At 68.7% G+C, this 227,241-nt stretch carries 220 protein-coding genes, 3 tRNA genes, 1 other RNA gene, 1 pseudogene and 1 riboswitch (2 of these 226 only partly in view); of the genes and pseudogenes, 130 read left to right on the top strand and 95 right to left on the bottom strand.

Annotated features, from left to right (window positions below):
• From cysC to ACLIVD_RS25190, 4 genes are all read right to left on the bottom strand, one after another.
• Window positions 1-1,814: the 5' portion of an adenylyl-sulfate kinase gene (cysC, locus tag ACLIVD_RS25205; RefSeq protein WP_283333638.1), read on the bottom strand. 70 nt of this gene lie to the left of the window's left edge; the window shows 1,814 of its 1,884 coding nt (coding positions 1-1,814); its start codon is at window positions 1,812-1,814; its stop codon lies off the left edge, out of view.
• The gene (gene cysD / locus ACLIVD_RS25200; protein WP_280782425.1) at window positions 1,814-2,752 is read right to left on the bottom strand and encodes a sulfate adenylyltransferase subunit CysD; all 939 of its coding nucleotides are present in this window, start codon (window positions 2,750-2,752) and stop codon (window positions 1,814-1,816) included. Before cysD (ACLIVD_RS25200) ends, cysC begins: the two co-directional genes overlap by 1 nt.
• Entirely contained in the window at window positions 2,749-3,552 is an 804-nt protein-coding gene (gene stf0, locus ACLIVD_RS25195) for a trehalose 2-sulfotransferase (RefSeq protein WP_283333639.1), read from the bottom strand. The genes cysD (ACLIVD_RS25200) and stf0 overlap by 4 nt, the downstream gene beginning before the upstream one ends.
• Before the next feature lie 247 nt (window positions 3,553-3,799).
• Entirely contained in the window at window positions 3,800-4,660 is an 861-nt protein-coding gene (locus ACLIVD_RS25190; RefSeq protein ID WP_280782427.1) for a universal stress protein, read from the bottom strand.
• 182 nt (window positions 4,661-4,842) lie between these two features.
• On the opposite strand from ACLIVD_RS25190, the gene ACLIVD_RS25185 reads away from it, so the two are divergent.
• From ACLIVD_RS25185 to ACLIVD_RS25155, 7 genes are all read left to right on the top strand, one after another.
• Window positions 4,843-5,244, top strand: coding sequence for a DUF1801 domain-containing protein (locus tag ACLIVD_RS25185; RefSeq protein ID WP_280782428.1), 402 nt, complete (start codon window positions 4,843-4,845; stop codon window positions 5,242-5,244).
• Window positions 5,245-5,365: 121 nt separating this feature from the next.
• Window positions 5,366-5,872, top strand: a complete 507-nt coding sequence (locus ACLIVD_RS25180) for a sigma-70 family RNA polymerase sigma factor (protein WP_280782429.1) — start codon at window positions 5,366-5,368, stop codon at window positions 5,870-5,872.
• Complete coding sequence (locus ACLIVD_RS25175) at window positions 5,869-6,621, top strand: anti-sigma factor family protein (RefSeq protein WP_491930831.1); 753 nt, start codon at window positions 5,869-5,871, stop codon at window positions 6,619-6,621. The genes ACLIVD_RS25180 and ACLIVD_RS25175 overlap by 4 nt, the downstream gene beginning before the upstream one ends.
• 187 nt (window positions 6,622-6,808) lie before the next feature.
• Window positions 6,809-8,521 (top strand): thiamine pyrophosphate-binding protein, encoded by a 1,713-nt coding sequence (locus ACLIVD_RS25170; protein ID WP_491930830.1) that lies wholly within the window; start codon window positions 6,809-6,811, stop codon window positions 8,519-8,521.
• The gene (locus ACLIVD_RS25165; RefSeq protein WP_280782432.1) at window positions 8,518-9,177 is read left to right on the top strand and encodes an SRPBCC family protein; all 660 of its coding nucleotides are present in this window, start codon (window positions 8,518-8,520) and stop codon (window positions 9,175-9,177) included. The genes ACLIVD_RS25170 and ACLIVD_RS25165 overlap by 4 nt, the downstream gene beginning before the upstream one ends.
• Before the next feature lie 3 nt (window positions 9,178-9,180).
• A complete protein-coding gene (locus tag ACLIVD_RS25160) occupies window positions 9,181-10,203 on the top strand; it encodes a 3-oxoacyl-ACP synthase III family protein (RefSeq protein ID WP_491930829.1) in 1,023 nt (340 codons plus the stop codon).
• Between the two features lies 1 nt (window position 10,204).
• Window positions 10,205-11,254, top strand: coding sequence for an aminotransferase class I/II-fold pyridoxal phosphate-dependent enzyme (locus ACLIVD_RS25155; RefSeq protein ID WP_491930828.1), 1,050 nt, complete (start codon window positions 10,205-10,207; stop codon window positions 11,252-11,254).
• Here ACLIVD_RS25155 and ACLIVD_RS25150 read toward each other — a convergent pair.
• From ACLIVD_RS25150 to ACLIVD_RS25125, 6 genes are all read right to left on the bottom strand, one after another.
• On the bottom strand, window positions 11,190-11,945 hold the full coding sequence (locus ACLIVD_RS25150) for a sirohydrochlorin chelatase (RefSeq protein WP_491930827.1): 756 nt from the start codon (window positions 11,943-11,945) through the stop codon (window positions 11,190-11,192). The two genes, ACLIVD_RS25155 and ACLIVD_RS25150, sit on opposite strands and share 65 nt — an antisense overlap.
• Before the next feature lie 4 nt (window positions 11,946-11,949).
• A complete protein-coding gene (locus ACLIVD_RS25145; RefSeq protein ID WP_280782436.1) occupies window positions 11,950-13,236 on the bottom strand; it encodes a sulfate adenylyltransferase subunit 1 in 1,287 nt (428 codons plus the stop codon).
• 2 nt (window positions 13,237-13,238) lie between these two features.
• The gene (gene cysD, locus ACLIVD_RS25140; protein ID WP_280782437.1) at window positions 13,239-14,192 is read right to left on the bottom strand and encodes a sulfate adenylyltransferase subunit CysD; all 954 of its coding nucleotides are present in this window, start codon (window positions 14,190-14,192) and stop codon (window positions 13,239-13,241) included.
• Window positions 14,189-14,929, bottom strand: coding sequence for a phosphoadenylyl-sulfate reductase (locus ACLIVD_RS25135; RefSeq protein ID WP_283333647.1), 741 nt, complete (start codon window positions 14,927-14,929; stop codon window positions 14,189-14,191). Before ACLIVD_RS25135 ends, cysD (ACLIVD_RS25140) begins: the two co-directional genes overlap by 4 nt.
• Complete coding sequence (locus ACLIVD_RS25130; protein WP_009473957.1) at window positions 14,893-16,614, bottom strand: nitrite/sulfite reductase; 1,722 nt, start codon at window positions 16,612-16,614, stop codon at window positions 14,893-14,895. The genes ACLIVD_RS25135 and ACLIVD_RS25130 overlap by 37 nt, the downstream gene beginning before the upstream one ends.
• 120 nt (window positions 16,615-16,734) lie before the next feature.
• Window positions 16,735-16,827, bottom strand: coding sequence for an Ms4527A family Cys-rich leader peptide (locus tag ACLIVD_RS25125; protein WP_368681498.1), 93 nt, complete (start codon window positions 16,825-16,827; stop codon window positions 16,735-16,737).
• 138 nt (window positions 16,828-16,965) lie between these two features.
• Here ACLIVD_RS25125 and hemW point away from each other — a divergent pair, with 138 nt between their 5' ends.
• Entirely contained in the window at window positions 16,966-18,189 is a 1,224-nt protein-coding gene (hemW, locus tag ACLIVD_RS25120) for a radical SAM family heme chaperone HemW (RefSeq protein ID WP_491930826.1), read from the top strand.
• A gap of 78 nt (window positions 18,190-18,267) precedes the next feature.
• Here hemW and ACLIVD_RS25115 read toward each other — a convergent pair whose 3' ends face one another.
• Window positions 18,268-18,585, bottom strand: coding sequence for a type II toxin-antitoxin system VapB family antitoxin (locus ACLIVD_RS25115; RefSeq protein ID WP_005261240.1), 318 nt, complete (start codon window positions 18,583-18,585; stop codon window positions 18,268-18,270).
• Window positions 18,586-18,794: 209 nt separating this feature from the next.
• On the opposite strand from ACLIVD_RS25115, the gene hrcA reads away from it, so the two are divergent.
• From hrcA to era, 10 genes are all read left to right on the top strand, one after another.
• Window positions 18,795-19,838: a heat-inducible transcriptional repressor HrcA gene (gene hrcA, locus ACLIVD_RS25110; protein ID WP_105415156.1), complete on the top strand. Its 1,044-nt coding sequence runs from the start codon at window positions 18,795-18,797 to the stop codon at window positions 19,836-19,838.
• Between the two features lie 86 nt (window positions 19,839-19,924).
• Complete coding sequence (gene dnaJ / locus ACLIVD_RS25105; RefSeq protein WP_005247937.1) at window positions 19,925-21,076, top strand: molecular chaperone DnaJ; 1,152 nt, start codon at window positions 19,925-19,927, stop codon at window positions 21,074-21,076.
• Window positions 21,077-21,078: 2 nt separating this feature from the next.
• Window positions 21,079-21,840, top strand: a complete 762-nt coding sequence (locus ACLIVD_RS25100) for a 16S rRNA (uracil(1498)-N(3))-methyltransferase (RefSeq protein WP_418342527.1) — start codon at window positions 21,079-21,081, stop codon at window positions 21,838-21,840.
• Between the two features lie 6 nt (window positions 21,841-21,846).
• The gene (locus ACLIVD_RS25095; RefSeq protein ID WP_491930825.1) at window positions 21,847-22,608 is read left to right on the top strand and encodes an alpha/beta hydrolase family protein; all 762 of its coding nucleotides are present in this window, start codon (window positions 21,847-21,849) and stop codon (window positions 22,606-22,608) included.
• Window positions 22,609-22,744: 136 nt separating this feature from the next.
• Entirely contained in the window at window positions 22,745-23,068 is a 324-nt protein-coding gene (locus ACLIVD_RS25090; RefSeq protein ID WP_491930824.1) for a hypothetical protein, read from the top strand.
• Between the two features lie 108 nt (window positions 23,069-23,176).
• The gene (locus tag ACLIVD_RS25085; protein ID WP_477955827.1) at window positions 23,177-24,250 is read left to right on the top strand and encodes a PhoH family protein; all 1,074 of its coding nucleotides are present in this window, start codon (window positions 23,177-23,179) and stop codon (window positions 24,248-24,250) included.
• A gap of 36 nt (window positions 24,251-24,286) precedes the next feature.
• Window positions 24,287-24,829, top strand: coding sequence for an rRNA maturation RNase YbeY (gene ybeY, locus ACLIVD_RS25080; RefSeq protein ID WP_054248715.1), 543 nt, complete (start codon window positions 24,287-24,289; stop codon window positions 24,827-24,829).
• Between the two features lie 21 nt (window positions 24,830-24,850).
• The gene (locus tag ACLIVD_RS25075) at window positions 24,851-26,167 is read left to right on the top strand and encodes a hemolysin family protein (protein ID WP_280782443.1); all 1,317 of its coding nucleotides are present in this window, start codon (window positions 24,851-24,853) and stop codon (window positions 26,165-26,167) included.
• Window positions 26,160-26,492, top strand: a complete 333-nt coding sequence (locus ACLIVD_RS25070; RefSeq protein WP_105415158.1) for a cytidine deaminase-like protein — start codon at window positions 26,160-26,162, stop codon at window positions 26,490-26,492. The genes ACLIVD_RS25075 and ACLIVD_RS25070 overlap by 8 nt, the downstream gene beginning before the upstream one ends.
• Complete coding sequence (gene era / locus ACLIVD_RS25065; protein WP_491930823.1) at window positions 26,485-27,402, top strand: GTPase Era; 918 nt, start codon at window positions 26,485-26,487, stop codon at window positions 27,400-27,402. The genes ACLIVD_RS25070 and era overlap by 8 nt, the downstream gene beginning before the upstream one ends.
• 51 nt (window positions 27,403-27,453) lie before the next feature.
• Here era and ACLIVD_RS25060 read toward each other — a convergent pair whose 3' ends face one another.
• The 3 genes and pseudogenes from ACLIVD_RS25060 to pdxR all read right to left on the bottom strand — a co-directional run bounded on the left by ACLIVD_RS25060 (window position 27,454) and on the right by pdxR (window position 31,013).
• Window positions 27,454-28,017 carry a TetR/AcrR family transcriptional regulator gene (locus tag ACLIVD_RS25060; protein WP_105415104.1) on the bottom strand — a complete coding sequence of 188 codons (564 nt, stop codon included), beginning with the start codon at window positions 28,015-28,017 and terminating at the stop codon, window positions 27,454-27,456.
• A gap of 3 nt (window positions 28,018-28,020) precedes the next feature.
• Window positions 28,021-29,465, bottom strand: a pseudogene (locus ACLIVD_RS25055) (amidase).
• 39 nt (window positions 29,466-29,504) lie between these two features.
• Window positions 29,505-31,013: a MocR-like pyridoxine biosynthesis transcription factor PdxR gene (pdxR, locus tag ACLIVD_RS25050; protein ID WP_317567639.1), complete on the bottom strand. Its 1,509-nt coding sequence runs from the start codon at window positions 31,011-31,013 to the stop codon at window positions 29,505-29,507.
• Between the two features lie 18 nt (window positions 31,014-31,031).
• Here pdxR and ACLIVD_RS25045 point away from each other — a divergent pair, with 18 nt between their 5' ends.
• The 12 genes from ACLIVD_RS25045 to ACLIVD_RS24990 all read left to right on the top strand — a co-directional run bounded on the left by ACLIVD_RS25045 (window position 31,032) and on the right by ACLIVD_RS24990 (window position 43,182).
• A complete protein-coding gene (locus ACLIVD_RS25045) occupies window positions 31,032-31,661 on the top strand; it encodes a pyridoxamine 5'-phosphate oxidase family protein (RefSeq protein ID WP_283333654.1) in 630 nt (209 codons plus the stop codon).
• A 241-nt stretch (window positions 31,662-31,902) separates the two neighbouring features.
• Window positions 31,903-32,001 carry a K(+)-transporting ATPase subunit F gene (gene kdpF / locus ACLIVD_RS25040; protein ID WP_105415108.1) on the top strand — a complete coding sequence of 33 codons (99 nt, stop codon included), beginning with the start codon at window positions 31,903-31,905 and terminating at the stop codon, window positions 31,999-32,001.
• The gene (gene kdpA, locus ACLIVD_RS25035; RefSeq protein ID WP_491930822.1) at window positions 32,001-33,716 is read left to right on the top strand and encodes a potassium-transporting ATPase subunit KdpA; all 1,716 of its coding nucleotides are present in this window, start codon (window positions 32,001-32,003) and stop codon (window positions 33,714-33,716) included. The genes kdpF and kdpA overlap by 1 nt, the downstream gene beginning before the upstream one ends.
• Complete coding sequence (gene kdpB, locus ACLIVD_RS25030; protein WP_280782449.1) at window positions 33,713-35,815, top strand: potassium-transporting ATPase subunit KdpB; 2,103 nt, start codon at window positions 33,713-33,715, stop codon at window positions 35,813-35,815. Before kdpA ends, kdpB begins: the two co-directional genes overlap by 4 nt.
• Before the next feature lie 6 nt (window positions 35,816-35,821).
• Window positions 35,822-36,472, top strand: coding sequence for a potassium-transporting ATPase subunit C (locus tag ACLIVD_RS25025; protein WP_009473937.1), 651 nt, complete (start codon window positions 35,822-35,824; stop codon window positions 36,470-36,472).
• A 7-nt stretch (window positions 36,473-36,479) separates the two neighbouring features.
• Window positions 36,480-39,017 (top strand): DUF4118 domain-containing protein, encoded by a 2,538-nt coding sequence (locus tag ACLIVD_RS25020; RefSeq protein ID WP_491930820.1) that lies wholly within the window; start codon window positions 36,480-36,482, stop codon window positions 39,015-39,017.
• The gene (locus tag ACLIVD_RS25015; RefSeq protein WP_009473935.1) at window positions 39,014-39,694 is read left to right on the top strand and encodes a response regulator; all 681 of its coding nucleotides are present in this window, start codon (window positions 39,014-39,016) and stop codon (window positions 39,692-39,694) included. The genes ACLIVD_RS25020 and ACLIVD_RS25015 overlap by 4 nt, the downstream gene beginning before the upstream one ends.
• A gap of 96 nt (window positions 39,695-39,790) precedes the next feature.
• The gene (locus ACLIVD_RS25010; RefSeq protein WP_054248443.1) at window positions 39,791-40,081 is read left to right on the top strand and encodes a DUF1905 domain-containing protein; all 291 of its coding nucleotides are present in this window, start codon (window positions 39,791-39,793) and stop codon (window positions 40,079-40,081) included.
• A 91-nt stretch (window positions 40,082-40,172) separates the two neighbouring features.
• Window positions 40,173-41,135 (top strand): alpha/beta fold hydrolase, encoded by a 963-nt coding sequence (locus tag ACLIVD_RS25005; RefSeq protein WP_491930819.1) that lies wholly within the window; start codon window positions 40,173-40,175, stop codon window positions 41,133-41,135.
• 58 nt (window positions 41,136-41,193) lie between these two features.
• Window positions 41,194-42,009 (top strand): DNA repair protein RecO, encoded by an 816-nt coding sequence (gene recO, locus ACLIVD_RS25000; protein WP_011594310.1) that lies wholly within the window; start codon window positions 41,194-41,196, stop codon window positions 42,007-42,009.
• Window positions 41,975-42,784: an isoprenyl transferase gene (locus tag ACLIVD_RS24995; protein WP_491930818.1), complete on the top strand. Its 810-nt coding sequence runs from the start codon at window positions 41,975-41,977 to the stop codon at window positions 42,782-42,784. The genes recO and ACLIVD_RS24995 overlap by 35 nt, the downstream gene beginning before the upstream one ends.
• Entirely contained in the window at window positions 42,781-43,182 is a 402-nt protein-coding gene (locus ACLIVD_RS24990; protein ID WP_009473930.1) for a hypothetical protein, read from the top strand. Before ACLIVD_RS24995 ends, ACLIVD_RS24990 begins: the two co-directional genes overlap by 4 nt.
• A 3-nt stretch (window positions 43,183-43,185) precedes the next feature.
• Here ACLIVD_RS24990 and ACLIVD_RS24985 read toward each other — a convergent pair whose 3' ends face one another.
• On the bottom strand, window positions 43,186-43,611 hold the full coding sequence (locus ACLIVD_RS24985) for a Fur family transcriptional regulator (protein ID WP_009473929.1): 426 nt from the start codon (window positions 43,609-43,611) through the stop codon (window positions 43,186-43,188).
• Window positions 43,612-43,616: 5 nt separating this feature from the next.
• Complete coding sequence (locus tag ACLIVD_RS24980; protein WP_009473928.1) at window positions 43,617-43,961, bottom strand: ArsR/SmtB family transcription factor; 345 nt, start codon at window positions 43,959-43,961, stop codon at window positions 43,617-43,619.
• Between the two features lie 221 nt (window positions 43,962-44,182).
• Between ACLIVD_RS24980 and ACLIVD_RS24975 the strand changes: the two genes are divergently transcribed.
• Window positions 44,183-45,574, top strand: coding sequence for a glycine--tRNA ligase (locus tag ACLIVD_RS24975; RefSeq protein ID WP_005571613.1), 1,392 nt, complete (start codon window positions 44,183-44,185; stop codon window positions 45,572-45,574).
• Between the two features lie 7 nt (window positions 45,575-45,581).
• Here ACLIVD_RS24975 and ACLIVD_RS24970 read toward each other — a convergent pair whose 3' ends face one another.
• Window positions 45,582-46,256, bottom strand: a complete 675-nt coding sequence (locus tag ACLIVD_RS24970) for a hypothetical protein (protein WP_491930817.1) — start codon at window positions 46,254-46,256, stop codon at window positions 45,582-45,584.
• A gap of 161 nt (window positions 46,257-46,417) precedes the next feature.
• Window positions 46,418-48,475 (bottom strand): TPM domain-containing protein, encoded by a 2,058-nt coding sequence (locus ACLIVD_RS24965; RefSeq protein ID WP_491930816.1) that lies wholly within the window; start codon window positions 48,473-48,475, stop codon window positions 46,418-46,420.
• Between the two features lie 69 nt (window positions 48,476-48,544).
• Between ACLIVD_RS24965 and ACLIVD_RS24960 the strand changes: the two genes are divergently transcribed.
• The 4 genes from ACLIVD_RS24960 (at window position 48,545) to dnaG (ending at window position 53,819) form a co-directional block, all read left to right on the top strand.
• Window positions 48,545-49,237, top strand: coding sequence for a YdcF family protein (locus tag ACLIVD_RS24960; RefSeq protein WP_009473925.1), 693 nt, complete (start codon window positions 48,545-48,547; stop codon window positions 49,235-49,237).
• Between the two features lie 7 nt (window positions 49,238-49,244).
• Window positions 49,245-50,543: a deoxyguanosinetriphosphate triphosphohydrolase gene (locus ACLIVD_RS24955; RefSeq protein ID WP_105415130.1), complete on the top strand. Its 1,299-nt coding sequence runs from the start codon at window positions 49,245-49,247 to the stop codon at window positions 50,541-50,543.
• Window positions 50,544-50,630: 87 nt separating this feature from the next.
• Window positions 50,631-51,836 carry a lipase family protein gene (locus ACLIVD_RS24950; RefSeq protein WP_491930815.1) on the top strand — a complete coding sequence of 402 codons (1,206 nt, stop codon included), beginning with the start codon at window positions 50,631-50,633 and terminating at the stop codon, window positions 51,834-51,836.
• A 48-nt stretch (window positions 51,837-51,884) separates the two neighbouring features.
• Window positions 51,885-53,819 carry a DNA primase gene (gene dnaG, locus ACLIVD_RS24945; RefSeq protein ID WP_283333663.1) on the top strand — a complete coding sequence of 645 codons (1,935 nt, stop codon included), beginning with the start codon at window positions 51,885-51,887 and terminating at the stop codon, window positions 53,817-53,819.
• 15 nt (window positions 53,820-53,834) lie between these two features.
• Here the strand turns inward: dnaG and ACLIVD_RS24940 are convergent, their stop codons facing one another.
• Window positions 53,835-54,083 (bottom strand): hypothetical protein, encoded by a 249-nt coding sequence (locus tag ACLIVD_RS24940; protein WP_280782455.1) that lies wholly within the window; start codon window positions 54,081-54,083, stop codon window positions 53,835-53,837.
• 138 nt (window positions 54,084-54,221) lie between these two features.
• Here ACLIVD_RS24940 and ACLIVD_RS24935 point away from each other — a divergent pair.
• Both ACLIVD_RS24935 and ACLIVD_RS24930 read left to right on the top strand, forming a co-directional pair.
• Window positions 54,222-54,294, top strand: a tRNA-Asn gene (locus tag ACLIVD_RS24935).
• Between the two features lie 125 nt (window positions 54,295-54,419).
• Entirely contained in the window at window positions 54,420-55,589 is a 1,170-nt protein-coding gene (locus ACLIVD_RS24930; protein ID WP_280782456.1) for an AI-2E family transporter, read from the top strand.
• Here the strand turns inward: ACLIVD_RS24930 and ACLIVD_RS24925 are convergent.
• Complete coding sequence (locus ACLIVD_RS24925; RefSeq protein WP_043778322.1) at window positions 55,530-55,760, bottom strand: DUF6480 family protein; 231 nt, start codon at window positions 55,758-55,760, stop codon at window positions 55,530-55,532. The genes ACLIVD_RS24930 and ACLIVD_RS24925 overlap by 60 nt on opposite strands.
• A gap of 218 nt (window positions 55,761-55,978) precedes the next feature.
• On the opposite strand from ACLIVD_RS24925, the gene ACLIVD_RS24920 reads away from it, so the two are divergent.
• Together ACLIVD_RS24920 and ACLIVD_RS24915 are read left to right on the top strand one after the other, a co-directional pair.
• A tRNA-Ile gene (locus ACLIVD_RS24920) sits at window positions 55,979-56,052 on the top strand.
• Window positions 56,053-56,146: 94 nt separating this feature from the next.
• Window positions 56,147-56,629, top strand: coding sequence for an adenosine-specific kinase (locus tag ACLIVD_RS24915; protein ID WP_105415138.1), 483 nt, complete (start codon window positions 56,147-56,149; stop codon window positions 56,627-56,629).
• A 16-nt stretch (window positions 56,630-56,645) separates the two neighbouring features.
• Here the strand turns inward: ACLIVD_RS24915 and ACLIVD_RS24910 are convergent, their stop codons facing one another.
• Window positions 56,646-57,479, bottom strand: coding sequence for an MBL fold metallo-hydrolase (locus ACLIVD_RS24910; RefSeq protein WP_491930814.1), 834 nt, complete (start codon window positions 57,477-57,479; stop codon window positions 56,646-56,648).
• Between the two features lie 66 nt (window positions 57,480-57,545).
• Here ACLIVD_RS24910 and ACLIVD_RS24905 point away from each other — a divergent pair, with 66 nt between their 5' ends.
• The 4 genes from ACLIVD_RS24905 (at window position 57,546) to ACLIVD_RS24890 (ending at window position 60,801) form a co-directional block, all read left to right on the top strand.
• Window positions 57,546-58,064 carry a DinB family protein gene (locus ACLIVD_RS24905; RefSeq protein WP_280782458.1) on the top strand — a complete coding sequence of 173 codons (519 nt, stop codon included), beginning with the start codon at window positions 57,546-57,548 and terminating at the stop codon, window positions 58,062-58,064.
• A 110-nt stretch (window positions 58,065-58,174) separates the two neighbouring features.
• Window positions 58,175-59,302 (top strand): NDMA-dependent alcohol dehydrogenase, encoded by a 1,128-nt coding sequence (locus ACLIVD_RS24900; RefSeq protein WP_005247847.1) that lies wholly within the window; start codon window positions 58,175-58,177, stop codon window positions 59,300-59,302.
• A gap of 45 nt (window positions 59,303-59,347) precedes the next feature.
• On the top strand, window positions 59,348-60,166 hold the full coding sequence (locus ACLIVD_RS24895; RefSeq protein ID WP_280782459.1) for a serine hydrolase domain-containing protein: 819 nt from the start codon (window positions 59,348-59,350) through the stop codon (window positions 60,164-60,166).
• A gap of 125 nt (window positions 60,167-60,291) precedes the next feature.
• Window positions 60,292-60,801 carry a DUF3145 domain-containing protein gene (locus ACLIVD_RS24890; protein ID WP_005247843.1) on the top strand — a complete coding sequence of 170 codons (510 nt, stop codon included), beginning with the start codon at window positions 60,292-60,294 and terminating at the stop codon, window positions 60,799-60,801.
• Between the two features lie 72 nt (window positions 60,802-60,873).
• On the opposite strand, the gene ACLIVD_RS24885 is transcribed toward ACLIVD_RS24890, so the two are convergent.
• The 6 genes from ACLIVD_RS24885 to aceE all read right to left on the bottom strand — a co-directional run bounded on the left by ACLIVD_RS24885 (window position 60,874) and on the right by aceE (window position 69,325).
• Complete coding sequence (locus tag ACLIVD_RS24885; RefSeq protein ID WP_009473915.1) at window positions 60,874-62,307, bottom strand: acyl-CoA carboxylase subunit beta; 1,434 nt, start codon at window positions 62,305-62,307, stop codon at window positions 60,874-60,876.
• Between the two features lie 94 nt (window positions 62,308-62,401).
• Entirely contained in the window at window positions 62,402-63,652 is a 1,251-nt protein-coding gene (locus tag ACLIVD_RS24880; protein WP_005247840.1) for a KasA/KasB family beta-ketoacyl-ACP synthase, read from the bottom strand.
• 8 nt (window positions 63,653-63,660) lie between these two features.
• Entirely contained in the window at window positions 63,661-63,972 is a 312-nt protein-coding gene (acpM, locus tag ACLIVD_RS24875) for a meromycolate extension acyl carrier protein AcpM (protein ID WP_005247839.1), read from the bottom strand.
• A gap of 106 nt (window positions 63,973-64,078) precedes the next feature.
• Window positions 64,079-64,996: an ACP S-malonyltransferase gene (locus ACLIVD_RS24870; protein ID WP_280782461.1), complete on the bottom strand. Its 918-nt coding sequence runs from the start codon at window positions 64,994-64,996 to the stop codon at window positions 64,079-64,081.
• A gap of 127 nt (window positions 64,997-65,123) precedes the next feature.
• The gene (locus ACLIVD_RS24865) at window positions 65,124-66,395 is read right to left on the bottom strand and encodes a PucR family transcriptional regulator (RefSeq protein WP_005261202.1); all 1,272 of its coding nucleotides are present in this window, start codon (window positions 66,393-66,395) and stop codon (window positions 65,124-65,126) included.
• A gap of 74 nt (window positions 66,396-66,469) precedes the next feature.
• Window positions 66,470-69,325 carry a pyruvate dehydrogenase (acetyl-transferring), homodimeric type gene (gene aceE / locus ACLIVD_RS24860; protein WP_491930813.1) on the bottom strand — a complete coding sequence of 952 codons (2,856 nt, stop codon included), beginning with the start codon at window positions 69,323-69,325 and terminating at the stop codon, window positions 66,470-66,472.
• Window positions 69,326-69,549: 224 nt separating this feature from the next.
• Between aceE and ACLIVD_RS24855 the strand changes: the two genes are divergently transcribed.
• The 4 genes from ACLIVD_RS24855 to ACLIVD_RS24840 all read left to right on the top strand — a co-directional run bounded on the left by ACLIVD_RS24855 (window position 69,550) and on the right by ACLIVD_RS24840 (window position 71,289).
• Window positions 69,550-70,086: an Rv2240c family protein gene (locus ACLIVD_RS24855; RefSeq protein WP_491930812.1), complete on the top strand. Its 537-nt coding sequence runs from the start codon at window positions 69,550-69,552 to the stop codon at window positions 70,084-70,086.
• 168 nt (window positions 70,087-70,254) lie between these two features.
• Window positions 70,255-70,680 carry a DUF3052 domain-containing protein gene (locus ACLIVD_RS24850; RefSeq protein ID WP_005247829.1) on the top strand — a complete coding sequence of 142 codons (426 nt, stop codon included), beginning with the start codon at window positions 70,255-70,257 and terminating at the stop codon, window positions 70,678-70,680.
• 40 nt (window positions 70,681-70,720) lie between these two features.
• Entirely contained in the window at window positions 70,721-71,185 is a 465-nt protein-coding gene (locus ACLIVD_RS24845) for a peroxiredoxin (protein WP_005247827.1), read from the top strand.
• A gap of 32 nt (window positions 71,186-71,217) precedes the next feature.
• Window positions 71,218-71,289: transfer RNA gene (locus tag ACLIVD_RS24840), tRNA-Val, on the top strand.
• Between the two features lie 98 nt (window positions 71,290-71,387).
• Here ACLIVD_RS24840 and ACLIVD_RS24835 read toward each other — a convergent pair.
• The gene (locus tag ACLIVD_RS24835; protein WP_283352601.1) at window positions 71,388-71,648 is read right to left on the bottom strand and encodes a hypothetical protein; all 261 of its coding nucleotides are present in this window, start codon (window positions 71,646-71,648) and stop codon (window positions 71,388-71,390) included.
• A complete protein-coding gene (locus ACLIVD_RS24830; protein ID WP_491930811.1) occupies window positions 71,641-72,156 on the bottom strand; it encodes a GbsR/MarR family transcriptional regulator in 516 nt (171 codons plus the stop codon). The genes ACLIVD_RS24835 and ACLIVD_RS24830 overlap by 8 nt, the downstream gene beginning before the upstream one ends.
• Before the next feature lie 135 nt (window positions 72,157-72,291).
• On the opposite strand from ACLIVD_RS24830, the gene ACLIVD_RS24825 reads away from it, so the two are divergent.
• Window positions 72,292-72,489: a hypothetical protein gene (locus ACLIVD_RS24825; protein WP_105422786.1), complete on the top strand. Its 198-nt coding sequence runs from the start codon at window positions 72,292-72,294 to the stop codon at window positions 72,487-72,489.
• Between the two features lie 4 nt (window positions 72,490-72,493).
• Here ACLIVD_RS24825 and ACLIVD_RS24820 read toward each other — a convergent pair whose 3' ends face one another.
• A complete protein-coding gene (locus tag ACLIVD_RS24820; protein WP_280784846.1) occupies window positions 72,494-72,685 on the bottom strand; it encodes a hypothetical protein in 192 nt (63 codons plus the stop codon).
• Window positions 72,686-73,017: 332 nt separating this feature from the next.
• Window positions 73,018-73,380, bottom strand: coding sequence for a DUF5655 domain-containing protein (locus tag ACLIVD_RS24815; RefSeq protein ID WP_280784845.1), 363 nt, complete (start codon window positions 73,378-73,380; stop codon window positions 73,018-73,020).
• A gap of 49 nt (window positions 73,381-73,429) precedes the next feature.
• On the opposite strand from ACLIVD_RS24815, the gene ACLIVD_RS24810 reads away from it, so the two are divergent.
• Window positions 73,430-74,413 (top strand): cobalamin biosynthesis protein, encoded by a 984-nt coding sequence (locus ACLIVD_RS24810; protein ID WP_283352598.1) that lies wholly within the window; start codon window positions 73,430-73,432, stop codon window positions 74,411-74,413.
• Here the strand turns inward: ACLIVD_RS24810 and ACLIVD_RS24805 are convergent.
• From ACLIVD_RS24805 to ACLIVD_RS24795, 3 genes are read right to left on the bottom strand one after another with little or no spacing between them, the layout of a single operon-like run.
• Complete coding sequence (locus ACLIVD_RS24805; protein WP_283336587.1) at window positions 74,354-75,235, bottom strand: SURF1 family cytochrome oxidase biogenesis protein; 882 nt, start codon at window positions 75,233-75,235, stop codon at window positions 74,354-74,356. The genes ACLIVD_RS24810 and ACLIVD_RS24805 overlap by 60 nt on opposite strands.
• Window positions 75,236-75,278: 43 nt before the next feature.
• Window positions 75,279-75,752 carry a low molecular weight protein-tyrosine-phosphatase gene (locus ACLIVD_RS24800; protein WP_283336588.1) on the bottom strand — a complete coding sequence of 158 codons (474 nt, stop codon included), beginning with the start codon at window positions 75,750-75,752 and terminating at the stop codon, window positions 75,279-75,281.
• On the bottom strand, window positions 75,739-76,440 hold the full coding sequence (locus tag ACLIVD_RS24795) for an HAD-IA family hydrolase (RefSeq protein ID WP_283352597.1): 702 nt from the start codon (window positions 76,438-76,440) through the stop codon (window positions 75,739-75,741). Before ACLIVD_RS24795 ends, ACLIVD_RS24800 begins: the two co-directional genes overlap by 14 nt.
• 29 nt (window positions 76,441-76,469) lie before the next feature.
• On the opposite strand from ACLIVD_RS24795, the gene cobC reads away from it, so the two are divergent.
• The 4 genes from cobC to ACLIVD_RS24775 all read left to right on the top strand — a co-directional run bounded on the left by cobC (window position 76,470) and on the right by ACLIVD_RS24775 (window position 80,579).
• Window positions 76,470-77,504: an Rv2231c family histidinol phosphate aminotransferase CobC gene (gene cobC, locus ACLIVD_RS24790; protein ID WP_411194559.1), complete on the top strand. Its 1,035-nt coding sequence runs from the start codon at window positions 76,470-76,472 to the stop codon at window positions 77,502-77,504.
• Entirely contained in the window at window positions 77,501-78,640 is a 1,140-nt protein-coding gene (locus ACLIVD_RS24785; protein ID WP_280784840.1) for a Nif3-like dinuclear metal center hexameric protein, read from the top strand. The genes cobC and ACLIVD_RS24785 overlap by 4 nt, the downstream gene beginning before the upstream one ends.
• A gap of 98 nt (window positions 78,641-78,738) precedes the next feature.
• Entirely contained in the window at window positions 78,739-79,476 is a 738-nt protein-coding gene (locus tag ACLIVD_RS24780) for a zinc ribbon domain-containing protein (RefSeq protein ID WP_283352595.1), read from the top strand.
• Window positions 79,473-80,579, top strand: a complete 1,107-nt coding sequence (locus ACLIVD_RS24775; RefSeq protein WP_317567659.1) for a bifunctional RNase H/acid phosphatase — start codon at window positions 79,473-79,475, stop codon at window positions 80,577-80,579. The genes ACLIVD_RS24780 and ACLIVD_RS24775 overlap by 4 nt, the downstream gene beginning before the upstream one ends.
• A 7-nt stretch (window positions 80,580-80,586) precedes the next feature.
• Here ACLIVD_RS24775 and ACLIVD_RS24770 read toward each other — a convergent pair whose 3' ends face one another.
• Together ACLIVD_RS24770 and ACLIVD_RS24765 are read right to left on the bottom strand one after the other, a co-directional pair.
• Window positions 80,587-81,837 (bottom strand): SLC13 family permease, encoded by a 1,251-nt coding sequence (locus ACLIVD_RS24770; RefSeq protein WP_283352593.1) that lies wholly within the window; start codon window positions 81,835-81,837, stop codon window positions 80,587-80,589.
• Window positions 81,838-81,844: 7 nt separating this feature from the next.
• Window positions 81,845-82,396, bottom strand: coding sequence for a DUF1697 domain-containing protein (locus ACLIVD_RS24765; RefSeq protein ID WP_477953672.1), 552 nt, complete (start codon window positions 82,394-82,396; stop codon window positions 81,845-81,847).
• Window positions 82,397-82,432: 36 nt separating this feature from the next.
• On the opposite strand from ACLIVD_RS24765, the gene rnpB reads away from it, so the two are divergent.
• An RNA gene (gene rnpB / locus ACLIVD_RS24760) (RNase P RNA component class A) lies at window positions 82,433-82,871 on the top strand.
• 196 nt (window positions 82,872-83,067) lie between these two features.
• Window positions 83,068-83,871 (top strand): alpha/beta fold hydrolase, encoded by an 804-nt coding sequence (locus tag ACLIVD_RS24755; protein ID WP_280784835.1) that lies wholly within the window; start codon window positions 83,068-83,070, stop codon window positions 83,869-83,871.
• Between the two features lie 8 nt (window positions 83,872-83,879).
• On the opposite strand, the gene ACLIVD_RS24750 is transcribed toward ACLIVD_RS24755, so the two are convergent.
• From ACLIVD_RS24750 to ACLIVD_RS24740, 3 genes are read right to left on the bottom strand one after another with little or no spacing between them, the layout of a single operon-like run.
• Window positions 83,880-84,503 (bottom strand): LysE family translocator, encoded by a 624-nt coding sequence (locus ACLIVD_RS24750; RefSeq protein WP_283352592.1) that lies wholly within the window; start codon window positions 84,501-84,503, stop codon window positions 83,880-83,882.
• A 22-nt stretch (window positions 84,504-84,525) separates the two neighbouring features.
• A complete protein-coding gene (locus ACLIVD_RS24745; RefSeq protein ID WP_280784833.1) occupies window positions 84,526-84,945 on the bottom strand; it encodes a MaoC/PaaZ C-terminal domain-containing protein in 420 nt (139 codons plus the stop codon).
• Window positions 84,942-85,388: an FAS1-like dehydratase domain-containing protein gene (locus ACLIVD_RS24740; protein WP_280784832.1), complete on the bottom strand. Its 447-nt coding sequence runs from the start codon at window positions 85,386-85,388 to the stop codon at window positions 84,942-84,944. Before ACLIVD_RS24740 ends, ACLIVD_RS24745 begins: the two co-directional genes overlap by 4 nt.
• 404 nt (window positions 85,389-85,792) lie before the next feature.
• On the opposite strand from ACLIVD_RS24740, the gene ACLIVD_RS24735 reads away from it, so the two are divergent.
• Together ACLIVD_RS24735 and ACLIVD_RS24730 are read left to right on the top strand one after the other, a co-directional pair.
• A complete protein-coding gene (locus ACLIVD_RS24735) occupies window positions 85,793-85,978 on the top strand; it encodes a hypothetical protein (protein ID WP_009473817.1) in 186 nt (61 codons plus the stop codon).
• A 30-nt stretch (window positions 85,979-86,008) separates the two neighbouring features.
• Window positions 86,009-87,409 (top strand): RNB domain-containing ribonuclease, encoded by a 1,401-nt coding sequence (locus ACLIVD_RS24730; protein WP_283352591.1) that lies wholly within the window; start codon window positions 86,009-86,011, stop codon window positions 87,407-87,409.
• A 4-nt stretch (window positions 87,410-87,413) separates the two neighbouring features.
• On the opposite strand, the gene pip is transcribed toward ACLIVD_RS24730, so the two are convergent.
• Genes pip through panB form a run of 3 tightly spaced genes read right to left on the bottom strand, consistent with a single transcriptional unit; the run spans window position 87,414 to window position 89,757 of the window.
• Entirely contained in the window at window positions 87,414-88,379 is a 966-nt protein-coding gene (pip, locus tag ACLIVD_RS24725) for a prolyl aminopeptidase (protein WP_283336598.1), read from the bottom strand.
• Window positions 88,380-88,386: 7 nt separating this feature from the next.
• Complete coding sequence (locus tag ACLIVD_RS24720; protein ID WP_283336599.1) at window positions 88,387-88,848, bottom strand: hypothetical protein; 462 nt, start codon at window positions 88,846-88,848, stop codon at window positions 88,387-88,389.
• 39 nt (window positions 88,849-88,887) lie between these two features.
• Window positions 88,888-89,757 carry a 3-methyl-2-oxobutanoate hydroxymethyltransferase gene (gene panB / locus ACLIVD_RS24715; RefSeq protein ID WP_105422819.1) on the bottom strand — a complete coding sequence of 290 codons (870 nt, stop codon included), beginning with the start codon at window positions 89,755-89,757 and terminating at the stop codon, window positions 88,888-88,890.
• A gap of 183 nt (window positions 89,758-89,940) precedes the next feature.
• Between panB and ACLIVD_RS24710 the strand changes: the two genes are divergently transcribed.
• From ACLIVD_RS24710 to ACLIVD_RS24695, 4 genes are all read left to right on the top strand, one after another.
• On the top strand, window positions 89,941-91,509 hold the full coding sequence (locus ACLIVD_RS24710) for an alpha/beta hydrolase (RefSeq protein WP_491930809.1): 1,569 nt from the start codon (window positions 89,941-89,943) through the stop codon (window positions 91,507-91,509).
• A gap of 116 nt (window positions 91,510-91,625) precedes the next feature.
• Window positions 91,626-92,966 (top strand): type I glutamate--ammonia ligase, encoded by a 1,341-nt coding sequence (gene glnA / locus ACLIVD_RS24705; protein WP_005247775.1) that lies wholly within the window; start codon window positions 91,626-91,628, stop codon window positions 92,964-92,966.
• 8 nt (window positions 92,967-92,974) lie between these two features.
• Window positions 92,975-95,989: a bifunctional [glutamine synthetase] adenylyltransferase/[glutamine synthetase]-adenylyl-L-tyrosine phosphorylase gene (locus ACLIVD_RS24700; RefSeq protein WP_491930808.1), complete on the top strand. Its 3,015-nt coding sequence runs from the start codon at window positions 92,975-92,977 to the stop codon at window positions 95,987-95,989.
• Window positions 95,986-96,951, top strand: a complete 966-nt coding sequence (locus ACLIVD_RS24695; RefSeq protein ID WP_283336602.1) for an endonuclease/exonuclease/phosphatase family protein — start codon at window positions 95,986-95,988, stop codon at window positions 96,949-96,951. Before ACLIVD_RS24700 ends, ACLIVD_RS24695 begins: the two co-directional genes overlap by 4 nt.
• Window positions 96,952-96,954: 3 nt before the next feature.
• Here ACLIVD_RS24695 and ACLIVD_RS24690 read toward each other — a convergent pair whose 3' ends face one another.
• From ACLIVD_RS24690 to ACLIVD_RS24665, 6 genes are all read right to left on the bottom strand, one after another.
• Window positions 96,955-97,938: a glycine betaine ABC transporter substrate-binding protein gene (locus ACLIVD_RS24690; RefSeq protein ID WP_283336603.1), complete on the bottom strand. Its 984-nt coding sequence runs from the start codon at window positions 97,936-97,938 to the stop codon at window positions 96,955-96,957.
• Entirely contained in the window at window positions 97,938-98,711 is a 774-nt protein-coding gene (locus ACLIVD_RS24685) for an ABC transporter permease (protein ID WP_005247766.1), read from the bottom strand. The genes ACLIVD_RS24690 and ACLIVD_RS24685 overlap by 1 nt, the downstream gene beginning before the upstream one ends.
• Entirely contained in the window at window positions 98,708-99,934 is a 1,227-nt protein-coding gene (locus ACLIVD_RS24680; protein ID WP_280784824.1) for an ABC transporter ATP-binding protein, read from the bottom strand. The genes ACLIVD_RS24685 and ACLIVD_RS24680 overlap by 4 nt, the downstream gene beginning before the upstream one ends.
• Window positions 99,927-100,577 (bottom strand): ABC transporter permease, encoded by a 651-nt coding sequence (locus tag ACLIVD_RS24675; protein ID WP_105422827.1) that lies wholly within the window; start codon window positions 100,575-100,577, stop codon window positions 99,927-99,929. Before ACLIVD_RS24675 ends, ACLIVD_RS24680 begins: the two co-directional genes overlap by 8 nt.
• 96 nt (window positions 100,578-100,673) lie before the next feature.
• Window positions 100,674-101,654, bottom strand: a complete 981-nt coding sequence (locus tag ACLIVD_RS24670) for a putative antibiotic biosynthesis monooxygenase (protein WP_283336604.1) — start codon at window positions 101,652-101,654, stop codon at window positions 100,674-100,676.
• Window positions 101,655-101,660: 6 nt separating this feature from the next.
• Entirely contained in the window at window positions 101,661-102,914 is a 1,254-nt protein-coding gene (locus ACLIVD_RS24665; protein ID WP_283336605.1) for a multidrug effflux MFS transporter, read from the bottom strand.
• 232 nt (window positions 102,915-103,146) lie between these two features.
• Here ACLIVD_RS24665 and ACLIVD_RS24660 point away from each other — a divergent pair, with 232 nt between their 5' ends.
• Window positions 103,147-103,833 carry a DNA alkylation repair protein gene (locus ACLIVD_RS24660; protein ID WP_283336606.1) on the top strand — a complete coding sequence of 229 codons (687 nt, stop codon included), beginning with the start codon at window positions 103,147-103,149 and terminating at the stop codon, window positions 103,831-103,833.
• Window positions 103,834-103,947: 114 nt separating this feature from the next.
• Here ACLIVD_RS24660 and glnA (ACLIVD_RS24655) read toward each other — a convergent pair whose 3' ends face one another.
• Window positions 103,948-105,384: a type I glutamate--ammonia ligase gene (glnA, locus tag ACLIVD_RS24655; RefSeq protein WP_005247755.1), complete on the bottom strand. Its 1,437-nt coding sequence runs from the start codon at window positions 105,382-105,384 to the stop codon at window positions 103,948-103,950.
• Window positions 105,385-105,595: 211 nt separating this feature from the next.
• Here glnA (ACLIVD_RS24655) and ACLIVD_RS24650 point away from each other — a divergent pair, with 211 nt between their 5' ends.
• Window positions 105,596-106,072, top strand: coding sequence for an RDD family protein (locus tag ACLIVD_RS24650; protein WP_280784820.1), 477 nt, complete (start codon window positions 105,596-105,598; stop codon window positions 106,070-106,072).
• A gap of 65 nt (window positions 106,073-106,137) precedes the next feature.
• Here the strand turns inward: ACLIVD_RS24650 and ACLIVD_RS24645 are convergent, their stop codons facing one another.
• The 5 genes from ACLIVD_RS24645 to sucB all read right to left on the bottom strand — a co-directional run bounded on the left by ACLIVD_RS24645 (window position 106,138) and on the right by sucB (window position 111,567).
• Window positions 106,138-106,896: a DUF4191 domain-containing protein gene (locus ACLIVD_RS24645; RefSeq protein ID WP_005247752.1), complete on the bottom strand. Its 759-nt coding sequence runs from the start codon at window positions 106,894-106,896 to the stop codon at window positions 106,138-106,140.
• 73 nt (window positions 106,897-106,969) lie between these two features.
• Complete coding sequence (gene lipA / locus ACLIVD_RS24640; RefSeq protein ID WP_005561159.1) at window positions 106,970-107,980, bottom strand: lipoyl synthase; 1,011 nt, start codon at window positions 107,978-107,980, stop codon at window positions 106,970-106,972.
• A gap of 52 nt (window positions 107,981-108,032) precedes the next feature.
• A complete protein-coding gene (lipB, locus tag ACLIVD_RS24635; protein WP_283334228.1) occupies window positions 108,033-108,809 on the bottom strand; it encodes a lipoyl(octanoyl) transferase LipB in 777 nt (258 codons plus the stop codon).
• 48 nt (window positions 108,810-108,857) lie between these two features.
• Window positions 108,858-109,748: a TIGR01777 family oxidoreductase gene (locus ACLIVD_RS24630; protein WP_491930806.1), complete on the bottom strand. Its 891-nt coding sequence runs from the start codon at window positions 109,746-109,748 to the stop codon at window positions 108,858-108,860.
• Between the two features lie 91 nt (window positions 109,749-109,839).
• The gene (gene sucB, locus ACLIVD_RS24625; RefSeq protein WP_283334230.1) at window positions 109,840-111,567 is read right to left on the bottom strand and encodes a 2-oxoglutarate dehydrogenase, E2 component, dihydrolipoamide succinyltransferase; all 1,728 of its coding nucleotides are present in this window, start codon (window positions 111,565-111,567) and stop codon (window positions 109,840-109,842) included.
• Window positions 111,568-111,896: 329 nt separating this feature from the next.
• Between sucB and ACLIVD_RS24620 the strand changes: the two genes are divergently transcribed.
• Window positions 111,897-112,235, top strand: a complete 339-nt coding sequence (locus ACLIVD_RS24620; protein WP_283334231.1) for an oxidoreductase — start codon at window positions 111,897-111,899, stop codon at window positions 112,233-112,235.
• 66 nt (window positions 112,236-112,301) lie between these two features.
• On the opposite strand, the gene ACLIVD_RS24615 is transcribed toward ACLIVD_RS24620, so the two are convergent.
• Window positions 112,302-113,819: a leucyl aminopeptidase gene (locus ACLIVD_RS24615; RefSeq protein ID WP_280782601.1), complete on the bottom strand. Its 1,518-nt coding sequence runs from the start codon at window positions 113,817-113,819 to the stop codon at window positions 112,302-112,304.
• Between the two features lie 121 nt (window positions 113,820-113,940).
• Between ACLIVD_RS24615 and gcvT the strand changes: the two genes are divergently transcribed.
• A complete protein-coding gene (gene gcvT / locus ACLIVD_RS24610; protein WP_283334233.1) occupies window positions 113,941-115,041 on the top strand; it encodes a glycine cleavage system aminomethyltransferase GcvT in 1,101 nt (366 codons plus the stop codon).
• A 63-nt stretch (window positions 115,042-115,104) separates the two neighbouring features.
• Window positions 115,105-116,208: a branched-chain amino acid aminotransferase gene (locus ACLIVD_RS24605; protein ID WP_317567664.1), complete on the top strand. Its 1,104-nt coding sequence runs from the start codon at window positions 115,105-115,107 to the stop codon at window positions 116,206-116,208.
• Between the two features lie 19 nt (window positions 116,209-116,227).
• Here the strand turns inward: ACLIVD_RS24605 and ACLIVD_RS24600 are convergent, their stop codons facing one another.
• The 3 genes from ACLIVD_RS24600 to cobU are packed head-to-tail and all read right to left on the bottom strand — an operon-like array spanning window position 116,228 to window position 118,733.
• Window positions 116,228-116,968 (bottom strand): adenosylcobinamide-GDP ribazoletransferase, encoded by a 741-nt coding sequence (locus ACLIVD_RS24600; RefSeq protein WP_283334235.1) that lies wholly within the window; start codon window positions 116,966-116,968, stop codon window positions 116,228-116,230.
• Between the two features lie 2 nt (window positions 116,969-116,970).
• Window positions 116,971-118,089 carry a nicotinate-nucleotide--dimethylbenzimidazole phosphoribosyltransferase gene (gene cobT / locus ACLIVD_RS24595; protein WP_283352582.1) on the bottom strand — a complete coding sequence of 373 codons (1,119 nt, stop codon included), beginning with the start codon at window positions 118,087-118,089 and terminating at the stop codon, window positions 116,971-116,973.
• Window positions 118,086-118,733, bottom strand: a complete 648-nt coding sequence (gene cobU, locus ACLIVD_RS24590) for a bifunctional adenosylcobinamide kinase/adenosylcobinamide-phosphate guanylyltransferase (protein WP_491930805.1) — start codon at window positions 118,731-118,733, stop codon at window positions 118,086-118,088. The genes cobT and cobU overlap by 4 nt, the downstream gene beginning before the upstream one ends.
• Before the next feature lie 100 nt (window positions 118,734-118,833).
• On the opposite strand from cobU, the gene ACLIVD_RS24585 reads away from it, so the two are divergent.
• Entirely contained in the window at window positions 118,834-119,049 is a 216-nt protein-coding gene (locus ACLIVD_RS24585; protein ID WP_280782596.1) for a hypothetical protein, read from the top strand.
• A gap of 3 nt (window positions 119,050-119,052) precedes the next feature.
• Here ACLIVD_RS24585 and ACLIVD_RS24580 read toward each other — a convergent pair whose 3' ends face one another.
• Window positions 119,053-119,709 (bottom strand): DUF3043 domain-containing protein, encoded by a 657-nt coding sequence (locus tag ACLIVD_RS24580; protein ID WP_025432893.1) that lies wholly within the window; start codon window positions 119,707-119,709, stop codon window positions 119,053-119,055.
• A gap of 88 nt (window positions 119,710-119,797) precedes the next feature.
• Here ACLIVD_RS24580 and ACLIVD_RS24575 point away from each other — a divergent pair, with 88 nt between their 5' ends.
• The 3 genes from ACLIVD_RS24575 to ACLIVD_RS24565 all read left to right on the top strand — a co-directional run bounded on the left by ACLIVD_RS24575 (window position 119,798) and on the right by ACLIVD_RS24565 (window position 122,516).
• Window positions 119,798-120,871, top strand: a complete 1,074-nt coding sequence (locus tag ACLIVD_RS24575) for a glycerate kinase family protein (RefSeq protein ID WP_317567666.1) — start codon at window positions 119,798-119,800, stop codon at window positions 120,869-120,871.
• 141 nt (window positions 120,872-121,012) lie between these two features.
• Complete coding sequence (locus ACLIVD_RS24570) at window positions 121,013-121,363, top strand: iron-sulfur cluster assembly accessory protein (protein ID WP_005247725.1); 351 nt, start codon at window positions 121,013-121,015, stop codon at window positions 121,361-121,363.
• 178 nt (window positions 121,364-121,541) lie between these two features.
• Window positions 121,542-122,516 (top strand): carbohydrate kinase family protein, encoded by a 975-nt coding sequence (locus tag ACLIVD_RS24565; protein WP_283352580.1) that lies wholly within the window; start codon window positions 121,542-121,544, stop codon window positions 122,514-122,516.
• A gap of 71 nt (window positions 122,517-122,587) precedes the next feature.
• On the opposite strand, the gene asnB is transcribed toward ACLIVD_RS24565, so the two are convergent.
• The gene (gene asnB, locus ACLIVD_RS24560) at window positions 122,588-124,513 is read right to left on the bottom strand and encodes an asparagine synthase (glutamine-hydrolyzing) (RefSeq protein ID WP_283352579.1); all 1,926 of its coding nucleotides are present in this window, start codon (window positions 124,511-124,513) and stop codon (window positions 122,588-122,590) included.
• 272 nt (window positions 124,514-124,785) lie between these two features.
• On the opposite strand from asnB, the gene ctaC reads away from it, so the two are divergent.
• Both ctaC and ACLIVD_RS24550 read left to right on the top strand, forming a co-directional pair.
• Window positions 124,786-125,853 carry an aa3-type cytochrome oxidase subunit II gene (gene ctaC, locus ACLIVD_RS24555; RefSeq protein WP_043824202.1) on the top strand — a complete coding sequence of 356 codons (1,068 nt, stop codon included), beginning with the start codon at window positions 124,786-124,788 and terminating at the stop codon, window positions 125,851-125,853.
• 41 nt (window positions 125,854-125,894) lie between these two features.
• Window positions 125,895-126,311 (top strand): cytochrome c oxidase subunit 4, encoded by a 417-nt coding sequence (locus ACLIVD_RS24550; RefSeq protein ID WP_005573189.1) that lies wholly within the window; start codon window positions 125,895-125,897, stop codon window positions 126,309-126,311.
• 68 nt (window positions 126,312-126,379) lie between these two features.
• On the opposite strand, the gene ACLIVD_RS24545 is transcribed toward ACLIVD_RS24550, so the two are convergent.
• The gene (locus ACLIVD_RS24545; RefSeq protein ID WP_283352578.1) at window positions 126,380-126,982 is read right to left on the bottom strand and encodes a TetR/AcrR family transcriptional regulator; all 603 of its coding nucleotides are present in this window, start codon (window positions 126,980-126,982) and stop codon (window positions 126,380-126,382) included.
• Between the two features lie 69 nt (window positions 126,983-127,051).
• On the opposite strand from ACLIVD_RS24545, the gene ACLIVD_RS24540 reads away from it, so the two are divergent.
• Entirely contained in the window at window positions 127,052-127,999 is a 948-nt protein-coding gene (locus tag ACLIVD_RS24540) for a DMT family transporter (RefSeq protein WP_317567669.1), read from the top strand.
• Window positions 128,000-128,001: 2 nt separating this feature from the next.
• On the opposite strand, the gene qcrB is transcribed toward ACLIVD_RS24540, so the two are convergent.
• The 4 genes from qcrB to ctaE all read right to left on the bottom strand — a co-directional run bounded on the left by qcrB (window position 128,002) and on the right by ctaE (window position 132,347).
• The gene (gene qcrB / locus ACLIVD_RS24535; protein ID WP_317567733.1) at window positions 128,002-129,651 is read right to left on the bottom strand and encodes a cytochrome bc1 complex cytochrome b subunit; all 1,650 of its coding nucleotides are present in this window, start codon (window positions 129,649-129,651) and stop codon (window positions 128,002-128,004) included.
• A 29-nt stretch (window positions 129,652-129,680) separates the two neighbouring features.
• A complete protein-coding gene (qcrA, locus tag ACLIVD_RS24530) occupies window positions 129,681-130,823 on the bottom strand; it encodes a cytochrome bc1 complex Rieske iron-sulfur subunit (protein WP_105413618.1) in 1,143 nt (380 codons plus the stop codon).
• A complete protein-coding gene (qcrC, locus tag ACLIVD_RS24525; RefSeq protein ID WP_105413619.1) occupies window positions 130,820-131,671 on the bottom strand; it encodes a cytochrome bc1 complex diheme cytochrome c subunit in 852 nt (283 codons plus the stop codon). Before qcrC ends, qcrA begins: the two co-directional genes overlap by 4 nt.
• A 64-nt stretch (window positions 131,672-131,735) precedes the next feature.
• The gene (ctaE, locus tag ACLIVD_RS24520) at window positions 131,736-132,347 is read right to left on the bottom strand and encodes an aa3-type cytochrome oxidase subunit III (RefSeq protein ID WP_005260123.1); all 612 of its coding nucleotides are present in this window, start codon (window positions 132,345-132,347) and stop codon (window positions 131,736-131,738) included.
• Between the two features lie 127 nt (window positions 132,348-132,474).
• Here ctaE and ACLIVD_RS24515 point away from each other — a divergent pair, with 127 nt between their 5' ends.
• Together ACLIVD_RS24515 and trpD are read left to right on the top strand one after the other, a co-directional pair.
• Window positions 132,475-132,945, top strand: coding sequence for a hypothetical protein (locus ACLIVD_RS24515; RefSeq protein ID WP_280782588.1), 471 nt, complete (start codon window positions 132,475-132,477; stop codon window positions 132,943-132,945).
• A gap of 43 nt (window positions 132,946-132,988) precedes the next feature.
• A complete protein-coding gene (gene trpD / locus ACLIVD_RS24510; protein WP_491930804.1) occupies window positions 132,989-134,077 on the top strand; it encodes an anthranilate phosphoribosyltransferase in 1,089 nt (362 codons plus the stop codon).
• A gap of 9 nt (window positions 134,078-134,086) precedes the next feature.
• On the opposite strand, the gene ACLIVD_RS24505 is transcribed toward trpD, so the two are convergent.
• Window positions 134,087-134,362, bottom strand: a complete 276-nt coding sequence (locus ACLIVD_RS24505; RefSeq protein ID WP_005247708.1) for an Lrp/AsnC family transcriptional regulator — start codon at window positions 134,360-134,362, stop codon at window positions 134,087-134,089.
• Window positions 134,359-136,125: a DEDD exonuclease domain-containing protein gene (locus tag ACLIVD_RS24500; RefSeq protein WP_491930803.1), complete on the bottom strand. Its 1,767-nt coding sequence runs from the start codon at window positions 136,123-136,125 to the stop codon at window positions 134,359-134,361. The genes ACLIVD_RS24505 and ACLIVD_RS24500 overlap by 4 nt, the downstream gene beginning before the upstream one ends.
• Window positions 136,126-136,581: 456 nt before the next feature.
• A riboswitch (cyclic di-AMP (ydaO/yuaA leader) is annotated at window positions 136,582-136,746 on the top strand.
• 14 nt (window positions 136,747-136,760) lie between these two features.
• Between ACLIVD_RS24500 and ACLIVD_RS24495 the strand changes: the two genes are divergently transcribed.
• The 4 genes from ACLIVD_RS24495 to ACLIVD_RS24480 all read left to right on the top strand — a co-directional run bounded on the left by ACLIVD_RS24495 (window position 136,761) and on the right by ACLIVD_RS24480 (window position 141,320).
• Complete coding sequence (locus ACLIVD_RS24495; RefSeq protein ID WP_198601990.1) at window positions 136,761-137,306, top strand: NlpC/P60 family protein; 546 nt, start codon at window positions 136,761-136,763, stop codon at window positions 137,304-137,306.
• A 380-nt stretch (window positions 137,307-137,686) separates the two neighbouring features.
• Window positions 137,687-138,739, top strand: a complete 1,053-nt coding sequence (locus ACLIVD_RS24490) for a C40 family peptidase (protein WP_491930802.1) — start codon at window positions 137,687-137,689, stop codon at window positions 138,737-138,739.
• A 49-nt stretch (window positions 138,740-138,788) separates the two neighbouring features.
• Complete coding sequence (locus ACLIVD_RS24485) at window positions 138,789-140,150, top strand: peptidase MA family metallohydrolase (protein WP_283334244.1); 1,362 nt, start codon at window positions 138,789-138,791, stop codon at window positions 140,148-140,150.
• A gap of 42 nt (window positions 140,151-140,192) precedes the next feature.
• Window positions 140,193-141,320: a glycosyltransferase family 4 protein gene (locus tag ACLIVD_RS24480; protein ID WP_491930801.1), complete on the top strand. Its 1,128-nt coding sequence runs from the start codon at window positions 140,193-140,195 to the stop codon at window positions 141,318-141,320.
• A gap of 60 nt (window positions 141,321-141,380) precedes the next feature.
• Here the strand turns inward: ACLIVD_RS24480 and ACLIVD_RS24475 are convergent, their stop codons facing one another.
• Complete coding sequence (locus ACLIVD_RS24475; RefSeq protein WP_280782582.1) at window positions 141,381-143,192, bottom strand: AMP-dependent synthetase/ligase; 1,812 nt, start codon at window positions 143,190-143,192, stop codon at window positions 141,381-141,383.
• Window positions 143,193-143,360: 168 nt separating this feature from the next.
• On the opposite strand from ACLIVD_RS24475, the gene ACLIVD_RS24470 reads away from it, so the two are divergent.
• The 6 genes from ACLIVD_RS24470 to ACLIVD_RS24445 all read left to right on the top strand — a co-directional run bounded on the left by ACLIVD_RS24470 (window position 143,361) and on the right by ACLIVD_RS24445 (window position 147,916).
• A complete protein-coding gene (locus ACLIVD_RS24470; protein WP_005260151.1) occupies window positions 143,361-143,735 on the top strand; it encodes a hypothetical protein in 375 nt (124 codons plus the stop codon).
• Between the two features lie 152 nt (window positions 143,736-143,887).
• The gene (locus ACLIVD_RS24465; RefSeq protein ID WP_009473765.1) at window positions 143,888-144,325 is read left to right on the top strand and encodes an SRPBCC family protein; all 438 of its coding nucleotides are present in this window, start codon (window positions 143,888-143,890) and stop codon (window positions 144,323-144,325) included.
• Window positions 144,322-145,563 carry an ArsA family ATPase gene (locus tag ACLIVD_RS24460; RefSeq protein ID WP_317567734.1) on the top strand — a complete coding sequence of 414 codons (1,242 nt, stop codon included), beginning with the start codon at window positions 144,322-144,324 and terminating at the stop codon, window positions 145,561-145,563. Before ACLIVD_RS24465 ends, ACLIVD_RS24460 begins: the two co-directional genes overlap by 4 nt.
• A complete protein-coding gene (locus ACLIVD_RS24455; protein WP_283352573.1) occupies window positions 145,560-145,961 on the top strand; it encodes a hypothetical protein in 402 nt (133 codons plus the stop codon). Before ACLIVD_RS24460 ends, ACLIVD_RS24455 begins: the two co-directional genes overlap by 4 nt.
• Before the next feature lie 52 nt (window positions 145,962-146,013).
• A complete protein-coding gene (locus tag ACLIVD_RS24450; RefSeq protein WP_280782580.1) occupies window positions 146,014-147,027 on the top strand; it encodes an ROK family protein in 1,014 nt (337 codons plus the stop codon).
• Window positions 147,028-147,157: 130 nt separating this feature from the next.
• Window positions 147,158-147,916 (top strand): lysophospholipid acyltransferase family protein, encoded by a 759-nt coding sequence (locus ACLIVD_RS24445; protein ID WP_418342487.1) that lies wholly within the window; start codon window positions 147,158-147,160, stop codon window positions 147,914-147,916.
• 13 nt (window positions 147,917-147,929) lie between these two features.
• Here the strand turns inward: ACLIVD_RS24445 and ACLIVD_RS24440 are convergent, their stop codons facing one another.
• Window positions 147,930-149,252: a glycosyltransferase 87 family protein gene (locus ACLIVD_RS24440; RefSeq protein WP_491930800.1), complete on the bottom strand. Its 1,323-nt coding sequence runs from the start codon at window positions 149,250-149,252 to the stop codon at window positions 147,930-147,932.
• A 67-nt stretch (window positions 149,253-149,319) separates the two neighbouring features.
• Between ACLIVD_RS24440 and ACLIVD_RS24435 the strand changes: the two genes are divergently transcribed.
• Entirely contained in the window at window positions 149,320-149,811 is a 492-nt protein-coding gene (locus tag ACLIVD_RS24435) for a polyadenylate-specific 3'-exoribonuclease AS (protein WP_491930799.1), read from the top strand.
• A gap of 42 nt (window positions 149,812-149,853) precedes the next feature.
• A complete protein-coding gene (locus ACLIVD_RS24430; RefSeq protein WP_477956580.1) occupies window positions 149,854-151,239 on the top strand; it encodes a class II 3-deoxy-7-phosphoheptulonate synthase in 1,386 nt (461 codons plus the stop codon).
• A gap of 53 nt (window positions 151,240-151,292) precedes the next feature.
• Here the strand turns inward: ACLIVD_RS24430 and pknB are convergent, their stop codons facing one another.
• Entirely contained in the window at window positions 151,293-153,311 is a 2,019-nt protein-coding gene (gene pknB / locus ACLIVD_RS24425) for a Stk1 family PASTA domain-containing Ser/Thr kinase (protein WP_283334252.1), read from the bottom strand.
• Between the two features lie 110 nt (window positions 153,312-153,421).
• On the opposite strand from pknB, the gene ACLIVD_RS24420 reads away from it, so the two are divergent.
• Window positions 153,422-153,790, top strand: coding sequence for an Rv2175c family DNA-binding protein (locus ACLIVD_RS24420; RefSeq protein ID WP_105413630.1), 369 nt, complete (start codon window positions 153,422-153,424; stop codon window positions 153,788-153,790).
• 7 nt (window positions 153,791-153,797) lie between these two features.
• Here the strand turns inward: ACLIVD_RS24420 and ACLIVD_RS24415 are convergent, their stop codons facing one another.
• The 4 genes from ACLIVD_RS24415 to ACLIVD_RS24400 form a co-directional block, all read right to left on the bottom strand.
• A complete protein-coding gene (locus tag ACLIVD_RS24415; RefSeq protein ID WP_283334253.1) occupies window positions 153,798-154,739 on the bottom strand; it encodes a phytoene/squalene synthase family protein in 942 nt (313 codons plus the stop codon).
• A 7-nt stretch (window positions 154,740-154,746) separates the two neighbouring features.
• Window positions 154,747-156,351: an alpha-(1->6)-mannopyranosyltransferase A gene (locus ACLIVD_RS24410; RefSeq protein ID WP_280782574.1), complete on the bottom strand. Its 1,605-nt coding sequence runs from the start codon at window positions 156,349-156,351 to the stop codon at window positions 154,747-154,749.
• A gap of 121 nt (window positions 156,352-156,472) precedes the next feature.
• Window positions 156,473-158,071 carry a phytoene desaturase family protein gene (gene crtI / locus ACLIVD_RS24405; RefSeq protein ID WP_491930798.1) on the bottom strand — a complete coding sequence of 533 codons (1,599 nt, stop codon included), beginning with the start codon at window positions 158,069-158,071 and terminating at the stop codon, window positions 156,473-156,475.
• A 10-nt stretch (window positions 158,072-158,081) separates the two neighbouring features.
• The gene (locus ACLIVD_RS24400) at window positions 158,082-159,179 is read right to left on the bottom strand and encodes a polyprenyl synthetase family protein (RefSeq protein WP_283352603.1); all 1,098 of its coding nucleotides are present in this window, start codon (window positions 159,177-159,179) and stop codon (window positions 158,082-158,084) included.
• Between the two features lie 189 nt (window positions 159,180-159,368).
• Here ACLIVD_RS24400 and metF point away from each other — a divergent pair, with 189 nt between their 5' ends.
• The gene (gene metF, locus ACLIVD_RS24395) at window positions 159,369-160,334 is read left to right on the top strand and encodes a methylenetetrahydrofolate reductase [NAD(P)H] (RefSeq protein ID WP_280782572.1); all 966 of its coding nucleotides are present in this window, start codon (window positions 159,369-159,371) and stop codon (window positions 160,332-160,334) included.
• Here metF and ACLIVD_RS24390 read toward each other — a convergent pair.
• From ACLIVD_RS24390 to ACLIVD_RS24370, 5 genes are read right to left on the bottom strand one after another with little or no spacing between them, the layout of a single operon-like run.
• Window positions 160,327-161,487, bottom strand: a complete 1,161-nt coding sequence (locus tag ACLIVD_RS24390) for a glycosyltransferase family 2 protein (RefSeq protein WP_491930797.1) — start codon at window positions 161,485-161,487, stop codon at window positions 160,327-160,329. The genes metF and ACLIVD_RS24390 overlap by 8 nt on opposite strands.
• Entirely contained in the window at window positions 161,484-162,197 is a 714-nt protein-coding gene (locus ACLIVD_RS24385; protein ID WP_280782570.1) for an LppM family (lipo)protein, read from the bottom strand. The genes ACLIVD_RS24390 and ACLIVD_RS24385 overlap by 4 nt, the downstream gene beginning before the upstream one ends.
• Before the next feature lie 31 nt (window positions 162,198-162,228).
• Window positions 162,229-163,041, bottom strand: coding sequence for a carotenoid biosynthesis protein (locus tag ACLIVD_RS24380; RefSeq protein ID WP_418342483.1), 813 nt, complete (start codon window positions 163,039-163,041; stop codon window positions 162,229-162,231).
• Entirely contained in the window at window positions 163,038-164,612 is a 1,575-nt protein-coding gene (locus ACLIVD_RS24375) for a phytoene desaturase family protein (protein WP_280782569.1), read from the bottom strand. The genes ACLIVD_RS24380 and ACLIVD_RS24375 overlap by 4 nt, the downstream gene beginning before the upstream one ends.
• A complete protein-coding gene (locus ACLIVD_RS24370) occupies window positions 164,609-165,220 on the bottom strand; it encodes a GNAT family N-acetyltransferase (protein ID WP_280782568.1) in 612 nt (203 codons plus the stop codon). Before ACLIVD_RS24370 ends, ACLIVD_RS24375 begins: the two co-directional genes overlap by 4 nt.
• A 257-nt stretch (window positions 165,221-165,477) precedes the next feature.
• Here ACLIVD_RS24370 and ACLIVD_RS24365 point away from each other — a divergent pair, with 257 nt between their 5' ends.
• From ACLIVD_RS24365 to ACLIVD_RS24250, 24 genes are all read left to right on the top strand, one after another.
• Window positions 165,478-165,858, top strand: coding sequence for an SAV_6107 family HEPN domain-containing protein (locus ACLIVD_RS24365; protein ID WP_009473746.1), 381 nt, complete (start codon window positions 165,478-165,480; stop codon window positions 165,856-165,858).
• Window positions 165,859-166,091: 233 nt separating this feature from the next.
• Window positions 166,092-166,520, top strand: a complete 429-nt coding sequence (locus ACLIVD_RS24360) for an SCO2097 family morphological protein (protein WP_009473745.1) — start codon at window positions 166,092-166,094, stop codon at window positions 166,518-166,520.
• A gap of 489 nt (window positions 166,521-167,009) precedes the next feature.
• Entirely contained in the window at window positions 167,010-167,441 is a 432-nt protein-coding gene (mraZ, locus tag ACLIVD_RS24355) for a division/cell wall cluster transcriptional repressor MraZ (RefSeq protein WP_005247637.1), read from the top strand.
• Between the two features lie 196 nt (window positions 167,442-167,637).
• The gene (rsmH, locus tag ACLIVD_RS24350; RefSeq protein WP_105413639.1) at window positions 167,638-168,654 is read left to right on the top strand and encodes a 16S rRNA (cytosine(1402)-N(4))-methyltransferase RsmH; all 1,017 of its coding nucleotides are present in this window, start codon (window positions 167,638-167,640) and stop codon (window positions 168,652-168,654) included.
• Window positions 168,651-169,328, top strand: a complete 678-nt coding sequence (gene ftsL / locus ACLIVD_RS24345; RefSeq protein WP_491930796.1) for a cell division protein FtsL — start codon at window positions 168,651-168,653, stop codon at window positions 169,326-169,328. The genes rsmH and ftsL overlap by 4 nt, the downstream gene beginning before the upstream one ends.
• A complete protein-coding gene (locus tag ACLIVD_RS24340) occupies window positions 169,325-171,175 on the top strand; it encodes a peptidoglycan D,D-transpeptidase FtsI family protein (protein WP_491930795.1) in 1,851 nt (616 codons plus the stop codon). Before ftsL ends, ACLIVD_RS24340 begins: the two co-directional genes overlap by 4 nt.
• Before the next feature lie 169 nt (window positions 171,176-171,344).
• A complete protein-coding gene (locus ACLIVD_RS24335; protein WP_491930794.1) occupies window positions 171,345-172,958 on the top strand; it encodes a UDP-N-acetylmuramoyl-L-alanyl-D-glutamate--2,6-diaminopimelate ligase in 1,614 nt (537 codons plus the stop codon).
• Window positions 172,955-174,469: a UDP-N-acetylmuramoyl-tripeptide--D-alanyl-D-alanine ligase gene (locus ACLIVD_RS24330; RefSeq protein ID WP_491930793.1), complete on the top strand. Its 1,515-nt coding sequence runs from the start codon at window positions 172,955-172,957 to the stop codon at window positions 174,467-174,469. Before ACLIVD_RS24335 ends, ACLIVD_RS24330 begins: the two co-directional genes overlap by 4 nt.
• A complete protein-coding gene (gene mraY, locus ACLIVD_RS24325; protein ID WP_005247625.1) occupies window positions 174,466-175,545 on the top strand; it encodes a phospho-N-acetylmuramoyl-pentapeptide-transferase in 1,080 nt (359 codons plus the stop codon). Before ACLIVD_RS24330 ends, mraY begins: the two co-directional genes overlap by 4 nt.
• A 4-nt stretch (window positions 175,546-175,549) precedes the next feature.
• Window positions 175,550-177,049 carry a UDP-N-acetylmuramoyl-L-alanine--D-glutamate ligase gene (gene murD / locus ACLIVD_RS24320; protein WP_491930792.1) on the top strand — a complete coding sequence of 500 codons (1,500 nt, stop codon included), beginning with the start codon at window positions 175,550-175,552 and terminating at the stop codon, window positions 177,047-177,049.
• Window positions 177,046-178,581, top strand: a complete 1,536-nt coding sequence (gene ftsW / locus ACLIVD_RS24315; protein ID WP_491930791.1) for a putative lipid II flippase FtsW — start codon at window positions 177,046-177,048, stop codon at window positions 178,579-178,581. Before murD ends, ftsW begins: the two co-directional genes overlap by 4 nt.
• Window positions 178,578-179,726, top strand: coding sequence for an undecaprenyldiphospho-muramoylpentapeptide beta-N-acetylglucosaminyltransferase (gene murG / locus ACLIVD_RS24310; RefSeq protein WP_283334263.1), 1,149 nt, complete (start codon window positions 178,578-178,580; stop codon window positions 179,724-179,726). Before ftsW ends, murG begins: the two co-directional genes overlap by 4 nt.
• Window positions 179,723-181,234: a UDP-N-acetylmuramate--L-alanine ligase gene (gene murC, locus ACLIVD_RS24305; protein ID WP_283334264.1), complete on the top strand. Its 1,512-nt coding sequence runs from the start codon at window positions 179,723-179,725 to the stop codon at window positions 181,232-181,234. The genes murG and murC overlap by 4 nt, the downstream gene beginning before the upstream one ends.
• Window positions 181,231-182,127: a cell division protein FtsQ/DivIB gene (locus ACLIVD_RS24300; protein WP_491930790.1), complete on the top strand. Its 897-nt coding sequence runs from the start codon at window positions 181,231-181,233 to the stop codon at window positions 182,125-182,127. Before murC ends, ACLIVD_RS24300 begins: the two co-directional genes overlap by 4 nt.
• A gap of 217 nt (window positions 182,128-182,344) precedes the next feature.
• The gene (gene ftsZ / locus ACLIVD_RS24295) at window positions 182,345-183,541 is read left to right on the top strand and encodes a cell division protein FtsZ (RefSeq protein ID WP_105413648.1); all 1,197 of its coding nucleotides are present in this window, start codon (window positions 182,345-182,347) and stop codon (window positions 183,539-183,541) included.
• Window positions 183,538-184,281 carry a peptidoglycan editing factor PgeF gene (gene pgeF, locus ACLIVD_RS24290; protein WP_283352560.1) on the top strand — a complete coding sequence of 248 codons (744 nt, stop codon included), beginning with the start codon at window positions 183,538-183,540 and terminating at the stop codon, window positions 184,279-184,281. Before ftsZ ends, pgeF begins: the two co-directional genes overlap by 4 nt.
• Window positions 184,282-184,326: 45 nt before the next feature.
• A complete protein-coding gene (locus ACLIVD_RS24285; RefSeq protein ID WP_317567686.1) occupies window positions 184,327-185,052 on the top strand; it encodes a YggS family pyridoxal phosphate-dependent enzyme in 726 nt (241 codons plus the stop codon).
• 85 nt (window positions 185,053-185,137) lie between these two features.
• Window positions 185,138-185,815, top strand: a complete 678-nt coding sequence (locus ACLIVD_RS24280; RefSeq protein ID WP_283334268.1) for a cell division protein SepF — start codon at window positions 185,138-185,140, stop codon at window positions 185,813-185,815.
• A 133-nt stretch (window positions 185,816-185,948) separates the two neighbouring features.
• Window positions 185,949-186,251, top strand: a complete 303-nt coding sequence (locus tag ACLIVD_RS24275) for a YggT family protein (protein ID WP_005247609.1) — start codon at window positions 185,949-185,951, stop codon at window positions 186,249-186,251.
• Window positions 186,252-186,353: 102 nt separating this feature from the next.
• The gene (gene wag31 / locus ACLIVD_RS24270) at window positions 186,354-187,199 is read left to right on the top strand and encodes a DivIVA-like cell division protein Wag31 (protein WP_491930789.1); all 846 of its coding nucleotides are present in this window, start codon (window positions 186,354-186,356) and stop codon (window positions 187,197-187,199) included.
• A gap of 49 nt (window positions 187,200-187,248) precedes the next feature.
• Entirely contained in the window at window positions 187,249-187,500 is a 252-nt protein-coding gene (locus ACLIVD_RS24265) for a hypothetical protein (protein ID WP_283334269.1), read from the top strand.
• 286 nt (window positions 187,501-187,786) lie between these two features.
• Window positions 187,787-190,921, top strand: coding sequence for an isoleucine--tRNA ligase (ileS, locus tag ACLIVD_RS24260; RefSeq protein WP_280782554.1), 3,135 nt, complete (start codon window positions 187,787-187,789; stop codon window positions 190,919-190,921).
• A gap of 31 nt (window positions 190,922-190,952) precedes the next feature.
• A complete protein-coding gene (locus ACLIVD_RS24255; RefSeq protein ID WP_491930788.1) occupies window positions 190,953-192,302 on the top strand; it encodes a DNA polymerase IV in 1,350 nt (449 codons plus the stop codon).
• 152 nt (window positions 192,303-192,454) lie between these two features.
• Entirely contained in the window at window positions 192,455-192,955 is a 501-nt protein-coding gene (locus ACLIVD_RS24250; protein WP_005247603.1) for a WKL family lipoprotein, read from the top strand.
• Between the two features lie 102 nt (window positions 192,956-193,057).
• On the opposite strand, the gene ACLIVD_RS24245 is transcribed toward ACLIVD_RS24250, so the two are convergent.
• Both ACLIVD_RS24245 and ACLIVD_RS24240 read right to left on the bottom strand, forming a co-directional pair.
• Entirely contained in the window at window positions 193,058-193,810 is a 753-nt protein-coding gene (locus ACLIVD_RS24245; RefSeq protein ID WP_283334271.1) for a sensor domain-containing protein, read from the bottom strand.
• On the bottom strand, window positions 193,810-194,763 hold the full coding sequence (locus ACLIVD_RS24240) for a hypothetical protein (protein WP_491930787.1): 954 nt from the start codon (window positions 194,761-194,763) through the stop codon (window positions 193,810-193,812). The genes ACLIVD_RS24245 and ACLIVD_RS24240 overlap by 1 nt, the downstream gene beginning before the upstream one ends.
• A gap of 51 nt (window positions 194,764-194,814) precedes the next feature.
• Between ACLIVD_RS24240 and lspA the strand changes: the two genes are divergently transcribed.
• From lspA to dnaE, 5 genes are all read left to right on the top strand, one after another.
• Window positions 194,815-195,411, top strand: a complete 597-nt coding sequence (gene lspA, locus ACLIVD_RS24235) for a signal peptidase II (RefSeq protein WP_280782551.1) — start codon at window positions 194,815-194,817, stop codon at window positions 195,409-195,411.
• Window positions 195,408-196,334: an RluA family pseudouridine synthase gene (locus ACLIVD_RS24230; protein WP_029537355.1), complete on the top strand. Its 927-nt coding sequence runs from the start codon at window positions 195,408-195,410 to the stop codon at window positions 196,332-196,334. The genes lspA and ACLIVD_RS24230 overlap by 4 nt, the downstream gene beginning before the upstream one ends.
• A 1-nt stretch (window position 196,335) precedes the next feature.
• Complete coding sequence (locus tag ACLIVD_RS24225) at window positions 196,336-197,013, top strand: hypothetical protein (RefSeq protein ID WP_491930786.1); 678 nt, start codon at window positions 196,336-196,338, stop codon at window positions 197,011-197,013.
• A complete protein-coding gene (gene rarD, locus ACLIVD_RS24220; RefSeq protein WP_491930785.1) occupies window positions 197,010-197,927 on the top strand; it encodes an EamA family transporter RarD in 918 nt (305 codons plus the stop codon). Before ACLIVD_RS24225 ends, rarD begins: the two co-directional genes overlap by 4 nt.
• A 98-nt stretch (window positions 197,928-198,025) precedes the next feature.
• Window positions 198,026-201,562: a DNA polymerase III subunit alpha gene (dnaE, locus tag ACLIVD_RS24215; protein WP_283352555.1), complete on the top strand. Its 3,537-nt coding sequence runs from the start codon at window positions 198,026-198,028 to the stop codon at window positions 201,560-201,562.
• Between the two features lie 3 nt (window positions 201,563-201,565).
• Here the strand turns inward: dnaE and ACLIVD_RS24210 are convergent, their stop codons facing one another.
• Window positions 201,566-201,802 (bottom strand): hypothetical protein, encoded by a 237-nt coding sequence (locus ACLIVD_RS24210; protein WP_280782547.1) that lies wholly within the window; start codon window positions 201,800-201,802, stop codon window positions 201,566-201,568.
• 171 nt (window positions 201,803-201,973) lie between these two features.
• On the opposite strand from ACLIVD_RS24210, the gene ACLIVD_RS24205 reads away from it, so the two are divergent.
• The 3 genes from ACLIVD_RS24205 to ilvA are packed head-to-tail and all read left to right on the top strand — an operon-like array spanning window position 201,974 to window position 205,631.
• Complete coding sequence (locus ACLIVD_RS24205) at window positions 201,974-202,408, top strand: nitroreductase family deazaflavin-dependent oxidoreductase (protein WP_280782546.1); 435 nt, start codon at window positions 201,974-201,976, stop codon at window positions 202,406-202,408.
• A gap of 51 nt (window positions 202,409-202,459) precedes the next feature.
• On the top strand, window positions 202,460-204,235 hold the full coding sequence (locus tag ACLIVD_RS24200) for a pyruvate dehydrogenase (protein ID WP_280782545.1): 1,776 nt from the start codon (window positions 202,460-202,462) through the stop codon (window positions 204,233-204,235).
• A gap of 43 nt (window positions 204,236-204,278) precedes the next feature.
• Window positions 204,279-205,631, top strand: a complete 1,353-nt coding sequence (gene ilvA, locus ACLIVD_RS24195; protein ID WP_491930784.1) for a threonine ammonia-lyase IlvA — start codon at window positions 204,279-204,281, stop codon at window positions 205,629-205,631.
• Window positions 205,632-205,635: 4 nt separating this feature from the next.
• Here the strand turns inward: ilvA and ACLIVD_RS24190 are convergent, their stop codons facing one another.
• Window positions 205,636-206,160, bottom strand: coding sequence for a TetR/AcrR family transcriptional regulator (locus ACLIVD_RS24190; protein ID WP_009473713.1), 525 nt, complete (start codon window positions 206,158-206,160; stop codon window positions 205,636-205,638).
• Between the two features lie 125 nt (window positions 206,161-206,285).
• Here ACLIVD_RS24190 and ACLIVD_RS24185 point away from each other — a divergent pair, with 125 nt between their 5' ends.
• Window positions 206,286-207,851 (top strand): MFS transporter, encoded by a 1,566-nt coding sequence (locus ACLIVD_RS24185; RefSeq protein WP_491930783.1) that lies wholly within the window; start codon window positions 206,286-206,288, stop codon window positions 207,849-207,851.
• On the opposite strand, the gene treZ is transcribed toward ACLIVD_RS24185, so the two are convergent.
• Window positions 207,818-209,551: a malto-oligosyltrehalose trehalohydrolase gene (gene treZ / locus ACLIVD_RS24180; protein WP_491930782.1), complete on the bottom strand. Its 1,734-nt coding sequence runs from the start codon at window positions 209,549-209,551 to the stop codon at window positions 207,818-207,820. The genes ACLIVD_RS24185 and treZ overlap by 34 nt on opposite strands.
• Window positions 209,552-209,591: 40 nt before the next feature.
• The gene (locus ACLIVD_RS24175) at window positions 209,592-209,741 is read right to left on the bottom strand and encodes a hypothetical protein (protein ID WP_198601994.1); all 150 of its coding nucleotides are present in this window, start codon (window positions 209,739-209,741) and stop codon (window positions 209,592-209,594) included.
• A 109-nt stretch (window positions 209,742-209,850) separates the two neighbouring features.
• On the opposite strand from ACLIVD_RS24175, the gene ACLIVD_RS24170 reads away from it, so the two are divergent.
• Together ACLIVD_RS24170 and ACLIVD_RS24165 are read left to right on the top strand one after the other, a co-directional pair.
• A complete protein-coding gene (locus ACLIVD_RS24170; protein ID WP_005247576.1) occupies window positions 209,851-210,039 on the top strand; it encodes a DUF1918 domain-containing protein in 189 nt (62 codons plus the stop codon).
• A gap of 91 nt (window positions 210,040-210,130) precedes the next feature.
• The gene (locus tag ACLIVD_RS24165; RefSeq protein ID WP_283352553.1) at window positions 210,131-210,757 is read left to right on the top strand and encodes a TetR/AcrR family transcriptional regulator; all 627 of its coding nucleotides are present in this window, start codon (window positions 210,131-210,133) and stop codon (window positions 210,755-210,757) included.
• 17 nt (window positions 210,758-210,774) lie between these two features.
• On the opposite strand, the gene ACLIVD_RS24160 is transcribed toward ACLIVD_RS24165, so the two are convergent.
• From ACLIVD_RS24160 to ACLIVD_RS24145, 4 genes are read right to left on the bottom strand one after another with little or no spacing between them, the layout of a single operon-like run.
• The gene (locus tag ACLIVD_RS24160) at window positions 210,775-211,716 is read right to left on the bottom strand and encodes an NADP-dependent oxidoreductase (protein ID WP_283352552.1); all 942 of its coding nucleotides are present in this window, start codon (window positions 211,714-211,716) and stop codon (window positions 210,775-210,777) included.
• Between the two features lie 53 nt (window positions 211,717-211,769).
• Window positions 211,770-214,127: a malto-oligosyltrehalose synthase gene (gene treY / locus ACLIVD_RS24155; RefSeq protein ID WP_491930781.1), complete on the bottom strand. Its 2,358-nt coding sequence runs from the start codon at window positions 214,125-214,127 to the stop codon at window positions 211,770-211,772.
• A gap of 14 nt (window positions 214,128-214,141) precedes the next feature.
• Window positions 214,142-216,403 carry a glycogen debranching protein GlgX gene (gene glgX, locus ACLIVD_RS24150; protein WP_283352550.1) on the bottom strand — a complete coding sequence of 754 codons (2,262 nt, stop codon included), beginning with the start codon at window positions 216,401-216,403 and terminating at the stop codon, window positions 214,142-214,144.
• Between the two features lie 51 nt (window positions 216,404-216,454).
• Window positions 216,455-217,750: an adenosylmethionine--8-amino-7-oxononanoate transaminase gene (locus tag ACLIVD_RS24145; protein WP_491930780.1), complete on the bottom strand. Its 1,296-nt coding sequence runs from the start codon at window positions 217,748-217,750 to the stop codon at window positions 216,455-216,457.
• A 68-nt stretch (window positions 217,751-217,818) separates the two neighbouring features.
• On the opposite strand from ACLIVD_RS24145, the gene ACLIVD_RS24140 reads away from it, so the two are divergent.
• Entirely contained in the window at window positions 217,819-218,970 is a 1,152-nt protein-coding gene (locus tag ACLIVD_RS24140; protein ID WP_491930779.1) for an 8-amino-7-oxononanoate synthase, read from the top strand.
• A complete protein-coding gene (bioD, locus tag ACLIVD_RS24135; RefSeq protein WP_491930778.1) occupies window positions 218,967-219,662 on the top strand; it encodes a dethiobiotin synthase in 696 nt (231 codons plus the stop codon). The genes ACLIVD_RS24140 and bioD overlap by 4 nt, the downstream gene beginning before the upstream one ends.
• A 10-nt stretch (window positions 219,663-219,672) precedes the next feature.
• On the opposite strand, the gene ACLIVD_RS24130 is transcribed toward bioD, so the two are convergent.
• The gene (locus ACLIVD_RS24130; protein ID WP_491930777.1) at window positions 219,673-220,047 is read right to left on the bottom strand and encodes a VOC family protein; all 375 of its coding nucleotides are present in this window, start codon (window positions 220,045-220,047) and stop codon (window positions 219,673-219,675) included.
• Between the two features lie 26 nt (window positions 220,048-220,073).
• Window positions 220,074-220,460, bottom strand: coding sequence for a VOC family protein (locus ACLIVD_RS24125; protein ID WP_280782534.1), 387 nt, complete (start codon window positions 220,458-220,460; stop codon window positions 220,074-220,076).
• A 173-nt stretch (window positions 220,461-220,633) separates the two neighbouring features.
• Between ACLIVD_RS24125 and ACLIVD_RS24120 the strand changes: the two genes are divergently transcribed.
• The 4 genes from ACLIVD_RS24120 to ACLIVD_RS24105 are packed head-to-tail and all read left to right on the top strand — an operon-like array spanning window position 220,634 to window position 224,446.
• Window positions 220,634-220,918, top strand: a complete 285-nt coding sequence (locus tag ACLIVD_RS24120; RefSeq protein ID WP_009473700.1) for an Rv0250c family protein — start codon at window positions 220,634-220,636, stop codon at window positions 220,916-220,918.
• Window positions 220,915-221,739, top strand: coding sequence for a succinate dehydrogenase subunit SdhC (gene sdhC, locus ACLIVD_RS24115; RefSeq protein WP_491930776.1), 825 nt, complete (start codon window positions 220,915-220,917; stop codon window positions 221,737-221,739). The genes ACLIVD_RS24120 and sdhC overlap by 4 nt, the downstream gene beginning before the upstream one ends.
• 21 nt (window positions 221,740-221,760) lie before the next feature.
• A complete protein-coding gene (locus ACLIVD_RS24110) occupies window positions 221,761-223,695 on the top strand; it encodes a fumarate reductase/succinate dehydrogenase flavoprotein subunit (protein ID WP_491930775.1) in 1,935 nt (644 codons plus the stop codon).
• Window position 223,696: 1 nt separating this feature from the next.
• Complete coding sequence (locus ACLIVD_RS24105; protein WP_105413673.1) at window positions 223,697-224,446, top strand: succinate dehydrogenase/fumarate reductase iron-sulfur subunit; 750 nt, start codon at window positions 223,697-223,699, stop codon at window positions 224,444-224,446.
• 61 nt (window positions 224,447-224,507) lie between these two features.
• Here the strand turns inward: ACLIVD_RS24105 and ACLIVD_RS24100 are convergent, their stop codons facing one another.
• The 4 genes from ACLIVD_RS24100 to ACLIVD_RS24085 form a co-directional block, all read right to left on the bottom strand.
• Window positions 224,508-225,179 carry a sterol desaturase family protein gene (locus tag ACLIVD_RS24100; protein ID WP_491930774.1) on the bottom strand — a complete coding sequence of 224 codons (672 nt, stop codon included), beginning with the start codon at window positions 225,177-225,179 and terminating at the stop codon, window positions 224,508-224,510.
• Window positions 225,176-225,913, bottom strand: coding sequence for a FadR/GntR family transcriptional regulator (locus ACLIVD_RS24095; RefSeq protein ID WP_491930773.1), 738 nt, complete (start codon window positions 225,911-225,913; stop codon window positions 225,176-225,178). Before ACLIVD_RS24095 ends, ACLIVD_RS24100 begins: the two co-directional genes overlap by 4 nt.
• A gap of 59 nt (window positions 225,914-225,972) precedes the next feature.
• Window positions 225,973-227,103 carry a lipase family protein gene (locus ACLIVD_RS24090; protein ID WP_280782529.1) on the bottom strand — a complete coding sequence of 377 codons (1,131 nt, stop codon included), beginning with the start codon at window positions 227,101-227,103 and terminating at the stop codon, window positions 225,973-225,975.
• Window positions 227,104-227,180: 77 nt separating this feature from the next.
• Window positions 227,181-227,241, bottom strand: partial view of a TetR/AcrR family transcriptional regulator C-terminal domain-containing protein gene (locus tag ACLIVD_RS24085; RefSeq protein ID WP_491930772.1) — the 3' portion only. Its footprint extends 569 nt past the window's final position; 61 of the gene's 630 nt are visible here — the last part of the coding sequence; its start codon lies off the right edge, out of view — the gene reads right to left on this strand; the stop codon is at window positions 227,181-227,183.

The raw sequence follows: 227,241 nt of genomic DNA, 5'->3' as shown, positions 1-227,241 counted from the left end.
CCGGTGGTGTCGAATGCGAGATCCGGGTTCTCGGGGGCCTCGTACGGGGCGTCGATCCCGGTGAGGCCGCGGAGTTCGCCTGCGCGCGCCCGGGCGTAGAGCCCCTTGGGGTCACGCCGTTCGCACTCGTCGACCGGCGTGCTCACGTGGATCTCGAGAAACGGCAGTCCCGCGGCCTCGTTGAGCGCCCGTGCGATCGCACGGTCCGAGCGCAGCGGCGACACCATCGACGCGATGGCGACCACCCCGGCGTCCGCGAACAACCGGGTGAGGTGACCGACGCGGCGGATGTTCTCGGCCCGGTCGCCGGGCGAGAACCCGAGGTCGTCCGAGATGCCGTGCCGTACGTTGTCGCCGTCCAGCAGGTACGCGGTTCGTCCGGCGTCGACGAGGGTCCGCTCGAGTGCGACCGCCACCGTCGACTTCCCGGACGCCGGCAGCCCGGTGAGCCAGATGGTGGCGCCCCGCTGCCCGGTCGCGGACCAGCGCCGATCCCGTTCCAGTGATGACGGGTGCCACTTGATGTCGTGCCGGGTCTGTTCGCCGGGCACGACTTCCCGGGCTTCGCCGACGGTTCCGGCGCCGACGGTGTCGTTGCTCTGCTCGTCGATGAGGATGAACGCGCCGGCGTCGCGATTGGTGGCGTAGGGGTCGGGGAGCACCACCGTGCTCGTCCGGAGCGTGATCCGGCCGATGTCGTTGAGGGCGAGTTCGCTGGGGGAGTCGTGCTCTTCGAGGGTTTCCGGATCGAGCCGGGTGTGCAATTCCTGAACGGTGGCGCGCACGGTGCGGGAGGTGTGCTTGAGCGCCACCCGGTCGCCTGCCCGCAGCGGTGTCTCGCTCAGCCAGCACACGGTCGCGTCGATCTCGCGGGCCGGGACGGGTGCGGTCGCGTCGGCGGCGGCGCTCACGACGAGATCGCCGCGGGCCACGTCGAGGTCGTCCGCGAGTTCGAACGACACCGACAGCGGGGCGACCGCGACGGACCGGTTCGGATCGAGGGTGTCGAGGATGGTGACCGTGCTGCGGGAACCCGCAGGCAGGACCACCACCTCGTCGCCGACGGACAGGGTGCCCGCGGACAGCCGGCCGGTGTAGCGGCGTCGCCGATCGTCCGTGGGACGCGCCACCCACTGGATCGGCAGTCGCAGCTCGGACGGGACCGCGGACGGTGCGGCGAGTTCGACCTCTTCGAGATACTCGAGGATCGTGGGCCCGTCGTACCAGGGTGTCGAATCCGACCGTGTGACGACGTTGTCGCCGCGGGTGGCGGACACCGGGATCACCGTGAGGTCGCGGCCGCCGAGCCGCTGCGCGAGCAGGCCCAGTTCGGATTCGACTTCCTTGAAACGGGTCTCGTCGAAGTCGACGAGGTCGATCTTGTTGACCACCGCGACCAGGTGCGGCACGCCGAGCAGGTCGGCGATCCGGGCGTGGCGTCGGGTCTGCCGGAGCACCCCGGTGCGGGCGTCCACGAGCAGCACGGCGACGTGGGCGTTCGACGCACCGGTGAACATGTTGCGGGTATACCGTTCGTGCCCCGGCGTGTCCGCGAGCACGAAACTGCGGGTCGGCGTGGAGAAGAACCGGTACGCGACATCGATGGTGATGCCCTGTTCGCGTTCGGCGCGCAGCCCGTCGGACAGGGCGGCGAGGTCGGCCTCGCCGTCGGCGTTCGTCACCGCCTCGAGGTGGTCGGTGGGCAGGCTGCCCGTGTCGTGGAGGAGCCGTCCGATCAGGGTGCTCTTGCCGTCGTCGACGCTGCCCGCGGTGGCGAGCCGCAGCAGCTGACGGGGCCGGCCGGTGGTGGTCATCAGAAGTACCCCTCGCGCTTGCGGTCTTCCATCGCGGCAACGGAAGTTCTGTCGTCGGCCCGGGTCTCGCCGCGTTCGGAGACCGTGGCCGCGGCGATCTCCTCGATCACGCCGGCGACGTCGCCGGCGTCCGAGCGCACGGCGCCGGTGATCGTCAGGTCCCCGACCGTGCGGTACCGCACCCGGAGCCGTTGCACCAGTTCGTCTTCGGTGGGCAGCGTGTACTCGGACAACCCCAGCAGGATGCCGTCGCGCTCGAACACCTGCCGCTCGTGGGCGAAGTAGATCGACGGCAGCGCGAGGTTCTCCAGTTCGATGTAGCGCCAGATGTCGAGTTCGGTCCAATTGCTCAGCGGGAACACACGGACCTGCTCACCTCGGCGAATCCGCCCGTTGTACAGCGACCACGGCTCGGGCCGCTGCGAACGCGGATCCCACTGCCCGAACTCGTCGCGGAAGCTGAGCACCCGCTCCTTCGCGCGGGCGCGTTCCTCGTCGCGGCGCGCGCCGCCGAACGCGGCGTCGAAACGGTGCGCCTCCAGGGCGTCGAGCAGGGTGCGGGTCTGCAGCCGGTTCCGGGACGTGCCGGGCCCGCCCGATTCTGTGACGCGACCCCTGTCGATCGACTCCTGCACCGACGCGACGATCAGCCGGTGACCGTCCTCGGCGAGCCGGCGATCGCGGAACTCGATCACCTCGGGGAAGTTGTGCCCGGTGTCGACGTGCAGGACGGGAAACGGCAACGGGGACGGCCGGAACGCCTTCTCCGCCAGCCGCAGCAACACGATCGAGTCCTTGCCGGCCGAGAACAGCAGAACCGGCCGCTCGAGTTCGGCGACCACCTCGCGGATGATGTGCACGGCCTCCGCCTCCAGCGCACGGAGTTCGTCCACCCGTGCGGCGCTGTCCAGCGGCGCCGCGGCGCCGATGGCGGTCACAGCGGAAGTCCGTTCGCGGCGGCGTCGGACCGATACCGCAGAACCCATTCCTTGGAGCGGCCGTCGCTCTGCCGCTTCAGCGGCGGCGGGGGCGCGAGATCGGTGTCGAGGCCGAGTTCGACGAGCACCTTCGCCACCGTCGCCTGCGGCGCCGCGACGAGATCGTCGAAACCGATGTCGATGTGGTCGAGTCCCTCGACCTCGAACCAGTTGCGCCACTGCTCATCTTGATCGCGCAGAATCCGGACGAGGTGGGCGATGCCGCCCGCGTGGTACTCGGCGCCGTCGTGCGGGGCGGGTGGGGTGGCGTCGTCGCGCCACACCTGAGTCTGCACCGCCCGCCACATCGACACCGCCTGCGCGACGACGTCACGCCGGTAGACATGGATGAAGGCGAGGTCGCGGCCCAGGATGTCGTCCAGGGCGGACCGCAGGTCGTCACCGGAGCGGTCCGGAAGTCCGGCGGCGCGGTCGAGGACGAGCGGCACCTGGTTCCACATCAGCTTTCCGCCCCACACCCCGTTGGGAGTGCGACCGAGGCTGAGCAGTTGATCGCGCCACTGCTCCGCGGTGCGGGTGTCGGCGGTCCCCGGTTCGAGCGGGGCGAGCAGCGAGAGCACCGCCTCGTCGGTGACACCCTCGAACCACTGCCGCGGCTGCGGTGATCGACTGGTGGACGGCAGGTATTGGAAGAACTCCTCGGGGTTGCCGGCGACGGTCGTGGCGCGAAGAGATTCGACGAGCAGAGTGCTGCCGCTGCGCTGTGATGCGCAGACGAGATATGAGCGTGGCTCCGACATGCCGGAAACTATAAACGCGAAATTCGGTGCCGAAATCTGGAGGAAATCGAATTAGCGTGATTGAAACACTTGGCATTTTCTGCTGCGTGTGAGTCTGCGATATCAGCGCTGTGGCGTTGTGTATTTGAGCAGGTCGGAGCAGTGTTCTGACGTAGAAATTCGGTTCGCGCCGTGCCCCGGGAATGGGCCCGCGAATGGTGAATATGAATCAGGCTGATCGAAAGAGTGAAACGGACGCTTACGGTATTCAGCCTTTTCGGCAGATGAGTACCGGACACCGGGCGTGGTGGATGAGACTCTGGCTCGTCGAGCCCACGATCGACGCGGTGAACGGATTTCGCCCGTGGCTGCCGACGGCGATCAACTGCGCACCGAACGAGTATTCGAGGAGCACTTTCATCGGCCCACCACGCTCGAGGCAGCGCGTGACTTCGACATCGGGGTACTTCTCGCGCCACCCGGCGAGGCTCTCGGCGAGCCACGCCTCCTCGTGCTGGACCAGATCGGACCAGTCGGTGAAGCGACGTTCCTCCGAGTACCACGCACCGAGGGTGGAGTGCTCGGCCCATGTGTGCACCGCGACGAGGGGAGCGCCGAAGAATGCCGCGAACTCGAACGCGTGGGCCACCGCCATGTCGCTCAGTTCGCTGCCGTCCACACCCACCACGACGGGGCGGGTTTCGCTGACCTCGTGGCCCTGGATGCCGCGCCAGACGACCACCGGACATTCGGCTCGGTTCGACACCCGCACGACATCGGAACCGGCGACCACCGATTTCATCTCACTCGTGGCCGCGGGCCCGAGAACCAGCATCCGGGCCGTCTTGGACAGTTCCACCAGCGCGTGGGCGGGCGGACCGGGGTGGGTGCTGCGCTCGACTTCCAGGTCTTGCTGCCCGTCCAGGACGATGCGCTCGGCGGCGTCGAGGAACTCATCGCCTTCGGGGTGACCGTCCGCGGAATTCGGATGCTTGGGTAACACGTGGACGAGGCGCAGCGGCTCCTCGAAGCGCCTCGCGGCGGATGCAGCCCACGCCGCCGCCTCCAGCGCGCCGTCCGATCCGTCGATGCCTGCCACGATGCCGCGTCGAATCCGTGCTGTGCTCATGGGGGTGCTCCTCACCTCCATTCCAGTTTGGTCCAGGACGGCGGCGACGCGCCAGAGGTAAATCGGTCGGCAGCCGATCCCGGCGCGATCTCGATGCGATCGACGCGGTCCGCGAGGATACTCGAGTGAACGGCGAGCGACGACAGCCAGGACGACAGCCAGAAGGAGAGCGACAGCCCACCATGAAGACGCGGACGAGCGGCTCGGGAGAGGGAGGCGAAGGTGACACTCCCTCGCAGTTGATAGATGCGCGAATCGAGGAGCTGGGTGATTGGCGGGGCGAGACGCTCGCCCGGATCCGTGCCCTCGTCACGCAGGCCGACCCCGACGTCGTCGAGGAGTGGAAGTGGCGAGGGGTGCCGGTATGGTCGCACGCCGGAATGATCTGCACCGGTGAGACGTACAAGAATGCGGTGAAGGTGACGTTCGCCCAGGGCGCTTCGCTGAACGACCCGTCAGGCCTCTTCAACTCCAGCCTCGAAGGCAACACTCGGCGTGCCATCGATTTCCACGAGGGCGACACGATCGACGCCGAGGCGTTCCAGGCGCTCGTCCACGCCGCCGTGGCGCTGAACATCTCCTAGCGTACGGGCCAAGGGTTTTCGGCCGCTGCGACCCGTTTCACCTGGGGTTTCCCTGCGTTTCGGTGGCGCGGTGAACCGGAGGCACGGGTGAACCGTGTGTACTGCTGAGAGGTGGTGACCGATGCCGGATGCCCAGACCGAGCTGATGCACGCCCTGTACGAGGAGCATGCCCCCGCGGTGTGGCGGTATGCCCTGCGGCTGACCGGCGACCGCGCCCGCGCCGACGACATCGTGCAGGAGGTCCTGCTGCGAGCCTGGAAGCATCCGAACGTGCTCGACCAGTCGGAGTCGTCGGCCCGGGCGTGGTTGTTCACGGTCGCCCGGAACCTCGTGTTCGACGAGCACCGCAGCGCCCGCTCCCAGCGTGAGATCGGGATGAGCTCGACACCCGAACGCGCCGCCCCGGACAGCTCGGACGGCGCACTCGACGCCTGGATGATGGGTGATGCGCTGGCCCGGCTCAGCCCCGACCATCGTGCGGTTCTCGTGCTCGGCTACTACCGGGGAATGTCGACCCACCAGATGGCCGACGAACTCGGAATACCGGAGGGAACGGTGAAATCCCGCATGCACTACGGATTGCGGGCCCTTCGATTGGCTCTGCAGGAAATGGGGGTGACCCGATGACGTTCGACGACTTCGAGTCGCACGAGGATCCCTACGTCCGCTGGGACGCCGCATATGTGCTCGGTGCGATGTCCCCGAGCGATCGGCGCGAATACGAGGCGCACCTCGCCCACTGCGCACAGTGCTCGCAGGCCCTGTCCGAACTGGCGGGCATGCCCGGGTTGCTGGCCCTGATCACACCGGAAGAGGCGTTCGGCACGCTGCCTGGGAACGCCGCGCCCGCGGATGCGGAGACCCCCGCACCACGTGTGCTGACCCAACTGGTGGGGACGGTACAGCGGCGCCGACGGCACCGGCGAGCGGCGACGGCCCTCGCGGCGGCGGCCGCCGTGATCGCCGTCGCCGTCCCGGTGGGGGTGCTGGTGACGCAGGACCGGACCCCGGCCGCCCCGGTCACGGCCATGCCCGTCCCGGACCACACCACCGAGGCGGTGTTCACCCCCGTGGTTCCGACGACGATCACCGCGAGCGCATCCGTCGCGTCGACATCCTGGGGCACCGTCGTCTTCGTCGAGTGCTCCTACGAGGACACGTGGCCCGGCGACGGTCGCTACGGCGCCGACACCGAGGGCTACGCGCTGACCGTCACCGACCGCACTGGAATCGTCACCACACTGGCCACCTGGACCGGTGAGGCCGGCACGACGGTGCGGCCCACGGCCACCACCAGCCTGCCCGTCGACGCGATCGAGAGCATCGACGTGCGATCCGACGACGACCATGAGGTACTGCTGACCGCGGCGTTGTGAGCGAGCCGCCAGGGAGTCGGGTCGGTTTTCATACCTCCTGCACGCTCCACCGTCGTGTTTCGTTCGTCACGAACGTTTCCGGAAAAATGTTCTGCCACCGGTGAACCCGACCGGTACGTCGTTCGTGTGTATATCCAGTGGGTGACCGCAGGTCGCCCCACCCGATCCACGACACGGGGGTCTGCCGATGAATCTCACGGATCACGAGCCACGGACAACCGGTCGGAACATGCGCGTCGCCGACTACATCGTCGCGGCGCTGGCCGCAGAGGGGGTCGAACACGTCTTCGGTGTGGGAGGCGCGAACATCGAGGACCTGTACGACGCGCTGCACCGCTCCCACGACGTCGAGGGCGTCGTCGCCAAACACGAGTTCTCGGCGACGACGATGGCCGACGGGTACGCCCGGACGTCGAACCGGATCGGTGTTGTCGCGGCGACGTCGGGCGGGGGTGCGCTCAATGTGATCGCCGGTCTCGGTGAAGCATTCACGTCGCGTGTGCCGCTTCTGGCGTTGGTCGGGCAACCACCGACGACGCTCGAAGGGATGGGCGCATTCCAGGACACGAGTGGACTGGCGGGGTCGATCGATGCGACCCGGTTGTTCGGTGAGGTGTCCGTGTACTGCGCGCGCGTCGAGTCGCCGCTCGACCTCGAACGCCAACTCGCCGAGGCGCTGGCCGCCGCGCGACGCGGCGGGCCCGCGGTTCTCCTGTTGCCGAAGGACATTCAGCAGTCGCTCGGTGAGTTCCCGGAACCACGTCGAGCGGTCCCGACCGCACCACGCACCACCGCGGCGGAGATCGCACGGCTCGCCGAGGCCCTCCGCGACGACTACGGCCGCGTCACCGTCATCGCCGGAGACGAGGTCGCGCGAGCCGGCGCGCGAGGGGAACTCGCGGAACTCGCGCACGTGCTCGGCGCCCGGGTGGCCGTCACGCCCGACGCGAGGGACGTGCTCGATCCCGCGGCGCCCGGTCGGCTCGGGGTCACCGGCGCGATGGGGAATCCGGATGTCGTCGACGCACTGCAGGATTCCGACGTCTGCCTGCTCGTCGGCACGCGACTGCCGGTGATGGCACGCGGAGGTCTGGACGGGGCGCTCGAGAAGACGCTGGTGTACAGCGTGGGCTCGGCGAAGCCGTATCTGCATGCCCATCACGTGCCGACGCGGGATCTGCGGGCGACGCTGCGCGGGCTCGTCACCGAAATCGGGTTTGCGGCCTTGCGGGCGCCCGTCGCGCAGAGCGAGCCGACCCCGATCGACGTGCCGTCGTCCGGCACGTCGGGCCTGGGCTACACGGACGCGGTGAAGGCGCTCGCCGCGGTGATGCCAGCGGGCGCCGACGTGTTCGCCGACGCGGGAAACACGGGTGCCGCTGTGGTGCATCATCTTCCGGTTCCGAGCGGAGGCCGGTTCGTGGTGGCGCTGGGAATGGGCGGGATGGGCTACACGTTCGGCGCCGCGATCGGTTCCGCCTTCTCACGGGGCCGCCGCACGTTCGTGATCGCAGGCGACGGTGCGTTCTACGCACACGGGCTCGAGATCCACACGGCCGTCGAGTACGACGTGCCGGTCACGTTCGTCGTGTTCAACAACAACGCCCACGCGATGTGCCTGACCCGCGAGCAGGTGTACTTCGAGGGCGCATACACGTACAGCCGGTTTCGTCCCGCCCACATCGCGGCGGGAGTCGGCGCACTGTTTCCCGGCTTGCCGTCCCACACGGTCGACACGCACGCCGGCCTGGCCGACTCGCTACGCGCCACGGCCGGCTCGGCGGGGCCCGCTGTCATCGAAGTCGCCTGCGACGCCGACGAGTTGCCGCCGTTCCTGCCGTTCCTGCCCGCACGACGCCCGACCGAGAGATCCGAATCCCGAGAAGGAGCACGCAGATGACCGCTCGAGAGATCGCCCCGCTGCCCGACCTTCCCGCCGACCTGCCCGGCCTCGTCCGCATCGAGACCTCCGACCGTCAGGCGACGACACCGATCATCATGGACATGCTGAGGTCGGTGTATCCGCACGACCAGGTGTTCGGAAAGTACTGCACTGTCAACGAATACATCGACTGCCCGCCGGACGAGGTGTTCCGTTACCTCTCCCACACCCGCAGCCTCGCGGAATGGACGTACAGCCTCCGCGGATTCACCCCGGCCGGAGAACCGGGGCTGTGGCTCGCGTACGACCGCCTGGGCGACACCACCGAGATCTACACGCGCACCGTGGCACACCCGGCCGCGATGACCGTCGACTATCACTGTGCCTGGGACCAGGGCAAACACCTGTGGATGGTGTATCTGATGCGGGTGGTGGACGCGCGCACGGTCCTGGACGTCGACGGATCCGTCGTGCTGTGGACCAACTGCCACCATCCGTTCTACGACGACAATCCCTACCCCGAGACCGCTCCCGCAGACCGGGTTCCGTGGGTGGGCGACTTCTGGGACATGTTCGCCGCCGGACACCGACTGGAGATGAGCAATCTCAAGGCGATCTGCGAATACCGGTGGGCGAACGACCTGCCCGTGACCCCGACCTGGATGAGTGAGTGAGACATGGACACCGTCAGCCTGATCGACATTGCCGGCTACCTACCCGAGAACCGGGTGGAAGCGGACTATTTCGCCCAGTTCGCCGCCTCCGACCGGCTCGCCGAGAACATCATGTTCCGGGCGCCGAAATTCCGCCACCACATCGCGAGCGACGAGAACGCCGTCGACATGGCGGAACGTGCAATCGCCCCGCTGGTCGAACGGAGCGGCGCCGAACTCGTCTCCAACGTGGACATTCTCATCACCCACACCCAGCTGCCCGACGTCCCGATCCTGGGCACCGGCGGAGAACTCGCGCGCCGGATGGGGATCACCCCGGAGTGGGTGGTGGACCTGCACAACGGCGGCTGCGCGTCGTTCGTGTACATGATCAAGCTGGCACGCCGGATCATGCAGACCGGGGACGCGTCGACCGCCCTGATCGTGTCGGTGCAGAACAGCGCCGGCCAGATCTTCACGCAATCGGACGTGCGCGCGCTGGCACAGTCGGCGGTGCCGGGTGACGGCGCGGGCGCATGCCTGCTGGTGAAGTCGGAGGCCGCACCGGTGCTGGGGCTGGAGTGCCGGACCTACCCCGAGTTCGCCGGAGACATGACGGCCGCCGTCGATCCGCCCCGCAAGTACTGGGAGGCGGGCACCGGCCAACTGCACATCGGGTTCACCGAATCGAGGATCGCGAAGGTCTTCGCCCGCGGAAACCGGCTCGTCCCCGAGGTGGCGCTCGCGGTGTGCAAGCAGATCGGCATCACCCCCGACGAGATCGACACCCTGGTCACCAACCAGCCCAACCGGCTGTTTCTCCGCAACTGGCGGGACGCACTCGAGCTTCCGGCGGAACGACACCCCGACACGTTCGACGAATGCGGGAACCTGTTCGGCGCCGCGATCCCCGTCACCCTCGACATCGAGAACCGGGCAGGCCGAATCCCCAACGGCTCGCTGGTGATGATGTCCGCGTTCGCGCACGCCGGCGACTTCGCCGGGGCCGGGGCCATTCGGTGGGGCGCAGCCCCGGCGGGGGTGTGAAATGACGACACAGACCATCGCGGGACCCGGTGTGAGATTCGATCTCGCGCTGAGCGAGAACCCGTTCGCCCCGCTGCCCTCCGTGCTCGCCGCGCTCGACGGTGTGATGCGCCGGGCGCATCGGTATCCGGAGTTCCTGCCCGACCGGCTGATCCAGGTCATCGCGGATCACGAAGGGCTCGACACCGAACAGGTGGTGGTGGGCGCCGGCGCCACCGGCGTCGCCCTGCAGGTCATGCGCTCCGTCGCCGGGCCGGGGGAGCGGATCGTGTTCACCGCGCCGACGTTCGACGGGTACCCGATCATGGCGCGCATCGCGGCACTCGACGCGGTACCGGTACCGATTCTCCCGGACGGCGGGCAGGATCTGGCCGCGATGGCGGCCGCGATCGACGACCGCACCCGGCTCGTCGTCGTCTGCCGCCCGCACAACCCCACGGGAACGCTCGTCGACCCCGCCGAACTGGCGGACTTCCTCCGTCATGTTCCGGACCGGGTGGTCGTCGTCCTCGACGAGGCCTACGTGGAGTTCGTCGACCGCCGACAGGTCCTGGACGTGCATCGCATCATCGCCGAACACCCGAACGTCGTGTTCCTGCGAACGTTCTCCAAGGCGTACGGACTGGCCGGGTTGCGTATCGGATTCGGCTTCGCGGATGCGGCACTGGCGCGGACGATTCGAACGCTGCAACTGCCGTTCGGGATGGGCAGCGCCGCCGTTCCCGCGGTCACGGCGTCGTACGCCGCCGAGCACGAGCTCCGTTCCCGGGTGGCTGCCATCGTCGCCGAGCGCGAGGAACTGTGGCGTACGGTGAGGGCGGCGGGAATTCCGGTCCCGCGCAGTCACGCCAACTTCCTGTACCTCCCCGGAGGGGACGTCGGTGACGCACTGGCCCGTGCCGGCATCCACGCGCGCACCTACCCCAATGGTGACGCGCGGATAGCGGTCGGGAACCCGGATGCCGGGCGTGCGGTGATCGACGCGCTCAGGCCGACAGCGCCCGGTACCGCTGCAGCTCCGTGTGGGTCTGCGAGTATCGGTCGAGCATGACATCGAGCAGCCGGGGGTGCGGTCCGATGGTGGCCGCGTAGGTGATGCCGGGGCCGCAGGATTCCGCCGCACGGCTCACCCGATCGGTGAGCAGTCCCGGCGCCAGGAACCACGGCGCGATCACGATGCGCTCGGCACCGGCCTGCCGCAGCGTCGAGATCGCCTGCTGCACCGTCGGTTCCGCCGACGTCGCGAAACACGTCACCGCTCCCGACCATCGGGTGCCCGCGACGAGCGATCCGGCCAGCTCGCGAGTGCGGTCGTTCGCGGCCGGGTCGGACGAGCCGACCGCGGCGAGGACGATCCCGAGACCGGACTCACCGGCGGAACCGCCGGCCTCGCCGATGCGGTCACGGACGGCCTCGACCAGCCGCGCGTCGTGCCCGAGAACGTCGGCCTGCCGGACGTGCAGGTGCGGGTGACGGAGGCGGGCGGCGTCCAGGAGCGCCGGAAGATCGACGCGGGCGTGGAACGCGCTGCCCAGCAGCATCGGCACGACCACGGCGGCGGAATGCCCCTCGGCGGCGACCGCGTCGAGCACCTGGTCCACGGACGGCGCGTTGAGGTCGAGGAAGCACAGCCGGACGTCGAGGTCCGGTCGCTCCGCCCGGAGCGCCGACACGGCAGCCGCCACCACCCGCGCACTGCGGGGGTCGCGACTGCCGTGAGCGACAGCGATCAGCGGGGTCATCGCACTAGACGCGCTCGCCGAGCTCCACCGCTGCGATGGCATCTCCGACGAGGCCGGCCGCGAGCGTGTTGCCGCCGGCCGGGTCGATCAGCAGGAAGCTGCCGGTGTGGCGGTTCACGGTGTAGTCGTCCGCCACGATCGGCTCGGCGACGCGCACCGAGATCTTGCCGATCTCGTTGAGTTCCAACGACTCCGGGCTGGGCTCCGAGGTGAGCTCCTGCTCGTTGAAACGCTCGACGAGTGTGCCGACGATGGCCTGCGTGGTGCGGGTGCCGTGCTTGAGCAGCAGGCGGGCACCGGGACGCAGTGGCTTCTCGGCCAGCCAGCACACCGTCGCGTCGAACTCGCCGAGCGGCTCCGGGGCGTCGGCGGGGGAGGCGATGACGTCGCCGCGGGAGACGTCGACGTCGTCGGCCAGCACGAGAGTGACGCTGCGGCCGGCGTGGGCGCTGTCGAGTTCGCCGTCCGCGGTGTCGATGCGGGTGACCGTGGTCCGGACACCGGACGGCAGGATCACGACCTCGTCGCCCGGAGTCACCTCACCCGCGGCGACCTGCCCGGCGTACCCGCGGTAGTCCGGGAACTCCGGGGTGCGCGGACGGATCACGTACTGGACGGGGAAACGGAGACCGACCCGGTGGGGTTCGGCGTCGACGGGCACCGACTCGAGATGCTCGATGAGCGTGGGGCCGTCGTAGTACGGGGTGTTCTCCGAACGCACCGCGACGTTGTCGCCGTGCAGGGCCGACACCGGGATCTCGACGACGTCCTCGGACGCCCAGCCGAGCGAACTGGTCAGCGAGTTGAACTCCGCCGAAATGTTCGCGAACACGGTGGCCGGATCCTCGACGAGGTCGATCTTGTTGACGGCCAGCACCAGCTTGGGGACGCCGAGCAGCGCGAGAACGGCGGCGTGCTTGCGCGTCTGGGAGATGACACCCTTGCGGGCGTCGACCAGCAGGATGACCATCTGCGCGGTGGATGCACCCGACACCGTGTTCCGGGTGTACTGCACGTGCCCGGGAGTGTCGGCGAGGACGAACGAGCGGCGGGGGGTCGCGAAATACCGGTATGCCACGTCGATCGTGATGCCCTGTTCGCGCTCCGCACGCAGACCGTCGACCAGCAGGGACAGGTCGGGGGTGGACAGCCCCTTGTCGACCGACGCCCGGGTGACGGCGTCGATCTGATCGGCGAGAACCGATTTCGTGTCGTACAGCAGACGGCCGACGAGGGTCGACTTGCCGTCGTCCACACTGCCGGCGGTGGCAAGCCTCAGAAGGTCGCTCATGATCAGAAATAGCCCTCTCGCTTGCGGTCTTCCATGGCCGCTTCGGAAACTCGGTCGTCGCCACGGGTTGCGCCGCGCTCGGTCAGCCGGGACGCTGCGACCTCGGCGAGGATCGCCTCGTTGTCGCCGGCGTCGGAAAGAACTGCGCCCGTGGTGGATCCGTCGCCGACGGTGCGGTACCGCACCGACAGCGTCTGCAGGTCCTCACCCTCGGACGGTCCGCCCCACACACCGGGAGTCATCCACATGCCGTCGCGCTGGTACACCTCGCGCTGGTGCGCGTAGTAGATGCTGGCCAGTTCGACGTTGTCACGGGCGATGTACCGCCAGATGTCGAGTTCGGTGAAGTTGCTGAGCGGGAAGACGCGGACCTGCTCACCGGGGGAGTGCTTGCCGTTGTACAGGTTCCACAGTTCGGGGCGCTGCTTCTTCGGGTCCCACTGGCCGAATGCGTTGCGCAGCGAGAAGATGCGCTCCTTGGCGCGGGCGCGCTCCTCGTCGCGTCGGGCGCCACCGAAGACCGCGTCGAAACGGTTCTCGGCGATGGCGTCGAGCAGCGGAACGGTCTGGAGGGGGTTGCGGATCCCGTCGGGGCGTTCGGTGAGCCGGCCGTCGGCCAGGTAGTCCTCGACCTTCGCCACGTGCAGACGCAGGTTGTACTTGGACACGACGTGATCGCGGAAGTCGAGGACCTCCTGCAGGTTGTGTCCGGTGTCGACGTGCAGCAGCGCGAACGGCAGCGGCGCAGGCCAGAACGCCTTGATCGCCAGGTGCAGCAGCACCGTGGAGTCCTTGCCGCCGGAGAACAGGATCACCGGGCGTTCGAACTCGCCCGCGACCTCACGGAAGATGTGGATGGCTTCCGACTCGAGGGCGTCGAGCGTGTCGAACTGCGACCCGTCCAACTGCGGCCGGACTGCGGATTCGGCGAGGGAATGGGAAATGTCGATGGTCATGAGGCGTGCAACCCGCATTCTGTCTTGGCCTGACCGGCCCAGCGGCCGCTGCGCGGATCGCTGCCGGGGGCTGGCTTGCTGGTGCACGGAGCGCACCCGATGGACGGATATCCCTCGTCGACGAGCGGATTCACCAGAATCGAGTGCTCGTCGATGTAGGACTGCATGTCTTCGTCGGACCACGCGGCGATCGGGTTGATCTTCACCAGACCGAACGCGTCGTCGAACGAGATCAGGGGGGCGTTGGCGCGGGTGGGCGCCTCGACCCGCCGGATGCCGGTGACCCACGCCTTGTAGCCGGAGAGGGTCTTCTTCAGCGGGGCGACCTTCCGCAGTGCGCAGCACCGGTTGGGTTCGCGGGCGAACAGATCCTTGCCCTCCGCCGCATCCTGTTCGGCGACACTCGCCTCGGCCCGCGCGTTGATCACGTTGACGCCGTACACCTGCTCGACGGCGTCACGGGTGCCGATGGTTTCCGCGAAGTGGTATCCGGTGTCGAGGAACAGCACGTCCACACCGGGATGGACCTGGGCGGCGAGGTGGACCAGAACGCCGTCCTGCATGTTCGAGGCGACGATGTAGTCGCTTCCGAACGTGTCCTCGGTCCACTGCAGCAGTTCCTGCGCAGAGGCGCCCTCGAGACTTGCCGCCCCCTGCGCGGCAAGGAGCCGTAGGTCGTCCTGGGTGGCTGTGGCGAGATTCAACGCAAGTCTCCTTCGTCTGCGCGCACGACCCATTCCGCGAAGCGTTCACCCTCGTTGCGGTGCTTCACGAAGTGGCGGACGACGCGATCGATGTAGTCACCGAGTTCGGTGCTGGTGACCTTGTGCTGGCGAAGCTTCCGGCCGAAGGCCGAATCGAATCCGAGGCTGCCGCCGAGGTGAACCTGGAAGCCCTCCACCTGGTTGCCCTCGCCGTCGTCGACGAGCATCCCCTTGAATCCGATGTCGGCTACCTGCGAGCGGGCGCAGGAGTTCGGGCAGCCGTTGATGTTGATCGTGATCGGCACGTCGAGCTGCGCGTTGATGTCGGCGAGCCGCTGCTCGAGTTCGGGAACGAGCACCTGCGAGCGCTTCCGCGTCTCCGCGAACGAGAGCTTGCAGAACTCGATGCCCGAGCACGCCATCAGGTTCTTACGCCAGTGCGACGGACGCGCGGGCAGGCCCACCTCGTCCAGGTCGGCGATCAGCTGCTCGAGCTTGTCGTCGGCGACGTCGAGAATGATCAGCTTCTGGTACGGCGTGAAGCGGATCTTGTCGCTGCCTGCCCGCTCCGCGGCGTCCGCGACCTTGGCCAGGATTGTGCCGGACACGCGACCTGCGATGGGGGCGACGCCGACGGCGTTGAGACCGTTGCGGGTCTTCTGCACACCGACGTGGTCGATCGGCCGGGTGGGCTTCTCCGGCGCGGGGCCGTCGATGAGCTTGCGCTTCAGGTACTCGGTTTCGAGGACCTCGCGGAACCTCTCGATACCCCAGTCCTTGACCAGGAACTTCAGGCGGGCCTTGTTCCGCAGCCGGCGGTAGCCGTAGTCGCGGAAGATCGACACGACGGCCTCCCACACGTCGGGAACCTCGTCGAGCGGCACCCAGACGCCGACCCGCTGCGCCAGCATCGGGTTGGTGGACAGCCCGCCGCCGACCCACAGGTCGAGGCCGGGACCGTGCTCGGGGTGGTTGACCCCGACGAACGCGACGTCGTTGATTTCGTGCACCACGTCCTGCTGACCGGAGATCGCGGTCTTGAACTTGCGTGGCAGATTCGAGTACTCGGGCTTGCCGATGTAGCGGCGGACGATCTCATCGATCGCGGGAGTGGGGTCGAGGACCTCGGTCAACGACTCACCGGCCAGCGGTGAACCCAGGACGACGCGGGGGCAGTCACCGCACGCCTCGGTGGTCTTGAGGCCGACGCCTTCGAGGCGCTTCCAGATCTCCGGGACATTCTCGACCTCGATCCAGTGGTACTGGACGTTCTCGCGGTCCGAGAGGTCGGCGGTGTCGCGCGCGAACTCGGTGGAGATACCGGCGATGGTGCGCAGCTGCTCGACGTTCAGGGCGCCGGCGTCGCAGCGGACCCGCATCATGAAGTACTTGGCTTCGAGCAGGTCGATGTTCTCGTCACCGGTGAAGGTGCCGTCGTACCCCTGCTCGCGCTGGGTGTAGAGACCCCACCAGCGCATACGGCCACGCAGGTCACCCTTGTCGATGCTGTCGAAGCCCTGCTTCGAGTAGATGTTCTCGATACGGGCCCGGACGTTGAGCGGGTTGTCGTCCTTCTTGGCCTGCTCGTTGGCATTGAGGGGCTCGCGGTAGCCGAGGGCCCACTGGCCTTCGGCGCGTCGCCGAGCCGGCTTCGCCGTGCGCGTACGCGCGGGTGCTGCGTCAACGGCAGCGGGGGAGGCGTCGGTGGTCGACGTCATGGAGCACTCCTGAATCTCAAGATGCACCGGCTGAGGCCGAGGAGGAGGGCTGATCCTCGCTCGGGGCATTCGAATCCGGCCGGAAGTCGAGAAGAATGATGAACGGGCTGACAGGCTGAATTACTGCGCGATACAGGGCAGACAACAACAGCTGCAGACACGCTTGAGATCGACGTGACGACGCGCCACAAGTCGCACTCCGGGTCCGGTCATGCCGACCATTGTGCCACGTCAGATCGCTCACGCAGAGCCGGGCACCGATTTCCACCATTTTTGCGGGAAATATCACGAGGAGGGGCCCGCGACGGCCGGGTGGACACCGGAGGTGAGCCGACCATGGAGACTGTAAGGGTGAACGGAACGAGCACTACCACGGTCGGACGCGACGAGGCGGCGGCATTCGCGCTGCCCGGGAGTGCGTTGAAGGGTGTGGGGAGCCGCCCGTTCGGGATCTATGTGCACGTGCCTTTCTGTGCCACACGCTGCGGATACTGCGATTTCAACACGTACACGGCAGGCGAGCTGGGGACGTCCGCGTCGCCGCAGTCGTGGATGGAAGGTCTGCGCCGCGAACTCGACCTCGCCGCGCAGATGACGGGCGCCCCGGCCGTGGACACGGTGTTCGTCGGCGGCGGCACGCCGTCACTCCTCGGCGGCGACGGACTGTCGGACGTTCTCGGTGCGGTCCGCTCGAGCTTCGGCCTCGCGAAGGGCGCCGAAGTGACCACCGAGTCGAACCCGGAGTCCACGTCGCCGGAGTTCTTCGAGCGGTTGCGCGCCGGCGGATTCACGCGGATCTCGCTGGGCATGCAGTCGGCGGCGCAGCACGTGCTGAAGGTGCTCGACCGCACCCACACGCCGGGACGCGCCGTGGCGGCGGCGCAGGAGGCGCGGGCCGCCGGGTTCGAGCACGTCAATCTCGACCTCATCTACGGAACGCCGGGGGAGCGCGACGAGGACCTCGACCTCTCGCTGGACGCCGTGCTGTCCGCCGGGGTGGACCACGTATCCGCCTACGCCCTGATCGTCGAGGACGGCACGGCGCTGGCGAGGAAGGTGCGCCGCGGCGAACTGCCCGCGCCCGACGACGACGTCCTGGCGTCGCGGTACGAGCGCATCGACGCGCGGCTCGCGGAAGCGGGCCTGACCTGGTACGAGGTGTCGAACTGGGCATCGGCTGACGCCGCGACGGGGGAATCACGTTGCCGGCACAACCTGGGGTACTGGGACGGCGGGGACTGGTGGGGCGCCGGGCCGGGCGCGCACAGCCACGTCGGCGGAGTCCGCTGGTGGAACGTCAAGCATCCGGCGCGCTACGCGGACCAGCTGGCGGTGGGAAGTCTGCCCGTCGGTGGGAGCGAACAGCTGACGGCGGAGGACGTCCACGTCGAGCGGGTGATGCTGACCGCGCGGCTGCGGACGGGACTGCCGGTGGCGGAGCTGGATGCCGCGGAGCAGCGCGCGGCCGAGACCGTGGTGGCCGACGGACTGCTCGTGCGCGAGGGCGAGCACCTGGTGCTGACCGACCGCGGGCGGCTCCTCGCCGACGCCGTGGTCCGGACGGTGCTGCGCTGACGCTCAGCCCTCGACCGCCCAGCCCTCGACCGCCCAGCCCTCGACCGCTCAGCCCTCGACCGCTCAGCCCTCGAAACCTCAGGCCGTGACGATGCCGGGCATCTCGTCGTAGTCGAAGACGCGGGCATGCAGCACCACGCGGTTCCGCAGTGCCGAACGCACGGCCCGGTGCAGCCCGTCCTCGAGATAGAGCACCCCGTGCCACTGGACCGCGTGCGGGAACAGGTCGCCGTAGAACGTCGAGTCCTCCGACAGCAACCGGTCGAGCTCGAGAACCTTGGTCGTGGTGACGATCTCGTCGAGCCGCACCTGCCGGGGTGGGATCTTGGACCAGTCGCGCAGCGACAACCCGTGGTCCGGGTACGGCTTGCCGTCCATGACACCTTTGAAAATCATCGCCTCGTCATCCGCCCGTGGTCGTTGCCTCTGCTCGTCTCCGGTCACCACAGTAAGGCCTGAACCGGTATCGGCGGCGCGGCGATTAGACTGGACCGAGCCGAGATGCACGTGCATCTGCACGTAGCTCAGGGGATGTGGCGGCCGATCCGAACGAAGGTTCGGTGACGCCGCTGCCCGTGATGATCGAGAACTGGAGGTGGACGGCGATGTCGAGTACGGACGACAGACGGTTCGAGGTTCTCCGCGCCATCGTCGCCGACTACGTCTCGACCCAGGAGCCGGTGGGATCGAAGGCGCTGGTCGAGCGGCACAACCTGGGCGTTTCCAGTGCGACGGTCCGCAACGACATGGCGTTTCTCGAGAGCGAGGGCTACATCGCCCAGCCGCACACGAGTTCCGGTCGTGTTCCCACGGACAAGGGCTACCGGCAGTTCGTCGACCGCATCGCCGACGTGAAGCCGCTGTCGACGGCGGAGCGGCGCGCGATCCTCGATTTCCTCGAATCCGGCGTCGACCTGGACGACGTCCTCCGGCGTGGTGTGCGCCTGCTCGCGCAACTCACACGCCAGGTCGCGGTTGTGCAATATCCCACACTCTCGGCGTCGTCGGTCCGGCACCTCGAGGTTGTCGCGCTGACGCCTGCCCGCCTGCTGCTCGTGCTCATCACCGATTCGGGCCGAGTGGATCAGCGCATCGTCGAACTCGGCGACGTGCTGGACGACGAGGATCTGGCACGGCTGCGCGGGTTGCTCGGCGGCGCCCTCGACGGCAAGCGGCTGGCGGCGGCGTCCATCGCGGTCTCGGAGCTGGCCGACGAGGCCCCGGAGGATCTGCGCGATGCCGTGATCCGTTCGGCGACCGTGCTGGTGGAGACGCTCGTCGAGCACCCCGAGGAGCGGCTGGTCCTCGGCGGCACCGCGAATCTGACCCGCAACGCCGCCGACTTCTCGGGAATCAGCGGATTCCCCGGTTCGCTGCGGGCGGTCCTCGAGGCGCTGGAGGAGCAGGTGGTGGTGCTCAAGCTGCTGGCCGCCACGCAGGACGCGGGCACCGTGACGGTGCGGATCGGTGAGGAAACCCAGGTGGAGCAGATGCGCGGCACCTCCGTCATCTCGACCGGTTACGGTGCGGCAGGCACCGTGCTCGGTGGAATGGGCGTCCTCGGACCCACCCGAATGGACTATCCGGGAACAATTGCGTCGGTGGCAGCCGTTGCGAGATACATCGGCCAGGTGCTCGCCGAGCGGTGACGGCCGGCCCCGGCGACAGCGCCACCGTGAACGAGCACACGTACCGGTAGCGAGATAACGAAGTAGAGAAGGACGAGAGACTCAACGTGGCACGGGATTACTACGCAACGCTCGGCGTCGATCAGAAGGCGACCGATCAGGAGCTCAAGCGCGCGTACCGCAAGCTTGCGAGGGAACTGCATCCCGACGTGAACCCCGACGAGGCGGCGCAGGCCCGGTTCCGGGACATCTCGACGGCCTACGAGGTGCTGTCCGATCCGGAGAAGCGTCGCATCGTCGACCTCGGCGGCGACCCCCTCTCCTCGGGTGGTGGCGGAGGTGGAGCCGGCTTCGGCGGCGGTTTCGGTGGCGGCCTCGGCGACGTGTTCGAAGCGTTCTTCGGCGGCGGAGGCGGTGCGGGTCGCGGGCCCCGCGGCCGCGTCCAGCCGGGCGCTGATTCACTCCTGCGCACCAGGCTGACGCTGGCGGAGTGCGCGACCGGCGTGAGCAAGCAGGTCACCGTCGAGACGGCGATCCTGTGCGACAGCTGCACCGGTGCGGGCACCAACGGCGACTCCAAGCCGGTGCGCTGCGAGACCTGTGGCGGCGCCGGCGAGGTCCAGTCGGTGCAGCGTTCGTTCCTCGGCCAGGTCATGACGTCGCGGCCGTGCCCCACCTGCCGCGGCGCCGGCGAGACGATCCCCGACCCCTGCCACAAGTGTGGCGGCGACGGCCGGGTCCGCGCCCGCCGCGACATCACGGTGAAGGTGCCCGCAGGCGTCGCAGGCGGAATGCGGATCCGGCTCGCCGCGCAGGGCGAGGTCGGCCCCGGTGGCGGACCTGCAGGCGACCTGTACGTCGAGGTGGTCGAGCAGGCGCACGAGGTGTTCGTGCGCGACGGCGAAGACCTGCACTGCACGATCCGGGTTCCGATGATCGACGCCGCCCTCGGCACGACCGTGACGATCGACACGATCATCGACGGGCCCAAGGAGATCACCATCGAGCCGGGGACCCAGCCGGGATCGGTGACGGTCCTGCGCGGGCACGGCATGCCGAAGCTGCGTTCCGGTATCCGCGGCGACGTGCACGCCCACCTCGAGGTCGTGGTTCCGTCGCGACTGGACCACAAGGAGACGAAGCTTCTCCGCGAACTCAAGGACCTGCGCGACCGCGACGTCGCCGAGGTCGTCTCCACCCAGTCGCAGCACAGCGGCGGATTGTTCTCACGCCTGCGCGAAGCGTTCAGCGGTCGCTGACCGTGGCGGCGACGGTCTTCTTCCTCGACCCGCTGCCCGAGGTGGGGAGCACCGCGGTCCTGGACGGCCCGGAGGGCAGGCACGCCGCGACGGTGCGCCGGATCGGCATCGGGGAGCGGATCGTGCTGGCCGACGGCCGGGGTGGTCTCGCCGACACCGAGGTGACGGCGGCCGCCAAGGACCGGCTCGAACTCACCGTTCACGAGCGTCGTCAGGTGTCCGCGCCGTCGCCGAGTGTGACTGTGGTGCAAGCGCTTCCGAAGGCGGAGCGGTCCGAGTTGGCGGTCGAGCTGGCCACCGAGGCCGGCGTCGACGCGATCGTGCCGTGGCAGTCCTCGCGGTGTGTGGCGCGGTGGGAGGGCCCCAAGCTCGCGAAGGGTGTCGCTCGCTGGCGCAGCGCGGCGCTCGCCGCCGCCAAGCAGTCCCGGCGGCCGATCGTCCCCGAGGTGTCGGAACTGCACCGCACCGCCGGAATGCTCGCCGTCGTCCGTGAGGTGGTCGGCCGGGGCGGCGTCGTCGCCGTGCTGCACGAGGCGGCCACCCAGGGCCTCGCCGAGCTTCCGCTGCGCTCGGCGGCCGAGATCGTGCTCGTCGTCGGCCCCGAGGGCGGAATCTCCGAGGAGGAGATCGCCGCACTGACGGACGCCGGCGCCGTCCCGGTGCTGCTCGGCCCGCACGTTCTGCGGACCTCGACCGCCGCGGCCGTCGCGCTGGGCGCCATCGGTGTCCTCACGGACCGCTGGGGCGCGGCCCCGCTAGCCTGACTGTCCGTGGACCGCATTCGCATCGCCTACGGAACCGAACCGCAGCAGTTCGGGCACTTCTACCCGCCCGAGGAGCCCGTGGCCGCCGCGGTCCCGGTGGTGATGGTCGTCCACGGCGGCTTCTGGAGCGGGAAGTACCACCTGAACCTGGGCACGAGCTTCGCGGTCGACCTCGCCCGCCACGGCGTCGCCGTCTGGAACATCGAATACCGCAGGCTCGGTGCGGGCGGCCGGTGGGACGAGATGTCCGCCGACGTCGTCGCCGCGCTCGACGCGATCGCCGGTCCGGTCGCCGAGCAGTCGCCCGTCCCGTTCGACCTGTCGAAGGTCCGGGTCGTCGGCCACTCGGCCGGCGGACAGCTCGCGGTGTGGCTCGCCAGGGAGAAGCGGACGGCCGTCCGGCCGGAGCGGGTCGTCTCCCAGGCAGGCGCCCTCGACCTCGCGTCCGCGGGCGAGCGGGGCCGGCGGATCGGCTACATCGAGGATCTCCTGGGAGTCCCCTTCGACGAAGACCCCGACCGGTACCGCGCCGCGTCCCCACTGCACCGCATCCCCACCGGGGTGCCGGTGGTGTGCGTCCACGGCACGGAGGACGCGCAGGTTCCGGCGAAGGTGAGTGTGCGGTACAGCGAGGCCGCGCGGGCGGCCGGGGATCCGGTCGCGCTGCATGTCGTCGACGGCGAAGACCACTACGCCTTCCTGAATCCCGAGACCGACTGCTGGAAGATCTCGCGGGACGCCCTACTGTCCGACGCCGGCGAGTTCTGAACCGCGGTCGCCGGATTCGGCGTCACCCGGGCAGGACGAGGGCCACGATCGCGGCCCCGATTCCCTGGCCGTTCCCGAACGCCGTACCCGCGGCGTCCAGGAGTGCCGGGAGGCGCTCGGCGCGGGTGACCGATCGGTGACCGGTTCCGCATGCTGTGTGTCGTTCGCCCGCCGCGAACTCGGCGAGCAGCGCATCCAGATCTCCTCGGGGTGGTGCGCAACCGGGAGGTGCGGGTCGTCGAGCGTGGCAGCGTTCCCGGGTGTTCTCGTCGTACCTCTAGCGGAATCGACGACGATCACCCTGCTGGACCAGGCGAATTCCGGCGAAGTGCAGGATTCGGGGGCATCGTGCGCGGTCGCGTACCTCGCGGTGCTCGGGCCGACGCCGGCCGACGGGGCGCGCGTCGTGGACGAGGCGCGGCACCGGTTGCGCGAGCATCAGGACGTCCCGAAGTGGTGACGGCGTCGTGTAATCGGGTGGGCGCCGTGACCTGCGAGCGATAGACTTCCCTCATCACGACGACCGTCGTGACCGCCCAGGAACCGGGAAGAAGGCCATATTCCTCACGTGAGCGAACAAGACCAGAACGGCGAGACGTTCGGCGCCACGCGTCCGGCGGAACGCACCGTGCGTTCGAGTATCGATCTCCCACCCGAAACGGTCCCGCCTCTCCTCGGTTCTTCCGACGAGAACCTGCGCGCTCTCGAACGGGTCCTGGACGCAGACATCCATGTACGCGGCAACGCCGTCACACTGACGGGACGGCCCGGCGACGTCGCGCTCGCAGAACGGGTCATCGCGGAACTGGGCTCCATCGTCGGTCGCGGGCAACCGCTGACCCCCGACGCGGTGCGTCGCACGGTCGGCATGCTCACGCAGGGGCTGAGCGATTCGCCCGCCGAGGTCCTGACCCTCGACATCCTGTCGCGGCGCGGCAAGACGATCCGGCCGAAGACGCTGAACCAGAAGCGCTACGTCGACGCGATCGACGCCAACACCATCGTGTTCGGCATCGGGCCCGCCGGCACCGGCAAGACCTACCTCGCCATGGCGAAGGCGGTGCAGGCCCTGCAGACCAAGCAGGTGTCGCGGATCATCCTCACCCGTCCCGCGGTCGAGGCGGGGGAGCGGCTCGGGTTCCTGCCCGGCACGCTGCACGAGAAGATCGATCCGTACCTGCGCCCGCTGCACGACGCACTCCACGACATGATGGACCCCGAGGCCATCCCGAAGCTGATGCAGTCGGGTGTCATCGAGGTGGCGCCGCTGGCGTACATGCGTGGCCGCACGCTCAACGACGCGTTCATCATCCTCGACGAGGCGCAGAACACCACCGCCGAGCAGATGAAGATGTTCCTCACCCGGCTGGGCTTCGGCTCCAAGGTCGTGGTCACCGGCGACGTCACGCAGGTGGACCTGCCGGGCGGTGCCCGGTCCGGGCTCCGCGCGGCCACCGAGATCCTCGGTGACATCGACGACATCTACTTCGCCGAACTCAACAGCAGCGACGTGGTCCGGCACCGGCTGGTGTCCGACATCGTCGACGCGTACGAGCGTTTCGAGGCGGACCGGGACGGCAAGGTCGAGCTCGGGAACCGCGCACAGCGGAGAGCGGCGCACTCGCGTTCTCCACGACGGTAGGGTGAGTGTCGCCGGAACCAGGAGGAAGCGACACACATGAGCATCGAAGTCTCGAACGAATCGGGCATGGACGTCTCCGAAGAGGAGCTGATCAGCGTTGCCCGCTTCGTGATCGCGAGGATGGACGTGCACCCCGCGGCCGAGTTGTCGATGGTCCTCGTGGACTCGGCCACCATGGCCGACCTCCACATGCGGTGGATGGACCTGCCCGGTCCCACCGACGTGATGTCGTTCCCGATGGACGAGCTCGAGCCCGGCGGTCGCCCGGACTCGCCCGAGCCCGGCCCGTCGATGCTCGGTGACATCGTGCTGTGCCCGTCCTTCGCCGCGGACCAGGCCGACAAGGCTGGTCACCCGCTCGCTCACGAACTCGCTCTGCTCACCGTGCACGGTGTGCTCCACCTCCTCGGCTACGACCACGCCGAACCGGAGGAGGAGAAGGAGATGTTCGGCCTGCAGAACCAGTTGCTCGAAGACTGGTACGAGGATCTTCGCAGGGCCGAACGCGACGCCGCACTCGCTGCCCGGGATCAGAAGCTGCTCGGCAAGGCCGGCTTCTTCGACTCACCGGACCAGTAACCGCCACGTGAAGGGTCTTCTGTGAGTAGCGCCATCGCGCTGATCGTCCTCGCGATCGTCCTCGTCCCGCTCGGTGGTGTCTTCGCCGCCGTCGATTCCGCACTCAACACGATCTCGTCCGCGCGCATCGAGGAGATGGCGAAGGAGGATCGCCCCGGAGCTACCCGCGTGCTCCGCATCCTGTCGGATCGCCCGCGTTACGTGAATCTCATGGTGCTGCTGCGCATCCTGTGCGAGATCACGGCCACGGTGGTGCTCGTCGGTGGCCTGTCCGATCTCCTCGAGCCCGTGTGGGCGCTCACGTTCACCGCGATCATCATGGTGCTCGTCGACTACGTGGTGATCGGGGTCGGCCCCCGGACGCTCGGTCGCCAGCACGCCTACTCGATCGCGTTGATCACGTCGTTTCCCCTGCAGGTCATCGGAACTCTGCTCGGTCCGATCAGCCGCCTCCTGATCCTGATCGGTAACGCGATCACCCCGGGTAAGGGATTTCGCAACGGCCCCTTCGCTTCCGAGATCGAACTGCGCGAACTCGTCGACATGGCGCAGGAGCGCGGCGTGGTGGCCGACGAGGAACGCCGGATGATCCAGTCGGTGTTCGAACTCGGCGACACGTCCGCCCGCGAGGTGATGGTGCCGCGCACCGAGATGGTGTGGATCGAGAGCGACAAGAGCGCCGGACAGGCGACGTCGCTGGCTGTCCGCAGCGGACATTCGCGGATCCCCGTGATCGGGGAGAACGTCGACGACGTGCTCGGTGTGGTGTACCTCAAGGATCTCGTGCAGGAGACGTACCACTCGCGCGACGGCGGACGCAGCGTCCGCGTCGCCGACGTGATGCGGCCCGCCGTGTTCGTGCCCGATTCCAAGCCCCTCGACAGCCTGCTCGCCGAGATGCAGCGCGACCGCAACCACATGGCCGTGCTGGTCGACGAATACGGCGGAATCGCCGGGCTCGTCACCATCGAGGACGTCATCGAGGAGATCGTCGGTGAGATCGCCGACGAGTACGACCAGGACGAGACACCGCCCGTCGAGGATCTCGGCGACGGCATGTACCGGGTCTCCGCGCGTCTGCCGATCGAGGATCTCGGCGAACTGTTCGGCATCGAGGTCGAGAACGACGAGGTCGAAACAGTCGGCGGGCTCATCGGTTACGAGCTCGGCAGGGTGCCGCTCCCGGGGTCGGAGGTCGTCTCGCACGGTCTCGTCCTGCGCGGCGAGGGCTCACCCGACGTGCGCGGGCGGGTGCGCATCAGCACGGTCTTCGTGCAACGCGCCCCCATCGACGAGGACGACAGTGGCGACGGCGACCGGGAGGACGGCGATGACTGAACTGGGCGACGAAGACGCCAAACTGGTCGTGCTCGCGCGAGGAGCGTTCGGCCGCACCGGAAGTGGTCAGGGCGCGGCCGTCCGCGATCTCGACGGCCGCACCTACTCGGCGGGCGCGGTCGCGCTGGCGGCGCTGTCGCTGACCGCGCTGCAGGCTGCTGTCGCGGCGGCGGTGTCGAGTGGCGCCGAGGGATTCGAGGCCGCAGTCGTGATCGGCGGCGACCCGGAAGACCCGGGCATCGCCGCCCTACACGAAGTCAGTGCGCAGGCGGCCGTCGTCTTCGCGCGAACCGATGGATCCGTGATCGAGGAGCAACATGAGTAAAACCGAATTCCGTTCCGGATTCGTCTGTTTCGTCGGACGGCCCAACACGGGCAAATCCACGCTGACCAACGCGCTGGTGGGCAGCAAGATCGCGATCACGTCCTCGCGTCCGCAGACCACCCGCCACACCATCCGCGGCATCGTGCACCGCGACCACGCGCAGCTGATCCTCGTCGACACCCCCGGGCTGCACCGCCCCCGGACGCTCCTCGGCCAGCGCCTCAACGACCTCGTGCGGGACACCTACTCCGAGGTCGACGTGATCTGCCTGTGCTTCCCGGCAGACGAGAAGATCGGCCCCGGCGACCGGTGGATCGTGCAGCAGGTCCGTCAGATCGCGCCGAAGACCACGCTCGTCGGCATCGTCACGAAGATCGACAAGGTCAGCAAGGACATGGTCGGGCAGCAGTTGCTGGCCGTGTCCAAGCTCCTCGGTCCCGAGACGGATGTCGTGCCCGTGTCCGCCGCCTCCGGTGAGCAGGTGGAGGTGCTCGTCGACGTCCTCGCGTCGAAGATGGAGGAGGGCCCGGCGTTCTACCCGGACGGCGAGCTCACCGACGAGCCCGAAGAGACGCTGATGGCCGAACTCATCCGCGAGGCCGCACTCGAGGGGCTCGGCGACGAACTGCCGCACTCCCTGGCCGTGGTCATCGAAGAGATCATCCCCCGCGAGGGACGCACCGAGAAGCAGGGCGAACTGCTCGACGTCCACGCCCTGCTCTACGTCGAACGCCCGTCCCAGAAGGGCATCGTGATCGGCAAGGGCGGCGCCCGCCTCCGCGAAGTGGGGACCAAGGCCCGGCTGCAGATCGAGAAGCTGCTCGGCACCAAGATCTTCCTCGAACTGCACGTCAAGGTGGCCAAGGACTGGCAGCGCGACCCGAAACAGCTGGGCCGCCTGGGGTTCTAGGCGGCTGCGCCACCCGTGCGTGGTGAACGAGTCCAGAGGCTCGTCAACCACTCACGGGGCGGCGGCCCTCAGAAGGAGGAGCACCGACGTCGCGAAGTCGTGATCGCCGTCGCTTCCGGTCGCGAGTCTCCTGAGCTGCAGGCCGGCGATGGTCGCGACGATGGTCGGTGCGACGGACGCCGCGTCCGGGACGCCGAGGGCGGTGAGGATCGTCACCGTCAAATCGTCGTACGCGGCGAAACATTCGGCCGCGGCCTGACGCAGCTCGTGGTCGCGTCCCGCCTGGATGTACAGCTCGAACGGGGCGATCCGCTCGGCGGAGAACGCCAGGTCCTTCGCGACCTTCCCGGTGAGCGCCGCGGCGTCCTCGAGGCTCAGTCCCTTGTCCCGGTACCCCTCCGCCAGCTCCGACAGCCGCTGCGTCTCCTCCGTCACGAACCCGGACAGCGCGGCGCGCAACAGGTCCGTCTGCGTGGGGAAGTGGTACGTGATAGAGCCGAGCGACACCCCGGCCTGCGCGGCGATCCGCCGATTGGTCACGCCGGGAATGCCTTCCGTGCCGACGATGTGCAACGCCGCCGCGAGGATGCGGTCACGAACGTCCGTCGAAGCCACCGGTCACCACCATTTCTCGGGACGTTCCAGGTCCCACCGCAACACCGACTCCAGCTGAGCCGCAACCGACACCAGCAGCGGCTCGGCACCCTCGTGTCCCATCAGCTGGGCTCCGGTCGGCAGGTTGCCGGACGTGAACCCGGCCGGCACGTTCACGCTGGGCCAGCCCAGCACGTTCCACGGCCACGCGTACGGGCAGACCGCGGTGATCACCTTGTCCGTGGCCCACGAGCTGATGCCGTCGATCCCCTCGACCCTCGGTGGGGGAGTCGCGGTGGTCGGGGCGAGGACGAGGTCGTACTTGTCGAAGATCGCCCCCACCCGTCGCTGCATCCTCGGCTCGGCGGCGCGGGCGGCGCGTAGCGGTGCCCCACGCAACAGTCGCCCGGTCCGGGCGTTGCCCTTCGTGCGGGGGTCGACGAGTGACGGGTCCGGGACCTTCCGTACCCAGTCGTCGATGCCGACCATCGACCGCGGGAGGAAGCCGAGCCCGAACATGATCCCGTAGTCGGGGTCGTCCACCACGACGCGATGCCCGAGCTTGCGCAGCGCCTCGGCGATCCGTGCGACGCCCTGGCGGACTTCGGGATGCAGCGCGGTGGGGGTCGCGGTGAACGGGATCCGCAGCGACAGCGCGATCCGCAGCGGTCCGGGGTCGCGGCCGACGGCGTCGCTGACGGTGACCGGTGCGGGGGTGTGCAGGTCGCCCTCGTGCGGTCCCGACGCGACGTCGAGAAGCAGCGCCGCGTCGGCGACCGTCCGGGCCAGCGGGCCGTTGACGGTAAGGCCGTAGAACGCCTCGGCTGCCGGCCAGGTGGAGATTCGGCCGCGCTGAGGCTTGATCCCGACGAGGTTGGTCCAGGCGGCCGGGATGCGGATGGACCCGGCGCCGTCCGAACCGATCGCCGCGGCCACCACACCGGCGGACACGGCCGCCGCGGCGCCGCCGGACGACCCCCCGGGGGTGTGGTCACCGTTCCAGGGATTGCGGGTGTACCCGAAGGCGGGACCGCCGGTCAGCGGCCACTGTCCCAGCTCCGGACTGTTGGTCTTGCCCACGACGACGGCGCCGGCTGCGCGCAGGCGTCGCACCAACTCGGAGTCGCGCGCCGCGGGCGGGAAGTCGCCCGGCACCCGAACGCGGTCGGCTCGCCGGCCACGTCGACGTCGTCTTTCACGGCGATCGGGACCCCGAGCAGCGGCAGGCGCTCACCGGCGGCGATCCGGCGGTCGGCCTCGGCGGCTTCGGCCAGTGACTTGGTCCGGCGGATCACCTTGAACGCGTTGAGCGTCGGCTGGCTCGCGTCGATGCGGTCGAGGGCGGCGCGGGTGGCCGCGACCGACGTGGTGGCGCCCGAGGCCAGCGCCTGCGCCTGCTCGACGAGTCCCGGGGACCGATCTCCGTCGTTGTCGCGTTGCCGTCGATCGTCCAGTTGTCCCGCGCTCATGTCGCCCCTCCCCGTGACTGTTCGTTCGAACGAACAGTATCAGCCGAGGTGTTGCCGGACCACCCTCCCGATTGCCTCGGCCGCCCCGCGAGCCTGCGATTCGGGGAGTCGGGCGTACCCGCAGACCAGCCCCCGCGGGCCGTCCGCTGTGGTGCGGTAATCGGCGAGGCTCGGGACCGTCACACCGTGGTCCTGCAGCTCAGCCGACACGGCGACGTCGTCGACGGAATCGGGCAGCGTCAGGACGACGTGGAGGCCGGCCTCGATGCCGGCCAGCCCGGCACCGTCCGTGTCGACCGCGGACAATTGCTGCTGCAGTGCGGTGACGAAGGCCGCCCGGCGGGCCGAGTAGGTGCGGGAGGCGCGGGCGAGGTGCCGTGACAGCGCACCGGAGTCGATGAAATGCGCCAGCGCGAGGGCAGTGGTCGCGCAGCACGCCTCACCGCTCGCGTCGAGGGCCCGGACGAGTCCCTGCCGGAGCGCCGGAGGCGCGATCACCCACGCCACCCGGATCGAGGGAGTGAGGATCTTCGACGCCGTGCCCACGTACGCCACGCATTCCGGCCCGCGGTCGATGCTGCGCAGGGCGGGCAGTGCCGACACGTCGTATCGGAACTCGCCGTCGTAGTCGTCCTCGATGATCACCGTTCCGGAGGCCGCGGCGTCGGCCACGAGCCGCGCCCTGCGGCCCACCGGCATCCGGGCCCCCATCGGGTACTGATGGGCGGGCGTGCAATAGGCCGCGGCGTCGGTGGCGCGCAGCAGGGCGGGGTCGAGGCCGTCGCCGTCCACGGACACGCTGCGCGTCCGCACCCCCGAATCGTCGAGGACGGTGCGGGCCCGGCTGTAGCCGGGCTCCTCGAACACCACGTCCCGGCCGCCGAGTCCTGCTGCGGCCACGAGGGTGCGGAGCGCAGCGGCGACTCCGGGAACGATCACCAGTTCGTCGGGGCGCGCCGCGATCCCCCGGGTGCGGCGTAGATGTACCGCGAGGGACCGTCGCAACTCCGGGTGCGCGCCGGGGCCCGGGACGTCCGAGGTCACGGCCGCGGCGGCGGCCGTCCGCCACGCCCGGCGCCAGTCGACGGTGGAGATCAGGGCGGGATCGGGGTGGCCCGGAGTGAGATCCCACCGCGCCGCCGGTGTCCCGGGGGCGGCGGCGAAGGCCCGATTCGACGTTCGGGTGACCGTGTGCGAGGCGACGTGCGCGCGGGCCGCGACATCGGCGCCCGGTGCGATCCGGGTGCCGGAACCGGCGCGGGCGTTCGCGTATCCGGACGAGCAGAGTTCGTCGTAGGCGTCGACCACCGACGCCCGCGCGACCGTCAGGTGTTCGGCCAGCGCCCGCGAGGAGGGCAGTGGGTCGCCGGGTCGCAGGCGACCCCCGCGGATCTCGTCGAGGATCGACTCCGCGATGCGGTGCCGCAGCGGCGCGTCGGTGTCGGGGAGCCGCAACGTCAGGTGCAGTTCGGGGCTGATCCGGGGCATGGTCCCCACAATACTGGTCTGTCGATATTGATGATTGTGGATCTGGAAGCTGATCCACATAGGGGTGAGGATGGTCTCGTGGACAAGATCATGAGATACCCGGACCGTGCCCGCACCGAACGCGCGCAACTCGACGCCGTCCTCGACGCCGCGCCGATGGGCACCCTCGCCACCGTCGTCGACGGGCTGCCGTGGGCCGTGCCGATGCTGTACGCCCGCGACGGCGACAGGATCCTGCTGCACGGCTCCACCGGGGCCGGCGCGCTGCGGCAGGTGGCGGCAGGCGCACCGGCGGCGCTGTGCGTCGCGATGCTCGACGGAATCGTCGTCGCGGACACCCTGTTCGACTCGTCTGCCAACTACCGTTCTGCGGTGGTGCGGGGCAACCTCGTCACTCTCGGCGAAGACGAATCCGCCGACGCACTGAACGCACTGTCGGACGTGCTGATCCCCGGCCGCAGCACGGAGGTCCGGGGGCACCGGCGCAAGGAACTCGCCGCGACACTGGCCCTCGCCCTCCCGATCACGCCGGGCCAGTGGACCGTCAAGGTGCGGGACGCACCACCGGGCGAACCGGCCGAAACCAGCAGCGCCTGGGCCGGCGTGGTCCCGGTTCGGTCGGTCGCCGGCGCGCCCGTCCCGGCGCCGTGGGTGGCGAGCGGCACACCCGTGCCCGCGTCCGTGTCGCGGCTGACCCGGACCGCGTAAGGAAAGCGTCAAGAGCCGGAGGAGTCCCGTAAGCGCTTCGTCAGCGCCGCCTCTTTCGCCGAGATCCGGCGTGATGCTGGCATGACACCCCACAACCGTGGGGTGTCATGCCTGCGCTGAACCGCAGGATCAGTACGAAGAGGGATCCTCACATGGCCGATGTGGCCTACGTCGCGCTCGTCCTCGGCGGATTCGCCTGTTGCGCGCTCGTTCTCCGTGCCCTGCAGACCGGACGCGTGAAATGACGGGCGCCGGAACACTCGCGGTCGCGCTCGTCGCGATTGCCGCCGCGCTCGTCGTGTACCTCCTGATCGCGCTCATCGACCCGGAGCGGTTCTGATGACGCCTGCCCTGGCGGCCGGACTGCAGGTCGCCTTCGTCCTCGCGGTACTCGCGGTCGCATATGTGCCGGTGGGCGACTACATGGCGCGCGTGTACGAATCACGCCGTCACCTGCGGGTCGAATCCGTCCTGTACCGCCTGTGCCACATCAACCCCCACACCGAGCAGACCTGGTACGGCTACGCGGGCAGCGTGCTGGGATTCTCCGCGGCGAGTGTGCTGTTCCTCTACGCCCTGCAGCGCATCCAGGGCGTGCTGCCGCTGTCCGGGGACCTCTCCGGGGTCAGTCCCGCGGTGGCGTTCAACACGGCCGTGTCGTTCGTGACGAACACCAACTGGCAGTCGTATGCGCCCGAGACCACGATGAGCAACCTGACCCAGCCGGTCGGGCTCGCCGTGCAGAACTTCGTGTCCGCAGCGGTGGGCATGGCCGTCGCGGTGGCGCTGATCCGCGGGTTCGTCCGGGTGTCGCGCGGCGGTGAGATCGGCAACTTCTGGGTGGACCTCACCCGGGGCAGCCTGCGTATTCTGCTGCCGTTCTCCTTCGTGATCGCGCTGATCCTGCTGAGCCAGGGCGTGATCCAGTCCTTCCACCCGGGCTTCGCGTCCACCGGTCTGGACGGCAACTCCGTCACCAACGCACTCGCACCCGTCGCCTCGCAGGAAGCGATCAAGGAACTCGGCACCAACGGCGGCGGGATTCTCGCCGCCAATTCGGCGCACCCGTTCGAGAACCCGACGCCGATCAGCAACATCGTCGAGATCCTCGCGATCCTGCTGATCCCGGTCTCCCTCACCCGCACGTTCGGCACCATGGTCGGCGATCCTCACGACCGAGCGAGCGAGGTGTCCGGGCACCGCCAGGGGCTGACCCTGCTCGCCGTGATGGGCATCCTGTGGGGATCGCTCCTCGCGGTCACGCTGGCCGCGGAGTCGGGTCGGCGCGGCGTCGCCGCCACCGCCGCGGGCGCGATGATGGAGGGCAAGGAGGTTCGTTTCGGAATCCCCGGCACGGCACTGTTCGCCGTGAGCACCACCGGAACGTCCACGGGCGCGGTGAATTCGGCGCACGACAGCCTGTCGCCACTCGGCGGCGGAGCCGTTCTCCTCAACATGCTGCTCGGTGAGATCGCGCCCGGCGGTGTCGGCACCGGGCTCTACGGAATTCTCGTCCTCGCCCTGATCGCCGTCTTCGTCGGCGGACTCCTCGTCGGCCGAACCCCCGAATACCTCGGCAAGAAGCTGCGGCAGCGGGAGATCACCCTCGCCGCCCTGTCGGTGCTGGTGATGCCGGCGCTCGTCCTGATCGGGACCGGAATCACCGTGATCCTGTCCTCGACCACCGGTTACCAGGGCAACAGCGGCGACCCCGGAAGCCCCGGATCCATCCACGGGTTCTCGGAAGTGCTGTACGCGTTCGCGTCGGCCTCGAACAACAACGGCAGTGCGTTCGGCGGGCTGACGGTGACGAGCGACTGGTTCCAGACCGCTCTCGGCCTGTGCATGCTGCTCGGCCGGTTCCTGCCGATCATCTTCGTCCTCGCGCTCGCCGGATCCCTGGCGTCGCAGAAGAAGACGGCCGCAGGCGCCGGGACCCTGCCGACGGCGGGCCCGATGTTCACCGGGCTCCTCACCGGCACCGTCGTGCTCGTCGCGGCGTTGACATTCTTCCCGGCCCTCGCGCTGGGACCGATCGCGGAGGCTCTGCAGTGAGTGTGAACGTGACCAGTCGTCCGGAATCCGGGACGGCGACGACGCCCGAGGCCGGCCACGACCCGGCGCCCGTGAAGGCGGGAATCTTCAGCCCCGCCCAGCTGGTGACGGCGCTCCCGGGCGCCCTGCGCAAACTCGACCCCCGGCACCTCGCCCGCAACCCGGTGATGTTCGTGGTGTTCGTCGGCTCCGTCGTCACCACCGTCATGGCCGTCGCCGACCCGTCGGTGTTCTCCTGGGCCGTCGTCGCCTGGCTGTGGTTCACGGTTCTGTTCGCGAATCTGGCCGAGTCGGTCGCGGAAGGGCGGGGCAAGGCGCAGGCGGCGAGCCTGCGGAAGGTGAAGCAGGACACGGTCGCCCACCGGATCACGGCGAGCGGCCGGGTGGAGTCGGTGGCGGGTACCGAACTCACCGTCGGCGACCGGGTGGTCGTCGAGGCGGGAGAGGTGATACCCGGCGACGGCGACGTCGTCGACGGAATTGCGACCGTGGACGAGTCGGCCATCACCGGCGAATCGGCGCCCGTCGTCCGCGAATCCGGTGGCGACCGGTGTGCCGTCACCGGTGGCACGACCGTGCTGTCCGACCGGATCGTCGTGCGCATCACCGCGGCCCCCGGACAGTCGTTCGTGGACCGGATGATCGCCCTCGTGGAGGGGGCGGCGCGGCAGAAGACGCCGAACGAGATCGCGCTGAACATCCTGCTGGCGTCGCTGACGATCATCTTCCTGCTGGCCGTCGTCGCGATCGGCCCGATGGGCCTGTACGCGGGCCAGGAGCAGGATCCGATCAAGCTGATCGCGCTGCTGGTCTGCCTGATCCCCACCACGATCGGGGCCCTGCTGTCGGCCATCGGCATCGCCGGGATGGACCGGCTGGTGCAGCGGAACGTCCTGGCGATGTCGGGGCGGGCGGTGGAGGCCGCCGGCGACATCGACACCCTGCTGATGGACAAGACCGGCACCATCACGTTCGGCAACCGGCAGGCCACGGCCCTGCATCCCGCACCGGGGGTTTCCGCGATCGAGTTGGCTACGGCCGCACGGTTGTCCAGCCTCGCGGACGGCACGCCCGAGGGGCGCAGCATCGTGGACCTGTGTGTCCGCGACTTCGGGCTTGACCCGGCACCGTCCGAGGCGGAGAGGGCGGCGGAATTCGTGCCGTTCACGGCGCAGACCCGGATGAGCGGACTCGACATCGACGGCGCCCGGATCCGCAAGGGCGCGAGCGACGCCGTGCTGACGTGGGTGCAGGCGCTCGGCGGGCAGGCGGCGCCCGCGGTCACCGACAGTGTGAACCAGATCGCGCAGGCCGGGGGAACGCCGCTGGTGGTCGCCACCGTTCACGGAGACGCAGCGACCGTCCTCGGGGTGATCGCGCTGTCGGACGTGGTGAAACCGGGTATCGCCGAGCGGTTCGCGGAACTGCGGGCCATGGGGATTCGCACGGTGATGATCACCGGCGACAACCCGTTGACGGCGAAGGCCATCGCGGCCGAGGCCGGTGTCGACGACTTCATGGCCGAGGCGACACCCGAGGACAAGCTCGCGCTGATCCGCAGAGAACAGGAGGGCGGCCGGCTCGTCGCGATGACCGGGGACGGCACCAACGACGCCCCGGCGCTGGCCCAGGCGGATGTCGGGGTGGCGATGAACACCGGCACGTCCGCGGCGAAGGAAGCCGGGAACATGGTGGATCTCGATTCGGATCCCACCAAGCTCATCGAGGTGGTGGAGATCGGCAAGCAACTGCTCATCACCCGCGGGGCGCTCACCACGTTCTCGCTCGCCAACGACCTGGCCAAGTACTTCGCGATTCTCCCCGCCCTGTTCAGCGGAATCTATCCGCAGCTGGACACGCTGAACGTCATGCGGCTGGCCACCCCGGAATCGGCCATCCTGTCGGCGGTGATCTTCAACGCCGTGGTGATCGTCGCGCTGATCCCGTTGTCGCTGAAAGGCGTTCGCTACCGTCCGTCGTCGGCGTCGACGCTGCTGGGCCGCAACCTGCTGATCTACGGTCTCGGCGGTGTGATCACGCCGTTCGCCGGTATCTGGCTCATCGACCTCGTCGTCCGTCTCATTCCCGGAATTGGGTGATCCCGCATGCGATTTCTCATCGGCCTGCTCCGGCAGACCTGGGCCGGACTACTCGTCCTGCTCGCACTCACAGCAGTCCTCGGTGTGCTCTATCCCGCCGCCGTGTGGGGGGTGAGCAGGATCGGCGCAGGAGCGGCCGAGGGGTCTGCGGTGCGCGACAGCACCGGGTGCGTCGTCGGGAGCCGGTGGGTCGGTGTCGACCCGCAGGTGCCTGCGGGGGAGCCGGATCCGTTCTTCCACAACCGGGTCACCGGGTCGGTGGCCGAACAGGATCCGTTCGCGCCGGGCGATCCCGCCACCGCCCTGCCCACCAACCAGGGGCCGAGCAGTGAGATCCTGGCGACGTTCATCGCCGACCGGCGGGCGGCGATCGCGACCCGGGAAGGGGTGGACCCCTCCAAGGTACCGGCGGACGCGGTCACCGGATCCGGCTCGGGCATCGACCCGCACATCAGCCCCGCGTACGCGGCGTTGCAGGTGCCGAGGGTGGCCGCGGAGAACGGTCTCAGCGAGACCCGGGTCCGGCAACTCGTCGACGAGAACACCGAGGGAAGGCAACTCGGCTTCCTCGGTGAGGAACGGGTGAACGTCCTCGAACTGAACCTGGCCCTGGGCCTGACCGCTCCCGAGTGCACCGCCCCGACCGCTGGTGGATGATGGCGAGGTGAGTGGTACCGGAACCGAGGGCGTGCGCCGGGACGCCGAACGCCGACGCGGTGAACTGCGCATCTATCTCGGAGCCGCACCGGGCGTCGGCAAGACGTTCGCGATGCTCGGTGAGGCGCACCGCCGCCGGGAGCGGGGGTGCGACGTGGTCGCGGCCGTGGTGGAGACCCACGGCCGCGACCGCACGGCGGCGCAGATCGGCGACCTCGAACTGATTCCGCCCAAGCTGATCGCCTACCGGGGCACGCTCGGCCGGGAACTCGACGTCGAGGCGGTGCTGGCCCGCAGGCCGGCGCTGGTCCTCGTAGACGAGCTCGCGCACACGAACACACCGGGCAGCGTCCACGAGAAACGCTGGCAGGACGTGGAGATACTCCTCGCCGCGGGGATCGACGTCCTCTCGACGCTCAACGTCCAGCACCTCGAAAGCCTCAACGACGTGGTGCAGCGGATCACCGGAGTGGTGCAGCAGGAAACGGTTCCCGACGAGGTGGTGCGCGCCGCCACCCAGGTCGAATTGGTCGACATCACTCCGGAGGCTCTGCGCCGCAGGCTGTCCCATGGCAACATCTATGCCGCGGACAAAGTCGATGCGGCACTGAGCAATTACTTCCGGAAAGGGAACCTCACCGCACTCCGCGAACTGGCCCTGCTGTGGGTGGCCGACCAGGTGGATGCCGCACTCGCGAAATACCGTGCGGAGAACAAGATCACCGACACGTGGGAGGCCCGGGAACGGGTGGTGGTCGCGGTGACGGGCGGACCGGAATCGGAGACGCTGGTTCGGCGCGCCGGCCGTATCGCGTCGAGATCCAGCGCCGAACTGATCGTCGTGCACGTGGTGCGCGGCGACGGCCTCGCGGGTGTCTCGGCTCCGGAGATGGGCAAGGTACGGGCCCTCGCCGCAAATATCGGCGCGAGTCTGCACAGCGTCGTTGGCGACGACGTCCCGACCACGTTGCTCGACTTCGCCCGGACCGCGAACGCCACACAACTGGTGCTGGGCACGTCGAGACGCTCACGGTGGGCGCGGATCTTCGACGAGGGCATCGGCGCAAGCGTGGTGCAACAGTCCGGGTCGATCGACGTGCACATGGTGACGCACGGCGAATCCCACCGCCCGCGGCGGTTGTCGCCGGTGGGCTCCCGTTCGCGCACGGCGATCGCCTGGATCGCCGCCGTCCTCGTACCGTCGGTGGCCACGCTGGTGATGAGTGCCGTCGACCGGTGGCTCGGATTGGTCGGCGAGGGAGCCCTGTTCTTCATCGTGGTGCTGCTCGTCTCGCTGCTCGGGGGTGTCGCCCCCGCCGCGTTCTCCGCGCTGATCTCGGGTCTGTTCCTCAACTACTTCTTCACGCCGCCGGTGCGGAGCTTCACCATCGCCGAGCCGGACAACTTCATCACCACGGTCGTGCTGCTCGTGGTGGCCGTCGCCGTCGCGGTCCTCGTCGACGCGGCCGCCAAACGTTCACGGGAAGCCCGCCGGGCGTCGCAGGAAGCCGAGCTGCTGGCACTGTTCGCCGGATCGGTGCTGCGCGGCGCCGACCTCGACACGCTGCTCGAGAAGGTGCGCGAGACCTACGGCCAGGATTCGGTCAGCGTGCTGCACCGGGACCGCGGTCCGGTGGGGTCCGTCGGGCCGCACCCACCGGTGAGCATCGCCGACGCCGACACCGTCTGCGAGGTGGGGGAAGGGGAATACGCGCTCGCCCTGCGCGGCAGCGAACTGCACGCCCGGGACCGTCGGGTGCTCCTCGCCGTCGCCAACCAGGCGGTGGGCATGATCCGCCAGACCGAGCTCGCGCAGGAGGCGGGGCAGGCGCAGGCGCTGGCCGAGGCCGACCGGTTGCGGCGGTCGCTGCTGTCCGCCGTCAGCCACGACCTCCGGACCCCACTGGCCGCGGTCAAGGCCGCCGCGTCCAGCCTGCGCAGCGACGACGTCGACTTCTCCCCGGAGGACACCGCCGAACTGCTCGCGACCATCGAGGAATCGGCCGACGTGCTGACCTCTCTCGTCGGGAACCTGCTCGACTCCTCCCGTCTCGCGGCGGGAGTGGTGACCCCGACGCTGCGGCCGGTGTACCTCGACGAGGTGGTGCACCGGGCGCTGGTGGGTCTGGGAATCGGCGGCCGGACCGGGACCCGGGCCCGGGAAAGGGTGGAAGTCGACGTCGGAACGGTGACGGCGATGGCGGATTCGGGCCTGCTCGAGCGGGTGCTCGCCAATCTGATCGACAACGCACTCCGCTACGGTGAGGACTCCGTGATCCGGGTCGGTGCCGCGGCGGTGGGCGACCGCGCCGTCATCACCGTCGCCGACACGGGGCCGGGAATTCCGCGTGGGCGGGCAGACGAGATGTTCGCCCCGTTCCAGCGGCTGGGGGACCGCGACACGACCACGGGAGTCGGGCTCGGGCTCTCCGTCGTCCGCGGATTCGTGGACGCGATGGGCGGAACCATCAGCGCCACCGACACCCCCGGCGGTGGTCTGACGATGGTGGTGGAGCTGGCCGGGGCGGGAGGGGAGCATTCATGACGAGAGTTCTCGTCGTCGACGACGAACCGCAGATTCTCCGCGCCCTGCGGATCAATCTGAGCGTGCGCGGGTACGACGTGGTGACGGCCGCGTCCGGGGCGGCCGCCCTGCGCGCCGCGGCCGAGCGACCGCCGGACGTGATCGTGCTCGACCTCGGGCTACCCGACATGGACGGCACCGAGGTGCTGGCCGGCCTCCGCGGGTGGTGCCCCGCACCGGTCATCGTGCTGTCGGCGCGGACGGACTCCGCGGACAAGGTCGACGCTCTCGACGCCGGCGCCGACGACTACGTCACCAAGCCGTTCGGGATGGACGAGTTCCTGGCCCGGGTGCGTGCGGCCGCCCGCCGGGCGACGACGGCCGTCGACACGAGTGAACCTGTGGTGGAAACGGATTCGTTCACGGTCGATCTGGCGGCGAAGACGGTGCGGCGGGCAGGGACCGAGGTGCACCTGACGCCGACCGAGTGGGGAATGCTCGAGATGCTGGTGCGCAACAAGGGCAAGCTGGTGGGGCAGAAGGAACTGCTGCGGGAGGTGTGGGGTCCGGCGTACGCCACCGAGACCCACTACCTGCGGGTGTATCTGGCGCAGCTGAGGCGCAAACTCGAGGACGACCCGTCCCACCCGCGTCACCTCATCACCGAGGCCGGGATGGGGTACCGGTTCCAGGTGTGACCGGGCGACGTGATCCTGCTCACGACCGATGATTCCGGCCGGCTCCGGGAGTCCTACCTTCGACCGCAGCATCACACTCGACCGGAGGAGCCACGAATGCCCGCACCGAAGACCCCGCAACCACTCGCGCACACCTTCACGGCGCCGATCCAGAAGGACGGGGCGTTCGCCACGTACGTGACCGTGCCGGACTCCGCCGAACTTCTCGGAACGCGGCGGCCGGTGAAGGTCGGCGGGACGATCGACGGCCACCCGTTCAATGCGACCCTGATGCCCTCGGGTGAAGGTCCGCACTGGCTTCCCCTGAAGATCGCACTGTGCAAGTTGATCGGTAAGGACGGTGCCGGAGTGGAGGTGACGGTGCACCTCGAGCAGCGTTTCAGCTGACGCCGGGCGGCGTCCGGGTTTGATCCGGGGAGAGCGGGGTACGGATCACCCGGAAGCGGTCTGCGTTTCCGAACGGGTTTCGAGGTGTGTCGTGCCGGTGTGGCCGCGGTTGTCGGGGTGGCTCCCCACTCTGGGGGTCGTGGTGCTCGTCGCCGCGTGCGGAGTGAGCGACGACGGCGACACGAGCGAGAATTTCGCCGGCACCGTCGACATCGGCGGGGGTAGGAACATCCATCTCGAGTGTGCGGGCACAGGCGCACCGACCGTCGTGTTCGTGTCCGGTCTCCGGTTCGGTGCCGATCAGTGGACGACGACGGCCGATCCGGCGAGCACCTCGGCCTTCGACGGGGTCGCCGAGTTCACCCGAGTCTGCTCGTACGACCGGCCCGGGGTCGTGCTGGGCGACGACGCATTGAGCCGCAGCGACCCGGTTCCGCAGCCGATCACCACCACGGACGCGGTCGCCGACCTCCAGTCGCTGCTGGGCGCCACGGGCGAGGCCGGCCCCGGCCCCTACGTGCTGGCCGCCCACTCCTACGGCGGTCAGATCGCGAGACTCTTCGCCGGCAACCATCCCGACGAGGTGGCGGGCATGGTGCTGATCGACGCGCAGTCGGAGGAGCTGCAGACGCTCCTGCCCCCGGAGCAGTTCGAGGAGTTCCTGCGGCTCAACACCCCGCAGCAGGACAGTCTCGACGAGTACCCGGACCTCGAGCGTGTCGACTTCGTCCGCAGCTTCGACGAGATCCGCGCCGCCGAACCGATCCGGCCCCAGCCGCTCGTCGTCCTCTCCGCCGACCGTTCGGTGGCGCCGCAGATCGCGGAGGGCATTGCGAACGGAAGCCTCCCCGCCGACATCGATCCCGGCTACGGCCCGGCCCTCGACGCCGTGCAGCCGAAGGCGCAGGCGGATCTGGCACAACTCGTCCCGGGTGCCACGCATGTCACGAACACGAACAGCGGCCACAACATCAACATCGTGCAGCCGCAACTCGTCATCGACGGAGTCCGCGACGTCGTCGACGCCGTGCGCGACGGGCGCACCGAGCCCTGACCGTCGCACGCGGCTCGGCCTGCGGAATGCGGTCGCCTCGACGTGGGAGACTGGACCGGTGAGGTTGTATCGAGACAATGCGGTGGTCCTGCGCCAGCACAAGCTGGGCGAGGCCGACCGTATCGTCACACTCCTCACCCGGCAGCACGGTCTGGTGCGCGCGGTCGCCAAGGGGGTGCGCCGCACGAAGTCCAAGTTCGGCGCCCGGCTCGAGCCGTTCGCGCACATCGACGTGCAGCTCTACCCGGGCCGCAACCTCGACATCGTCACCCAGGTCCAGACGGTCGACGCGTTCGCGACCGACATCGTCGACGACTACTCCCGGTACACCACGGCGTGCGCGATCCTCGAGACCGCCGAGCGGCTCGCCGGTGAGGAACGGGCCCCGGCGCCGCAACTGCATCGCCTGACGGTCGGGGCGCTGCGGGCCGTCGCCGAGCACAACCGCCCGTGCGAGCTGATCCTCGACGCCTTCCTGTTGCGGGCCATGGGTTTTGCGGGGTGGGCTCCCGCCCTCGACGACTGCGCGCGGTGCAGCGCCCCCGGACCGCACCGGGCATTCCACGTGGCCGCCGGGGGAGCGGTGTGCGTCCATTGCCGGCCGCCGGGCGCCGCCACGCCGTCACCGGGTGTCCTCGACCTGATGGATGCGCTGATCCGCGGCGACTGGGCGAGCACGGAGGACGTGCCCGAGTCGTTGCGGGGGCAGGCCAGCGGTCTCGTCGCGGCGCATCTGCAGTGGCACCTCGAACGGCAACTCCGCACCCTCCCGCTGATCGAACGCGCACGACCGCATGCGGCGGTAAGGGTGGAGGATTCGGTCAGGCAGGATGGGGACCGTGATTCGACGACGCGAACCTCGAGCCCCGCATAGTTCCGGGGCCGAGCGCCAGATCCGGCCGCCGGACCCGCACCCCTCGGGCGCCCGCCCGCCCGGCCTGCAACCCGAACTCGTGCCCCGGCACATCGCGCTGGTGATGGACGGCAACGGCCGCTGGGCGCAGGATCGCGGACTGCCCCGGACCGCGGGCCACGAACGTGGCGAGGCCGTGTTGATGGACGCCGTCTGCGGGTGCATCGAGATGGGCGTCGAATGGTTGTCGGCCTACGCGTTCTCCACCGAGAACTGGAAACGCAGCCCCGAGGAGGTCCGCTTCCTGATGGGCTTCAACCGCGACGTGATCCGGCGTCGCCGCGACGAGATGCACGAGATGGGGGTGCGCGTGCGGTGGGCGGGCCGCCGTCCCAAGCTGTGGCGCAGCGTCATCAAGGAACTCGAGATCGCCGAGGAGCTGACGAAGCACAACACGGTCATGAACCTGACCATGTGCGTCAACTACGGCGGGCGCGCGGAGATCGCCGACGCGGCGAAGGAGATCGGCAGGCGGGTCGCGGCGGGGCAACTCGACCCGGAGAAGATCACCGAGGCGACCGTGGCCCGGTACCTCGACGAGCCGGACATGCCGGACGTCGACCTGTTCCTCCGGCCGTCCGGCGAGCAGCGCACGTCCAACTTCCTGATCTGGCAGTCGGCCTACGCCGAGATGGTGTACCAGGAGAAGCTGTTTCCGGATTTCGACCGCCGGGACCTGTGGGCGGCGTGTGTCGAGTACGCGTCGCGTGACCGTCGGTTCGGTGGTGTGAAATGACCGTCGACGGGGCGCCCGCGCTGCTCGGGCGGGCGGCGGACGCGCTCGAGCACTTCGCCACCGTCACCCGGGCGGAGGACGGTTCGCTGAGTTTCGAGTACGCCGGGGCGCTGTGCTCGATCAGTGCGATGACCCTCACCGAGGGCCTCGATGTGTTGTCGATGACGTGCGTGCTGGCCTGGGATCGTCCGGTCAGCGCGTCGCTGCACAAGAAGGTCGCGGAGCGGAACGGCGCACTGCAGTTCGGTTCGATCGCGGTGTTCGGTCACGGCCGGCTCGCGGACGTCATCCTGCGCTACACGTTCCCGGCTGCCGGGCTCGAGGACGAGGCACTGACCACGATGCTGCTTCTCGTGTTGAGCGGGGCCGACACCGCCCGGCAGGGGCTGATCCCCTGACGCTCACTGCGTTGCGGTGCAGTCCTTGCAGACGCCGAAGATCTCGATGGTGTGGCTGACGTCGGAGAAGCCGTGTGCGTCGGCGATCGACTGCGACCACTGCTCGACGGTGGGCCCCTCGACCTCGACGGTGTAGCCGCAGGCACGGCAGACCAGGTGATGGTGATGTCCGGACGAGCAGCGCCGGTACACGGATTCACCGGTGTCGGTGCGCAGGACGTCGACCGTTCCGGCGTCGGCGAGCGTTTGCAGGGTGCGGTAGACGGTGGTCAGCCCGATGCCCTCGCCGCGCTTGCGGAGTTCGTCGTGCAGTTCCTGCGCCGACCGGAACTCCTCGATGTCGTCGAGGAGCGCGGAGATGGCGCTGCGCTGCTTGGTGGCGCGTACTCCCACGACGACGGGCTTGCGCTGGCCGGTGTTCTGGGTCAAGGCTTCTATCCTTCCTCGGCGTGCGCGACGGCGTCCACGACGATGTGGGCGAGGTGGTCGTCCACCAGGCGGTAGAGGACCTCACGTCCGGTGCGTTCGCCGCGCACGACGCCCGCGGCCTTGAGCACGCGAAGATGCTGGCTGATCAGTGGCTGGGTGACTCCGAGTGCCCCGACGAGTTCGTGCACGCACCGTTCCGATTCGCGGAGCTGGAGGACGATCGCGATCCGGACGGGGGCCGCGAGGGCGCGCAGGATGTCGCCGGCCGCCGCAAGGGTCTCCTTCGACGGCACGTGGGCGGGCGCCGCCGCCTCGAACGGATGCAGATCCCCGGGATCGATGACGCTCACCAGTGATCTCCTTCGGAGTGCCGGACAATGGACGGGACCGTGGCCGCGAGGCCGTCGGCCCGGGAGGATCACCCTCACCTTATTGCAAATCGATTCCATTTTGATATGCACGAATACGCATGTCAACCGGGTGGGTGAACCGACCGCGGTCGGGCAGATAGGCTGGGCTCCGAAAAGCGCACGTGAACCATGCATCTATTACCCAGATGGAGAGCACCCGAGTGGCACCGAAGTCCAAAGTCGAAACCGTCGTCAATCTCGCCAAGCGTCGTGGCCTGGTCTACCCGTGCGGTGAGATCTACGGAGGCACGAAGTCGGCCTGGGACTACGGCCCCTTGGGCGTCGAGCTCAAGGAGAACATCAAGAAGCAGTGGTGGCGCAACATGGTCACCAGCCGCGAGGACGTCGTCGGCCTCGACTCCTCGGTCATCCTGCCCCGCGAGGTGTGGGTGGCGTCCGGTCACGTCGGCGTGTTCAACGACCCGCTGGTCGAGTGCCTCAACTGTCACAAGCGTCACCGTCAGGACCACCTGCAGGAGGCCTACGCGGAGAAGAAGGGCCTCGACAACCCGGACGACGTCCCGATGGACGTCGTGGCCTGCCCCGACTGCGGCACGGTCGGTCAGTGGACCGAGCCCCGCGACTTCAACATGATGTTGAAGACGTACCTCGGCCCGGTCGAGAGCGAAGAGGGCATGCACTACCTCCGCCCCGAGACCGCGCAGGGCATCTTCGTGAACTTCGCGAACGTGCTCACCACGTCGCGCAAGAAGCCCCCGTTCGGCATCGGCCAGATCGGCAAGAGCTTCCGCAACGAGATCACGCCCGGAAACTTCATCTTCCGCACCCGCGAGTTCGAGCAGATGGAGATGGAATTCTTCGTCAAGCCCGGCGAGGACGAAGAGTGGCACCAGTACTGGATCGACTACCGCATGGACTGGTACACCGGGCTCGGCATCAACAAGGACAACCTGCGCCTGTACGAGCACGCCCAGGACAAGCTGTCGCACTACTCCAAGCGCACCGTCGACATCGAGTACCGCTTCCACTTCCAGGGCAGCGAGTGGGGCGAGCTCGAGGGTGTGGCCAACCGCACCGACTTCGACCTGTCGACCCACTCGAAGCATTCGGGCACTGACCTCAACTACTACGACCAGGCCACCGGTGAGCGCTACACGCCGTACGTCATCGAGCCGGCAGCCGGTCTCACGCGGTCGCTGATGGCGTTCCTCGTCGACGCGTACACCGAGGACGAGGCGCCGAACGCGAAGGGCGGCGTCGACAAGCGCACCGTGCTGCGTCTGGACCGTCGCCTCGCCCCGGTGAAGGCCGCGGTGCTGCCGCTGTCGCGTAACGCGGACCTGACGCCGAAGGCCAAGGATCTCGCCGCGACGCTCCGTCAGCACTGGAACGTCGAGTTCGACGACGCCGGCGCGATCGGCCGCCGCTACCGCCGTCAGGACGAGATCGGCACACCGTTCTGCATCACCGTGGACTTCGACACGCTCGAGGACCACGCCGTGACCGTGCGTGAGCGTGACTCCATGGCTCAGGAGCGGGTCGCGCTCGACCAGGTCGAGGGTTACCTGGCGCAGCGCCTCATCGGTTCCTGATCCGCCGTCACCTGCGCGCGTCGCAGGTCGCGGTCAGATAGTTCGTCAGGATTCGCCGGTTCTCCTCGGACACCGGGATGCGTGAGTATTCCGGTGCCGAGGAGCCGACGGCGATCCACAGCGGAAAGACGAAGGGCTTCTTCGCCTCCGCGAGGGCATGGGGGTCGCAGCGCGCCGCGTCGATCGTGATGTCGACGCTCAGCCGGTCCTCGCCCGCCCGCATGGTGGCGGGCAGCGCGCCGTGCAGCGCATACAGGACGCTGCCGCCGATCTCGTCCAACCGGATGTCACCCGACGCCGTTCCCCGGCTCACGACGAGCTGGGCGGGCAGGGGTGCGGTCGGCTCGGGAGGAGCCGCCGCCGGGATCAGTGTCACCGGTACGGCCCGCGCCAGATCCTCTGCGGCGCAGTCGCCGTCGTGGATTCGTCCGAGGACGTCGTACGGGGCTGCGAGCGGCACCCGCACGGGCGAGCCGTCCCGATCGGCGACACCGACCAGGGCGTACGCCGGCTCCGGGGACGTGTCGCAGCGCACCGGGCCGTATTCGGCCTCGACATCGATCCGGCTGCCGGGGCCGAGTTCGACCTCGCGCCGGGTCGCGGGCGCCGCCTCGAAGCCGGGACTGTCCAACGCCACGGATGTCACGGCGACGGGCGCGTCGCCGGTGTTCGCGATCCGCACGTGAATCCGCCCACCTGCCGCGTCGTCCTCCCGGCTGCGATAGGCCTCAGCCGACAGCGGGATCGCGTCGTCCTCGGCCGGGTCCCCGCTCTCGCAGCCCGACAGGACGCCGCAGGCGCTTGCCGCGACGCACGCGAATGCGACGAAGACTCGGGAGGACGTCAGAATCGGCCGCCCCCACTGATCCGGCCGGAGCTGCTCGGGCCGCCGAAGGACCGCGGGCCGCTGCTGCGGCCACCGCCGGAGCCGCGGCTTCCCCAGTTGCTGCCGCCGCTGAATCCGCCGCGCAGGATGCTGTCGATCAGGATGCCGCCGAGGATCGCGCCGGTGGCGTTCCCGCCACCGCTTCCGGGCCCTGGGCGCTGGCGGGACTCCCAGCGGCTCACGTCGTTCTGCGCCAGGCGCAGTGCGTCGGCCGCCAGGGCGGCCGCGGCCTGGGCGTGCTGAAGCGCGCGGGAGGCGTCGGTGCCGCGGAGTTGCTGCGCGCCCGCCAGGTGCCGCTGCGCCTCCGTGAGGCGGGTCCGGGCGTCCGCTCCCACCGCGCCGCGTCGGGTGCCGATGAAGTCCGACGCTGCCGTGACCTGCGACTGCGCGGCCACGATGTCCTGCTCGAGACGCTGCTGTGCGCGCTCGGCCTGCTGCCGGGATTCCTGCGCCTCGGCGAGGACGGCGTCGAGTTCCGCGTCTGCCTTGACGATCTGGGTGAAGCTGCCGAGCGGGTCGGTGTCCGCGGCGGCCCGCGCCGCCGCCAGCGCTGCCTCGGCCGCGGCGCGGGCCGACGCGAGCCGGTCCCCACCCTGCTCGGTGAACTGGGCGGCGGCCGCGATCCCGGCCTCCACGTCGGTGATCGCGGCCGGCAGCGTCGCGATGGCGTGCCGGATGTCTTCCGCGGCGTGGTCGACGGCGTCGAGCAGCGTCCGGGCCTGTTCGAGGGCGCCCTCGGCTCCGCGGATCGCCGACACCGCCGGCCCCTGTTTTCCGGGCGGCAGGGCGATCGCGTCCCGTCCGTCGGCCACGGCCCGTTCCGCGAACGCGAGCCGCTCCTCCGCCATCGTCACGTTGTGGGCGACGGAAGCGAGTGCGGCGGCCGGGAATTCGGTCTGCAGGGTGGCGAGCGTCTGCGTGGATTCGGGGATGCGCACGGTGAGCGCGACCATGTCCCGAGTGAGCGCGTCGAGTCGGTCGGGGGCGTTGATCAGCAGGTCCCGGAGTCCGTCGAACTCCTGGACCCGCTCATTGAGTTCGCGGTCGGCGCGCCCGCACGAGGTGATGATGTCGATGAGCATCTCCCGTTGCTGCTGCGGGGTCTCGGGGATCGCGTCGTCGAGTCGCTGACGGACGGTGAACGCGGCCGCGAGCGTCGACTTCGCCGTGTCGAACGCCGCCGTGAACGATGCTGTGGCCTGCTCGCCGAATTCGCCGCGGGCCAGGTCGAGTTCCTCCTGACTCGTACGCAGCGCGTCGTCGGTCTCGACGAGCACCTCCTTGGCGCGCTCGTCCAGCGTCGGCAGCGGGAGCGCCGTCAGAGCGGCGGTGTCCTCGGGGCTGATGCTGCGCGCCGCCTCGACGCCGGCCCGGGTGCGGTCGTGCTTCTTCTTCCGCGAATACAGCACCACGCCACCCGCACCCACGACGACCACACCGCCGCCGATCAGCAGTGTGCGCACCGACATTCCTTCGCCCGGAGTCATCGCGTCGCCCAGGCCGCCTGCTGCGGCGATCGCGCCTCCGGCCCAATCCTCCTCGCGCAGGGCGGGTTCCACCGCATCCACCCGGATCGACTCGGCCTCGTCGCTGGTGATCTCCGACAGTCCGTCCGGCGCGATGAGGGCGTACTCGCGGTCGACCGTCGCGACCGCGAGCAGGGCGTCGCGGTCGCCGAGCGAGGACGCCTGCGCCGTCTGATCCGCCCACGGACCGGCGCCGAGCCCGTTGAAGTCGGGCACGTACACCACCCACAACCGCACCTTGTGCTCGTCGTACAGCTGGTCGATCGCGGCCTGGACGTCGCTCTGCTGGTCGGCGTCGAGCACGCCGACGGTGTCCGTGATCTGCCCGGGAAGACGGAACGGTGCGTCCGCCGAGGCGCTCGCGGGAGAGAACAGGATCGCCACGAGAGTCAGGAGTGCGGAGACGGCGCCGACGGCGGCGAACCGCCGAGCACGGGGAAGTCGGGAGCGGAACGACGGCGTCTGCTCGAGGCGCGGTGCGAGTGGCATGGCAGCAAATCTATCGGGTGTGGCGAGTCGTCATCGGGACAGTTCGGCGACAGCTGGCAGAATCAGGGAGTGAATTCTGCACCGAGCCGTGAACGCCACGACCTCCCGCGCCGTCCTGCGCGCCTGGGGTTCGCCGGCACGCTGGCCCGGTGGACCCGCCGGATCATCGCCGGCGTGGTCCTCCTCGCCGCCGCGCTGGTGCTCGGCACCGCGGTCCGGGTGTGGCAGGTCGCGCGGATCGACGACACGTCCGCCGCCGACGCGATCGTCGTGCTCGGGGCCGCCCAGTACTCGGGAACCCCGTCGTCGGTGTTCGAGGCCCGGCTCGAGCAGGCGTACAAGCTGTACGAGCGCGGGGTGGCCCCCGAGGTCATCACGGTCGGCGGCAAACAGGAGGGCGACGAGTACACCGAGGCGGCGTCCGGCAAGAACTATCTGATCTCGCGCGGCGTCCCCGCCGACAGCATCACCGCGGTCGAGGAGGGGTCCGACACCCTGCTCAGCATCGAGGCGGTGAGTGAGGCGATGGGGGCGCAGGGCATCGATTCGGCGGTCCTGGTCAGCGACCCGTGGCATTCGCTGCGGACGCGGACGATGGCACGCGACGCCGGACTCGACGCGTGGACGGCGCCCACCCGGCAGGGGCCCGCCGTGTTCACCCGCGAATCCCAGTTGCACGGAATCGCCCGGGAGACAGGGGCGTTGATCTGGTACCAGCTCACCCACTTCTCGGCCGACTTCCCCTACACGGCGGGACAGTAGACATTCGATGACAGCACACACGACACCCCTCGGCGACGTGTACTCCGCGCACGACGTCGCCCGCCGGGTCCGCGAGGCACCGAAACGGGCGGGAATCCCGGGCAGCCAGATCGCGGCCGCGCAACACCGATCCGTCTTCTCCCGCGACCGCGCCCGCGTCCAGCACTCGGCCGCGCTCCGCAGACTCGCCGACAAGACCCAGGTGGTGGGCCCCCGGGACGGTGACACTCCGCGGACACGGTTGACGCACTCGATCGAGGTTGCGCAGATCGGTCGCGGAATCGCCGACGGTCTCGGCTGCGATCCCGATCTGGTGGACCTCGCCGGCCTCGCGCACGACATCGGCCACCCGCCGTACGGTCACAACGGGGAGAAGGCCCTCGACGAGGTCGCGGAAAGCTGCGGGGGGTTCGAGGGCAACGCCCAGAATCTGCGCATCCTCACGAGCCTCGAACCGAAGGTGCTCTACCCCGACGGAAGCAGTGCCGGGCTCAACCTGACCCGCGCGTCGCTGGACGCGGCGATCAAGTACCCGTGGACCCGGCCGCGCCCCGGCGCGAAGTTCGGGGCCTACGACGACGACGCCGACGTGCTCGCGTGGATCCGCGAGGGTGCCCCCGACGGCCACCAGTGCCTCGAGGCGCAGGTCATGGATTGGGCCGACGACGTCGCCTATTCCGTGCACGACGTCGAGGACGGCGTGATCGACGGGCGCATCGATCTGCGTTCACTGGCCGATCCGGTGGATCAGCGGGCGCTCGCCGAATTCGGTGCCTCGGAGTTCCCGGGCCTCGACGTGGAGGAACTGGTCGAGGCCGCGACGCGGTTGAGTCGTCTGCCCGTCGTCGTCGAGGTGGGCAGCTACGACGGCACGCTCACCAGTTCGGTCGCCCTGAAGAACCTCACCAGCGAACTGGTAGGCCGGTTCGCGACCGCCGCGATCATCGGGACCCGCGACGTCCACGGCGACAAGCCGGTCGCCCGGTACGACGCCGACCTGGTGGTCCCGCCGGTGGTGGCGGCGGAGGTGGCGCTGCTCAAGACGTTCGCACTGAACTACGTGATGTCGGATGCCGGCCACCGGGCGCGGCAGGCACGCCAGCGTGACCGCGTGCACCGCGTCGCCGAATGGCTGCTCGCGACCGCACCCGCCGGTCTCGACCCCATCCTGATTCCCGCCTGGAACGCCGCGGCCGACGACCCCGCACGGGTCCGGGTCGTCGTCGACCAGATCGCCTCCTACACCGAGAGCCGTCTCGAACGGGTCGACAAGTCCAGTCTCGGAGCACAGGCGAGCTGGGGCTGACAAAGTTCGGAAGCCGGACCCATCCTGCCGCCGCGGTGCTACGAATAGGTCTAGAGACAGCTCGCACCCAATGGTCAGGGAGACCGGATGAAGTCTGCAGTGCGCAAGATCATCGGTTCGACGTCCGCAGCGCTGGCGGTGGCGGTCGGTGCCGCCCTACTGGCCCCACCCGCGGCGCACGCCGCGCCCGCGTACCCGTTCGCGGACCCCGACCCGTTCTACGGTGCGCCCGCCGACGTCGGGGCACGCGCCGACGGTGACGTGCTGGCGAGCCGACCGGTCGCCGCCACCGGTTTCCCCACCGCCGACGCCTGGCAGGTGAAGTACAAGTCGACCAACTCCGCCGGAGCGCCCATCGCCGCGATCACCACGGTGCTGGTGCCCCGCGGCACCCCCGCCAACCGGCCGCTCGTGTCCTATCAGCCCTTCGTCAACGCGCTCGGGCTCGAGTGCGCGCCGTCCCATCAGCTGTTCAACGGCGGAATCCAGGAGGGGCCCGCCCTCAACGCCCTGCTCGCGCGCGGCTGGGCCGTCGCCGTGCCCGACCACCTCGGACCGACCAGCGCATACGGCGCCGCGAAACTCGGCGGCCGGCTCGTCCTCGACGGTGTCCGCGCCGCGCAGCGGCTCCCGGAAGCAGGACTCGGTGGCAGTCCGGTCGGGCTGGCCGGCTATTCGGGCGGCGCCATGGCGACCAACTGGGCTGCGGCGCTCGCACCCACCTACGCCCCGGAACTGAACATCGTGGGCGTGGCCCAGGGCGGCACACCGGTCAACATCGGTGAACTGGCCGACCGGCTGGGCAGCACCCGCTCGCAGGCGTTCGGCCTGGGATTCGCGGCCGCCATCGGTCTCGAGCGTGAATACCCGACGCGGTCACCGCTCGGAGACGGCCTCAACGGCGACGGACTCGCCCTGCGGGCGCAGATGAGCAACATGTGCACGGATTCGATCCTCGGCGCCGGTGCGGGGAAGTCGCTACCCGACCTGACCAACGGTCCCGGCATCCTCGCCGATCCGTCCGGCCGCTCGGTGATGGACGAGAACAGCGTCGAACTGTATCCGGGAGTGCCGAGGACGCCGATGTTCGTCTGGCACGGCAGCGCGGACCCCCTCGTCGCCATCGGGCCGGTACAGAACACCGTCGCCCGGTACTGCTCACAGGGTGTGCCGGTGCAGTTCGACGTGATCCCGGGCGCCGACCACGGCACCGCCACCATGCTCGGTGCCGGTCCCGCATTCGGCTATCTCGGCGACCGATTCGGCGGGATTCCCGCCCCGTCGAACTGCTGACCCCGAGGCGGAAGTTCGGGCTGCGGCGGAGCGCCTAGACTGTCGTTCGTGGCTGGCAGAATCCCTGATCGTGACGTTGCGGCCATTCGCGAGCGCACACGGATCGAGGACATCGTGGGGGAGTACGTCTCCCTCAAGCGCGCGGGCGGCGACTCCATGAAGGGGCTGTGCCCGTTCCACGACGAGAAGTCGCCGTCGTTCCACGTGCGGCCCAATCACGGGCACTACCACTGCTTCGGGTGCGGCGAGGGCGGCGACGTCTACTCCTTCCTCCAGAAGATCGACCACATCAGTTTCGTCGAGGCCGTCGAGCAGCTCGCCGACCGGTTGAACTACACCATCTCGTACGAGGGCGGCGGCACCTCGGTGCAACGCGACCGCGGCACCCGCTCCCGGCTGGTCGCGGCCAACGCGGCCGCGCAGGAGTTCTACTCGGCGCGCCTGCAGGAACCCGACGCGCAGGCGGCCCGCGACTACCTGACGGAACGGAACTTCGACGCGCAGGCCGCGCAGCAGTTCGGGTGCGGGTATGCACCCGACGGCTGGGACATCCTCACGAAGCACCTGCTGGGCAAGGGTTTCGACGTCAAGGAGCTCGAGGCTGCGGGCCTGTCGAAAGCCGGGCGGCGTGGTCACATCGACCGCTTCCACCGGCGCCTGCTCTGGCCCATCCGGAACCTGTCCGGCGACGTCATCGGGTTCGGCGCCCGCAAGTTGTTCGACGACGACACCATGCCCGGCAAGTACGTCAACACGCCGGAAACCATGCTGTACAAGAAGTCTCAGGTGCTGTTCGGGCTCGACCTCGCCAAGCGCGACATCGCCAAGGGGCATCAGGCCGTGGTGGTCGAGGGATACACCGACGTCATGGCGATGCACCTGGCCGGGGTCAAGACCGCCGTCGCCGCCTGCGGCACCGCGTTCGGTGAGGACCACCTCGCGATGCTGCGGCGACTGCTGATGGACGACAGCTACTTTCGCGGCGAGATCATCTACACGTTCGACGGGGACGCCGCGGGCCAGGCCGCGGCGATGAAGGCGTTCGAGGGTGACCAGAAGATGGCCGGGCAGACGTTCGTCGCCGTGGCACCCGAGGGCATGGACCCGTGCGAGTTGCGGCAGAAGTCCGGTGACGCCGCCGTCCGCGACCTGGTGGCGCGTCGCACACCGATGTTCGAGTTCGTGGTCAAGTCGATCCTCACCGAGCACGACCTCGAGACCGCCGAGGGCCGGGTCGAGGCGCTGCGGCGCACCGTGCCGGTGGTCGCGCAGATCAAGGAAGCGACGCTGCGGGACAGTTACGCCGTCCAGTTGTCCGGCTGGGTGGGCTGGGACGACATCGCCGCCGTCCGGCAGCGGGTGCGGGACGAGGCGCGCAAGCGGGCGTCCACCCGCGGGTCGCTGCCTGCGCCGCTCAAGAAGAAGGCCGCCCGGGACGAGGACCAGGACACACCGCAGTTGCCGGTCGGGCTCACCCGGCCCCGGCCGAACGATCCGACGCTGTGGGCGCAGCGCGAGGCACTGAAGGGTGCGTTGCAGTACCCGGCGATCGCGGGCACCGTATTCGACTCGCTGCCGGTGGAGACGTTCACGCATCCGACGTACGTCGTGATCCGTGAGTCGATGATCGCGTCCGGCGGCACCAGCGCGGGACTCGGCGGCGGCGAGTGGGTCGACGCGGTCAGCCGCGGTGTCGACGACGTCACCGCGGCGTCGCTCGTGTCGGAACTCGCCGTCGAGCCGTTGCCCGCCGAAGAGGACACCGTGCCGCGATACATCTCCGGCGTGATCGCACGCCTGCAGGAGGTGTGGGTGGGGGAGCAGGTGGCGGAACTGAAGTCCAAGCTGCAGCGCATTTCACCGGCCACGGCGTCGGACGAGTTCCATTCGCTGCTCGGCGACCTCGTCGCCCTGGAGCAGTACCGCCGCAGCCTGCTCGATCAGGCGATCGGCGACACCAACCGGGACGGGATGGCCGGCTGACCCGGCCGCCGCCGTCTACTTCTTCTTGAGCTGATCCTGGGGAACCAGGATGGTCGTTTCCTCGTCGAGCGGCTTCATGGGCTCGAGCTTCGGCTGAGTGTTCAGGGAGTCGGACAGCTTCTGACGCGACATCTGCAGCACCTTCTTCGTGGCCGGGCTGGTGGCCACGGCCTTGGTGGCCCGGCTGATCTGTTCGTAGCGCACACGTCCTGCTCGCGTACCCAGCACGTACCCCGCAGCGATACCGATCAACAACCGCATCATTCCCGCTTCCTCCCGACGCACAACGACCTGCACCCATCCTGCCTGATGCGTCGACAGGCAGGCGATTTGGTACTGGGGTGGGGCTATGCGCTACAGTTTCTCTCGCATCGCCGGGAACGTCGAAGCACAGCAGAATAATCCCCTGTAGCTCAATTGGCAGAGCTTCCGACTGTTAATCGGACGGTTGCTGGTTCGAGTCCAGCCGGGGGAGCACCGAAACCCCGTCCGGTTCATCCGGGCGGGGTTTTCTGCTGCGCCCGGCCAATTCGGACAGGTGCACCCTCCGGGGCGAGTACATTCCCGCTGTATCGGCAGCAATCGATCGCGGGGTGTGCGATGAGCGAGGACGGCCGCGAAACCGGGCGGACAGGGTCGATCGGGCGCTTCGGCACAGGCGACGCCCCGCGGTGGCTTCTGCCCTCGATCCTCTACGTCCTGCTGGCCGTCGCCGCCTACCAGTTGTCGGGGTGGCTGTTCGTCAACCTGCGGAGCTTTCTGGGGTTGCTGTTCCTCGCGTGGTTGTTCAGTATCACCATCGAACCGGTCGTCGACTGGCTCGAGCGCCGGGGGTTGCGGCGCGGAGCCGCCACCGGGCTCGTCCTGTTCGCGCTGTTCGTCTTCGCCATCGGGTTCCTGGCACTCTTCGGGACACTGCTCGCCCAGCAACTCGCCCAGCTCCTCAAGGCCCTGCCGGGTGCGTTGTCCTCGGTCACCGACTGGTCCAATCGCGTGTTCGACACCGACTTCGCGACCGGCGAGGATCTGATCCACCTCACACCCGAGACCATCCGAGACCTCGCCGAGCGGTTCACACCGGGAGTTCTGGGTGTGTTGTCGTCGCTGCTCGGCGTCGTGTTCCAGATGCTGACGCTGCTGCTGTTCGTGTTCTACATGTCCGCGCAGGGGCCTGCCCTTCGCCGCACGATCTCGAGCTGGTTCCCGGCGCGGCAACAGCGGGCCATCTCGGTGGTGTGGGAGATCTCGGTCGAGAAGGCCGGCGGATACGTGGTGTCACGGCTGATCCTCGCTGCGGTGAGTTCGGTCGCCACGGGCATCTTCCTCGTGGCGATCGGCGTGCCCTACTGGTTGCCGCTGGCGCTGTGGACCGGCATCGTCTCGCAGTTCGTCCCCACCCTGGGCACCTACCTCGCGATCGCCCTCCCCGCAATCATCGCAGCGGCGTCCCAGCCGATGGACGGGGTGTGGGTGATCGTGTTCGGGACCGTCTACCAGCAGATCGAGAACTACGTGCTGCACCCGCGCATCACCTCCGCGACGGTCTCGATCCACCCCGCGGTCGCGTTCGGATCGGTGATCGTGGGCGCCTCGCTGTTCGGCCCGGTCGGCGCCCTGGTGTCGGTGCCGGTGGTCGCCGCGATCCAGGCCCTCGTCGAAACGTACGGGCGACGGTACGAACTCGTCGCAGACGCGTCCGCGCCGGTCACCTCAGTCGAACAACGCAAACACGCGGGCGACGAAGAAGGCCGCGACCGCGAGGACGAGTAGACCCACCACGATGAACGCGAGGATCGGCACCGTCCGGCCCGGCATCGGCTGCGGATGCGACAACCCCGAGGTCTGGCCGGCATCCGGTGGCGTGTCACCCGGCCGAACGCCCCCTCCGTCGTCGAGCGCCGGTGCATCGTCCGGTTCGGGTCCTGGTCGTTCGACGCTCATCCTGTGCTCCCGTCTCGTGGTCCTCCGCAGTGCGGATCACATCCGCGTACCCCGGAAGACGCGTTCGCACACACGGCGACGGGGCAGTGCCCACGTCGGGACACGATTCGGTTCGCCGACCACGAAAAGTCCTGTCAGGGCGGGCTTCGTCCCGGCTACGCGCCCACGGCGGGCGCACGGTAACATCGGCACGCCGCGATCGCGAGTAGTGCGGCGATGGGGCGGTAGCTCAGTCGGTTAGAGCCGTGGACTCATAATCCATTGGTCGCGGGTTCGAGCCCCGCCCGCCCCACCGTTGTCCGCGGATCCCCGAAGTCGAACGCCCGCTCCGTCGTTGTTCTCCGTGCCGGAGCGGGGCAGACTGAAAGGCATCCGAGGAGGCCATCGTGGATCTGCAGATCGTGGCGATCGACAAACCCGACGACATGAACGTGATCGTCGGACAGTCCCACTTCATCAAGACCGTCGAGGACGTGCACGAGGCCCTGGTCGGAGTGAGCCCGCACCTCCGGTTCGGTGTCGCGTTCTGCGAGGCCTCGGGTCCTCGCCTCGTGCGCTGCTCCGGCAACGACGACCGTCTCGTCGAGTTGGCCACCCGCAACGCCGTCGCGGTCGGCGCGGGACACTCGTTCTTCGTGTTCCTGGAGGACGGCTACCCGGTCAACGTCCTGAACACGCTGAAGCAGGTGCCGGAGGTGTGCGGCATCTTCTGCGCCACCGCCAACCCCCTCGAAATCATCGTGGCCGAGACGGAACTCGGCCGGGGCATCGCCGGCGTGATCGACGGACGCCCACCCGCCGGTGTCGAGACCGATGCCGACGTCGCCGACCGCAAGGCGTTGCTCCGGACGATCGGTTACAAGCTCTGAGCGAGCGAAGCCCGGACTAGGCCAGCGGATCGACTCGTTCCCAGGCAACCGGGAGTTGCACGTCGACACCTTCGGCCAGGCCTCTCTCGGTGAGAAACCGCAGGGACCGCCGGAAGTTGTCGGCGAAGCGGGGGAGCGGTGTCAGCGGCCGGTCGAGTGGCTTCCAGAAGTTGTCCCAGTGGATCGGGATCACCCGCCGTGCGCCGGTCCGGGTCACGAGTGCGTCCCAGTAGTCGCGGCGGAAGCGGTCGGACTGCTTGCCGAGTGTGCCGATGCCGAGATAGACGGTGTCGGCGTCGTATCCGTCGAGCGCGCCGGGAACGAAGTTCGCACTGGCGTGGACGAGGACGCGGCCGTCGGGGTGCGCGAAATGGAACGAGAAGCATTCGCCCTGCGCGTATTCGCCGATCGATGCCGGTGGGTGCACCGCGTGTTCGATCGTGCCCGGGAACTTCGCCCGGGGGCTGTGCTCGGCGGGTAGAGCCGTCACCTCGAATGCGCCGTACCTCACGGGAGTTCGCACCTGGATCGTCCGGAACCGGTCCATCGCGAACCCGTAACCCTCGGCGATGTGACGCGTCGACGGCGAACCGACGAGTTCCGCACCGGTGCGCTCCGCAACCGTGGGGGAGTCCATCGCGTGGTCGTAGTGCGAGTGCGCGACGAGGACGGCGGCGAGGCGGTCGGTTCGAGTTCGCGTGAGGGCCCGGTCGACGGCGGCACCGTCGGGGCGCAGCGGCCGGAGTACCGAGCGCAGGAGCGGCGGCCTGGAGAAGAACCCGTCCGTCATCAGCGACGTCTTGCCGTCGGACAACAGGATCGTGGAAACACCGAGGAAGGTGGCGTGCATGCTCGCGACCGTACCGGTGGGCGGCATTCGCACGGCGGGCCCTGTGGCCGTTCTACGATGACCGCCATGGCGATCACTCCCGACACGAAGAACTGGACCTGGGTCCTCGACCGGGCGTGCCCCGACTGCGGGTTCGACTCGGCGGCAACCCGGTACGAGGACATTCCGGCGCTGGTCCGGGCGAACGCGGAGGCATGGTCGCCGGTCCTCACCCGCCCCGATGTGAGGGTCCGGCCGGACGAGCAGACGTGGTCGGCGCTCGAGTATGCCGCACACGTTCGCGACGTGTTCCGGATCTTCGACGTCCGGCTCCGGATCGTGCTCGACGAGACGGATCCACTGTTCCCGAACTGGGATCAGGACGAGACCGCGGTCGCCGAGCGCTACAACGAGCAGGATCCGGCCGTCGTGGACGCCGAGCTGCGTGCGGCCGGTGCGGCGGTGGCGGACGCCTTCGAGGCCGTCGCGCCGGAATTCCGGGTGCGGACCGGGCGGCGGAGCGACGGCGCATCGTTCACGGTGGAGTCGCTGGCCAAGTACTTCGTCCACGATCCGATCCACCATCTCCACGACGTGTCGGGGTAACAGTTTCGGATTGCCGGACCCGATTCGGTAGAACGTGTTCCAATTCGGACCGTTTGTGTCTATCGTCACATCAGCAGATGCGCAGACATGAATGAAGGGTTGGAAGTCACATGAAGACCAAGGGTGCGATCCTGTGGGGCCTGAACGAGCCGTGGTCGGTCGAGGAGATCGAGATCGGTGATCCGGTTGCGGGCGAGGTGCAGATTCGCATGGAAGCCGCCGGAATGTGCCACTCCGACCACCACATCGTCACCGGTTCGATGCCGATGGCGTCCTTCCCGGTGATGGGCGGTCACGAAGGGTCCGGCGTCATCACCAAGTTGGGGCCGGAGGTGAAGGACCTCGAGGTCGGCGACCACGTCGTGCTCTCGTTCGTGCCCGCCTGCGGACGCTGTCCGGCGTGCTCGGCCGGACACCAGAATCTCTGTGACCTCGGAATGGGACTCCTGAGCGGGCTGGCGATCAGCGACGGCACCTTCCGCATCCACGCGCGCGGCGAAAACGTCATCCCGATGTGTCTCCTCGGGACGTTCTCGCCCTACATGGTCGTGCACGAGACGTCGGTCGTGAAGATCGACAAGGACATTCCGTTCGACGTCGCCGCCCTCGTCGGCTGCGGCGTACCCACCGGCTGGGGTTCGGCGACGCGGATGGCGGAGGTGAAGCCGGGCGAATCCGTCGTCATCATGGGGGTCGGCGGCGTCGGCATGAGCGCACTGCAGGGCGCGGTGGCGTCCGGGGCTCGTCAGATCTTCGCCATCGACCCGGTGCCGTGGAAGCGGGAACAGGCACTGAAGTTCGGGGCCACCCACGCGTTCGAGAGTGCCGCGGCCGCAATCGAGCCGATCATCGCGCTCACCAACGGGTTGATGGCGCAGAAGACGATCATCACGGTCGGGGAGATGCACGGCGAATACGTCGAGGAAGCACTGTTGCTCACCAGCAAGTTCGGCACGTGCGTCGTCACGGCCATGGGTGCGATGACCGACATGGACGTCAAGCTGAACCTGTTCCTCTTCTCGATGCTGCAGAAGGACCTGAAGGGCACCATCTTCGGCGGCGGAAACGCCCGGGTCGAGATCCCGAACCTGCTGGCCATGTACAAGTCGGGGCAGCTGAACCTCGACGACATGATCACCCGCACCTACACCCTCGAAGGTGTCAACGACGGGTATCAGGACATGCTCGACGGCAAGAACATTCGCGGCGTCATCCGGTACACCGAAGCCGACTGGTGACGGCTCGCCGCAGCCGACCGCGGGCCGCTCTCGTAGGCTGACCGGGTGCAGAGTCTCGATCAGATTGCCCGATGGCCCGTGGACAACGCTGCGGCGGTGGTCCTGTCGCACGACGAAGGGGTGATCGGCGAGTACGGCGACCAGCAGCGCGTCTTCCCCCTGGCCTCGGTGACCAAACTGCTCTGCGCGTACGCAGTCCTGGTGGCCACCGAGGAGGGGGCCGTCGAACTCGACCAGCCCGCGGGCCCGGAGGGCTCGACCGTGCGTCACCTGCTGGCGCACGCGTCGGGTCTCGCGTTCGATGCGAACCGGGTACAGACGGCACCGGAGCGCAAGCGGATCTACTCGAGCGCCGGCTACGAGGTGCTCGCCGACTTCCTCACCGCCGAGACGTCGATCGATTTCGCCGACTACGTCGCGGAATCCGTCTTCGCCCCACTGTTCATGAGCGCGTCCGCGCTCGTCGGGCCCGCCGGCCACGGAGCGCAGGCGTCGGCGGGCGATCTCGGCCGGTTCGCAGCAGAACTGTTCCGCCCGGCCCTCATTTCGCCTCAGACGTTCGCGGACGCCACCTCCGTGCAGTTTCCCGGGCTGGACGGAATCCTGCCCGGATACGGCTCACAGCGGCCCAACGACTGGGGTCTGGGATTCGAGATTCGTTCGGGCAAGAGCCCGCACTGGACGGGCACCGGCAACTCGCCGCGGACGTTCGGCCACTTCGGGCAGTCCGGCACCTTCCTGTGGGTCGATCCGGCCGCCGGACTGGCGTGCGTCGCATTGACGGACCGGGATTTCGGCGACTGGGCCAAGCCCCTGTGGACCGAGCTGAGCGACGGTATCCTCTCGGAACGCAGAAGACGATGACACACCGATTGCTCGAATCACTGGCGCAACACAGGCATCACAAGGCACACTGGTCAACCGAGCCCGCTGCACACACCGACTGAGGCCGTTGGGGAAGACGTCCCTCGTCGAAGCAGGAGGCTCGAGTGCGCGCATTGAATCAGTTCGCGGACGCGACGGCTGGTGTTGTCTACATCCACTCGTCGCCCGCCGCGTTGTGCCCCCATATCGAATGGGCGTTGACCGCGACCCTCGACTGCCGAGCCAACCTGAAATGGACCTCGCAGCCGGCCTCCAACGGCGTTCTGCGCGCGACCACCAGCTGGGTGGGGCCTGTCGGCACCGCCTCACGGCTGGTCAACGCGCTCCGCGCCTGGCCGATGCTGCGCTTCGAGGTCACCGAGGACGCCAGTGAGGGCGTGGACGGCGAACGGTACAGCCACGTGCCAGGCATGGGTCTGTGGCACGGCTCCACCAGCGCAAACGGCGATGTCGTCGTGGGGGAGATGCGGCTACGGGCACTGATGCAAGCGGGCGGCGACATCGCCGCCGAACTGGACTACGCACTCGGAACCGCGTGGGACGAGGCTCTCGAGCCGTTCCGCAGCGGCGGAGAAGGCGCCGAGGTCACCTGGTTGCGCCGCGACGTCGGCTGACACCCCGCTCACAGACGCGAAAAGGCCCCCGCCACAACAACGGCGGGGGCCTTCTCTCGACCAGAGCTCAGATCACAGCGGGATGTTCTTGTGGTCGCCGCGGCTGGAGGGAGCGGCGGCGAGGGCGGCGGTGACGACACTGCGCGTCTTGGCAGGGTCGATCTCTTCGTCCACCACACCGATCGCGACGGCGCGGTCGACGCCACCGGCGATGCTCTCGTGCTCGACGGCCAGACGCTCGTGCAGGGCCTCACGCTCGTCTTCCGGCGCTGCGGCCAGGGCGCGCTTGTGCAGGATGCCGACAGCGGCCTTGGCGCCCATGACGGCGACCTCGGCATCGGGCCACGCGTAGACGGCGGTGGCGCCGAGCGCGCGGGAGTTCATGGCGATGTAGGCACCGCCGTAGATCTTGCGGGTCACGACCGTCACGCGGGGAACGGTCGCTTCGGCGAACGCGTGGAGCAGCTTGGCGCCGCGACGCACGACGCCTTCCCATTCCATGCTCACACCGGGGAGGTAGCCGGGCACGTCCACGACCACCACGAGCGGGATGCCGAATGCGTTGCACAGCCGGACGAAACGAGCCGACTTCTCGGCGCTCTCCGAGTTCAGGCAGCCACCCAGGCGGAGCGGGTTGTTGGCGATGACACCGACGGTGCGACCGCCGAGGCGTCCGAGACCGGTGACGATGCTGCGGGCGTAATTGCCCTGCAGTTCCTCGAAACTCGACTCGCCCTCGACGTTGTCGAGAAGTTCGTGAACGATCGGGCGGACGTCGTAGGCGCGCTTCGCCGACTCGGGCATGAGCGCGCGGAGATCGGTGTCGCCGTGCGCGGCCGCGGCCTGATCGAACTCGCCCTGTTCGCAGAACATCGACACCAGGCGGCGTGCCCGGTGCAGGGCGTCGCCCTCGTCGTGGGCGGCGATGTGCGCGACACCCGACTTCTTCGTGTGCGTGTCGGGACCGCCGAGGGACACCATGTCGACCTGCTCACCGGTGACACTGCGGACCACGTCCGGTCCGGTGACGAAGACGCGGGCCTCGGGCGCCATGATGACGATGTCGGTCAGCGCAGGACCGTACGCCGCACCGCCGGCCGCGAAGCCGAGGACGACGGAAATCTGTGGGACGCGGCCGGACGCGCGGACCATGGCCTCGAAGACCAGTCCGACGGCGTGCAGGGCCTCGACGCCCTCGGCGAGACGCGCGCCACCCGAGTGCCAGAGACCCACGATCGGGGCGTCTTCCTCGAGGGCGGTGTCGATCGCCGTCACGATGTGCTTGCAGCCTTCGACGCCCATGGCGCCGCCCATGACGGTGGCATCGGAGCAGTATGCGATGGTGCGGACACCGTCGATGTTGCCGGACGCCGCCAGCACACCGGACTTGTCACGCGGATGGAGGGGGACGACCGTCCCGGCGTCGAACAGCTTCTCCAGGCGCGCAAGGGGATCGCGCGGATCGATCGACGCATCGGACTTAGTCGCGGGTGCCAAGATTGTCATCGCGTCCTCCTTGTGGCGGGCCCGGGTGGGCTGTCGATGGGTGGAGACCCCTTCAGAGAAGGGGTCTCCACCCGCGAGCTAGCAGGACCGGCTGTCAGGCCCGGCCGAAGGCGAGCGCGACATTGTGCCCACCGAAACCAAACGAGTTGTTGATCGCGAAATCGATCTCGCCGTAACGGGCTTCGCCCTTGACGACATCCAGGTCGATCTCTGGATCCTGATTCTCGAGATTCAGCGTGGGCGGAATGACTCCGTCACGCAGACTCAGGACCGTGAGCACCGCCTCGAGCGCACCGACGGCGCCGATCGAGTGCCCCAACGCGGACTTCGGTGCGTACACCGCAGCATGGTTGCCGACGGCAGCCTTGATGGCGTTCGCCTCTGCCGTGTCACCGATCGGCGTGGCCGTGGCGTGCGCGTTGATGTGCTGGATGTCCGTCTTCGTCAATCCGGCAGTCTCGATCGCCCTCGTCATGGCCCGCGCAGCGCCCGAACCCGAAGGATCGGGAGCGACGATGTGGAACCCGTCGGAGGTGATTCCCGCGCCCAGCAGACGGGCGTGGATGGTGGCACCGCGAGCCTTGGCGTGCTCCTCGGTTTCGAGGACCATCATCGCTCCGGCCTCACCGAACACGAAGCCGTCACGATCCTTGTCGAACGGCCGCGAAGCCGCCTTCGGATCGTCGTTGCGGGTGCTCAGCGCGCGCATCATCGCGAAGCTCGCGATCGGCACGGCGTCGAGGTAACCCTCCACACCACCGGCGACGATGATGTCCGCGTCGCCCATCACCAGCATGCGGTACGCATGGGCGATGGCCTCGGAACCCGAGGAACAGGCCGACACGGGAGTGATCACTCCGGCGCGGGCCCCGAGCTCGAGTCCGACGGTGGCCGACGGACCGTTGGGCATCACCATCTGAACGGCGAACGGCGACACCTTGCGGTACCCACCGGCCTTCATCTTCTCGACGGCGTCGATCAGAGCTTCGCCGCCGCCCAGTCCGGTGCCGATCACGACGCCGAGGCGATCCTTGTCGACCTCCGGGCTGCCGGCGTTCTCCCAGACCTGACGGCCCAGGACGAGCGCCAGCCGCTCGACGAAGCTCATCCGGCGGATCTCGACCCGGGACAGCGACTCGTCGGGCGACACCTTGAGCTTGCCGCCGATCGTCACCGGAAGGTCGTTCTCCGTGACGAAGGCTTCCCGGATGGTGTCGATGCCGCTCTCGCCGGCCAACAGGCCTTTCCACGTGGCATCCACGTCACCAGCGATCGACGTCGTGGCCGCGAGGCTGGTGACGACGATGTTGGGGAACTGCTTCCCGTTGGTCGAGGCGGAAGTCACGGCTGAGCTCACTCCTCGTCGTTCTTGGCAGCTTCGAGCTTCGCCTTCACGGCCTCCGCGTCGGCGCCACCTTCTGCTTCGAGCTTCTGGATGTAGGACACGGCGTCACCGACGGTGCGCAGTCCGGCGAGATCCTCGTCGGGGATCTTCACGCCGTACTTGTCCTCGGTCTGGACGGCGATCTCAACCATGGAGAGGGAGTCGATGTCGAGGTCGTCGACGAAAGACTTTTCGATGGTCACCTCGGACGGCTCAATACCGGTGACCTCCTCGATGATCTCCGCGAGTCCGGCGATGATGTCTTCCTGGGTGGCGGCCACTGAGTGGCTCCCTTCTGATTCGGTGTAGATGTATCTGGAGTTGTGCAGGCACGTCCCCATCGGCCGCGCCTGCGGGCCCTGCACGCACCGAGGTGCGCGCAGCAAACTAGCCGAGTTCTGTCAGTTCGGCTAGCGCGGAGATATCCCCCGGGGTCTTGAGTGCCAGAGTCGGCGTGCCGCGCATTTCACGCTTGGCGATACCGACGAGGGTTCCGGCTGGTGGAAGTTCCGCAATCGCGGAGACCTGCGCGGTCCGCAGGCTTGCGGTACACAGGTCCCAACGCACAGGTCGGGTTACCTGCGCGGCCAGTTTAGTCAGTGCGTCGGCTCCGGATGCGACCGGTGCGCCGTCGGCGTTGGAGAGCAGAGTGCGGGTGGGTTCACCCGGTGTGATCTTGGACGCAGCCACGGTGACGGCCTCCTGCGCGGGAGCCATGAACCGGGTGTGGAACGCGCCTGCGACGGGCAGAGCGCGAACCCGCGCCTTCTCCGGCGGGTTGGCCGCGAGTTCCTCGAGCGCCGACAGCAGACCTGCCGCGACGATCTGTCCCGCCGCGTTGCGGTTGGCCGGTTCGAGGCCCAGTTCGTCGAGGCGGGCGAGCACCTCGGCCTCGTCGCCCCCGAGGACCGCGGACATGCCGGTCGGTTCGAGTGCGCAGGCCTTCGCCATCTCCGCGCCGCGGACGGCGGCGAGGGCGACGGCGTCGTCGGCGGAGAGGACTCCGGCGACCGCGGCCGCGGCGAGTTCACCGACCGAGTGCCCGGCCGCGATGGTGTCTGCGGGAACCAGGCCACGCGCGTCGAGTTCCTCGAAGGCGAGGAGTGCGGCGGCCACGACGAGAGGCTGAGTCACCGACGTGTCGGTGATCTCCTCCGCGGTCGCGGTGGTACCGAGGCGGACGAGGTCGAGGCCGGCAGCCTTCGACCACAGTGCGACACGGTCATGAGAACCCGGCAGCTCCAACCAAGGGATGAGCATGCCGGGAGTCTGAGAGCCCTGACCCGGGGCGAGCAACGAAATCACTCTTCAAGAGAACACCGTCAACGCCGTGCTGCGAGATGTCGTTGCGGATGAACCTTTGTCGGCGGATTTGTTGGGTTCCCACAAAATTGCACGTGGGGTCCTCGCATCGAATCTGGACAGACGTTCGTTACAGCCCTGCTTCTCCGAATGGGAAGGGTGTGACTGGTGTTAAACGTGATATGGGTTCGTTATGGGAATGTGTCAATCGACCCACCGTGGCGGCCACTCTGAGTACATACGCATCCCGCGGATTCGTCGGATCGCGACCGGTGACTTCGGCGATTCTCTTGAGTCGATACCGCACAGTATTTGGATGAACAAACAGCTGCCGGGCACAAGTCTCAACCGCACCTCCACAGTCGAGATATGCGTCCAAAGTGTCGGTGAGAACACCTCCGGCGGCCGCCAGCGGCGCGACCAGATGGTCGTTCAGAGCGGTGACCGCGGCGTTGTCCCCGAGCAGTGCGCGCTCGGGTAACAACTCGGCGGCGTGAACGGGCCGAGGGGCGCCCCGCCAGCCGGCGACCGCCTGCATCGCGGCGAGCGCCTCGACGGCACTGAAGTGCGCCGCACCCAGCGTCGGCGTGGTCGGCCCGATGATCACCGGCTCGTCCGAGAACTTGCCGAGCAGGTCGGTCATGAAACTCGAGTGCCCCGACCCCTCCTGGAGTTCGCCGCTGACGACCATCACGAGCCGCGAACCCTGCACCACGGCGAGGGCGGCGCGACCGTGCTTCTGCGCGATGGTGTGGACCGTGCCGACGACGGAGACCCGTTCGTCCTCGGGGGGAGTGCCGACGATGACGGTGGCGGGGGCGGTGGCGTCCCAGTTGAGGGTCGCCGCCCGCGACAACATGTCCGAACCCGTGTCACCACGGACCACGGCGTCGACCACGAGTGCCTCGAGCCGGGTGTCCCACGCACCGCGGGACTCCGCGGCACTCGCGTACACCGAGGCGGCCGCGAAACCCAGTTCGCGGCCGTAACGGAGGACGGCCTCGGTGAGGGCGATCAGCTGCTGGTCGTTGCGGGCGAGCGCCGGGAGCCACTGCTCGAAGAACTCCATCGCCACGCGGACCATGTCCACCGTCTGGCTGAGGGTGAGTCTGCGCGCGAGATCCTGCGGAATCACCTGGAACGCGTCCAGGCTGAACCGGATGTCGCTGTCCGGGTTCTTGAGCCACTCGAGGAAGTTGACGACCGCCGTCTGAACCAGCAACTGCACGTTGGAGCGTTGAGCGGCATCGAGGTCGTCGAAGAACGGCAGTTGATCCTGCATCGTCGTGACGGCCTCGGTCGAGAGGCGACCGGAGAACTGTTTGACGCGACGCAACAGTGCGTCGGGCAACGGATCCCGGGTTTGTCGTCTGCGGGAGACCAACGGACTCTGCTCGACCATAGTCAAGAACCTACGCCCACCGCCGCCCGTGTAGTCCGACGGACACACGGGCGGCGGTGGGGAGGATCTCGGCGTTACGCGCTGCCGGTGTCCGTGTACGAGACGGCCGCGGCGCGGACGTCGTCGATGCGGTACCGGTTGGCGGCCTCGACGGCCTTGGAGCGGTCGAGGGTGCCTTCGCCGGCGAGGGCGGACAGCACGGCGACGACGATGGATTCGGCGTCGACGTTGAAGTACCGGCGGGCGGCGGGGCGGGTGTCGGAGAAGCCGAACCCGTCGGTGCCGAGGGTGGTGTACGAGCCGGGGACCCACTGGCGGATCTGGTCGGCGACGGCGCGCATCCAGTCCGAGGCCGCCACGAACGGGCCGGCGGCGTCGGACAACGCCTGCGTGACGTAGGGCAGCGGGGCGTCGGTGCCGGGGTCGCGCAGGGCCTGCTTCTCCCGTTCGATGCCGTCGCGGCGCAGTTCACCCCAGGAGGTGACCGACCACACGTCGGCGGCCACACCCCACTCGTCGGCGAGCAGCTGCTGGGCCCGCAGGCCCTCGGGCATGGTGACTCCGGAGACCAGGATCTGCGCCTTCGGGCCCGATGCCTCGGACTTTTTGAACAGGTACATGCCCTTGAGCAGGCCGTCGACGTTGAGGTCGGCGCGTTCGGCGGGCTGGGAGTAGGGCTCGTTGTAGAGGGTGATGTAGTAGAAGATGTCCTCGCCACCGAACCCGTCCACCCCGTCGGTGCCGCCGTACATCCGGCGCAGCCCGTCCTTGACGATGTGCGCGATCTCGTAGGAGAACGCCGGGTCGTAGGCGACGGCGGCCGGGTTGGTCGAGGCCAGCAGCAGCGAGTGCCCGTCGGCGTGCTGGAGGCCTTCGCCGGTGAGGGTGGTGCGGCCGGCGGTGGCGCCGAGGACGAAGCCGCGGGCCATCTGATCGGCCGCCGCCCACAGGCCGTCGCCGGTGCGTTGGAACCCGAACATCGAGTAGAAGATGTACAGCGGGATCATCGGCTCACCGTGGGTGGCATAGGAGGTGCCGACCGCGGTGAACGAGGCGGTCGAGCCGGCCTCGTTGATGCCCTCGTGCAGGATCTGCCCGATCTCCGATTCCTTGTAGGCGAGCATCAGCTCCGCATCCACCGCGGTGTACAGCTGCCCGTTGCGGTTGTAGATCTTCAAAGAGGGGAACCAGGAGTCCATCCCGAAGGTGCGGGCCTCGTCCGGGATGATCGGGACGATCCGCTTGCCGATCTCCTTGTCCCGCAACAGCTCCTTCATGATCCGCACCAACGCCATGGTGGTCGCGACCTGCTGCTTGCCGGAGCCCTTGCGGACCACGTCGTAGGTCGAGTCCGCCGGCTGCGGCAACGGTGCCGGGCTGGTGCGGCGCTGCGGCAGGAACCCACCCAACGCCTTACGGCGGTCGAGCATGTACTGGATTTCCGGGGCATCGGGGCCGGGGTGGTAGTACGGCGGCATCTTCGGGTCCTTCTCCAACTCTTCGTCGGAGATCGGGATGCGCTGCAGGTCCCGGAAATTCTTCAGATCGTCGAGGGTCAGCTTCTTCATCTGGTGGGTGGCGTTGCGGCCCTCGAAGTGCTTGCCCAGGGTGTAGCCCTTGATGGTGTGCGCCAGGATCACCGTCGGCTGCCCCTTGTGCGCCATCGCCGCCGCGTACGCGGCGTAGATCTTGCGGTAATCGTGGCCGCCGCGCTTGAGGTTCCAGATGTCGCGATCCGAGAGGTTCTTCACCAGTTCCTTCGTCCGCGGATCCCGCCCGAAGAAGTGCTCGCGCACGTACCCGCCGTCGTTGGCCTTGTACGTCTGGTAGTCACCGTCGGGGGTGACGTTCATCAGGTTGACCAGGGCGCCGTCCCGGTCCGCGTGCAGCAGTGCGTCCCACTCGCGGCCCCAGACCACCTTGATCACGTTCCAGCCGGCGCCGCGGAAGAACGACTCCAACTCCTGGATGATCTTGCCGTTGCCGCGGACCGGGCCGTCGAGGCGCTGCAGGTTGCAGTTCACCACAAACGTCAGGTTGTCCAAACCCTCGGTGGCCGCCACATGCGCCAGACCGCGGGATTCGGGTTCGTCCATCTCCCCGTCACCCAAAAACGCCCACACGTGCTGATCGGAGGTGTCCTTGATGCCGCGGTCGTGCAGGTAGTGGTTGAACCGGGCCTGGTAGATCGCGTTCATCGGGCCCAACCCCATCGACACGGTCGGGAACTCCCAGAAATCCGGCAGCAGCCGGGGGTGCGGGTACGACGGCAACCCGCCGCCCTGATCGGCGTGCGAGTGTTCCTGCCGGAACCCGTCCATCCGCTCCGCCGGGATCCGCCCCTCCAAGAACGCGCGGGCGTAGATGCCCGGCGAGGCGTGGCCCTGGATGAAGATCTGATCCCCACCCCCGGGATGGTCCTTGCCGCGGAAGAAGTGGTTGAACCCCACCTCGTACAGGGCCGCCGACGACGCATACGTCGAAATGTGGCCACCGACCCCGACGCCGGGGCGTTGCGCGCGGGTCACCATCACCGCCGCGTTCCACCGGATGAACGCCCGATACCGGCGCTCGGTCTCCTCGTCGCCGGGGAACCACGGCTCGTTCTCCGTCGGGATGGTGTTCACATAATCGGTCGACGTCAACGCCGGCAACGCGACGTGCTTCTCCCCGGCCCGCTCGAGCATCCGCAACATCAGATACCGGGCACGGGTCGGTCCGGACCGGTCCAACAGTCCGTCGAACGATTCCAACCACTCCGTGGTCTCGTCCGGGTCGATATCCGGCAGATAAGACGCAACACCCTCACGGATGACGCGAACGCGGCCGTCGGAACCCGGGGTCGCACTGGGGTTGGAAGGTTGGGCCGCTCCGGCGCCGGGTGTGGCGGAATCCGGTTGAGACGCGGGTCCCTGGATCAGGTCTGACAACGTTGCTCCTCATTGTGGTGGGACGCGCGGTGTGGCGTCCTCTCCATGCGATCGCGGCCTTGTTAGGCCCGACCCATCTCCTTTATGAATATGGCGCGACCCTCATCTTTCACCATCGCGGCCCAGTCGGCACACTGTGCTCGGGTTACTCTTCGGTAGCGTTTGCGCAGTTCCGGGGCCGAATGTTGAACTTATCGATGCCGTCGAAAACATGGGGGAGACGAATGCGCACGTCGACGCGCCGCTGGGGGCCCGCGAGCGCTGCCGTCGCGGCGATCGTCGGTGTGGGCGTCATCGCCGGATGCGGCGGCGAGATCGAGGGGACCGCGCAGCAAAACGATTCTCAGGCCGCCGAGTACGCCGCAGAGGCGACGTCCTCGTCGGTGGCCGCGTCGTCCTCGCAGAAAGCCGCGGCCGAGCGGGAGGCGCTCGTGGAGCAGTGCACGATGTTCGTGAACCGCGCCGGCGACACCATCGACAGCTACAACGCCTTCATCGACGCCGCCAACGCCGAGGCCGCGGACACCGGTGCGAAGGCGAGCGCCGCGGCGGCAGCCCTCCGGGCGGCGGCCGACGGGGCCAGTGCCGCCACGCCCGCGCTTCCCGCGGAGCTGACCGGACTGCTCACCGATTACGCGAACAATTATCGGGAACTTGCGATCGCCGTCGACGGCGGGCAACGCGGTGACATTCTGAACACACTCGCCAGCCGTGGAGACGAGCTCAGCGACTCGATTCGGGCAGCCTGCCCCACATCGTGACTCCCGCACCGTAGGCTCGGTCGATGACCACGCATCACTACTTTCTGAGAAAAATTCGCGTGGTCGGCTTGCGCGAAAGCGCTCGAGCATGTTCGCTTTCACCTAATTGATCTTCATCCGGCAGGTGTTCGGGTATCCGAGCACCGTCAACAAAAGGAGGACCCCACCGTGGTCGCCGCGGCGGACGCCCAAAACTACGCTCAGAAACTCGGGATCACTGCCGACATGGCGGTACAGGAACTGGGCTGGGACGAGGACACCGACGACGACCTGCGTGCCGCGGTCGAGGACACCATCGGTGGAGAACTGCTTGACGAGGATTCCGACGAGGTGATCGACGTCGTGCTGCTGTGGTGGCGCGACGAAGACGGAGACCTCGTCGACGCCCTCATGGATGCCATCGGCCCCCTGGCCGACGAGGGATTCGTGTGGGTCCTCACCCCCAAGACCGGTCAGCCCGGTCACGTCGAGCCCAGCGAGATCGCCGAGTCCGCACCTACAGCCGGTCTCACCCAGACGTCGGCGGCAAACCTCGGGGACTGGTCGGGAAGCCGTCTGGTTCAGCCGAAGTCGCGTCCCGCGAACAAGCGCTGAACAGTCTCACCTTTTCGTTCACTCACCGAAGGATCACGTCATGCCGCTCGAGGTGGGCACCACCGCCCCCGATTTCACCCTCAAGGACCAGAACAATCAGGAAGTGACGCTTTCCGATTACCGCGGAAAGAAGAACGTCCTGCTCGTGTTCTACCCCCTCGCGTTCACCGGAACGTGTCAGGGTGAACTCTGCAAGGTTCGCGACGAACTGCCGAAGTTCGAGAACGACGAGACTGCGATTCTCGCGCTCTCCGTCGGTGCGTCGCCGACACACAAGATCTGGTCCGCCGAGCAGGGATACACCTTCCCGCTGCTCGCCGACTTCTGGCCGCACGGTGCGGTCGCGCAGCAGTACGGCGTCTTCAACGAGAAGCTGGGCTTCGCGAACCGCGGCACCTTCGTCATCGACAAGGAAGGCGTCATCCGGTTCGCCGAGATGAACGGGCCCGGAGAGGCCCGTGACCAGGGAGCTTGGGAGAAAGCGCTCGCCACGCTAGAGTCCTGATGCGCATCCGGCGAGGTTCTCGCCGGATGTTCGGGCGTGTAGCTCAGTGGTAGAGCTCTGGTTTTACACACCAGCGGTCGGGGGTTCGAAACCCTCCGCGCCCACCGTCAGGCAAGGCCCCGATCTGCGTTTCCGCGCGGGTCGGGGCTTTCTCCGTGTCGGTGTTGACCGTGGTCCGCGTTCGACTGCCGCTCACCTCGTCTCACTCCTCGGTGAGCTCCATGAGCTGCTCGGCGGCGGTGGTGTTGCCGTTGTCGGCGAGGCGGCGGAGTTCGTTCATGTCGCCCAGTTCCGTGGCGAGTTCGATGAGCTGGTCGGCCGCGTCGGAGCTGCCGTTGTCCGCGAGCCGGCGGAGTTCGTCCATGTCACCCCGCTCGCCGGCGAGCTCGATCAGGATGTCGAGCGCGGTCGAATCACCGTTGGCCGCCTGCTCGCGCAGGGCGGACAGTTCGAATTCAGTCATGGTGGACATCCTCTTCTCGATCGAGTTTCCTCGTGTGCCGATCCCGGACCTCGTCGCGATGCGTGTGCCACTCGTCCAGCAGCGCCGGAAGTCGCTCGCTGAGGAAGTCGGCCAGCGCGACCATCTCTTCGAGCGGGGCGCGACGTTCGGGTGGGGCGTCGGCCAGCAACGCCAATCCCTCCCGGAACAGCGCCGCGTGCTCCCGGTGCAGGGCGGAATCGAAGTTCTGCGGTTGCTGACTGGCCGGGTCCAGGCTCACCCGGTCCACCCGCTCGCCGGCCACTCGGGTTCGCCGCGCCATCCGATAGCCCTCGAGCAGCTTGACCGCCCCGGTGATGGCGCTCCGGCTCGCCAGCAACGCCTCGCCCAGTTCGTCGATCGTCTGCTGCGGCGGATCGCAGACGAACAGGTACCCCAGCAGCCGTCCCGCCATCGGCGGGAATCCGTATCGGCGTGCGTAGAAACGGCCGACGTGGTCGGCGAATATCAGCTGTGTGTCGGACGGCACAGTATCGAAAATAGCAGTTCTGACTGACATGACACAGATTTGTGTTATTTCAGTTCCGCTGCGGTCCTGTGACAGGTTTCGTGGAGTTAACCTGTTCATCGCCCGCGGCTTCGCCTGCAGTGGCATATTCCTGACATGCCCAGGTACAAGGTGACGCTGCGCAACGGCACGTCGAGCGACAAGACCTTCGAATCAGACTTCCAGGCCGTCAACGAGACGCACCGGCCCACCGAGACCGGGGCGGGCATCGTGAAGATCGACCGCTACGAGGAGAGCGGGGAAGTGACCGGCGTCTGGTCCGCTCCCACCACGAGTCGCACGTCCCGCACGTAGCGCGTCAGGTCGCGTCGCGCGAGGTCGCGGAGCCGCGGCGATCGAGTTCGGCCTCGTACGCTGTGATCCGGCTGGTGACTCCGCGGACCGTTTCGCAACCGTAGTCGTTCGCGATCGACTCGCCGAGCAGTGCTCGGTGCTCATCCAGCTGGGCGAGCAGTTCGTCGTCGCCGAGCTTCGTCAGGTCGCTGCACACCTCTCGATCGTCCCAGGCGCAGTCGGCGAAACCAATGCCTCACATGAATTTCCACCGGACGCGCAGAACCCCGCCGGGCCACGTGGGTGTGTTGAGTCAGCACCGAAGATGTGAGCAGGGCGGGGCCGTGCGCCGCCCCTGAATGGGGGGAACGAGGCGGCATTTACCATGGTAGGCGCAATAAAGGGCGCTTGGCGAGATACTCGGCAGAGTTTCAGGAATCAGACATGCCGACCGGAACGGGTGCGTCGTTCGCAGCCGCCGACGGATTGGTGAGACGCACACGCTGTTGCGCGGGATTCCGGCGAATCGGCGCGCAATTGTGCCCTCGGCTAGCGCGCGCGAGTGCCCGGACCCACCGTGTCGTAGGCCTCGGCGAGGAGCGCCGCCAGGGTGTCGTCGAGTTGATCGTCGGAGGTGATCGTCAAACGGTGGGTGATCACCGTCTTCGTCGTGGGAAACGCCTCGCGGAGCTGCGGGTGATGGACGCGGCGACGCAGGTCGAGGGCGATCTCGAGCCGCGACGAGTAGATGAACGCGGCAGCGAAGACACGGGCACGAGCCCACGCGATCTCGGTCCGGTGGACCCGTTCGTCCACCTCGCCGCACGCGAGAACGAGGTCACGGAACTGCAGCAGGCGCTCGGTGGCGTCCGGGTTCTTGCCTGCCAGGTACTCGTCGATCGCGGCATTCATGGGACGCTCCTTTACATCGACTGCAACGTTAGTTGATACAAATATCGGCGTGCATCGAACCTCCCGTCCCGCCACCGCGCGTGCTGCAGGCCTGCTCCTCGGCTTCGCCGCCGACCGCGTGTTCGCCGATCCGGCCCGGTGGCATCCCGTGGCCGGATTCGGACGCACCGCAATGGCATTGGAGAAGGCGACGTACCGTGACTCCCGGTCGGCCGGGATCCTGCACGTGGCCGTCCTCGTCGGCGGAGCGGCGGGGCTGGGGGTCGCCGCGACGCGGATCGCGCGGCGCGGGGGATGGCCAGGCGAGGTAGCCGGAACGGCCGTCGCGACATGGGCCGTGCTCGGCGGGACGTCGCTGGGACGGACCGGATCGAGCATGGCCGCACACCTGGAGGCGGACGATCTTGCCGCCGCCCGCGCCCTGCTGCCGTCGCTGTGCGGTCGCGACCCCAGCGTGCTCGGCGTCGACGGGCTCACGCGGGCGACGCTGGAGTCGGTCGCCGAGAACACGTCCGACTCGGCGGTCGGGGCATTCGTGTGGGGCGCCGTGGCCGGAATTCCCGGACTGTTCGTCTACCGGGCGTCCAACACCCTGGACGCGATGGTCGGGTACCGCTCGCCGAAGTACCGCAACTTCGGATGGGCGGCGGCGCGGTGGGACGACGTCCTCAACCTGCTGCCCGCCCGCCTGACGGGTGCGCTGTCGGTCGTAGCCGCGCCGGCGGTCGGCGGGTCGCCGAACGAGGCGTGGGCGGCGTGGCGACGCGACGCGTCCCAGCACCCCAGCCCCAACGCGGGCGTCGCGGAGGCCAGCGCGGCGGGCGCACTCGGGATCTCACTGGGCGGGCGCACCGAATACGCGCACGGCGTCGAGATGCGACCCGTCCTCGGCTCCGGGCCGTCGCCCCTGCCTGTCGACCTCGACCGTGCGGTGCGGCTGTCCGCGGCGGTGCAGGGGGGTGCGGCGCTGGTGTCAGCGGCCCTTGCCGTAGCGGTCGGCCAGCTTCGCTTCCGCCGCCGTCCGCGGCGCTGACTCCACCGGCCTGCTTCGGGTGAACGGCTTCTTCCGGGCCACCGGTGCGGGAGCCGCAGCGGAGTCGTCGGAGGTCTTCGCGGACTTCTCCTTGCGGCGTTCGCGCCACTCCGCGCGGATGAAGTAGGCCAGGCCGAGCGGGGCCATGATGCCGAACGCCAGCCACTGCAAGCCGTACGACAGGTATGGGCCGGCGTCGAGCTGGGGGAGCGGGATGGTGCCGAGGCCGCCGGGCTGATCGGGTTCGAGTTGTACGTACGCGTCGACGAGATCGGTGCCGATGAAACCGCCGATCTGACCCGCGTCGATGTAATACACCTGGCGGAGCCCGTTCTCGTCGATCGGATCCTTGCCTGCGATGGTGCCCTCCGACTTGCGGACGCGACCGTCGAGCGTCACCTGCCCGGCCGGCGGCGGATCCACCGGCGGCGGCTCGGTTCCCTGGAGGGGGCGGACGTAGCCGCGGTTGACCAGGATCGTGCGACCGTCGGTCAGTTGCAGCGGGGTCAGGACCTCGTACGCGGGCTGCGATTCGATAGACCGCAACCGGACCAGCAGGTCACTGTTCTGGACGTAGGACCCGGTCGCGGTGACGCGGCGCCACTCGTCGTCCGGATTCGGGGCCGCGCCGGACAGCAGGGTCTCCAGCGGGACGGGGTCGGCGTCGACCGAGTCGGCGATCAGCTGGTTCCGGTGCTCCGTCGACGTGTTCTTGCCGAGCTGCCACGGCGCGAGCACGTAGAAACACATGAATGCGAATCCGGCGACCACCAAGGCCAACACCAACCAGCCGGGTCGCAACAAAAATCTCAGCCTTCGCACGCCTCCACGGTAGCCGCTCGCAGGTGGGGACCCTGATCGTGGGTTACCGGCTGCGCACCCACTCGAGCAGCCCGGGCACCGCGGCCTCGATCTGCAGACGGACTCGCTCGAAGTCCTCGAGGTCGCCGTAGAACGGGTCGGGGACGGACGACGTGTCCGCATCCGGGTCGAAACTGCGCAGCAACCGGCGGCGCTCGTCGGGCACCCCCATGTGGGCAAGCTCACGGTCGTGGTTGGCCGCCAGTGCGACCACCAGATCGGCGCCGAGATGGAACGGTCCGACCTCCGCGGCCGTGTGGCCCGTCGGGTACCCGTTCAGCTTCAGGGTCTCGTTGGTGCGGATGTCGGCCTCGCGGCCGACGTGCCAGCCGTGGGTCCCGGCGCTGCTCACCATCACCCGGTCGTCGAGGGCTTCCCGGCGGAGGTGTTCGGCGAAGATCTTCTCAGCCATGGGGGAGCGGCAGATGTTGCCGGTGCACACGAACGTCACGTGCAGCGGGGTGTCAGGCTGCGGCATCGAGCAGCTTCCCGAGGTGGGTGACGGTCTCCGCCGTCGTGTGCGCGCGCTCGGCCTCGGCCGGGAAACCGTAACCCCACTCGACGAACACCGCGGGGATACCCCAGTGCGCGGCACCGAGGACGTCGTGGTCACGGTCGCCGACCATCAGGACGTCGGGGGTGGCGCCCTCGGTGGCGGCGACTCCCAGGTTCCGGAGGGAGTGGGCGATCACGTCCGACTTGGCGCGGCGACTGCCGTCGTCGCTGGCACCGCCGATGAACTCGAAGTAGTGGGCCAGCTCGAAGTGTTCGAGGATGCGGATCGCGAACCGTTCGGACTTCGACGTGGCGACGGCGAGCCGTCGGCCGCTGTCGCGGGCGTCGATCAGCACCTTCTCGATGCCGTCGAAGACGGCATTCTCCGCCCACCCCACGCTGTCGTAGCGCTCGAAGTAGGCCGCGATCGCCTGCTGCACGACGTCTTCGTCCAGCCCCATCGACCGGAACGTGTCGATCATCGGCGGGCCGATGACGGCGTCGATCATCTCGTCGGTCGGTTCCGGCTGCCCGACCGTCGCGAGCGCATGACGGAACCCGGCGTGAATGCCGGGCGCGGAGTCGGTGAGCGTGCCGTCGAGATCGAACAGCACGATCGGAGCCGACAGGGCCGAAGGGGCGGAGGACAGGGAGGTGGAGAGAGATGTCACCGGACCATTGTCCCTTAGGCTCGACGGTTGTGGACATTCGTGCCGGTACCCGGGAGAGCCTGCGTCACCACGGAGACGTGGATGCGGGGCCCGGTCTCCTCGATTTCGCAGTGAACGTGCAGGGCGAAGGGCCCCCGGAATGGCTGCGACTGCGCCTCGCGGACACGTTGCCGCGCCTGGGCTCCTATCCCACCGTCGGGGCCGATCGCGTCGCCCGGACCGCCGTCGCCGCCCGGCACGGCCGCTCGCCCGAGGAGGTGCTGCTCCTCTCGGGTGGGGCCGAGGGCTTCTCCCTGCTCCCGCGGCTCGGGGTCCGGGAGGCAGCACTGATCCACCCGTCGTTCACGGAACCGGAGTGGGCGCTGCGGGAGGCGAACGTGCCCGTCACACAGGTTCTCCTCGACGATCCGTACGTCCTGGATGCCGCCGCGGTCCCCGACTCCGCCGACCTGGTGGTGATCGGCAACCCGACCAACCCCACCTCGGTGCTGCACCCGGCGGAGGAGATCCTGCGGCTGCGCCGGCCCGGCCGGATCGTCGTGGTCGACGAGGCGTTCGCCGACGCGGTGCCGGGCGAGGTCGAGTCGCTCGCCGGTCGTTCGCTGCCCGACGTGCTGGTGCTGCGCAGCCTCACCAAGACGTGGGCACTGGCCGGGCTGCGCTGCGGATACGCGCTCGGCTCCCCGGAGATCCTCGAACGTCTGCAGGTGGGGCGGGCGCACTGGCCACTGGGAAGCCTGCAGGTGGAGGCGATCGCCGCATGCAGCGAACCGGACGCCGTCGCCGCCGCCCTGGAGCACGCCGTCGTGCTGGGTGCGTGGCGGGACGACATGATCCGCCGGTTGAACGAGATCGGCGTCGCGGTGCACCAGCCCGCCGTCGCACCGTTCCTGCTGCTCCGACTGCCGGACGGCGAACTCGTGCGGAAGCAACTACGCGAGCGGGGCATCGCCGTGCGTCGGTGCGACACGTTCCCCGGACTCGGTCCCGATTTCCTCCGGGTCGCGGTGCGACCCCGCGAGCAGACCGATGTCCTGATCGACGCGATGAAGGAGATCCTGTGAACCCGGTGCGTCTCGCCGACGTGATCGCGACCCTGGACGCGGCGTACCCGCCCGCCCTCGCCGAATCGTGGGACTCCGTCGGCCTCGTATGCGGCGACCCCGACGACACGGTGACGACGGTGACGATCGCGGTCGATCCGACCGCCGCCGTCGTCGACGAGGCGATCGACGCCGGCGCCGACCTTCTCCTCGTCCACCACCCGCTGCTGCTGCGCGGCGTCGACACCGTCGGCGCGCACACCCCGAAGGGCGCACTCGTCCACAAGCTGATCAGGGCCGGATGCGCCCTGTTCACCGCGCACACCAACGCCGACTCCGCGGACCCCGGCGTCTCCGACGCCCTGGCCGCGGCGCTCGGACTCACCGTCACCGGACCGATCGACCCACACCCCACCGAGAACCTGGACAAGTGGGTGGTCCTGGTCCCGGCCGGCGACGCCGACACGGTGCGCCGCGCCCTGTTCGACGCGGGCGCCGGGCACATCGGCAACTACCGCGACTGCAGCTGGTCCGTCACCGGGCAGGGCCAGTTCCTCCCGACCGACGGCGCGAACCCCACCCTCGGCGCGGTCGGTGCGCTCGAACGCGTCGAGGAGAGCCGGGTGGAGGTGATCGCCCCGCGCGGCATCCGGCAGAAGGTGCTCGCCGCGATGCGCGCCGCCCACCCGTACGAGGAGGTCGCGTTCGACGTGTTCGAGATGGCGACGTTCCCCGGACCCCGCGGACTCGGGCGGGTCGGGGAGCTCGCCGAGCCGCTGTCGCTGCGCGACTTCACCGACCGGGTGGCGGACGCGCTGCCCGCCACGACGTGGGGTGTACGGGCCGCGGGCGACCCCGAAGCCACGATCCGCACCGTCGCGGTGTGCGGCGGCTCCGGCGACTCGTACCTGGACGCCGTCTCCCGACTCGGCGTGGACGCCTACGTCACCGCCGATCTGCGACACCACCCGGCGGACGAGCACCTGCGCGCCGGAGGTCCGGCCCTGATCGACGTCGCGCACTGGGCGAGCGAGCAGCCGTGGTGTGACCAGGCCAAGGGCGTCCTCGACACCGCGTTCGGCCGCACACCGGAATGGCAGGTTCGGGTGTCGGCCGTACGGACCGATCCGTGGTCGGTCAGCGCGTCGCCGTCGTAGCGCCGTCCGGCCGAAACCCGTGATCCGCCGGGGTACGGTTGACACCCAGCAATCTGCACACCAGAACCCTTCACAGAAGACAGCAGGAGTTACCACGCGTGAACGTCGAACCACAGGTGCAGTCCAAGCTTCTCGACCTCGCCGGCGTCGATGCGGAGCTGTCGAGGATCGCCCACCGACGCACCGCGCTTCCGGAGCGCCAGGAAGTCGAGCGGCTCGAGGCGGAGCGCGTCACCCGTAAGGACGCGGCAGTGGCCGTCGAAATCGTCCTCGACGATCTCGACCGCGACATCCGCAAGCTCGAAGGTGAGGTCGACGCCGTCCGTCAGCGCGAGGACCGCGACCGCACGCTGCTCCAGAGCGGAACGGTCGGATCGAAGCAGCTCACCGAACTCGAACACGAACTCGGCAGCCTCGTCCGCCGTCAGGGACTGCTCGAGGACGAATTGCTCGAGGTGATGGAACGGCGCGAGGCGTCGCAGTCCGACCACGACCACGCCGGTGCGCAGCTGTCGCAGATCGAGGAAGACCTCATCGACGCCGGCCGCCGCCGGGACGACGCCGTCGCGGATCTGGACGCCGCCGAGCAGCGCTGCATCCGCGACCGCACGGCGCTGGCCGACCAGTTTCCCGCCGACCTGATCGCCGTCTACGAGAAGCAGCGCAGCCAGAACGGTGTCGGAGCGGCACTGCTGCAGGCCCGGCGCTGCGGAGCGTGCCGCATCGAACTCGACCGCGGCGAGATCTCCCGCATCACCGCCTCGGCGCCCGACGTCGTCGTGCGCTGCTCCGAATGCGGCGCGATCCTGGTGCGCACCAAGGAGTCGGGTCTGTGAGTGCCGGTCGGGTCGTCGTCGAGGCAGACGGTGGTTCGCGCGGCAATCCCGGGCCGGCCGGCTACGGCGCCGTGGTGTTCGACGCCGCCAACGGCACCGTTCTCGCGGAACGCAAGGAAAGCCTCGGGATCGCCACCAACAACGTCGCCGAGTACCGGGGCCTGATCGCCGGTCTCGACGCCGCCGCCGAACTCGGCGCATCCGAGGTGGACGTGCGGATGGACTCCAAACTGGTGGTCGAGCAGATGTCCGGGCGCTGGAAGGTCAAGCACCCGGACATGATTCCGCTGCAGCGCCAGGCGTCCACACTCGCCCGGAAATTCGATTCTGTGACGTACACCTGGATTCCGCGGGCGGAGAACGCGCACGCCGACCGCCTCGCCAACGAAGCCATGGACGCCGCCGCCGGCAATGCCGACGGCGAACCGGAACCGGCTGCCGTCCCGTCGGAGAAGACCACCCCCGCGGCACCGGGCTGGATGGACACGACGGGCGCCCCGACCCGGATGCTGCTGCTCCGGCACGGGCAGACCGCGCTGTCCGTCGACCGGCGGTACTCGGGTCGCGGGAACCCGGCCCTCACCGAGGTCGGTCAGGCCCAGGCGAACGGCGCGGCCGCCCGCTTCGCGGGCAACAACGGAATCGCGGCCGTGGTGTCGTCCCCGCTGGGGCGCGCGCAGCAGACCGCGACGGCGGCGGCGAAGGTGCTCGGACTCCCGGTCACCGTGCACGAGGGCCTCACCGAAACCGACTTCGGCGAGTGGGAGGGCCTCACGTTCCGGGAAGCTGCCGAGCGCGACCCCGAACTGCACCGCAAGTGGTTGTCGGACACGTCGGTGTGCCCGCCCGCGGGGGAGAGCTTCGACGAGGTGCGGGAGCGCATCCTGAAGGTCCGCGACGACCTCACCGCCTCCTACGCCGGCTCCACGATCCTCGTGGTCACCCATGTGACCCCCATCAAGACCCTGTTGCAGTTGGCGCTCGACGCGGGACCCTCGCTGCTGTACCGGTTGCATCTGGATCTGGCGTCGCTGAGCATCGCCGAGTTCTATCCCGACGGCGGCTCGTCCGTCCGCCTGGTCAACGACACCTCCCACCTGTGAGTACTTGTTAACCGCCCGCGGTTAACAAGTACTCACAGGCCCAGAGGGCAACGACCGCGGCGAGCAGGGTCAACGGCGTGGTCACCAGCGCGAGAACCGTGAACGTCCGGAGATCCGCGGGAGATCCGGCTCGCGCGGCCACGCGCCGCCACAGCATGATCGCGAGCGACCCCACGTAGGTGAGGTTGGGGCCGAGGTTCACACCGAGCAGCATCGCCAGCACGAGTCCCGTCGGAGCGTGCGGTCCGAGCGCTGCCAGCAGGAGCAGCGTGGCGGGCAGATTGTTCACCAGGTTCGCCGCGACCGCGGCGACGACGGCCATCGTGAGCAGCGCCGTGAACGACGTGTCGGTCGGCAGCCGCCCGGCGATCCATTCGCCGATCGGACCGTTCGCCACCCCGGCCACGACGACGCCGAGGATCAGGACGAACGCGCAGAACCACACATCGATCGAATACACGATCCGTCTCACGCTGGTCCGGCCGTCGCGCAGGGCGACGACGCCCAGCACGATCGCCCCCGCCGCGGCCACCCACGCCGGTGCGACCCCGACGAAGCCGGACACCGCGAACCCCAGGAGTGTGGCCGCGATGATCGACAGTGCGGCGACCGGCGCCTGCGGATCACGTTTCGGCTCCGGCTCGGCTTCGGGCCGGACGAGGTGACGCCGGAAGAACACGCGGAACAGGATCAGTTCGACGACGATCGCCACCGCCCACGGCAGGGCCATCACGGCCGTGAAATGCAGGAAGGTCAACCCGGTCGCCGAGAACGCGATGAGGTTCGTCAGGTTGGACACGGGCAGCAGGGTCGACGCGGTGTTCGACAGGTGAGCCGTGGCGTACGAGTGGGGGCGCGGATCCATTCGCAGGGAGCGGGCCGTGGCGATCACCGCCGGTGTCAGCAGGACCACCGTGGCATCGAGACTCAGCACCGCGGTGGTCAACGCCGCCGCTCCGAACACGAGTGTCAGCAACCTCTTCGGATCCCCCCGCGCCCCGCGCCGCAACCGGCCCGCGATCCAGGTGAACACCCCCATGGCGTCCGCGAGGTGCGCAAGCACGAGGATCGCCGCCAGGAACCCGACGGTCGGGGCCATCTCCGACACTTCGTCCCAGGCCTCCGACGGCGTCACCAGGCCGGTGGCCAGGACGACGACCGCAGCCGGTGCGGCCGCGACGATCTCGGGCAGCCTGCGTGGGCGTACGACGGCGAAGACGAGGACTCCGGCGACGAGCGCCACCGCCAGAACTGTCACCGAGGGGTCACTTCAGGAGCTTGTGGAGGGTGCGCAGATTCCGGGTCGTGGTGAACGCCTTGAGCTTGGGAGCGCCCGTGCTCTTGCCGAACCTGCTCTTGAGCGTCATGCCCCGTTCGACTTCCCAGTACAGGACGCCGTCGCCGGCCTGCACCCGTTCGACCTCCGGATCCAGCTCGTCCTGGATGCTCAGAAGTGTGTCCAGGACCTCGCGTTCGGGCGTCACCAGCACGTACGGGTGCCATCCCTCTCGCTCGGGGTCGAACGGGTAGTCGTCGACGATCTTCCGGACCGTGTCGAGGTCGAGGACGAAAACCCAGGCTTCGTAGTGGAATTCGGCACGCAGCCCGGCTTCGATCTCACTCTTCAGTGCGGGGACGTCGTCACGGTCGGAGTCGAAGAGCACGTTGCCCGACGCGAGAACGGTCTTCACGTTCTCGAATCCCAGATCGACGAAGGTGCTGCGGAGGTCGGCCATCTTGATGTTGATGCCGCCCACGTTGATACCGCGCAGGAGGGCGGCGTATCGGGTCATGAACAGACCATAGTGCGGCGGCATGACACGTTCGCACGGACTGTAGGCTGATCGGGCGGACGAGTTGGCCGGGCGACCGCGGCACAGGGAACCAGCACTTCAGTGCACAGGCCCTGAGTCGAGGAAAGTCCGGACTCCACAGAGCAGGGCGGTTGTTAACGGCAACCCGAGGTGACTCGCGGGACAGTGCCACAGAAAACAGACCGCCGACGCCACATCCTCCGGGGTGCGGCGTCGGTCAGGGTGAAACGGTGCGGTAAGAGCGCACCAGCACCCCGGGTGACCGGGGTGGCTAGGTAAACCCCGCCCGGAGCAAGGTTGAAGGCCGCACCGTTTCCTCCGGGATCCCGGTGCGGCTGCGCAGGTGTTCGAGGGCTGCTCGCCCGAGCCTGCGGGTGAACCGCTCGAGGTACCCGGCGACGGTGTGCCCAGATGGATGGTCGCCACCCGGCGCTTCGGCGCTCGGGGACAGGATCCGGCTTACACGCCAACTCGTCCGCTTCACTCGTGCGCCGGTCGGCGAGGTCGGGAACCCGACTGGCGAGTAACAAACAGACCGGTTAGCATCTTTCCCGCATCGGCCCGACCGACCCGAATCGGGGTCGATGTCGGGGCCCGTCGCCCACGACCGTGGGCGATGGGGCCCCACTATCGGGGGCAATAGATGTTACTCGTGATAGCGGTAACATCTGTCCATGGACTTGCCCCACGACATCGCCGGCTCCGGCCCCACCCTGGTACTCGTGCACGGGGTGGTGCATCGCCGGCAGGCCTGGAACGCCCTCCTGGACCAGTTGACGCCCTACCGCCGGGTGGTCACCGTCGACCTTCCGGGGCACGGAGAATCGGCCGCACTCGAAGACGGCCCGGACATGATGGATCAACTCCTCGAGGAACTGAGCGGGTTCGTCCGCTCGGTGACGCCGGCCGGGGAACGCCCGCACGTCGCGGGGAACTCGCTCGGAGGCTGGCTGTCCCTCGCTCTCGCGGCCCGGGGCGAGGTAGCCTCGGCCACGGCCCTCTCACCGGCCGGCTTCTTCGTCAACCACGCCGACCAGGCACGCACCATCTACACGTTCCGTGCCCTGCGCGGACTCGCCCGGGCGATGGGTCCGAACGCTCCGAAGGCTCTGCGATACAAGGCTGTCCGCTATCCCTCGCTCGCCGCCTTCTTTGCCCGGCCCAGCCGGGTACCGTACGAGGACGCCGTGATCGACACGCACTCGCTCACCACGAACGCACTGGTCGACAAGGGGATGACAGCCAAGTTCGATCTCCCGCCGGTCGTCGACGCGACGGTTCCCGTCACCGTGGCATGGGGGCGGCGCGACCTGATTCTGCCGGTGTATCAGGCACGACGCGTGCGCCGATTCTTCCCGCAGGCGCGGATACTGGTCCTGCCCGGCATCGGGCACGTCCCGATGACCGACGACCCGAATCTGATCGGCACGATTCTGCTCGGCGGCAGTTCGGCGAATGCCGGCGACTCCCGGAACTGACCTCGGCCCTACCGCGCCTCGGCGACGACGACGGCGCCGAAACCGAACAGGACCGTTCCGGTGATCCGATCCAGGACCCGTCGCACCGACGGCTTCTCCAGCGTGGTGCGCGCCCGGGTCAGCAGGAGGCTGTACGCGCCGAGCCAGGCGATCCCGAGGAGCCCGTGAACCAGCACGAGCAACGCCAGGGTCGGGGCGGTCGGCCACCCGGGCGGAACGAGTTGCGGGAGCAGGCCGGTGTAGAACACCGCGATCTTGGGGTTCAGGAGGTTCGTCAGGAACCCGGCCCGCCAATTCGATCCCGGCGACGGAACGGGTGCCGGTTCGGCCGCGGCGGTGCGTTGTCGCGACCGGCTGCGCCAGAGGGTGGAGAGTCCCAGATACACCAGGTACATCCCGCCGACGATCTTCACGACGGTGTACGCCTCCGCGGAGGCGGCGAGCACCGCTCCGAGCCCGACGACGGTCAGCGCGCCCCACACCATCAATCCGGCGACCACACCGAATGTCGCCCGCAGCGCGGCGCCCCGTCCACCGGACAGTCCGGCGCGCGTCACCACCGCCATGTCCGGGCCGGGAATGACGGTCAGGAGCCCGAGCACTGCGAACGCGGTCACCACGACACCGATCATGGGGTCAGTATGTCGGGCGCGCTCAGCGCAGTGAAATCCACACCTGCGACTTGCCGAGCACCGCGTGTCCGTCGAACGTCACCGTCAGGTCGATCCGCGCGGTGCCCGCGGCCTCGTCGACCTGCGCGGCCTTCGCGACGACCTCGACGACCGCACCCTCGTCCGGGGCGACGATCACCGGCTTGGTGAAGCGGGCGCGGTATCCGGTGATGCGTGCCGGGTCGCCGAGCCAGTCGACGACGCACTGCGTCGCCAGTCCCAGCGTCAGCATGCCGTGCGCCAGCACACCCGGCAGTCCCACGGCGTCCGCGACGTCGTCCCGGTAGTGAATGGAGTTGAAGTCACCGGACGCCCCGGCATAGCGGACCAGGGATTCGCGGGTCACGTGGTATCGGGATTTGGCGACGGTGTCGCCGAGCATGATTCGCCCCGGGGACGTCATTCCTCCCCCCTGACGAACAGGGTCGACGTCATGGTGCTCACGTGATCGCCTGTGGCGTCGAGGATCTCGATGTCGGCGACGAGCAGCGTGTGCGGACCGCGCGACGTCACGTTCGTGACGGTGAGTACCGCGGAGAGTTCGTCGCCCGCGATGACAGGGCGGACGGACGTGGCGTGTTCGGTGCTGTGCACCAGGTTGACCGGCTCGATTCCCGACGTCGGATCCGCGACGAGTTGCGCCAGTGCACGTTCCTGCACGATGACGGGAAACGTGGGCGGGGCAACGAGATCGGTGTGACCGGCGGCGCGGGCACTGTCGACGTCGAACGACGTCGGGTTGGTGGCGAAGACGGCGCGGGCGAATTCCCTGATCTTCTCGCGGCCGACGAGGTAGGGCTCGGTCGGTGGGTAGACACGACCCTCGATCGCTGGATTCACTGCCATCAGGTCAGCCTAGAGACGTGCAGTCCCCTGGGCAGGGCGAAGCGTTCGGAGAAACGTCACGAATGTGTCGCGGGCGTGCCTGCCCCTTCACGGCGAAGCCCCCGCCGGACGTGTCCGGGCGGGGGCTTCGAGGTATCGACTGATCGATAGCCGTCAGACGGGATCGACCATCAGCAGTTGGGCCCAATAGGTGGCGCCTTCGGCACCGAGGTAGGGAAGTAGCTGATCAAAAATGATCGTTGACATGCTCGCTCCATTCTCTGTTCGGGCACTGCGCCGGGAAGGCGAGCCATCGGCACCGCACTGACCGGCGCCGGGGACCGTATCACCGGACAGGTCTCCGAGGGTAACAGTCTGAGCGTGATCCACAACCCCACACGTCCCACCGGTGCCACACTGAGGGAATGACTGACGAAGATCATCTCTGGTACTACAACGTCGACGACGGCACGGTCACGCAGGGGAAGGCGGCATCGTCGATGTCCCGGATGGGGCCGTACCCCGATCGCGCGTCCGCCGAGAAGGCGCTGCAGATCGCCGCCGAGCGGAACAAGGCGGCGGACAGGGCAGACGAGGAGTGGAACAACTAGCGTTGCGGAAAGGGTGTGCGTGAGGTGCCGATGAGTCGTTTCCTTGCGCGCGGAATCGATTTCGGCACCGTGCGCACCGAATTCCACCTGCCGGAGGGGTATCCGCCAGCGGCGGTCGCGCAGGCGCGGGCGGCGTCCGACCGGTACGCGTCCGAGCGGGAGGACCGCACCGATCTCGCGTTCGTCACCATCGATCCGCCCGATTCCCTGGATCTCGATCAGGCGCTGCATCTGGAGCGGACACCCGACGGATTCGTCCTGCACTACGCGATCGCGGACGTCGGCGCCGTCGTGGAGCCCGGTGGGGTGCTCGACGTGGAGACCCGCAAACGCGGGCAGACGTTCTACCTTCCCGACGGCAAGGTTCCGTTGCACCCGCAGGAACTCTCCGAAGGATCCGCGAGTCTCCTCCCGGACGAGGATCGCCCGGCGGTGGTGTGGCGGATCGAACTGGACGAATCGGCCGAACCGGTGTCCTGCACGGTGTCCCGTGCCACGGTCCGTTCCGTGGCGCGGCTGGACTACGCCGGTGTGCAGGCCGATGCGGAGGCGGGGCGACTGCATCCGTCGATCGCGTCGCTGCCGGAGTTCGGCCGGCTCCGCACCGCGGCGGCGGTGGCGCGCGGCGCGATCGAACTCCGTCTCCCCGAGCAGGAAGTGGTGCCGGACGGGGACGGCTGGCGCGTCGACCTCGCGCCTCGCACCGAGGCGGACGACTGGAACGCCGAGGTTTCGCTCCTCACCGGAATGTGCGCCGCGGCCATGATGCTCGACGCGAAGGTCGGGTTGCTCCGCACGCTGCCGCCCGCCGGGCCGGACGCGGTCGAGGCGCTGCGACGCACGGCGTCGGCGTTGGGGATCGACTGGCCGGAGAGCGTCGGTGTCGGGGAACTCCTGGCGCGGCTCGACCCGAATTCGGCGTCGACGCTGGTGCTGATGACCGAGGCGCCGTCACTGCTGCGGGGGGCGGATTACGCGGCGTTCGACGGCGCCCTGCCCGAATTGACCACGCACGCTGCCATCGGTGCCCCGTACGCCCACGTGACCGCGCCGCTGCGCCGGCTCTCGGACCGGTATTCCACGGAGGTGTGCCTCGCCGTCACCGCCGGAATGCCGGTGCCGTCCTGGGCGCGGGAAGCGCTGGGCTCGATGCCCGAGATCATGGTCGGCTCGGATTCCCTCGCGAGCAAGATCGACCGTGCCTGCATCGACCTCACCGAAGCGACCGTGCTCGCCGACCGGGTGGGGGAGACGTTCGACGCGACCGTGCTGCGGTCACGGAACGGCAAGCGCACCGCGGACGTGTTCGTCCCGTCCGTGTCCGTGATGGCGAAATGCGTGGGCGACCCGGCCGAGGGCGAACAGGTGAAGATCAGGCTCGTGTCCGCCGACGTCGCGAAGCGGACCGTCGAGTTCGGTTACCCCGCATAGCGGGTCAGTCGCGGAACCGGTCCGTTGCCTCGACGAGGTGATGCACGATGCCCGGTTCCATCGCGGAGTGTCCCGCGTCGTCGACGATCTCGAGCCGCGAATCCGGCCAGGCCCGGTGCAGCGCCAACGCACTGGTCGCGGGGCACACCACGTCGTAGCGGCCCTGCACGATCACGCCCGGAATGCCGTCCAGTGCGGCGGCGTCCCGGAGAAGCTGACCCTCGTCCAGGAACCCGCGGTTGTGGAAGTAGTGGTTCTCGATGCGGGCGAAGGCCAGCGCGAACCTCGGCTGGGACGTCTCCACCACCCGTTCCGGTTTGGGGAGCAGTGAACTCGTCGCACCCTCCCACGTGGACCACGCGACCGCGGCCCGCGTCGCGACGTCGGGATCGTCGGAGTGCAGGAGCCGGTGGTAGGCCTCGACGAGGTCGCCACCCCGCTCCGATTCCGGCACCGGCGCCAGGAACTCCTCCCACAGTTCGGGGAACAGGTGTCCGGCGCCGCCGTTGTAGTACCAGTCGATCTCGCTGCGGCGCAGCAGGAAGATCCCCCGCAGCACCAGCTCGGTGACCCGGTCGGGATGCTTCTGGGCGTAGGCGAGAGCCAGTGTGGAGCCCCACGACCCGCCGAAGACCTGCCACCGGTCGATGCCGAGATGGGTGCGCAGCAACTCCACATCGCCGAGGAGACGGTCGGTGGTGTTGACCGACAGATCCGCCCCATCGGCGACGTGGGGTGTGGAACGACCGCATCCGCGCTGGTCGAGCAGTACGATCCGGTACACCTGCGGGTCGAAGAACTGTCGTTGCGCAGGATCGGTGCCGCCCCCGGGCCCGCCGTGGAGGAACACCACCGGCTTCCCGTCGGGGTTGCCGCTCTGCTCCCAGTACATCTGCTGTCCGTCGCCGACGTCCAGATGCCCGAACTGGTACGGCTCGAGCGGCGGGTACAAGGTGCGCAGCTGGGTCACGTCGGCCTCAGAACCCGATCAGGCCGGACGCCAGATCGGGGATCTCCAGCGCGGTTACCGCCTCCTGCCGGATGCCGGGGCAGGCCGCCGTCGTGATCACGTCGATCCGGCCCCGGTCCTGCAGGAAATCGAGCGCGTCGAGGTTGTTCTGCGCGATCCAGGTGCCGACGAGACCGTTCAACCCGGTCTTGCCGATGGTCGGGGTGTAGGTGCGCCAGCTCTGCAACTGACCTTCGAGGTCGGTGCACAGCTGGGCGGCCTGCGCCTCGGTGACGCCACCTGGCACGAGGGCGGTGCCGGGAACCACCGTGGTGGCCGGTGCCGGGGGTGCGGTGCTTCCGGGGGCGGGTGCGGGGCCGGGGCCGGCGCACCCCGTGACGACCGCCGCGGCCGCCACCGTCCCGGCCGCCATCACGGCCAGGCGGTGACGCCGTCCGGTGCCGTGCACGTGTCGCTGTCCCATGAACATCCCCTCGAGTGTGTGCCGGCCCGGTGAGTCGAGGACGACCTAGAAGCTGTGCTCTTCCGCCGGGAACGTTCCGGCGCGTACCTCGGTCGCGTATGCGGCGGCCGCGTCACGCAACTCGTCACCGACGTTACCGAAGCGCTTGACGAACTTCGCCGTCTTGCCGCTGGTGTAGCCGGCCATGTCCTGCCACACGAGGACCTGGGCGTCACACTCGACGCCCGCTCCGATGCCCACGGTGGGGATGGTGAGCTTGCGGGTGACCTGGCCTGCGATCTCGGCGGGCACCATCTCCATGACGACGGAGAACGCGCCGGCCTCCTGCACGGCGATCGCGTCGGCGACCAACTGCTCGGCGGCGTCACCGCGGCCCTGCACGCGGAAACCGCCGAGCGAGTTCACGCTCTGCGGGGTGAACCCGACGTGGGCCATGACGGGGATGCCTGCCGCGGTGATGGCGGCGATCTGCGGCGCGACGCGCTCGCCGCCCTCGAGCTTGACCGCGTGCGCCAGCCCCTCCTTCATGAACCGGGTCGCGGACGCGAGGGCCTGCTCCGGGGAGCTTTCGTAGCTGCCGAACGGGAGATCCGCCACCACGAGAGCGTGCGGCGCACCGCGGACGACGCCGCGAACGAGGGGGAGGAGTTCGTCGATCGTGACCGGGACGGTGGTCTCGTATCCGTAGACGACGTTGGCGGCCGAATCGCCGACGAGGAGAACGGGAATCCCGGCTTCCTCGAAGATGCGGGCGCTGGAGTAGTCGTAGGCGGTGAGCATCGCCCAGCGTTCACCCTCGGCCTTCATGGCCTGCAGGTGGTGGGTTCGGGTCTTGCGCTTGGGAACGTCGTGCGATGGTGCTGATCCGTAGAGCCGATCTTCTGACGTGCTCGCGGACGACTTGCTATCGGACATCGTTGTCCCTTTCTGGCCTCGAGGCCCTTGACGGGTCCCCGGGTGCGGGTGATGACGCCTACAGTCTGCCACCGGCCCGCGGGGGAGCGAAGGGCTCGCGCGGGTGCGATAGGTCACACCCCCTGACTGTCCTCTGACCTGCGGGAAGGACAGCCGGCGCGGAACCCCTGGCACGATCGTCCTATGTCGAAGAGTGCTCGGGTACCGGCCGCGTTCGCGGGGTGCATCGCCGTCGTCCTTGTCGTCGCAGGCTGTGCGGGAGGCGGACGGGACGCCGGTGAGGCCGTCGCCGAACCGTCGGCGGCCGCGGCGGCTCCGGCCGGACCGATCCCGGCCGGGCTCGAGGAGTTCTACACGCAGCAGCTGCAGTGGGGTTCGTGCGAGGGGTACAGCACGGACGGGTCTCCACTCGGCGACACTCTCGACTGCGCGAAGGTGACCGTGCCGAACGACTACGCGAACCCCGGGGGCGCCACCGCTCAGATCGCCGTCTCCCGGTCGAAGGCGACCGGCGACAAGGTCGGATCGCTGCTCGTGAACCCCGGTGGCCCGGGGGCGTCGGGGATCGGGCTGGCGTCCGTGGCCGACGGCACCGAGATCGCGGAGCGGTTCGACGTCATCGGTTTCGATCCGCGCGGCGTCGGCGCGTCCACCCCGGAGGTGACCTGCCTGACTCCGCCGGAGGTGGACGCGAGACGCAAGGACGACGACGTCGACATGAGTCCCGCCGGAATCGCACAGACGGAGGCCGAGAACCGCGAGTACGCGGACAAGTGCGCGGAGCGGACCGGTGTCGACGTCCTCGCGCACGTCGGCACGTACGACGTGGTGCGGGACATGGACGTCATCCGGGCGGTGCTCGGTGACGAGAAGCTCAACTACCTCGGCTACTCGTACGGCACCCGGCTCGGCTCGACGTACGCGGAGACGTTCCCGGGCAACGTGCGCGCGATGGTCCTCGACGGTGCCCTCGATCCCGAGCAGGACCCGACGGAGGAAGTGATCCTGCAGGCGGCCGGATTCCAGTCCGCGTTCGACGCGTTCGCCGCGGACTGCATGCAGCAGCCGGACTGCCCGCTGGGCACCGACCCGGCGCAGGCGAACGCGAGGTTCCGGGCGCTCGTCGACCCGCTGATCGACAAGCCGGCCGCGACCACCGACCCGCGCGGACTCAGCTACACCGATGCGATCACCGGCGTCCAGCAGGCCCTGTACTCGCCGAATCTGTGGGGCCCGCTCCGCGGCGGTCTGGAGAGCTTGCAGACGGGGACCGGTGATTCGCTGCTGATGCTGGCCGATCTGTACGAGGGGCGCGCCGACGACGGCACGTACTCGAATCTCAACGACGCCTTCAACTCGATCCGCTGCATGGACGATCCGCCGGTCACCGACCGCGTGGTCGTCGGGGAGGCGGATGTGCGGTACCGCCAGGCGGCGCCCTTCCTCGACGACGGCCGGGGCACCGGCAGTGCGCCGCTGGACGTCTGCGCGTTCTGGCCCGCGCCGAACTCGGGCGCGCCGCACACGGTGTCGGCGCCCGGGATCCCGCCGGTCGTCGTCGTGTCGACGACCGAGGATCCGGCGACGCCGTACCAGGCGGGCGTGGATCTGGCGAAGCAGATGAACGGCTCGCTCGTCACGTACCGGGGCACTCAGCACACCGTCGTTCTCGACGGCGAGGCGTGCGTCGACGACGCCGTTTCGGACTATCTGGTCGACCTCGCGGCGCCGGCTGCGGACCTGACGTGCTGACCCACGCCTGTGACGGGATCGACCGAGGTGCCCGCACGCTGGCACGATGCGGATTCCGGCAGAGTCGAATCAACGAAGTAACACAGATTTAACGAACTTTGCTTACTCTCGCGGACATGGATCGCCAAAAGGAATTCGTGCTTCGCACCCTCGAAGAGCGCGACATTCGGTTCGTCCGATTGTGGTTCACGGACGTTCTCGGATACCTGAAATCGGTGGCGATCGCCCCCGCGGAACTGGAAGGTGCCTTCGAGGAGGGCATCGGCTTCGACGGATCCGCGATCGAAGGCTTCTCCCGGGTGTCCGAGGCGGACACGGTCGCAAAGCCGGACGCGTCCACGTTCCAGGTGCTGCCGTGGAGTTCGAGCAAGGGGCATCAGCACTCCGCCCGCATGTTCTGCGACATCGCCATGCCCGACGGTTCGCCCTCCTGGGCGGATTCGCGGCACGTGCTGCGCCGTCAACTGAACAAGGCGAGCGATCTGGGCTTCAGCTGCTACGTGCACCCCGAGATCGAGTTCTTCCTCCTCGAGAACGGGCCGATCGACGGCACGCCGCCGAAGCCCGCCGACTCCGGCGGCTACTTCGACCAGGCAGTCCACGACTCCGCTCCCAACTTCCGCCGGCACGCCATCGACGCACTCGAATCGATGGGCATCTCCGTCGAGTTCAGCCACCACGAAGCGGCCCCCGGCCAGCAGGAGATCGACCTGCGGTACGCGGACGCCCTCTCGATGGCCGACAACGTGATGACGTTCCGCTACGTCGTCAAGGAGGTCGCGATCGCCGAGGGCGTGCGCGCCACGTTCATGCCGAAGCCGTTCAGCGATCAGGCCGGCTCGGCGATGCACACCCACATGAGCCTGTTCGAGGGCGACACCAACGCCTTCCACAACCCGGACGATCCGATGCAGTTGTCGGAGACCGGTAAGGCGTTCATCGCCGGCATCCTCGAGCACGCCAACGAGATCAGCGCCGTCACCAACCAGTGGGTGAACTCCTACAAGCGGCTGATCCACGGTGGCGAGGCCCCGACCGCCGCGTCCTGGGGTCCCTCCAACCGGTCGGCGCTGGTCCGCGTCCCGATGTACACGCCGAACAAGGCGTCGTCGCGTCGCGTCGAGATCCGCAGCCCAGATTCGGCCTGCAACCCGTACCTGACGTTCGCGGTGCTCCTCGCCGCGGGTCTACGCGGAATCGAGAAGGGCTACGAACTTCCGCCGGAGGCCGAGGACGACGTGTGGGCGTTGACGTCGGCCGAGCGCCGCGCCATGGGCTACCGGGAACTGCCCGGCAACCTCGACGGCGCGCTGCGCGAGATGGAGAAGTCGGAGTTGGTGGCCGAAGCACTCGGCGAGCACGTGTTCGACTTCTTCCTGCGCAACAAGCGTCGCGAGTGGGAGGAGTACCGGAGCCACGTGACGCCGTTCGAACTCAAGACGTATCTGGGGTTGTGAGCAAGAGCATGGTGAAGCCTCCGGCAGCGCGTTCTGCCGTTCCCGGTCCGGGTCGTCTGGGTCTCGTCGAGCCGACCGCTCCTTCCGAACTCCGCGATCTGGGGTGGGTCGGTGAAGACAGCATCGAACTGCTCTGGTCGTTGTCGCGGGCCGCGAACGCCGACCTCGCCCTCCGCACCCTGGTGCGCCTGAAGGACGGGCTCGGCGAGGACTGGGCCGAACTCGATGCGGCGCTCCGTACCGACAAGGGCCTGCGTGGCCGGCTGTTCGGTCTGTTCGGTGCGTCCAGCGCGTTCGGCGACCATCTGGTCGCGGATCCCGCGTCGTGGAAGATCCTCGCCGGCGACGTCCGGCTCCCGTCGAAGAGCGAGGCGACCGCCACGATGATGGCCTCGGTCGGGGCCGAACCCGAGGAAGGCACTCACCGGGATGCCAACCTCTACCGGGCGAAGGTCACCGGACCCGATGCCATCGCGGCGCTGCGCAAGACATACCGCGACGAGCTGATGTTGCTCGCCGCCGTCGACCTCGCGGCGACTGTCGAGAACGAACCAGTACTTCCGTACCAGACGGTCGGGCATCAGCTGTCCGATCTGGCGGACGCCGCGCTGAACGCCGCCCTCGCGGTGGCCGTCGCAGCCGTGTGCCCGGACGCCCCCTGTCCCGTGCGGCTGGCCGTCATCGCCATGGGCAAGTGCGGTGCCCGCGAACTCAATTACGTCAGCGACGTGGACGTGGTCTTCGTCGCCGAACCCGCCGACGCCACCGCCAGCCGGATCGCGGGCGAGATGATGCGCATCGGCTCCTCCGCCTTCTTCGACGTGGACGCCGCGCTGCGGCCGGAGGGCAAACGCGGGGAACTCGTCCGCACCCTCGAATCCCACGTCGCATACTACAAGCGCTGGGCCAAGACCTGGGAGTTCCAGGCGCTGCTCAAGGCCCGCCCGATGATCGGCGACGCCGCGCTCGGACAGCAGTACGTCGACGCCCTCAGCCCGATGGTGTGGACCGCGTCGGAGCGTGAGGACTTCGTTCCCGAGGTGCAGGCGATGCGCCGCCGGGTCGAGGAGATGGTTCCGCCGGAACTCCGCGAACGCGAACTGAAACTGGGACGCGGAAGTCTGCGCGACGTCGAGTTCGCCGTCCAGCTCCTGCAACTCGTGCACGGGCGCGCGGACGAGGCCCTGCACGTCCAGAGCACCATCGACGCGCTGACCGCTCTCGCCGCCCGCGGCTACGTGGGTCGCGACGACGCCGCGAATCTCGCTGCGTCCTACGAGTTCCTGCGGTTGCTCGAGCATCGGCTGCAGTTGCAGAAGCTGCGGCGCACACACACCCTTCCACCCGCCGACGACGAGGAGGCGCTGCGCTGGCTGGCCCGGGCGGCGCACATGCGGCCGGACGGCAGCAAGGACGCGCTCGGCGTTCTGAACGCGGAGATCAAGCGCAACTCGCACCGCGTGCGGCGGCTGCACGCCAAGCTGTTCTACCGGCCGCTGCTCGAATCGGTGGCGCGCATCGACAAGGAGGCGCTGCGGCTGAGCCCGGACGCGGCCATCCGCCAGCTGGCGGCGCTGGGTTACACCGCCCCGGAGAACGCGCTCGGGCACCTCACCGCTCTGACCAGCGGCGCGTCCCGTAAGGGTCGCATCCAGGCGCTGCTGCTGCCGACCTTGCTCGAATCGCTCGCCGACACACCGGATCCCGATGCGGGTCTGCTCGCGTACCGGCGGCTGTCGGACGCGATGACCGATCAGACCTGGTTCCTCCGGCTGCTGCGTGACGAGGCGTCGGTCGCCGAGCGGCTGATGACGGTGCTGGGATCCTCCGCCTACGTTCCCGACCTGCTGATCAAGGCGCCCGACGTCGTGCGCCTGTTCGCGGATTCGCCGGCCGGACCGCGACTGCTCGAGTCGAAGCCGGAGGACGTCGCGCGCGGCATCCTGACGGCGTCGGCACGCCACGACGACCCGGCCCGCGCGATCGCCGCGGCGCGGTCTCTGCGCCGCTACGAGCTGGCGCGTATCGCCTCCGCGGACATCCTCGGCATGCTCGACGTGCAGGGCGTGTGCAAGGCGCTGTCGTCCGTGTGGGCGGCGGTGCTCAATGCCGCCCTGGCGGCGGTGACCAAGGCGAGCGAGAAGGAACTCGGCACGCCCGCTCCCGCGACGTTCACGGTGATCGGCATGGGCCGGCTCGGCGGCGGCGAGCTCGGCTACGGCTCCGACGCGGACGTGCTGTTCGTCTGCGAGCCGCGCGAGGGGATCGACGAGACTGTCGCCGTCAAGTGGGCCAACAGCATCGGCGACAAGGTGCGGGCCCTGCTCGGCGCGCCCAGCACCGATCCGCCGCTCGAGGTCGACACGGGCCTGCGCCCGGAGGGCCGCAGCGGCCCGATGGTGCGCACCCTGGCGTCCTACGAGGCCTACTACGCGCAGTGGGCGCAGGCCTGGGAGATCCAGGCGCTGCTGCGCGCGCATCACGTCGCGGGCGACGCCGATCTGGGGCTGCGCTTCCTGCACATGATCGACAAGACCCGCTACCCGGAGGGCGGGGTGTCGGAGCAGGCGGTCCGCGAGATCCGGCGCATCAAGGCGCGGGTCGACTCCGAGCGGTTGCCGCGCGGCGCCGACCCCGCGACACACACCAAGCTCGGGCGCGGCGGCCTCGCCGACATCGAATGGACCGTGCAGCTGATCCAGCTCCGGCACGCCCACGAGATCGAGTCGCTGCACAACACGTCGACGCTCGAGACGCTCGACGCGATCGGCGCGGCCGAGGTGCTCAGCGAGTCCGACGTCGAATTGCTCCGTGACGCGTGGATCACCGCGACGAAGGCGCGCAACTGCCTCGTGCTCGTCCGCGGCAAGGCCACCGATCAGCTGCCCGGTTCGGGCCGGGTGCTGTCCGCGGTCGCGCAGATCGCCGGCTGGGGTGGCGGCGATGCGGGCGAGTTCCTCGACAACTACCTGCGGGTGACCCGACGGGCCAAGGCTGTGGTGGAGAGAGTCTTCGGGGAGTGATCGCCACCTGGGGGGTGCGGGCACTGACGGCCCTCGGGTGGCTCGCGGTGCTCGTCGGCGTGTTCGGTGTCGTGCTGAGATTCCTCGACGTCCAGAACCAGCGCCTGCTCGTGCTGGCGTCCGCGGCGCCGTACCTGATGGCCGTTGCCGCGGTCGGGGTGCTGTTGCTCGGAATCACCCGGCACTGGATCGGTTTCGGCGTGGCGCTGACGGTGGCCGCGGTGGCCACCCTGTCGCAGGGCCCGCTGTACGTCGCGAACAGTTCGGTGACGGCGTCCGGGCCGGAACTGACGGTGATGCAGGCCAACATCTGGCTCGGCAACGCGGACGCCGACTCCCTCGTCCGGCAGATCCGGGACCGCGACGTCGACGTGCTCACCGTCAACGAACTGACACCGGAGGCCGTCGACCGGTTGGTGGCCGCGGGAATCGAATCGACCCTGCCGTTCTCGTTCCTCATGCCCGGCAGCGGCGGCGAGGGAACCGGGATCTGGAGCCGGTACCCGCTGACCGACAAGGTCCACCACTCGGAATTCGTCCTGTCCGCGCTGTCGGCCCGGGTGGAACTTCCGGACGGTGCGAGCACGGCACTGTATGCGTTCCATCCGGTTCCGCCGTGGCCGTCGGATCCGTCGCTGTGGTCGCGCGAGATGGACCGCATCAAAGCCGTTCTCGACGCCGTCCCCGCCGACTCGGGACCCGTGATCGTCAGCGGCGACTTCAACTCCACCCGCGACCACGTGAAGTACCGCAACCTCGTGACCGGACGCTACCGCGATGCCGCCGACCAGGTGGGTGCCGGAATCCAGAACACCTATCCCGCCGACCGGCAGCCGTTGCCGCCGATGATCGCGATCGATCACATCGTCACGAGCGGAGCGCAGGCGCAGTCCGTGGAATCGGTGGTGCTGACGGGTTCGGATCATCGCGGCCTGATCGCGAAGATCGACCTCGGCAGCTGACCGTCACGGCAGCGTGACGAATCCCTTCTGCACCAGCCAGTCCCGGGCCACGTCCGCCGGTTCCTCGCCCTCGACATCGACCCGCCGGTTCAGTTCGGTGATCTCCTCGTTGGTCAGTGCCGCGGAGATCGGGGCCATCACCTCCGCGACCTGCGGATGTGCCTCGGCGAAATCCTTGCGCATGGTGATCGCCGGGTTGTACTTCGGGAAGAACTGGCGATCGTCGTCCAGCAGCACCAGGTCGAGCGCGATGATGCGGCCGTCCGTCGTGAACACCTCGCCGAACTTGCACTGCGTTCCGTCGGCGGTGGCCTGATAGATGATGCCGGTCTGGAGGATCTGGCGGTTCGCGCGGGCGGGGTCGAAGCCGTATTTGGCGGCCATACCCGGGAACCCGTCCTGCCGGACGTTGAATTCGGTTTCGACGCAGGTCGTCGCAGCGGCGGGGTCGCGGTTGACCAGATCTGCGTACTCCGACAGGGTGGTGATCCCGGTTTCCTCGGCGGTCTGCCTGCTCATCGCGAGTGCGTACGTGTTGTTCATCGGGGCCGGATCAACCCACACCATGCCGTTGCTGTCGAGGTCCTCGTCGCGGACCGCCTCGAACTGCGCGGTCGGGTCGGGGATCGGAATCTCGTTGCCGAGGTAGTTGATCCACCCGGTCCCGGTGTACTCGTAGGTGACGTCGATCTGCCCGTCGAGCTGGGCGTCCCGGGTGCTGTTGGACCCCTGGATGTTGGTGAGGTCGCGCACCTCCGCGCCGGCGGCACTGAGCGCGAACTCGATGATGTACCCGAGGGTGACCTGCTCGGTGAAGTCTTTGGAACCGACGGTGATCTTGACGTCCTCGAGTTCGGGGACGGGCTGGATGCTGCCCGGTTCCACCGACAGTGGCAGGGCGCCACCGGATTCGAGGCCGCAGGACGCGGCGAGGACTCCGCAGAGTGTCACGGCCGTCGCGGCGATCGCCTTCCGGAGGTGGTTCATCAGCGCAGCCCCTTCGGGCCGAGGAACTCCTCGGCCAGGGCGCCGCACCAGTCGACGAGCAGCGCGAGCGCGACCGCGAGCACGGCTCCCACCACCAGGGTCACGTTGTCGCGCAACTTGTATCCGGTGTCGATGAGGATTCCCAGACCGCCGGCGCTGACGAGGAAACTGAGTGTCGCGGTGCCCACGGCGAGCACGAGCGACGTGCGCAGTCCCGCGAGGATGTACGGGACGGCGAGTGGGAACTCGACCTTCCGCAGGACGAGGCCGGCGGTCATGCCCTGTCCGCGCCCGGCGTCGATGACGGCGGGATCGACCTCCTGCAGACCCAGGATCGTGTTCCGGAGAACGGGCAGGAGAGAGTAGAACGCGATGGGGAGCACCCCGATCCAGAATCCGGTGGTCCCCGTCGCGAGGAAGAGAAGCACCAGGAGTCCGATGGCCGGTGCGGCCTGTCCGATGTTGGCGATTCCGAGGAAGATCGGTGCCAGCTTGGTGAACCCGGGCCGCGTGAGAAGGATCCCCAGCGGGACGGCGATGACGACGACGATCGCGACCACCGCGACCGTGATCAGCACGTGCTGCCACGTCAGGGTCGCGATGTTGGCGGCGTTGAGGCTGCCCTTCTGCGTGGCGGTGAGTTCGCGGTTGAAGGCCCAGGCGAGCACACCCGCCACCAGGATCACGACGATGATCGGCTGGACCAGCAAGCGGGCCCGCTCCGACCGCCGGGCGGCCGGTGCGGTGGGTTTCGTGGCGACGGCGGCCGTCATGACGGTGTGCCGCCCTCGCTCGCCCCGTCCCGCTGCGGCTCGCTGGCCTCGTCGTCGTGCGCGTGTTCCTCACGCATCGCGGACAGGTGCGTCACCAGTGTGTCGATCGTGATCAGGCCGCGGTACTCGCCCCGCCGGCCGGTGACGATCGTCGACGCACTGCTCTCCGCGAGGAGCGCCTCGAGGGCGTCCTGCAGCGTCGACTGGGTCGACACCACCTCCTCGATCGGGTCGCCGATGTCGCGCAGCGACGTGGCGTTGGCCAGATGCCGCAACGACACCCAGCGGGTCGGGCGGTCCCGCGCGTCCAGGAGGACGCCCCACTTGATCCTGCGGGACGAGATCGCCGCCCGCAGATCGTCCACCGAGCCGTCCTCGTACGCGGTGGGGCAGTCGAGGAGTTCGACCTCTGCCACCCGGGTGAGCGTCAGCTGCTTCAGGGAGGCGTCCGCGCCGACGAACCCGGCCACCATGTCGTTGGCGGGATGGGCGAGGATCGCCTCCGGAGTGTCGTACTGCATGATGTGCGACTGGTTGCCCAGCACCGCGATCCGATCGCCCAGCTTGACCGCCTCGTTGAAATCGTGCGTCACGAAGACTATCGTCTTGCCGAGATCGGACTGCAGTCGCATCAATTCGTCCTGCAGCAGTCCGCGCGTGATCGGGTCGACGGCGCCGAACGGCTCGTCCATGAGCAGCACCGGGGGATCGGCGGCCAGCGCCCGCGCCACCCCGACGCGCTGCTGCTGACCGCCCGACAACTGCCGGGGGTAGCGCTCGCGGTAGAGGTCGGGTTCGAGTCCGACGAGGTCGAGCATCTCGTCGGTGCGGTCGGCGATCTTCTTCTTGTCCCAGCCGATCAGACCGGGGACCGTACCCACGTTCTTCGCGATCGTGAGATGCGGGAACAGTCCGGCCTGCTGAATCGAGTAGCCGATGCCGCGCCGCAACTTGTCCGGGTCGATGGACAGGGCGTCCTTGCCGCCGATCGTGATCTTCCCCGACGTCGGTTCGATGAGCCGGTTGATCATGCGCATGGTGGTGGTCTTGCCGCAGCCGGACGGGCCGACGAGGACCACGATCTCGCCGGCGGGGATGCGCATCGACACGTTGTCGACTGCCGCCTTCTCCTGGCCCGGGTAGCTCTTGACGACGTCTTCGAGGACGATGTCCACTCCCGAGACGGTGCTTCCGTTGGTGTGCGGTGCGTCGAGGTCAGTCACGGATCCCCCTGGAGGTGGTGAGTCGGCCGATGACGGCGAGGATGCCGTCGAGTACGAGGGCGAGGATCACGATGAGAACGGTCCCCGTGAGGGCCTGCGGTATCGCTGTCGGGCTGCCGACGCGGGACAGTCCCGAGAAGATGAGGTTGCCGAGCCCGGGACCCTTGGCGTAGGCGGCGATCGCGAGGATGCCCATCAGCATCTGGGTGCTCACCCGCATGCCCGTCAAGATCGACGGCCAGGCGAGCGGGATTTCGATCCTGCTCAGCACCGTCGTGCGGCTCATTCCCACGCCCCGGGCCGCGTCGGTGATCGCGGGGTCGACGGAGGCGAGTCCGAGGATGGTGTTCCGGATGATCGGCAGCAGTGCGTACAGCACGAGAGCGGTGACGGTGGGGGCGACACCGAGTCCGAGGATCGGGATCAGCAGGCCGAGCAGGGCGAACGACGGGATGGTGAGGATCGTGCTCGCGAGTGCGGTGGCGATCGCGGAGCCGGCCGGGCTGCGGTACACGAGGATCCCGATCGCCACCGCGACGATCGTGGCGATCACCACCGACTGCACGACTGCGCTGACGTGCAGGAAGGAGTCGGTGAGCAGTTGCTGCTTCCGGGCGGAGACGAAGTCCCACAGTTGCTGCATGTCCAACCGTGAACACCTTTCTCCCGATGTGAAACAGACCTCGGTCCTTCACAGTGCTATGTACCCGAACATCGCGCAGGTGAATCGGAAACTCTGTTACGTGGTCGGGATCATGAACAGCAGGGTGCACACGGCGATCGACATCCCGAACAGCGCGATCATCACGGCGTAACCGAGGTTCCGCCGGCGGGGGGAGATCGCCGGGTCCATCCACCACCCGAACACCTTGAACGCCGCCGGAACGGCCCACCAGCCGAGGATCTGGGTGGTGACGAGGTTCCCGACGAATAGGGCGACGGCGATCGGAACCCCGTGCGCCTCGATGAACGGTGCGCTGACGAAATGGCCCCAGATCACCACCAGTGGATACAGCACCAGCAGGGCCAGGAGATTACTTCGGGCGACGGGCACCGGGGGCGGTTCGTCGCCGCCCGCGCCGCGGAACCAGAAGTCGAAACCGTAGCTCGCTTTTCGGATTCGGAGATTCTTGTTGAACTTCTCACCCTCCTTCAAGAGGGCGGCCCGCTCGGGTGAATCCATCCACGCCGCCAGGTTGTCCTCGGTGTCGAAGCTCAGCACGATCGTCCAGTCCTCGGTGATCCCCTGCACCGGTCTCTCGACCTTGTGCCCCCGGAAACCCCGGAACCCCGCCTCGGCGGCGGAGATCTTGCGCTGCCAGTCCATGAACGCCGACTCGTCCTCGGGGTCGACGTGACAGGAGATGACCACCGACGTCGCCGACTGCTCCCGGGTCTGCTCGCCGGTGAGCAGGTGGACGTCCTCGTTGCCGATGAAGGCGTGCTTGATCTCCGCCACGAGTTCCGTCCGGAGGTCGCTGTCGAGCCACGCGCGGGCGTCCTCGATGCTGGCGAACCGCAGCACGTCCACCCAGTCGTCCTGCACGGGCGGCGACGGCGGCACGATGTCCTGATCGATGAAACCCGGAACTGTCCCGAGGGTCTCCGCCGCGCGTTTCTGCCACCGTGCGTAGTCGGCGTAACTCGCGTCGTCGATCCGGCGTTGGAAGATCACCGACACCGGGGACGCGGCAGGGCTGCGCGGGTGTGAATGCGGCACGTGAGGTCACCTCCGTTCTGGTCGTGGTGCGGGTGCGGCGGGCGGAGAACCCTGAGACCGCCGGGTGGACGTGGTGAGGAGCAGCAGGATCCCTGCTCCCGCGCCCAGGGTCAGGTACAGCCAGCCCAGCGGTGCCTGGCTGTTCTCCGGCAGCACTCCGGCGACGGCCATCGCCGCACTGACGACGAGATAGCAGGCCGCCGTGACGACACCGCCGATCAGTCCGAGGTTGCGCGTGAACAGTCCGAGGGCCAGCCCGTACATCTGCGGGCAGAGCACCCCGCATCCGGCGAGCGCGAGGCAGGCACCGATCGTGATGGCCGGTGCGGTGACGACGGACAGCCCGGCCGTGACGGTGAGTACGAGTGCGCCCGACACGAACACCCACCACGCGCCGAACGCGAGCCGGCGGGTGCCGACCCGAACAGCCAGCGCACTGCAGGCGAGTTCGCCGAGGAGGTTCGCGCCGCCCACGACCAGCGCCACCGCACCGTACGCGGCAGGGGAGAAGCCCAGGATCTGCTGGTACAGGAAGGGCGCGACGACACCGAAGACCATCTGAGCGGACGCCATCAATCCGAACACGAGCACGAACCCCACGAAGATGCGGTGGCGCAGGGCAGCACCCAGCACCCGCGCCGCGGCGCCGACGTCGACCGGTGCCCGCAGTTCCGGCGGAAGGGTCTCCGGCAGTCCCGCGACGACGAGGGGAACGGCGAGCGCCGCGAGAAGCGCGATCAGCCCGAACACCAGACGCCACGAGATGAACTGCACCAGTACCCCGCCCACGGCGGGTGCGAGAACGGGTGCCAGCCCCCACGCAGCCCCGAGGAGACCGGACACGGACGTGAGCCGGGCGCCGCGATAGCAGTCGGCGGCGATCGCGTAGGCGAGGACGAGGCACGCGCACCCACCGATACCCTGCACGAATCTCAGACCGAGCAGGAGTGTGATGTTCTGCACGAGTGCGCATCCCACGCTGGTGACGACGAGGATCGCCAGGCAGGTCACCAGAGTTCGTTTGCGGCCCACCGCATCCGCGATCAGGCCGACCGGAATGAACGCCAGACTCATGCCCAGCATGTAGGCGGTCACCGTGTTCTGCACCACTGCGGCGGACGCGTCCAGATCGAGCACCATCTGCGGCAACGCCGGGGTGTAGATGTCGAGCGGGATCTGGCTGAGCGGAATCACCAGCAGCAGAATGACCACGACACGGCGCGGAACCGGCACACCGGACGGCGTCGTGGGCACTGACATCCCGCATCACCTGCTTCTCGACCCGAGGGGGCTGGAGAACGGAGCAAGTATCCCGAAAGGTTTCGACCGCACGGTCCGCAACGGTCCGTGTGGTCGGTTCCCTGGATCATACGACGCGGCCTGCGGCGCCCGGGCAGGTTCCGGACCGGTCGGCAGGGGACCGACGCACCACACGACGGGGGCCGGCGTCCATCGTAGGCTGAATCTCCCATGTGACGGACAGGAGACTCAGGTGGCCGAGACGGCGCTGACGGAGACCACGGTGGCCGAGGTGATGGCCGAGCTGGCCGAGCTCGAGGACCCGAAGGCACGCGAGGTGAACGAGAAGCACGGTGACGATCACGGGGTGAACCTCGGCAAGCTGCGCGCGCTCGCGAAGAGGCTGAAGACTCAGCAGGAACTCGCGTACCGGCTGTGGGAGACGGGTGATACCGCGGCACGATTGCTGGCGATCCTGATCTGCCGCCCGAAGGCGTTCGAGCGTGACGAGTTGGACGTCATGCTGCGCGAGGCGCGCGCACCCAAGGTGCACGACTGGCTCGTGAACTACGTGGTGAAGAAGAACCCGCACGCCGAGGACCTGCGCCTGGCGTGGTCCGCCGATCCGGATCCCGCGGTCGCCAGTGCCGGCTGGGCGCTGACCACCGAACGCGTGGCGAAGAAGCCCGAGGGCCTCGACCTCGCGGGACTGCTCGACGTCATCGAGGCGGAGATGACAGACGCCCCGGATCGCCTGCAGTGGGCGATGAACCACTGCCTGGCCCAGATCGGGATCGAGCACGCCGGGTACCGCGCCCGCGCACTCGACATCGGTGAGCGCCTCGAGGTGCTGAAGGACTACCCGACCTCTCCGGGATGCACGTCCCCGTTCGCGCCCATCTGGATCACCGAGATGGTGCGCCGACAGGGCGGCGAATAGAAGGTTCGACCCGACGACCGCGGCGGCCACCTGTGACCGGACGCAGAAGAGCCCACCCGCGCCGCGATCGGTGTCGTGATCGCGGCGCGGGTGGGCTCGACTGAAGCTATCGACTCACACGTCGTAGTACAGCTGGAACTCGTAGGGGTGCGGACGCAGGTTGACCGGAGCGATCTCCTGCTCACGCTTCAGCGAGATCCACGTCTCGATCAGGTCGGACGTGAACACGCCACCCTCGGTGAGGTAGTCGTGATCGGCCTCGAGGCGATCGATGACGGCCGACAGGCTGGTGGGAGCCTGCGGGATGTTGCGGGCCTCCTCCGGCGGGAGCTCGTAGAGGTCCTTGTCGACGGGAGCCTGCGGCTCGATCTTGTTCTTGATGCCGTCCAGGCCGGCCATCATCTGCGCCGCGAAGTTCAGGTAGGGGTTACCCGAGGAGTCGGGGGCGCGGAACTCGAGGCGCTTGGCCTTCGGGTTGTTGCCGGTGATCGGGATACGCACGGCCGCCGAGCGGTTGCGCTGGCTGTACACGAGGTTGATGGGGGCTTCGTAGCCCGGCACCAGACGGTGGTACGAGTTGATCGTCGGGTTGGTGAACGCCAGCAGCGACGGTGCGTGGTGCAGGATGCCGCCGATGTAGTGACGCGCCATGTCGGACAGACCCGCGTAGCCGGCCTCGTCGTGGAACAGCGGCTTGCCGTCCTTCCACAGCGACTGGTGGACGTGCATGCCCGAGCCGTTGTCGCCGAACAGCGGCTTCGGCATGAAGGTGGCCGACTTGCCGTGCTGCCAGGCGGTGTTCTTCACGATGTACTTGAACAGCTGCAGGTCGTCTGCGGCCGCGAGCAGCGTGTTGAACTTGTAGTTGATCTCCTGCTGTCCGCCGGTGCCCACCTCGTGGTGGCCGCGCTCGAGCTCGAAGCCCGCGTTCTGCAGGTTGGTGGAGATCTCGTCGCGCAGGTCGACGTAGTGGTCGTACGGAGCGACGGGGAAGTATCCACCCTTGGGGCGGACCTTGTAGCCCAGGTTGGGGCTGCCGTCGGCGTTCACGTCGTTGCCGGTGTTCCAGGAACCCGAGATGGAGTCGAGTTCGTAGAACGCGCCGTTGATGCCGGAGTCGTAGCGGACCGAGTCGAAGATGTAGAACTCGGCCTCGGCGCCGAAGAAGGCGGTGTCGGCGATGCCGGTCGACTTCAGGTATTCCTCGGCCTTGCGCGCGACGTTACGCGGGTCGCGGCTGTAGGACTCACGCGTGAACGGGTCGTGCACGAAGAAGTTGATGTTCAGCGTCTTGGCCGCGCGGAACGGGTCGATCTGGGCGGTGGCGACGTCGGGGAGGAGCATCATGTCCGACTCGTGGATCGACTGGAAGCCGCGGACGGACGAACCGTCGAACGCGAGGCCGTCCTCGAAGACGTCCTGGTTGAACGCGGACGCCGGGATCGAGAAGTGCTGCTGCACGCCCGGCAGGTCGCTGAACCGGATGTCGACATATTCGACGTTCTCGTCCTTGATGAACTTGATGACCTCTTCGGCCGTGGTGAACGCCACGCTTGTGCTCCTTAAGTCGCTTCAGCCAAGTGGATATTGGCGAATTCGTCGAGCCAGACGGTAAGGACTTGGTGTTGCCCGCTGGTCAACCTTTTGTTTCGCCCGTGTTACGCGTCGAATCTTCCTGGGCTTTTACACCGGCTGTGACTGCGCACACAGCCCAAACCTCCGGTGTGAGGTCCTCGGAGACGCGACGCCTATCCTGGACAGCATGGCACGTATCACCGGTTCCTGGCTTTCCGGACCTTCGGCCGCACTGCCGGACGGCGCGGACGAGACGACGCAGTCCTTCCGGGGCGAGCGCCTCGGGTTGCAGGCGGAAGGTCCCGGTTCGCTCGCGAGCACGGGACGCCGTCTCGCCGCGCTGATGATCGACTGGGTGTCGTCGGCGGGTGTCGCGGCACTGATCATCGGCGACAACTTCTTCGAGGGTCCGTTCTCGACCTTCACTCTGCTCGTCTGGTTCGTCGTCGGTGTCGCCACGGTGTCGCTGTTCTCCTTCACGCCGGGGCAGCTGTTCCTCGGCATGCAGGTGGCGCGGGTGGACGGACCCGCCCGTGTCGGTTTCGTCCGGGCCCTGGTGCGTCAGGCGCTGCTCGTGTTCGTCGTGCCCGGGACCATCACGGACATCGACGGTCGTGGCATGCAGGACCGGGCCACCGGCACCGCCCTGATTCGCACGCGCTGACCCCTTGGAACGTCTTCCGCCCGATGTCGGATCGACATCGGGCGGAGTAGTGGGGCGACAGGCTTCTAGCGACGACGGATGGTGCGCTGCACGCCACGCATCTTCGCGCCGCCGGGCATCGGACCCTTGGGCAGTGCGGCGCCGCCACCGCGGCTGCTGAGCGCGGCGAGCCGCGACTCGATGGCGTCCATCCGCTTGGTGTCGATGTTCTTCGGGAGCTTGTTCAGATGCTTCTGCAGCTGCGACAGCGGGACCTGTCCCTCGTCGTTGCCGATGACGATGTCGTAGATCGGGGTGTCGCCGACGAGGCGCGCCGTCTTCTTCTTCTCCTGGGCCAGGAGCGACTTCACGCGTTGCGGCGATCCCTCGGCGACGAGGATGACGCCGGGTCGCCCGATCACGCGGTGAACGGCGTCGAGCTGCGTGGTGCCCGCGACCGCACTGGTCACGCGCCAGGAGCCCTGCATGTTGTCGAGCGCCCAGGCGGCCGCGCCTGCCTGGCCCTCGGCCTTGCCGTACACCGTCTTCTGGACGCGCCGGCCGAAGATGATGAACGCTCCGAGCACGCCGAGGAGGAGACCGATCGGGAGAAGGAACCACTGGAGGCCCCAGATCAGACCGACGAGGAAGAACACCACCGCGAGTCCGATGAGCGTGCCGAGCATGAGCGGCAACAGCAGCTTGTCTTCCTTGCGCTGCATCTGGAACGCCTGCCAGAGCTGAGTTCTGCGTTCCTTCGACGCCTGCCTGCGGGCTGCCTTGGCGGCTGCCTTTGCTTCTTTACTGGGTTTGCCCGCTTTACCGGATTTACTGCCGTTCGCCATGCTCTTCAGGATACGTCCCTGGCCGTGCGCGGTGATGACCCGTCCGGTGTCGACCACCGCGCACGCGGGGAGGTCAGCGGGCGAGCCGCGCCATGAGGGAACTCGCCTCCTGCGACGCATCGCCGCTTTCGGTGAGATGTGCCTGTCCTGCAGGCAATTCGCGGCCGTGGTGGGCCATCGCCTGCGCGTAGAGCCGGCCGGCGCGGTAGGAGGAGCGGACGAGGGGTCCGGCCATGACGCCGGCGAACCCGATTTCCTCGGCGGTCTTGGAGTGCTCGACGAACTCTTCGGGCTTGACCCACCGCTCGACGGGGTGGTGGCGGGGGGACGGGCGCAGGTACTGGGTGATGGTGATGATGTCGCAGCCGGCGTCGTGCAGGTCGTGCAACGCCTGGGTGACCTCGTCGGGGGTTTCGCCCATCCCGAGGATGAGGTTGGACTTGGTGACGAGGTTGTCTTCGCGGGCGGCGGTGATCACGTCGAGGCTGCGCTGGTAGCGGAACGCGGGCCGGATCCGCTTGAAGATGCGGGGGACGGTTTCGACGTTGTGGGCGAGCACCTCGGGGCGGGTGGAGAACACCTCGGCGAGCTGATCGGGCTTGGCGTTGAAGTCGGGGATGAGCAGTTCGACGCCGGTGCCGGGATTGAGCTGGTGGATCAGGCGGACGGTTTCGGCGTAGAGCCAGGCGCCGCCGTCGGGGAGGTCGTCGCGGGCGACGCCGGTGATGGTGGAGTAGCGCAGTCCCATCGCCTGGACGGATTCGGCGACGCGGCGGGGTTCGTCGCGGTCGAGGTCGTCGGGTTTGCCGGTGTCGATCTGGCAGAAGTCGCAGCGGCGGGTGCATTGTTCACCGCCGATGAGGAAGGTCGCCTCGCGGTCTTCCCAGCATTCGTAGATGTTGGGGCAGCCGGCTTCTTCGCAGACGGTGTGCAAACCCTCGCGCTTGACGAGGCTCTTGAGCTCGGAGTATTCCGGGCCCATCTTCGCTCTCGTCTTGATCCAGTTCGGTTTGCGTTCGATCGGAGTCTCCGCATTTCGGATCTCGAGGCGGAGCAATTTGCGTCCTTCTGGGGCCACAGTCACGCGGTCGATGGTACGCCCGGCCCGTCGCACCCGGCGGGCCGGGGAGCGGTCGTCAACCGTACTGAACAGTAGTGAAGGTGGGCGCGGAGGACGTCGGGCCGGCGGCGGCGGAGTCGAACGTCACCCGCTCGATGTCGTGTTCGGTCACCGGAAGTTCGCCGTCGAGCGCGGCGACGACAGCCGCCGTGACTGCGGGCGTGACCTCCTCGACCGTGACGTCGCGGCCCAGTTCCCGCGACAGCGACGTGACCCCGGCGTCGCGGATACCGCACGGGATGATCGCGTCGAACCCCGTGAGAACGGAATTGCAGTTGAGCGAGAAGCCGTGCAGTGCGACACCACGCTGTACCCGCACCCCGATGGCCGCCACCTTGCGCTCGGGCAGCCACTGCCCGTTGTCGAGGGACGCAGGCAGCCACACACCGGAGCGACCGTCCACCCGGCCGCAGTCGATGCCGAGGTCGGTGCACACGGTGATCAGCGCCTGCTCGAGCCGTCGTACGTACCGCACGACGTCGACCGGTTCGGCCAGCTTGACGATCGGGTAGCCCACCAGCTGTCCCGGACCGTGCCAGGTGATCTTCCCGCCGCGGTCGACGTCGATGACGGGAGTGCCGTCGGTCGGACGGTCCTCGGGTTCGGTCCGGCGCCCCGCGGTGTAGACGGCCGGGTGTTCGAGCAGGAGCAGCGTGTCGGTGCCCGCGTTCTCGGCGCGTTCGGCCGCCAGCTCGCGCTGTCGATCCCAGGCGTCGACGTACCCGATCGTGCCGAGGTGTTCGACGGAAATCGGGGAGGGGCTGAAACGGGCGGATTGTGTCGCGCTGCTCATGCGCTAGAGGTTACGCCGGGGCCGCCGAGGCACCACCACGACCTGGGTTCACCGCATGAGGGCGGCGTCGAGCCCTTCCCCGATGGTGTTGTGCCGGAACCGGAATCCCGCATTCTCGAGCACCGTGGGTATCGCGCGCTGTCCGGCCAGAACGCCTTCCTGCGCGAACTCTCCGACCAGCGCGCTGAGCGCGAACCCGGGAACGATCCACGGCGCGGGGCGGTGCAGCGTCCGCGCGACGGCGCCGTTGAACTGGGCGTTGGTGACGGGCGCCGGGCCGGTGACGTTCACGGGTCCGGCGACGTCGTCGCGGGCGAGGGCGAACTTGATCGCATCGACCTCGTCCTCCAACGAGATCCACGACAGGTACTGGCGTCCGTTGCCGAGCCGGCCGCCGAGCCCGAACGAGTACAGGGTCTTCAGCCTGCCGAGCAGGCCGCCGTGGGGGGAGAGGACGATGCCGCTCCGCAGCAGAACCGTCCGGGTCTTCGAGGTGCGGGCGGGGGCGGTCGCGGCCTCCCAGTCGCGGCAGGTGTCCGCGAGGAAACCTGTCCCGGAGGGCGAGGTCTCGTCGACGACCCGGTCGCCGGTGTCGCCGTAGTAGCCGACCGCGCTCGCATTCACGAACACGGGCACCCCGGCCTCGGCGACACCCTCGGCCAGGACGTCGGTGGCGGCGATGCGGCTGTCCCGGATCAGTTGCTTGTACGCCCCGGTCCAGCGTTTGTCGCCGACCCCGACGCCGCACAGATTCACGACCGCGTCGGCGTCCGCGAGGATCCCCGTGTCGATCCGGTCCTTCTGCGGATCCCAGCGCGACTCGTCGGGACCCGCGGACGACCGGCGGACGAGGCGGACGACGTCGTGACCGTCGCCGCGGAGAGACGAGACGAGAGCGGTGCCAATCAGCCCGGAGGAACCGGCGATGACCACTCGCATGTGCAACAGCCTCCTTCACAGCGCAGGGGCACCATCCCTGCTGGAAATGGTGCCCCTGCGAAACTACGTTCGGCTCGAAGTCCGGTGACGATCAGAGGCCGAGGTCGGCCTCGAACGCTCCCTGCTCCAGACGCTGCTTGATGGTGGTCAAGAAGCGGCCGGCGTCGGCACCGTCGACGAGGCGGTGATCGTAGGTGAGTGGCAGGTAGCACATCGAGCGGACGCCGATGCTTTCACTGCCGGACTCGTCGGTCACGACCACGGGACGCTTGACGATCGCACCGGTTCCGAGCATCGCGGCCTGCGGGGGCACGAGGATCGGGGTGTCGAACAGGGCGCCCTGGCTGCCGATGTTCGTGATCGTGAACGTTCCACCCGACAGCTCGTCCGGCTTGAGCCCACCGGAGCGGGCGCGCTTGGCGATGTCCGCGATGGCGCGGGCCAGTCCGGCCAGCGACAGGTCGCCGGCGTTGTGGATCACGGGGGACAGCAGGCCCTGGTCGGTGTCGACCGCGATGCCCAGGTGCTCGGCGTCGTAGTAGGTGATCTGCTTGTTCGCCTCGTCGTAGCTGGCGTTGATGTTCGGGTGCGACTTCAGCGCCTCGACGACGGCCTTCGCGAAGAACGGGAGGAACGTGAGCTTGACGCCCTCGCGCTCGAGGAAGGTGTTCTTGGCCTGCGCGCGCAGGGCCGCGATCTTGGTGACGTCGACCTCGAAGGTCTGGGTGAGCTGCGCCGTGGACTGCAGCGACTCCCGCGTCTTCGTGGCGGTGATCTGGCGAATCCGGTTGGCCTTCTGCGTGGTTCCGCGCAGGTGCGCCAGTTCGGGGCGGACCCCGGCGGAGGCGGCTGCGGGAGCAGCGGCGGCGGCCGGTGCGGCAGCAGGCGCGGCAGCGGCGGCCGGTGCCTTCTTGGCCTCGGCGGCGGCGAGGACGTCCTGCTTGCGGATGCGGCCACCGACTCCGGTGCCCGTCACCGAGGACAGGTCGACGCTGTTGTCCGCAGCGAGCTTGCGCACCAGCGGGGTGACGTACGGGGTGCTGTCTCCGGACGTGGCCGCGGGAGCGGGTGCGGCGGCTGCGGGAGCCGGCGCGGATGCTGCCGGTGCCGGGGCACTCTTCGCGGGTTCGGGCTTCGCGGGTTCGGGGGCCGGAGCGGGCTTCGCGGGCTCGGGGGTCGGCTCGGGCTTCGGTTCCGCGGCCGGCTTGGCGGCGGGCGCACCCGAACCGATGACGGCGAGCTGACCGCCGACGGAGACGGTGTCGTCTTCCTCGGCGCTGATCTCGAGGAGCGTACCGGCGACGGGGGACGGGATCTCCGTGTCGACCTTGTCGGTGGATACCTCGACGAGCGGCTCGTCCACGGCGACCTCGTCGCCGACGGCCTTGAGCCAGCGGGTGACGGTGCCCTCGGTGACGGACTCGCCCAATTCGGGCATCTTCACGGCGGTGCCCTCGGCGGAACCGTTGCCGGATGCTGCGGGCGCAGGCTCGGCGGCAGGCGCCTCCGCGGCGGGAGCCGGCTCGGCGGCGGGCTCTTCGGCGGCGGGTGCGGGAGCGGAGTCGGAGGCAGGAGCCTCACCGGCGTCGCCGATCACGGCAAGCTCGCCACCGATTTCCACGGTGTCGTCTTCCTGAGCAACGATCTTGCTGAGAACGCCGGCCACGGGAGACGGGATTTCCGTGTCCACCTTGTCCGTGGAGACTTCGAGCAAGGGTTCGTCAACTTCGACCGTGTCTCCTTCCTGCTTGAGCCACCGCGTGACAGTTCCCTCGGTGACACTCTCACCAAGCGCTGGCATCTGGACGGAGAAGGCCATGTCTTTTGACTCCTCGACAGTTGTGTTCGGGTTGTTGAATTTTGTCGACTTGTGGTCGTGAACCATTGTGCTTCGAGATGCACGTGTCTTGCGTCTACTTGCAGGTAATTCCGATTCGTCGTCACCCACTCGCTGTGTCGGCGCTCCACATCTTTCCATTGATCCGGCGGGCGTGTCCGCCGAGGGGCACCCGTCGGGGACTCCGGTGTGTCGCGACGTAATCGCTACCGGCCAGTAGTTTTCGTGTGCGGCGGAAACCGGGCGTTCGCTGGCAAACTTGGAGGACAGTCGCAGGCATCGTCCGGCGCACGCACTCGAGGAGGCTCGACGTGGGCTTGTTCGACCGATTCTCGCGGCCTCGGTCCGGCCGATCTCAGGCGTCCCCGGAGGACGTCGCATATCTCGCGAACTGGACTCGCACGCACCTCGGTGTGGAGGGCTACGTGGAACCTCGGACGACAGTGACGGAAGTCACTGTCGTGCTCGTCGCGGCGGACGGCGAGTGGACCCGGCGCCGGGTGGGCGGTGAACGTGGCGCCCGCAAACTCGGCGAGGATCTCCGCATCCCCGTGTACGACGTCCGCAAGACCGGCTACCCGCAGCGGATGCGTGACCACGACGCGCGGCGCCGCATCGAGCGGAAGCGGGAACGCGAGCGCGACCTGTAGGCCCTTCGGGCCCGTGCGCCTTTCTGGTAGCCGGAGCAACCAGAAAGGCGCACGGGCGCGGAGCGCCTATCCGTTGGCGGCGATGTCCTCGATCACCGAGATCATGGTGCGCACGGGCACGCCGGTGCCGCCGCGGCCGGTGTATCCCCACGGTCCCGACGAGTTGTAGGCCGGTCCGGCGACGTCGATGTGTGCCCACTGGACGCCGTCGGCGACGAACTCCTTCAGGTACAGGGCCGCCGCGAGCATGCCGCCCCAGCGATGGTTGGTGACGTTGGCGAGGTCGGCGACCTTCGAATCGAGGTCCGAGCGCAGTTCGGCGGGCATCGGCATGGCCCACGCGTTCTCGCCGATCTCCTGGGAGATGGCGGCGACGCGGTCGCGGAACTCGTCGGTGCCCATGACACCGGGCGTCCGGTTGCCCAGCGCCACCATCTGCGCGCCGGTGAGGGTCGCGGTGTCGATGAGGTAGTCGGGGTCGTCCTCGCATGCGCGGACGATGGCGTCGGCGAGGACGAGGCGTCCCTCCGCGTCGGTGTTGATGACCTCCACCGTGGTTCCGCCGTACTGGGTGAGGACGTCGCCGGGACGCTGCGCGGTGGACGACGGCATGTTCTCGGCCATCGGCACGGTGGCGGTGACGTCGACGGGCAGTCCGAGCTTGGCGGCGAGGACCACGGTGGCGACAACGGCTGCGGCGCCGCCCATATCGGACGTCATGTTCTCCATGCCTGCGGCGGGCTTGATGGAGATGCCGCCGGTGTCGAACGTGATGCCCTTGCCGACGAGCGCGACCTTGGGGGCGTTGCGCTTCTTGGCCGAATAGGTCAATCGGACGAGTCGCGGCAGCCGGGAGGAGCCCTTGCCCACCCCGAGGATGCCGCCGTACCCGTTCTTTTCGAGCGCCTTCTCGTCGAGGACCTCGACCTTCAGTCCGGCGTCGGTGCCGAGAGTCTTTGCGCGGTCGGCGAATTCGGCGGGGAACAGGTGGCTCGGGGGAGTGTTGACGAATTCGCGGGCGGTGGCGACGGCGTCGGCGATCGCCGCGGACCGTGTGAGGGTCTCCTTCGCCTCCTTCGCGCGCGGAGACGAGACCAGCAGCTCCACCCGCGAGACGGGCTGTGCGTCGGGGCCGGGGGCGGATTTCGCGGACTTGAATTCGTTGAAGCGGTACGCGCCGAGGGCGAAACCTTCGGCTGCCGCACCGAGATCGAGTACCGACAGGGTGGTCGCGACGGTGCCGACGCCACTGAGCGATCGCGCCGCGGCGCCCGCGGACTTGCGGATCTGCTCGGAGTCGAGCTTCTCGGCGGAACCGAGTCCGACGGCGAGCACGCTGTCGACCGGAAGCGTGTCGGGTGCGGGGATGCGGGTCGTCTCCTCCGCCTTGCCGGAGGCCCCCACCGCGACGAGTGTGTCGAGCAGACCGGCCAGCACCGATTCGTCGACGAGGCCGTCGCCGAGCGCGATTTCGGGGCCGTCCGAGGTCGACGTCAGCCCGATCACCAGCACGTCCACCCGCTTGCCGACGGTGCCGGCGAGGGCGAGTTGTGGTCCGAGGGGTCGGGCTGTGTGAGTGCTCACGGTGTCTCTCCTGCAGCGGTTCGGGATCGGGTGGTGTCGGATGGTCGACGTCCGTCCCGATGGTAGTGCTCGTCCGCCGTCGCCTACCCGGTGCGCCCTGGGGTCGGATAAGTTGAGGCCCATGACCGAGGAGCAGTTGTCGCAGGGTCCCGTCCACGCCGTTCACGTCGAACTCGGGGCCACGTTCGCTCCCTTCGGCGGCTGGGAGATGCCCGTCTCGTACGCCGGTGTCGTCGCCGAGCACACCGCGGTGCGCGAGTCGGTAGGGGTGTTCGACGTCAGCCACCTCGGCAAGGCCCTCGTGCGGGGCAGCGGCGCCGCCGCCTTCGTCAACTCGGCGCTGACCAACGATCTCGACAAGATCGGGCCCGGCAAGGCGCAGTACACGCTGTGCTGCACGCCGTCGGGCGGCGTGATCGACGACCTGATCGCCTACTTCGTGAGCCCCGACGAGGTGTTCCTCGTCCCCAACGCGGCCAACACCGCGGACGTGGTCGCGGCACTGGCCGCCACGGCGCCCGAGGGTGTCACGGTGGAGAACCAGCACCGGGACTTCGGTGTGATCGCCGTCCAGGGTCCGAAGTCGGCCGAGGTGCTCACCGCGCTCGGCCTGCCGACGGACATCGAGTACATGGCCTTCGCGGACGCCACCTGGGACGGGGTTCCCGTCCGCGTCTGCCGCAGCGGGTACACCGGTGAGATCGGATTCGAACTGCTGCCGCGCTGGGAGGACAGCGAGACGCTGTTCCGGGCCGCGGTCGAGCAGGTCCGCGCGCACGGCGGCCAGGTCGCCGGTCTCGGTGCCCGGGACACGTTGCGCACCGAGATGGGTTACCCATTGCACGGTCACGAACTGTCCCTGGAGATCTCCCCGCTCGAGGCGCGATGCGGCTGGGCGATCGGGTGGAAGAAGCCGAAGTTCTGGGGCAAGGAGACGCTCACCGACGAGAAGGAGTCCGGCCCGGCGCGCAAGCTGTGGGGCATCAAGGCACTGGACCGCGGGGTACTCCGAGCCGGTCAGACCGTGCTGCGCGACGGCGAGTCGATCGGCGAGACCACGTCGGGCACGTTCTCGCCCACGCTCAAGGCCGGGATCGCATTGGCATTGCTCGACTCCGGAGCCGGCGTGTCGGCGGGAGACGAGATCGCCGTGGACGTCCGGGGGCGCTCGCTGCGCGCCGAGGTGGTGTCTCCGCCGTTCGTGGAGATCAACACCAAGTAAGCGCCTGTCGCGGACGACCTGTCGGCCGTGGGGCGGCGGAAGGCGTTCGATAAGATCACGGGCATGACAGGTGTCACCGAGTTCGTTCGCATCCCGCATCCCGCCCTCACCTCCGACGAGGTACGGCGAGAGATACTGGCGGCGCCCGGATTCGGCCGGTACTTCACGGACCACATGGTGTCGATCACCTACTCCACGGAGCTCGGCTGGCACGACGCCAAGGTGGAACCGTACGGGCCGCTTCAGCTCGACCCCGCCGCGATGGTGCTGCACTACGGACAGGCCATCTTCGAGGGGCTGAAGGCGTACCGGCAGCCCGACGGCGGCATCTCGACGTTCCGCCTCGAGGCGAACGCCGAACGACTCGCGACGTCGGCTCGCCGTCTCGCGATGCCGGAACTGCCGGAGGAGTTGTTCGTCAAGTCGATCACCGAACTGCTCGAGCTGGACCACGAATGGGTGCCCGCCGCCGGTGGTGAGGACGCGCTGTACCTTCGCCCGTTCATGTTCTCCACCGAGGCCGGACTCGGGGTGCGTCCGGCCGACGAGTACCGCTACCTGCTGATCGCCTCGCCCGCAGGCGCCTACTTCCCGCGTGGTGTGAAGCCGGTCAGCGTGTGGCTGTCGACGGAGTACGTGCGCGCCGCACCCGGTGGCACCGGCGCCGCCAAGTTCGCGGGCAACTACGCGGCTTCGCTTCTCGCGCAGGCGCAGGCCGCCGACGAGGGATGCGACCAGGTGGTGTGGCTCGACGCGATCGAGCGGTCGTACGTGGAGGAGATGGGCGGCATGAACCTCTTCTTCGTGTTCGGCTCCGGTTCCGACGCCCGCCTCGTGACGCCGTCCCTGTCCGGTTCGCTGCTGCCGGGTATCACCCGCAACTCGCTGCTGACCCTCGCGACCGACGCCGGGTTCGCGGTGGAGGAGCGTCGGATCAGCACCGACGAATGGCGCACCAAGACCAAGTCGGGCGAGATCACCGAGGTGTTCGCGTGCGGTACGGCGGCGGTCATCACACCCGTCGGCCGGGTCAAGTCGGCCGAGGGTGAATTCACGATCGCCGACGGCGAGCCCGGCGAGGTCACCATGGCCCTGCGCGACACTTTGACCGGCATTCAGCGGGGAACGTTCGCCGACACCCACGGGTGGATGACCAAACTGCGCTGAGCTCGGTTCCGGCGGGTGCTCAGAAAGTGAGACCGATCGCCGCGACGGTGACGGTGATCTCGAGCGCGGCGCCGAGAACGTCGCCGTTCAGGCCGGCGAATCGCCGGACGCAGTGGGCCACCAGCAACGCGGTGAGCGTCAGCGCAACCGCCACGACGACCGGTCCCTGCCACCACGGCGAGGTGCACCACGCGGCCGCCGCAAGGAGCGGAACGGTCCAGGCGATGCCGGTCCACGGTGACTGGGTTTCGGCGACCAGTGCGCCGAAACCTTCCGTCGACGACGCGGGAATTCCGCGCCGGCAGGCGAAGACGACCGCCACCCGCCCAGCCGCCACGGCGACGGCGACGCACGCGAATTGTCCTGCGGCGGCGAGAGATCCGAACGCCAGTCCCTGCGCGCCCAGGCAGATCACCAGGGCGCACACCCCGAACGGGCCCGCACCGCCGCTGTGCATCACGGCCCGCGCCCGCTCCGGCGGCCCGTAACAGCCGAGCCCGTCGACCGTGTCGGACAGACCGTCGATGTGCATGCCCCGGGTGGCGAGAGCGTGTGCACCCACCGTCATCAGGCCGGCGAGGGCGGGGTCGAGACCGGCGGACACGAGCGCCCACAGCAGCCCCGCGGCCAGGACTCCCAGCGCGATCCCGGTCACCGGCGCCGCCCGGATCGCGCGGCGACCCGACACGCGGTCCACGGAATCCGGTCCGTGCAGGGGAAGAACTGTCAGCCAGGAGAACGCGAGCAGCACGCCCGACACGGTCAGCCCGCGGTATCGGCGGCGGAGCCGGTCTCGGTGCCGTCGCCGTCCTCGGCGTCGCGGGTGCTGACGCCGGCCTCAGCGAACGTCGCCATCTCCGCGAGCGTGGCGACGGCGCCCTGCAGGATCGGCAGTGCGGTGACGGCCCCGGACCCCTCGCCGAGCCGCATGTCGAGTTCGAGGAGAGGGTCGAGTTGCAGATGCTTCAGCGCGATCGTGTGTGCCGGTTCCGTGGAACGGTGACCGGCCAGCCACCACGCGCGGGCGCCGTGCGCGAGTTCCTCCGCGACCATGGCGGCCGCGGTCACGACGACGCCGTCGAGAATCACCGGGGTCTTGCGGGCGGAGGCCTGGGCGAGGAAGCCGGCCATCGCGGCGAGGTCGGCGCCCGACACCGTCCGCAGGAGCGCCACCGTGTCCCGGACCACCGGCCGGGCCCGGCGCATCGCGTCGCGGATCGCTGCCGTCTTCCGGATCCAGCCGGCGTCGTCGACACCGGTGCCCCGGCCGACCGCCGCCACCGGTTCGGTGTCCGTCAGCGCGGCGATGAGAACGGTGGCCGGTGTGGTGTTGCCGATTCCCATGTCGCCGGCGATCAACAGGTCTGCGCCGGAATCGATTTCGGAGTCGGCGATGGACCGTCCGGCCTCGATGGCCTGCAGTGTCTCCTCGTGGGTGAGCGCGTCCTCGCGGTCGATCGCCCCCGACGAGCGGCGGATTTTGAACGCGGACACCGACGGATCCGTGTCGCCGTCCACGGACAGGTCGACGACGCGCACGCTGGCGCCTGCCCGGTTCGCGAGAGCGTTGACGGCTGCCCCGCCGCCGACGAAGTTGGCCACCATCTGGGCCGTCACCTCGGGCGGATACGCCGAGACGCCGGTCCGGGCCACCCCGTGGTCACCGGCGAACACCACCACCCGCGCCCGCGCGAAGGGGACGGGCGGGCAGACGCCCTGGCAGGCCGCGGCCCAGCACGCGAGCGTCTCGAGGCGTCCGAGCGAGCCGGCCGGTTTGGTGAGCTGCAGCTGACGGGCTTCGGCCTGTGCGCGCACCCCTTCGTCGGGTGGGGTGACGGGTTCGAACCGACCGGGGTCGGTGCTCACGGACTCGCTGGTCACGCTTGGCCTCTCGCTCGAGTGGACACTTCTGGCCCGCGCGACTCACGTGCGGGATCATCTTTCAAGATCATGGTCAGCCCGGCGACGACGAGGACGACGCGATCGCAGACCTGGGCGAGTCGCGCGTTGAGGGCGCCGATCTCGTCGCGGAACAGGCGACCGGACCGGGTCTCGGGAATGACACCGAGACCCACCTCGGGAGTCACCAGCACGAGTGCGCCGCGGTAGTCGCGGACGCTCGCGACGAGTTCGTCCGTGCGTGAGGTGATGGTGCCCCGCGGCGATTCCCAGGCTGCGGCGCCGTCGAGTTCGACGGTGAGCCAGGTGCCGAGATCGTCGACGAGGGTGGCCGCGGCCTCGGTGGGAGAACGCAGCTGGTCGGCGAGGTCGAGCCGGTGCGCGGTTTCCACGGTGAGCCAGCTGCCGGGACGTCGATCGCGGTGGTGAGCGATGCGGTGTTCCCAGTCGTGGTCGTCGGGGTCGCGGTGACTGGTGGCGACGTAGCGCACCCGGCCCGCCCCGGCCAGGGCCTGCGTCAGTTCCTCGGCGTGAGCGGATTTTCCGGAGCGTGCACCGCCGAGCACCAATGTTCGCGACGTCTGGTTCGGACGGCTCGGGCGGTCCGGGGAATCGGCGGTGGGCACGGAGGGAAACGCTACCAACCCACGGGAGTGGCAGTATTTTGACGAAGAACGTCAATTCCGCCACTGTTGGCGGGAAGTGAATGGGCGGAAAATTTCAGCCATGACCGAATTCCTCGTCCTCGTTGCACTTCTCCTCGTGCTGCATGCGGCCGTGATGTACGCCGGTCGGCACCTGGGTCCACTCCCGCCGCGACTGCGGAAAAGCTACCGCGACAACTTCTTCCGACCGGCTGATCCCATGACCGACCTGTCGTACGACCGCGACGCCGAACTGGGGCGGCTGCTCGCCGAGACGCACCGCGCGCCCCACAACTGACCGTCAGATGGCGTCGCCGGGGCGCACCCGCGGCTTGGGGGCGCGCAGCTTGCGGATCTGCGACGCACGCACGAACGCATACCACCCGAGCTTGAAACCGCCGTCGGGGGTGTCCGGGAAACGCTCCCTCACCTGATTGTTGATCTTGCGGCCCAGCCAGACGCCCTCGATGGCCATGAACATCATCATGATGAGCATGGCAAGCGTCACGATCGCCTGCAGCGCCGGGCTGACGAACATGGCCATGATGAGAACCAGGGCCAGCGGCATGAACAGGCCGACGAGGTTGCGCCGGGCGTCGACGATGTCCCGGACGTACGCGCGGACCGGGCCCTTGTCGCGGGGGAGGAGGTACTTGTCCTCGCCGGCGAGCATGCGGGCGCGTCGCTCGGCGGCGGTGGCGCGTCGCTCCGCCGCGGCGACCTTGCGCTCTTCCTTGCTGCCGCGGGTGGCCTTCTTACGGGCGCGTGCCTCTTTCGCCGTCAGGGGTGCGGGCGCGACCGGTCCACGTCGCTTCGCCTCGGCGTCGCGTCGCTTGGGGGTCGGGCGGCCCTTGCCTGCCTGTTCGGCGGACTCCGCCTCCGAGGCCGTGGACGACTCGGCGACCTCGACGTCCCGCTTGTCTGAATTGTCCGAATCACCGCGGCGTAGCAATTTCACCCTTCCAGAGTATGGGAAGACGCCACCGGGAGGAAAACCGCCCTCACATCGAAATGCCGGGTCGCGCCCGTCGCCATACACTTCGCCGATGCGAGTGATGATCGCACCGGACTCCTTCGGTGAAACGCTGACCGCCGTCGAGGCGACCGCCGCGATCGCGGCGGGATGGTCGGCGGTGCGCCCGGACGACCAGCTGATCGAGGCGCCGCAGTCCGACGGTGGCCCCGGATTCGTGGACGTGATCGCCGCGGCGGGTGGCACCGTCCGCACCGCGGTCGTGGAAGGGCCGCTCGGCGCCGACGTCACCGCTCGCTGGCTCCTCGACGGCACCGACGCCTACCTCGAATCCGCCCAGGCCTGCGGACTCGGACTGCTGGGCGGACCGCCGACGCCCCGCACCGCCCGCGACGCACACAGTCGAGGCGTCGGTCAACTCGTCGTGGCGGCCCTCGACGCCGGAGCGCGCAGAATCGTCGTCGGTCTCGGCGGCAGCAGCTGCACCGACGGCGGCCGCGGCCTCGTCGAAGCACTCGCGCAGGGGTTCGGGAGCGCGGACGCCGCCGTCGCCCGCCTGCGTTCGGTGGAACTGGTCGCCGCGTCCGACGTCGAGCACCCGTTGCTCGGCGAGCACGGCGCCGCCCGCGTGTTCGGACCGCAGAAGGGTGCCGACCCCGACACCGTCGCCTTCCTCGAGGACCGGAACGCCGCGTGGGCGGGGCAACTGCAGCGGGTGACGGCCCGGGAGGTCGCCGCCGAGGCCGGAGCCGGCGCCGCCGGTGGCATCGGCGCCGCGCTGCTCGCCCTCGGCGCGACCCGCGAATCCGGTGCTCAGGTGGTTGCTCAGCGCACCCGGCAGGACCGCCAACTCGCCTCCGCCCAGCTCGTGATCACCGGCGAAGGCCGCCTCGACCAGCAGTCGCTGCGCGGGAAACTCGTGATCGCGCTCGCCGCTGCCGCCCGCCGGCGGTCGATCGCGACGCTCGTCCTTGCCGGGCAGGTCCTCCTCGACGCCGCGGACCTCGACAGCGCGGGCATCGACGACGCATTGTCCTTGGTCGATCACGCGGGATCGACCGAACTCGCGATGTCGGACGCATACGCGCAGCTGAGAGACCTCGCGGCGGCCGCAGCCCGGGGGTGGGAAGGTGCGGCCGCAGGGTAGTAACCCGAATCCGTGACGTCGGATACCATGGACGTGGATCGATCTGCGGACGCTGCCGCAGGGAATGGAACCCGGGAATAAGTCGGGCGCGGAGTACCGTTGAAGCGTTCACGGGTTTGTTACGAACTACAGGGAGAGCCCATGACTGTGCAGAACGAGACCGCCGTCCACGGCGTCAAGATGACCGAAGCCGCGTCCGCCAAGGCGAAGGCGCTGCTCGATCAGGAAGGTCGCGACGACCTCGCACTGCGTATCGCCGTGCAACCCGGCGGCTGCGCAGGACTGCGTTACCAGCTGTTCTTCGACGACCGGAACCTGGACGGCGACCTGATCGTGGACTTCGGTGGCGTCGCCCTCGCGGTGGACCGGATGAGCGCGCCGTACGTCGAGGGTGCCTCGATCGACTTCGTCGACACCATCGAGAAGCAGGGTTTCACCATCGACAACCCCAACGCGACCGGTTCGTGCGCCTGCGGCGACTCCTTCAACTGAGTCCCAGGCCGAAGTACAACTGAATCGACAAGTCTGACGCGGCGCCGACCGGCTGCCGCGTCAGACTTTTTTCGTGCCCGATCTCCACGTACCCGGGTCCCGTGCTGCCGACCGATCATGGTGGTACTCCGGGGTACGGTGAGAAATCCCGACCGAACTCATCGAAAGGCATCCGCCCGTGACAATTGCGGTAACCGGTTCCATCGCCACCGACCACCTGATGCGGTTTCCGGGCCGGTTCGCCGAGCAACTGCTCGCCGATCAGCTCAGCCACATCTCGTTGAGCTTCCTGGTCGACGACCTCGTAGTCCGGCGCGGGGGAGTGGGCGGCAACATCGCCTACGCCATGGGCGTCCTCGGTGGATCTCCGCTGCTGGTCGGGGCTGTCGGAGCCGACTTCGCGGACTACCGCCGGTGGCTCGAGAGCAACGGCGTCGACTGCACCGCCGTCCGGATCTCGACCACCGCGCACACCGCGCGTTTCGTGTGCACCACCGACGAGGACATGGCGCAGATCGCCTCGTTCTACCCCGGTGCGATGAGTGAGGCCCGCGAGATCCAGCTGTCCGGGATCGCGCAGGACGCCGAACCGCTCGAGCTGGTCCTCATCGGCGCCAACGACCCCGAGGCGATGATCCGCCACACCGAGGAATGCCGCCGGCAGGGCATCCCCTTCGCCGCCGACCCTTCGCAGCAACTCGCCCGACTGAACGGCGAGGAGGCGGCGGCGCTGATCCACGGCGCAAAATACCTGTTCACGAACGAGTACGAATGGGGACTGCTGCAGCAGAAGACCGGACTGTCCGAAGAGGAGATCCGCGCTCAGGTCGGTGTCCGCGTCACCACGCTCGGTTCCAAGGGCGTCGAGATCGTCGATTCCGAGGGCAACTGGACCCGCGTCGCCGTCGTCCCCGAGAAGGCGAAGGTCGACCCGACCGGTGTCGGTGACGGATTCCGGGCCGGATTCCTCCTCGCGCACAGCGCGGGCCTGAGTTTCGAGCGCTCCGCACAGCTGGGGTCGCTGGTGGCCGTGCTCGTACTGGAGACCGTCGGAACCCAGGAATGGACGTTCGACCGCGACGAGGCCGTCAAGCGCCTCGCAGACGCCTACGGATCCACCGCGGCCGACGAGATCGCTGCCGTCCTGCCGTAACAGGCGGCTCCGCCGCCCGTGCGCCTTTTTGGTAGCGCCAACTACCAAAAAGGCGCACGGGCGCGAAGCGCCTACAGCGAGACCGGGTACGCCGGCTCGGCGATCTCCGGAACGATGCGGTTCTCGACGAAGATGCCGTGCCAGACCATGAAGATCAGCACGGTCCACAGGCGACGGCTGTGGTCGGACACGCCGTCCCGGTGGTCGTTCAGCATCTTCGTGATCGCGGCCTTGTCGAGCAGGTGATCGGTGCCCGACGCCGCGATCTGCTCATGTGCCCAATCGAACAGTTCCGTGCCGCGCAGCCAGTGCCGCAGCGGCACCGGGAAGCCCAGCTTCGCCCGATGGAGCACGTGCCCGGGCACGATGCCCTCCAGTGCCTGACGCAGCGCGTACTTGGTGGTGCTCTTGGTGATCTTCTGATCCAACGGCACCTGCGACGCCACCTTGAAGACCTCGGGATCGAGGAACGGCACCCGCAGTTCGAGCGAGTTGGCCATGGTCATCTTGTCGGCCTTGACGAGGATGTCGCCGCGCAACCACGTGAACAGGTCCAGGTGCTGCATCCGGGCCACCGGATCCCACCCCTGCGACTGCGCGTAGATCGGGTCGGTGACGTCGCGGTGCGTCCACTCCGGCCGGAAGTCGCGCAGGACGGCGCGCAACTGTGCGTCGTTGAAGCTGCGCGCGTTGCCGTAGTACCGCTCTTCCAGGGTCAGTGAACCGCGGTTGAGCAGGCTCTTTCCCCGGGTGCCCTCGGGGATGCGCTCGGACAGCTTCCCGGCGGCCCGCCGCAGGCCCTTGGGCAGGTACTCGAACGGCTTGAGCGAAATCGGCTCGCGGTAGATGGTGTACCCGCCGAACAGCTCGTCGGCGCCCTCACCGGACAGCACGACCTTGACGTGCTTGCGCGCCTCCTTGGCCACGAACCACAGCGGAACCAGTGCGGGATCGGCAACCGGATCGTCGAGGTACCACACGATCTCGGGGATGGCGGCGGCGAACTCGGACGGGCTCACCACCTTCACCACGTGGCGCGCGCCGATCGCTTCGGCGGATTCGGCTGCGACGTCGACCTCGGAGTAGCCCTCGCGCTCGAAACCGGTGGTGAACGTGATCAGGTTCGGGTTGTGGCGCATCGCGAGCGCCGCGATTGCCGTCGAGTCGATGCCGCCCGACAGGAAGGACCCGACCGTGACGTCGGCGCGCATGTGCTTGGCGACCGAATCCTCGAGCGCCTCGGCGATCTCGCGGTAGCGGGCCTGCTCGGTGCCCGCGGCGAACGGACGCACCGGGAACGTGGGCGCGAAATAGCGGGTGATCACGGGTTCTTCGCCCGGGCGCACACGTGCGAAGCAACCGGACTCGAGGCGGCGGATCTGCTTGTGGAGGGTTTCCGGCTCCGGCACGTACTGAAGGACGGTGTAATGCTCGACGGCCCGCGGATCGAGTTCGGTGCCGATGCCGATCAGGCTCGCCAGCTCCAGCAGACTCTTCTTCTCGCTACCGAATGCGGTGCCGCCGGTGCCTGTCGCCAGGAAGAGCGGCTTGATCCCGAACGGATCGCGCGCGATGAACAGCTCCCGCGTCTCCGTGTCCCAGATCGCGAACGCGAACATGCCGCGCAGACGACGGACGGCGTCCTCGCCCCAGTAGTGGAACGCGGCGACGATGGACTCGCTGTCACCCTCTGTGACGAACTGCGCACCGAACTGCTCGGCGAGTTCGGCCCGAACCTCGAGGTAGTTGTAGATCTCGCCGTTGAACGTCAGCGCGTAGCGTTCCGGATTCTCCGCCGGACCCCACCGCAAAGGCTGGTGGGAGTGTTCGATGTCGATGATCGACAGCCGATTGAACCCGAAGACCAGGTGGTCGTCGTGCCAGGTCCCGTGCTCGTCCGGCCCACGGTGCCGCAGGCAGTGCATTGCCTGGTCGACCTGTGAGACGGCGTTGTCGCTGGTTTCTCCAGAGGTCAGTAGCCCGAGCAGTCCGCACACAGCGTCTGGTACCTCAATTCAGAATCTTGGAAGGCTCCACGAGGTGGAGTGGTCAGGGATCTCTGCCGGAAAGTATGCCGCAGATTCCCGGAGCGTCCGGTTCGGGCCGCCGGTGACGGTGCCCCGGCTCGAACAGCGACACCGCCGCGGCACCGGCAGCGACACGTCGCCCGACCCGAGGATGGAGAGCCGCCGCCTTTGGTCTACGCTGCGTAGTAATTGGGCCTTCCCATCGGGTGTGCCCTAGTGGAATTTGCGGCGATCAGGAAGGCGTGAACGTGGCGCAAGGTCGGATCCTTCGGCGGGCAGGGTTGGCAGTATCTTTGGGCATTGCTGCCTTGCTGCTGTCGGGTTGTTCAATCGACAACGAGGTGCTTCGTTTCGGGTGGCCTTCGGGCGTAACCCCGCAGGCGCACCGCATGCGTGAACTGTGGACCTGGTCGGTCATCGCCGCCCTCGTCATGGGTGTGCTGGTGTGGGGACTCACCTTCTGGGCGGTGATCTTCCACCGTAAGAAGAAGGACTCACCCGAGTTCCCGCGGCAGACGGCATACAACGTGCCGCTCGAGCTGGCGTACACCGCGGTTCCGTTCGTCATCATTGCCGTGCTGTTCTACTTCACGGTGGTCGTGCAGAACCATGTCCTCGAGAAGGAGGACAACCCCAACGTGGTGGTGGATGTCACTGCGTACCAGTGGAACTGGAAGTTCGGCTACCGCTCCATCGACCTCGGCGAGGGTGGCGGCAAGTACGACGGCGTCGATCAGGAAGCGCAGGCTGCGGTCGAGTCCGCACCGGCATCCGAGGCGGAGGCAGAGGGTGAGCACGCCCAGCCCGGACCGATCCACGGCAAGACCCCGCAGGACCTGTCCTACCTGCACTACGACAAGATCGAGACGATCGGCTCGAGCAACGAGATCCCGATCCTCGTCCTGCCGACCGGCAAGCGGATCCAGTTCGAACTGGCCTCGGCCGATGTCATCCACGCCTTCTGGGTGCCGGAGTTCCTGTTCAAGCGCGACGTGAACCCGAACCCGAAGGAGAACCACTCCGACAACGTCTTCCAGATCAGTGAGATCGAGAAGGAAGGTGCCTTCGTCGGGCGCTGCGCCGAGATGTGCGGCACGTTCCACGCGATGATGAACTTCGAGGTTCGCGCCGTGAGCCCCGACAAGTTCGCGCAGTACATCGAGCTGCGCAAGCCGGCGAGCGAAGGCGGCCGGGATCTGACCACGGCGGAGGCTCTGCAGGCCATCGGCGAGTCCCCGGTTGCGACGTCGACGTCTCCCTTCACCACCGATCGCGGCTACAAGCAGGCGAGCGGTGTCGAAGGTAACTGAACCTGCTGCTGATACCTCACTGACCAAGGACAAGTGCTGATATGAAGATCGAAGCCAAGCTCTTCGAGATCCTGACGGTATTCTTCATTCTCGTCGCGATCGTCTACGGCGTCTTCACCGCCGTTTCACGAACCGGTATCGAGTGGGCGGGTCTGACGGGCATCTGCCTGTCGGCGGGACTGACGCTGATCATCGGAACGTACTTCCGGTTCGTTGCCCGTCGACTCGACACCCGTCCCGAGGACTACGAGGACGCGGAGATCGCCGACGGCGCAGGCGACCTGGGATTCTTCAGCCCCGGTAGCTACTGGCCGATCCTGCTCGCCGCTTCTGCCGCCTTCGTCGCAGTCGCGATGGCGTTCTTCCAGCCGTGGATGATCGTGGTCGCCGTGATTGCGGTTCTCGCGGCCGCTGCGGGTCTCGTCTTCGAGTACTACGTCGGGCCCGAGAAGCACTAGTTCCACCCACAGTCGGACCGCGGAGGCGCCGAATCCCACCGGGATTCGGCGCCTCCGCTTTGCCGTCACTAACGGGCCGGGCCTGCCGCCGCGGCGAGGAGCGCCGACGCCTGATCGGATGCGAGTCGCACCGCCTCGGGGAACACCTGCAGCCCGTGTGAGACCAGTGCCCCTTCGTGGAGCAGCATGACGGTGCGTGCGAGTGTCTCCGGGTCGCGCACCGACGCGTCCCGGCACACGCCGGTGAACAGGTCGAGCATCCACCGCTTCTGGCCGACGATGACGGCGTACGCCGGATGTGCCGGGTCGCTGATCTCCGCGTGCGCGTTGACCATGCTGCACCCCTTCGCGCTGTTCTCCGCGGTCCACTCCCGGGATGCGTCGAAGATCGCCGTCAGGCGCCGTCCGGGGGAGTCGCCGGCGGTGTCGAGATGGCCGGCGAGAAACGCCCGCCACCGTTCGTCCCGGTCGGCGAGGTACTCGACGACAATCTGTTCCTTCGAACCGAAACGGTCGTAGAGCGTCTTCTTCGTGACACCGGCCTCGGTGGCGATGAGATCCACGCCGACCGCGTGGATTCCCCGCTCGTAGAAGAGGCGGCCGGCCGCGTCCAGCGCCCGCCTCGCTCCCGGTGTCAGCACGACGCGTCGCGGTGACGGCACAGATTCCATGACAAAAGTATACAGATCGGTATAGGTTGAAGAGGTATACCGATCTGTTTACTTAGGTGGTGGTCAAACGTGAATGCGCTTCTCGCCGTGATGTTCGTCCTGTGCTGGAGCTCCGGCTTCATCGGGGCCAAACTCGGCGCCGGGGACGCGGCCCCTCTGACCGTACTGACCTGGCGGTTCCTGCCGCTCGCCGTCGCACTTGCCCTGGCGGCCGCCCTGTTCGGACGCGCACGGTGGCGGGGACTCGGGTCCCGTGCGCTCGGCCGTCAGGTGACGGTCGGCGCGCTGTCGCAGACCGGATATCTGCTGACCGTCTACCAGGCGATCGGACTCGGCGTCTCGACCGGCACCACGGCACTGATCGACGGCACCCAGCCCCTGGTCGTCGCCGTGCTGGCCGGCCCGCTGCTGGGTCAGTACGTCGCGCCCCGGCAGTGGTGGGGGCTGCTGCTCGGACTGGCGGGGGTCGTGATCGTCACCGCAGGCGACGCCACCGCTGCGTCCGGGGTGTCCTGGTGGGCGTATCTCGTGCCGTTCGCCGGGATGCTGTCGCTGGTGGCCGCGACCTTCCTGGAGAGTCGCTCACCGACCGACACCGACCCCGTCGTGTCCATGATCGTGCACTGCGCGACCAGCGCCGTGCTCTTCATCGCCCTCGCCGCGTGCGCCGGACAGGTGTCGCCACCGCCGACGGCATCGTTCTGGTGGTCGGTGGCCTGGCTGATCGCCCTGTCCACGTTCGGCGGCTACGGCCTGTACTGGCTCGTGCTGCGTCGGAGTGGAGTCACCCGGGTCAATGCCCTGATGTTCCTGATGGCACCGGTGACGGCGATCTGGGGGACCGTGATGTTCGGCGAGCCGTTCGGGATCCTCACCGCGCTCGGTCTACTTCTGGGACTCGGGGCGGTCGCGCTCGTGTTCCGCCCACAGCCGCGGGGGAGGGGAGCGGGCACGCCCACAGACGAGCAGAGCCCCGAACCGGACGTGGTTCGGGGCTCTGCTCGGTTGCGGAGGTGAGGCTAGTGGGCCTCGCCGTTGCCGGACGATCCGTTGCCGGAAGCCGACGAACCGTTGCCGTGGGCGCGGTCCTGGTACTCCCGCAGCATCGTGAGCTGCTCGTGCTCGCCGTGGTGCAGGGCGTGCTCGAGAGCCAGGCTCTCCTCGACCGGGTCGGCCATGACGAGGCTGCCGGAACCGGGCTTGCCGGCGGAACCGAGCTTGTTCATCTTCTTCGGGACGGTCGCACCCTGGTACTCGAGCGGGATCGGATGACCGTGGCCGTCGACCGGGCCGAGCGGCTGGTGGATCTCGATGTACTGACCGTTCGGCATCCGCTTGATGATGCCGGTCTCGATGCCGTGCTCGAGAACCTCACGGTCGCTGCGCTGGAGACCCAGGCAGAACCGGTAGGCCACGAAGAAGGCGATCGGAGGCAGCAACACCATGCCGATGCGGCCGATCCACGTCATCGCGTTCAACGAGATGCTCAGGTGGTACGCGATGATGTCGTTGATGCAGGAGATCGTCAGGACGGCGTAGAACGCAATCGCCATCGCACCGATCGCGGTACGCACCGGAACGTCACGCGGACGCTGCAGCAGGTTGTGGTGAGCGTCGTCCTTGGTCAGACGCTTCTCGATCCACGGGTAGGCGATCAGCACCGTGAACACCAGACCCATGATCAACGCCACGGCGAACACCGACGGAATGGTGTAGCGGTCGAACAGGTAGATGTCCCACGCCGGCCACAGGCGGGCCAGGCCGTCCGTCCACATCATGTAGATGTCGGGCTGCGAACCTGCCGACACCTGCGACGGGTTGTAGGGGCCGATGGTCCAGACCGGGTTGATCTGCAGCACGCCACCCATCACGGCGAGCACACCGAACGTGATCGCGAAGAACGCACCCGACTTGACGGCGAACACCGGGAGGATGCGCACACCCACGACGTTGTTCTCCGTGCGGCCGGGGCCGGGGAACTGCGTGTGCTTCTGGTACCAGACGAGCGCGAGGTGACCGGCGATCAGGGCGAGGATGATGCCCGGGAACAGCAGGACGTGCGCGACGTACAGGCGGGGGATGATCAGGTCGCCGGGGAAGTCGCCGCCGAAGATCAGCCAGTGCATCCAGGTGCCTGCGATCGGGATGCTCAGCGTGATGCCGGAGAACGCGGCGCGCAGGCCCGTGCCGGACAGCAGGTCGTCGGGGATCGTGTAGCCGAAGAATCCCTCGAACATCGCCAGGATCAGCAGCAGGCAGCCGATGACCCAGTTGGCCTCACGCGGACGCCGGAAGGCGCCGGTGAAGAAGATGCGCATCAGGTGCACGACGATCGACGCCGCGAACATCAGCGCCGCCCAGTGGTGGATCTGACGGACGAACAGACCGCCGCGAACCTCGAACGAGATGTTCAGCGTGGTCTCGTACGCGCGGGACATCGTGACGCCGCGCAGCGGCTCGTACGCACCGTTGTAGACGACGTGCGCCATCGACGGGTCGAAGAACAGGGTCAGGTAGACACCGGAGATCAGCAGGATGACGAAGCTGTACAGCGCGATCTCGCCGAGCAGGAACGACCAGTGGGTGGGGAAGACCTTGTTGATCTGCCGCCGCATTCCCGCTGCGAGGTGGTAGCGCGAGTCCATCGCTTCGGCCTGGCCGGTGGCCATCGCGCTCAGTTTGGACGGTTTGTTGTCGGTCACGGTCGACGCTCCCAAAATGCCGGGCCGAGAGCTTCGATGTAGTCACCCGTTGTGACTAGGAAACCCTCTTCGTTCACTGTAATAGGCAACTGCGGAAGTGCACGAGCGGCCGGACCGAAAATCGGCTTTCCGTAGGTCAGCGCGTCGAACTGCGACTGGTGGCACGGGCAGAGGATTCGGTTGGTCTGCTGTTCGTACAGGGAGGTGGGGCAGCCGAGGTGGGTGCAGATCTTCGAGAAGGCGAAGTAGTCGCCGTAGTTGAAGCTCTCCTGGCCCTTGCGCTTGGTGACCCGCGCCGTGTCCTCCGTGCGGAGGCGGATGAGCATGGTCGCGTTGCGGATGCCGCGCAGCGCCTCGAGCAGCGCGTCGTGGTCGCCGCGGTCGGACTCACGGAACGGGAACACCGTTTCCATGGCGCCGGCGTCCAGGTCTTCCGGGCGGACGAGGACGACGTCCTCGGGGCGACCGGTGTCGCGGCGCAGGTAGATGGTCTCGCCCGCGTAGCGGGGCGTCCATCCCGACACCCACAGCGGGGAGTCGTCGCGCTTGGCCCACGGGTTCTTGACCAGACCACCGAGGGGCATGACGGACATGATGCCGAGGGCACCGCCGCCGAAGATGAGGGTGCGCTTGAGGAGCTTGCGGCGTCCCAGCGTCGACGTGTCGAACGAGTCGCCGAGTTCCGCGACGATCGTCTTGCGATCGACCTCGGACGATCCACCGTCGTGGCGGTCCTGGATGGACACCTCTTCGGGGATGAACTTCTTGGTGAACTGCACCGCTCCGACACCGAGGCCGAGGATGGCCAGACCCATGGTGAGGCCGATCAGCGGCGTGTACAGGCTGTAGGCCGAGTAGTGCTCCTCGCCGGCGCCTGCGTACTCCCAGGGCCAGAAGAGGTAGATCGCGATGAACGCGATCGCCGAGATGCCGGAGAGAGCGAACCAGAAGGCGACCGACCGCTCGGCGCGCTTCTCGGCCTTCGTCCCCGGAACCGCCCAGCGGTTGCGGCGGAACGCGACATCGACGTGGTCGAGGTTGGTGCCGAGCTCGACCAGTTCGTCGCGGCTCAGGTTCTCGAGTTCTGCATCCGTGTACTTCTTTGGCGTGGCGCCGCCCGGCTGGCCAGCGTCGCTCATGACCTTGCTCCGATCCACAGTGCTGCACCGACGACAGCGATGATTCCGATGACCCACATGGCCAAGCCCTCGGAGGCGGGACCGATGCCGCCGAGTCCGTAGCCGCCGGGCTGCTTCGTCTCGCCTGACGACTTGATGTAGGCGATGATGTCCTTCTTCTCCTCGAGGGTCAGCTGACGGTCCGAGAACTTGGGCATGTTCTGCGGGCCGGTGACCATCGCGGCGTAGATCTGCTGCTCGCTGGCCGGGTCGAGGACCGGCGCGTACTTACCGGACGAGAGCGCACCGCCACGCCCGGTGAAGTTGTGGCAGGACGCGCAGTTGAGGCGGAAGAGCTCGCTGCCGCGTCCGATGTCGCCGCCGCGCAGCGACGACTGGGCGATCTCGCCGTTCTCGTCGCGGATGACGGTGGGGCCGCCACCGTTGGCCTGGACGTACGCGCCGATGGCGTCCGTCTGCTCGGCGTCGAACTTGACGGGCTTGCGCTCGACCTGGGCCTCGTTGCGCGAGGCCGGCATGCGTCCCGACGACACCTGGAAGTACACGGCTGCCTCGCCGACACCGATCAGGCTCGGTCCGCGATCCTGCACACCCTGCAGGTTCGCGCCGTGGCACGTGATGCACGACGTGTCGTACAACTGCTTGCCCTCGCGGATCAGTGCTGCCTGATCGTCGGTGGCGGTGGCCACCTGCGGGGTCGGCGTCAACGCGGACGCGAGGAAACCGGCGCTGACCAGTCCCATCATCAGGACCAGGGCGCCCGTGACGCGCCTGCGGAGCTTCCGCTGGCGGCGTGCCTTCGCGGCAGACGCTGTGGTATCGGATGCGGGAGGGGGGGATGAACTCATCTGTATCCCTTTGGTATGTCGGGACGGACTGGACGTCAGGGGGCTGCCTGGGGCGTTCAGCTGATCAACGGATGAAATAGATCGTGGCGAACAGGCCGATCCACACGATGTCGACGAAGTGCCAGTAGTACGAGACGACGATGGCGGCGGTGGCCTGGGCGGGCGTGAACTTGCTGACCTTGGTGCGTGCGATCAGGAAGACGAACGCGATGAGGCCGCCGATCACGTGCATGCCGTGGAAGCCGGTGGTCATGTAGAACACCGAGCCGTACACGCTGCTGGAGATCGAGGTGCCGTGCTCGACGAGGTGGATGTACTCGTAGGCCTGGCCGAGGACGAAGAAGGTGCCCATCGCCAGCGTCAGGAGGTACCACCGGCGGAGGCCGAAGACGTCGCCGCGCTCGGCCGCGAACACACCCATCTGGCAGGTGAACGACGAGGCGATCAGCACCAGCGTCACCGGTACGGCGAGGAACAGATTCAGCTCGGTCGGCTCCGGCGGCCAGTTCCCATTCGCCTGTGCTCGCGCCACGAAGTACATGGCGAAGAGCCCTGCGAAGAACATGAGCTCACTTGACAACCACACGATGGTGCCAACGCTGACCATGTTAGGTCGGTTCAGCGAGTGCACGCGTTGGGTGATTGCTGATCCTGAAGTCCCTACTGCGCTCGTCACAGACAGAAGTATGACGCTTCGTCGTAAGAGACGACTACCCGGGTCCACCCTCGGCGCGTCGACGCGCCCCGCTTGTCCGATTCTCCCTGCTGACAGCCCTGGTGGCGGACCGTGAAAGGGTGGAGTCATGCGCTCTCGTGACAACAGTACGGGGTGGCTGCGGAGGCTGTTCGGCAGTCGGCAACCGGCCCCTCTCGATCAGGATCGTCCCGACCTCGTGGTCGTCGCCTCGAGCTTCGACGACGTGGAGGCGTGCTCGACCGCGCTCGACCGCGCCGCCGCCGAGAATCCGCGGTGGGACGCCGGCGCGGAAGCGGTGCTGCGGCACCATCTGCGGCTGCCCGCCTCGTCCGTGGCCGACGCCGTGTCGATCGCCGCGCAGGACGGTTACCGACCGCAGGATCCGGACGGTCCGGCATCCCCGGCCGAGGACGGTGCGACGGTCGGACTCGTGCTGCAGCGGGTCCAGATCCTCGATGCGCTGCACTGTTCTCAGGAACGGTCGAGAATGGCCGGGCTGGCGCAGCGGCTCGGTGGCTCGGTCGACGGCTGGGACGCGATGCAACCGGCGCGCGAGTCCGATCCGCCCGGTGACTAGGCTGCCAGGACCGGATCCGCCACTAGTACAAGGGGACACGACGATGCAGAGCCCTACTGCTCAGGGGACGAACGACGGTGTGCGGCCGGCACGCACGTGGCCGTCGGTCCTCGGCACGCTCACCGACGGACGTGACCTGTCGGTGGACGAGGCGAGATGGGCGATGGACGAGATCATGTCCGACAACGCCACGTCCGCGCAGATCGCGGCGTTCGGGGTCGCCCTCAAGATGAAGGGCGAGACACCGGAGGAGTTGCGCGGACTCGCGGACTCGATGCTCGGGCACGCGCGCAAGGTCCCCGTCGACGACGACGTCGTCGACATCGTCGGCACCGGTGGTGACCGATCCAACACCGTGAACATCTCCACGATGGCGTCACTCGTGGTCGCGGCGTCCGGCATTCGCGTCGTCAAACACGGAAACCGGGCCGCGTCGTCCAAGAGCGGCGGCGCGGACGTTCTCGAGGCACTCGGGGTGAAGATCAATCTCGGCCCCGACGAGGTGGCCCGCTGCGTCCGGGAGGTCGGCATCGGTTTCTGCTTCGCGCCGGTGTTCCATCCCGCCCTGCGGTTCGCGGGCGCGCCGCGCAAGGAGATCGGCATCCCGACCGTCTTCAACGTGCTCGGACCGCTCACCAATCCGGCCCGTCCGCGGGCCGGCCTCATCGGCTGCGCGTTCCCGGGCCTGATCTCGGTGGTCGCCGGTGTGCTCGCGCAGCGCGGCAACTCGGCGCTCGTGGTGCGCGGTGACGACGGCCTGGACGAGTTGACGACGTCGACGACGTCGACCGTGCACATCGTGGCGGACGGGGCGGTGACCACTCGTCAGCTCGACCCCAGGGACATCGGGATCGCGCGGGTGTCGCTCGACGAACTGCGCGGCGGCGATGCCGAGGTGAACGCGGCGGTGGCGCGGCGACTCCTCGCCGGTGAGACCGGACCCGTACGCGACGCGGTCCTCCTCAACGCCGCGGCGGCGATCGCCGCGTTCCGGGGACTCGGCGGCCGGACGCTCGAAGACGCGCTGTCGGACGGACTCTCGGCGGCGGCAGAGGCGATCGACACTGGAGCGGCCGCGACGCTGCTCGCGCGGTGGGCCGAACTCACGTCGGGACTGGCCACCAGCAAATAGTCGGCGGAGCTACTCGCCGATCGAGAAGCCCGCTTCCACGTCCGCGCTGGAGTAGGACTGGAACGCGATGTGCGTCGCCGTCCGGGAGACGCCGTCCACCTTGTTGATTCCCTCGGTGACGACCTCCGCGATCTTCGCGTGGTCCCGGACCCGCACGATCGCGATCAGGTCGACGTCGCCTGCGCAGGAATAGACCTTGTCGACGCCCTCGATGTCGGCGACGGCCTGAGCGGTCTCCGGGATGCGGTGGGCTTCGGCGTGGATCAGGACGATGGCGTTGATCATGATCGCCAGCCTAAGCGGTGGTCGGCAGAACCCGGCGCGGGTGGTCGGGTCTCGGCGTCCCGTGTCGACGCGCTGCCCGCTCGCGCCAGTGCGCACCACTCGGACCAGGATCCGGCGCCCCGTGCGGGCTCGCACCAGCCCGCGGATGCGCTGACGATGCGGGTGTCCTCCTGGTCGAGCCAGCGCGCGAGCAGGCCGGCCTCCTCGGGGGACGCGCCGCGGAGCGGAGTTGCGTCGGGAACGACGGTTTCGGCGGTGAGGACGAGTGCATCGACCACCGGCATCGGGTGAATTCCGCGCCGGGCGCAGCCCGCGGACGCGAGACGCCCGGAACGGATCACCGCGAACTCCCAGCCGCCGGTCGCGGCCGGGCGAGCGGCCACGAGCTGATCGAGCGCGGTGAGGGCGGCAAGGCGCTGCATCCTCCGCAACGCGAGCACGACCTCCGCGGTGCGATCACGCAGCCGTGCGGCGTTCTCGAACAACTCGCCGGCGGCCAGCTCCTCCACCCGTGCGCGCATGCGCTGCAGCGGGGCGTCGTCCAGGCCGCGCAGGAACTGCCGGAAGAGTGCCGGCCCGGGACGGTAGTCGTCCTCCGTGGCGCGGTCGTGGACGGACGCCGGGCAGCCTCCGAGCTCGCGGGGTGGGCACTGCGGACCGTGCTCCCTTCCCTTCGGGATGCGGCTCGTGCAGGTGCGGAGAATGCAGTACTCGGCGAGGACGTCGGCGACGTCGACGGCGGTCGAGCGGGACCGGAACGGACCGAGCGAGTCGGCGGTCGGGGTACGCACCACCGACAGCCGGGGGAAGGCCTCCACGGTGAGCGTGATCCACCACCCGCGTTTCGGGTATTTGGACCTCCGGTTGTACGGCGGCGTGTGCGCGGCGAGCAGCCGGAGCTCGCGCACACCCGCCTCGAGTGCATGCGCGCACTCGACGTGGTCGATCCGGGTGGTCAAGGCCACCATCTCCTTCATCCGGCCACGCGTCTCCGAGCCGGTGAAGTAGTTGCGCACCCGCCGGCGCAGATCGGTCGCTGTGCCGACGTACAGGACCTCGTCGGACGGTCCGCGGAACAGGTACACGCCCGGAGCGTGGGGGAGATGGCTGGCGAGCGTCCGTTTCGCCCGCTGGTGCGAGGAGACGTCGGGAAGGTAGTCGACGAGCTCGGTGAGACTGTGCACCCCTTGATTGCCGACCCTCGCGATGAGGGCGTGCAGGACGTCGACGGTGGCCCGGGCGTCGTCGAGTGCCCGGTGGGTCGGAGTGGTCCCGACGTCGAACAGCCGGGCCAGCGACGACAGCTTGACGGACGGCGCTTCGTCGCGGCTGAGGACGCGCCGGGCCAGTTTGACGGTGCAGAGCACGGTGAACTTGGGCCAGGGGGTGTCGGTGGCGGACGCGGCGGCCTTGAGGAAGCCCGTGTCGAACGGGGCGTTGTGCGCGACGAGCACCGCGCCGCGTGCGAACTCCAGGAACGCCGGCAGCACTCGCTCGATCCGCGGGGCGTCGATCACCATGGCGGTGGTGATGCCGGTGATCTCCACGATGTGCGGGGGGATGGACCGTCCCGGGTCGACGAGAGTGGCCATTTCGGCGATCACCTCGCCACCGCGGATCTTCACGGCGCCGATCTCGGTGATGGCGTCCTCGCCCGGCCGCGCTCCGGTGGTCTCGAGGTCGACCACCACGAACGTGGTGTCCCGCAGTGGGGTGTCGAGCTCGTCGAATCTCAGCTGTTCGGGTACACCGGGGACGCTCACGGCTCAGAGCGTATGGACGGGCACCGACAGAACCGCCCGGAGAGCCGGAGAGACGAGGATCACACTGACCGTCTCGGGCGGCGGTCACGGGCGGTGCGAGGGTCGGGCGCGCGGCCGAAAACGAGGTGTTCGGACGGGGCGGGGACCGGTACCGGCCGGTCGGGCGCGTGTCGCGGGTGCGGTCCGCGGCACCCCGGTTGAACAGCAGAAACGCTGACCGGGAGAGAATCGGGGAGTCGTCAGGCTTCGCGAAATGCCCACTCCCGCTGTCGAAACGAGATCGGAAACAAACCGCCTGTTATCCGGTCGTTACCGAATGTGGGTATCGCGCGCCCGCAAAGCCGGAATCGGCCCAAACGGACACTTTCCGCGTGTTCCGGTCGACATCGGGGTATTCCATTTCGTAACCTTCCTGAGACCTAGCGGAGTCTCGCAGCCCCAACACCGGGGCAGCATCGCTAGTCACCGCCTAATCGGCCACTCGCGAGAGCGGTCGTACCGGGAACCCAAGTTTCTACTGGGGTGAATCCCGCCGGGACGTCCTCACGCACCGGTGGGTAGGGCTGATCTTCCCAGCCCGAACCCGTCAGCTAACTCGGTCGGCGGATGAATGGAAGAAACGGAGTACCCCTTTCGTGGCGTCACAAGTTTCCAAGCGGAATGTGCGACGGGCAGTCGTCGCCGGCGCGCTCGCAGTCGGAGCGCTCACCGCTACCGCGGCCCCCGCGGCCGCAGATCCCGTCACCATCCCCGGAGTCGGAACCTTCGAGATCCCGGGTGTCGTCATCCCGCAGATCCCCGGTGTCCCGAACCTGCCCGCGCCCCCGGCGCCGGCCGGCACCGCAGGTGACAAGGCCGTTCAGGCCGCACAGACCAAGCTCGGCTCGCCGTACGTCTACGGCGCCGCCGGCCCCAACTCGTTCGACTGCTCCGGTCTGGTGCAGTGGGCGTTCAAGCAGGCCGGACTGAACCTGCCGCGCACCAGCTACGCGCAGGCGGCGGCAGGCGCTCCCGTCTCGCAGTCCGATCTCCGCCCCGGCGACGTCGTCTCCTTCTACGGCGGATCGCACTCGGGCATCTACGCCGGCAACGGCAACGTGATCCACGCCTCCACCGAGGGTCAGCCCGTCAAGTTGGCGCCCATCGCGTCCATGCCTTTCGACGGCGCACGCCGCTACTGATCCACACGCGAGGCGAGGCATCCACCGAGTCGAGGGCGGGGATGCACGGGGTAGCTTCGTAGGATCTCGCACGACCACCGAGGGTGGGTTCGAATCACGATTCGAACCCACCCTCGATGTCGTTGCGCCCCAGGCAGACAGCGTGTCGTTCACCCGTCGGGTGGTCCCCGCCACCCCGTTCGTGACATAGGTGGACACAAACGTATGCCGTTCCGTAACCTATCCGAGACCTTGCGAAGTCTTGTCGCGCCAACCGGGCGGCAACGCGGGTCACCACCTCTTCGGCACTCCACGGTCGCATCGGCCGAGGAAATCCCTGAGCCGCGCCTCGGACACCCGGCCCGGCTGGTGGAGAGCGACGATCGGAGAACTGCATTTCCGTGGCCTCACACAAGTTGAAGCGCTCCCTGGGCAGCGTGCTGACCGCCGGCGTGCTGTCGGTGGCCCTCGTGTCGCTGCCGGCGATCCAGGCCGGCGCAGACCCGGTGACCACCAACCCGACCGACGCGCTGACGAAGCTCGGTGACCTGTCCCGGCAGTCCGAGCAGACGTCGGAGGCACTCCACAACGCGCAGATCGATCTCGCGGCCAAGCAGTCGGCGCAACGCGACGCCGACGCGCAGCTCGCAACGGACCAGGGTGTGCTCGACGCCGCCAACGCGCGCGTCGCCGTCTTCCAGCCTGTCGTGAACAAGCTCGCCACCGCCAACTACCAGGGCGCACGGACCAATCGCCTCTTCGCCGTGATGGTGAGCGATTCGCCGCAGCAGCTCCTGGACCAGATGTCCGCCCTGGACGCCATCTCCAACGACACCCGCAATCAGGTCGCGCAGTTCCAGTCGGCCACGTCGGAAGCCACGAAGGCCGCCGAGGCGTCGAAGAAGTCCGCCGATTCCGCACGGTCCGCGACCGAGCAGGCCAAAGCGGTGAGCGACGATCTGCAACGCAAGCAGAGCGACCTGCAGGCGCAGATCGCCGACGTGATCAAGGCATTCGGAGATCTCACCGGCGCCGAACGCGACCAGCTGGCGGGCACGCCCTTCCCGCCCGGCTTCGACCCGAACACGATCCTCGCGCATCTCACCCCCGGCTCGGGCACGAGCGCGCTGCAGGCAGGCATGACCCGTATCGGCGACCCCTACGTGTGGGGCGCCACCGGTCCGGACGAATTCGACTGCTCGGGACTGGTCGTGTGGGCGTACAAGCAGATCGGCAAGACGCTGCCGAGGTCCAGTCAGGCGCAGGCCAGCGGCGGCACCCCGGTGTCCCGCGACGCCCTGCAGCCCGGCGACGTCGTCCTCTTCTACAACGACGCGTCCCACGTCGGCCTCTATGCAGGAAACGGCAACATTCTCCACGCCTCGACGTTCGGTGTGCCGGTGAAGATCGAGTCGATGGCGAAGTTCCCCTTCTACGGGGCGCGCCGCTACTGACGGCGACCGTCCGACAGCGGCGGCCGGGCGTGCTCATACACTCACCGGCGTGCCCGCTTCAGACCCGTCTCCCGCAACGGATCCGACCTCGCGCCGTCAGGCGCGCCCGTGGGAGCTGGCCGCACTGGCCGGACTCGTCCTCGCCGTCGTCGTCGTCCTCGCGCTGACCGGGTTCTCCCGGACCGAGCGGGGCACGGACGGAGCCGTCGGTACCGCGCAGGCCGACGCCGACGCGCGTGCGACAGCCGTCCAGACGCTCCTCGACACCTGGGCGTCGGCCGTGCGGACGAACGACGCGGCCCGGTTGTCCGGTCTGATGGATCAGGCGGCGGCACCGGGATTCCTGGCCGCCGAGACGCGGCGGGCGGGCAACGTTGCCGGGGTCGAGTTCTCGGACTGGGGCTACGAGATCGCCGAGGGCGCCCAGACAGCGGTGCCGTCGAGCCTCGGCGACGCGCTCGGGGCCGACGAGGTGTGGGCCCCCGCCGTGCAGCTCCGCTACGCGATCGCGGACGAGAGCCCCACCCGCAAACCGGTGGCTCTCGTCGTCGCCCGGCGCGGCGAGCGCTGGGCACTGGTCAGCGACAGCGCCACCGTGGACGGCGACCGGCGGACCTGGCGCGGACCGTGGGATTTCGGACCCGTCGTGTCGCGCCGCGTCGACACCGGTGACGGGCAAACGTCGGTGGTGCTCGGACATCCCGAGAACGCCACCATGGTCGACCGGCTGGCGGACGAACTCCCCGCCGCCGTCGTCAACGCCACCCAGCTGTGGGGTTCGAACTGGGCGGGCCGCGCGCTCGTGTGGGTCGCGGGATCGCAGGACGAGTTCACGGCGCTCGTCGGCCCGAATCACGACGGACGCGACATCGCCGCCGTCGCCATCTCGGACGCCGTCGACCCCGACGCCGCCACGGTCACCGGACAGCGGATCGTGTTCAGCCCCGCGTCCGAGGACCGGCTGACCGAGGTCACCCGCCGGGCGATCCTGCGGCACGAGCTGATCCACGTGGCGGCGCGCGCCGAGACGGTGGACCGCTCACCGATGTGGGTGCTGGAGGGCTACGCGGAATACGCGGCATACCGGGGTACCGGCGAGGCCGAACGGCAGATCGCGCCGGCACTGACCGCGCAGGTGGGCGCCGAGGGTCCGCCGACCGAGTTCCCCGAGGACACCGACTTCTCCGGATACGGCGAACGCGGCTCGGTCGCCTACGAGACGGCATGGTCGATCAACGCCTTCGTCGCGGAGCAGTACGGCGAATCGAGGCTGACGGAGCTGTACCGGACGCTGGCCGTGGGCGAGGCGGACCCGGAGACGGTCGACGGACGGCTGTCCGACGTCCTCGGCGTCGACGCCGATCAGTTCCGCGACCGCTGGACCGACTGGGTGGGCGCTCACCTGGGGTGACCCTGCGTCGCCTGCGCACGGTCCACCGCCTACGGTGATCACATGCGCCGAACCCTGTTGGTGACGAACGATTTTCCGCCGCGACCCGGTGGAATCCAGTCGTACCTGCACACCTTCGCCAAGCACCTGCCCGCCGACGACCTGGTCGTCTACGCCCCGCGCTGGCGCGGCGACTCGCATATCAAGTTCGATGCGCGGCAACCGTTTCAGGTCGTCCGGCACCCCACCACCTTGATGGTGCCCACGCCGTTCGTCGCCCGCCGGGCCGCCAAGCTGCTCGTCGAACACGACTGCACGGGCGTCTGGTTCGGCGCAGCGGCCCCGCTCGCGCTGCTGAGTTCGACGCTGCGCCGCGCCGGGGCGGAACGGGTGGTCGCCAGTACCCACGGGCACGAGGTCGGCTGGTCGATGCTCCCCGCCGCCCGCCAGGCCCTCGGACGGATCGGCGACCGGACCGACGTCGTCACGTACGTCAGCCGGTACACGAGGGGCCGATTCGCGTCCGCGTTCGGCGCGAGTGCCGCGCTCGAACACCTGCCGCCCGGAGTCGACACCGACCTGTTCACCCCGGACAGCGGCGCGCGGGCCGAACTGCGGTCCCGGTACGGTCTGGGGGAGCGGCCGACGGTCCTGTGCCTGTCCCGTCTCGTGCCGCGCAAGGGCCAGGACATCCTGATCAAGGCGCTCCCGGGCATCCGCGAGCACATCGACGGCGCCGTGCTCGTGATCGTCGGCGGCGGCCCCTACGAGGACCGTCTACGCTCGCTCGCGCGCTCGGTCGGGGTGGAGGACCACGTCGTGTTCACGGGCACGGTGCCGTCCGCGGAGCTGGCGGCGCACCACACGATCGCCGACGTGTTCGCGATGCCGTGCCGCACGAGGGGCGCGGGACTCGACGTCGAAGGCCTCGGCATCGTCTTCCTCGAGGCGTCGGCCACCGGTGTGCCGGTCATCGCCGGACAGTCCGGTGGCGCCCCGGAAACGGTGCGGCAGAACGAAACCGGGATGGTCGTGGACGGCACGTCGGTGGCCGAGGTGGCGCGATCGGTGATCTCGGTGCTGTCGGATCGCGACCGCGCGGCCGCGATGGGTGCGGCCGGCCGCGAATGGGTCAAGGCGGAGTGGCGATGGGACGTGCTCGCCGCCAAGCTGCAGGCACTGCTTGCGTGACCGCCCGTGAGTACTTGTCAACCGCGGGCGGTTAACAAGTACTCACGAGCCCGGAGGGCACTATTTCGCGTAGATGGCCGCGATGTCGTCGGCGAAGCTGTCGTGCACGACGTTGCGCTTGAGCTTCATCGTCGGCGTGAGCTCGCCGGTTTCCTCGGTGAAGTCGACGGGCAGGACCCGGAACTTCTTGATGGCCTCCGCGTGTGACACGAGCTTGTTGGCCTCCGCGACGGCCTCGTCGATCTCGGCCGTGAGGTCGGCGTCGGTGAGCAGATCCGCGACCGTGGTCCCTGCGGGCTTGCCGTTGCGCTCGTTCCATGCGGGCAGTGCGTCGGCGTCGATGGTGATCAGCGCGCCGATGAACGGCTGCTGGTCTCCGACGACGATGGCCTGGCTGATCAGCGGGTGCGCACGCAGGTGATCCTCGAGCTGGGCGGGGGAGACGTTCTTGCCACCCGCTGTGACGATGATCTCCTTCTTGCGGCCGGTGATGGTGATGTACCCGTCCGTGTCGACCGACCCGAGGTCGCCGGTGTGGAACCAGCCGTTCTCGATCGCGTCGGCGGTCGCGTTCTCGTTGCGCCAGTACCCGCTGAAGACGACCGGCCCCGACAGCAGGATCTCACCGTCGTCGGCGATGCGAACGGAATTGCCCGCCAACGGCTTGCCGACCGAGCCGACCTTCTGCTCGCCGATCGTGTTGACCGCGAAAGCCGCGGACGTCTCGGTGAGGCCGTAGCCCTCGTAGATCGTGATGCCGATGCCGCGGAAGAAGTGGCCGAGGCGGGCGCCGAGCGGGGCGCCGCCCGAGATCGCCAGCTGGCATTTGCCGCCGAGCGCGGCCCGCAGCTTCGAGAACACCAGCTTGTCGAACAGTGCGTGCTTGGCCTTGAGGACCAGTCCCGGCCCGCCCTTGTCCTGAGCCTCGCTCCAGGCGATGGCCGTCTCGGCGGCGGCGTCGAAGATCTTGCCCTTGCCCTCGCCGTGGGCCTTGGCGCGGGCGCTGTTGTACACCTTCTCGAACACCCGCGGCACCGACAGGATGAAGTCGGGGCGGAACTCGCCGAACGTGGGGACGAGGTTCGGGATGTCGCTGGTGTGTCCGAGTGCGGCGCCGGCGTCGAACGACGCGATGCTGACGGCGCGCGCCAGCACATGCGCCATCGGCAGGAACATGAGGGTGCTGACGCCGGGCGTCTTCAGCAGGGTGCCGAGGCTGGAATCGAGGATGCCCTTGGACTCGGCGATGAGGTTGGAATGGGTGAGCTGGCAGCCCTTGGGCCTGCCGGTGGTGCCGGAGGTGTAGATGAGGGTGGCCGGATCGCTCGACTTCAGCGCGGCGACGCGGGCCCGGACATCGGCGTCGGGAACGTCGGCGCCCAGTGCGGTCAGTTCCTCGACGACGCCGCGGCCGCCGTCGGACGCCTCGATCTGGTAGACGCCGCGCAGCGCGGTCGCCTCGGCGGCGACTGCCTTCACGGTGGCCGCGTGTGTCGCGTTCTCGACGACGAGATCGATCGCGGCGGAGTCCTCGAGGATCCACCGGACCTGCTCGGCGGAGGATGTCTCGTAGATCGGGACGGTGACGCCGCCCGCTGCCCAGATCGCGAAGTCGACGAGGGGCCACTCGTAGCGGGTTGCCGACATCAGTGCCACCCGGTCGCCCTGCTGGACGCCGAGGGCGATGAGACCCTTGGCGACTGCGGTGACCTGTGCCGCGAATTCGGCGGCCGTGACGTCGGTCCAGCGTCCGCCGATCTTGCGCTTGTACACGACCAGCGTCGGGTCGGCCGCGGCGTGGGCGAACACCGAGTCGACCGCGGACGCGTCCTCCGCGATCGTGAACGACTGTGGCGCGCTGAACTCGGGCACGAAAACCTCCGACACTGAAGATACTGACGAGTAGGATTGCGTTCCCAACTTTAGACCTTCCCCGGCCAGGTCTGCTTCCTGGCCGAAGAAGGGTGGTCAGAGCCCTGTCCGCGCGGTGCCGCGGAACCCCACGGCCACCGCTCACGGCGGTATGTGAAGCTAGTCGCCGTGAGCAGCATTCAGGTCGCAGACCAGACGTTCATCGCGGCCCCACCGCAGCAGGTCGCGGCGGCGATCGCCCCGCCGGCCCGCTGGCGCCGGTGGTGGCCCGATCTCACCCTCGCCGTCCGCGAGGACCGGGCCGAGAAGGGCATCCGGTGGACGGTGGCCGGACCGCTCACCGGAACCATGGAAGTGTGGCTCGAGCCGGTGCTGGACGGAGCGATCGTCCACTACTTCCTCCACGCCGAACCGGCCCGCAGCGAGGGCACCCCCGATCTGGCCGCACTGAACCGTCGCAGGCGCGTCGAGGGCAAAGTGATGTCCTTCGAAGTGAAGAAGGAACTCGAGGCAGGTCGCGCTGCGGGAGAACCGCCGTCCTGAGGCGGATCCGCCCGCCGCGGCAGGGTCGGCATTGTGTCAGAGCGCCGAGATCGTGTGTGATAGTCGGGCACAACACAGACATACGAAACCGGTAACGGCGTGGCCCCGCGATCGACGAGCGGGTCGGCCAGGCGAAAGGAAGCGTTCACTCCATGCCCGAGAGGACCAAGAGGTCGATCAGTATCGAGGCGCCGCCCGCCCGGGTGATGGATGTGATCGCCGACTTCGACGCGTACCCGGCGTGGGTGACTGCCGCGAAGTCCGTCGAGGTCATGGAACCCGGCAAGGGCGGCCGGGCCGACCGGGTGCGGTTCGTGCTCGACGCCGGCATGGTCAAGGACACGTACGTACTCCGCTACGACTGGGCGCCCGACGGCAAATCGGTCAGCTGGGAACTCGAGTCCGGTGAGATCCAGAAGTCGCAGTTCGGTTCGTACGTTCTGGAGGACGAGCCGGGCGGCGGCACCACCGTCACGTACGAGCTCACCGTCGACCTCACCATCCCGATGATCGGCCTGTTCAAGCGCAAGGCGGAGAAGGCGATCACCGACACCGCGCTCAAGGAACTCAAGAAACGGGTGGAAGGCTGAGCAGCGAGGGTCGTGCCGGACCTGCCCGGGTCCAGTTCTTCGTCGGGAAGGGGGGCGTCGGAAAGACGACGCTCGCGGCCGCGACGGCACAGGCGGCCGCAGAGGCCGGACACCGGACTCTGCTCGTCTCGCTCGACCAGGCGCACTCTCTCGCCGACGTCATCGGGATCGCCGCCGCCCGGGACCTCGTGTCCGTGACCGACACCCTCGACGTCCTCGAACTCGACACCCTCACGTTGCTCGAGAACAGATTCCGGAGTCTGACAGCGGTTCTCGCGGCCGCCGGAACACACGACCACGGCGCCCAGCTGTCCGCGCTCGAACCGGAGGAGCTGACCGGGCTTCCCGGCGTGCAGGACGTGCTCGGGCTGCGTGAGGTCGTCCGGTTCGCCACGGAGGGCGACTACGACGCCGTCGTGGTGGACTGCCCGCCCACCGCGGACTGCCTGCGGACGCTCGCCGCGCCCGCGATGGCTCTCGAGTACATCGAGCGGGTGTGGCCGCAGCACCGCCGCATCGCCGCGCTCCTGGGTTCCGATCCCCGCCTCGTGATGCTGGTGACGCTGATCGAACAGGTCGTCGCCGCGGTCGGCGAGATCCGGGAGATGCTCGCGAACCGGGCGAAAACCACTGTGCGACTGGTGACGACACCGGAGCGGGTGGTGCTGACGGAGACCCGGCGCACCGTGGCGGTGGCCGCGCTGTCCGGCCTGCGCGTCGACGCCATCCTCGTGAACAACCTTCTGCCGCACTTCGATTCGCCGGCAGGACACGACGATCCCGGTGTGGCATGGTTGATCAGGCGGCGAGCCCTGCAGCAACGGGTCCTTGCCGAGCTGACCGCCTCCGCGGGCACCACCGTGATCCTCTCGGTGACCCGGTCGGTGACGGAGCCGGTAGGGTGGGCCGATCTCGGCGGAATCGCCCGGGAGTTGTATGCCGACGACACGGACGCGGTTGCGGTGCTGGGGAAGAACCCACCTGCGGTGCGTGTGGGGCTGGAATCGGGGGCCGGTGTGGATTCTGTGTACACGATGCGGATGTATCTGCCGCTCGTGAACCCGTCGACCCTCACGTTGGGTCGAGTGGAGGACGACTTGGTCGTGGGAGCTGAAGGGGTGCGCCGCCGGGTCCGCCTCGCCTCGGTCCTGCGCCGGTGCGTCGTCGCGGGCGCAGAACTCGACGGAAGTGATCTGGTCGTGCGCTTCACGCCCGACCCGCAGGTGTGGCCGGTATGAACGACGACCACGCGCAGCTGGTGGCGGAGCTGCGGGCACTCGCCGAGACCGCCCTGGACCGTCTCGAGCCGCTTCTCCAGCGTGCGGCGGCGCCGCACGCCCAGGCGGGCGTCGAGGACGCGCCCCCCGGAACCGGGCAGTGGTCGGGATGCACGTGGTGCCCGGTGTGCGCACTCGCGGCTCTGATCCGCGGCGAGCAGCACGATCTCGTGACCCTGCTCGCCGGCCAGGCGTCCGTGCTGATCGCGGTGCTGCGGCAGGTCCTCGACGAACACGCCGTTCACGACACCCCGGGCCCCGGCGGTCCCGACGCTCCGGAACCCGGCCCCGGCGGCGGAACGTCCGAAGCGGACGGCGGCTCGGCGTTCGAGCCGATCACGGTCACCATCAAGCATTGAGCGTGCCCCGTGCGGGCCGGATCGCCGGACTCGTGCACGTCGGCGATCCGGCATGGGCACAATCATCTCCATGAGCACAGGCACGGGCAGCGAACGTGGCGGCAGCGCGGCGCTGACCATCGGCATCGACGTGGGTGGAACGAGCATCCGTGCGTCGGTGGTCGACTCGGCCGGTGAGGTGCTCGACTCGCTCCAGTCGCCGACCCCGGCGTCGGCAAAGGCGCTCGAGAACGGCCTGGACCGGGCGGTCCGGGAGCTGTCCGCACGGCACGACGTCGCCGCCGTGGGTCTGGCGGTCGCCGGATTCATCACCCCCGACCGCACGACGGTGCGGTTCGCGCCGCATCTGCCGTGGGTGGGTGCACCCGTCGGCCGGGACCTCGGGCAGCGTCTCGGTCTGCCGGTGATCCTCGAGCACGACGTGAACGCGGCGGCGTGGGCCGAGCACCGGTTCGGTGCTGCTGCAGGCGGCCGGAACGTGGTGATGCTCGCCATCGGCACGGGCATCGGGGCGGCACTCCTCGCGGACGGTCGGCTGTACCGCGGCAGCCACGGCGTCGCACCCGAACTCGGCCACATCCAGGTGGTCCCGGACGGACGGCCGTGCGCGTGCGGCAAGCACGGCTGCTGGGAGCGGTACTGCAGCGGGACGGCCCTCGTCGACACCGCGATCGAACTTCTGGCCGCGGATCCGGCGACGTCGACGGTCCTCGCGCGGGACGTGGCGGTCGATCCGGGTGCGCTGACGGGGCGGCGGATCGCGGGCGCGGCACAGGACGGCGATCCGCTGGCACTGGAGACCATGCGGGAGTTCGCCCGTTGGCTCGGCGTCGGCCTGGCGCTCATCGGGGATGTGTACGACCCGGATCTCGTCGTGATCGCCGGCGGCGTCGCGAGTTCCTCGCCGCTGTTCATCGACGAGGCCCGCGAGCACTACGCGGCTCTGACGACGGGGGCCGGGCACCGGCCGCTGGCCCGCATCCGGCCGACCCAGCTGGGGGAGGCGGCGGGCATGATCGGAGCGGCGGAACTCGCCCGGGCTGTCCTGCCCGATCGGGTGGGTTGACGTCCGGCCCACTGCTGTAAACCCGCAGAGTGTGATGCTGTGCGGGCCTCCCAGCCGTGTGTAGCGACCCTCACCCGCCCGAAGTAGAGTCGACCCGAACGAAGCTTGGGTTGTGAACGGGAGGGACGCCATGTGGTACTGGCTCTTCAAGTACGTGTTTTTGGGGCCGGTTCTCTGGGGGCTGGGTAGGCCGACCGTGGAGGGTACGGAGAACATCCCGGCGGAGGGTGGCGCCATCTTGGCGAGTAACCATCAGGCCGTGCTGGATTCGTTCTTCCTGCCGTTGCGTGTGCCGCGGAGGATCACTTTTCTCGCCAAGAGCGAGTATTTCACCGGGACGGGACTCAAGGGCGCCTTCCAGCGCTGGTTCTTCTCGGTGGTCGGTCAGGTTCCGATCGACCGGACGGGCGCCGATGCCGCGCAGGACGCATTGAACGCCGGGTTGCGCGTCCTCTCGCAGGGCAAGCTGCTCGGGATCTACCCAGAGGGCACCCGGTCGCCCGACGGCCGCCTCTACAAGGGCAAGACGGGACTGGCTCGCATGGCTCTGGAGTCCGGTGTGAAGGTCATCCCGGTCGCGATGATCGGTACGGAGAAGGTCAACCCGATCGGCTCCCGGGTGTGGCGTCCCGCGAAGGTCACCATCCGCGTCGGTGAGCCCATCGACTTCTCGCGTTTCGAGGGCATGGGCGGCAACCGGTTCGTCGAGCGGGCCGTCACCGACGAGGTCATGTACAAGCTGATGAAGCTGTCGGGTCAGGAATACGTCGACATCTACGCGGCGACGCTGAAGAAGAAGGCGCCCGCCGCCGACGCCTCGGTGGCCGGCGGGGCGCCTGCGAGCGACGCCACCACCGTCACGCGACTGCCGGACACGCGGGCGAGCTGACGGCCGCGACCTCTCAGCCGACGGGGACGGTGAGATCGTCGGAGGTCTCCGACCGATCGTCCTCGTCGGACTGGGAGGGACGGGTGCGGAACGCGAAAATCGCGACCAGCACCACGGCGAGTCCCCACCACACGTACGACGACGCCAGGAACTGATCCCACAGATTCCAGTGGGTTCCGCTCCACCGTCCCACCCCGAGTTTCCAGTGCGCGGCGAGCCTCACGACGACGACGCCGACCACGGCCGTGACCGCCAGGGCGACGCTCCGGCGACGGTAGGCGAGGACGCCGAACACGAGGATCACCGGCACGGACCACACCCAGTGGTGTGACCAGGACACGGGGGAGACGAGCAGTCCGAGGACGGCGTTGAGTCCCAGCGCGAGCGCGGTCTCGCCGGATCGCAGCGCTCGCACCATCGCGAGAATCACGAGTGCGAGAACCACGACGCTCAGCAGCAGCCAGATCGGGGTGCGCACCGAGTCGCTCAGTCCGAGCCGGGCCAGCACACCGGTGATGCTCTGGTTCGCGGGATACGCCGGGGTGCCGATCCGATCGGAATCGAAGAGGGTGTGCGTCCAGTAGGTGACGGAGTCGTTCCACGTCGCGATCGCGCCCACGGCGCTGAACGCCAGGAAACCGACCCCGGTCACGATGGCCGAGCGAAAGTCCTTGCGCACCAAGAAGTACACAATGAACACGGCAGGCGTCAGCTTCACCGCCGCTGCGAGGCCGATCAGCACGCCGCGCGGCCACGGCGTCTTCTTCGGCAGGCAGTCCGCCGCCACCAGCAGCATCAGCAGGATGTTGATCTGCCCGTAGTCGAGGGTCGACGAGACGGGTTCGAGGGCCATCGACACCGCGAGCGCACCGAGGGCCGTCCACACCAGCGTGGTGCGGGGTGCGATGCCCAGCGAGTCGAGCGTGACGACGAGGACGCCGAACAGCGCGATCAGCGACAACACCGTCACGACGATCCCGGCCGTCGCCAGCGACACCGTCGACAGCGGACTGAAGACGACGGCGGCGAGCGGCGGGTACGTGAACGGCAGGAAGTTGCCCATCTGGGTGGCAGGCATCGACCCGTACAGGGTCGGGCCGTGCAGGAACACCGAACCGCCCAGGCGGTAGACGTCGAGATCCAGCCGGTAGTAGCTGCCGAAGTCCCGCAGGCCGGGCAGTCCGAGCAGGTTGTAGGCGAATCCGACCGCGAGCCCGGCGAGGACGAGGACCCGGACGACGAGACCACCGACGCGGAGATGCGGAGGCACCCGCGGGGAGTCGAGCGGGTCCGCGACAGGGGCGGCGGACTGTCGACCGTCGGAGGTTGCGCGCACCGAGGCCTCCTTCACGAGGTAGGGGTGGATCCGGATGACGCCAACGGGTGAGGCATAGTTTGCGGGCGTGCGTTACTTCTACGACTGCGAGTTCATCGAGGATGGTCGCACGATCGACCTGGTGTCGATCGGGGTGGTCGCAGAGGACGGACGTGAATTCTACGCAGTGTCCACCGAGTTCGATCCCGACCGGGCGGGCAAGTGGGTGCGCAGGAACGTGCTGCCGAAGCTGCCGCAGCCGTCGTCGCCCCTCTGGAAGAGCCGCGCCCGCATTCGCGACGACCTCTACGCGTTCCTGATTCCCCGCCCCGGCATCGTCCCCGAACTGTGGGCGTGGGTGGCCGCCTACGACCACGTCGCCCTCTGCCAGCTGTGGGGGGACATGACGGAGCTACCGCAGTCGCTGCCCCGGTACACGCGGGAACTCCGCCAGTACTGGGAGGAACACGGCAGTCCGGCGCTCCCACCTGCACCGGGTGACGCGCACGACGCGCTCGCCGACGCCAGGCACAACCTGGTGAAGTTCGAGGCAGTTCAGGCGGCGCGCTCACTCCGGTGACCTGACTCGCCATCGCTCCGGTCGAGCGAATATCCTGTATGGGTGAACTGGACTGTCGACGTGCCGATCGACCGCTTGCCCGAACTCCCGCCGCTGCCCACCGAGATGCGTGACCGCCTCGATGCAGCGTTGGCCAAGCCCGCTGCTCAGCAGCCGCAATGGCCCGAGGGTCAGGCCGCCGCGATGCGGACCGTCCTCGAGAGCGTGCCCCCGATCACGGTGGCCAGCGAGGTCGTGGCCCTGCAGGAGAAGCTGGCTCAGGTCGCTCGCGGCGAGGCGTTCCTTCTCCAGGGCGGTGACTGCGCCGAGACGTTCGCCGACAACACCGAGCCGCACATCAAGGGCAACATCCGCACCCTGCTGCAGATGGCCGTCGTCCTGACGTACGGGGCGAGCCTGCCCGTCGTCAAGGTCGCCCGTATCGCCGGTCAGTACGCCAAGCCGCGGTCGTCGAACGTCGACGCCCTGGGCCTGCAGTCGTACCGCGGCGACATGATCAACTCCCTCGTCGCCGACGAGGCCGTGCGCGCCCACGACCCGTCGCGGCTCGTGCGGGCGTACGCGAACGCCAGCGCCGCGATGAACCTGGTCCGCGCGCTCACCGGCGCGGGCATGGCCGACCTGCACAAGGTGCACGACTGGAACCGCGAGTTCGTGGCGTCGTCGCCGGCCGGGGCCCGGTACGAGGCACTTGCCGCGGAGATCGACCGCGGGCTGCAGTTCATGAACGCCTGCGGCGTCACCGATCCCAGCCTGCACCACGCGCAGATCTTCGCCAGCCACGAGGCGCTCGTCCTCGACTACGAGCGCGCGATGCTGCGCCTCGACAACGACGACGACCACGCGAAGCTGTACGACCTGTCCGCCCACTTCCTGTGGATCGGCGACCGCACCCGTCAGCTCGACGGGGCCCACATCGCATTCGCCGAACTCGTGTCGAACCCGATCGGCCTGAAGATCGGGCCCAGCACCACACCGGAGATGGCGGTCGAATACGTCGAGCGGCTCGACCCCACCAACAAGCCGGGTCGCCTCACCCTGATCTCGCGGATGGGTAACAACAAGGTTCGCGACCTGCTGCCGCCCATCGTCGAGAAGGTTCAGGCCACCGGTCATCAGGTGATCTGGCAGTGCGACCCGATGCACGGCAACACCCACGAGGCGTCCACCGGCTACAAGACCCGCCACTTCGACCGCATCGTCGACGAGGTCCAGGGATTCTTCGAGGTCCACAACGGACTCGGCACCTACCCGGGCGGCATCCACGTCGAGCTCACCGGTGAGAACGTCACCGAATGCCTCGGCGGCGCGCAGGACATCTCCGACCTCGACCTGTCCGGTCGCTACGAGACGGCGTGCGACCCCCGCCTCAACACCCAGCAGTCGCTGGAACTGGCGTTCCTCGTCGCGGAGATGCTCCGCGGCTGACCGCAGGGCGTACATTCACATTCAGGGGAACTCACTGCCCTGCACCTGCGGGGTCAGGGCAGTGAGACCAGGGTGACCGTGCTCCCGGGCTTCACGAGATCGCCGCCGCCAGGGTTCTGGCTGATGACGAACGACCTGTCCGTGTCGGTCACCTGACGCACCTTCACCTCGAGTCCGAGACGGCTCAGTTCATCGCGCGCGGATCCGACGGTCCGGCCCAGCATCGACGGCATTCGGACCGCGTTCGACACACTCAACGTGACGCTGGTGCCCGCATTGACGCGGGCGCCCGCCTTCGGGCTGGTGGCGATCGCGTCTCCGGCAGCGACGTTCCGGTCGAAGTCGGTGGTGACGTCCTGCACGACGATGCCCACCGCCTCGAGTGAGGCGCGCGCCTCGGCCTCCGACATGCCCTTCACATCGGGAACGTCTACCGGCGGTGCACCTTTGCTGACGATTAGCTTGACCGTGGACCCGGTCGCGAGCTCGGTACCCGGTGCCGGGTCGAGCGCGGCCACCGCCCCGATCGGGACCTTCGCGCTGAACGCCTGACCACCGTCGACCGGGGTGAACGTGCGGTTCCGCAGTTCCTGTTCGATTCCGGCGCGCTCACCGCCTGCGGGCAGCGGCGGGACCGTCGGCCTCCCGAGGGAGACTAGCAGGGCCACCGTGCCGTCGCGGGAGATCCGCGAGCCGCCGGTGGGATCGGTACCCAGCACCGTGTCGAGCGCAGCCGTGTCGGAGTACTGCCCCCGGATCTCCGTCGACAGTCCGGCCGCTTCGATCGCCGTCACCGCCGCACCGCGATCGAGACCGTCGGTGGTCGGGACCGCGGTGAAACGGCCCGAACCCATCCACCAGCCACCGAAACCCACCGCGAGGGCGAGCATCAGGATCACGAGCAGCCACACGATCGTGGTCCGGCGCGACCGCTGCCGTTCGGCGGCGAAGTCGGGGTAGTGGTAGCCGTCGTCGGGTTCGTCCTCCACCGCGAACGACGGTTCGTCGATCGGCGGGCGCGGAGTCTGCGTGGTGACCACCCGCGTGTGCTGGACACCGGGCTGCGCCGGCAGCGGGCTGGGCGGCGACAGCGGCGGGGCGGGGGGAAGGTGCACCGTGGGCGGTGCGGCGGGGCCCGGCGGCGCGCTCAGGGGCGGCGCGCTCGCGGCGGCCGCAGCGCTCAGGTGCTGCGCCGAGCGTCGCGGGGCGGGCACCCGGTAGGCGGGCAAATCGAGGGCCGCCGCGATGCTGCGCAGGGCCGAGCCCATCTGCTCGGCGTTGGCGAAGCGGTGCGACGGTTCCCGGTGGGTGGCCTCCGCGACGAGTTCGTCGAACTCGGGCGGGACACCCGCGATGAACGAACCCGGCCGCGGCACGTCCTGATTGATCCGCTGATACGCGACGGACAACGACGTGTCCCCGGTGAACGGTGTCCGCCCGGTGAGAAGTTCGAACAGCAGGACACCGGTGGAGTAGACGTCGCTGCGGGTGTCCGCGATACCGGACGTCACCTGCTCCGGCGACAGGTACGCCGCCGTGCCCAGAATCACACTGTTCGACGTGGTGGTCGACGCGGCGGCGGCCCGCACCAGACCGAAATCGGCGATCTTCACCTCACCGCCGTCGGAGATCAGGATGTTCTCGGGTTTGACGTCGCGGTGCACGAGACCGGCCCGGTGGGCGACTGCGAGCGCGTCGAGAACCGGGCCCGCGACCGCGGCCACCGCGTGCGGCGGCATCGGCCCGCGTTCCCGCAGGAGTTCGCGGAGCGTTCCGCCGTCGACGAGTTCCATCACCAGGAACGCGTGCTCGCGGTCGTGTCCCTGGTCGTAGACCGCGACGAGGGAGGGGTGCTTGAGTCGCGCGACCGAGCGGGCCTCGAACTCGAACCGGGTGACGAACGCCGGATCGGCCGCGAACTGCGGATCCATCACCTTGATGGCCACCGGACGGTCGAGACGCGTGTCGAGCCCCCTGTAGACGGTGGACATGCCGCCACGCGCGATCGTGGCATCCACCCGATAGCGCCGGTCGAGCAGCTCGCCGATCAAACGTTGACCTCCATCGTGCACAGTGTCCGTTCCCCCGTCAGTGCGCGCAGCCCGGCCACGCGCCCCTCAATCGTAGCCAGCGACACCGACCGGTAGCGCCACGCCGGAGGCGACCAGATAACGTTAGGGGAGTGAGTGCCATCCCTTACTGTGACGATGTCCTGGACCCTTCCGTCTCGCTCCTCCAGTTGGTGGACGTCGCGAAGAACCTCGGTGTGGCCGTCACCCGCGTGCAGCAGCTTCTGCGCGATCAGCAGTTGATCGCCGTCCGACGCGACGGCGTACTCGGTGTTCCCGAACTCTTCTTCGACGAGACCGGCGAGATCGTCAAATGGCTGCCCGGTCTCGTCGCCGTGCTCCACGACGGCGGATTCAAGGACGAGGAAATCCTGCAGTGGCTGTTCCGCGAGGACGACAGCCTTCCCGGCACCCCCGTTCAGGCCCTGCACGGCGACCTCGCCCGTGAAGTGATCCGCCGCGCTCAGGCGATGGGATTCTGACGGCCGGTCACCACACTCGGCCACGGGCAGGCACCGCGAGCCGGGCGAACTGAGGCAGCGCCGTCGCCCACCGGTTTCTCCGGGACACGGTGGCGCGCCGGTCGAGCACCCGGTAACCACCTCGCTCGATCTCGTCGAGAATGCGGGAATACAGCACGAACGCGGTCCGGATACCCGGTTGCACCCGCCGGTCCAGCATCGCGATGCCCGGTTCCGCGTCCCGGTACACCGACCGGGTGACCGAGATCAGGTGGGCGAGGGCCCGCACGATCCGCTGGTCCGTCGTGCCGCTGCGGCGACCGTGCGCGAGAAGTTCGGTGTCGACACCGAACGCGGCCAATTCGTCGGCCGGGAGATAGACCCGGCCCCGATCCAGGTCCTCGCCGACGTCGCGAAGGAAATTGGTCAGCTGGAACGCCTCACCGAGAGCCGCAGCGTGCGGTTCGGCATCGGCGACGGGCCCGGTGGTTCCGAGGACGGGCAGCATCTGCAAACCGATCACGACGGCCGATCCGTACATGTACGTCCGGAGTTCGGTCATGGTGCCGTACTCGGACCGATGCTCGGCAGTCCCCGGAACATCCATCCGCATGGACTGCAGGAACGCGAAGAAGTAGTCGTGGGGGATGTCGAAGGACGCGACGGTGTCGAGGAACGCGGGAAGGACCCGCCGCATCTCCCGTGAACACGCATCCGGCCCGACCGCGGTCCGGTCGGTGAAGCCGAGTCGCAGTGCCGCGTCGATCCGATCGAGTTCGGCGGCGCAGCCGCCGGCCGTCCGGCCGGGATCGACGTCCACGATGTCGTCGACCGTGCGGGCGAACCCGTACAGGGAATGCACGGCGGCGCGGCGGCGCTCGGGAAGGAGCCGGGTCGCGAGATGGTAGGTGCGACCGTGCTCCGCCGTCACCGCGCCGCAGTACCGATAACTGTCGGCCAGCTCGGTCATCAACCGGTCATTCGACGCGCGGCGACGACGCGGCACCCGCGAGGTCGGCGGTGCGCTGTTCCTCGACGGGCCGAGGTGTGCGCAGGCGCAGCGGGTCGACCGTGCGGAGCGACACGGCCGCGACGACCGCGGCGAACGTTGCGAGCACGACGTGCGGGAACGTGTAGAGGCCGATCGAACCGTCGGGCTGGAAGACCAGCATCAACCAGGTGGACAACCCGACGAGGATCATCAGGGTCCGGGTCGACAACGCGAAGCCGGCTGCGATGGCGATCGGCCACGAGTAGTACCAGGGCAGCGCGGCGGGCGACAGGATCACGATCGCGACCAGGACGATGAGGATTCCGAGAATCGCGTCACGCTCGGTCTTCCGGTAGCGCCACCAGGCCGCCAGCACGAGAGCGACCAGCGCCACCGCGCAGATCGGGCGGGTGATGGCCAGCACCTCACCCAGCCGCAGTTCCGCAAACCACGACGTTCCGACGGTCACGATGTGGGCGAGGATCGTCGGCAGCGACAACCAGTTGATGATCTTGTTCGAACCGGACAGCGCGGTCATCCAGCCCAGTCCGACACCGGCGACGGCGGATGCGGCCGCGAAGATGGCCACGAACACGGCGAACCCCGCGCCCGCGGTCTTCGCGAACGACGCGAGCGGCGACGCGGGTGTGCGCCCCTCCGCCTCGGCCTTCTCCTTCTCGTGGAGCATCCAGATCCACACCATGAAGGGCAGCGCGGCGCCTGCGGTCGCCTTGATCGCGACCGCGACGGCGACGAGGGCGATCCCGGCGAGATGGCGACGTTCGAGGACGAGCGCGATGCCGGCGATCATCAGGCCGACCATCAGCAGCTCGTTGTGCACCCCGCCGATGAGGTGGACGAGGACCAGCGGATTGAGCACGGCGAGCCACAGGGCGATCGCCGGATTGCCGCCGAGGTGCCGCGCGAGGTGCGGAACCCCCCACACCATCAGCGCGAGTCCGGGCAGCATCGTCACGCGCAGAAGCATCGTCCCGGCGATCACGTTGTCGCCGGTCAGCCCCGTGATCCCCTGACTGAGGAGCAGGAACAGCGGACCGTACGGCGCGGTGGTGGTGGTCCACACGTTGCTGACGTTGTCGAGGAGGACTCCCGGGTTGACCACCGGCCCGACGGCGTACGGGTCGAACCCGTCACGCAGGAGCGCACCCTGCGCCAGGTAGGAGTAGGCGTCGCGGCTGAACATCGGCACTGCGAGGAGCAGCGGCGCCGTCCACACCGGGACGATCATCCGCAACTGCCGGAGGGTGACGTCGCCGCCGAGCGTGGCACGACCCAACCGCACCCAGGCCGTGATCATCGCGACCACACCCACCCAGACGATGACCGTCGACAGGATCTGACCGTGACCGAACCGGAGCCACGACAGGTGCATCGCCTCGAGGAGTGGGTCCTCGCGGCGGACGCTGCCCGCACCGAAACCACCGAACGTGATCATCACGGCGCCCACGAAACCGAGGATGGCAGCGTGCCCCTCCGGGCTGCGGAGGAAGTCGGCCGTGGTCTGGGGCCACGACCGCTGCGGCGTGGTCGTCGCAGCGGCGACGGTCGCCTGCCGGGCAGAGGACGTCATGAGTGCAGATTCCTCCCCCGAGGTGAGTTCGGTTGCGGTCGGTGCGCTCATCGGCGTGCGCATCGCATGGTCGAGGACCCAGTTTAATTGCTGCCGGCACCAGTTCCCGCCACGCCTCGCCCTATCCTCCCGCACTTGATGCTTTCGTGTGTCTTTCCGCGCTTCGTGCTGCGGTGGGCCCGGTGATGCGGGCGGCCGCGAGCTTCCCCGACAGCAGGACGGTCGGAACTCCGACGCCCGGAACGGTGCCGGAACCGGCGAGCACGACGTTGTCCAGGCCTCTGACCAGGTTGGGGCGCCGGAACGGTCCGGTCTGCCGGAACACGTGCGCCGCCGCGAAGGGGCTGCCCGCCGCCATGCCCTTGCCGAGCCAGGTGAGGGGGGTGTCGACACGGTCGATCGTGAAATGCTCCGCGATCCCGTGGTACCCGCGCGTCTCGAGTTCGCCCAGCAGTTCGTTCACGTACGGGCCGGTCAGCGACGACCACTCCAGCGGTGCGCTGTGCAGGTTCGGGCAGGGCGCCAGCACCGACAGCGGTTCCGAGGGAATCCCCGAGCGGTCCAGGACGAGGCCCGGATCCGACAGGGCGGGCCGGGTGATCAGCAGCGACGGGTCCGTCATCAGCCGTCCGCGCCCCGCGCGGGCGGTGATCTCCGCGAACGTCCGCTTCCACGCGTGACCGAAATCGATGGTGTGGTGTCGTTGGGCGGCCCACTGCGACGCGACCGCGGTGGGGACGGTCCCGTGCAGGACCACGGCGGACGGCGACACCCGCACCCGCCGGGGGCTCCGGCGTGTCACCGGGCGGAGCAGTGCGTCGACGACGGCGGTGTCCGGGGTGAGCACCAGCGCGTCGCAGTCGATGCGGTCACCCGCCGCAGTGACGACGGCGCCGACGCGGTCCCCGTTTCGCTCGAGCGCCGCGACCTCGGTGTCGAACCGGATCTCGCCACCTGCTGTGGTGAGGGCGTCGGCGAGGGCGAGCGCGATCGAGCGCATCCCGCCGCGGGGGAAGTAGACACCGAGCGAGGTGTCCATGTGGGCGATCGCGCCGTACACCGCGAGGGCGTCGGCGGGCGCCACCCCGGCGTACAGGGCCTGGAACGTGAAGATCCGGCGGAGTCTCGGATCGGTGATCGTGCGGTCGACGCGGGCGCCGAGCCTGCCGAACCCGCCCAGGGCGGTGAGCGTCAGCAGATCCCGCGCGGCCGCGGGGGACGAGACGAGATCCAGCGGCGAGTCGAAGTTCGCATCCATGAACCGGTGGTATTCGGCCTCGAAGATCCGGCCGAGCCAGCGCCGCAGCCGCAGGTACCTGGCCGACTCCTCCGGCCCGCACACCCGGCTGACCTCGGCGACCATCGCGTCGGGATCGGAGTGCACGTCCAGCGAGGAACCGTCGGCGAACCGCGCGTGATACGCCGGCGCCAGCCGCTCCAGGACGAGCGGCGGCCGGGTGGACGCGAAATCCGCGCCGACGGCGGCGAGGGCCTCGCCGACCAGTTCGGGCATCGTGAGGACGGTGGCACCGTTGTCGATGTCGTAGCCGGGACCACGGTAGGTGCCGACCCGGCCGCCCGGCGACGACTCCCGTTCGAGGACCGTGACCCGCCGGCCCGATCCGGCGAGGTGCAGAGCGGCCGAGAGACCGGCGAGACCCGCACCGACGACCACGACGTGATCGGTGCGGCCGGGAACCGTCCGGAGCGCGCGGGCCATCCCCGGACCCTCAGTAGTCGCGGCGCGTCGCGGCGACGGCCATCTCGGTGAGCTGCTGCTTCGCCTCGGCGGTGGCGGTGCTCGCCGCCAGCGTCGACAGCGCGTTCCCGACGAGTTCCTCGATCTGCTTCTCCACGTCCGCGACAGCGCCGAGCGACGTGATCGTGGTCCGGAGGGTGTCCACGTCCGAATCGGACAGATCGGTGCCGATGCCTTCGCGGAGGAGTTCGGCCGCCGCGGGGTCTTCGGCGTCGGCGCGCTGCAGCGACATCGCGAAGAGGACGGTTCGTTTGCCCGCCCGGAGGTCGTCGCCGGAGGGTTTCCCCGTCACGGCCGGATCGCCGAACACGCCGAGCAGGTCGTCGCGGAGCTGGAAGGCGATACCGATGTCGGTGCCGAATCGGCGGTACGCCGAAACCAGGGTGTCGTCGGCGCCTGCGAGCGCCGCGCCGAGGTGCAGGGGCCGCTCGATGGTGTACGCCGCCGTCTTGTACCGATTCACCTTCATGGCGGCGTCGATCGACTCGTCCGCCCGGGCCTCGTTGCTGATGTCGAGGAACTGCCCCCCGAGCACCTCGGTGCGCATCGCGGACCAGATGGGGGAGATGCGGGCCGACGCGTCCGGGGTGATGCCGGAGTCGCGGATCATGTCGTCGGCCCAGGCCAGCGCGAGATCGCCGAGGAGGATCGCGACGCTCTCGCCGAAGTGAGCGGAATCACCGCTCCACGCCCCGGCGCGGTGCTGTTCCGCGAACTCGACGTGGACGGTCGGGAACCCGCGGCGCGTCGTGGAGGCGTCGATGATGTCGTCGTGGACCAGCGCGCAGGCCTGAACCAGTTCCAGCGCGGAGCAGGCGCGGAGCACGGGTCCGGCGTCGGGGCCGCGCGCGTCGCCGCCCGCCCCGAGCCAGCCGGTCCACGCGAAGGCCGGGCGGACCCGCTTGCCTCCGCGCAGGACGAAGTCTTCGAGCGTGGTCACGGCCTCGCGGTAACCACCACCCACGGAGTCGACGAGGTCCTGCCGGCTGGTGAAGAAGTCGCGAAGCGCATTTTCGACCTCGGCCGCGAGGGCGGCGGGGCGCGTTCCAACGGACAGTGTTGCCTCCAGGATCGAATTCTCGCGTGCGCGCCGAGACCGGCGACAGGCGTCGACACCACCATAGTGGGCGCCCTCCCGGGTGGCCGGATACCCGGATCCCGCCGCCCGCGCAGACGCAGTGGGTGCATTGCCCCGGGCACTACCTATGCTGGACGGGTGACATTCGATTCCGTCAGGGGGCGGGCCAGCGAAGGTTGGGTGACCCGCACTCCGTCCATCGTCGACCGGATCCGGTCGTCCAGCGACGGACGGGTCCCCTTTTCCGTCGAGTTCTCGCCGCCGCGTGACGAGGCCGCCGAGGCTCGCCTGTGGCGTGCCGTCCGGGAGTTCGAGCGGATGGGTCCGGCCTTCGTGTCCATGACCTACGGTGCGGGCGGGTCGACGCGGGACCGCACGGTCCGCGTCACCGGGCAGCTCGCCGAGGAGACCACCCTCCTGCCGGTCGCGCACCTCACGGCCGTGTCGCACAGTGTCGACGAACTGCGGTCGATGGTCGGCGCCTACGCCGACCGCGGAATCAGCAACATCCTGGTCCTGCGCGGCGACCCGCCCGGTGACCCGCTGGGCGAGTGGGAGAAGCATCCGGACGGAGTCGAGTACGCCGAGGACCTCGTCCGGCTCGTTCGCGACCTCGGCGACTTCCATGTGGGCGTCGCGTCGTTCCCGGAAGGCCACTACCGGGCGCCCGATCTCGCGCACGACACCCGGTACCTGGTGTCGAAGCTGCGGGCAGGCGCCGAGTACTCGATCACCCAGATGTTCTTCGACGTGGACGACTACCTGCGGCTACGCGACCGGGTGTCGGCGTACGACCCCGAACAGGGCGCCAAGCCGATCATCCCCGAGATCATGCCGATCACGTCGCTGCGGTCGGTCCGCCGCGTGCTCGAACTGTCGGGGTCGCGTCTCCCGGCGCACCTCGAGAAGCGTCTCGCCGCGGCTGCCGGGGACGGTCCGGAGGAGAACCGCGCCGCCGTGCGCGAGATCGGCATCGACGTCGCCACCGAGATGAGCGAACGCCTCATCGCGGAGGGCGCACCCGGCCTGCACTTCATCACCCTCAACTTCGCGCGCGCCACGAGCGAGGTGCTGGCCCGGCTCGGCGACAAGGTCGGGTCGGGTGTGGCGGATCCCGCCGCGGTCACCCCGGCGCGGGTCAGCTGAGGCTCCGCCCCTTCCACCGGGTGCGCCCGCGGCGGTGATTGCGGTGTGACGACACCGTCAGTGCCGTCACCGCGGCGACGGACAGCGGGTGCGCGACCGCCCCGGCCACGTCGGCGGCGGTGATGCGGCCACCGCGTTCGAGTGCCCGGGCGCACAGCCGCGACGTCGTGGCCGCGAGATATCCCACCGCACCCCACCGGCGCACGCGTCCCCGTCCGGCCGCGAACGCGACCGGCGGCGCGAGGTACGCCACACTCGCCGCACCGAGGACCGCCGCGGCGCCGAGGCGGGAGCCGAATGCCGTCCACAGCCAGCGGTCGTAACCGCGGCGCAGCGCGCCGGCGTCCTCGTACATCCGGCACGACGCCGACCGGCCGGCCACGACCAGTGCGGTCGCGTGACCCCGAGTGCGGAGCAGCCGCGCGATGTCGAGGTCCTCGATCACGCTGTCCACGACGGCCCGGTGACCTCCGACCCTGCGGTACGCGGCGGAATCGAACACCATGAACTGCCCGCAGCCCACCGCCGTCGACGGGCGCCGCGACCGTCCGGCCACGCGGATCGGCAGCGTCGCCGCCCACGACCACGCGAGCAGCGGCTGCACCAGCGCCTCGGTCACCGACCCCGCCTGCTGGAACGGCCACGGGCAGACCAGCGCGGCCTCGGACTCGCGCAGTGCGGCGCAGGCGGCCTTCAGGGCACCCGGACGCAACCGCACATCGGCGTCGAGGAACACGAGTATCCCGCCGTCGCCGCGGCCCCGGGCGAAGGCGTGCTCACTCAGCCGATGGCAGGCCGCGGGTTTGCCCACCCAGCCCGGCGGCGGTTCCGCGGTCCCCCGCACCACGGAGAAGCGGGGGTCCGCGCCGCTCGCAGCGTCCGCGACGTCGGCGGTCCCGTCCGTGGAGGCGTCGTCGTAGACGAACACCCGCAGATCGTCGACGCCTCGCTGTTCTCGCAGGTCACCGATCAGGTCCGGCAGCCGGTCACGTTCGTCCCGGGCCGGGATGCAGACGGTGACGGGTTCGGTGACCGGGCGGGCCGCCGTGGGGAGGCGCGGGGCGCGGCACAGGTTGACGACGGTGGTGGCGAGTCCGAGAACCGAGATCAGGGAGCCGATCCGGACGACCCGCTCGATCGGGCGAGAGGTCACACCTCCGAGTGGTCCCGTGCGCGACCGCTGCCGATCACCGGATCCTTGTTGCGGGCCATCCAGGCCAGCGCACCGACGATCACGGCGACGCCCAGCGTCACGCCGGCCATGATGCCCGCCCAGCCCGCGAAGCTGCGGGTGCTCGGGTCCGAGTAGCGCACCTCGGCGCGGATCGTCGAGGTGTCGCCGGCGGGAAGTTTCCACGACACGATCGAGTCGCCCTCGCGGGTGCCGTTGGTGGTGGCGACGCGCGCCGGGAAGGCGATCGTGAACTGCACGTCCGTGCCCTGCGCGGGGACCGAACTGAGATCGGCCTTCCCGTCGAGGGTCACGAGGTCGCCGGTCCGCTGGAGCGAGATCTGGAAACTCCCGTTGGCCTGCTCCGACATGGTGCCGAGCTGCTGCACGTCGCCGAACGTGAGGTCGCTGAAGAACGCCTGGCTGCCGACGTACCCGTCCTTCTTGTACTCCTGGACGCGCACCTTGTCCGACAGCGAGTCGGGCGGAGTGAGTTGCGGGCCCTTGTCCTGATCGTTCGCCGGCACGGCGGCGGCCACGATCTGGCCGGAGACCCGGTCGTCGGCGGACACCCCCATCGACACCTGAACCCGCAGGCATCCCGCGAGGAGGGGCACGAGGAGGAGCCCGAGGGCCGCGAGGGACAAAGCCCTCCGCGAGCGGGTCGAGGTCGGAACTGAGGGCGGCTGCACAGTCGTATCGTGCCAGGGGAGTGGATCGGTGTCAGGCGTGAGGGTGCGTGTCGTGGGTCCCGGGTCGCCGGGCGCGCGGCCGAAGCAGCGACACGAGCAGCGGAACTCCCAGGATTCCCATCGCCAACCACCCGTAGATCGCCGAATACCGCAACTCGGGAGAGCCCAGGAACACCGAGTGGGCCAGCGCCGAACCGAGCCACGTCCACAGGAACAACCCGATCGGGACACCGTCACGGTGCCGGGTCCCGGCGTCCAGTCGACGGTCGATGCGGTCCACGGCGACGGCCATCACGGCCGCGACGACGAACCACCCGGCGTAGTTGGTCAGCGGAATGTGCTCGATACCGGGCAGGCCGGCGTCGGTGACACACCAGCGCCACTGCCCGTCCGCGACCATCTGCGGGTCGAGGTACAGGTCCCAGCCGACCACCCCGATCGTCGTCAGCGCGATGCGCGTCAGCCGTCGACGCGGACCGCGCGCGAGCACGGACGCCACACACCACACCGGATAGAACCCGGCCGTCCACGCGAACGGCACCACGAGAGGCACCCCCGCGAGTGCGGGCCCAAGCCGGTCGACGCTGTAGTCGTAGCAGCCGTAGGGGAAGCCGGTGGCCGTGCCGACGACCTCGGAGCACAGACCGAGCCCTGCGGTGACGAGCACCAGTCCCACCGTCCAGCGGGCACCCCGGGTCACGGCCGCGTGGGTGACGGACGCCGCGGCCAGCAGCGCGACGACGAGCACGGTGACCACGTCGCGGGTACTGCCGTGCACCAGCGGGTAGACGATCTGCGCCGCGACCGCCGCGCCGGCGAGGATCAGGGGCAGGCGGGAGGTCATCGCCGGCGTCGCAGGCGTCCCAGGCCCCGCCGGTCGTCGTGGAGCGCGATGCGTGCGGCGCTGCGACCGCTCGCGCCGGACACCCCGCCGCCCGGGTGGGTGGAGGCGCCGGTGAGGTACAGGCGGTCGGCGCCCGGCACCCGGTGCCCGGACAGTTCGGGGAGGGGACGCCACATCATCATCTGGTCCAGCGACATCTCCACGTGCATGACGTTGCCGCCGAGCAACCCCATCTCGTCTTCGAGGTCCTGCGGCGACTGCACGTGCCGGTCGAGGACGGACTGACCGAAACCGGGTGCCAGCGCGTCGATCTCGGCGACGATCCGATCGGCCTCCGGTCCGGCGAGGTCGCTCCAGCGCCTGCCGCCGCTCAGCCGGTACGGCTGCCACTGCGACCACAGGGTCACCTGGTGCCTGCCCTCGGGTGCGATGGTGGGGTCGAGGCCACTGAAGCTCATTCCCAGCACCGCGGGCCGCGGCGGGAGTTCCCCGGCGAGCGCCGCGCCGTGCGCGAGCCGCAGGTGCGCGCGATCCGAGACCAGTAGCTGGAGCCCGTGGGTGACCGAGGCGTCGGGCGCACTCGGATAGGCGGGGAGGGCGTCGGTGGCCAACCGCACCACCATCCCGATCCCCGGGCCGACGCGGATCCGGCGACGCCACCGGTGGAGGGTCTGCGCGTCGTACCCGCCGCGCTCGAGCAGGCCGAGTGTGGTCAGCACGTGACAGCCCGCGATCACGGCCCGTGAGCGGATCTCCCGCCCGGACGCCGTCCGCGTCGTCCAGGAGTCGCCGTCGCGGCTCAACGAGACCACCGAGTCGCCGAGCGAGACGGTCCCGGAGTCGGCCCGCAGCCTCGCGGCGAGAGCCGCGGTCAGGGCTCCGCTGCCGCCGACGGCACGGCCGGGCGGAATGGTGTGCATCAGCGCCGCGAATCCGACCATCGGCGCCGTCCCCGGCTCCGACATCGGCGGACCGGACTGGGCGCCGAACCATGCGAGGGCGGCCTTGAGACGCTCGTCGTCGAAGTACTCGTCGAGCAGCGCGTCGCCGGAACCGAGGAACTGCCGGGACAGGTCGCTGCCGCCGCCGCCCGTGTCGAGCCCCCAGAACGACGAGAGCAGCGCAGGCCCGGTCGGCGGGTTCGAGAACGCGCGCATGACGCGTGCGCTGCGCGGACCCCACACCGCCACGAACCGGCGGTACGCGTCGGCATCCGCGGCGCCGCAGGATTCCTCGATGGACCGGCACGTCGCATCCAGGCTGCGGCGGAACACGATGCCCGGCCGATCCGTACCCGCCGGGGCGGGGGCGAACGCCCACGGATCGCAGTCGAGGTACCGCAGTCCGTGCGAACCGAGATCGAGTTCCTCGACGATCCCCGTGTGACGGACCATGATGTGCGCGGACGACCCGCGGTCGACCTTGTACCCGGGGAAGCGTTCCACCGTGGACACCGCGCCGCCGAGCACGGTGTCGCGTTCGATCACCTCGACCGACCAGCCGGATCGCGCGAGGTAACACGCCGACACGAGGGCGTTGTGTCCCGACCCCACCACCACCGCGTCGATCACAGGGGAAGCCCGCGTCCCAGCACCGCGAACGGCCGGTTGTCCCCGGCGAATCGGAAGTGGCGCAGGACGTCTCTGAAGCCGAGGCGGCGATACAGCCGCCAGGCGCGGTTGTCCTCGTCCGCCACTTCGGGGGTGGAGAGCAGCACCCCGCGTTCGGGCCTGCGTTCGAGGAGGCGGAGGAGCAGGGTCTCGCCGAGTCGGTGTCCCTGGGCGTCCGGGTGGACGTGGAGTTCGGTGAGTTCGAAGTAGTTGCCGAGGATCACGTCGATCTGGTCCCGGGTCCACCCCGTGTGGCGCAGACCCGAACGGACCTGCTGGTGCCACCACTGTTCGGGCGCCCCGCGGTAGCCGTAGGCGACGGCGACGAGCCGGGCGGCCCCGTTGTCGGTGGATCCGTCACCGGCCGGGACGAGCGCGCCGACGCCCCGCCACCCCGAACGCTGCAGGTGCTCGTTCCACATCGGCGCCCGGTGGTATTCGGTGCCGTGGGGATAGCCCATGGCGGCGACGTAGATCGACAGCGCCTCGTGCAGGCGGTCGCGGAACTCGGTGGCCGAGAGTTCGACCACGAGCGGAGTCTGGTCAGCGTTCGTGTCGACCGGTCTCACCTTTCTCTTGACGACGTGTCGGTGGGTCCAGCTATATTGAATAGGTCGAACAGATGTTCGATAGCGGGGATCCGGCGATGCTCGAGGGAAGCGAGCATCGCCGGCCCCCGAACTCACGACCTGACTACGCCCGGCGGGGTGGTTGCACCGGGGTTTTGGAGGTGTTCGAAGTGATGACGAACCCGGTCACGGGACCGACCTCTGGGAACTCACGCCGACCGGGTGACGTACGCAACCCGGGCTCCAGGCGGGGTTCGGTGCTGCTCGATCGCGCCGACGCGCTCCTCGCTCAATCGGTGGGGGCCGGTGGGCCGGCGGATCGATTCCACAGCGCGTATCTGGCCGCGCTCCGCGGGGCGGGCGCAGTGCTGGCCGCCGTCGAGGGGCCCGCGGCGGGGCGCAGACGGACACGAACGCGTAACGCCTGGGTTCTCATGGCCGACGCGGCGCCCGAATTCGTGAACTGGGCCGACTACTTCGCCGGGCACTCCGCCACCCGCGCCGCGATCGAGGCGGGAATGTCGCGAACCCTCACCGATCTCGAGGCCGACGAGTTCTTCGTCGAGGTCGGACGCTTTCTCCAGGCCGTCGAAGATCACATCGGACGTGGCGCGGGTCTCGATCTGCGGGCGTCCTAGTCGGCGGCGGGCCCGGAAACGGCGGGAAAACGGTGGGACGTCCGCGACATTGCGGTGCCCCGAACGGGGTTCGGTGCGGGAGTCCGTAAGGTTGGTCGGGAACTCGTACGTGGAGTAGGTGGTACGGGGATCGAACTGCTCGTATTATTAAATCTAGGTAGCCGCCAAAGTCGGTTACCCACCGTCTCGCACCGTGAGGCGGTGGCCAACACTCCAGTGCCGGGGGAGGTACCGTGCCACTCTCCGAGCACGAGCAGCGCATGCTCGACCAGATCGAGAGCGCTCTCTACGCCGAGGATCCCAAGTTCGCCTCCACTGTGCGAGGCGGTCGCATGCGTGCGGCATCGAGTCGTCGTCGATTGCAGGCGGTGGCCCTGTTCGTTCTGGGGCTGGTCCTGCTCATCGCCGGCGTCGCCCTTCCGATCAAGCCGGGCGGTTTTCCCGTCATCAGCCTGATCGGCTTCATCGTCATGTTCGGTGCCGGAGTCCTCCTCCTGTGGGGTGGAGGAAAGAGCAAGTCCGGACAGTCCTCACGTGGTGGCTCGACCACGCAAGGTGAGACCGGCCGTGCCGATCGCGGTAAGCCCCGAAGCGGGCGCAAGAGTGGCGGATTCTCGTCGCGAATGGAAGACCGCTTCAAGAAGAGATTCGAGCAGGAGTAGTACTACCCGCTCAGCAGCCCAGTGGCGGCGTGGCATGTGATGCCGCGCCGCCACTGCTGTGTCGGGGCCCGGTCCCGGGTCGCCCGGGTGCGGAGGCGGGTCGATCCGGTGGGGCCAGTGAACCGTCCCGCCCACGAATCCCCACCCTCACCCACCCCGTTTCCCCACTTTCCCCCCTCTGCTCCGCGACGAACCGCGAGACGGGGGCGCCGCCCCCTCGCGTTGGGCTTTCACCTGGGCTTTTGCGCCATCCTGCCCTGTTGTGGGGACGAGCCCGATCGGCTCCGCTCGTGGCGGTGATCACGTCGGGAATTTTCCCCCACCATCTGCAATGAGCGTTGACCAGCAAGTATTGGGCAAATTGGGGAACAACACGCCGTTATCCACCTTGTGGGTGGGGGAAAGTGGGGTACTGTGGTGCGCAGCGGGGAGCGAAGGTGAACCGCCCGGGCATACGGCGTTCGATATGAACGCGGTGGGAGGTGTCGAGTGTTTCTCGGTACCTACACGCCGAAGCTCGACGACAAGGGGCGGCTCACGTTGCCCGCAAAGTTCCGGGATGCGCTGGCGGGAGGGTTGATGGTCACCAAGGGTCAGGATCACAGCCTCGCGGTGTATCCCCGGGAAGAGTTCACCGCTCTCGCACGCAAGGCCGCGGCCGCGTCGAGAAGCGATCCGGAGGCGCGAGCCTTCGTTCGCGGACTGGCGGCAGGTACCGACGAGCAGCACGCAGATGCCCAGGGGCGCATCACCCTCTCGGCAGATCACCGTCGTTACGCGGGTCTCTCCAAGGACTGCGTAGTGATCGGTTCGGTCGATTTCCTCGAAATCTGGGATGCGCAAGCCTGGCAGACCTACGTCGAGGCGAACGAGGAGAACTACTCGCAGGCAACAGGAGTCGCGCTCGGCGAGATCGTCTGAGCGTGACCGCGTCCCCGCGAATGCCGCGAGGCCTCTGTCCGACGGAACCCTGACGCACTTCCCCAGCGCCAGGTTTTCATTTCGGGCAGGGACCTCGAAGCATTCGCCACGGCAACTGGCCGACAAGAGAAGGTCGAGCAGTGAACCCCGGCACCGGGCACTTCACCCGCACCACAGAGCAGGAGCCGGAGGGATCATGGTGGATCACGAGGGGGAAGATTCCTCGCCCGCCGATGGTTTCGGTCACATTCCGGTTCTGCTTCACCGCGCCGACGAACTGCTGGGCCCCGCCCTCACCGTGAACGACCCGCAGGGCGGGGGAGCCGTCATGATCGACGCGACCCTCGGTCTCGGCGGACACTCCGAGCACTTCCTGCGGACCTACCCTCAGCTGAGGCTCATCGCCCTCGACCGAGATCCGCACGCGCTCGAGATCGCCGGCGGACGGCTCGCACCGTTCGCCGATCGCATCACGTTCGTGCACACCCGCTACGACGGCATCGAGGACGCGCTCGACCAGGCGGGCCTGCCCGCTCAGGAGTCGGTGCACGGGATCCTCTTCGACCTCGGCGTTTCCTCGATGCAGCTCGACGAATCGGATCGGGGGTTCGCGTATTCGATCGACGCGCCCCTCGACATGCGGATGGACCCGACCACCGGCATCACCGCGGCCGAGGTCCTCAACACGTACAGCCACGGAGATCTCGCTCGTATCCTCAGCACGTACGGCGAGGAGCGCTTCGCGGGCAAGATCGCGTCGGAGATCGTCCGGCAGCGCGCGAAGGAGCCGTTCACCACCAGCGCAGCGCTGGTCGAACTGCTGTACCGCTCCATTCCTGCGGCGACCCGCCGTACCGGGGGACATCCCGCCAAGCGGACGTTCCAGGCCCTTCGAGTGGAGGTCAACGGCGAGCTCGATTCACTGCGCGCCGCGGTCCCGGCTGCACTCGACGCGTTGACCGTCGGGGGACGCGTCGTGTTCATGTCGTACCAATCCCTGGAAGACCGGGTCGTCAAGCAGGAAATCACTCCCAGGTCGAAGTCGAAGAGCCCCGAGGGGCTTCCTGTCGAACTACCGGGGATGGGACCGGAGTTCCGGATCCTCACACGGGGGGCGGAGCGGGCGTCCGAACAGGAAGTCGAAGAGAACCCACGATCAGCCCCGGTGCGTTTGCGCGCTGCAGAAAGAATTGCCAGGAGGTCGGCGGCATGACGGTTCAGGTGAGTTCCACCGAGATGCGGCCCGCGCGGGCGGCCAACCGGACGGGCGCGGCTGAGCGGGCGTACAAGAAGCGCACCCAGCGTGCGGCCGTGCACAGTGGGTCCGCGATCGCCGTCTCCGGCAAGAACCGCACCGGTACGCTCACCGCCCGCATCCCGTTCGTGGCGACGATCCTCGTTCTGCTCGCCATGGGTCTGGCCATGACACTGCTGCTGACCACCCGCTCCGCCGAGGACTCGTACCAGCTGAGCGCCGCCCGCGCTCACAACCAGTCACTCGCGGAGGAGAAGGCCGCGCTGCAGCGTGACGTCGAGACCGCCAACTCCGCCCCGAAACTGGCAGAGGAAGCGGCCAAGCTCGGCATGGTGCCCGCCAACGATCCCGCTCGCCTCGTCGTCCACCCCGACGGCAGCGTCGAGGTCGTCGGAAAGCCGGCCCCGGCGTCCGGTGCACCCGTGCCGCCGCTGGATGCCGCTGTCCCGCCCACCCAGCGCGGCAACGCCGTCGCGACCGCCCCCAACCGCGGGACGACGACGCAGTCGCCGCGCGCCACGCCGCAGCCCGGCAATGGCACGGAGATCCAAGCTCAGGGTGAACAATTGGTTCCCGTGATCCCCTCGACCACCGCTCCGACGACTGCTCCACCGTCCGGCGGTCGCCGGTGAATCGAAGCGCACCGAGAAGTCGTCCCCGGCGCCCCAAGGGCGCCGGTTCGGCGTCCTTTCCGTTCAGGCAACGGTACGGACGCCTGGTGATGTTCTTGGCGCTCGGCCTCGCCGCAGTGCAGCTTCTGTGGATCCAGGTCATCGACGCACCACAACTGTCCGCGGAGGCGGCGAACCAGCGCACCACCACCGAGGTGGATCCGGCGCTGCGCGGGTCGATCACCGACCGCAACTCCAACCCCATTGCGTTCACGATGGAAGCGAAGGCCCTGACGTTCCAGCCCGCACGGGTGCGGAAGGAACTCGAGGAGGCGAAGGCCAAGAGCGACACCGCCCCCGACGTCGACTCCCGTCTCGACGCGATCGCGAAGGAGATCCACGACCGGCTCGGCGACGCCGCACCCGAGAAGGATCTGAAGGAGAAACTGCACGGCGACGACACGTTCGTCTATCTCGCGCGCAGCGTCGACCCCAACATCGCGGCGCAGATCAGCGACAAGTTCCCGGAGGTCGGACTCGAACGCCAGGACATCCGCGAGTATCCGGGCGGATCCCTTGCCGCCAACCTCGTCGGCGCCACCGGCTGGGACGGCCACGGACTGCTCGGCCTCGAGGACTCGCTCGACTCCACCCTGGCAGGCACCGACGGCTCCCAGACCTACGACCGGGGCTCCGACGGCGCGGTGATTCCCGGCAGCTGGCGTGACAAGCAACCGGCGGTGGACGGGTCGAGCGTCGAGCTCACCATCGACTCCGACCTGCAGTACTACGTTCAGCAGCAGGTGCAGATGGCCAAGGACAAGTCCGGTGCGAAGGACGCCTCGGCGGTCGTGCTCGACTCCCACACCGGTGAGGTGCTCGCGATGTCGAACGACAGCACGTTCAACCCGGCGATCGGGGTGGGCAACAATCCGCGGACCGCGGAGATGGGCAACCTGTCGGTGAGCACGCCGTTCGAACCGGGCTCCGTCAACAAGATCGTCACCGCGGCCGCCGCGATCGAGTACGGGCTGACCACACCGGACGAGGTTCTCGAAGTTCCCGGCAACATTCAGATGTCGGGTGTGTCGGTGAAGGACGCGTGGGACCACGGGGTCGCCCCGTACACGGCCACGGGTGTGTTCGGGAAGTCCTCGAACGTGGGCACCCTGATGCTCGCCCAGCGGGTGGGGGAGGACCGCTACGCGGACATGCTGTCCAGGTTCGGTCTCGGCCAGCGCACCGACGTCGGGCTACCCGGTGAGAGCGCCGGCAACGTCCCCAGCCGCGACCAGTGGTCGGGGGGCACGTTCGCGAACCTGCCGATCGGTCAGGGCCTGTCGATGACACTGCTGCAGATGACCGGCATGTACCAGGCGATCGCCAACGACGGCGTTCGCATCCCGCCGCGCATCGTCAAGGCGACCGTCGACGCGTCGGGGAACCGGACGGAGACCGAGGCGCCCGAGGAGGTGACGGTCGTCAGCCCCCAGACCGCGTCCACCGTCCGTGACATGTTCCGCTCCGTCACCCAGAACGACACGGGCAACCAGCGCGGCACCGGGGTGCAGGCAGCCGTCGACGGGTACCAGATCAGTGGCAAGACGGGCACCGCGCAGCAGGTCGACCCCGCCTGCAAGTGCTACTCGAACTCGAACTACTGGATCACGTTCGCCGGGATCGCCCCCGCCGACAACCCGCGGTACGTCGTCGGAATCATGCTGAACGCGCCGACACGCAGCGCGGACGGTTCCGGCGGCCAATCCGCGGCGCCGCTGTTCCACAACATCGCGTCCTGGATGTTGCAGCGCGACAGCGTGCCGATGTCCCCGGACCCCGGACGCAGGCTGGTGCTGCAGGCCGATTGAGCGAAGGTCGGCCGAATCGGGTTCCGAGAGCGCTCGCGGTAATCTGACACGTCGGCCGTTCAGTAGACACGGACTTTCCCGTGGACGCAGGGAACTGCCGAGGTAGCACGCTGTATCGATCCGTGCACTATGCCGTTGTCAGTGAGAGTCGACATCCGAGAGGAACCCGGTGCCTGTTCCGTCCCGCCCGCAGTCGGCGTCAGTGGAGGTGAAGGTCACAGACAGCCTTCGCCCCGCCCAGCCGGTCCGTACCACGGTGAGCGCTCTGGCAGCGCTCGCCGGAGCGAGGGTCGAGGCACCCACCGGAACCGCCGAGCACGTCATCGTCACCGGGGTGGATCTCCGCGCCCAGGGGATCGTCGAGGGCGATCTGTTTGCGGCCCTTCCCGGGGCCCGCGCGCACGGCGCGGAATTCGCCGCCGACGCTCTCGCACGCGGCGCGACCGCGATCCTCACCGACGAGGCCGGATTCGCGCTGGTGTCCGCGCTGGGCTCGGACATGCCGGTGCTCGTCCACGACGACCCACGCGGCGTCCTCGGTGAGCTGTCGGCAACCATTTACGGCCGGCCCTCGGAGAAGATGCAGGTCATCGGCATCACCGGAACGTCAGGGAAGACCACGACCTCGTATCTCGTCGAAGCCGCACTCACCGCCGCGGGGCGGACGACCGGTCTCGTGGGCACCATCGAGACCCGGATGAGTGGCCGCCGGGTGCCGAGCGCACTGACGACCCCCGAGGCGCCGCAGCTCCACGCCCTGTTCGCCGTGATGCTCGAGCAGGGGATCGACACCGTCGTGATGGAGGTGTCCAGCCACGCGCTGTCGCTCGGCCGCGTCGACGGAGTCCGCTTCGATGTGGGCGCCTTCACGAACCTCTCCCAGGACCACCTGGACTTCCACCGCGACTTCGAGGACTACTTCGCGGCGAAGGCGCGGCTCTTCGCGGCCGATTCGTCCGTGCACGCCCAGCACGCCGTCATCTGCATCGACGACGTGTGGGGACAGCGGATGGCCGACGTCGCCCGCGGTGCGCACTCGATCGTGACGACGGTCGCGACCACGCCGGACCGCGAGGGCGCGGTGTGGACGGCGGGCCCGGCGACGGTGTCGCTCTCGGGCTCGCAGACCTTCGCGCTCACCACGGCCGAGGGCACGACACTCGACGTGGAGCTCCGTCTGCCGGGGCAGTACAACGTCGCCAACGCTTCCCTCGCCGTCGCACTGTGCGCGGCGCTGGGTGTCGATCCGCGCGACGCCGCCCGGGGCATCGCCGGGGTCGACGTGCCGGGCCGGGTGCAGCGGATCGACCGGGGACAGGACTTCCTCGCCGTCGTCGACTACGCGCACAAGCCCGCAGCGGTCGAGGCCGTGATCGCGACGCTGCGCGAGCAGGTGCGCGGTCGCGTCGCCGTCGTCGTGGGTGCGGGCGGCGACCGCGACGCAGGCAAGCGGCCGCTGATGGGCGCCGCGGCCGCGCGCGGTGCCGACCTGCTGATCATCACGGACGACAACCCCCGCACCGAGGATCCGGCGAAGATCAGGGCCGCGGTCCGCGAGGGCGCTCTCGGAGTGCCCGAATCCGAGCGGGGACAGGTGTGGGAAGTAGCGGACCGAGCGAAGGCGATCGCCGACGCCGTCGGCTGGGCGCAGGCAGGCGACGTGGTTCTGGTCGCAGGCAAGGGACACGAGATCGGTCAGGAGATACACGGGGTGAAGTACCCATTTGACGACCGCGACGTACTGGGCGACGCGATCGAGCGACAGGTCGGAGGAGCGCGATGATCCCGATGACACTCGCTCGCATCGCCGAGATCGTGGGCGGCGAACTGCACGACGTCGCCGATCCGTCGGCCGAGGTGACGGGAACGGTGGAGTTCGACTCGCGCAAGGTCACCGCCGGGGGGCTGTTCCTCGCCCTGCCCGGCGCCCACGTGGACGGCCACGATCACGCGGCGTCGGCGGTCGAGGCCGGTGCGGTCGCAGTCCTGGCCGCGCGCCCGGTCGGCGTCCCCGCGATCGTCGTCACCCCGACGCCCAGCGACATCCCGAGCAAGGCGATGGCTCTCGAACACGACACCGACGGATCGGGCGCCGCCGTGCTCGCGGCCCTCGCGAAGCTCGCGCGCGCCTCCGTCGACGGCCTCACCGCGAAGGGGCTGACCGTCGTCGGCGTCACCGGATCGGCGGGAAAGACGTCGACCAAGGATCTGCTCGCCGCCGTCCTGCGCCCCCTCGGCCCCGTCGTCGCGCCGCCCGGATCGTTCAACAACGAACTCGGCCACCCGTGGACCGCGCTGCGCGCGGACGCGGACACGGGATTTCTGGTTCTGGAGATGTCGGCCCGCGGCCGCGGCCACATCGCCTCCCTCGCGAACATCGCACCCCCGAAGATCGGGGTCGTCCTCAACGTGGGTACGGCGCACCTCGGCGAATTCGGTTCGCGTGACGCGATCGCCGCCGCCAAGGGCGAACTCGCGGAGTCGCTGCCCTCGGCGGACGAGGGTGGTGTCGCGATCCTCAACGCCGACGATCCGCTGGTGGCAGCCATGGCCCCGCGCACGTCGGCCCGTGTGGTCCTCGTCGGCCGGTCGGAGTCCGCGCACGTGCGGGCCACCGACATCGTGCTCGACGAGAAGGCAAGGGCGCGTTTCACTCTCACGGCGCCGGTGGGCAGTGTCGCCGTCGAGCTCGCCGTGCACGGCGAACACCAGGTCGGCAACGCGCTCGCCGCAGCGGCGGTGGCGCTCGAATGCGGGGCGGACCTCGAGCAGATCGCGCAGGCCCTCTCCGGTGCCGCCGCCGTCTCGGCGCGCCGGATGGACGTCCGCGACCGGCCGGACGGTGTGACCGTCGTCAACGATTCGTACAACGCGAACCCCGACTCGATGCGGGCGGCCCTGAAGGCGCTGGTGTCGATGGCCAGGATGGGCCGGGGTGCGGCGCGCCGGAGTTGGGCGGTGCTCGGAGAAATGGCCGAGCTGGGTCCAGAATCAGTGGTCGAACACGACGCCATCGGCAGATTCGCCGTCCGACTGGACGTGAGCAGGCTGATCATCGTCGGAACCGGCAGGCCCGCCCGCGCCATGCATCAGGGTGCGGTCATGGAGGGTTCGTGGGGTGAGGAGTCGATCCTCGTCCCCGACATCGCCGGTGCGGTCGCCTTGCTCGAAGCGGAACTGGCGCCGGGTGATCTGGTGCTGGTCAAGGCGTCGCAGTCCATCGGATTGTGGGAGGTCGCGGACACGGTGTTGGCGGGAAGCACGGGACAGAAGGGTTCGGAGGCTACGCGGTGAGACAGATCCTCTTCGCGGCGGGCATCGCGCTCGCCGTCTCGATTCTGCTGACCCCCGTTCTCATCAAGGCCTTCTCCCGTCAGGGATTCGGCCAGGAGATCCGTGTCGAAGGTCCGGCGAGCCACCAGTCGAAGCGCGGCACCCCGACGATGGGTGGCGTCGCCATCCTCGCCGGACTGTGGGCCGGCTACTGGGGTTCGCACCTGATCGGCATCGGCTACAACGCGGACGGGCCGTCGGCATCGGGACTGCTGGTTCTCGGTCTCACGACGGCGCTCGGCGGGGTCGGGTTCCTCGACGACTTCATCAAGATCCGCAAGCAGCGCAACCTCGGACTGAACAAGACGGCGAAGCTGGTCGGACAGCTCATCGCGGCAGTGGCGTTCGGCATTCTCGCGCTGCAGTTCCGCGGCGCGAACGACCTCACACCGGGCAGCGAGCACCTGTCGTACGTGCGTGACATCGCGACGGTCACGATGGGCTCCGTCGTGTTCGTCGCGTTCTGCTACCTCCTGGTGAGCGCCTGGTCGAACGCGGTCAATCTCACCGACGGCCTCGACGGTCTCGCTGCCGGGTCCATGAGCCTGGTCCTCGGCGCGTACGTGATCATCACGTTCTGGCAGTACCGCAACGCGTGCGAGACGAGCCCCGGCAAGGGCTGCTACGACGTCCGAGATCCGCTCGACCTGGCCCTGATCTGCGCGGCCGGTGCCGGTGCGTGCATCGGATTCCTGTGGTGGAACGCGGCGCCCGCGAAGATCTTCATGGGCGACACCGGTTCGCTGGCACTCGGCGGCATGCTCGCCGGACTGTCGATCACGACGCGCACCGAACTGCTGATGGTCGTGATCGGCGCGCTGTTCGTCGCCGAGGCGGCATCGGTCGTGATCCAGGTCGCGGTGTTCCGGTCGAGCCGAAGACGAGTGTTCCGGATGGCTCCGTTCCACCACCACTTCGAACTCGCAGGGTGGGCGGAAACCACGGTGATCATCCGGTTCTGGTTGTTGGCCGCCATCGCCTCCGCGATCGGGCTCGCGCTGTTCTACAGCGAGTACCTGGCAGCGATCGGGGGCTGACGACGTGGCAGAGGAACACGGCGGGCTCGACTGGTTGCGGGGTCGCAGCGTCCTCGTCGCCGGTGCGGGTGTCTCCGGCCGGGCCACCATCGAACCTCTTCGTGACCTCGGTGCGCTCGTCACCGTGACCGACGCAAACGTCGACGCCCTCGCCGAGTGCGCGCGGCTCGGCGCCGCGACCGTCCCGATCGACGATCTGCTCGCCGAGCGGGACCGGGTCGCCGAGTTCGCGCTGGTCGTGACGAGCCCGGGGTTCCGCCCGGACGCACCGCTGCTCTCGCTCGCCGCCGGGGACGGGGTACCGATCTGGGGCGACATCGAGTTCTCGTGGCACGTGGACCGGGCCGGGCTCTACGGCCCGCCGCGACGGTGGCTGGTGGTCACCGGCACCAACGGCAAGACCACGACGACCTCCATGCTGCAGTCCATCCTCGAGGCGGCCGAGCTGCCGAGCCTGGCCTGCGGCAACATCGGGCTTCCGGTGCTCGACGCCCTGCGGCACACCGAACCCCGGGCGGAGGCGCTGGCGGTCGAACTCTCGTCGTTCCAGCTGCACTGGGCGCCGTCGGTCCGGCCGGCCGCAGGCGCGATCCTCAATATCGCCGAAGATCATCTGGACTGGCACGGCGGGATGCAGCCGTACATCGATGCGAAGGCGCGCGCCCTGACCGGTGAGGTCGCGGTGCTGGGCCTCGACGACGAGGTCGCGTCCTCTCTCTTCTCCTCGTCCCTCGCAGCCCGGACCCTGGGTTTCCGGCTGGGGGTGCCGGCGCCGGGCGAGCTGGGTGTCGAGGACGGGTACCTCGTCGACCGCGCGTTCGCGGACGGCGAGCGGCTGGCCCCGACCGAGGGGATCACTCCGCCCGGGCCTGCCGGACTGATGGATGCCCTGGCCGCGGCGGCTCTGGCACGGGCGATCGGAGTTCCGCCGGACGCCGTCGCCGCAGGTCTAGCCGCCCACGTCGTGGGCCCGCACCGCGCGGCACTCGTCGCCGAGGTCGGGGGCGTGACGTTCGTCGACGACTCCAAGGCCACCAACCCGCACGCCGCCCGCCCGTCGATACTCGCCCACGAGCGGGTGGTGTGGATCGCCGGGGGTCTGCTGAAGGGTGCGCGGGTCGACGACCTCGTCCGGGAGGTGGGCGGTCGCCTCGCCGGCGCCGTCCTGCTCGGCCGCGATGCGATGCAGATCGCAGAGTCCCTTGCGCGACACGCCCCCGAGGTTCCCGTGGTCACTGTCGAAACGGGAGACGATGCAGGTGTGAGTGCAGTCCCGCAGACCGCGACGCACCGGGTGGTGCTGCCGGCGGACACCGACAGCGACGCCGTGATGGGTGTCGTCGTGCGTGAGGCGGCTGCGCTGGCAACGGCAGGGGATTCCGTCGTCCTGGCGCCCGCGGCGGCCTCGCTCGACATGTTCGCCAGTTACGGCCACCGGGGGGACAGCTTTGCGGAAGCCGTCGGCGGGCTCGACGCGTCGGACATCTCCAGGACGCTGCGATGACCTCCGCCGGAGCCCGCACCCGACGCGTCCCCGAGGGACAGCGGTCCCCGGCTCGCACGGCGGCCGCCCCCGGTGTGGCGAAGCGTGCACCATCCGGTCCCCGCACCCGCACCACACCTCCGCGCGGCCCGCGCACCCGGATCGGGGCCTGGCTGTCGCGACCTCTGGCGTCGTTCCACCTCGTGGTCACCATCGCGTTTCTGCTGACGGTCCTCGGCCTGGTGATGGTGCTGTCGTCGTCGAGCGTCGAGGCCTACGCCTCCGACGGTTCGGCGTACACCCTCTTCACCCGGCAGGCGTTGTTCGCGGCTCTCGGGCTCGGCCTGTTCTACGCGGCGCTGCAGATCCCGGTCCGGGTGATGCGCGCCCTGTCGTTCCCGGCCTTCGCGGTCACGATCATCCTGCTGGTTCTGGTCCTCATACCCGGCATCGGCACCGTGTCCCAGGGCACCCGCGGCTGGTTCGTCGTCGCGGGATTCTCGTTGCAGCCCGCCGAGCTCACCAAGATCGCGTTGGCCGTGTGGGGTGCGCACATCCTGGCGTCGCGGCGCAGCGACATCTCCAGTATCCGGGACATGCTCGTTCCGCTGGTGCCGGCCGCGCTCGTCGCGTTCGTCCTGATCATCCTGCAGCCCGACCTCGGCACGACGGTCTCGCTGGCCATCATCCTGATGGCGCTGCTGTGGTTCGCGGGCCTGCCGCTGAAACTGTTCGTCGCCATCCTCGGCACCGGTTTCGGCGGAATCGTGATCCTCGCGCTCACCGCCGGCTACCGCTCCGCTCGCGTGCGCGAGTTCCTCAATCCCGGTTCCGACCCGCAGGGCATCGGGTACCAGTCGCGGCAGGCGATGTATTCGCTCGCGGACGGCGGGATCCTCGGACGAGGGCTGGGGCAGAGCCGCGCGAAGTGGAGCTACCTGCCGAACGCCCACAACGACTTCATCTTCGCGATCATCGGCGAAGAGCTCGGATACCTCGGCGGCGCCGCCGTCCTCGGCTTGTTCGGACTGTTCGTGTACACGGGCCTGCGCATCGCGGCCCGGTCCGCCGACCCGTTCCTGCGCCTGCTCACCGGAACGGCGACGGTGTGGATCACCGGGCAGGCGTTCATCAACGTGGGGTACGTGATCGGGCTGCTGCCCGTCACCGGCCTGCAGTTGCCGCTGGTGTCGGCCGGCGGAACGTCGACGGCCACCACACTGTTCATGTTCGGCCTCGTCGCCAACGCGGCGCGGCACGAACCGGAGGCGGTCGCGGCGCTGCACTCCGGGCAGGACGGCCCGTTCGGTCGTCTTCTGCGTCTCCGCAAGCCGGAGGCGTATTCGCCGGTGCGGGCCGACGCGGCACGCGCCGAGGCGGTGCGCCGCGCCGAAGCCCGGCGGAGGGCCGGTCGCGAGATGGCCCCGCGGACCCGCAGCGTCACATACGAGAAGGGCCGCCCCGAACGCGGCAAGGGCCGCACCCCCGAACGAGGTGCACGTCAACAGCGAAGCTCGGGTGGCCGAGCAGGAGAGCGAGGATTTCGTAGGTGAACGGCGACAAGTCCACCCTGTCGGTGATCGTGGCCGGTGGTGGTACCGCCGGGCACATCGAGCCGGCTCTGGCAGTGGCCGATGCGATCAAGGCGATCGACGACACCGCGGTGGTGACCGCTCTCGGCACGGCGCGCGGCCTCGAAACCACCCTGGTTCCCGAGCGAGGCTATCCGCTCGAGCTCATTCCGCCGGTGCCGCTGCCCCGTAAACCCACCCTCGACTTGCTGCGGCTTCCCGGCCGGGTACGCGCGTCGGTGCGCCGCACCCGCGAGGTGCTCGACGCGACCGGCGCCGACGTCGTCGTCGGTTTCGGCGGGTACGTCGCGCTGCCCGCATACCTGGCGGCCGGCCCCGGTCTGCTCCGCCGCAGGCGCCGCATTCCGATCGTGGTGCACGAGGCGAACGCCAGCGCCGGGATCGCGAACAAGATCGGTGCCCGCCGCGCCGCCCGGGTCCTGGCGGCGGTCGCCGGTTCCGGAGTGTCCGCTCGCGGCCGCTCGGAGGCGGAGATCCTCGGGATCCCGGTCCGGGCGTCGATCACCGGTCTCGACCGGGCGGCTCTGCGCGCGGAGGCGCGTGCACACTTCGGGCTCCCCGCCGAGGGTCCGGTGCTGCTCGTCTTCGGCGGCTCGCAGGGTGCGCGGTCGCTCAACGAGGCCGTGTCGGGCGCGGCGGAGTCGCTCGCCGCGGCCGGTGTGGCCGTTCTGCACGCGCACGGACCGAAGAACACCCTCGACGTTCCCGCGACCCCGGGCGGCCCGCCCTACGTGGCCGTTCCCTACCTGTCGCGGATGGACCTCGCGTATTCGGCCGCGGACGCGGTGATCTGCCGGTCGGGCGCGATGACGGTGGCGGAGGTGTCGGCGGTGGGACTTCCCGCGGTATACGTGCCGCTGCCCCACGGCAACGGGGAGCAGGAACTGAATGCGCGACCGGTGGTCGCCGCCGGAGGTGGAATGATTGTCGCCGACGGAGACCTGTCCGCCCGATTCGTCGCGGAGACCGTGATCCCTCTGCTGCGCGACCCCGCACAGCTCGAGGACATGGGGCGACGGGCGGCCGGCGCGGGTCACCGCAGCGCAGCCACCGAGGTTGCGCGGATCGTGCTCGACGTGGCCGCGCTGACAAGGGGAACCCGATGACCGACCTGCCCGCGGAGTTGGAACGAGTCCACATGGTCGGGATCGGCGGCGCCGGAATGTCCGGAATCGCGCGGATCCTGCTGGCCAGGGGAGGGCAGGTGTCCGGATCGGACGCCAAGGAGAGCCGCGGCGTCCTCGCCCTGCGTGCCCGCGGCGCGCAGGTCCGCATCGGCCACGACGCCGGCGCGCTCGACCTGCTGCCCGGCGGCCCGACCGTCGTGGTCACCACCCACGCCGCCATCCCCAAGGACAACCCGGAACTGGTGGAGGCGGCCAGGCGCGGGATTCCCGTGATCCTGCGGCCCGCGGTGCTGGCGTCGCTGATGCAGGGGCACCGCACCCTGCTGGTTTCCGGCACCCACGGCAAGACGTCGACCACGTCGATGCTGGTGGTGGCGCTGCAACACTGCGGTTTCGATCCGTCGTTCGCGGTCGGCGGCGAACTCAACGAGGCCGGAACCAACGCGCACCACGGCAGCGGCGACGTGTTCGTCGCGGAGGCCGACGAGAGCGACGGTTCGCTACTCCAGTACGACCCGGACGTCGTCGTCGTCACCAACGTCGAAGCCGACCACCTCGACTACTTCGGCAGCACCGAGGCGTACATCCAGGTGTTCGACGATTTCGCGGCCCGTCTGTCGCCCGGCGGTCTGCTCGTCGCCTGTCTCGACGATCCAGGGTCCGCGGCGCTCGCGCAGCGGGTGGCGGCGCGAGGGCTGCCCGGTGTGCGGGTGCTGGGATACGGCAGCGCCGAGAACGCGGACGGGGCCTTCGCGTCGGTCGACGGCGTCGAGGTCGGCGCGCGACTGCTCAGCTTCGAGGCGAGGGACGTCGGCGGAGTCCTGCAGTTCCAGCTGGCCGGCGAGCAGTCGCCGAGGACGGTCCGGATGGGTGTGCCCGGCAGGCACATGGCGCTCAACGCGCTGGCCGCTCTCCTCGCCGCCCGGGAGGCAGGCGCCGACGTGGACGAGATCCTCGAAGGCATCGCCGGATTCGGGGGAGTGCACCGCCGGTTCCAGTTCACCGGCCGCGAGCACGGGGTCCGCGTGTTCGACGACTACGCGCATCACCCGACGGAGGTGCGTGCCGTGCTCGGCGCCGCCGCCGATCTGGTGCGCCAGCCCCACGAGGCCGACCGCCGAGAATACGAGGACTCGGTGCGCAGCGGCAAGGTCATCGTGGTGTTCCAGCCCCACCTGTACTCCCGCACAGCAACATTCGCGGAAGAGTTCGGACACGCCCTGGATCTCGCCGACGAGGTCGTGGTCCTCGACGTGTACGGCGCGCGGGAAGAACCGCTCCCGGGTGTCAGCGGCGCCCTGGTCGCGCTGTCGGTGTCGAAGCCGGTGCACTACCAGCCCGACCTGTCGCAGGCACCGCGTCAGGTCGCGGCACTCGCGTCCCCCGGGGACGTGGTGATCACCATGGGTGCCGGTGACGTGACGATGCTCGGCAACCAGATCCTCGACGCTCTGCGTGCGGCTCCGCACCACCACCCGTCGCGATGACGCGGGAGCGTCGGGGCCGGTCCGAGCGGCCGGACCGCCCGGTTCGCCCGGTTCGCCGCGACGTCCAGCGAAGTCCGCGGCCGGGGGCTGCGGCCGGTGCCCGCGCGACGGCGAGCGATCGGGCGTCCTCGCGTCGGCGCACCTCGACGGTCACCGAGCCCGGAACGCGGCGCACCCGCGAATCGGCCTCGGCGGCACGGAAGTCCGCGGCGGTGGAGACACCGCGGCGGCCGTGGTACCGGCGGCCGGCAGTGATGGGCGCCGTCGGTGTCGTCGTGGTCGTGGCGCTCGGTCTCGTCGCCTGGTTCACTCCGCTGCTGTCGGTGCGGAAGACGGATGTCGCGGGGGCGATGTCGATCTCCGAGGAGCAGATTCGCCAGGTGCTGGCGGTGCCGCAGGGGCAGCCGTTGCTGCGTGTCGACACGGAGGGCGCGGCTCAGCGGGTCGCCGCGATCCCGAAGGTGGCGTCCGCGCGCGTCCAGCGGGTGTACCCGTCCACCATCCGGGTCACGGTAACCGAGCGGGTGCCCGTCGTGTTCGTCGACAGCCCCGGCGGTACCCATCTGCTCGACGCGGAGGCCGTGGACTACGAGATCGCACCGCCGCCGCCCGGGGTGCCGCGTCTGGTGACGGAGTCGCCGGGGTGGGGCGACCCGTCGACGGCGGCGGCGATCGAGGTGCTGGAGTCGATGCCGCCTCAGCTGCGCGGTCAGGTGGGACAGGTTGCGGCGAAGTCGATTTCGGATATCTCGGTGACGCTGCTCGACGGCCGGATCGTGGTGTGGGGCGGTACGGAGAAGTCCGAGCGCAAGGCTGCGGTCACCCTGCCGCTGCTCACCCAGCCCGGGCAGACGTACGACGTGTCGAGTCCCGACCTGCCGACGGTGCGGTGAGGGGTCGTGACCCGGATGCGAAACAGTTGCGGGCGAGTTCGTCAAATAACTCGGCGCGTCTCGGCGCGCCTAATGGCGTATCCCTATGCCGGTGCATAGCGTTTCGCTCTAGTCGAGCAGCACTTGACATAACCGTAACCCTATGGTTGAGGTTGAGAGTTCAGGCTGGACCGATCTGTACGAAAGCGTGATACACACTCATGGAAGGCGAGAGCCGATGACGCCCCCGCACAACTACCTCGCCGTAATAAAGGTCGTCGGCATCGGCGGCGGCGGCGTGAACGCAGTCAACCGGATGATCGAGCAGGGACTCAAGGGAGTCGAGTTCATTGCCGTCAACACCGACGCGCAAGCGCTGCTGATGAGTGACGCCGACGTCAAGCTCGACGTCGGCCGGGAACTCACCCGCGGGCTCGGCGCCGGCGCGGATCCCGAAGTCGGCCGCAAGGCCGCAGAAGACCACAAGGACGAGATCGAGGAAGTCCTCAAGGGCGCCGACATGGTGTTCGTGACCGCAGGCGAGGGCGGCGGCACGGGTACCGGTGGCGCACCGGTCGTGGCGAGTATCGCGCGCAAGCTCGGAGCCCTCACCGTCGGTGTCGTCACCCGCCCCTTCTCCTTCGAGGGCAAGCGCCGCGGCGGCCAGGCCGACACCGGCATCCAGTCGCTGCGCGAATCGTGCGACACCCTCATCGTGATCCCGAACGACCGCCTCCTGCAGCTCGGCGACGCCGCCGTCAGCCTCATGGACGCGTTCCGCAGCGCCGACGAGGTGCTGCTCAACGGTGTCCAGGGCATCACCGACCTCATCACCACCCCCGGTCTGATCAACGTCGACTTCGCCGACGTCAAGGGCGTCATGTCCGGCGCGGGTAGCGCGCTGATGGGCATCGGATCATCGCGCGGCGAGGGCCGCGCCATCAAGGCCGCGGAATCGGCGATCAACTCTCCGCTGCTCGAGGCGTCGATGGAGGGTGCGCGCGGCGTGCTGCTCTCGATCGCCGGTGGCAGCGACCTCGGCCTGTTCGAGATCAACGAGGCGGCGTCGCTGGTGCAGGAAGCTGCCCACATCGACGCGAACATCATCTTCGGCACCGTCATCGACGATTCGCTCGGCGACGAAGTGCGGGTCACCGTCATCGCCGCCGGGTTCGACGGCGGCGCCCCCGCCCGCCGGCCGGTCGAGTCGGGCGCTGCCGGTCGCAGCGCCATCGGTGCCGGGCGCGCGGGCGAGGTCGGACAGTCGGCCGACCAGCACAGCGAGCCGATGTCGGTGACCCGCGAGACGATCAGCTCCCACCAGAGCCCGAGCAGTCTGCCGCCGCTTCCGGGAAACGGTCAGTCCCGCGCGGTGCCGGTGTCCGACGAGGAGGGTGAAGACGAAGTCGACGTGCCCTCCTTCATGCGTCGTTGAGTTCACCGTCCACCCCCGATTTCAGGGTTCGCCGGGTCGTCACCACCCGTGCCGGAGGGCACTCCGTCGCACCGTACGACACGTTCAACCTCGGTGATCACGTCGGCGACGATCCGGCCGCGGTGGAGGCGAACCGGCGTCGACTGGCAGACAACATCGGCGTGGCCTTCGACCGCCTGATCTGGATGGAGCAGATCCACAGTCGCAACGTGACCGTGGTCGACGGGCCCACCGACGTGCCGGTACCCGCCACGGACGCGCTGGTGACGACGGTTCCGGGGATCGCACTCGCGACCCTCAGCGCCGACTGCGTCCCGGTGCTGCTGTCCGACGACGAGGCCGGAGTGATCGCCGCAGTCCACGCCGGCCGGATCGGCGCCCGCATCGGCATCGTTCCGCGGGTGCTCGACGTCATGGTCGAGCAGGGGGCGCGCGTCGACCGGATCGGCGCATTCCTGGGTCCGGCGGCCAGCGGCCGACAGTACGAGGTCCCCGCGGCGATGCAAGCCGACGTCGAGAAGTTCCTTCCCGGCAGCGCCACCCGCACCGTCAAGGGCACCCCCGGCCTCGACCTGCGGGCGGGCCTGCGGAAGCAACTGCTCGACGCGGGTGTCGCGGGGGTGGCGGAGGATCCGCGCTGCACCATCGAGGACCAGACACTGTTCAGTCATCGCCGGCAGGCCCCGACCGGTCGGCTCGCGGCGGTGATCTGGATGGATACTGGGCAAGACAGCGTGTGACGACGACCGCCGACGGCGGTGAGGATCGGTGTGGGAGTGGAAACGATGAGCAGGGTCGGGGAGATCGAGGCTGCGCTCGGCGCCGTGCGCGCACGGCTCGACGCGGCGTGCCGGGACGCCGGTCGCGACCCCGCGGAGGTGTCGCTGCTGCCCGTCACCAAGTTCTTCCCCGAATCCGACGCGCGGATCCTGTACGAACTCGGGTGCCGCGAATTCGGGGAGTCGCGGGAGCAGGAGGCCACGGCCAAGATCGCGGAGTTCCGCACCGTGGTGACGGATCCGTCGGTGCGGTGGCACATGATCGGACACCTCCAGCGCAACAAGGCGAAGGCCGTCGCGCACTGGGCGTACGCCATCCACTCGGTGGACAGTGAACGACTCGTCGGCGCCCTCGGCCGCGCGGCGACCGCGGCTCTCGAGGCGGGGGAGCGGCCCGAGCCCCTGCGGGTGCTGCTGCAGGTCAGTCTGGACGGCGATCCGCAGCGCGGCGGTGCCGCGATCGCCGACCTCGAACACCTTGCCGCGGAGGTGCAGTCGTCGCCGGGACTCGAATACCGCGGACTGATGGCGGTTCCGCCGATCGACGCCGACCCGGACGCGGCGTTCGAGGAACTGGAGAAGATACACGCGCGGCTCAGGCGCGACCATCCGGATGCGACGGACCTCTCAGCGGGCATGACCAATGATCTCGAGCACGCTGTCCGACACGGGTCGACGTGCGTGCGTGTCGGAACCGCGCTGTTGGGTTCGAGGCCTATAACCTCGAAATAGATCGCCCAGGTGATCGCCAACCCGTCCACACCGCTGCGACCGGTCGCAGTTGGATCCTGTCCGCCGCGCCAAGGAAGGTCGATCAATGAGCAGTCTGCACAAGTTCAAGGCTTACTTCGGCATGGTTCCCCTCGACGACTACGAGGACGAGTACCTGGACGAGCCGGAACCTGCGCGCAGGGCTGCTCGACCGGCCCGCGACAGTGGACGTGATCCGTACCTCGACCGTGACGACCGTGACTTCGCCGAGCCGGCCTTCAGCAAGGCTGCCTATGCTCCCGGCCGCCGGGACGACCTCGACGACGACTTCGACCGGTACGACGGCCCCCGGCACTCGTCCCGGGTCGAACCCGTGGCCGTCCGGTCGGCCCGTCCCAGCGCCAGCGGTGCGGTGCGCGGCAGCACCCGTGGCGCGCTGGCCGTCGACACGCGGTCCGAGCGGGTGGAGAGTCGTCGCGGACCCCTCTTCGACGAAGGTGGGCCGCTGTCCAAGATCACCACGCTGCGCCCCCGCGACTACGGGGAGGCCCGCACCATCGGCGAGCGGTTCCGTGACGGCACCCCCGTCATCATGGACCTCGTCGAGATGAGCAACGCGGACGCCAAGCGCCTCGTCGATTTCGCCGCCGGACTGGCATTCGCGCTGCGCGGGTCCTTCGACAAGGTGGCCACGAAGGTGTTCTTGCTCTCACCCGCAGACATCGACGTGTCCGCCGAGGAGCGTCGCCGCATCGCGGAAACCGGCTTCTACAGCCAGAAGTAAACCGGGGAGCGGGGGAAACGACCATCGGGATCCGAACGTCCGAAACGGCGCGGGCCGCGGCGGCTGTGGCGGAGAAAGCCCTGGCCACGCGGCTCGTTTTGATCGGCCGGACATTCTCAGGCAGAGTGAAGGTGTGGCCTTGTTCTCGGTGATCTACTTGATACTGTTTGTCTTTTGGCTGCTACTCATCGGCAGAATCATTGTCGAGTTCGTACGGACCTTCGCACGAGACTGGCGGCCAACCGGCGTCGTGGTCGTCATTCTCGAGGCGATTTTTACGGTCACCGATCCACCGGTCAAACTGCTACGGCGGTTGATCCCCCCGATCAATCTCGGTGGGGTGCGGTTGGATCTATCCATCATGGTCTTGCTGTTCATCGTCTTCATCCTGATGTCGATCGTTCAGGGACAAGCGCGTGCTACGGGTCTGGTGTGACAGAATGGACCCCATTGATCCAGTCTTGTTTCACCGTTACGTAGACTGCGCTGTAACTGAATGCTTGCTAGACCGCCAAATGACGCGTGAAGGGATCCTTCCATGCCGCTGACTCCCGCTGATGTGCACAATGTCGCGTTCAGCAAGCCACCGATCGGTAAGCGGGGCTACAACGAAGACGAAGTCGATGCGTTTCTCGACCTCGTCGAGCAAGAGTTGTCGCGCCTGATCGAGGAGAACGCCGACCTTCGGCAGCGAGTAGGGGAGCTCGACAAGGAGCTCGCCGATGCGAAGAAGGCTCCACGCTCCGGGTCCGCAGCACCGACTCCCGCCCCCAAGGCGGAGCCGGCTCGCGTGGTCGAGCAGCCCAAGGCTCCCGCGCCGGCACCGGCTCCCGCCGCTGCAGCCGCGGCCGCTCCCGCCCAGGGCGCCGACGCTCACATGCAGGCCGCCAAGGTTCTGGGTCTCGCCCAGGAGATGGCGGACCGCCTCACGAGTGACGCGAAGACGGAGTCCGAGCAGCTGCTCGGCAACGCGCGCACCAACTCGGAGCAGCTGGTCAGCGACGCACGGACCCGTTCCGAGACGATGATCGCGGACGCCCGCCAGAAGTCGGAAGCACTGATCGCCGACGCTCAGACCCGGTCCGAGACCCAGCTGCGCCAGGCCAAGGAGAAGGCCGATGCGCTGCAGGCGGACGCGGAGAAGAAGCACACCGAGATCATGGCGACGATCAACCAGCAGCGTTCCGTGCTCGAGGGTCGTATCGAGCAGCTCAAGACGTTCGAGCGCGAATACCGTGTGCGCCTGAAGTCGTACCTGGAGTCGCAGCTCGAGGAACTGGAGCAGCGGGGATCCGCAGTTCCGGTGGACGGCGGTCAGGATTCGTTCGCGCAGGGTGGATCGCAGTCCAACTACAGCCAGTCCTACGCCAAGGGCAATAGCTGACTGAGCGCGCGGTAGTTGCCCAGCCAGCGGCCCGGATAGAGGTTGAGCCGTGCTGGTCGTGACACTCGCTCTTGCAGCGGTGGGGTTCGCTCTCCTAGTGGTGGCTCTCATGACCGGTTCGGTCGTGTGGGCCTGGGGATGCATCGTGGTGTGCGTCGCCGGAGCGGTCCTGCTGCTCGTCAGCGCCCTTGCAGGCAAGAAGGCGGCGGCCGTTCCGGGGCAACCCACGAGCGGTGTCCCCGGTGACCGCGGTCCCACACGGGACGCGGACACGGCGCCCGGATCCGACGAGGGCGACTGAGCTGCCGTATCCCGGTGCCGATTGAGCCGCCCCGCGGCGGTGGCGGCTAGACTGCATTCAGCGAATAATTCAGTAACCGAGTTTCGCGGCGACGATCCGGCCATCACCGGGGAGCCTTCGGAAGAACGGCCGGCACGCCGGCTCAGTAGAACCGAACGGGTGGGCCCGTCACAGCCCGGCACCGAGAGGCGCCCTCCGGGGTGCAAGCGGGGTGGTACCGCGGTGGTGACGCAGGAGGCGTCTCCGTCGTCCCCGTGCCGAGTACGTCAGGCACGAGGAGATCGCGGTGACCGACACCAGCAACGTGACCAGCAGCAACGAGTCCTACCCCAAGGTCGACTACGGCGTCTCCCAGGACGCGGGTGTCCGGTTTCCCCAGATCGAGCAGCGTGTGCTGGCCGGCTGGGACGAGGACGACACCTTCCGGGCGTCGGTCGCCCAGCGTGACGACGCCCCCGAATTCGTGTTCTACGACGGTCCGCCGTTCGCGAACGGTCTCCCACACTACGGCCACCTCCTGACGGGGTACGTCAAGGATCTGATCCCGCGGTTCCAGACCATGCGCGGCAACAAGGTCGAGCGCCGATTCGGCTGGGACTGCCACGGACTGCCCGCCGAACTCGAGGCGGAGAAGCAGCTCGGCATCAAGGACAAGTCCGAGATCGACGTCATGGGTCTCGAGAAGTTCAACGAGTACTGCAAGTCCTCCGTGCTGCGATACACGGACGAGTGGCGCGACTACGTCACCCGGCAGGCCCGGTGGGTCGACTTCGACAACGACTACAAGACCCTGGACCTCGACTTCATGGAGTCGGTCATGTGGGCGTTCAAGGAACTGTTCGACAAGGGCCTGATCTACCAGGGCTTCCGTGTGCTGCCGTACAGCTGGTACGAGCAGACGCCGCTGTCGAACCAGGAGACCCGGCTCGACGACGCGTACAAGATGCGCCAGGATCCCGCCGTCACGGTCGACATGCCGCTGCACGGCGAGGGCCCGCTCGACGGAGCCAACGCGATCATCTGGACCACCACGCCGTGGACGCTGCCGTCCAACCTCGCGGTCGCGGTGCACCCGGACATCGACTACGTCCAGGTGACGGGCGCGGACGGCAAACGCTACGTGCTCGCCAAGGATCGGCTGGGGCACTATGCCCGCGAACTCGGCGAGGCACCCGAGGTGCTGTCCGAGCACAAGGGTGCGGACCTCGTCGGGCTCCACTACGACCCGCCGTTCGACTTCTTCGTCGGTCACGAGAACGCGCACCGCGTCATCTCCGCCGACTACGTCACCACCGAGTCCGGTACCGGAATCGTCCACCTCGCACCGGCTTTCGGTGAAGAGGACATGGAGTACTGCACGGCGAACGGGATCGAGATCGTGCAGCCGCTCGACCCGGGCGGCAAGTTCACGGCGATGGTGCCGCCGTACGAGGGTCTCCAGGTGTTCGACGCGAACCCGGTGATCATCAAGGACCTCAAGGCTGCTGGAAAGTTGCTGCGGCACGAGACGATCGAGCACTCGTACCCGCACAGCTGGCGCAGCGGGCAGCCGCTGATCTACATGGCGGTCCCGTCGTGGTTCGTCGCGGTCACCAAGTTCCGCGACCGCATGGTCGAGCTGAACCAGGACATCACGTGGGTGCCCGAGCACATCCGCGACGGACAGTTCGGCAAGTGGCTCGAGGGCGCCCGCGACTGGAACATCAGCCGCAACCGGTACTGGGGCAGCCCGATTCCGGTGTGGGTGTCCGACGACCCGGCGTACCCGCGCACGGACGTGTACGGCTCGCTTGACGAACTCGAGCGCGACTTCGGGGTGCGGCCGACGGATCTGCATCGGCCGATGATCGACGACCTGGTGCGCCCGAACCCGGACGACCCGACCGGGAAGTCGATGATGCGGCGTGTCCCCGAGGTCCTCGACTGCTGGTTCGAGTCCGGCTCGATGCCGTACGCGCAGGTGCACTACCCGTTCGAGAACCGTGAGTGGTTCGACGGCCACTTCCCGGGCGATTTCATCGTCGAGTACAACGGGCAGACCCGCGGCTGGTTCTACACGCTGCACGTGCTGGCGACGGCGCTGTTCGATCGTCCCGCCTTCAAGACCGTTGCGGCTCACGGCATCGTCCTGGGTGAAGACGGACTGAAGATGAGCAAGTCCAAGGGCAACTACCCGGACGTGAAGGAGGTGTTCGAGCGGGACGGCTCGGACGCCATGCGCTGGTTCCTCATGTCCTCGCCGATCCTGCGCGGCGGAAACCTCGTCGTCACCGAACAGGGCATCCGCGAGGGTGTCCGGCAGGCGCTGCTGCCGCTGTGGAACGCGTGGAGCTTCCTGCAGCTGTACGCGCCGACGTCCGGTGAGTGGCGCACGGATTCGACGAACGTCCTGGACCGGTACATCCTCGCGAAGCTGGCCGGAACCCGGGACGCCATCACCGGCGCGCTCGAGACGAACGACATCGCCGGGGCGTGTGACGAACTGCGCACGTTCTGCGACGCGCTGACGAACTGGTATGTGCGGCGGTCGCGTTCGCGCTTCTGGGACGAGGACAAGGACGCCGTCGACACCCTGCACACGGTGCTCGAGGTGGTCACCCGGCTCGCCGCTCCGTTGCTGCCCCTGATCAGCGAGGTCATCTGGCGAGGACTGACCGGCGGACGGTCCGTGCATCTCGCGGACTGGCCGGCCCACGGTCAGCTGCCGGCGGATGCGGAGTTGGTGTCGGCGATGGACGAGGTGCGGTCGGTGTGCTCGACGGTGCTGGGACTGCGCAAGGCGCAGAACCTCCGGGTGCGGCTGCCGCTGCCCGAGGTGACGGTCGCGTCCGACGACGCGGAGCGCCTGCGCCCGTACCTGGGTCTCATCGCCGACGAGGTCAACGTCAAGAAGGTCGACCTCACCACCGACGTGGACGTGCACGGCCGGTTCGAGCTCGTCGTCAACGCGCGCGCCGCGGGACCGCGCCTGGGCAAGGACGTGCAGACCGTCATCAAGGCCGTGAAGGCCGGTGACTGGTCGGAGAATTCGGACGGCGTCGTCGTCGCGGCGGGGATCGAGTTGCTGCCGGAGGAGTACACGCAGCGGCTCGTGGCCGCCGAACCGGAGTCGACGGCAGCCCTGCCCGACGGGGCCGGTCTGGTCGTCCTGGACTCGGCGGTCACCGAGGAACTGGAAGCCGAGGGGTGGGCGAAGGACCGGATCCGCGAGTTGCAGGACGCGCGGCGCGCCGCCGGGCTCGAGGTGTCCGATCGGATCACCGTCGTCCTCGACGTGCCCGAAGAGCGGCGGGACTGGGCGCTCGCGCACCGCGAGCTGATCGCGGGTGAGATCCTTGCCGTCGAACTGGAACTGGCCGAGGCGCCGGGCGACGCCGTCGAGCTCGGTGAGGGTGTGCGGGCGGCGATCGCGAAGGCGTGACCTGTCGGACCGGGCGGGTATTTTGCATCAGGTGAGTCGTCGGTGGGTGCTGCACCTCGACATGGACGCGTTCTTCGCGTCGGTCGAGCAGCTCACCCGGCCGACGCTCCGCGGCCGCCCGGTTCTCGTCGGTGGTCTCGGCGGGCGCGGCGTCGTTGCCGGCGCCAGCTACGAGGCGCGGGTGTTCGGCGCGCGTTCGGCCATGCCGATGCATCAGGCCCGCCGGCTGGTGGGTCCGGGTGCGGTGGTGCTGCCGCCGCGGGGTCGCCTTTACGGCATGTTGAGCAAGTCCGTGTTCGACGCGCTCCGCGGCCCGATGCCGGTGCTCGAGCAACTGTCGATGGACGAGGCGTTCGGCGAACCCATCGAGCTGGCCGGGGCGGATGCGGGCACGGTGCAACGCTATTGCGAGGGACTGCGCGCCCTGGTGCTCGAGGAGACGGGACTGGTCGCGTCCATCGGCGCCGGGTCGGGCAAGCAGGTGGCCAAGATCGCGTCCGGTCTGGCCAAACCCGACGGGATCACGGTGATCCCGCCGGACGAGCAGCATGCGGTGCTGGACGAGCTTCCGGTGCGGAAGCTGTGGGGAATCGGCCCGGTCGCGGAGGAGAAGCTGAAGCGGCTCGGCATCGAGACCATCGGCGGCTTCGCGCGGACCCCGGAATCGGAGGTGGCGTCCATTCTGGGCACCACGGTCGGACCGGGCCTGCACCGGTTGGCGCAGGGCATCGACAATCGGCCGGTCGCCGAACGCGCCGAGTCCAAACAGGTCAGTGCGGAGACGACTTTCGCCACCGACATCGTCACGATGGCGGAGTTGCGCGGTGCCGTCGAGTCGAGCGCTGCGTCCGCGTTCGGGCGCCTGCAGAAGGACGGCCGGGCCGCGCGGACGGTGGTGCTGAAGCTGAAGAAGGCGGACATGAGCATCGTGACGCGCTCGGTCACGCTGCCCTACGCGACCCTCGACCGTCAGATCCTCGTCGCGGCGGCGCAGCGGCAGGTGATCGATCCGCTCGAACTCGGGCCGGTGCGTCTGGTCGGGGTGGGATTCGCCGGACTGTCGACGGTCCGCCAGGGCTCGCTGTTCCCCGAACTGGACCTGGACGTCCCGGGTTATCAGGAGTCGAAGATCACGGAGGCGGGCGCCGACGACGGCCTCTCCGCGCCCACACCCGCACCCGCCCGGGCGATCGACACCCGGTGGCATCCCGGTCTCGACGTGACGCACCCGGACTTCGGTCACGGCTGGGTGCAGGGGGCGGGTCACGGTGTCGTGACCGTCCGATTCGAAACGCGCACAACGGGTCCGGGGAAGGCGCGGACCTTCAAGGAGGACGACGCACAACTCGAACAGGCCGATGTGGAAGGCTCGCTCGAGTGACCGGACCCACCGCCCGGACGAAGGAGTGGAGACCGGCTCCACGAGAAGGTAGCCTCGGGCGCTGATGCTTACCCTTGGGTAATGTTGGCCCGGGTAGCGATAGATGCTCAGATCGTCCGAGAACGAACACCGAGAATGAAGAGGTTATTGAGTTGAAGCTTCGTAAGATCACGGTTGCCGGAGTAGCAATCGCCGCAGCCCTCACGATGTCCGCGTGTGGCTCCGACGAGAGCGACACGGCGACCAAGACCACGACGACGACTTCCGCAGCTGCCGAGACCTCGGAAGCCATCGAGGTGCCCACCGCGGCCGATCTCAACGCGCTTCTGGTGCAGGGCCTCGATCCGGCCACGCCGCTCGAGGTCAAGTCCGCGATGGTCGAGGGCTCGGAGCAGGATCCGGAGCTCATCAACCAGGTCGCCGCCGCAGCCAAGGCCAACAACGCTGAGGTCACCGTTCTCGACCCGGTCATCGACAACGGTGACGGCACCGCCAGCGGCCAGCTGCAGCTGACCGTCAACGGCCAGGTCCAGCAGGGTGGCGTCCCGGCCATCTTCGTTCCCGGCGAGAACGGAACGTGGAAGCTGTCGAAGATCACCGCATGCCAGATCGTGTCGCTCGCGCAGCTGACCTCGCCTGCATGCCCTGCCTGATTCCAGGCCGAATGACGCGGTCCTGACGGATCGCCGCGTTCTACCATCGATGCCGGTGTCCCCTCGGGGACACCGGCATCGATGGTTCGTGGCCTGGTCGGTTCAGCCGGCGGGGGCGGGTGCGAGCTTCGCGACGGCGGTGGCCGTCAGGTCGCCGAGGACGCCGGCGTCGATCGGGTCCTGGCCCGTCGCGACCAATTGAGTGACGGTGCTCCCGACGACGACCACCACCACGTCCGAGACCAGACTGACGCCCTCGCTGGTGGTGACGAGCCGGAACGCCACCGATGCGTCGCCCGCGGGCTGCTGCTCGCGGCCGCCGACCCGGTACTGCACCTGCACGCCGTCGGCGTCCGTGCCGGTGTACTCGGTGCATCCCACCAGCCGGTCCTGCACCGCCGCGAACGCCGCGGAGGCGTCGGCGCCGGTGCCGTAACTGGCCGCGTCCTGGTCGATGGTCGCGAAGCCGGGGCCGGTGAACCAGCCGGACGCCGACGCCACCGCGCCCGCACGCTGATCCGCGACGGGCGACAGCACGGCGCCGCATTCCGCGGGATCCGTGCTCGACTTGTCGGAGTCCGCCGACCCCGACGCCGGAGGCAGCCCCAGATCGTCCTCGGGATCGGGCACGGGGGTGAAGCCGACGGGAAGGTCCCCGACGTCGAGGAGAGCCGCCTTCAGCGCGCCCCGATCGGTGAACGGTGTGCCCGCCGCATCCGGCGCTGCGGTCACCACCGGTCCGAGCGGCGCGAGTGAGGCGCCGGCACCGGAGTCGCCGGACGCGCTCGACGAGCACGCCGACAGTGCGAGCACCGCGAAGAGGGAACAGGATGCGGCGACGGTTCCGCGGCGCATCAGGAACCCCACCGGACCGAGTTCGACGTGGTCTGGTGCAGGCGGGTGGAGCCGTCCGGGTCGCTGTACTCCTGGTCACCGCGCACGGTCACCGTCCCGGTGACGGGCAGCGGAAGGCCGAGGTCGACGGTCATGGTGCCCGAGCCCTGCATCACGTACTGGTCGACGTTCAGCGTGCCCGCCTCCCCGGGCAGCTCCCAGACGGGGGACTTCGGTTTCTGGTCGATCGTGTAGTCGACGGTGAGGCGGTTGCCGTCCCGGGCGGTCAGGGTGGCCACCGTGGTCTGGTCGAGGGCGATGCCGCTCATCACCTGCTGGTGGATCGTCCACTGGGCGCCTACACCGACCGGCTCCGCCGGAAACGGGACGGTGCGGTACACGGCCTGGTAGAACGCCTGCTCGATCGCGGAACGGGCGATGTCCTGAGCTTCGGCGTCCGGACGCAGTCGCAGTGCGGTGATCGCACCGGTGGGGTCGACGGTGAATCCGGCGCCCGAACCGGCACTGGCCTCGAGCGCGCTGCCGAGCCGGTCGTCGGGGCTGGTGACGTCACCGAGCGTGAGGTCGACCGTGGTGCCGCCGTCGGTGTCGTCGGTCGACTGCCCGACGACGGCGGTGAGGGGGAGTGTGATCTCGGGTGAGGAGAAGTCCTGGGCGGGCTGGTCGTCGATCTGCTGGAACACCTGTGCGTCGGTGATCAACTGCACCTGCTGCGTGACCCCCACCGGCGGTCTGCGCTGGATCACCTCGCGCGGCTCCTCGCCGGGCTGGATCAGTTCGACGGTGGTCGCGGAGATCGGGACGGTCACTTCGGCGGGCGTGGACGTGGACCCTGCGGGGTTCGACTCCGAGGAGTCGCCGTCATCTCCGCACCCGGCGGTCAGAGCGACCAGGGAGAGGGTTGCGGCGAGTAGGCAGAATCCGGGTCGCAGAGCTTTCGAGAACAGTGGCACGCCCCCAGGTTAGTGCGCGCGGGAGCGCGTGAACGGAGGCTTGCCTCCGTAGTGGATGATGAACGGGTGAGTCAAGACCCCACGGCAGAGAACGAGACCGACGCCGAAGACCGAAACGACGGTGACCCGTCCGGCAGCGCACCGCCGCAGCCGGTGAAGCATCAGCGCAGGCTGCTGCTCTTCGTGATCGCAGGTGTCGTCCTGGCCACGGACCTGCTGACGAAGATCCTCGCCGTCGCCAACATCGAGCCCGGCCGGCCGGTCTGGCTGATCGGGGACATCGTCTCGCTGCGGCTCGTGCGCAACCCGGGCGCGGCGTTCTCGATGGCCACCGGCATGACGTGGCTGCTCACGCTCGTCGCCGTGGGTGTGGTGATCGGCGTCGTCCGCATCGGCCGCACGCTGCGGTCGCCGTGGTGGGCGCTCGGTCTGGGGCTGGTACTCGGCGGCGCCCTCGGCAACCTCGTCGACCGGTTCTTCCGGGCGCCGGGAGTGATGCAGGGGCACGTCGTCGATTTCGTGTCCGTCGGCTGGTGGCCGGTGTTCAACGTGGCGGATTCCGGCATCGTGTGCGGTGCGATCCTGCTCGTCGTGCTCACCCTGATCGGGCTGGAACCGGACGGAACACGTAAGGGGGTAGAGAAGTGAGGGAAACACGGTCGATGCCGGTCCCGGACGGGCTCGAAGCGATGAGGGTCGACGCCGGACTCGCTCGACTACTCGGGTTGTCGCGCACCGCGGTGGCTCAGCTCACCGAGGAAGGCTCGGTGCTCGTCGACGGCGCGCCCGTCGGCAAGTCGGATCGCCTGTCCGCAGGCGCCTGGCTCGAGGTGGAACTGCCCGAACCGCCGCGTCCGCTGACCATCGAGGCGGAACCCGTCGAGGGCATGGAAATCCTGTACGCCGACGACGACGTGGTCGCCGTCGACAAACCGGTCGGTGTCGCCGCCCACGCCAGTGTGGGCTGGACGGGTCCGACGGTGATCGGCGGACTCGCCGCCGCAGGCTTCCGGATCTCGACGTCCGGTGCGCACGAGCGCCAGGGCATCGTGCATCGGCTGGACGTCGGCACGTCCGGAGTGATGGTGGTGGCCACGTCGGAACGCGCCTACACACTCCTCAAGCGCGCATTCAAGCAGCGGACAATCGACAAGCGGTACCACGCGCTGGTGCAGGGTCACCCGGATCCGAGCAGCGGAACCATCGACGCGCCGATCGGCAGGCACCGCAGCAACGACTGGAAGTTCGCCGTCACCGCGGACGGCAAGCCCAGCATCACGCACTACGACACGGTCGAGGCGTTCCAGGCGGCGAGCCTGCTGGACATCCACCTCGAAACGGGCCGGACCCATCAGATCCGCGTCCACTTCGCCGCACTGCGGCACCCGTGCTGCGGCGACCTCACGTACGGGGCCGATCCGCGGCTGGCGGAACGTCTCGGGCTGGAGCGGCAGTGGCTGCACGCCCGGTCGCTCGGTTTCGCGCATCCCGCGGACGGGCGGTGGGTCGAGATCACGTCCAAGTATCCGAAGGATCTCGAGGACGCTCTCGGGGTTCTGCGGGCGAGCTGATTTGAGGCACCCGCACCCGAGCGGTCCGGCGGTGCCGGCAGTGCTCACCGCCGTCGTCCTGATCGCGGTGACGGTCGTGCTCGGAGCACTGCACCCTGTCCGCCGGGCACCCGTGTCGACGGACACGTTGGGCCCGGACAACGGGGAAGTGGTGGCCGATTACCTGGCCCGGGCGGACCGATCACTCGACGCGGCGGACGGGCGCCGAGAGCACTGGGCGCTGGTGTCGTTCACGCGTCCGGTGACGACGGAGGTCGTCCGGGACGCCGCCTCCGGCACTCGGGTGTCGCAGGTTCTCTTCCGTGTGCCCCTGGACCGGGTGCAGACACCCCTCGTTCCCGTGTCCGTCGGGGCAGGCGATGCGGCGCTCGCACGGGCGAGCGTCCTGGCCGCCGGACGCGCCCAGGCGATGACGGGCGAAACGGAGCGGCAGGCGCAGATCGCGGCGGTGTCGTCGGAGGAACTCGCCCGGAACTGCGCGTGCGTGATCGGTGTCGTCGTCCGCGGTGATCACGAAGCCCTCACCGCGCTGCGGTCCGCCCCGGACGTCCGGGCGGTCGAGGCACTCGGAGCCGAAGCCGTCGCCGGGCGGTTCGCCGTGCGCCCGCTGCTGCCGGAGCAGGTCGAGATCGTCGCGCCCGGCCCCGACGACGGCATCGTCCCGGGGAGCGGTTCGTGAAGGCGAGGAAGGCGGAAACCGTGGGCGCCGCCTGCGGAGTCGGCGCCTACGTGCTGTGGGGCGCGTTCCCGGCGTTCTTCGGATTGCTCGGTCCGGCCGGGTCGGTGGAGATCCTCGCGCACCGGGTGGTGTGGACGCTCGCGCTCATGTTCGTCGTCCTCGCGGTCTCGGGCCGGCTCCGGTCGCTGCGCGGGCTGAGTGTGCGCACCTGGCTGCTGGTCTCGGCCGCGTCGACGGCCATCGCGGTGAACTGGGGCACCTATATCTACGGGGTCACCTCGGACCGGGTGGTCGAGACCGCGCTCGGCTACTTCATCAACCCGTTGGTGAGCGTGCTGCTCGGGGTCGTGATCTTCCGTGAGCGGCTCGTCCCCGCCCAGATCGTCGCCCTCGCGCTCGCCGCAACCGCGGTGATCGTGATCACCGTCGACTACGGGCATCCGCCGTACATCGCGCTGACCCTGGCCGCGTCGTTCGCCCTGTACGGGCTGTGCAAGAAGGTGGTGCCGCTCGACCCGCGGACGAGCCTGACCGCCGAGGGAATCGTGGCCGCGCCCGTCGCGATCGGCTACCTCGTGTTCCTCGCCCTCACCGGGGCCGGCACGTTCCTCGGGTTCGGGATCGGTCACACCCTGCTGCTGCTGGCCGCGGGACCGGTGACCGCGCTGCCGCTGTTGCTGTTCGGCGCGGCCGCGCAACGGGTGCCGTTGCGCACACTCGGCATGCTGCAGTACCTGACACCGGCGCTGCAGATGGCGTGGGGTGTCGCCGTTCTTCACGAGGACATGCCCGCGTCGCGGTGGATCGGTTTCGCGCTGATCTGGGTGGCACTCGCGATCTTCAGTACCGATGCGCTGGTACGGGTCCGGCGCGAGCGGCGAAATACCGAACCGTCCCAGGCGCCCGTCCAGTAACTCGCGTCACGACTTCTCCGACACCCGCCGTCGGCGACCGGTGCTGTCGGTCCGAGGGCCTACACTCGTGAGGCTCCCAGACCTTCAGAGAGGCGCACGTGGCTGACTCGTTCGTACATCTGCACAATCACACCGAGTACTCGATGCTCGACGGTGCGGCCAAGGTCGGCCCCCTGTTCGAAGAGGCCGAGCGACTGGGGATGTCGGCGGTCGGCATGACCGACCACGGCAACATGTACGGCGCCAGCGAGTTCTACAACGTCGCGAAGAAGCAGGGCATCAAGCCGATCATCGGCATCGAGGCGTACATCGCGCCCGAGTCCCGCTTCAACACCAAGCGCGTGCTGTGGGGCGACCGCAGCCAGAAGTCCGACGACGTCTCCGGTAGCGGTGCGTACACCCACATGACGATGGTCGCGGAGAACGCGACCGGTCTGCGGAACCTGTTCAAGCTGTCCTCGCTCGCGTCGATCGAGGGCCAGCTCGGCAAGTGGGCGCGGATGGACGAAGAGCTCATCGCCACCCACCACGAGGGCATCATCGCGACCACGGGCTGCCCGTCCGGTGAGATCCAGACCCGGCTGCGACTCGGCCACGACCGCGAGGCGCTCGAGGCCGCCGCCAAGTGGCAGGAGATCTGGGGCAAGGACAACTTCTTCCTCGAGCTGATGGACCACGGGCTCTCGATCGAGCGACGGGTGCGCGAGGGCCTGCTCGAGATCAGCAAGAAGCTCGAGATTCCGCCGCTCGCCACCAACGACTGCCACTACGTCACCAAGGAAGCCGCGGAGAACCACGAGGCGCTTCTCTGCATCCAGACCGGTAAGACGCTGTCCGACCCCACCCGGTTCAAATTCGACGGCGACGGCTACTACCTGAAGCCGGCCGCGGAGATGCGGGCGCTGTGGGACGACCAGGTGCCCGGCGCGTGCGACAACACACTGCTGATCGCCGAGCGGGTCCAGTCGTACGACGACGTCTGGGCGCACCACGACCGGATGCCGATCTTCCCGGTCCCCGAGGGTGAGACGCAGGGCACCTGGTTGCGCAAGGAGGTCATGCGCGGACTGGATCGCCGGTTCCCCGACGGACCCCCCGAGGAGTACCTCGCCCGCGCCGACTACGAGATCGGCGTCATCCTCGAAATGGGTTTCCCCGCCTACTTCCTCGTCGTCGGTGACCTCATCAACCACGCCCGGGAGGTCGGCATCCGCGTCGGCCCCGGCCGAGGCTCGGCGGCCGGGTCGCTCGTCGCCTACGCGATGGGCATCACCAACATCGACCCCATCCCGCACGGCCTGCTCTTCGAGCGGTTCCTGAACCCCGAGCGCGTCTCCATGCCCGATATCGACATCGACTTCGACGATCGCCGTCGCGGCGAGATGGTGCGCTACGCGACGGACAAGTGGGGCAGCGACCGCGTCGCCCAGGTCATCACGTTCGGCACCATCAAGACGAAGGCGGCCATCAAGGACTCCGCCCGAGTCCAGTTCGGTCAGCCCGGTTTCGCGATCGCCGACCAGATCACGAAGGCGCTGCCGCCGCCGATCATGGCCAAGGACATCTCGGTGTCCGGCATCACCGACCCGAACCACGAGCGCTACAAGGAAGCGGTGGAGGTTCGCGCCCTCATCGACTCCAACCCGGACGTCGCGAAGATCTACCAGACGGCCAAGGGACTCGAGGGCCTGATCCGTAACGCCGGCGTCCACGCCTGCGCGGTGATCATGTCGTCCGAACCGCTGATGGACGCGATTCCCGTGTGGAAGCGCGCCCAGGACGGCGCCATCATCACCGGCTGGGACTACCCGTCGTGCGAGGCCATCGGCCTGCTGAAGATGGACTTCCTCGGACTGCGGAACCTCACCGTCATCGGTGACGCCATCGACAACATCAAGGCCAACCGGGGGATCGACCTCGATCTCGACACCCTCGCGCTCGACGATCAAGCCACGTACGAACTGCTTTCGCGCGGAGACACTCTCGGCGTGTTCCAGCTCGACGGCAGCGCGATGCGCGACCTGCTGCGCCGTATGCAGCCCACCGGTTTCGAGGACATCGTCGCGGTGCTCGCGCTGTACCGGCCCGGTCCGATGGGCATGAACGCGCACAACGACTACGCCGACCGTAAGAACGGGCGGCAAGAGGTCAAACCCATCCACCCGGAACTCGAGGAGCCCCTGAAGGAGATCCTGGCCGACACGTACGGCCTGATCGTCTACCAGGAGCAGATCATGCAGATCGCTCAGAAGGTGGCCGGGTACTCGCTCGGACAGGCCGACATTCTCCGCCGAGCCATGGGTAAGAAGAAGCTCTCGGTGCTGGAGGAGGCGTACGCCGGCTTCCGGGAGGGCATGCTCGCCAACGAATTCTCCGAGCCCGCCATCAAGGCACTGTGGGACACCATCCTCCCGTTCGCCGGGTACGCGTTCAACAAGTCGCACGCGGCCGGGTACGGCCTGGTGTCGTTCTGGACCGGGTATCTCAAGGCCAACTATCCGGCCGAGTACATGGCCGGTCTGCTCACCTCGGTCGGTGACGACAAGGACAAGGCCGCCATCTACCTCGCGGACTGCCGCAAGATGGGTATCACCGTGCTGCCGCCGGACGTCAACGAATCGGAGGTCAACTTCGCCTCCGTCGGTGAGGACATCCGGTTCGGAATGGGCGCCGTCCGCAACGTCGGCGCCAACGTCGTGGGCTCGATCATCAAGGCGCGCAAGGAGAAGTCCAAGTTCGTCGACTTCTCGGACTACCTCAACAAGATCGACGCCGCCGCCTGCTCCAAGAAGGTCACCGAATCGCTGATCAAGGCAGGCGGGTTCGACTCGCTGGGCCATCCGCGCAAGGGACTCATGCTCGTCCACGCCGACGCCATCGACGCGGTGATGGGCACCAAGAAGGCGGAGGCGATCGGACAGTTCGACCTCTTCGGCGGCGACGACGCCGACGAGTCGATCTCCTCGGTCTTCAACGTGAAGATCCCCGAGGAAGAGTGGGACTCGAAGCACCGGTTGGCGCTGGAACGGGAAATGCTGGGACTGTACGTGTCCGGGCACCCGCTCAACGGCGTCGAACACGTGCTGTCGGCGCAGTCCGACACCGCGATCCCGACCATCCTCGAAGGCGACATCAAGGACGGCACCCAGGTCACCGTCGGCGGCATCCTCGCGTCGGTGAACCGGAGGATCAACAAGAACGGTCTCACCTGGGCGTCCGCGCAGCTCGAGGATTTGACCGGTGGTATCGAGGTGCTGTTCTTCCCGCAGGCCTACTCGGTGTACGGGATGGACGTCACGGAGGACTCCGTCGTGCTCGTCAAGGCGCGCGTGTCGATTCGTGACGACCGGATCTCACTCATCGCCAACGATCTTGCGGTGCCGGATCTCTCGGCGGTGGGGGTCGCGAAGCCGCTGGCGGTCAGTCTGCCGCTGCGTCAGTGCACCAAGGACAAGCTCGGCGCGCTGCGTCAGGTCCTCACGCGCCATCCGGGCACCTCGGACGTGCACGTGCGGGTGATCGGCGGCACCGAGGTCACGTTGTGGAAGGTGGATGACGTGCTCCGGGTGGAACCGTCGTCGGCGTTGATGGGCGATCTCAAGGCGCTGCTCGGACCGAGCTGCCTGTCCGTGTGACGGCTAGGGGCGCGGCGGGTAGAGGCGCCGCGCCCACCACACGACGACGGCCACCGCGGCGGCGGTGAGGACGGCCGCCTGCAGTGTCTGGGTGACGACGAGGATCGTGACGAAGACCAGCAGCGCGACAGCCAGCGCTTCCAGCTTGTACAGGGGCCACGCGGTGCCGGCGAGATCGACGGTGCGGGCAGGGTTGCTGCGGCGAATCTCGCGGCGCACCCATGCGTCGTGTGTCGTCATCGCAGGTCACCTCACTGGCGCGGGTCGGGGGAGCGGACATCCCCCGCGTGGGATCAGGGTACTCGGAACCCGGAGTTCGGCGCAACGAACAATCGGATGTGGTTCTTCGCATGTGCGCTCGTTCGGTGGAATCGGTGGCGCGTTCTCGCGCATCAGGTGTTGACTGGACGCATGCCACTCACAGGTGAATATGAGCCCAGTACGTCCAAGTGGGCAGCAGATCAGGCCGAGTTGATGGAATCCACCGATGGAGCGAAGGGCACGACGCTGGGCGGCAGGCCCGTCGTCCTGCTGACCACGCGTGGCGCGAAATCCGGCAAGCTCCGCAAGACGCCGTTGATGCGTGTCGAACACGACGGGACGTACGCGATCGTCGCCTCGCTCGGCGGCGCACCCAAGAACCCGGTCTGGTACTACAACGTGAAGGCCGAGCCGCACGTCGAACTCCGCGACGGCTCGACCACACAGGACATGGTGGCCCGTGAGGTGACGGGCGAGGAGAAGACCGCCTGGTGGGACCGCGCCGTCGCCGCGTTCCCGGACTACGCCGAGTATCAGAAGAATACCGATCGGGAGATCCCGGTGTTCGTGCTCGAACCCGCCTGACCCGCGCCCCGCTGTCCTTCGCCGTTCGACCGTCCCCCGACCGGAGGCCCGATGAGAGCGAAAACCGTTGCCGATCAGTTGGTACGTCAACTCCAGGACGCCGGCGTCCAGCGGATCTACGGAATCGTGGGCGACAGCCTCAATCCCGTCGTCGACGCGGTCCGGCGGTCGGGCGGCGCGGCGAAGGGCGGAATCGACTGGATTCACGTGCGTCACGAGGAGGCCGCCGCGTTCGCCGCGGCAGCCGAGGCGCAGGTCACCGGCAAGCTGGCGGTGTGCGCCGGCTCGTGCGGCCCGGGAAACCTGCACCTGATCAACGGCCTCTACGACGCGGACCGCTCGGGGGCGCCGGTACTTGCGATCGCGGCGCAGATCCCGAGCGAGCAGATCGGACTCGGCTTCTTCCAGGAGACCCACCCGGACCGCCTGTTCGTCGAGTGCTCCCGGTACGCGGAGCTGATCGGAAGTCCCGCCCAGGCGCCACGCGTGACGGCGTCCGCCATCGCGCACGCGACCGCGCTGTCCGGTGTCGCGGTCATCACGCTGCCCGGCGACATCGCGGACCGGCCCGCCGAGGGGAAGGCGCCGTCGGTGCCGCGGACCGGCGCACCGGCGATCGTGCCCGACCAGGCCGACGTGCAGGCGCTCGCCGACGCCGTGAACGCGGCGGGAAAGGTCGCGATCTTCGCCGGCGAGGGTGTGCGGGAGGCGCGCGAGGAGTTGCTGAGCCTGGCCGACACGATCGGTGCGCCGATCGGCCACACGCTCCGCGGCAAGGAATGGATTCAGTACGACAACCCCTTCGACGTCGGAATGACGGGGCTGCTGGGGTACGGGGCGGCGCACGACGGGATGCACGGCGCCGACCTCCTGCTGCTCGTCGGAACGGACTTCCCGTACAACCAGTTCCTGCCCGACGGAGTCCGCACCGCGCAGATCGACTGGGCTGCACAACGAATCGGCCGGAGAACGAACGTCGATCTGGCCGTGCACGGCGACGTGGCGAGCACGTTGCGTGCCCTCGCCCCGTTGATCCGGCGGAAGGACGATCGCCGATTCCTCGACGACATGCTCGACAAGCACCGGACGCTGATGAACAAGGTGGTCGGTGCGTACACCAAACCCGCCAAGCAGCGTATCCCGATCCACCCCGAATATGCGGCGTCGATCCTCGACGACCTCGCCGCCGACGACGCGATCTTCACGACCGACACGGGAATGTCGAACGTGTGGACGGCGCGCTACCTGACACCGAACGGGTCGCGGCGGTTCCTGTCCTCGGCCCTGCACGGATCGATGGCGAACGCCCTGCCCCACGCGATCGGCGCCCAGGTGTGCGCGCCGGGCAGGCAGGTGGTGTCCGTGTCGGGCGACGGCGGGCTGTCGATGCTGCTGGGGGAACTGGTGACGGTCGCGATGTACCGGCTCCCGGTCAAGATCGTGGTGTTCAACAATTCCACTCTGGGAATGGTCAAGCTGGAAATGCTGGTGGACGGGCTGCCGGATTTCGGGGTGGACGTGGCACCCGTCGACTACGCGGCGGTGGCGTCGGCCCTGGGCATCTTCGCCCGCCGGATCGAGGATCCGGCCGACATCGAATCGGGCCTGCGGCAGGCGTTCGATCACGACGGACCGGCGCTCGTCGATCTGGTCACCGACCCGCTGGCGTTGTCGCTGCCACCGACCATCACGGGCGGGCAGGTCACCGGTTTCGCGTTGGCGTTGTCGAAGATGGTGATGAACGGGGGTGTCGGCGAGGCCGTGAAGATGGCGAAGTCGAACGTCCGCAATGTTCCGCGACCGTCCCAGTTCGATCCGCGCGGCTGAACCCGACTGGTATCCCATGGCTGGAGAGTGGGAACATATCCGGGTGTCCACATCGCCCGATACCGCAGCCCAGAACATCACCTCGCCCCTGACGGTGGGCGACATCGATGCGGCCATCGAGCGAATTTCCCACGTGATCGACGCGACCCCCTTGCAGCGGAGCGAGCGCCTGTCGTCGCTGACCGGCGCGAACGTCTACCTCAAGCGCGAAGATCTGCAGGTCGTCCGCTCCTACAAGCTGCGCGGCGCCTACAACCTCATGGCCCAGCTCGATGTCGGCGAGCGTGCGGCCGGAGTGGTGACGGCCAGCGCGGGCAACCATGCGCAGGGCGTCGCGTTCGCCTGCCGGACAATGGAAATCACCGGCCGCATCTACGTTCCGTCGAACACCCCCAAGCAGAAGCGGGATCGCATCCGCGCGCACGGCGGCGAGTTCGTCGAGCTGATCCTGACGGGGGAGACGTACGACGCCGCTGCCGCTGCGGCCGCCGCCGACGTGCGGCGGACGGGCGCGACGATGGTTGCGCCGTTCGACGACGCCCGTACCGCGGCCGGTCAGGGCACCATCGCCGCCGAGATCCTCGCGCAGCTCGGTGCGGCCCCCGATACCGTGCTCGTCCCGGTCGGTGGCGGCGGATGCATCGCCGGCATCGCCACGTACCTGCGTGCGCACGCACCCCGCACGGCCATCGTCGGGGTGGAGCCGACGGGGGCGGCGTCGATGACGGCGGCCCTGGTCGCCGGTGGTCCCGTGACGTTGACGGAGATCGACCCGTTCGTCGACGGCGCCTCGGTGAAGCGGGTCGGCGACCTTCCCTACGCCGTGGTGTCCGCCCTGGGCGCCGAGGTGGTGACGCACACGTCACTGGGCCAGTCCGACCGGTCCACCACGATCCGGCTCGATCCCGAGAGCTTCGTGATGGCCAACCTCGACGAGGGCGCACTGTGCACCACGATGCTCGAGCTGTACCAGAACGAGGGCATCATCGCCGAGCCCGCGGGCGCCCTGTCGGTGGCGGCCCTCGGGAACATCACGTTCGAACCGGGGTCCACGGTGGTGTGCCTGATCTCCGGAGGCAACAACGACGTCTCGCGGTACGGCGAGATCCTGGAACGTTCGCTGGTGAATCTCGGCCTGAAGCACTACTTCCTCGTCGACTTCCCGCAGGAGCCGGGCGCGCTGCGCCGCTTCCTGGACGAGGTGCTCGGCCCCGAAGACGACATCACCCTGTTCGAGTACGTGAAGCGCAACAACCGGGAGACCGGCGCCGCCCTGGTGGGTATCGAACTCGGCAAGGCCGAGGGGCTCGGCGAGCTGCTCGAGCGGATGGAGCAGTCCCGGATGCAGGTGGAACGCCTGGAGCCGGGGAGCCCGGCGTACCGCTACCTCACCTGAGCCGCTACTTCTGCAGCAGCCGCGCGACGACCTTCGTGTACAGCTCGGGCTCGGGCATGGGGAGCCCGAGCAGAGCGGCCAGGTAGATGCCGTCGCCGACGAGGCGCACGATCTCGGCCTGCACCGGGTCGTCGATCTCGCTCTGGAGACCTTCGTCCCAGCCGCGCATCACTTCGGTGACGGCCTTCTGGATCTCGTCGTGCTGACCGTCGACGCTCCGTAGCGCGGCGATGGTCGAACGGTAGAGGGCGAGTTCCTCGGTGGTGCTCGCGTCGGGAACCTGCAGATACCACTCGGACAGCGAGGTGCCGCCGGACACGGCGTCGGCGAGCTGGGCGTCCGCCCGCTCGCCGAGCCGGCGCACCATGGCGGCGAGGAGCGCTTCCTTGCTGGGGAAGTGGTAGAGCAGTCCGCCCTTGGACACCCCGGCCTCCGCGGCGACGGATTCGAGGGTCACCTGGGCTATCCCCACGTCGAGCAGCAGCTTCTCGAGGGCGTCGAGTATTCGATCGCGCGTACCGGCAGCCATGGAGAGGGACTGTACCCGGGAAATAACTTTACCGTCCGGACGGTTCACGATAAGGTAACGGAACTGTACCGGCTGGACGGTTCTCGCCGTGCCAGCTCTTGAATCGGAAAGTCGCAGGAAGATAAATGTCTGTCTCCACGGATCGCGGGATCAACGACGCCTACGGCGCGCCAGGTCAGTCCTCCGCATCACGCCGAGACTGGCTCGGATTGGTCGTCCTCGCCTTCGCCGTCCTCCTGATCGCCGTCGACGGCACCGTGCTCGACCTCGCGCTGCCGTTCATCAGCGCCGACCTCGAACCCAGCAGCACGCAGCTGCTGTGGATCATCGACGTCTACTCGTTCGTCCTCGCCGGCCTGCTCATCACGATGGGCACGCTCGGCGACCGGATCGGACGGCGTCGTCTGCTGCTCCTCGGCGCCGCCGGATTCGGCATCGCCTCGCTGATCGCAGCGTGGTCGCCGACACCCGAGATGCTGATCGCGGCCCGCGTGCTGCAGGGAATCTCGGGGGCGACGCTGATGCCCGCGACACTCGGCCTGATCCGCACGATCTTCGTCGACCCGCGCCAGCGGACCCTCGCCATCGGAGTGTGGGGTGCGATGGCCGGTGGCGGTACCGCGGCCGGCCCGCTGATCGGCGGCTGGCTGCTCGAGCACTTCTGGTGGGGCTCGGTGTTCCTGATCAACATCCCCGTGATGCTGGTTCTGATCGCCGTGGGACCGCTCGTGATTCCCGAGTCCAAGGACCCCGCCCCGGGGCGCTTCGACCTTCTCAGCGCCGCGCTGTCGATGACGACGATGCTGCCGCTGGTGTACGCGGTCAAGGAGACCGTGGTGCACGGTGTCGACCCGGTGCTGCTCGCCGTCGGACTCGTCGGCGTCGTGTCCGGTGTGGTGTTCGTGCGCAGGCAGAAGGGGATGAAGGACCCGATGATCGACATCGGCCTGTTCGCCAAGCCGGCGTTCTCGACCGCCGTCCTCACCAACCTGCTGTCCATCTTCGCTCTGGCCGGTGTGCTGTTCTTCGGCTCGCAGTACCTGCAGTTGGTGCTGGGCAACAGCGCGTTCGAATCGGGTGTGCTGATGCTGCCCGGCATGCTGATGAGCGCGGTCACCGCACTCGCGGCGGCCTGGATGGTGCGCCGGTGGGCCACCTCGCACGTGCTCGGCGGCGGTCTCGCGATCGCGGCTGTGGGTGCGGCACTGATGCTCACGCTCGGCGTGGACGGTGCCCCGACGATGTTCGTGATCGGCTTCGGCCTCGCGGGCGCCGGTGTCGGTATCGCACTGACCCTGACCTCCGACCTCGTGGTCAGCGCCGTCGAGCCCGAACGGGCCGGCGCCGCCTCCGCGGTGTCCGAGACGGCATACGAACTCGGTATCGCACTCGGCGTCGCCGTGCTCGGCAGCGTCGTCATGGCGATCTTCCGGAACGGCCTCGACACATCGTTGCTGCCGGCGGAACAGGTCGAGTCCGCCCAGGGCACGCTCGGTGCCGCCGTCGCGGAGGCCCAGCACCTCCCGGAGACGGCCCGGACGGTGTTCCTGGAGTCCGCGCAGTCGGCGTTCGTCGACGGCATGCACGTCGCCGCCGGCGCGACGGCCGTGATCCTGTTCGCGACCGCCATCCTCGTCCTGCGGATGCTGCGCGACCGTCAGGGCGAGCTGTCGAGCACCACGAACGAGTGACCCGGTAGCACCGTCGCCGACGCGGTCTCGTCCTGGGTCGGCGGCTCCCACCACAAGACGGGGGAGCCGCCGACCGGGACGGTGACCGGTTCGGCACCCAGGTTGCACGCGAGACGAAGTGCGCCGCGGTGCACCACGATCCACTGCTCCGCCTCGTCGTAGTCGACGGACAGGTTCTCCAGCCACGGATCCGTCAGGTCGGCGCGCTCCCGCCGTAGGCGCAGCAACGAGCGATAGCAGTCGAGCAGCCGGGCATGCGGTTCGCGGACCAGTTCGTCCCAGTCGAGCTTGGACCGCTCGAACGTCTCCGGGTCCTGTGGGTCGGGGACGTCGTCCGTGCTCCAGCCGTGCTCCGCGAACTCGGCCTTGCGCCCCTCGGCCGTCGCCCTCGCGAGTTCCGGTTCGGGGTGGGAGGTGAAGAACTGGAACGGGGTGCTCGCACCCCACTCCTCACCCATGAACAGCATCGGCGTGAACGGCGAGCACAGCACGAGCGCGGCCTTCACGGCGAGCTGCCCGGAATCGAGATACGTGCCGGGGCGGTCGCCGATCGCCCGGTTGCCGATCTGATCGTGCGTGCACGTGTACGTGACCAGCGAACTGGCCGGGGTCCGGCGGGTGTCCAGCGGCCTGCCGTGGGTGCGACCGCGGAACGTCGAGAACGTGCCCGCGTGGAACCACCCCTGGCGCAGGGTGTCGGCGAGGCAGGCCATCGAACCGAAATCTCCGTAATAGCCCTGCCTCTCGCCCGAGACGGCGGCGTGGATGGCGTGATGCACGTCGTCGTCCCACTGCGCGTCGAGGCCGCAGCCGCCTGCCGAGCGCGACGTGATCAGGCGCGGATCGTTGAGGTCGCTCTCCGCGATGAGCGTCAGCGGCCGCCTCAGGTGCGCGGACAGCCGGCGGGTCTCGATGGCCAGGTCCTCGAGAAGATGGGTGGCGGTGTGGTCGACGAGTGCGTGCACCGCGTCGAGGCGGAGCGCGTCGATGTGGAACTCACGGAACCACCGCAGCGCGTTGTCAATGATGTAGCGGCGGACTTCGCCGCTGTCCGGTCCGTCCAGGTTGATGCTCCGGCCCCACGTGTTGGCGCCCTGCGCGAGGTACGGGCCGTACCGGTCGAGGTAGTTGCCGGACGGTCCGAGGTGGTTGTACACGGCGTCGAGGACGACGCCGAGACCGCGGGCGTGGCACGCGTCGACGAGGGTCTGCAGCCCGTCCGGCCCGCCGTAACCCTCGTGCACCGTGTACCAGAGAACGCCGTCGTATCCCCAGTTGTGGGTCCCGTTGAAACCGTTGACGGGCATCAGTTCCACGAAGTCGACGCCGAGTTCGACGAGGTGGTCGAGCCGGTCGACGGCGGCCGCGAACGTGCCCTCCGGGGAGAACGTGCCGACGTGCAGTTCGTAGACGACGGAGCCGGCGAGCTGCCGCCCGGTCCACCGCGAGTCGGTCCAGAGGCTCTCGTCGAGGGTGTGGAGTTGGGACGCGCTGTGCACTCCATCGGGCTGTCGCGGCGACCGGGGATCGGGAAGTGGGGTGTCGCTGTCGTCGAGGACGAACGCGTACCGCGAATCCGGCGACGCGTCGACGTCGGCTCGCCACCATCCGTCCGGTGACGGGGTCATGTCGTGGCGTCGGCCGTCGACCTCCACAGAAACGGAATCCGGAATCGGGGCCCATACCTCGAATGTGTGCACCCGATCAGCATGCCTCGATGCGGCGGGCCGCGCAGAACAGTCAGCTCTCGGACGTGCCGGAGTCCTCGACCTCCTCGATGATCTCGGCGCCGAGAACGGACAACCGGTGTTCCTCGGCGTCCTGCACGGTGCCGAAGTCCTGCTCCTCGAGCACGTTACGGTCCTTGTCGAGGTATCGATACGTAGCCATGTCCCCACGATGGCACACGGCGGCAGAGATGGCGGCGAGTCGACCCTTTCGCCCCGGTTCCGGAAGTAGCAAGCTGGGGGTACGGACTCGAACGTCGCGAGGAGCAGTCATGCACGTAGCAGTGGGAGACCGGTTGCACGTCCAGGGCAGGGTGGTCGGAGTGCACGAGACGACCGCCGAGGTCGTGGAGGTACACGGAGAGAACGGCGAACCGCCCTATCTCGTCCGGTACGACGACGGCCACGAGGCGCTCGTGTTTCCCGGATCCGATGCCTGGGTGGAACACCCGAAGTCGTAGGTATCGGGCGTTTCGCCTGGTCGATGTGTGGCAAATCGCTGTGCCACATTGGTTGCATGATTGATGTATCGAATTCGTCTATCGTGAGCCCATGCCCGAATCCGCCAAGAGGTCCTACAGCTCGCCGCTTCGTGCGGAATCGGCGCGCCGGACCCGCCTCCTCGTCCGGGACGCCGCGGCCCGGCTGTTCGTCGACCGTGGATACGTCAGCACGACGGTGCGGAACGTGGCCGAGGCCGCCGGGGTGTCGACCCGCACGGTGTTCACCGCGTTCCCCGGCGGCAAGGCGGAACTGTTCCACGAGGCCCTGCACACGGCCATCGACGGTGATACCGCCGCGACCCACACGCCCGCACCCCGGGACGGCGACCCCGTCGAACGGATCCTCGACCAGATGGTCGGATTCAGCACCGACGTCCTGGAGCGCGCCGGAACGCTGATGACGACGTCGATCGAATCCTCGGGAGCGGACGACGACATGCGGCGGTTCGCCGACGAGGGAGCGCGGGCCTCGGCCGAGAATGCGATGACGCTCGCCGAGGGACTCGCCGCGCACGAATTGCTGCGTCCCGAAATCTCCGTCCAGCGGGCCGCCGACGTGCTGTTCACGGTCGTGTCGCCGCAGGTGTACTCGATGCTGCGACGGCAGTGCGGGTGGGATGTCGTCGAGTACCGGAACTGGGTGAAAGCGACGATCCGGGCGAGTTTGCTCCACTGATCCGAGGTGCGTCGGGCCTACGGCAGCAGGATGAACTTGCCCGCCGCGTGCGGCTTCCGAAGATCGGCATGAGCGCGCGCTGCCTCCGTCAGCGCGTACGTGCGCGCCACGCGCACCCGCACGTCGCCGTTGCCCGCGAGGTCGACGAGGAAGACGCGGGCCCGTTTACGCGGCTCCATCCCTTCCGGCCCCAGCGCGCCCACGATCCGGAAACCGGCTTCGGCCGGGCGGGGGCCGGGAACGGTCGTCACCAACCGCGACCGGTCCCGCACCAGGTCCACGGAGACGTCGATCGCCTCGTCACTGCCCGCGGTATCGATCACGGCGTCCACCCCGTCCGGTGCCAGGACGCGGACCCGACCGTCCAGGCCGGCGCCGTAGGACACGGGGGTGGCACCGAGCGAGCGGACGTAGTCGTGGTGCTCGGGGCGCGCGGTACCGATGATCGTGGCACCGCGGGCCCGCCCCAACTGCACGACGAACGAGCCCACGCCGCCGGAAGCTCCGTGCACGAGCAGGAGGTCGCCGGCGCCGACGTTCGCCGTGTCGAGGGTGTCGACCGCGGCGGCACCCACGGCGAGAAGTCCGGCCGCCTCGTTCCACGGCAACGACGCCGGTTTCGGGATCACCGAATCACCGGACACGACAAGTCGATCCGCGTACGACTCGGACACCGGGTACACGATCACCTCGTCGCCCACCGAGATCGGGCCCACCGGCCCCGCCGCGGTGTCACCCACCTCGCCGACGATGCCCGCGGCCTCGCTGCCCAGACCCATGGGCAAGACGTCCGGGTCGGCGCCGAACGCGCCGCTGTAGAGCTTGTAGTCGATCGGGTTGACCCCGATGGCGCGAACCTCGATCACCACCTCGCCGGGGGCGGGATTCACAGCCTCCGCGTCGACGACCGCGAGGACCTCCGGCCCTCCGTACGCCCGGGCAACCACACGTCGCGACATACAAGGCCAGTACCCCTGTGAGTACTTGTCAACCGCGGGCGGTTAACAAGTACTCACAGGGTCAGAAGCGCCACGGGATAGCGGGCGAACAGCGTCGCGGTGTCGATGCGGCCGCCGGTGTACGTCTGGGAGGTGAGCAGGTCGGTCCAGGTGCCGTCCGGGAGGGGCACGGTGGTGTCGCCCCAGCCACGTTGCTCCAGTCCGACGGTGTGGCGGGTGGCCAGTGCCACGACGTCCGGCGCCGACCCTTGCCGTCCGCGAGCGAAGCCGATCAGATGCTCCGCCGCGGTCCCCGACGCGAACACCGGCGTGTAGGTCCCGCCGACGAAGCTGTCCGGACGTTCCCGGCGCAGGCGCAGAGCCGTGCGGACGATGTGCATCTTCGCCGCGCCCGTCGCATCGACGGGAGGAGTGCCGAGCCCCGCGAGCAGGCTCCGTCGTATGTCGTAGTCCACGGGACGGCGATTGTCCGGGTCGACGAGCGAGTCTTCCCACAGCTCGGTTCCCTGGTACACGTCCGGGATCCCGGGTCCGCACAGCTGCAGCAGCTTCTGAGCGAGCGAGTCCGACCAGGCGTGCGGGGCAAGCTGGGTGCACAGCGAGCCGAGCGCCTTGCCGACGGTGCCGTCGATCACCGTGTCCAGCCAACTGTGGAGGTCGCGCTCGAAGTCCTCGTTCACGTCGTGCCACGACGTCCGGGTCCCGGCTTCGCGGACCGCCTTCTCCGCGTACGCGTGGACGCGGTCGCGGAAGTCGGGCACGTCGGCCGCGGCCCGGCCGTCGACCGGCCACACCCCGAACAGGTTCTGCCACAGGAACAGTCCGGTCACGGGATCGGGGCTGGGTGCGATGCGTTCCCACTGATCGACGCATTCGGCCCACAGGTCCGGCACTTGCGACAGGATGCCGATCCGGGCCCGGACGTCCTCCCCGCGCTTGGTGTCGTGCGTCGACAGCGTCGTCATCGCCCGCGGCCACCGGGTGGCTCGCTCGGCTGCGGCCAGGTGGAATTCGGCGGGGGAGACGCCGACGTTCGCCGGATTGCCGCCCACCTCCTGCAACGACACCAGCCGGGCGGTGCGGTAGAACAGGCAGTCCTCCACGGACTTCGCCATCACCGCGCCGCACACCTGCTGGAATCGGGTGGCCGCCTCACCGCCGGCGATCAGGGCGGCGCCGAGGGCAGAGAGTGCGTCGGACCAGTGCGGTTCACGCCGCAAGACGTCGCCGATCACCCGTTTCGCCAGCCCGGCCAGCGGACTGTAGTCGGACCGGTACACGGGCATGGCCGCGACGACGTCCACGACAGCGTCACGCAGGTCCGTATCGCTGCAGTCGGTGCCGGTCTCCGCGCGGATCGCACGGACGAGGCGCCGGACCTCCGGGGCGAGAATGGTTCCGGCGACGTCGCGTTTGATCGCGGTTTCGTGTTCGTGAATCCACGTCGCGTCACCCCGGTCACCCGTGCGGGACGCCGACAGGGCGGTGAGCGCGGGGGCTCCCGACGCGTCGACGAAGACGCCGCCGACTTCGGTCAGCGCGTCGTAGCCGGTGGTGCCCGCGATCGGCAGGTGGTCGTCCAGTGGTTCGGTGTGGCCGAGGATCTTCTCGATCACGAGCCACCGGTCCGCGCCGATCAGCCCGCGCAGCCGGTCGAGATATTCGGCCGGATCGGACAACCCGTCGGGATGGTCGATGCGCACGCCGTCGATCAACTCGTCCGCCACCCAGCTCCGCAGTTCGCGGTGCGAGGCCTCGAACACGCGCGGGTCTTCCTGACGGATACCGGCCAGTTCGCTGACCGCGAAGAATCGCCGGTACCCGATGAGACCGGAGTCCCACGGGACCAGGCGGTACGACTGCGCGTCGTGCACCGCCGTCGGCTCGGCGGCATCGGTGCCGGGGGTGATCGGGAAACGGTGCTCGTAGAACGCGAGCAGAGGTTCGGGTCCCGAGCGGTCGACGGTCAGCGACTCGAGATCGGCGTCCGATCCGAGGACGGGCAGCGCGAGCCGGCCGCCTGCGCCGTTGTCGTCGCTCCAGTCGATGTCGAAGAACTCGGCGTACTCGGAGCGGCGACCGTGCGTGAGAACGTCCCACCACCACGGGTTCTCACGCGGATTCGCGACACCCACATGATTGGGGACGAGGTCGACGACGAGACCCATGCCGCGGCCCCGCACCTCCCGGGACAGCGCGGCCAGCGCCTCCCGCCCGCCGAGCGCGGGGGACACGCGGGTCACGTCGGTGACGTCGTACCCGTGGGTCGATCCGGTGGTGGCCGTCAGGATCGGCGACAGATAGGCGTGGGAGATCCCGAGGTCGTCCAGGTAGTCGGCGACGGCGGCGGCATCCGCCAGGGTGAAGCAGTCACCGCGCAGTTGCAGCCGGTAGGTGGCCGTGATCGACATCGTCGTCCCCGGGCTCAGGCGGTCCGGCGCAGCACGACCAGCGAGCGGGCCTCGACCTGCAGCGGATCCCCGGCCTTGATCACCGCTTCCTTCGCCCCCGTCGGGACGGCGGTGTCGAGCACGACCGCCCACTCGTCGGCGTAATCGGAGTTCGGCGTGGAGAACTCGATCTCCTCGTCGTGCGCGTTGAAACACAACAGGAACGAGTCGCCGACCACCCGCTCGCCGCGGTGGTTGGGTTCGGGGATGCCCTCGCCGTTGAGGAATACGGCCAGGGACTTCCCGAAACCGCTGTCCCAGTCCTCGGGGGTCATCTCCTCGCCGGCCGGGGTGAGCCACGCGATGTCGCGGGTCTGGTCACCGCTGCGGATGGGCGTGCCCTCGAAGAACCGGCGACGACGGAACACCGGATTCTTCATCCGCAAGGCGATCACCCGTTTGGTGAATTCGACCAGGTCGGCGTTGGCGTCCGCCAGCGACCAGTCCATCCAGGACAGTTCGGAGTCCTGGCAGTACACGTTGTTGTTGCCCTGCTGGGTGCGGCCCATCTCGTCGCCGTGCGCCAGCATCGGCGTCCCCTGGCTGAGCAGCAGGGTAGCCAGGATGTTGCGGCTCTGCCGCCCGCGCAGATCGAGGATCTCCGGGTCGTCCGTCGGTCCCTCGACACCGCAGTTCCAGGACCGGTTGTGGCTCTCGCCGTCGTTGTTGCCCTCGCCGTTGGCCTCGTTGTGCTTCTCGTTGTACGACACCAGGTCGTGCAGGGTGAACCCGTCGTGGGCGATGACGAAGTTGATGCTCGCGCCGGGGCGGCGGCCGGTCGCCTCGTAGAGGTCGGAGGAGCCGGTGAGCCGGGACGCGAATTCGCCGAGCGTCGCGGGTTCGCCGCGCCAGTAGTCGCGGACGGTGTCCCGGTACTTGCCGTTCCACTCCGTCCACAGGCCCGGGAAGTTGCCCACCTGGTACCCGCCCTCGCCGATGTCCCACGGTTCGGCGATGAGCTTGACCTGGCTGACGATCGGATCCTGCTGGACGAGGTCGAAGAACGCGGAGAGCCGGTCGACGTCGTGCAGTTCACGGGCGAGCGTGGACGCGAGGTCGAACCGGAATCCGTCGACGTGCATCTCGGTGACCCAGTACCGCAGCGAGTCCATGATCAGTTGCAGCGTGTGCGGGTGCCGGGCGTTGAGACTGTTCCCGGTGCCCGTGTAGTCCATGTAGTGCTCGGCGTCGCCGTCGACGAGCCGGTAGTAGGCGGCGTTGTCGATGCCGCGGAACGAGATGGTCGGACCGAGGTGGTTGCCCTCGGCGGTGTGGTTGTAGACGACGTCGAGGATGACCTCGATGCCCGCCTCGTGGAACGAGCGGACCATCGCCTTGAACTCCGACACCGCGGCGCCCGGCTTCTCCGCCGACGAATACCCGGTGTGCGGGGCGAGGAAGCCGAACGTGTTGTAACCCCAGTAGTTCCGCAGCCCCTTGTCGAGCAGCGTCTGATCGTGCATGAACTGATGCACCGGCATCAGTTCGATCGCGGTGACCCCGAGGTCGACGAGGTGGTCGATGATCACCGGATGCGCGAGGCCCGCATACGTGCCGCGAAGCTCTTCCGGCACACCGGGATGCGTCGCCGTCATGCCCTTGACGTGGGCCTCGTAGATCACGGTGTCGTGGTACGGGTGTTTCGGTGCGCGGTCGGCAGCCCAGTCGAAGAACGGGTTGATCACCACCGTCGTCATCGTGTGGCCGAGCGAGTCGTGTCCGGGCAGTCCGGGCGCCGAGGTCTCCTCGGGTTCCGCCGCGAGCTCGGCCTCCGCCTCGTCCTCGGCCTCGATGTCGTCGTCCGTGTCGACGATCAGCGCGGCGTCCTCCGATTCCTCGGGGGCGGACTCGGCGGGCGCGTCGATGTCGTAGGAGAACAGGGACCGGTCTCCGTCGAATTCGCCGTCGAACGCCTTGCCGTAGGGGTCGAGGAGGAGCTTGCTGGGGTCGCAGCGGTGCCCGGCCGCGGGATCCCAGGGGCCGTGGATCCGGTACCCGTACCGCTGACCGGGAACGACGGTCGGCAGGTACGCGTGCCACACGTAACCGTCGACCTCGTCGAGGCGAATCCGCGTCTCCGTGCCGTCCTTCGCGATCAGGCACAGGTCGACCGCCTCGGCGACCTCGGAGAACAAGGAGAAGTTCGTCCCGGCTCCGTCGTAGGTGGCGCCCAGTGGGTAGGCGCTGCCGGGCCACACGGGAATGGGCGTGGTGCCGGTCGACTCGCTTGCTTCCATATCGAGAACACTAGCCCGCGTCGGCGTTGCTCTCAGCTCGACGAGACCGGGCTATCGGCCCGGGGCGGAGCTCCGTGCCGCAGCAAGCATTCCGGTTGTGATCTTCCGCACTTCGCCGGTGGTGCACACGTACGGCGGCATCGCGTAGATCAGGTTCCGGAACGGCCGCAACCAGACCCCGGCGGCCACCGCGGCGTCGGTGGCGGCACGCATGTCGACGGGTTCGGCGAGTTCGATCACACCGATCGCGCCGAGCACCCGGACCTCCCGGACGCCGGGGAGTTCCCGGGCCGGTGCGAGCCCCGATTCGAGCTCGCGACGCACGGCCTCGACCTCGCCTCGCCAGTCGCGCGACAGCAGGAGTTCGATCGACGCCACCGCGACGGCACAGGCGAGCGGGTTGGCCATGAACGTGGGACCGTGCATCAGCCCGCCGGCCTCCCCGGAGCTGATGGTCTCGGCGACGTCGGTGGAACAAAGCGTCGCCGCGAGGGTCATGTACCCGCCGGTGAGGGCCTTGCCGACGCACATGATGTCGGGGCGGGCGCCGGCGTGGTCCGCGGCGAACAGCTCGCCGGTGCGGCCGAAACCGGTCGCGATCTCGTCGAACACCAGCAGGAGCCCGTGCTCGTCGCAGATCCGCCGCAGCTCCGACAGGTACCGGGGGTCGTGGAAGCGCATGCCACCGGCGCCTTGCACCACCGGTTCGACGATGACGGCCGCCAGTTCGTCGGTGTGCGAGGCCACCAGGCGCTCGAACTCCGCGACGTACCGCGGGTCGAACTCGCGGGGCGGGGGTCCGGCGAAGACCTGCCGTGCCAGGACGTCCGTCCACAGGGAGTGCATGCCGCCGTCCGGGTCGCAGACGCTCATCGGGGCGAACGTGTCGCCGTGATACCCGCCGCGCCAGGTGAGCAGCCGGTGACGCTCCGGCCTGCCGCGACTGCGCCAGTACTGCAGGCACATCTTGACGGCGACCTCGACGGACACCGAACCGGAATCGGCGAGGAACACCTTGTCGAGTCCGTCCGGGGTGATCTCGACGAGCAGCTGGGCGAGCCGCGCGGCCGGTTCGTGGGTGAGCCCGCCGAACATCACGTGACTCATCCGCCCGAGCTGCGCCGTCGCCGCCGCGTCGAGGACGGGATGCCGGTAGCCGTGGACCGCGGCCCACCACGAACTCATGCCGTCGACGAGTTCACGTCCGTCGGCGAGAATGAGGCGGGTCCCGCTCGCCTCGGCCACCACGAGCGGGGTGGTCGAGGCGGGGAAGGCGCCGTACGGATGCCAGAGAAGCGAGGCATCGAGGGACGTGATGTCGTCGACGGACAGGCTCGGGGAGGTCACGGTCTCGACCCTAGCCACCCGAGGAAAACCGGGCCCACCCGGGTTGAACACCGTTCAAGTCGCGTATCGTGCCGGGGGTGAGTACCGACCGCACCTTCACCACCTGGCTCGACGACGTCGAGGACCAGCGGCGCGCCGCGGGACTGCGCCGCGAGTTGCGTCCACGCACGCCCGGCAACGCGCTCATCGATCTGGCGTCCAACGACTACCTCGGTCTCGTACGGCACCCGGAGGTGCTGCACGGCGCGATGACCGCGCTGCGCCGCTGGGGTGCGGGGGCCACCGGCTCGCGTCTGGTCACGGGATCGACCACCGAACACGAACTCCTCGAAACGGAACTCGCCGAGTTCGTCGGCGCCGAGGCCGGGCTGGTGTTCTCCTCCGGGTACACCGCGAATCTCGGTGCCGTCACCGCATTGTCCGGCGCCGGATCGCTGATCGTCTCCGACGCGGGCAGCCACGCGTCACTGGTCGACGCGTGTCGGCTGTCGCGGGCCCGCGTGGCCGTCGCACCGCATTCCGATCTCGACTTCGTCCGCAGCGCACTGGCCACCCGGCCGGAGGAGCGGGCGCTGGTCGTCACCGACTCGGTGTTCAGCGCGGACGGGGATCTCGCACCCCTCGTCGACCTCCACCGGGTGTGCCGCGAGCACGGCGCGTTCCTCGTCGTGGACGAGGCGCACGGTGTCGGAGTCCGCGGCGCAGGGGGCCGCGGACTCGTGCACGAGGTGGGTCTCGCGGGCGAACCCGACATCGTCGTCACGGCCACGCTGTCGAAGTCGCTGGCCAGCCAGGGCGGTGCGGTGCTGGCGTCGGAGAAGGTGCGCGCGCATCTCGTCGACGCCGCGCGCACGTTCATCTTCGATACCGGCCTGGCCCCCGCGGCCGTCGGCGCGGCACGGGCGGCCCTCGCCGTTCTGCGGCGTGAACCCCACCGTGCGGAGTCCGTCCTGGACCGTGCGCGGGATCTCGCCCGGTTCACCGGCGCCGGGACACCCGAGTCCGCCGTCGTCTCCGTGATCCTCGGCGACCCGCAACGCGCCGTCGACGCAGCCGCCGCCTGCCGGGAACGGGGCTTGCACGTCGGCTGCTTCCGGCCCCCGTCGGTGCCCGAAGGCACGTCGCGTCTGCGGCTCACCGCGCGCGCGACGCTCGATGAGGACGAACTGGCGCGGATCGAAGCCGTGCTGACGGACGTCCTGGCGGGAGCGTCGGCGTGAGCATCCTGGTGGTCACCGGCACGTCGACGGGTGTCGGCAAAACGGTGGTCACGGCGGCGCTCGCGGCGGCTGCACGTGAAGCGGGCCTGTCCGTGGCGGTGTGCAAGCCCGCGCAGACCGGCGTCGCCCCGGGAGAGCCGGGCGATCTGGTCGAGGTGACCAGACTGTCCGGTGTGACGGCGGTGGTGGAGCTGGCCCGCTACCCCGAACCACTCGCCCCCGACACCGCGGCCCGGCGCAGCGGCCTGCCGATGCTGCGGTGCGCCGACGTGGTCGAGACGGTCCGCGCGCTCGACGACGGGCACGATCTGGTGCTCGTCGAGGGTGCAGGCGGCCTGCTGGTGCGGCTGGGCGCCGAGGGCTTCACGCTCGTCGATCTCGCGCTCGCCCTCGACGCACCGGCTGTCGTGGTCGCCGCGGCAGGCCTCGGCACGCTCAACCACACCGAGCTCACGATCCGGGCACTGTCGGCGGCCGGTCTCGCCTGCGCCGGAACGGTGATCGGGTCGTGGCCGGACGAGCCCGGGCTCGCCGAGCGGTGCAATCTCGACGACCTGCCCGCCGTAACCGGGGTCGACGTCGTCGGCTCGGTGCCCGCGGGCAGCGGACGCCTGGCCTCTGCGTCGTTCGGTGCGGCCGCATCCACGTGGTTCGACAGCACCTGGCTGAAGTCGACGCTCACGCGGCTCTGAGCTGGGGCGGTCAGGATTCGGCGAGCACCGACAGCACGTTGCCCGCGGGGTCGGTGAACCACGCGATGTCGGGACCGTTGCCGCGCATAATCCCCTTGTCGTCCTGATCGAAACCGTCGTACCGCAGGAACCGGACCCCACGTTCGGTGAGCGCGTCGACGGCCTTCTCGACGTCGTCCACGGCGAAGTTCAGGATGGTGAACGTCGCCGGCGTGTGGTCGGGCTTGGGATAGATCAGCACCACCGGCCCCTTCGGGAGATGCAGGCCCAGTAGTCCCATCTCCTCCTCGGTGACCTCGAGGCCCAGGGTGTCGGTGTAGAAGGACTGGGCCGCGGCGATGTCGTCGACGGCGAAACCGCTGAATCCTCGCGCATTGCTCAACATGACTGTTCTCTTTTCCGTGCTGTCGGTCAGGACATCTCGGCCCGCGCCTGCGCGCTGAGCTGGATGATCTGGACGTAGTTGCCGTCGGGGTCCACGGCAGTGCCGAACCAGCTGCCGTCACGATCCTCGAGCGGGGACAACCACGTCGCACCGAGTTCGTCGATCCGGTGTGCTGCGGCGCGGGCGTCGGTGACCTCGACGTTGAGGAGTACGCGGCCGGGTTCGGGATTGGTGTCGCCGACGTCGTCGCGCCGGTCGAGCATGATGTAGAAGCCGTCGAAGTCGAGGACGTCGTAGCCCGGTTCGCCGGGGGTGCGTTCGACCTTCGGCGAGAACGCGGCGGTGTACCAGTCCCGCAGTCGGTCGGGGTGAGTGCTCGCGAGCAGGATGCTTCCGATCGTGGCGTCGGCCATGATGTCCTCCCGGTGGGTGTGCGTTTTCGGTGGTCCTGCAGATATGGACTCGGCCGCCCCGCGAAATTCATCGCAACGGAGTTTCCGAGGTTCCGAAAGCGGCACCGTCCCCTCCGAATATCGGTAGTGTGATTCATGTCACGGCTACATCCGGCTGGGTTGGGAGGGGTCACATGTCGACCTCCGAAATGCTCGAATTGAATCGCACCATCGACCGCCTTCGGCGCGCTGTCGGTTCGTTGCGATCGATGTACGGCGACGCCGCATCCGTGCGGCGACTGAGCAACGATCTGGAGCGGCTCGAGATCGACGCGCGGGAACTCGACTCTTCGCCACCGAACGTCGTCCACCGCGAACCGGTGGAGCGAATCAAGGTGTCGGACACCCCGTACGACGCGTCGATGTGGCTCGGTATCGATGACGAGGGGCTGGGCGGGCTCCACTACGAGCGCGGATGAGCGCGCCGCCGAAGGATTCCGAAAGTGCCGGTGTGGGGGCGCCGACGCGTGCCCGGATCGCGGAACGCACGCTCCGCACCGACCGGTGGTGGCTGGCCCCGCTGCTGACGGTGCTCGGCCTGTCCGTCTTCGTGGTGTACGCATCGGTCCGCTCGTGGGTCCGCACCGCGTACTTCGTCGAGGACTACCACTACCTGACGCCGTTCTACTCGCCGTGCCTGAGCGATTCGTGTGTGCCCGGTTCGAGCGACTTCGGGACACCCATCGGCGAGTTGCCGATGATCATCCCGCTCGGGTTCCTGGTGCTGCCGTTCCTGCTCGGCTTCCGGCTCACCTGCTACTACTACCGCAAGGCCTACTACCGGTCGGTGTGGTTCTCGCCGCCCGCGTGCGCGGTCGCGGAACCCCATAGCACCTACACGGGTGAGACGCGCCTGCCGCTGATCGTCCAGAACGCACACCGCTACTTCTTCTACGTCGCACTCGTCGTCTCGCTGATCAACACGTACGACGCGATCCGCGCGTTCCACGGCGCCGACGGCGGATTCGGAATCGGGCTCGGCACACTCATCATGGTCTGCAACGTGATCCTGCTCTGGGCGTACACCGTCTCCTGCCATTCCTGCAGGCACGTCATGGGCGGCAGGCTCACCCACTTCTCCCAGCACCCGATCCGGTACCGGCTCTGGACCTGGGTCAGCACACTGAACACCCGGCACATGCAGCTCGCCTGGACCACCCTCGCCACACTGATCGTCACCGACTTCTACGTGATGCTCGTGGCCAGCGGGACCATCTCCGACCTGCGCCTCATCAACTGACTTCATCGAAGAGGGAGTGGAATGACGGAAGTCGAACGGCACCAGTACGACGTCGTGGTCATCGGTGCCGGCGGCGCCGGACTGCGAGCGGTCATCGAGGCCCGGGAACAGGGCCTGTCCGTCGCCGTCGTCTGCAAGTCGCTGTTCGGCAAGGCGCACACGGTCATGGCGGAGGGTGGCTGCGCCGCCGCGATGGGAAACGCCAACGAGAAGGACACGTGGCAGACCCATTTCCAGGACACGATGCGCGGCGGCAAGTTCCTCAACAACTGGCGAATGGCCGAACTGCACGCCCGCGAGGCTCCCGACCGGGTGTGGGAACTCGAGACGTACGGGGCCCTGTTCGACCGGACCCCCGACGGCCGGATCAGCCAGCGTAACTTCGGCGGTCACACGTATCCGCGGCTCGCCCACGTCGGTGACCGCACCGGGCTCGAACTGATCCGCACCATGCAGCAAAAGATCGTGTCGCTGCAGCAGGAGGATTTCGCCGCCACCGGAGACTACGAGGCCCGGATCAAGATCTTCGCCGAGTGCACCATCTCCGAGCTGACCAAGGACGGCGACCGGATCTCGGGTGCGTTCGGATACTGGCGCGAGAGTGGACGTTTCGTCCTGTTCGAGGCCCCCGCCGTCGTGATGGCCACCGGCGGGATCGGCAAGTCGTTCAAAGTGACGTCGAACTCGTGGGAGTACACCGGCGACGGTCACGCCCTCGCCCTGCGTGCAGGCGCCAACCTCATCAACATGGAGTTCGTGCAGTTCCACCCCACCGGCATGGTGTGGCCGCCCAGCGTCAAGGGCATCCTCGTGACGGAAGGCGTCCGCGGTGACGGCGGGGTCCTGAAGAACTCCGAGGGCGAGCGGTTCATGTTCTCGTACATCCCGCCGGTCTTCAAAGGGCAGTACGCGGAGACCGAGGAAGAGGCCGACGGCTGGTACAAGGATTCCGACAACAACCGCCGCACACCGGATCTCCTGCCCCGCGACGAGGTGGCCCGGGCGATCAACTCCGAGGTCAAGGCCGGACGGCAGACCCCGCACGGCGGCGTGTACCTCGACATCGCCTCACGGATGCCCGCCGACGAGATCGTTCGGCGGCTGCCCTCGATGTACCACCAGTTCAAGGAACTCGCCGACGTCGACATCACCAAGGAGCAGATGGAGGTCGGCCCCACCTGCCACTACGTGATGGGGGGCATCGAAGTCGACCCCGACAGCGGATCGTCCAGCGTCGCGGGGCTGTTCGCCGCGGGGGAGTGCTCGGGCGGGATGCACGGTTCCAACCGGCTCGGCGGCAACTCGTTGTCCGACCTCCTGGTGTTCGGGCGCCGCGCCGGACTGGGGGCGGCGGAGTACGTGAAGTCGCTGCAGGACCGGCCGGTCGTGTCCGCGGACGCCGTCGATGCGGCGGCGCGAATGTTGTTGTCGCCGTTCGATCCCGCGGTCGGGGAGGGTGGCACCACCGAGAACCCGTACACGCTGCACACCGAACTGCAGCAGACCATGAACGACCTCGTCGGCATCATCCGGAAGGAAGACGAGATCGTCCGTGCCCTGGAGAAGCTCACCGAGATCAAGGGCCGCATCGGGGGCGTGGAGGTGGAGGGGCACCGCCAGTTCAACCCGGGATGGCACCTCGCCGTCGACCTGCGGAACATGGTGCTGGTCAGCGAATGCGTGGCTCAGGCGGCGCTGCTGCGCACGGAAAGTCGCGGCGGGCACACCCGCGACGACCACCCGAGCATGGAGGCGGAGTGGCGCAACACCCTGCTGGTGTGCAGCGTGGTCGGCGACATGTCCGCACATCCCGATTCGGTGGTGCCGGACGTCACCGTCACCCGCGAGCTCCAGCTCCCGATGCGCGCAGAGCTGTTGGAGCTCTTCGACATCGACGAACTCGCCAAGTACTACACCGACGCCGAACTCGCGGGACACCCGGGAAGGAAGGCCTGAGATGGGTTACGACGCGCAGTTCCGGGTCTGGCGCGGCGACGCGGACGGCGGCGCCCTCCAGGACTACTCCATTCCCGTCAACGAAGGTGAGGTGGTGCTCGACATCATCCACCGGTTGCAGGCGACGCAGACCCCGGACCTGGCGGTGCGATGGAACTGCAAGGCGGGCAAATGCGGATCGTGTTCCGCGGAGATCAACGGCCAGCCACGGCTGCTGTGCATGACGCGGATGTCGACGTTCACGGAAGACGAGGTGGTGACGGTCACGCCGTTGCGGGCGTTCCCGGTCATCCGGGATCTCGTCACCGACGTGTCGTTCAACTATGCGAAGGCGCGGGAGATCCCGTCGTTCACCCCGCCCCCGGGGCTCGGGCCGGGCGAGTATCGGATGCAGCAGGTCGACGTCGAACGGTCGCAGGAATTCCGCAAGTGCATCGAGTGCTTCCTCTGCCAGAACACCTGTCACGTCATCCGTGACCACGACGACAACAAGCCGGCGTTCTCCGGCCCCCGCTTCTTCATCCGCGTCGCCGAACTGGAGATGCATCCACTCGACACGGCCGACCGTCGTGACGCGGCGCAGGAAGAGTTCGGCCTCGGGCTCTGCAACATCACCAAGTGCTGCACCGAGGTGTGCCCCGAGGGGATAAAGATCACCGACAACGCCATCATTCCGATGAAGGAGCGGGTGGTCGATCGACGGTACGACCCCATCGTCTGGTTGGGCAACAAGCTCTTTCGCCGCGGTTAGCGCCTCCGGCACCCGTGAGTACTTATTAACCGCCCGACGTTGATAAGTACTCACGGGTGCGTCAGCGCACGGCGTGGAGGTTGCGTGCGGTGGGCGACTTCTCGACCGATTCGGGGTCCGGGTCGGTGCCCAGGATCCGGTCGGCGGTTCCCGAGGTGGTGACGGTGAACCAGTAGTGCTCGTTCTTGTAGTGGTGATGGCGGTGGTTGCGCCAGATCGCACGGTACAGGCGGGAGTTCGGCTTGTAGTCGCTGTGGATGAGGTAGTGCGTCCATTCGTAGAGGACGCCCAGAATGCTCAGCACCACCAGGAACGTCAGTCCGAGTCCGATGCGCGGGAACGCGAGCAGCGAGAGGGCCACGAGAACGGGAATCAGCCACGTCAGTGTCTGCCACGGGATGAAGACCAGCGGTACGTCCCGGGGGTCGACGTGATGCTCGCGATGCTTCCGGGCGAGCAGCGAATCGACGGTCAGGCCCAGGACTTTTCGGGGTTTCCAGTGCAGGATGCAGACGTGGATGACCCATTCGGCGAACGGGAACACGGCCAGCATCACCAGCGGAAGCACGGCGTCGGTCGGCTGCCAGTCGCCGACGATCAGGCGGGCGGCCACCGCGGCGACCAGCATGCCGCCGATCATCCACGGGGACGGGTGTCGGCGGAACTGGTCTGCGGCGTCGCGGAGGGCGATCGACCTGCGTTGGCGGCGATCTGCGGAAGGTTTCGTGGTCATGTGTCCTTCTCCGAATCGTTCTGGTGCAGTGCGTCGATCACGGCCGTGACGGCGGCCGTGCCGAGGTCGAGGAGTGTGGTGGCGGTCTGTGCCGCGGCGACTTCGTCGTGGGCGGTGATCGCCTCGGCCAGCTGGTGGTATAGGTCGGTGCGTCCGACTTCCGCGACCATGACTGCGGCCATCGCCGTCATGGTCGGTTCGTACGCGTTGCGGAGGCTGTTGAAGATGAGCCGGAATGCGATTGAATCGGCCGTGTCGACAACACGCTCCCAGAAGGCCAGGGCGCCGACCTGCTGCGCGACCGGGTCGCTGTCGGAGGCGAGACGATCCACGGCGTCGCGGAGAGCGGCACCCGACTCGTCGGTGGCCCGGCCGGCGGCGAGCCGGGCGACCTGCACGCCGATCATCCGCCGGGCCTCGAGAACGCTGCGCACCACCGCCCAATCGGGGATGCCATCGCGGACGAGCAGCTGGGACAGCAGTTCGGGCCCGCCGTGCTGGCGGAAGTCGCGGACCGAGGTGGCGTCGCCCTGCCGGACGTCGACGAGTCCGGCCTGGGCCAGCTTCTGGATCGCTTCCCGGACCGCGGGCCGGGACACCCCGAAGGCTTCGGCCAGGCGTCGTTCGCTCGGCAGGGCGTCACCGGCGGCGAGGTCGCCGCCCAGCACACGCGCGGTGATCTGGTCGAAGACTTCGGTGGAGGCGGATTTCCGCGCGATCGGCTCGAACATCATGACCACGACACTAGGGCGGCAATAGGTAAGAGGTCAAGTGGTCTTACCAGTGAATTTTGCTAGCCGAACAGGCTTCGGACGAACGCGCTGGTGTCGGGCAGGGAGGCGGGCATGGTGTAGAGATGGCCGGTCGGATACGTCCGGAACACGAACTGCTGCCCGTTCGCGGCGAGGTCCGCCGTCAGTTTCCAGGCAAGAGGAATCGGGACGACGTCGTCGAACAGGCCCTGCCCGATGAACAGCGGCCGGTCGTAGCCCCGCACGGGCACGCCCAGCGTGGTGCGTAGCGCTGCCAGCACCACCGGGTCGTCGAGGGGACGGGACATCAACTGGCCGATCGAGATGCCGTCGAGTTGCGGGGCCGCCTCCTCGTAGCAGAGCGATTCGACGCGATTCAGGACGTCGACGCCGAGCGGTGTGAGGTAGCTGTCGACGTCGAGGTCGGGCCGCGACGCCCGCAATCCGGCGAGCGCGTACGCCACGAACACCGTGCTCCCGGTGAGGGGCACGTCCGGGAAACCCGGGCCGACGAGCGGCGCGAGATTCTCCAGATTGGACGGGGCGCCGGTGGCGACGGTGCCGCGGAAGTCGAGTTCGGGTGCGTACGTGGTGGCCATCGACGCGGCGACGAGAGCGGCATGGCCGCCTTGCGACTGACCGAGGGCGACCCACCGGTTCGACAGGGACGGCGTGACGGTCCGCGCCGCGCGCACCATGTCGATCACGCTGTGCGCCTCCGTCGGGCCGTCCAGGTACGGGTGCACACCCGGTGTGCCGAGGCCGACGTAATCCGTTGCGACGACGGCGTATCCCTGGTCGAGCCAGTGCTGGACGTACGGTCCGACGAGTTTTCCCGTCACCGTCGGCGCACACTTGTCGGCGATACCGACCGTGCCGTGGGCCCAGGACACGACGGGCCACCCGCCGGGTGGCGCCGCACCGGGGGGCAGGAGAACCGCGCCGGTGCTGAGCGCGGGTTCGTCCATCGGCCCCGTCGTCCAGTAGGTGACGTACGTGGCGTCGGCGACGCCCGGCGGCCGCGCGTCCGGTGCCACCGGCGTCGCGGCGACGACCGCACCCGGATCGCCGCCTGCGGTCTGTGCCGCCGAGGGGGTGGGCGCGCCGAGGAGCGACAGTGCGAGTGCCGCCGCGAGAACCGTTCCGGTGCGGCGGCCGAGTGAAGACGTCATCGCGTCCGTCCCTGGGCCGTCGGAGGCGCCGCGCGGTCCTCGAGTGGCCGACGCGGCGTCGACTCAATTGTGCGCGCTCAGGGGCGGTGGGCGGAGTCTTTCAAGCGTGCGCGAATTCCGTCGACGAACAGCGACAGG

Source organism: Rhodococcus sp. G6(2025), assembly GCF_058628105.1.
Note: the sequence above shows the minus strand (reverse complement) of the source record. Positions and strands in the feature narration are given on the sequence as shown.

Coding starts and splice junctions, on each gene's coding strand:
- stf0 (WP_283333639.1), bottom strand. CDS start 3,552: ATGTCGGAGCCACGCTCATATCTCGTCTGCGCATCACAGCGCAGCGGC.
- ACLIVD_RS25190 (WP_280782427.1), bottom strand. CDS start 4,660: ATGAGCACAGCACGGATTCGACGCGGCATCGTGGCAGGCATCGACGGA.
- ACLIVD_RS25185 (WP_280782428.1), top strand. CDS start 4,843: ATGAAGACGCGGACGAGCGGCTCGGGAGAGGGAGGCGAAGGTGACACT.
- ACLIVD_RS25180 (WP_280782429.1), top strand. CDS start 5,366: ATGCCGGATGCCCAGACCGAGCTGATGCACGCCCTGTACGAGGAGCAT.
- ACLIVD_RS25175 (WP_491930831.1), top strand. CDS start 5,869: ATGACGTTCGACGACTTCGAGTCGCACGAGGATCCCTACGTCCGCTGG.
- ACLIVD_RS25170 (WP_491930830.1), top strand. CDS start 6,809: ATGAATCTCACGGATCACGAGCCACGGACAACCGGTCGGAACATGCGC.
- ACLIVD_RS25165 (WP_280782432.1), top strand. CDS start 8,518: ATGACCGCTCGAGAGATCGCCCCGCTGCCCGACCTTCCCGCCGACCTG.
- ACLIVD_RS25160 (WP_491930829.1), top strand. CDS start 9,181: ATGGACACCGTCAGCCTGATCGACATTGCCGGCTACCTACCCGAGAAC.
- ACLIVD_RS25155 (WP_491930828.1), top strand. CDS start 10,205: ATGACGACACAGACCATCGCGGGACCCGGTGTGAGATTCGATCTCGCG.
- ACLIVD_RS25150 (WP_491930827.1), bottom strand. CDS start 11,945: ATGACCCCGCTGATCGCTGTCGCTCACGGCAGTCGCGACCCCCGCAGT.
- ACLIVD_RS25145 (WP_280782436.1), bottom strand. CDS start 13,236: ATGAGCGACCTTCTGAGGCTTGCCACCGCCGGCAGTGTGGACGACGGC.
- cysD (WP_280782437.1), bottom strand. CDS start 14,192: ATGACCATCGACATTTCCCATTCCCTCGCCGAATCCGCAGTCCGGCCG.
- ACLIVD_RS25135 (WP_283333647.1), bottom strand. CDS start 14,929: ATGGGTCGTGCGCGCAGACGAAGGAGACTTGCGTTGAATCTCGCCACA.
- ACLIVD_RS25130 (WP_009473957.1), bottom strand. CDS start 16,614: ATGACGTCGACCACCGACGCCTCCCCCGCTGCCGTTGACGCAGCACCC.
- ACLIVD_RS25125 (WP_368681498.1), bottom strand. CDS start 16,827: ATGACCGGACCCGGAGTGCGACTTGTGGCGCGTCGTCACGTCGATCTC.
- ACLIVD_RS25115 (WP_005261240.1), bottom strand. CDS start 18,585: ATGATTTTCAAAGGTGTCATGGACGGCAAGCCGTACCCGGACCACGGG.
- hrcA (WP_105415156.1), top strand. CDS start 18,795: ATGTCGAGTACGGACGACAGACGGTTCGAGGTTCTCCGCGCCATCGTC.
- ybeY (WP_054248715.1), top strand. CDS start 24,287: ATGAGCATCGAAGTCTCGAACGAATCGGGCATGGACGTCTCCGAAGAG.
- ACLIVD_RS25070 (WP_105415158.1), top strand. CDS start 26,160: ATGACTGAACTGGGCGACGAAGACGCCAAACTGGTCGTGCTCGCGCGA.
- era (WP_491930823.1), top strand. CDS start 26,485: ATGAGTAAAACCGAATTCCGTTCCGGATTCGTCTGTTTCGTCGGACGG.
- pdxR (WP_317567639.1), bottom strand. CDS start 31,013: ATGTGGATCAGCTTCCAGATCCACAATCATCAATATCGACAGACCAGT.
- kdpF (WP_105415108.1), top strand. CDS start 31,903: ATGACGGGCGCCGGAACACTCGCGGTCGCGCTCGTCGCGATTGCCGCC.
- kdpA (WP_491930822.1), top strand. CDS start 32,001: ATGACGCCTGCCCTGGCGGCCGGACTGCAGGTCGCCTTCGTCCTCGCG.
- ACLIVD_RS25025 (WP_009473937.1), top strand. CDS start 35,822: ATGCGATTTCTCATCGGCCTGCTCCGGCAGACCTGGGCCGGACTACTC.
- ACLIVD_RS25015 (WP_009473935.1), top strand. CDS start 39,014: ATGACGAGAGTTCTCGTCGTCGACGACGAACCGCAGATTCTCCGCGCC.
- ACLIVD_RS25010 (WP_054248443.1), top strand. CDS start 39,791: ATGCCCGCACCGAAGACCCCGCAACCACTCGCGCACACCTTCACGGCG.
- ACLIVD_RS24990 (WP_009473930.1), top strand. CDS start 42,781: ATGACCGTCGACGGGGCGCCCGCGCTGCTCGGGCGGGCGGCGGACGCG.
- ACLIVD_RS24965 (WP_491930816.1), bottom strand. CDS start 48,475: ATGCCACTCGCACCGCGCCTCGAGCAGACGCCGTCGTTCCGCTCCCGA.
- ACLIVD_RS24955 (WP_105415130.1), top strand. CDS start 49,245: ATGACAGCACACACGACACCCCTCGGCGACGTGTACTCCGCGCACGAC.
- ACLIVD_RS24950 (WP_491930815.1), top strand. CDS start 50,631: ATGAAGTCTGCAGTGCGCAAGATCATCGGTTCGACGTCCGCAGCGCTG.
- ACLIVD_RS24940 (WP_280782455.1), bottom strand. CDS start 54,083: ATGATGCGGTTGTTGATCGGTATCGCTGCGGGGTACGTGCTGGGTACG.
- ACLIVD_RS24930 (WP_280782456.1), top strand. CDS start 54,420: ATGAGCGAGGACGGCCGCGAAACCGGGCGGACAGGGTCGATCGGGCGC.
- ACLIVD_RS24925 (WP_043778322.1), bottom strand. CDS start 55,760: ATGAGCGTCGAACGACCAGGACCCGAACCGGACGATGCACCGGCGCTC.
- ACLIVD_RS24910 (WP_491930814.1), bottom strand. CDS start 57,479: ATGCACGCCACCTTCCTCGGTGTTTCCACGATCCTGTTGTCCGACGGC.
- ACLIVD_RS24905 (WP_280782458.1), top strand. CDS start 57,546: ATGGCGATCACTCCCGACACGAAGAACTGGACCTGGGTCCTCGACCGG.
- ACLIVD_RS24900 (WP_005247847.1), top strand. CDS start 58,175: ATGAAGACCAAGGGTGCGATCCTGTGGGGCCTGAACGAGCCGTGGTCG.
- ACLIVD_RS24885 (WP_009473915.1), bottom strand. CDS start 62,307: ATGACAATCTTGGCACCCGCGACTAAGTCCGATGCGTCGATCGATCCG.
- ACLIVD_RS24865 (WP_005261202.1), bottom strand. CDS start 66,395: ATGGTCGAGCAGAGTCCGTTGGTCTCCCGCAGACGACAAACCCGGGAT.
- ACLIVD_RS24855 (WP_491930812.1), top strand. CDS start 69,550: ATGCGCACGTCGACGCGCCGCTGGGGGCCCGCGAGCGCTGCCGTCGCG.
- ACLIVD_RS24845 (WP_005247827.1), top strand. CDS start 70,721: ATGCCGCTCGAGGTGGGCACCACCGCCCCCGATTTCACCCTCAAGGAC.
- ACLIVD_RS24835 (WP_283352601.1), bottom strand. CDS start 71,648: ATGACTGAATTCGAACTGTCCGCCCTGCGCGAGCAGGCGGCCAACGGT.
- ACLIVD_RS24825 (WP_105422786.1), top strand. CDS start 72,292: ATGCCCAGGTACAAGGTGACGCTGCGCAACGGCACGTCGAGCGACAAG.
- ACLIVD_RS24815 (WP_280784845.1), bottom strand. CDS start 73,380: ATGAATGCCGCGATCGACGAGTACCTGGCAGGCAAGAACCCGGACGCC.
- ACLIVD_RS24800 (WP_283336588.1), bottom strand. CDS start 75,752: ATGCCGCAGCCTGACACCCCGCTGCACGTGACGTTCGTGTGCACCGGC.
- ACLIVD_RS24765 (WP_477953672.1), bottom strand. CDS start 82,396: ATGCCGCCGCACTATGGTCTGTTCATGACCCGATACGCCGCCCTCCTG.
- ACLIVD_RS24755 (WP_280784835.1), top strand. CDS start 83,068: ATGGACTTGCCCCACGACATCGCCGGCTCCGGCCCCACCCTGGTACTC.
- ACLIVD_RS24750 (WP_283352592.1), bottom strand. CDS start 84,503: ATGATCGGTGTCGTGGTGACCGCGTTCGCAGTGCTCGGGCTCCTGACC.
- ACLIVD_RS24745 (WP_280784833.1), bottom strand. CDS start 84,945: ATGACGTCCCCGGGGCGAATCATGCTCGGCGACACCGTCGCCAAATCC.
- ACLIVD_RS24740 (WP_280784832.1), bottom strand. CDS start 85,388: ATGGCAGTGAATCCAGCGATCGAGGGTCGTGTCTACCCACCGACCGAG.
- ACLIVD_RS24735 (WP_009473817.1), top strand. CDS start 85,793: ATGACTGACGAAGATCATCTCTGGTACTACAACGTCGACGACGGCACG.
- ACLIVD_RS24730 (WP_283352591.1), top strand. CDS start 86,009: ATGAGTCGTTTCCTTGCGCGCGGAATCGATTTCGGCACCGTGCGCACC.
- ACLIVD_RS24720 (WP_283336599.1), bottom strand. CDS start 88,848: ATGTTCATGGGACAGCGACACGTGCACGGCACCGGACGGCGTCACCGC.
- panB (WP_105422819.1), bottom strand. CDS start 89,757: ATGTCCGATAGCAAGTCGTCCGCGAGCACGTCAGAAGATCGGCTCTAC.
- ACLIVD_RS24710 (WP_491930809.1), top strand. CDS start 89,941: ATGTCGAAGAGTGCTCGGGTACCGGCCGCGTTCGCGGGGTGCATCGCC.
- glnA (WP_005247775.1), top strand. CDS start 91,626: ATGGATCGCCAAAAGGAATTCGTGCTTCGCACCCTCGAAGAGCGCGAC.
- ACLIVD_RS24700 (WP_491930808.1), top strand. CDS start 92,975: ATGGTGAAGCCTCCGGCAGCGCGTTCTGCCGTTCCCGGTCCGGGTCGT.
- ACLIVD_RS24690 (WP_283336603.1), bottom strand. CDS start 97,938: ATGAACCACCTCCGGAAGGCGATCGCCGCGACGGCCGTGACACTCTGC.
- ACLIVD_RS24685 (WP_005247766.1), bottom strand. CDS start 98,711: ATGACGGCCGCCGTCGCCACGAAACCCACCGCACCGGCCGCCCGGCGG.
- ACLIVD_RS24675 (WP_105422827.1), bottom strand. CDS start 100,577: ATGCAGCAACTGTGGGACTTCGTCTCCGCCCGGAAGCAGCAACTGCTC.
- ACLIVD_RS24665 (WP_283336605.1), bottom strand. CDS start 102,914: ATGTCAGTGCCCACGACGCCGTCCGGTGTGCCGGTTCCGCGCCGTGTC.
- ACLIVD_RS24650 (WP_280784820.1), top strand. CDS start 105,596: ATGGCACGTATCACCGGTTCCTGGCTTTCCGGACCTTCGGCCGCACTG.
- ACLIVD_RS24645 (WP_005247752.1), bottom strand. CDS start 106,896: ATGGCGAACGGCAGTAAATCCGGTAAAGCGGGCAAACCCAGTAAAGAA.
- lipB (WP_283334228.1), bottom strand. CDS start 108,809: ATGAGCAGCGCGACACAATCCGCCCGTTTCAGCCCCTCCCCGATTTCC.
- ACLIVD_RS24630 (WP_491930806.1), bottom strand. CDS start 109,748: ATGCGAGTGGTCATCGCCGGTTCCTCCGGGCTGATTGGCACCGCTCTC.
- sucB (WP_283334230.1), bottom strand. CDS start 111,567: ATGGCCTTCTCCGTCCAGATGCCAGCGCTTGGTGAGAGTGTCACCGAG.
- gcvT (WP_283334233.1), top strand. CDS start 113,941: ATGACCGAGGAGCAGTTGTCGCAGGGTCCCGTCCACGCCGTTCACGTC.
- ACLIVD_RS24605 (WP_317567664.1), top strand. CDS start 115,105: ATGACAGGTGTCACCGAGTTCGTTCGCATCCCGCATCCCGCCCTCACC.
- ACLIVD_RS24585 (WP_280782596.1), top strand. CDS start 118,834: ATGACCGAATTCCTCGTCCTCGTTGCACTTCTCCTCGTGCTGCATGCG.
- ACLIVD_RS24575 (WP_317567666.1), top strand. CDS start 119,798: ATGCGAGTGATGATCGCACCGGACTCCTTCGGTGAAACGCTGACCGCC.
- ACLIVD_RS24570 (WP_005247725.1), top strand. CDS start 121,013: ATGACTGTGCAGAACGAGACCGCCGTCCACGGCGTCAAGATGACCGAA.
- ACLIVD_RS24550 (WP_005573189.1), top strand. CDS start 125,895: ATGAAGATCGAAGCCAAGCTCTTCGAGATCCTGACGGTATTCTTCATT.
- ACLIVD_RS24545 (WP_283352578.1), bottom strand. CDS start 126,982: ATGGAATCTGTGCCGTCACCGCGACGCGTCGTGCTGACACCGGGAGCG.
- qcrB (WP_317567733.1), bottom strand. CDS start 129,651: ATGGCCACCGGCCAGGCCGAAGCGATGGACTCGCGCTACCACCTCGCA.
- qcrA (WP_105413618.1), bottom strand. CDS start 130,823: ATGAGCGACGCTGGCCAGCCGGGCGGCGCCACGCCAAAGAAGTACACG.
- qcrC (WP_105413619.1), bottom strand. CDS start 131,671: ATGAGTTCATCCCCCCCTCCCGCATCCGATACCACAGCGTCTGCCGCG.
- ACLIVD_RS24515 (WP_280782588.1), top strand. CDS start 132,475: ATGCGCTCTCGTGACAACAGTACGGGGTGGCTGCGGAGGCTGTTCGGC.
- trpD (WP_491930804.1), top strand. CDS start 132,989: ATGCAGAGCCCTACTGCTCAGGGGACGAACGACGGTGTGCGGCCGGCA.
- ACLIVD_RS24505 (WP_005247708.1), bottom strand. CDS start 134,362: ATGATCAACGCCATCGTCCTGATCCACGCCGAAGCCCACCGCATCCCG.
- ACLIVD_RS24480 (WP_491930801.1), top strand. CDS start 140,193: ATGCGCCGAACCCTGTTGGTGACGAACGATTTTCCGCCGCGACCCGGT.
- ACLIVD_RS24465 (WP_009473765.1), top strand. CDS start 143,888: ATGCCCGAGAGGACCAAGAGGTCGATCAGTATCGAGGCGCCGCCCGCC.
- ACLIVD_RS24455 (WP_283352573.1), top strand. CDS start 145,560: ATGAACGACGACCACGCGCAGCTGGTGGCGGAGCTGCGGGCACTCGCC.
- ACLIVD_RS24450 (WP_280782580.1), top strand. CDS start 146,014: ATGGGCACAATCATCTCCATGAGCACAGGCACGGGCAGCGAACGTGGC.
- ACLIVD_RS24445 (WP_418342487.1), top strand. CDS start 147,158: ATGTGGTACTGGCTCTTCAAGTACGTGTTTTTGGGGCCGGTTCTCTGG.
- ACLIVD_RS24415 (WP_283334253.1), bottom strand. CDS start 154,739: ATGACCGAGCTGGCCGACAGTTATCGGTACTGCGGCGCGGTGACGGCG.
- ACLIVD_RS24410 (WP_280782574.1), bottom strand. CDS start 156,351: ATGACGTCCTCTGCCCGGCAGGCGACCGTCGCCGCTGCGACGACCACG.
- crtI (WP_491930798.1), bottom strand. CDS start 158,071: ATGGCCCGCGCGCTCCGGACGGTTCCCGGCCGCACCGATCACGTCGTG.
- ACLIVD_RS24380 (WP_418342483.1), bottom strand. CDS start 163,041: ATGACCTCCCGCCTGCCCCTGATCCTCGCCGGCGCGGCGGTCGCGGCG.
- rsmH (WP_105413639.1), top strand. CDS start 167,638: ATGGTGGATCACGAGGGGGAAGATTCCTCGCCCGCCGATGGTTTCGGT.
- ftsL (WP_491930796.1), top strand. CDS start 168,651: ATGACGGTTCAGGTGAGTTCCACCGAGATGCGGCCCGCGCGGGCGGCC.
- ACLIVD_RS24330 (WP_491930793.1), top strand. CDS start 172,955: ATGATCCCGATGACACTCGCTCGCATCGCCGAGATCGTGGGCGGCGAA.
- ftsW (WP_491930791.1), top strand. CDS start 177,046: ATGACCTCCGCCGGAGCCCGCACCCGACGCGTCCCCGAGGGACAGCGG.
- murC (WP_283334264.1), top strand. CDS start 179,723: ATGACCGACCTGCCCGCGGAGTTGGAACGAGTCCACATGGTCGGGATC.
- ACLIVD_RS24300 (WP_491930790.1), top strand. CDS start 181,231: ATGACGCGGGAGCGTCGGGGCCGGTCCGAGCGGCCGGACCGCCCGGTT.
- ftsZ (WP_105413648.1), top strand. CDS start 182,345: ATGACGCCCCCGCACAACTACCTCGCCGTAATAAAGGTCGTCGGCATC.
- ACLIVD_RS24285 (WP_317567686.1), top strand. CDS start 184,327: ATGAGCAGGGTCGGGGAGATCGAGGCTGCGCTCGGCGCCGTGCGCGCA.
- ACLIVD_RS24280 (WP_283334268.1), top strand. CDS start 185,138: ATGAGCAGTCTGCACAAGTTCAAGGCTTACTTCGGCATGGTTCCCCTC.
- wag31 (WP_491930789.1), top strand. CDS start 186,354: ATGCCGCTGACTCCCGCTGATGTGCACAATGTCGCGTTCAGCAAGCCA.
- ACLIVD_RS24245 (WP_283334271.1), bottom strand. CDS start 193,810: ATGCGCCGCGGAACCGTCGCCGCATCCTGTTCCCTCTTCGCGGTGCTC.
- ACLIVD_RS24210 (WP_280782547.1), bottom strand. CDS start 201,802: ATGACGACACACGACGCATGGGTGCGCCGCGAGATTCGCCGCAGCAAC.
- ACLIVD_RS24205 (WP_280782546.1), top strand. CDS start 201,974: ATGCCACTCACAGGTGAATATGAGCCCAGTACGTCCAAGTGGGCAGCA.
- ACLIVD_RS24200 (WP_280782545.1), top strand. CDS start 202,460: ATGAGAGCGAAAACCGTTGCCGATCAGTTGGTACGTCAACTCCAGGAC.
- ACLIVD_RS24190 (WP_009473713.1), bottom strand. CDS start 206,160: ATGGCTGCCGGTACGCGCGATCGAATACTCGACGCCCTCGAGAAGCTG.
- ACLIVD_RS24185 (WP_491930783.1), top strand. CDS start 206,286: ATGTCTGTCTCCACGGATCGCGGGATCAACGACGCCTACGGCGCGCCA.
- ACLIVD_RS24175 (WP_198601994.1), bottom strand. CDS start 209,741: ATGGCTACGTATCGATACCTCGACAAGGACCGTAACGTGCTCGAGGAG.
- ACLIVD_RS24170 (WP_005247576.1), top strand. CDS start 209,851: ATGCACGTAGCAGTGGGAGACCGGTTGCACGTCCAGGGCAGGGTGGTC.
- ACLIVD_RS24165 (WP_283352553.1), top strand. CDS start 210,131: ATGCCCGAATCCGCCAAGAGGTCCTACAGCTCGCCGCTTCGTGCGGAA.
- ACLIVD_RS24160 (WP_283352552.1), bottom strand. CDS start 211,716: ATGTCGCGACGTGTGGTTGCCCGGGCGTACGGAGGGCCGGAGGTCCTC.
- treY (WP_491930781.1), bottom strand. CDS start 214,127: ATGTCGATCACGGCCACCTACCGGCTGCAACTGCGCGGTGACTGCTTC.
- glgX (WP_283352550.1), bottom strand. CDS start 216,403: ATGGAAGCAAGCGAGTCGACCGGCACCACGCCCATTCCCGTGTGGCCC.
- ACLIVD_RS24130 (WP_491930777.1), bottom strand. CDS start 220,047: ATGTTGAGCAATGCGCGAGGATTCAGCGGTTTCGCCGTCGACGACATC.
- ACLIVD_RS24125 (WP_280782534.1), bottom strand. CDS start 220,460: ATGGCCGACGCCACGATCGGAAGCATCCTGCTCGCGAGCACTCACCCC.
- ACLIVD_RS24120 (WP_009473700.1), top strand. CDS start 220,634: ATGTCGACCTCCGAAATGCTCGAATTGAATCGCACCATCGACCGCCTT.
- sdhC (WP_491930776.1), top strand. CDS start 220,915: ATGAGCGCGCCGCCGAAGGATTCCGAAAGTGCCGGTGTGGGGGCGCCG.
- ACLIVD_RS24110 (WP_491930775.1), top strand. CDS start 221,761: ATGACGGAAGTCGAACGGCACCAGTACGACGTCGTGGTCATCGGTGCC.
- ACLIVD_RS24105 (WP_105413673.1), top strand. CDS start 223,697: ATGGGTTACGACGCGCAGTTCCGGGTCTGGCGCGGCGACGCGGACGGC.
- ACLIVD_RS24100 (WP_491930774.1), bottom strand. CDS start 225,179: ATGACCACGAAACCTTCCGCAGATCGCCGCCAACGCAGGTCGATCGCC.
- ACLIVD_RS24095 (WP_491930773.1), bottom strand. CDS start 225,913: ATGATGTTCGAGCCGATCGCGCGGAAATCCGCCTCCACCGAAGTCTTC.
- ACLIVD_RS24090 (WP_280782529.1), bottom strand. CDS start 227,103: ATGACGTCTTCACTCGGCCGCCGCACCGGAACGGTTCTCGCGGCGGCA.